We start from the raw sequence: 225,826 nt of genomic DNA, 5'->3' as shown, positions 1-225,826 counted from the left end.
CCTGCCGGGACGCACCGTGCCGACGTTGCCTGACGGACTGAAGCCGGCGAAACAGGAAAGCGGCGTACGCCCGGCGCGTGCCCTGCCCTACCGGCCGCAGGCATCGATTGCTGCGATCGACGGCTCGGGCGTGGACCTGACGTTGTCCTGCGAAGGTGCAGCGGCAGTGCTGCATATCTACGATCGGCTGCGACTGGGTGCGGTGCCACGCCGCTATACGCTGGTGCCAGGCACAGCACTGCAGGAGCGCTGGCCGCTGGATGCGCACGGTCGCTACGACCTGTGGCTGCTGGGCCCGAACGGCTTCCACCGCCATTTCCAGGGGGTGGCCAAGGCACCCGCCGTACAGGCTGCGGTCGAGCCTGCGGACGGCCAGCTGCGGCTGCACCTGCGCAATCTGGGTGACAGCGCGCAGCAACTGCGCGTGCATGCCGGTGCCTATGCCGGGCACATGCCCGAGCAGACGCTGGCACTGCCCGCGCATGCGGAGACGTCGTTGGCGTGGGATGCAACGCCTACCGCCGGCTGGTATGACCTGCAGGTCAGCGCGGGTGAGAGCGTGCTGCGCCTGGCGGGCCGCGCCGAGGATGGTCGCCCCGGCACCAGTGATCCGGCGATGGGCAGCGAACCACTGCGGTTCGAGCACGATTGAAGGATTTCTGTAGAGCCGAGCCCATGCTCGGCTGCTTTTCCGGTCCATTATCGAAGAGCAGCCGAGCATGGGCTCGGCTCTACAGAGTAGTCCGGTAGATTCAGGCGTCCTGCAATCCCGGCCGGCCGTGCTCCACCGCGTAGCGCTTCCAGCTCTGCACGGTACCGTTCGGACGCATCACGGAATCCAGCGTCTTCATGTCGCCGATCCACGCATCACGGGTGACATCGCACAGCACATAGCCACGCTTGTCGGTAGTCGCCTTCAGGTAATGGCTGTGCGCAAGCTGGTTGTGGGCGTACGCATCCACGCCCTGGCCGTCGGCGCCGGACGTGATCGAGGTGGCAAGGAACTCGCTGGAGACCACGCCCGAATCACGATGGTCCTGCACCAGGTCGCTGGCGTAATGCCGGTGCGCGTCGCCACAGGCGGTCACCACGTTGCCGAAGCCGACCTTCTGGATGTGGTCGAGCAGGCGCCGGCGGCTGTCCAGATAACCCGACCACTGGTCATCGGACGACTGCACCACGCCGTCCTTCTCGCGCATGTAGTTGCCCAGCGCCACCTGGTGGGCGATGGTGTGCCAACGCGGCGCGGCATCGGCCAGGCCGTCGAACAGCCAGCGCTCCTGCTTCGCACCCACAATGCTGCGCTGCGGTGATTCCACCTCCTCACGCAGCGCCATGTTCACCTGCTTGCTGCGGTACTGGCGTGTGTCGAGCAGGTGCAGGTCCATCAGCGTGCCGTAGCGTGCGCGCCGGTACAGCTGCATGTGGCCATCGCGCGGGAATGCCGAGCGACGCAGCGGCATGTTCTCGTAGTAGGCCTGGAACGCCTGCGCGCGGCGCAGCAGGAACACTTCGCTGGGCGTATCGTCCTGGTCTTCGGCACCGGCCCAGTTGTTGTCCACTTCATGGTCATCGAAGGTGACAAACCATGGTGCCGACGCATGTGCGGCCTGCAGGTCGGCATCGCTCTTGTACTGGGCGTAGCGGCGGCGGTAGTCGTCCAGCGTGTACGTCTGCGGCCCGACATGATTGCGCAGGTTGGTGAACGGCTGGCCGTTCATCTTCCGCAGGCCCGGCTGGCTTTCGCCTTCGTAGATGTAATCGCCGTAGTGGAAGACGAAGTCCAGCGGTTCCTCGGCGATGCGCCGCCACGCGGTGTAGTGGCCCTCTTCGTAGTGCTGGCAGCCAGCCACCGCGAAGCGCACCCGGTCCACCGCCGTCGTGGCCGCAGGCAGCGTGCGCGTGCAGCCCACCGCACTGGCATGGCCGCCCACCGTGAAGCGGTACCAGTAGGGTCGGCCCGGTGCCAGCCCTTCCAGCTCCACGTGCACGGCATGGCCCAGCTCGGGATGGGCCATCGCCGAACCCTGGCGCACCACCTTGCGCATGCGCTCGTCCGCGGCCAGCTGCCATTCGACCACCATTGGCCGGGTCGGCATGCCGCCGCCGAACACCAGCGGCTCGGTCGCCAGCCGTGTCCACAGCACCATGCCATCGGCCGAAGGATCACCCGAGGCCACGCCCAGGGTGAACGGAGTGCTGGCGAACCGCGGCGAGGCCAGCAGGTTGCGCGGGTTCAGCGCAGCGGCATCGGCCTGTGCGGCCAGCGCGCGCGCCGTGCCCATCCAGGCGCCAGCAGCGGACAGGCCGGCCAGGGCCAGGAATCGCCTGCGATTGATCGTCTCCACGGCTGTGCCCTCAGTTGTAGATGATGTGGAAGTAGAAGAAGCGGCCGTAGTCGTCGATCTCGGTACGGAAGCGCCCGTTCGGACCGGTGCTGTAGGTCGGCTGGGTGTTGAACAGGTTCTTGGCCTCGTACTTCAGCGTCACGTGCCTGCTGACCTTGTGGCTGAAGGCCATGTTGAAGGTCATGTACGGGTCGTAGTACGAATCCAGCCACTGGGTATCGCCGAAGTCGACCAGCATCCGGCTGCGGTAGGTTCCGGACAGGCGCAGCTGCGCGCTCTTCCACGGCATGCGCCAGATCACCGAGCCATTGAGCGACCAGTCCGGCTGGTACAGCAGGCGATCCAGGCGGCGCTCAGTGCCATCGCTGATTCGGTAGTTGGTCTGGCCCTCCAGCCGCGTGGCGTTGAAGTACATGTCGAAGCGCTGGCGGCCCCACTGCAGGTTGCGGTTGGCCACCGCGAACTCGACGCCGCGCAGCCTGGACTCATCGGTGTTCATCGGCTGGGTGACCCGGTAGCGCGTGTCACCCACGTTCTCGAAGGTAGTCAGGGTGTAGATGTCGTCCTTGATCACCTTGTCGAACAGCGCGATCGAGACCAGGCCGTTGTTGCCGTTGAAGTACAGGTCCCACGCCAGGTCGATGTTGGTGGAGCGCCGCGGCTGCAGGTTGGCGTTGCCCTGCTTGATGGTGCAGAAGCCCCTGCCCTCCTCGTCATCGCCACAGCTGGTGGTGGTGGCCTGGGCGATGTTGCTTGGCGTCGGCCGGCCCAGTGTTCGGCTGGCGGAGAAGCGCAGGCGCTGGTCCTCGGTAAGCTTGAACGTCGCATTCAATGACGGCAGCAGGTTGGTGTAGCCACCACTCGTCTTGCGGAAGGCCGAGGTATAGGTGGTGCCGCCATCGTCGCTGAACGGGCTGTACGCATCGAAGCGGGTGTGGTCGTAGCGCAGGCCACCGATCAGCAGCAACCGGTCCCAGGCGTAGTGGGCAGAGGCATAGGCGTTGGTGATGTCCTCCACGTACTTGTAGTCACTGGTGAAGTTGGCATTCGGATAGGCCGCATTGTTGCTGCCCAGCGTCGGCGCCAGCTCCTCGTTCCACTTGCGGTTGTCGATCAACGGGAAGCCCGGCACGCTGCCCAGCAGGGTCGAACCCGGATACAGGTAATCGTTGAGCGTGGCACTGCTCTTGTAGTAGTCGAAGTCGATGTCCTGCCAGATTTTCAGGTGCCGGTACTCGGCACCGGCGGCCAAGCCGAAGCCACGCGCGTCGGCATCGATGTTGTAGCTGAAGTCGGCGCGCAGGTTGTCGATGCTCTCCTTGGCATCCCGCGGCGAGACATAGGCCTGTGCCGGGTTGAGCTTGAACGCCGAGCTGGTCAGCAGGCTGGAATCGGATACCGCCACCGCATTGGGAAAGCCGTGGCTGTCGTTCTCGTAGTCGACGAACAGGTTGCTCGGGTAGGCGCGTACCCCCCAGTAGACCTGGCTGTTGTGGAAGGTCTCTTCGGTGTGGCCACCGCGCAGGGTCAGCCGCGAGCGATCACCGATATCCCAGTTGAAGCTGGCGATGGCGCCGCGGTTGCTGCGGTCCCAGCGGTCGTGGCGGTTCTTGATGTAGATGCTGTTGATCTGGGTGGTGCCGCTGTCTTCGGTCTGGTTGCGGATCGGAAACTTGGCGTTGCCGTACAGGTCTGTCTTGTTCATCGTCGAGTTCTCGTAGAACCGGTACGAGTACAGCAGCAGCGACGCGTAGAACGGATCGTCCGACGGCTTCCATTCCACCTTGGCCGAGCCACCGAAGTTGGTGATGAAGTTGGTGTAGGTACCGGTGCTGAAATTGCCGGGCGCACGCAACCCGTTCCAGCCCTTGGCCTCGTCCGGCCCGGTGGTGCCGTCGGTGAGGTACTTGCCGGCGTCGTTGTAGTAGTAGTTCGACTCCACCCAGCGCTTGACGCTGTTGCGCGAACGCTGCTCATAGCGCGCCACCGCGACGATGCCGAATTCCTGGCCGGCACCGAACTGGTTGGAGAACACCATCTTGGCGCTCTTGCCGAAGTGGCCCAGGGTCTCGTGGTTGCCACCGGCGCTGCGCTCGACATGGGTCTCGGCCGTGGAATAGATACCGGCCACATCGGCGAACACGTACTTTCCGGAACGGTCGAAGGCGCTGCGGCTGATGATGTCGATCACGCCGCCGATCGCGTCCGGCGCCTGCTCGGCGCTGAAACTCTTGTAGATGTCGGTGCGGGTGCCGATGTCGCTGGGAATCAGCTGCAGGTTGTTCATGCGCTCACCCGAGCCACTGCCACCCACGCTGGCAATAGCGATGCCATCGATGGTGGTGTAGTTGAGGTTGGCCTGCACGCCACGCACCGTCACGTAACGGGGCTCGCCGGCATCCTCCACCGCACTCAGGCCCGGCGCGGCCATCAGGCTTTCGGCCAGGGTTTCGTCGCCATAGCTGTCCATCTCGTCGTAGACCACCGAATCCTTGATCACCGGCGAGGTCTTCTTCTGGTCGATCACCTCATGCGCGGCAATCACCTTCACCGTGTCCAGGGTCGGCGCCACCACCGCCTCGGCCTCGCGCGGCTTCGGCGCGGCCGGCTTCGGTTCGTTGCGTGCGGGCGCCGGATCGATGGCGATGACGTTGCCATCCACCACGGTGTAGCCCAGGCCGGTCCCTGCCAGCAGCGCGTCCAGTGCCTGCTTGACGGTGGCACCACGCGGCACCGCCCCGGCCATGTGCGCTTCACTGCTACCCGAATACAGGAACTGCACGCCGGAACTGCGCGACAACTGTTCCAGCGCACGCGCCAACGGCTGCGCCGCGATCGGCGCCGACACGCGGGCCTCCAGGCCATCGACGGTAGCCGCAGACGCCAGCGGAACGCTGCAGGGAGACAGGGCGAGGATGATCGACAGGTAGAGCGTGTTGCGCATCACGGGTCCTTGGAAGAGAGAATGCAGCAGGTGCCGCTGCGCGGATCGTCAGCGGCTTCTCCCAAGTAAGAGCCCGCTTCCACCGAAGTGGAGAACGCGGATTCGATGAATCTTTTTTGACAGTGCGCGGCCACGTCGCCTTCAGCGACTGCCGACCCGCACCGTGTCGCCTTCGCGACGGACGACAAAGCGTGGGTCGCGTTCGAGGAAGGCCTGCAGTGCGCCGATGCGATGCGCGTCCAGGCTGCCGGACAAGCGCGCCGACGCCGCGCCTTCATCCAGCACCCGCACCTGCACCTGGTTGTGCCGGTTGAACGCGGCAGCCACCTCATCCAGTCGCTCGTCCAGGAAGGACACCTTGCGTTGCTGCCAGTCCAGCAGCATCGACAGCGGCACATCCAGCGACTCCACGGCATGGCTGCGCGCGTCGACCTGCACCACCCGGCCTTCGCCCAGCTGTGCAAGGCGCCGCGCGTCCGTGCCCTGGCTCCATACTTCCACCTCGCCGTAAACCACGCCGATGCGCGTACCCTGCAATCGCCGGGATACGTCGAACACGGTGCCAATGTCGCGGATCTGCAACCCGTTCACCTGCACTTCGAACGGGCGCCGATCGCGTGCGATGTCGAACGTCGCCTCACCCTGCAGCAGTTCCGCCTTGCGGCTGAACCAGCCCATGCGTACCCGCAGTTGGCTGTCCGCATTGAGCCGTACCTGTGTCCGGTCGGGCAGCACCAGGTCACGCAGTTCACCATGGTCGGCGCTGTACAGCTGTTCGGTGGGCATCAGCTGCGGAACCAGGCCCACGCCGAGCAGGGCGATACAGGCTGCGGCAGCCATCACCCACCTGCGCGTGCGGTGGCGCTGCGGCGCTGCGTGCGGCGCGGCGGATGCGCTACCGAACAGAGGCACCACCTTGGCGGCCGCCTGCCGTTGCGGCACCGGCGCCTCTTCAAGCAACGGCGATTGCAGTGCCTCGGCGACCTGCCGGTGCAGCGCGAGGGCGTGCATATAGGCGCGCACGTGTTCGGGCGAGCGCTTCATCCAGTCCAGGAACGCAACCCGCTCGGCCTCGTCCAGCACTCCCTCGCGATTGCGCAGGAACCAGTCCATAGCCTCGCAGGCGATCGTGTCGTCGGCCACGGGCGATGCGTTCCGGTTCATGTGTGCTCCCTGGCGCCCAGCGCCTTCCTGCAGGCCTCCAGCCCCTTGCCGATGTGCTTGCGCACCATGTGCACCGACACCTGCAGCTGCTGGCTGATGGCCGGGCAATCCAGCCCGTCGCGGTAGTGCAGCTCCATCACCCGCCGCGTGGTCGCCGGCTGTCGTGCGATGGTGGTGCGGATATCGTTCCAGCGCTGCGCGCGCTCGAACTCGCCTTCGATGTCTTCTTCGCTTTTCAGCACTTCCGCCAGCAGATCAACGTCTTCCAGCGGCGGCAGCGACGAACGCGCGCGCGCGTGCTCGCGTGCCAGGTTGGCCGCGACCGTGAACAGGTAGGCCTCCGGGTTCTTGATCGCTGCGGCATTCTCGCCGGTGGTCCGCAGCAGCCGCAGGTACACCTCCTGCGCCAGGTCCTCGGCGTCTTCGCTGGCAGAACCGCGGCGCAGGAAAAAGCCACGCAGCAGCCGTCGGCGCAGCGCGTAGCTCTTCTCCCAGATCCTCACGCTGTTCACGGCCGGCCAATCACCCCGAGGCTGGAAAGGCCAGCAGGGTGACGGCCATCGATGACAGTGGCGTTGCAGCAGGCGGCCAGGCCAGGCACTCCCCGCCCAGCACATCCGCCCATGATACGGCGCACCGCGCCAACCCTTGCTTCCCATAGACCCAAGCCAGGCCCGCCTATCGAAGGCACAGGGCCAGGCCTACGCTTGCCTCCCCGGTGACCGCTACGGTCGCCCTTCGCGTCACGGCCCCGCCGTTGCGACCCCGCTCCAGTGCTGTGCGCCCTGCCGGTGTTGTCGCCCAGGCAGGAGTCCGACCGCGGCCCTTTGGAGACAGTCATGAACCAAGCCCTGATCCCCTTCGATACCGACCCACTGGAAACGCGGGAGTGGCGTGAATCACTGGAGGCGGTGATGCAGGCCGGTGGCCGGCCGCGCGCGCATTACCTGATCGACCAGCTCAGCGAGCTGGATGCGCAGCAGCACGGCGACCTGCATACGCGCGCATGGACGGCCTACGTCAACACCATCCCACCCGAGCGCCAGCCGGTCTACCCGGGTGACCTGGCCATCGAGCGCCGCCTGAACGCGATGATCCGCTGGAATGCGATGGTGATGGTGCTGCGCGCGGGCAAGCACTCCAACGTCGGTGGTCACATCGCTACCTACCAGTCGGCGGCGGTGCTGTACGACGTGGGCTTCGACCACTTCTTCCGTGGCCGTACCGACACCTTTGATGGCGACATGATCTACATCCAGGGCCATTCGGCGCCGGGCATCTACGGACGCGCGTACGTGGAAGGCCGCATCGATCCGGCACGGATGGACAACTTCCGCCGCGAAGCCGGTCGCGAAGGCCTGTCCTCGTACCCACACCCGCGCCTGATGCCGGAGTTCTGGCAGTTCCCCACCGTGTCGATGGGCTTGGGCCCGCTGACCGCCACCTACCAGGCGCGCTACATGCGCTACCTGGAATACCGCGGCCTGAAAGAACACCAGGGCCGCAAGGTCTGGGCCTTCCTCGGCGACGGCGAGATGGACCAGCCCGAATCGCTGGCGGCGATCTCGCTGGCCGGCCGCGAGCGGCTGGACAACATCGTGTTCGTGGTCAACTGCAACCTGCAGCGCCTGGACGGTCCGGTGCGCGGCAATGCCAAGGTCATCCAGGAGCTGGAAGGCACCTTCCGCGCGGCCGGCTGGAACGTGATCAAGCTGATCTGGGGCAGCGGCTGGGACGACCTGCTGGCCCGCGACCACAGCGGCCTGCTGCGCCAGCGCATGATGGAATGCGTGGACGGCGACTACCAGACCTTCAAGTCGCAGAACGGTGCCTACGTGCGCGAGCATTTCTTCGGCCGCTACCCGGAACTGCTGGAGCTGGTCGCACACATGAGCGACGACGACATCTGGGCGCTCGCACGTGGCGGCCATGATCCACAGAAGGTGTTCGCCGCCTACCAGCAGGCGGTGGACACCAGCGGCCGGCCGACGGTGATCCTGGCCAAGACGGTCAAGGGTTTCGGCATGGGTGAGGCTGGCGAAGGCCAGAACATCAACCACCAGCTGAAGAAGATGAGCACCGATGCGGTGCGCGCCTTCCGCGACCGCTTCAACCTGCCGGTCAGTGACGAGCAGCTGGAAGACATGCCGTACCTGCGGCCGGAACCGGGCAGCGCCGAAGCCATCTACTTTGCCGAGCGCCGCCGCATCCAGGGCGGCCAGCTGCCAGCGCGCGTGGCCAAGGTCGATCCGCTGCCGCTGCCTCCGCTGTCGATCTTCAGCAGCCAGCTGCAGGGCAGCGGCGATCGAGGCCAGTCCACCACCATGGGCTTCGTGCGCATCCTCACCCGCCTGCTGAAGGACCCGGAACTGGGCAGGCTGGTGATTCCGATCGTTCCCGATGAATCGCGCACCTTCGGCATGGAAGGCCTGTTCCGCCAGATCGGCATCCACTCCTACCTGGGCCAGCTGTATACCCCGCAGGACGCCGGCCAGCTGAGCTACTACAAGGAAGCCAAGGACGGCCAGATCCTGCAGGAAGGCATCAACGAATCCGGAGCGATCTGTTCGTGGATCGCTGCCGGTACCGCCTACAGCAACCACGGCCTGGCGACGATTCCGTTCTATATCTTCTACTCGATGTTTGGCCTGCAGCGCGTGGGCGACCTCGCCTGGGCCGCTGCCGATGCGCGCACCCGCGGCTTCCTGCTCGGTGCCACGTCGGGCCGCACCACGCTGATGGGCGAAGGCCTGCAGCACGATGACGGCCACAGCCACGTGCTGTCGTCGGTGATTCCGAGCTGCGTGTCCTACGACCCGACCTACAACTACGAGCTGGCGGTGATCATCCACGACGGCCTGCGCCGCATGTACGTCGTTCAGGAAGACATCTACTACTACATCACCGTACTCAACGAGAACTACCCGCAGCCGGCACTGCCCCCAGGCGCCGAGGCGGGCATCCTGAAGGGCCTGTACCTGCTGCGCCCTGCAGCCGCCGACAGCACCTCACAGCCACGCGTGCAGCTGATGGGCAGCGGCGCGATCCTGCGCGAAGTGGAAGCGGCGGCCGCGCTGCTGCAACAGGACTTCGGCGTCGCCAGCGATGTCTGGAGCGCGACCAGCCTGACCGAACTGCGCCGCGACGGCCTGGCTACCGAGCGCTGGAACCTGCTGCACCCGGCCGAGGCACCGCGCGTACCCTACGTGCAACAGTGCCTGCGGGGTCATGAAGGCCCGGTGGTGGTGGCCACCGACTACATGAAGCTCGTCGGCGACCAGATCCGTCCCTTCATCAACGACCGTCGCTTCACCGCATTGGGCACCGATGGCTTCGGTTGCTCCGACACGCGTGAATCGCTGCGCACGTTCTTCGAAGTGGATCGCCACTTCATCGTGCTGGCCGCCCTGAAGTCGCTGGCCGATGAAGGCCGCATCGAGCGCTCGCGGATGCAGCACGCCATCGACATGTACGGCATCGACACCGGCAAGCGCGATCCGGCCACCGTGTAAGGCCGCTGCATTCACCACGCCCATTCGGCGGGCGTGGTGAACGCAGCATCGCTATGGCATGCGCTTGAACAGGTTGGTCTGCAGGATCGGCGTACCGTCGTGGCCGTAGAACGCCTTGGTCTCGGTCATCGTCGCCTGGTCATCGGCCACCGTGTAGATGCGGGTGGAGGCCGGCGTGCCATGGTCCACCAGCTGCATCACCAGCGTGTTCGGTGCCGGCAGTTTCAGGTTGGCCTTGTCCGCGCCATAGGTGCCGGACAATGACCCCGGTGTGCCATCCAGGGCCAGCGTGCCGTCGGACTTCATGGTCTTGCCGTCGTGCAGGACAATGTCCACGTGTGAACTCCAACGCCCGGCACCGGCGTCCTTGAACTCCAGCACCACCTGCTTCGGGCGCTGCGCCTCGGGCAGTGCTGATGTGGTGATATCCAGCGACCAGCGCCCCAGAAGCGGTGAGGGCGAAGCCTCCACTGCCAGCGCCGGAACGGCGGGAAGTGAAAGCGCAGACAACAACACAGCGGACAGCAGCTTCATGGCTTGCTCCGTTCCAGTGAAGAAGGCGCTGCGTGAGGCGCGGTGGGGGGCAGCGCCTCGGATCGTGCACAGCATCGGCGACCCGCACAAGCAGTGCACTGAATGCAAGGCAACCGCATCTGCGCGTTCCGCGTTTCTGGCCCGCCGGCAAGGCCCAACCCGCCCTTGTTGATACAAAGAGTTACGTTATAACATTGCACTCCAACTTCACGGATTGTGTCATGCGCCGCCATCTCCTTGCTGCAGCCATTCTGTTCGCCGTCCACACCGCCCAGGCCGCGGACGAACCCACCCTCCCCACCCTCCAGGTCCAGGCCTCCCAGCCCTCGCGCATCGACAGCCGGGTCACCGTCGACAACCCACAGGCACAGAACCGCACCCTCGGCGGCCTGCTCGAACACGTCTCCGGTGTGCAGAGCACGGCCTTCGGGCCGAACGCGGGCGCCCCGGTCATCCGCAGCCTCAGCGGCAACCGCGTGCAGATCCTGCAGGACGGCCAGTCGATTCTGGGCATGAACGCGATCAGCGGCGACATCAACATTCCGTTCGATCCACTGTTCGTGCGCAGCGTCACCGTCAACAAATCCTCCGACACGGTGCGCTATGGGGGCAACGCGATCGGTGGCAGCGTGGAGATCGACTCGGGCCTGATCTCGCGAAGCATGGAAAACAAGGACCAGTCGATGGAACTGGTCCTGCGCAAAGGCTTCAACGCCGCCGACGCGCAGGGCTTCCGCATGAACTTCAACAACCAGCGCAATCTCTCCACCAACCTGCAGGTCTCGCGCCAGCGCATCTCGCACTACGACATTCCCGGCAACAGCAAGGCCAGTGTCTGCAACACCGGGCTGTTCCCGGTCGGCGGCGGCGTCAATTCCGCGCTGGCCGACAGCTGCCAGAAGGAAGCGCGCGTCCAGCAGATCTACAACAAGGCCTCGCAGCCGTACATAGACCAGTTCATGACCGAGAACCCGGACTGGGCCGACGGCGATTTCTCGTTCTACACCAACGCTCCGACCTCGGTCTGGCAGCGCCGCACCTACATCAATCCGGTCAACCCGGCCTACGTGCCCGGCACGCCGTCGTACGTGCAGAAGCAGATCAACAACGATGTGACGCCCGACTACCATCACCGGCTGGGCAACAGCTATGCGCGCAACTCGCAGGTGGCCTTCGGCTCGACCCTGTTCTTCGACCGCGGCTACGTCGGTGTCAGCATCGATGCCAAGGACAGCGAGTACGGCGTACCGGGCTTCTCGATGCAGAACCTTTCGTTCGGTTCCAACTATGCCGATGGCCTGCCGGTGGGCGTGGTGATCAAGCAACAGCGCTACGCGCTGGAAGCCCTGCTGCGCGATCCGCTGCCGTGGTTCGAGCGCGCGGAACTCCGCGTTTCCAGGCTGGACAACACCTCGGGCGAGCGGCTGGGCGCCACCAAGGCCAACGACTACGATTTCGAGAGCACCCAGGCCGAGTTGCTGCTCAGCCATCAACGCGTCGGCCCGCTCAGCGGCCTGCTCGGTTTCAGTCATCAGTCGCGTGATGTCACCGGCAGCGGCTCGCAGCGCTACCTGCCGGACGTGGACACGCGCAGCAATGCGGTGTTCCTGAAGGAGACGCTGGACTTCGGCTGGGCCACCTTCGATGCCGGCGTGCGCCACGAGCGCGTCGACCACGCACTGCAGCCCAGCCGCTTCAAGACCGCGCGCAATGCCGCCAACACCAGACTGCAGGACCGCGATTACCGGCTCAACAGCTACAGCCTCGGCTCGTACGTCGAGCTCGGCCCCTTGTTCGCGGCCAAGGTCCGTTACTCATCCTCACAGCGCGCCCCGGAGATCAACGAGCTGTATGCCAGCAACGCGCACTATTCGGTGATGACACAGGAAGAAGGCAACCAGAACCTGGAACCGGAGCGCGCGAAGAACCTGGAACTGACCGGACTGTTCCACCTCGGTGGTTTCGAGCTGTCCGCCACCGCGTACCGGATGCGGTACGAGAACTACCTCTACCTCGGCTACTCCGGCCTGCAGACCGCCAACCGCCTGCCACTGAAGTACTGGAAGCAGACCGACACCACGGTGAAGGGCTTCGAGATCGATGCCTCGCAGGCATTGGACCTGGGCCGCTTCGGCACGTTGAATGTGTCCGCCTTCGCCGACCTGGTCAAGAACAAGGCCGACCGCCCCGATTCGCTGCGTGCCCACAATGACGGCGAGTACCTGCCGAACATGCCGACCAACCGCTACGGCGCCAACCTGCAGTGGCAGCACGAAAGCTGGAAGGCACAGCTGTCCAGCACCTACTACGACACGCAGAAGTACCTCGGCCGCAACGTCAGTGAGGAAGTGCCGCTGGATGCATTCAACCTGGTCGACCTGCAGGTCAGCCGCGAACTTCCAGTGCGCAACAGCTACATCGCCGGCATGGAAATTTTCGTCAACGGCAGCAACCTGCTCAATGAAGAAGCACGGCCGCACAACTCGCCACTGAAGTACATCGCACCACTGCCGGGGCGGGGCTTCCAGGTGGGGGTGACGGTGAAGCTCTGAGCGGACAATGGATCCGCCGCCATCCACTGATCGATGATCGGTGGATGGTGATTCAGAGATGAGTACTGGAGCAAAGAAAAACGCCTGCAGATCGAGGATCTGCAGGCGCTTCTTTGTATCTGGCGGAGTGAGAGGGATTCGAACCCTCGATAGAGCTTTTGACCCTATACTCCCTTAGCAGGGGAGCCCCTTCGGCCACTCGGGCATCACTCCGGGGTTTTCGCCGCGTCTGGTGCGTTGCACCTCAGCGGGGCGTGAATCATAACGTTAATCGAGTGCGAAGGTAAAGCGTTATTCGGCAGAATTTTCGCTACCGGTGCCACCGGCTTCATCACCACGCTGGATGCGCTGGTAGATCTCTTCGCGATGCACAGCGACGTCCTTCGGCGCAGTGATGCCGATACGCACCTGGTTACCCTTGACGCCAAGCACGGTGACGCTCACCGAGTCACCGATCATCAGGGTTTCGCCGACGCGGCGAGTCAGGATCAACATTTTTGTAAGTCTCCATGGAACCGTGTGGAAGGGTATCCCCCACCGGCTTGACGCTCCGTCAAGAAGCGCTACCACGACAAAGGGAAAAGATTCGCAATGGTACCGTCAGCCGTCCCGCTCCTACAAGGAGGGGGACGGCAGGGTTCATCACAGGCGGGGGCTGACCCATTCGACGACTGCAGCCAGCGCAGTGGCAAGGGCGGGCCCGTCCTCGCCACCACCCTGGGCGAGGTCCGGGCGTCCGCCGCCCTTGCCCCCGATCTGACCGGCGATATGGGACAACAGTTCCCCGGCCTTGACCTTGCCCATTGCGCTGCCGTTCACACCCGCGACCAGGGCCGCCTTGCCGTCCTGGGCGCCGGCCAGCACGATCACCGCGTTGCCGAGCTGCTGCTTCAGGCGGTCCATGGCATCACGCAGGGCCTTGGCGTCGAAGCCCTCCAGGCGGGCGGCCAGCACCTTCACACCGGCAACCTCGACGGCCTGGCCGGACAGGTCGGCCGTGGCGCCGGCGGCGACCTTGGCCTTCACGGCGTCCAGTTCGCGTTCCAGCTGCTTCTGGCGCTGGCCGAGCGCACGGATCTTCTCGACCACGTCGGCAGCGCTGCCGCCGAGCAGGTCGGCGGCCTCGGCCAGGCGGGCCTCTTCGGCGTCCACGTAATCCAGGGCACCCTGGCCGGTGACCGCCTCGATGCGGCGCACGCCGGCGGAAACACCGCCCTCGGAGGTGATCTTGAACAGACCGATGTCGCCGGTACGGTTGACGTGGGTGCCACCGCACAGCTCGGTGGAGTAGTCACCCATCTTCAGCACGCGCACGTGCTCACCGTACTTCTCGCCGAACAGGGCCATCGCGCCGAAGTCCAGCGCTTCCTGCATGGCCATGGTGTGCACTTCGGCGGCGTTGTTGGCACGCACCTGCTGGTTGACCTTGCGCTCGATCACCGCCAGCTCTTCCGCGCTGATCGGCTGGAAGTGCGAGAAGTCGAAACGCAGGCGGTCCGGCGCGACCAGCGAGCCCTTCTGCTGCACGTGGGTGCCCAGCACTTCGCGCAGCGCGGCGTGCAGCAGGTGGGTGGCCGAGTGGTTGAGGATGGTGGCGCCACGGCGCTCGCCATCGACCTGGCCGGACAGCACATCGCCGACCTTCAGGCCGCCTTCGGACAGGGTGCCGACGTGGCCATGGAACTGGCCGGCGAACTTCTGGGTGTCCTCCACCGCCAGGCGCACGCCGTTGCCGGTCAGTACGCCGGTGTCGCCGACCTGGCCGCCGGATTCGGCGTAGAACGGCGTCTGGTTGGTGATGACGATGACCGAATCACCCGCATCGGCCGACTGCACCGGACGACCGTCCTTGAGCAGGGCCAGCACGCTCAGGCCGTCGGCCTGCAGGCGGTCATAGCCCAGGAACACGGTCGGGCTGAGGGTGGCCACCAGCTCGGCCGGCAGGGTCACGCCGCCGCCGAACTTGCCGGCCGCACGTGCGGTCTCGCGCTGCTGTTCCATCGCGGCGTCGAAGCCGGCGATGTCGACCGTCAGGTCGCGCTCGCGGGCGATGTCCTGGGTCAGGTCGAGCGGGAAGCCATAGGTGTCGTACAGGCGGAAGGCGTCAACGCCCGGGATCACGCCATTGCTGGCCTTGCCGGCCACGTCCTCGAAGATCTTCATGCCGGCATCGAGGGTTTCCGCGAAACGCTCTTCCTCGGCCTGCAGCGCACGGGTGACGGTGTCCACCGCCGCCGGCAGCTCTGGATAGGCCTCGCCCATCTGCTCGACCAGGGTCGGCACCAGCTTGCTGAAGAACGGCTGGCGCACACCCAGCATCCAGCCATGGCGCAGGGCGCGGCGGATGATACGGCGCAGCACGTAACCGCGGCCTTCGTTGGACGGCAGCACGCCATCGACGATCAGGAACGAACAGGCACGGATGTGGTCGGCAATCACGCGCAGCGACTTGTTCTCCAGGTCGGCGGTGCCGGTCAGCTCGGAAGCCTTGCGGATCAGCGCCTGGAACAGGTCGATCTCATAGTTGGTGTGCACGTGCTGCAGGATCGCCGCCAGGCGCTCCAGGCCCATGCCGGTATCCACGCACGGCGCCGGCAGCGGCACCAGGGTGCCGTCGGGCTGGCGGTCGAACTGCATGAACACCAGGTTCCAGATCTCGATGAAACGGTCGCCGTCTTCGTCCGGGGAACCCGGGGGACCACCGGCAATATGATCACCGTGGTCGTAGAAGATCTCGGTGCACGGGCCGCACGGGCCGGTGTCGGCCATCTGCCAGAAGTTGTCCGAAGCGAACGGCGCGCCCTTGTTGTCGCCGATGCGTACGATGCGCTCTTCCGGAACGCCGACCATGTCGCGCCACAGTTCGTAGGCTTCGTCGTCGGTCTGGTACACGGTGACCAGCAGGCGTTCGGCCGGCAGCTTCCAGACCTGGGTCAGCAGCTCCCAGGCCCAGGCGATCGCGTCCTTCTTGAAGTAGTCGCCGAACGACCAGTTGCCCAGCATTTCGAAGAAGGTGTGGTGGCGCGCGGTGTAGCCGACCTGGTCGAGGTCGTTGTGCTTGCCGCCCGCGCGCAGGCAGCGCTGCACGTCGGCCGCGCGCACGTAGCTGCGCTTTTCCGCGCCAAGGAACACGTCCTTGAACTGCACCATGCCGGAGTTGGTGAACAGCAGGGTCGGATCATTGCCCGGCACCAGCGGCGCCGACGGCACGATGGTGTGGCCTTTGCCCTTGAAGAATTCAAGGAAGTCGCTGCGGATCTGGGAAGTCGTGAATTTGGCGGATGCGTTCATTGGGGGCTGGCAGTCGGCGGGCCGGCGGACCCGGACCACCGGCCGCGTTGGCCAGGGTCACGAGGGACCGCCGAAAACCTAAAGGGTATCAGGCCCGGCGCCGCCAGTCTCAGTCATCCGGGTCGTAGCGGGTTGCACGGCGGATGCTGTCGCCGTCGAAGCCCCTCCGGGCCAGCAGATCGGCGGCCTTGCGCCGCTGCGTCAGGTCCTGCGGACCGGCCTCGCCGAAGCGTCGGCGGACCAGATCACGGGCATTTTCCTGCCAGTCGCCTTCGTAGCTGTCCATCGCCGCCGCAATTGCGGCACTGTCCAGGCCATGGGTACCCAGTTCGGCACGGACATGGATCGGACCATAGCCGGTGTTGGCGCGCATCCGCACCAGGTTCTCGGCAAATCGGGTGTCGTCCTGCCAGCCGGCCTCGGTCAGCTTGGCGACGGCCGCCTGCGCGGCTTCGTCTTCGATGCCACGGGCCGTCAACTTGCGGGTGAGTTCCTTGCGCGAGTGCTCACGGCGGACCAGCAGGCCCAGTGCCCGTTGCACGGGCGTCTGCTCGCGCGGCCGACGTTTGCGGCCGGTGGGAATGTCGTCAGCGTCGGACATCGGTGCTCCAAGGGTGGCGCCATCCCTGGCGCCCTGCCCATCCCTGGGCGATTCGAACCTGCGGGACAGGGCGACGTCACTGACGGCGCCGCCCTGCCCCACAGCAAGCCTTATTCGTCGTCGCCTTCGTCGTCGCCTTCCTCACGGCTGGCTTCGGTCGGCTGGAACTTCTCGCGCAGCTCGGCTTCGAGCTTGGCGGCGACCGTCGGGTTGTCGCGCAGATAGCCGCGGGCATTGTCCTTGCCCTGGCCGATGCGTTCTTCGCCGTAGCTGTACCAGGCACCGGCCTTCTCGACCAGCTTGGCGTCCACGCCCATATCGATCAGTTCGCCTTCGCGGCTGATGCCCTCGCCGTACAGGATCTCGGTGATGACCTGCTTGAACGGAGGCGCCAGCTTGTTCTTGACGACCTTGATCTTGGTCTGGTTGCCGATGATCTCGTCGCCCTTCTTGATCGCGCCGATGCGGCGGATGTCCAGGCGTACCGAGGCGTAGAACTTCAGCGCGTTGCCGCCGGTGGTGGTTTCCGGGCTCTGGCCCGGCATCATCACACCGATCTTCATGCGCAGCTGGTTGATGAAGACCACCAGGGTGTTGGAGCGCTTGATGTTGCCGGTCAGCTTGCGCAGCGCCTGGCTCATCAGTCGGGCCTGCAGGCCCGGCAGCTGGTCACCCATCTCGCCTTCGATTTCGGCCTTCGGGGTCAGCGCGGCGACCGAGTCGATCACCAGGATGTCGACCGAACCGGAACGGACCAGCATGTCGGCGATTTCCAGCGCCTGCTCACCGGTATCCGGCTGCGACAGCAGCAGGTCGTCCACGTTCACGCCCAGCTTGGCGGCGTAGATCGGGTCCAGCGCGTGCTCGGCGTCGATGAAGGCCGCGGTGCCGCCCATCTTCTGGCATTCAGCGATGGCCTGCAGGGTCAGCGTGGTCTTGCCCGAGGACTCCGGCCCGTAGATTTCAACGACACGGCCCTTCGGCAGACCGCCAATACCCAGCGCGATGTCGAGCATCAGCGAACCGGTCGGGATGGCTTCGACGGGTTCGACCACGCGGTCGCCCATGCGCATCACCGAGCCCTTGCCGAACTGCTTTTCGATCTGGCCCAGAGCTGCAGCGAGGGCGCGCTTCTTGTTCTCGTCCATCGGATTGGTCCTTGCAGAGGTCGTGTCGTTGGGGGTGCTGTCTTTGGGGGTCTTCTTTGCCATGGGTTCACTTTAAGTCGGACGTATCGCACAGGCTGAGATTCTGCCCGGCGCTCTGAAAAGAATTATCGGACATCCGTACCAACCTCAGTGGAACCAGAGAATCGCCACAAAAGACCGCGGGGTAATGCGCTATGGAACAGGTCAACGGTTGGGCCGCAGCAGGCCGCAATAGAGGCCTTCGATCGCGAAGTCCTGATCCGGCAGCACCTCGATCGGCTTGTAGTCGGGGTTGCGCGGCAGCAGGCGGATACGATCCTTGGCGATCTTCAGCAGCTTGACGGTGATCTCGTCATCGATGCGGGCCACCACGATCTGCCCGGAATGGGCATCGCGGGTGCGATGCACACCGATCAGGTCACCGTCGAAGATGCCCTCGTCGATCATCGAATCGCCCTGCACCTTCAGCAGGTAGTCCGGCGCCGGCGAGAAGAACACCCGGTCCAGCACTACGAAATCGTCCGAGCCGATGTCGGCGCCGATCGGCAGGCCGGCCGCGACCCGGCCCAGCACCGGCAGGCGCAGGACACTGTCGGGCAGGCCCGGCTCGGCCAGCTTTTCGACCGGCGGTGCCTGCACCAGGCGGATGCCGCGGGCCTGGCCTGGGACGCGACGGATCGCACCGGCCTGCTCCAGGGCTTCCAGGTGGTACTGGGCCGCGCGTACGCCCTTGAAGCCGAACGCACGTGCGATTTCAGTCTGCGACGGCGGTGCGCCTTCGCTCTCGATACGCTCGGCGATCAACTGCAGGATCGCCTGCTGGGTGTCGGTCAGGTCCATGGTTAGTAGTATTACTACTAATGCATGGAACTGCAAGTGCCGGAGGCGACACGGGCATCGGCAATCGTCTCCGGGCATGGCCCGGCTGGCAGAGACAAAGGCGAGAGCAGAAGCAGCCGACCAGCGGTCGGCTCTACAGGAATCGCGCAGCGATTCCGCGGTTCCCGGGGGGAACCGCTGCGGTAAACACACTCACGTGTGTTTACCACTTCTCCATATCGAGAACAGGATCCACACGCCGCAGAAGCCGGCGCCGATGAAACCGCACACGCCCAGCGCCAACAGCCAGCGGCTGGAGACGCCACCCACGCTGTGCATCACGATCGACGAGCCGATGATCAATGCGGCGGTGACGATGCCCATCACCAGCCGGTTCGCGGCACGGTTGACCTGCTCGCCGAAGCCCTGCAGCGCGCTGGTTTCCACCTTCAGCTGCAGGCGCCCACGGCGGGCTGCCTGGACCAGCTTGCGCAGGTCGCGTGGCAGTTCGCCGGCGAAGTCGACCAGGCCCAGCAGGCTGCGCCGGCCGCGCTTGAGCAGCGCCCTGGGCGCGTAGCGCTGCAGCACCACCCGCTCCAGGAAGGGGCGCGCAGCACTGGCCATGTCGAAATCCGGGTCCAACTGGCGGCCCATGCCCTCCAGGGTCAGGAACGCCTTGATCATCAACGCCAGGTCGGCCGGCAGGGTCAGGCTGTAGCTGCGCAGCAGCTGGGTGATGTCACCCAGCATCAGGCCGATCCGCAGGTCCTTCAGCGGCACGCCGCGGTACTGGTCGACGAACTGGCTGATGTCGTGCTGCAGCCGGTTCTCGTCCACTTCCACGCCACCGGCCCAGTCCAGCAGCACGTCGGCCACGCCCTGCGGGTCCTGCTCGACCAACCCGTGCAGCAGCTGCGCGACCTGGAAGCGCCGCACTTCCGACAAGGCACCGACCATGCCGAAATCGATCACACCGATGCGGCCGTCTCGCAGGTAGATGATGTTGCCGGGGTGCGGGTCGGCGTGGAAGCTGCCGTCCTCCAGCACCATCTTCAGCACGATGTCCGCACCGCGCCGCGCCAGCTCGCGCCGGTCCAGGCCCGCCGCGTCGACGCCGGCCAGGTCGCGCCCGGGAATGCCGTCAACGAAGTCCTGCACATTCAGGCTTTCGCAGGTCCACTGCCAGTGCACGTCGGGAATCAGGATGTCGTCGCGGCCCTTGAAGTTGCGTGCGATGCGCTCGGCATTGCGGCATTCGGCGGCAAAATCCAGCTCGCGGCGCAGCGATACGGTGAACTGCTGCACGACTTCGGCCGGGCGGTAACGACGCAGGTCCGGCAGGCGCGCCTCGACGATCTCGGCCAGGCGGGCCAGCAGCCGCAGGTCGGCCTCGACCACATCGCGGATGCCGGGGCGTCGCACCTTCAGCACCACCTCGCGACCATCATGCAGGCGCGCGCGATGGGCCTGCGCCAGCGAGGCGGCAGCCATCGGGGTTTCATCGAGGAAGGCGAACACCTCTGCAGGCGATGCGCCAAGGTCGGCTTCGAGCTGCTCGCGGATATCCGCATACGGCAGCGCCGGCACCGCGTTCTGCAGTTCAGAGAGCTCGGCGATCCACTCCGGCGGCAGCAGATCGACGCGCGTCGCAAGCACCTGCCCAAGCTTGACGAAGGTCGGGCCGAGATCCTGCATCGCGCTGCGCACGCGCACCGGCGCGGTCATCCGCAGCAGTTCCTGCCGCTCCTCGTTCCAATGCAGGAGGCGCCCTGCCCGCTCCAGCGTACTGGCCAGCCCAATGCGCCGCACCACGTCGCCGAAGCCATAGCGGATCAGGACGACGGCGATTTCCTGCAGTCGGCCCAGGTCACGGACCGTGCCCAGCGTTTCCCACATCATGCGTGCTCCGGACGATTACCGGAGCAGCATGTCACAGCTGGGCGTCGATACCGCGCAATGCCGCCGCCACGGTTTGCCGGCGGATGGCTTCGCGGTCGCCGTCGAACTGGAACAGCTCGGCGCGCGCGTAGCCGCCCCGGCGCTTCCAGCCGATCCAGACGCTGCCGACCGGCTTGTCCGGGCTGCCACCGCCGGGACCGGCGATGCCCGTCACCGCAACGGCGATGCCGGCACCGGAATTGACCAGTGCGCCGGACACCATCTCCAGCACGGTTTCGCGGCTGACCGCACCGAACTGCTCCAGGGTCTGCGCGCGCACACCGAGCAGGCGCTGCTTGGCTTCGTAGCTGTAGACCACCATGCCGCAGTCGAAGAACGCCGAGGAACCGGCGATGTCGGTCATGCACTTGGCGATCCAGCCGCCACTGCAGCTTTCGGCGGTGACCAGCTGTAGCGAGGCCTGTTGCAGGCGCTGCCCGAGCGCGGCGGACTGGGCGTTGAGGTCGGCGTCGGTGGGGATGGACATCGGCATGACGGTGGGGTGAAGAACCTGCACGTTGTACCGCAGATGACAGCTGGATGTCGCGCCCCTCCGGCACGGTTGTGCTGCCGGCCAGCGGCCGGCACTACCGGGCATGGGCCGCTACCTCACCACTCCGGCAGCTTCTCCGGCAGCAGCGCCCGGATCGGCGCGCCATCGGCACTGGCGGCCAGCTTCTCGGCTTCGGCGATCGGCAGATCCACCTGCAGCAGCCAGCCCTCTTCATCGGCCTGTTCGCTGCGGATCACTTCCAGCTGGTGCAGGCGCGCACGCAGGCGGCCGGCATCCGGCGGCAGGCGCAGTTCACCGGTCACGTGCTGCAGGCCCAGGCGCTTGCCCAGCACCGCCTGCAGCAGCTCAAGGCCCTGCCCGTCACGCGCGGAGATCCAGACGCGTTCACGACGCGACTCGTCGGGCACACCGTCCTGGCCATCGTGGCGGACGTCGGCGCCGTCGATGCGGTCGATCTTGTTGAACACCAGCAGCTGCGGCAGGTCACCGGCACCGACTGCGGTCAGCACCTCATCCACCTGCGCTATGCGCTCCTCGCGGTGCGGATCGGCAGCGTCGACCACGTGCAGCAGGAAATCGGCCTCGCGCGCCTCGGACAGGGTCGAGCGGAACGCGGCGACCAGATCATGCGGCAGATCGCGGACGAAGCCGACGGTGTCGGCCAGCACCACGTTGCCGCCCGGCACCGCGATACGGCGCACGGTCGGATCCAGCGTGGCGAACAGCTGGTCGGCGGCGTAGGCCTCAGCGCCGGTCATGGCGTTGAACAGGGTCGATTTGCCAGCGTTGGTGTAGCCCACCAGGGCGACACGCGGCAGCTCGCTGCGCACACGCGCACGGCGCATCTGGGTGCGCTGCACCTCCACCTTTTCCAGGCGCTTCTGCAGCTGCTCGACCCGCTTCTGCAGCAGGCGGCGGTCGGTTTCCAGCTGGGTTTCACCCGGGCCGCGCAGGCCGATCGAACCGCCGCGCTGGCGCTCCAGGTGGGTCCAGCCGCGCACCAGCCGCGTGGCCAAGTGACGCAGCTGCGCCAGCTCGACCTGCAGCTTGCCTTCGTGGCTGTGCGCACGCTGGGCGAAGATGTCCAGGATCAGGCCGGTACGGTCGATCACCCGGCGCTCGAGGAAGCGTTCCAGGTTGCGCTCCTGGCCCGGGCTCAACGCATGGTTGACCAGGATCAGGTCGGCACCGCTGGCATCGGCCGCGGCCTTGATCTCGTCCAGCTTGCCGCTGCCGATCAGGGTCGACGGATTCGGACGATCCAGGCGCGCGGTGATCGTCGCGGCGATGCTGGCCCCAGCCGAGCGGGCCAGATCACCGAACTCTTCAAGCACATCGTCTTCCAGCTTGCCGAAATGGGGCTGGATCAGCAGGGCGTGTTCGCCCTTTTTCGAGCGGTCAAACATTCACCGCTCCGGTATTACTCGTCTGCTTCATCACCTGCCTGACCACCTTCACCCGACTGCACGTAACCACCGCCCGGGCCGACCTTCACATTGCGTGCCGGAACCACCGTGGAAATGGCGTGCTTGTAGACCATCTGACTGACCGTGTTGCGCAGCAGGACCACGAACTGGTCGAACGACTCGATCGTGCCCTGCAGCTTGATGCCGTTCACCAGGTACACCGAAACCGGCACGCGTTCGCGCCGCAGTGCGTTCAAGAAAGGATCCTGCAGCGATTGCCCCTTGGACATTGCACACTCCTGATTATTGTTCTTATTGGGTTGCCGACGGTTGCCACGGCCCCCGAGCCGCCCGCCGACCGATGATGTTACACGGCTGGCGGGGGTTCAGCGTGCGACGAAGGTCGACACCGCGCCGGCCAGGCGCTCGTGGTCGATATGGGGGTCGAACCAGCGCGCGTCAAGCTCGCCGCGCAGCCAGGTCAGCTGGCGCTTGGCCAGCTGGCGGGTGGCGAAGATCGCCTTGTCACGGAAACGGGCGGCATCGCCCTCCCCGTCCAGGTACTCCCAGGCCTGGCGATAGCCGACCGCACGTACCGCCGGCAGGTCCAACGGCGCCTCCACGGCGGCCATTTCCGGCATCGCGCGCAGTGCCCCCACCTCGTCCAGAAAGCCCTGCGCCAGCATGGCGTCGAAGCGCGCCTCGATGCGCTGGTGCAGTACCGCGCGGTCACGCGGGGCCAGGACCAGCTTGAGCGTGCGCACCGGCAACGGCGCCACGCCCGGCCGGCGCTGCCACTCCGTGATGGGGGTGCCGGTCAGGCGATAGACCTCCAGCGCCCGCTGGATGCGCTGCGGGTCGGTGGCATGGATGCGTGCGGCGGCCGCCGGATCAACCTTGGCCAGTTCCGCATGCAGTGCCGCCCAGCCGCGTTCGGCGGCTTCGGCGCTGAGCGCTTCGCGCGTCGCCGGATCGGCCTCCGGCATCGGCGACAGACCCTGCAACAGCGCCCGGAAGTACAGGCCGGTGCCACCGGCCAGGATCGGTGTTCTGCCACGCGCCACGATGTCGGCCACGACCCGGCCGGCATCAGCGGCGAATTCGGCCGCCGAGTAGGTCTGCCAGGGATCGCGCAGGTCCAGCAGATGGTGCGGTGCCTGCGCGCGCTCGGCCGCATCGGGTTTGGCCGAGCCGATATCCAGGTGGCGGTACACCAGCGCCGAATCGACGCTGACGATTTCGCCGTCCAGCTGCTGCGCCAGGGCAATCGCGGTGGCGGTCTTGCCACTGGCGGTCGGCCCCATCACGGCGATCGCCAGCGGGCGCCGGTCGATGCCCATCAGTCTTCGTCCGGCCAACGGATCGTCGGCGTGGCGTCGGCGCGCGGCGTGGGCACCGCCTCGACCGCCTGCCAGACCTTCAACGCATCGACGGTGGCCGCCACGTCATGCACGCGCACGATGCGTGCACCGCGCTGCACCGCGATCAGATGCGCGGCCACCGAGGCCGCCACCCGCTCGGACGGCAGGTCGCGACCAGTCAGCTCACCCAGGCTGCGCTTGCGCGACAGGCCGGCCAGCATCGGCACGCCCAGTTCCAGGAAGCGTTCCGAGCGCGCCAGCAGGGTCATGTTGTGGGCCGTGGTCTTGCCGAAGCCGAAACCGAGGTCGACCAGCAGGTTCTTCTTCGCGATGCCGGCCATTTCAGCAGCGAACAGGCGCTGCACCAGGAAACCATGCACCTCGGCAACGACGTCGTCGTAGTGCGGATCAGCCTGCATGTGGCCGGGTTCACCCTGCATGTGCATCAACACCACCGGCACGCCGGCTTCAGCGGCGGCATCCAGCGCACCGTCCTGGCGCAGGCCGTAGATGTCATTGATCATGCCCGCGCCGGCGGCCACGGCCGCACGCATCACCTCCGGCTTGAAGGTGTCGATGCTGATCGGAACCCGGGTACGGGCGGCCAGCTGCTCGATCACCGGAATCACCCGGCGCAGCTCGTCCTCGACCGATACCGGCACGGCGCCCGGGCGGGTCGATTCGCCACCAATATCGAGCAGGTCCGCGCCCTCGTCGACCAGCTTCAGGCCATGGGCGACCGCCGACTCGGTGGTTTCGTGCGCGCCGCCATCGGAGAACGAGTCCGGGGTGACGTTGACGATGCCCATGACCCGGGCACGGTCGAGGCGCAGGATGCGGCCGGCGCAATCGAGCTGGGGCGAGGTATCGAACATGGGCAATCCTGCAGGGACAACGGCGGGTAGTTTAGTTCGGCAGGGCGGCGCCCTGCACCCGCAGAGGCCAGAGCTACAGCAAGAGCAGGAGCAACAGCTGGCTTGCTGAGGAACGGCGGGGTGGGTCCGGTTGCGGGAGACGCCGTGAACCCATCCTTGGGGGCTTGGCCGCGGCATCCATGCCGCGGACACTCCCGCAACCGGACCCACCCCGCCTTCGACAGATTTCTGCGATCTGTCGTAGCAGCTCTAGGGTCAGATCCGTTTTCCTCCGGAAAACGGATCTGACCCCATTCTTGTACATCGATATCTGACAGATGTGTCGACCAAGGTCGACACCTACCAACAGCAGCAGGAAATTGTCAGGGGTGGGGCGGTGTGGGTTGGCAGGACCGTTGGCGCCATGGATGGCGCCATCGAGCCCCCAGGGACGGGTTTACGGCGTGTCCTGCCAACCCACACCGCCCCGCCATCCCAAGGAATGCCCGCTTCTGCTGTTGCTGTTGAGGTTGCCGGTCAGCGGCCGGCACTACCACGGGTGCAGGGCGCAGCCCTGCCGACACCCTCAACGGCTGCGGCGCTTGCGATCCACGTACAGGGTCTTGGCGATGCTCAGCACGATGCCGACCGCGATACCCACCACGCAGCCCAGCAGCAGGTTGTCGGCCCCCAGGCCCACACCCACGCCAACCACGGTTGCGATGACCATTTCGGCGGTGTGGGAAATCGGTTCGGGCTTCGGGGCGGACATGCGGGCTCCAGCGTCAGTTCGGTACTTCGGGATGGGCCAGCGGCCCAGAAACGACGAAGCCGGGTCGCCCCGGCCTCGTCTGGTGTCACGTGCAGCGGGCCGTCAGTGCGACTCGGCCGGGCCTGCGATCGGCGGCAGCGGACGGGCATCGCCGCCCTTGTCGTTGCCACCATCCTTGTTCGACTTGTTCCAGCCGGCCGGCGGCGGCGGATCGCGGCCTTCCATGATGGCGTCGATCTGCGGCGCGTCGATGGTCTCGTACTGCAGCAGCAGCTGGGACATCGCGTGCAGCTTGTCCAGGTTGGCCGTCATCAGCTCGGTGGTGCGTGCGTAGGCTTCGTCGAGGATGTTGCGCACTTCCTCGTCGATGCGGCGCGCGGTGTCGTTGGACACGCTCTTGTGCTGGGTGACCGAACGGCCCAGGAACACCTCGTCGTCCTCTTCGCCATAGGCGATCGGGCCGAGCTGGTCGGACAAGCCCCACTTGGTGACCATGTTGCGGGCCATCTTGGTGGCGCGCTCGATGTCGTTGGAGGCGCCGGTGGTGACCTTGTCGGCACCGAAGATCAGCTCCTCGGCCACGCGACCACCGTACAGCGAGCACAGCTGCGACTTGATCGCCACGCGGTTCATCGAGTACTTGTCGCCTTCCGGCAGGTACATGGTCACACCCAGCGCACGGCCGCGCGGAATGATGGTGACCTTGTAGACCGGATCATGCTCGGGCACCAGACGACCGACGATAGCGTGACCGGCCTCGTGATAGGCGGTGAGGGTCTTCTCCTCCTCGCTCATGGCCATCGAGCGGCGCTCGGCACCCATCAGGATCTTGTCGCGGGCACGGTCGAAGTGGTCCATGCGGACTTCCTTCTCGTTGCCACGCGCGGCGAACAGGGCGGCCTCGTTGCAGAGGTTGGCCAGATCTGCACCGGAGAAGCCCGGGGTACCGCGCGCGATCACCATCGGCTCGACGTCATCGGCCAGCGGCAGCTTGCGCATGTGCACCTTCAGGATGTGCTCGCGGCCCTTCACGTCCGGTAGGCCGACCACGACCTGGCGGTCGAAACGGCCCGGACGCAGCAGCGCCGGATCCAGCACGTCCGGACGGTTGGTCGCGGCGATCACGATCACGCCCTCGCCACCTTCAAAACCGTCCATCTCGACCAGCAGCTGGTTCAGGGTCTGCTCGCGCTCGTCATGACCGCCGCCCAGGCCGGCACCACGGTGGCGACCGACGGCGTCGATTTCGTCGATGAAGATGATGCAGGGGGCGTGCTTCTTGGCCTGCTCGAACATGTCGCGCACGCGGCTGGCGCCGACGCCGACGAACATTTCCACGAAGTCCGAACCGGAGATCGAGAAGAACGGCACCTTGGCTTCGCCGGCAATGGCCTTGGCCAGCAGCGTCTTGCCGGTACCCGGCGGGCCCACCATCAGGACGCCGCGCGGAATCTTGCCGCCCAGCTTGGTGAACTTGGAAGGATCGCGCAGGAAGTCGACCAGCTCGCCCACTTCTTCCTTGGCCTCGTCACAACCGGCGACGTCGGCAAAGGTGACCTTGATCTGGTCTTCGCCCTGCAGCTTCGCGCGCGACTTGCCGAAGGACATCGCGCCCTTGGCACCGCCGCCACCGCCCTGCATCTGGCGCATGATGAACAACCAGAAGCCGATGATCAGGATGACCGGCAGGAAATTCATCAGGATCGCGCCCAGGGAGATGCCGCTGGACGGCTCCTCCTGCACGATCTCCACGTTCTTGGTGCGCAGCACGTTGATCAGATCACGATCGAACGGTGCGGTGATGGTGGACGACTGCCCACCCCGGGTGGTGTAGGTCAGCTGGCTGGTGCCGCCGCGCATGTCGCCGCCGAAGGCGACCTTCTGCACGTTGCCGCTGTCCACCTGGTCCAGGAACTGCGAGTACGACGCACCCTGCGCCCCAGCCCCGGAGGTCTTGGGCGAGAAGCTCTGGAAGACCACCATCAGCACGACGGCGACGACCACCCATAGCAGGAGGTTCTTGGTCAAGTCGTTCATCCTCATTGGCTCCGGTGTTCCTCTCAGTGCTGGCGTTGCGTTGGGGTCGAACTTGCGTACATTGCGAGCTTACTTCATGTGGGCGCGTTTTCCCTGACCCAAGGCATACACCTCGGGAGAGCGCTTGCGCGAGGCTTCCGGCTTGCGGATGGAGACCTTGTCGTACCGGCGGCGCATGTCGCGCACGTAGTCGTCAAAGCCCTCGCCCTGGAACAGCTTGATCAGGAATGCCCCACCGGTCTTCAGGTGGTTGTCGGCAAAATCCAGGGCCAGCTCCGCCAGGTGCATCATCCGCGGCTGGTCGACCGCGCCCACACCACTCTTATTGGGGGCCATGTCCGACAGCACAAGGTCTACCGGCTGATCCCCGAGCATGGCTTCAAACTGCGATAGGACGGCTTCTTCCCTGAAGTCACCATGAAGGAACTCCACGCCGGCCAGCGGCGGCATGTCCAGGATGTCCAGGGCCAGCACGCGCCCGGTGTCGCCAATCTGTCTCCGAACCTGCTGAGACCAGCCACCCGGCGCCGCGCCGAGGTCGACCACCACCATGTGCGGCTTCAGCAACCGGTCACGTTCGAGCAGCTCCTCGAGCTTGTAGGCGGCGCGCGAGCGCATGCCTTCGGCCTGCGCCTTCTTCACGAAGGGGTCGGAGAAGTGTTCCTTGAGCCAGCGCTGGCTGCTTTTGCTGCGGGTAGCCATTGAAAATAGGGGCTGATGGGGTCCTCATGATACCCTGATCGCCCCATTCAACCGTGTTTTCCTGCATGTCCATCGCCCTGACCGCCTCCCAGACCCGTTTCCTGCGCGGCCAAGCCCACGACCTGAAGGCCCTGCTGCAGACCGGCGGCAAGGGCGTGACCCCGGCCTTCATCGCTGAGCTGAACGAAGTGCTGGAGCGCCACGAACTGGTCAAGGTGAAGGTCGCTGCCGAGGATCGCGACGCCCGTGACGTGATGATCGGCGAGATTGTCGAAGCCACCGAGAGCGCGCTGGTGCAGCGCATCGGCCACGTCGCCGTGCTGTACCGCCCGAGCAAGGAACAGCGCCAGATCGTGCTGCCGCGCGGCTGATCGCCCTGACGCCATGCAGCTGAACCACGAACCGCCTGACTACGCCTACAGCCTGCGCGCCGCCGATGGCCGCTCGGCCAAGGTCAACGACCAGGTGCTGGGCAGCAGCTTTTTCCTGACCCCGGACCAGCTGGTCACGGACTGGCCAGTGGCGGCTGCCGCCGCGCTGCAGTTGTCGGACCTGGAACCGATCCTGGCGCTGAATCCGGCGCTGATCGTGCTCGGCACCGGTGACCGCCAGGTGTTTCCGCCGGCTGTGGTGATGGCCGCCTGCCTGTCGCGCGGCATCGGCCTGGAAGTGATGAACAACCCGGCCGCCGCGCGCACCTTCAACATCCTGGCCGGCGAAGGCCGCAAGGTCGCGGCCGCCTTCATCCTGGAAGGCTGAGTTCGGGTTGCCGGGCGCGTCCCGGCGCTAGCCGCCCGAAGGTGTGCAGCGGAAGGCCGAAAACTGCTGCAATCGACCGATCAGGCTGCCGCCCTGCCCCCAGCGGATATCCATGACCTTCCAGTCCGGGCCCTGCCGCTGCAGCAGGACCCGGTCGGTCCAGCGATAGTCGCCCACCGCCATGTCGACGCGGATCCAGGTGGCGTCACCGCTCGATCCGGGCGTTCCCATCGTTATCGTCTCCGGCCGGTCCGGCGCCAGCAGATAGGGGCTCTGGTCGAGCATGTGCGGCTTCTCGTCGTGCGCAGCAAGCGCAGCGCAGGCCCGCTCGTAAGTGCGCTGCGCGTCGACGGCTGAGCGCAGGGCATCGCCCAGCAGCGACGGAATGGTCGATTCGTTCGACGCCGGCGCCTGCACTGCGTCGTAGAGACGGGTGACCACGCCACGCGGATCGCTGGCTGCGATGGCCAGCGGCGCGACGATGAGCAACGCGAGAGCGAAAGCAACGCGGAACATGGGGCACCGGGACGGATGGGTCGGCTCAAGAATGCCGGGTATTCCCTACGCCGTGAAGGTGGGCCAGCGACACATAAGATCGCAAATGGCCGCATCTCTGCGGTACCCGGGTCGAGCATGGCTCGACGCTACAGGTCAACAACGCCGGGCAAGGCCCGGCGCCGCCTGATCCAACGGCGTCAACGCGCCGGCAGGTACTGCTGCGGGTCCACCGGCTTGCCGTTGTAGCGAATCTCGAAGTGGACCATGTCGCGGTTCGCACCGGTGCGGCCCATCTCGGCGATCTGCTCGCCGGCCTTCACGCTCTGCCCTTCATTCACAAGGCGCTTGCGGTTGTGGCCATAGGCCGACAGCCACTGGTCGCTGTGCTTGATGATGATCAGCTCGCCGTAGCCGACCAGGCCGGCACCGGAGTACACCACCACGCCGTTGGCAGTGGCCTTGACAGCCTGGCCGCTGGTACCGGCGATGTCCACGCCCTGCTTGGTCGCGTCACCTGCAACGTAGCGGCCGACGATCGCGCCATCGGCCGGCCAGCGCCAGGCGATGTTGCTCTTCACCGGACCAACCGGCGCCGGGGCTGGCGCGGTGCTGCCGGCGCTGCTGCCACCCGAGCGCGGCGGGGTGACAACCGTGGTCGGTGCGCGGCCGCCGCTGGCACCGGCCGGGTACAGCCGGATCACCTGGCCCGGATGGATGGTCGAAGGGTTGTCCAGGCTGTTCCAGGCGATCAGGTCGGCCGGCGTGATGTCATGGATGCGGGCCAGCGCGTAGATGGTGTCACCCTTGCGCACCACCACGGTCTGCCCGGGCTTGGGCACCGAAGTCTTCGGCGTGGTGACGCCACCACCGGCACTGCCGCCGCCGGGGCGGACCACGGTGGCGGTGCCGCAGGCGGCCAGGGTGGAAACCAGCAACGCCAGCGCGCCGATGCGCACTCCCTTGCTCAGACGATCAGGACTCATGCGAACTTCGACCTCCATACAAGCCAGACGATCAGCACCACCACCAGCGCGGTGGCGATCCAGCCCAGCGGTTCAATCCAGCGACGCAATGCCGCTTCGGCACGCGCACCACCGATACGGATGACCGCGGCCAGCACGAACACGCGCTTGCCACGACCGATCAGCATGCTCAACAGGTACTGCGGCATCGGTACGCCGACGATACCCGATGCCCACGTGAAGACCTTCATCGGGATGGGCATGAAGCCGCCCAGCACCAGGAAGGTGAACACCGCCCACGGCGACTCGACCATCTTCGCCTGCACGGTGGTGATGCCCTGCTCGATCGCCGGCAGCATGCCCAGCGCTTCGAACAGCGGCTTGATCGCCTCGAAGGCGTAGTGACCCAGCGCGTAGCCGACCAGCGCACCGACCATCGAGCCGGCCAGGCTGAGGGTGGCAAACCACCAGCCTCGCTTGGGCTGGGCCACGCACATCGGTGCCAGCATCACCTCCGGCATCACCGGGAAGATGATCGCCTCGAAGAAGCTCAACACCGTCAGGTAGGTCGGCGCGCGTTCGTGCGCGGCCCACTTCATCGCCCGCTCGTACAGCGGCCCGAAAATCTTCATGCAACCCTGCTCCGTGGATTAGTCGAGCATGCCAGACAGCAGCGGCACGAACGTGACCGGCGCCAGCACGCGTTGTTCGATGCTGCCATCGGGCTTGCGGTCCAGCTGCACCAGCGACTGCCCGCCCGGGCCACCGACCGGCGCCACCAGGCGCCCGCCTTCGGCCAGCTGCCCAACCAGTTCATCGACCAGTGCCGGCGCCGCGGCGGTGACCACGATGGCATCGAACGGGCCGTGCTCGGCCCAGCCGGCGCGGCCGTCGTCATGCTTGGTGCGGATGTTCATGCCCAGTGCGCGGAAGCGCTTGCGTGCCTGCCGCAGCAGGTCGCCGATGCGCTCCACGGTGTAGACCTCCAGGCCCAGTGCGCCGAGGATGGCGGCCTGGTAGCCGGACCCGGTGCCGACTTCCAGCACGCGCTTCGGCGCGACCTGGAGGACCGCCTCGGTCATCCGCGCGACCACCCAGGGCTGCGAGATGGTCTGGCCATGGCCGATCGGCAGCGCGGTGTCCTCATAGGCACGCGAGGCCAGCGCTTCATCGATGAACAGATGGCGCGGCACCACCCGGATCGCGTTCAAGGTGGATTCGTCGACAATGCCGACTTCACGCAGGCGGTCGACCAGACGATCACGCACGCGTTGCGAGGTCATGCCGATACCGACGGCTTCCGGCTGCAATCGCAGGCGTGGACTCATGCCGGCTGATCCAGCGCGGCACTGAGGCCGCCCACCCAGCTGGCGACCTTCTCCAGCGCCTGGTAGCGGGTGAGGTCGACCTGGATCGGGGTGATCGAGATGTGGCCGGTGCGCACCGCGTGGAAATCGGTACCGGGACCGGAGTCCTGCTCACGGCCGGCCGGGCCGATCCAGTACACCTCGTTGCCGCGCGGATCCTTCTGCGCGATGCAGCCTTCGGCACGATGGCGGTTGCCGAGGCGGGTGACCTCGAAGCCCTTGACCTCGCTCCACGGCAGGTCCGGCACGTTGACGTTGAGGATGGTGTCGGCCGGCAGCGGATCGGCCTTCAGCCGGGCGACGATCTCCACCGCGGCACGCGCGGCGGTCTCGAAGTGCTTCGGATCGTGGTTGCGGCTGACCAGCGAGACCGCCACGGCCGGCAGGCCGAGGAAGCGACCTTCCATCGCCGCCGAGACGGTGCCGGAATAGATCACGTCGTCGCCGAGATTGGCGGCGTTGTTGATGCCGGACACGACAATGTCAGGCTCGAATTCAAGCAGGCCGGTCAGCGCCAGGTGCACGCAGTCGGTGGGTGTGCCGGCCACCGAGACGGTGTAATGGTCGATGCGCTTGAGCCGGATCGGCAGGTCCAGGGTCAGCGAGTTGCTGGCGCCGGAGCGATCGCGGTCGGGCGCAACCACCGTGACTTCGTGACCGGCCTCGCGCAGGACCGAGGCAAGCATCCGGATGCCTGCGGCGTCGACACCATCGTCATTGCTGACCAGGATTCGCATCTTCGATTTAACCGCTTGATTTTCCAAGAATTCGATTCCATCACCGTGCAGTGTGGGCGGGACCGTCGCGCTCCCCTGCGGAAGCGGTCGACCCTGCAAGGGCATCGTCTATTGTGCCGCATGCGAGCCGCCGGTCCTACCCTGTCGGCGGTCACGGCCGACATCGAACCGTCATAGGCAGACCTGCGCCGGCGGTTTACCCTGTGCGCATGTCGCACCCTGAAGACGAAGATCCGGCCGCATTGTTCCGTGCGGCCATCGGCGAAGTGACGCCGCTGCGCAAGGATGCCGAGCCGGCACCTGCCGCGCCCCGGCCGAAACCGCGTGCACGCATGGCCGAACGTGACGAGGCCGAAGCGGCCGGCGAGTTCGCCCGGCTGCTGCGCGACAGTACGCCACTGGAAGCCGGCGACGTGGCCAGCTATCGCCGCGACAACCTGCCACCACGCCTGTTCCAGCGTCTCAAGCGCGGCCAGTACTCGGTGCAGGACGAACTGGATCTGCACGGCGCCACCGCCGCGCAGGCCGAAGCCCTGCTGCGCCAGTTCCTGCTGGAAGCGCATGCACACGAGTACGGCTGCGTGCGCATCATCCACGGCAAGGGTCTGCAGTCCGATGGCGGTGCGCCGGTGCTGAAGAACCTGGTCGATCGCCTGCTGCGGCTGCGCAACGACGTGCTGGCATTCCATTCGGCACCGACCGGACAAGGTGGCACCGGCGCGGTACTGGTGCTGCTGGCACGGCGTTGAGGTAAACCATCCACGCATGGCGTGGATCTACTGTGGCGAGCGGAGGAAAGTAGGTCCACGCCATGCGTGGATGCTCTTCGCCTCCGTCCCCTTTTCTGCTCAGGCCTGCGAGGCGTCTTCGACCGGGCCGAGCTCGTGCAGCACGGCGGTGGCGTAGCAGCCTGGCGGCAGCGCGAACGACAGTTCCAGCACGTCGTCGGCCAGCCACTGGTGCTGCAGCAGCGCCGGGCGCAGGCGCAACGCGCGGCGCTCCTGCTTCAGGCGCGCGTCTTCCAGGCCGGCCCGCAGTGCCTTCGACTCGTCGTCGTCCAGCGCGGCCAGTTCCAGCTCGCGTGCTGCGTCGGTGCTGCGCAGCTCGCCTTCGCCCCACAGCGGTGCACTGGGATGGATGTCGAAACGCGCCAGCCGCTCGGCCAGCACATCGGTGTACGGCTCGGGGCCGAACACGCTGCGACTGCCATCGAGCATCCAGACTTCGCCATCGAGCGGCTGGTCCCAGTTGCCCTGCTCCACGCGCGCGGCCAGCACGCGGTTGAACAGCGCCGAACGGGCTGCGGAGAGCAGCAGCGAACGCTGGTCCTTGCGCATGCGGCGGCCACCGAACATCGCCAGTGCGGCCGGTACGTTGCCACCGTCGCGGCCGAAACGCTGTTCACCAAACCAGTTCGGCAGGCCGCGCGCGGCAATCTGCTGCAGGCGCTCGCTGATCGCGGCGGCATCCCCCTGCACCTCGCGCAGTACCAGCTTGAAGCGGTTGCCGGCCAGTGCACCGCGCTGCAGCTTGCGGTTGTGCCAGGTCGCTTCGAGCACCTCGATCTCGTCACTGACCAACCCGGCCAGGTCCGGCGCGATGCGCTTTGGCAGGTGCACGCTGAAACGCTGGGTGGTGACCGCGTGGCGATCCTTCATGCCGGCGTAGCTCACCGCCATTTCCGGCAGGCCCGCCCACGTGGCCAGCAGCTTGGCCACATGCACGGTGTTGGCGCCACGCTTGCGGATGTGCAGCAGCAGGTGCTCGCCTTCTCCGGTGGCCTCGAACGCCGGCAGTTCATCCACCTGGAAATCGTCCGGCGTGGTGCGGATACGCGCCGTCAACAACGGCGCACCAAACGCCAACGGCAGCGGAATCATGCCGCCACCAGCAGCACAACGGCCTGTGCGGCGATGCCTTCACCACGGCCGGTGAAACCCAGCTTCTCCGAGGTGGTGGCCTTGACGCTGACCGCGTCCAGCGGCAGCTGCAGCAGCCCGCCGATGCGCTCACGCATGGCCAGCGCATGCGGACCGACCTTCGGTCGCTCGCAGATCACGGTGATGTCGGTGTTGCCGACACGCCAGCCGCGCTCACGCAGCAGGCTGTCGCAGTGGCGCACGAAATCGCTGCTGTCGGCGCCCTTCCAGCGGTCGTCACTGGGCGGGAAATGCTGGCCGATGTCACCCAGCGCCAGCGCGCCGAGCATGGCATCACACAGGGCATGCAGGATCACGTCGCCGTCGCTGTGTGCGAGCACGCCGCAGCTGTGCGGCACGTTCACTCCACCAAGCATGATGTGGTCGCCTTCACCGAAGGCATGGACGTCGTAGCCCTGGCCGATGCGGACGGGCGGGAACGGTGCGGTGCTCATGGATGCAACCCTTGCTACAGGGCCGCGCGGCTAATCAGCCGGCGCGGCGGGAAAGTACGAATTCGAACCGGTCCAGATCGGCCGGGGTGGTGACCTTGAAGTTGTCCTCGCTGCCCTCGACCAGCAGCGGGCGCTGGCCCTGGCGCTCCATGGCCATGGCCTCATCGGTGACTTCAATACCGGCGGCGGCGGCTTCGGACAGCGCGCGGCTGAGCTGGTGGCGGCGGAACAGCTGCGGTGTCAGTGCACGCCACAGGCGCTCGCGCGGCTCGGTGCCGTCGATGCCACCGTCGTCGCCGGCACGCTTGAGGGTGTCGCGCACCGGTGCGGCCAGGATCGCCCCGACCGGATCGGCACGACCGACTTCAAGCAGGCGGCCGAGATCGGCCAGCGACAGGTTGGGCCGCGCGGCATCGTGGACCAGCACGAACTCATCGGCGCGCACCGAGTCCGGCAGCGCCTGCAGCCCAGCCAGCACCGAAGCGGCACGGGTCGCGCCGCCGACGCAGGTCAGTACCGGCTTGCCGGCCCATTCACTCCAGCCCGGCCAGTCGGCATCGTCCTGGCCGATCACTACCATCGCCCCGGCCACGGCCGGATGCGCCAGCAATGCGTCCAGGGTGTGGGCGAGCAGGATCTGCCCGCCCGCCTGCAGGTACTGCTTGGGCAGCGGCGCGCCGAAGCGGGCGCCACGGCCCGCGGCTGGAACCACCACCCAGATCGCCGCGCTCATGGCACGTCCGCCGGGTGTTCGCCGGCCTGGACATTGACGCCTGCTGCGGGCTGCGCCGGGCGGACCGGCGCATCCTCGACCACGCGGTAGAACTTCTCGCCGGGCTTGATCATGCCCAGCTCGCTGCGCGCGCGCTCCTCGATGGCGGACTGGCCTTCCTTGAGGTCCTTCACTTCGGCAGCCAGCGCGTCGTTGCGCTGCTGCAGACCCTCATTGTCCCGCTCCTGGTTGGCGACCTGGGCTTCGAGCATCATCACTTCGCCCGAGTTGCCCGGACCGAACCAGAAGCGGTACTGCAGCCAGCCCAGCAACAGGGCCAGCACCAGCAGCATCCAGCGCCAGTCGCGCATCGGCTCAGCGCTTCAGCGAAACGAACGCGTCACGACCGGCGTAACGCGCGCCGGCACCGAGGGCTTCCTCGATACGCAGCAGCTGGTTGTACTTGGCCACGCGATCGCTGCGGCACAGCGAGCCGGTCTTGATCTGGGTGGCGGTGGTGGCCACCGCGATGTCGGCGATGGTGGTGTCTTCGGTTTCGCCCGAACGGTGCGAGACCACGGCGGCGTAGCCGGCACGGTCGGCCATGGCGATCGCTTCCAGGGTTTCGCTGAGGGTGCCGATCTGGTTGACCTTGATCAGGATCGCGTTGGCGGTGCCCGAGTCGATGCCTTCCTGGAAGATCTTCGGGTTGGTCACGAACAGGTCGTCGCCGACCAGCTGCACCTTCTTGCCGATGCGGTCGGTCAGCAGCTTCCAGCCAGCCCAGTCGTTCTCGGCCAGGCCATCTTCAATCGTGATGATCGGGTACTGCGCGGCCCAGTCGGCGAGGAAGTCGACGAACTGCTCGGAGGTCAGGCGCTTGTTCTCGCCGACCAGGTTGTACTTGCCGTTCTCGAAGAATTCGCTGGAGGCCACGTCCAGGCCCAGAAGCACGTCTTCACCGGCGGTGTAGCCGGCCTTGCCGATCGCTTCGAGGATGGTGTCGAGTGCTTCGACGTTGCTGCGGAAGTCCGGCGCGAAGCCACCTTCGTCGCCCACCGCCGTGCTCAGGCCGTGGCCCTTCAGCACCGACTTCAGCGAATGGAAGATTTCGGTGCCGGCACGCAGCGCTTCGGAGAACGAGGTGAAGCCGACCGGCAGCACCATGAACTCCTGGAAGTCGACGTTGTTGTCGGCATGCGCGCCGCCGTTGATGATGTTCATCATCGGCACCGGCAGCGACGGGGTCACGCCGGTCTTGGCAGCCAGGTACTGCCACAGCGCCTGCTTGTTCGATGCAGCGGCGGCATGCGCGGCGGCCATCGAAACACCCAGCAGCGCGTTGGCGCCCAGGCGGCCCTTGTTCTCGGTGCCGTCAAGGTCGATCAGGCGACGGTCGAGGCCAGCCTGGTCGGTGGCTTCGAAGCCCTTCAGCGCATTGGCGATGGTGGTGTTGACGTTGTCGACGGCCTTGCGCACGCCCTTGCCCAGGTAACGGGTCTTGTCGCCGTCACGCAGCTCGACCGCTTCCTTGGTGCCGGTCGAGGCGCCGGAGGGAACCGCGGCACGACCGAACGAACCGTCCTCCAGGATGACTTCGGCTTCCAGCGTGGGGTTGCCACGGCTGTCGAGGATTTCACGGGCGTGGATGCTGCGGATCGTACTCATGGTCGGGCCGGTTACCTGTATGGAGAGGGGGCGACAAAACGAATGCCGCGTGATTATCCCCGGCTGCCCGCCACTTGCCAAATGGCCTGGGCGGCATCAGCCCCAGCTGGACCCGATCACGATCAGGACCATCGACACCAGCAGCGTCAGCAATGCGCCTGCAATGGTGGCGCAGACCGCTCCCCGCCTGCGTCGCCAGGCCAGCACGATCGCCACCAGGCTGCCGAAGAACGACAGACCCAGCATGACCAGAGCAGCCAGAATCCAGTACTGCATGGCCCGCATGCCGTGGTTGCCGTCACCCGGTGAGCCGAAGCTGGCCGCGAAGGCCATTACACCCAGCAGCAGGGACGTCCAGGCGAGCACGGACAGCCCCAGCGCGATCAGGCCCCAGGGCCAGCCGCGCGCTGACGTGCTCGTATTCATCAAAGCAATCCGTAGAACAGGGCGCCAAGCCACAGCGAAAGCAGGATGATCGCCAGGCCAGCCGCCACCTTGCCGCGATTCAGCCGCCACGCAAGTACAGCGGCAGCGACGCAGCCCACGGCACCGAGCAGCTCCGCGACCAGCAGCGCAATGAAGTACGTCCGCAGATCGAGCGCGCTGCTGCCATCACCCGGGGGACGCACCGACGCCGCACCGATCAGTGCCAGGCCGAACATGCCCACGGTGAACAGCACGGCCAGGCCCAGTGCGATCAGGCCCCACGGCCACTGCTTCCAGTGCCGGCGGTGGCGCTGGTCTTCCAGCGCCACCCACGGGTCACGACTCACGCGAAGCGCGAGAAGCCGTGCTTCTTGGTCACCGCGTCAAGCTCCATCAGGGTCTCGAGCAGCGCTTCCATCTGGTCCAGCGGCCACGCATTGGGGCCATCGGACAGGGCCTTGGACGGGTCCGGATGGGTCTCGGCGAACAGGCCGGAGATGCCTACCGCCACGGCGGCACGGGCCAGCACCGGCACGTGCTCACGCTGGCCACCGGAACTGGTGCCCTGCCCGCCCGGCAGCTGCACCGAATGGGTGGCATCGAACACCACCGGGCAACCGGTATCGCGCATCACCGCCAGCGAACGCATGTCGCTGACCAGGTTGTTGTAGCCGAAGCTGGCACCGCGCTCGCAGACCATGATCTGCTCGTTGCCGGTGGCCTTGGCCTTCTCCACGACCGGCTTCATGTCCCACGGCGCCAGGAACTGGCCCTTCTTGATGTTGACCGGCTTGCCGGCCGAGCACACCTTGCGGATGAAGTCGGTCTGGCGGACCAGGAACGCCGGGGTCTGCAGCACGTCCACCACCGAAGCCACTTCGTCCATCGGGGTGTATTCGTGGACGTCGGTCAGCACCGGCACGCCGATCTGCTTCTTGACCTCGGCCAGGACCTTCAGGCCCTCTTCCATGCCCGGGCCACGGAATGCGGTGCCCGAGGTGCGGTTGGCCTTGTCGAAGCTGGACTTGAAGATGAAGTTGACGCCGAGCTTGTCGGTGACTTCCTTCAGCTTGCCGGCGGTATCGAGCTGCAGCTGCATCGACTCGATCACGCAGGGGCCGGCGATCAGGAACAGGGGCTGGTCCAGCCCGACCTCGAATCCACACAGTTTCATGGCGTTTCCTTGTTGTCCGCGGCACCGGCCGGGCCGGTGCGCTGGGGGTTGAAGCGTGCAAGATGGGGGCCGGCGGCCCCCATCACAAGTCAGGCGCGGGCTTCCTGCAGCAGCTTGCCGCCGGCCTTGCGCTCGCGTGCGGCACGGATGAAACCGATGAACAGCGGGTGGCCATCACGCGGCGTGGACAGGAATTCCGGATGCGCCTGGCAGGCCAGGAACCACGGATGCGCATCGCGCGGCAGCTCGACCACTTCCACCAGGGTGTCGTCCATCGATTTGCCGGCGATCACCAGGCCAGCGTCTTCCAGCTGGGTGCGGTAGCGGTTGTTGAACTCATAACGGTGGCGGTGGCGCTCGGCGACCACGTCCTTGCCGTACAGCTCACGGGCCAGCGTGCCCGGCTTCAGGCGCTGCTCCTGCAGGCCCAGGCGCATGGTGCCACCCAGGTCGCTCTTGTCGTCACGCTTCTCGACATCGCCGGTGGCGGTGCGCCATTCGGTGATCAGGCCGATCACCGGGTTCGGCGACTGGCGGTCGTTCTCGGTGCTGTTGGCGCCTTCCAGGCCGACCACGTTGCGCGCGTAATCGACGACGGCCGCCTGCATGCCATAGCAGATGCCGAAGTACGGCACGTGCTGCTCGCGGGCGAACTTCGAGGTCTGCACCTTGCCTTCGAAACCACGGTCACCGAAGCCACCCGGCACCAGGATGCCGTCGACATCGGCCAGTGCGGCCATGTCGGTGCCTTCCAGGTCCTGTGCTTCCAGCCACTTCAGGTTGACCTTGGTGCGCTGGCGCAGGCCGCCGTGCTTCAGTGCTTCGCCGACCGACTTGTAGGCGTCCTGGTGGTCGACGTACTTGCCGACCACGGCGATGGTCACTTCGTCCAGCGGGTGCAGGGTCGCATCGACCGCGTCTTCCCACATCGACAGATCGACCGGGCCGGCCTTGTCGGCCAGCTTCAGCTGGTTGACCACGATCTCGTCCAGGCCCTGCGCGTGCAGGCCCGACGGAATGCGGTACAGCACGTCGACGTCCGGCACGCTGATCACCGCGCGCTCGGAAACGTTGGTGAACTGGGCGATCTTGCGGCGCTCCGAATCCGGCACCGCCTGCTCGGAACGGCACAGCAGCACGTCCGGCTGGATGCCGATCGAACGCAGTTCCTTCACCGAGTGCTGGGTCGGCTTGGTCTTCAGCTCGCCGGCGGCGCCGATGTACGGCACCAGGGTGAGGTGCATGAACAGTGCCTTCTCCGGGCCACGCTCGGTGCGCACCTGGCGGATCGCTTCCAGGAACGGCAGCGACTCGATGTCGCCGACAGTACCGCCGATCTCGACCAGCGCCACGTCGTAGCCTTCGGTGGCTTCGTCGATGCAGCGGCGGATCTCGTCGGTGATGTGCGGGATGACCTGCACGGTCGCGCCCAGGTAGTCGCCGCGGCGCTCCTTGCGGATCACGTTCTCGTAGATGCGGCCGGTGGTGACCGAGTTCTTGCGGCTCAGGCGGGTGCGCACGAAGCGCTCGTAATGGCCTAGGTCGAGGTCGGTCTCGGCGCCGTCGTCGGTGACATAGACCTCACCGTGCTGGAACGGGCTCATGGTGCCCGGGTCGACGTTGATGTACGGGTCGAGCTTCATCATCGTGACCTTCAGGCCACGGGCTTCGAGAATGGCGGCCAGCGACGCGGCGGCAATGCCTTTGCCGAGCGAGGACACCACGCCGCCGGTTACGAAAATCAAGGGAGTCATGGCTGCAAGCATCCTGTCTGGAAATGGAAAACGGCAGCACCACGCGCACCCGGAGGGCGGGCATGGTGCTCGGAGGGGGTTTTCCGGTTCGCTGGGACAGCGAGGGAGGTGCGGGTCCGTGCGGCGGCACGCGCCGGACGGGGACCATCGTGCGAGGTCGGGGTGGCCGTGCCGGTCAAATCGACCGTCACCTGCGACCCGCCATGCTGGAAGCCACGCTTGGCCGCTCCAGCCCATTCGCAAATGGTGGACACGCACTTACTCCCGGAAAGCCATAGTTTACAGATTGATGGCCGCCAACCCAAGGGGCTTGTGCGGCCGATCCAACAAAAAACGCCCCGCTGGGCGGGGCGTTCCGGTGCGCAACCCTTGTCGCAAGGGCGCTTGGCAGGTTGCGGGATCAGCGCTTCTTCCGCGCCTCTTCCTCTTCTTCCTTCTGCGGGGCCGGCTGGCCCTGCGCCTTCATTTCGGCATTGGCCTGGGCCCGACGCTTGGCCTTGGCATCGGCCTCGGCCTGCGCCTTGTCGGCCTGGTCACCCTGCTGCGGGGCCGGCTGGCCAGCGTTCTGCGCCACCACCAGCGGCACTGCAACGGCGGCAGCGGCCAGGATTGCAATGGTCAGCAACTTCTTCATGAGGTCCTCCTCGCGGTATGGCTTGGACGTTTCGACCCAACGGGGGCCGCCGGCGTTCAGATTCCAGCGGCTGCCATTTTACCCCCTCCCCGGCGCCGAGGCTGAACCGCAGGCGTGCAAAATCGCCGCCCAGACCGCACACTTGCGCGTCGCTCCGCGCTTTAGAAGATAGATGAACGCCCGCTATAACGCCGCCGATATTGAAGTCCTGTCCGGCCTTGACCCGGTCAAGCGCCGTCCCGGCATGTACACCGACACCGCGCGCCCGAACCACCTGGCGCAGGAAGTGATCGACAACTCGGTGGACGAGGCCCTCGCCGGCCATGCCCGCTCGATCGAGATCACCCTGTACAAGGACGGCAGCGTGGAGGTCAGCGATGACGGCCGCGGCATGCCGGTGGACATCCATCCGGAAGAGAAGATCCCGGGCGTCGAACTGATCCTCACCCGCCTGCATGCAGGCGGCAAGTTCAGCAACAACAACTACACCTTCTCCGGCGGCCTGCACGGCGTCGGCGTCAGCGTGGTCAACGCGCTGTCGACCCTGGTGGAGGTGCACATCAAGCGCGAAGGTGCTGAACACCGCATCACCTTCCGCAATGGCGACCGCGCCACGCCGCTGGAAGTGGTCGGCACCGTCGGCAAGAAGAACACCGGTACCCGCGTGCGCTTCTGGCCGGACCCGAAGTACTTCGACACGCCGAAGTTCGCGGTGCGCGCGTTGAAGCACCTGCTGCGTGCCAAGGCCGTGCTGTGCCCGGGCCTGACCGTCAAGCTGACCGACGAAGCCACCGGTGAAGTCGATACCTGGTACTACGAAGACGGCCTGCGCGATTACCTGAAGCTGGAACTGGGCGAGCGCGAATCGCTGCCGGCCGACCTGTTCGTCGGCAACCTGAAGAAGGACACCGAGGTGGTGGACTGGGCCGTGGCCTGGCTGCCGGAAGGTGAGCTGGTCCAGGAAAGCTACGTCAACCTGATTCCGACCGCCCAGCATGGCACCCACGTCAACGGCCTGCGTACCGGCCTGACCGAGGCGCTGCGCGAGTTCTGCGACTTCCGCAACCTGCTGCCGCGCGGCGTCAAGCTGGCCCCGGAAGACGTGTGGGACCGAGTGTCGTTCGTGCTGTCGCTGAAGATGACCGACCCGCAGTTCAGCGGCCAGACCAAGGAACGCCTGTCCTCGCGCCAGGCCGCCGGCTTCGTTGAAGGCGCCGCGCACGATGCCTTCAGCCTGCTGCTGAACCAGAACGTGGAACTGGGCGAGAAGATCGCGCAGATCGCCATCGAGCGCGCCAGTGCGCGCCTGAAGACCGAGAAGCTGGTCGTCCGCAAGAAGGTCACGCAAGGCCCGGCCCTGCCAGGCAAGCTGGCCGACTGCATCAGCCAGGACCTGTCGCGCACCGAGCTGTTCCTGGTGGAAGGTGACTCGGCAGGCGGCAGCGCCAAGCAGGCGCGCGACAAGGACTTCCAGGCGATCCTGCCGCTGCGCGGCAAGATCCTCAACACCTGGGAAGTCTCGTCCAACAGCGTGCTGGCTTCGGAAGAAGTGCACAACCTGGCCGTGGCCATCGGCTGCGACCCCGGCAAGGACGACATCGCCGGCCTGCGTTACGGCAAGGTCATCATCCTGGCCGACGCGGACTCCGACGGCCTGCACATCGCGACCCTGCTGACCGCGCTGTTCCTGAAGCACTTCCCGGCGCTGGTCGATGCCGGCCACGTGTTCGTGGCGATGCCGCCGCTGTTCCGCATCGACGTGGGCAAGCAGGTGTTCTACGCCCTGGACGAGGAAGAGAAGCGCACGATGCTGGACAAGATCGAGCGCGAGAAGATCAAGGGCGCAATCAACGTGACCCGCTTCAAGGGCCTGGGCGAGATGAATCCGCCGCAGCTGCGTGAATCCACCATCCACCCGGATACGCGCCGCCTGGTGCAGCTGACCGTGGACGATGGCGAGCAGACCCGTTCGCTGATGGACATGCTGCTGGCCAAGAAGCGCGCGTCCGACCGCAAGGGCTGGCTGGAGTCGAAGGGCGACCTGGCTTCGCTGGAAGTCTGATCCCGGCGCGGGGTCGGATCCGTTTCCTGACAGGAAACGGCTCTGACCCGGTTGCCCGGTAGTGCCGGCCCGGGGCATTACACCCCCATCGGCAAACCCGGCGGCGCCATAATGCGCGTCCATCCGCGTGGACCACCGTATTGGCCAGCCACTCGCTGCTGTTCCCCGGCCTGCCGCTGCACAGTGCACGGCTGGTCCTGAGCCCGATCCGCCGTGACGACGCCGCCGCGCTGTTCACGCTGCAGTCCAACCCGGATGTGATGCGCTGGTGGAACCATCCGGCCTGGACGCGACAGGCCGAAGCGCGCGAGCAGATCGACGATGACCTCGCCGCCCATGCCATCGGCACCCAGCTGAAGCTGGCCGTGCGCGAATCGCTGGAAGGTCCGCTGCTGGGTATCTGCGTGGTGTTCGCGGTGGACCGCGATGCCGCGCGCGCGGAGATCGGCTACCTGCTGGCACCCGATCGCCAGGGCCAGGGCTATATGCACGAGGCCCTGCAACAGGTACTGGCCTACCTGTTCCGCACCCTGCACCTGCATCGCGTGGAAGCCGAGATCGACCCGCGCAACGCGCCCTCCGCGCACGTGCTGGAACGCCTGGGCTTCCACCGCGAGGGGGTGCTGCGCCAACGGTGGCGCATCCAGGGGAAACTGGCCGACTCGGCCGTCTATGGCCTGCTGGCCGACGACGACGCGGCAGCCACCCTGCCCGCTTGACCCAATCTGGCCAGTGGCGGCCTCGACGCGCGGCCATGCCTTTGGACACATACGGCATGGCCCGTCACCGGCCTAGCATCGGAACCCCCTTCCGCTGCCGATCCGGTGCCATGAAGTCCCTGTTGCATACTGCCGCGCTCTGCGTCGGCCTGCTCATCGCCCCAGCCAGCGTGCTGGCCGCGCCCGACGCCGAGGCCAAGCCTGATCCGAAAGAGGAGAAGACCGAAGCGCCTGCGCTGCCCGCCGACGCCTCGGTCCGCCAGAGCATGCGCCTGGCCGGCCGCATCCTGGACTACACCGCCACCGTCGGCACCCTGCCGGTACGCGATGCCAAGGGCAAGGTGATCGCCGACGTGGTGTTCACCGCCTACACGATGCCGGGCAAGGACCGGCCGGTGACCTTCGCGCTCAATGGCGGCCCCGGGGCATCGTCGGTGTACCTCAACATGGGTGCCATCGGGCCCAAGGTGGTGACCTTCGGCTCCGAGGGTGACAGCGCATCGGCGCCGGCCACCCTGCACGACAACCCGGGCACCTGGCTGGACTTCACCGACCTGGTGTTCATCGATCCGGTCGGCACCGGCTTCAGCCGCGCGCGCATCGGCGACGACGAAGCCAAGAAGGCGCTGTACAACCCCAGTGCCGACGTCGAATACCTGTCGCGTTCGATCTACGACTGGCTGCTGCGCAACCAGCGCATGGCCTCGCGCAAGTACCTGACCGGCGAGAGCTACGGTGGCTACCGTGGCCCACGCATCACCCACTTCCTGCAGACCCGGCTGGGCGTGGCGATGAACGGCCTGGTGCTGGTCTCGCCCTACCTGAGCCCGACCCTGGAAGACAACGCTGATGTCTCGCCGATGGCGTGGATGCAGACGTTGCCGTCGATCGCCGCGGCGCACCTGGAGCGCCAGGGCAAGCTGACCGATGCGGCGATGCGCGAGGTGGTGGAGTACACCCGTGGCGACTACGCCACCGCGCTGATGAAGGGCCGCAGCGATCCGCAGGCTACGGAAGCCATGCTGCGCCGAGTGACCGCGCTGACCGGACTGGACCCGCAGTTCGTGCGCCGCGCCGGCGGGCGCCTGGAAACCCAGGCCTACCTGCGTGAAGTGTTCCGCGACAAGGGCACGCTGGGCAGCCGCTACGACTCCAACGTGACCGCGTTCGATCCGTTCCCGAATGATCCGGAGCAGCGCGCCAACGATCCACTGCTGGACAGCATCATCGCGCCGACCACCACGGCGATGGTCGACTTCGTGACGCGCGTGGTCGGCTGGAAGGTCGATGCGCGCTACCAGGCGCTGAACTACGACGTGAACCGGTTGTGGGACCGCAATGGCGAGCTGCGCCAGGGCGCGGTGACCCAGCTGCGCCAGGCGGTGGCGATCGATCCGCATCTGCAGGTACTGATCGTGCATGGCTGGAACGACCTGTCGTGCCCGTTCATGGGCTCGATCCTGACCGTGGACCAGATGCCGACGATGGGCAGCAATCCGGACCGGGTGCAGGTGCGGAGCTATCCGGGCGGGCACATGTTCTACAGCCGGGCGGACAGCCAGGCGGCGTTCCGCAAGGATGTGCAGGCGTTGTTCCAGCGTAATTGAGGGGGTCGGCCGGGCCTGCGGCCCGGCACCCGCTGACTGCAACGGCAACGTCCAACGTCAAAAGCCGGGGTTCCGTGGGCTGGCGAGGTGGGGTGGGGTTGCAGGACACGCCGTGAACCCGTCCATGGGGGCTCGATGGCGCCATCCATGGCGCCAACGGTCCTGCAACCCCACCCCACCCCGCCGCTGACAGGTTCCTGCGGCGGTTGGGGAGGCGACCGTCCGCTGTCGGTGGGTGTCTACTTCCTGCTGATTTGGTGGGTGTCGACCTTGGTCGACACGCTGGATACCGAGAAACGATCTGCCCATGAAAAAAGCCCGCCGGAATACGGCGGGCTTTTTCGTTTGTCGGGGTCAGATCCTTTTCCCGCAGGGAAATGGCTCTGACCCCAAGGCCACTGGCATCAGGTCCAGCCGAACAGCTCGAACAGCTTCAGGATCAGGTACGCGCAACCGCCGGCGGCCGGGATGGTCAGGATCCAGGCCCAGACGATGCGCTCGATCACGCCGAATTTCAGCGAGCGCGGGTTCTTGGCGAAACCGACGCCCATGATCGCGGTGGAGATGCTGTGCGTGGTCGAGACCGGCATGCCGAAGTGGGCGGCCAGGGTCAGGATGGTGGCCGAGCTGGTCTCCGCGGCGAAGCCGTGGATCGGGTGCAGCTTGACCATCTTGTGGCCCAGGGTCTTGATGATCTTCCAGCCGCCCGAGGCGGTACCGGCCGCCATCACCACCGCACAGGTCAGCACGATCCACATGGCGATGCCGTCACCGGCATGCGCGTCCGGGTGCATGAAGGCCAGCCAGGACGGCAGGTCGTTCAATGCGCCGGTGGCTTCGGCGCCGATCAGGGTCATCGCGATGATGCCCATGGTCTTCTGCGCGTCGTTGTGGCCGTGGGCGAAGCCCATGTAGGCCGCCGAGGCGATCTGCGCCTTGCCGAAGAAGGCGTTGACGATGCGCGGGCGGGCCAGACGACCGATGGCACCACCAATCTTGGCCAGGCCGGCGATCAGCGCCCACAGCAGCACCATCACCACGATGCCGAGCAGGAAACCGGCGATCGGCGAGGTGATCATCGGCACGAACACCTTCCACAGCAGGCCCTTGTTCTGCGCCCAGCTGCCCAGGCGCTCGGACCAGATCAGCGCGTCCCAGTTGTTGTGGGCGGCGGCCAGGCCGGCGCCGCAGAGGCCACCGATCAGCGCGTGCGAGGACGAGGACGGCAAGCCCTTCCACCAGGTGATCAGGTTCCAGATGATGCCGCCCAGCAGGGCGCACAGGATCACCTGCGGGGTGACGTCAACCACGTTGGTGTTGAGCAGGCCCGAGGCGATGGTCAGCGCCACCGCGGTACCGGTCAGTGCACCGATGAGGTTCATGAAGGCGGCCAGCATCACCGCCCAGCCGGGCGAGAGCACCTTGGTCGCCACCACGGTGGCAATGGAATTGGCAGTGTCGTGGAAGCCGTTGATGAACTCGAAAACGAGCGCGGCCAGGATCACCACCAGGACAAGGGTCAACATGCGGCGGCGTCCGTCAGCTGTTCTTCAACACGATCTGGTACGCCACCACGCCGGCCTCGCGGCAACGGTCGATGGCCTTTTCCAGGATCTCGAAGAATTCCTTCAGCAGGAACATCTGCAGGTTGTCCAGGCGGCCCGAATAGATGTCGCGGTACAGCTCGAGCATCAGGCGGTCGGCCTCGTTCTCCAGCGAGCGCAGCTTCTCGTTGAGCGCGGTCATCCGGTCCAGGTTCATGTGGCGCAGGTCGGCCACCATCTCCACCACCACGCCGGCAGCCTGTTCCAGCATCGCCGCGCGCGGCGCGAAGTCGATGTGCTCCAGGTGGGTCGTGGCCAGCGAATAGCGATCGGCGAACTTCTCGATCTGCTTGGGAATCTTGTACAGCGCCGAGCCCAGCGCTTCGATGTCTTCGCGCTCGATCGGGGTCATGAAGCTGTCCACCAGCGCCTGGCTGATCTTGTCCGAGGCCGCGCGTTCGCGCAGGCGGGCCAGCTTGAAGGCGTCCAGCGCGGGCTGGCGGTCGGCCTCGCGCAGCATGGAATGCAGCGCCTTGGCGGCGTCGGAAGCCGCGACGGCAGCCTCATCGAGCAGGGTGTAGAACTGTTTGCCGGAACCGAAAATGGTCTGCAGAGAGAACATTGAGAAACCTGTCAGCCGTCGCGGGAAGGACGGCACCAGACGGAATTATGACGGCTAGATGACCATCACGGGTATCCCCGCCCCCTTTCGAGGCCTTGGAACCCCCAACCTGAACAGGCGGTTGCCACCCTGCCATGCCCCTTTGCTAAGATGCCAGCGCGCCTTCGGGCGCACCTTATGGACGACGACCCTTATCCCCCTGCGCCGCGCCGGACCCTGTTCCTGAGCGCCAGCCGCCATCGCAAGCACCCGCCCTCCCTGCCACCAACCGGGGACGACGCCCGTGTTTGAAATGATCCTGATTGTCTTCGCGCTTGTTCTGCTGAACGGCTTCTTCGCCATGTCCGAGATGTCGGTCATGACCTCGCGCAAGAGCCGCCTGAAGCAGATGGCCGCCACCTCCAAGCGTGCCGCCAAGGCGCTGGAGCTGTCGGAGAAGCCGGAGAGCTTCCTGTCCACCGTGCAGATCGGCATCACCGTGATCGGCGTGCTGACCGGCTACCTCGGCGGTGAAGCGCTGGGTGAAGCCTTCGCCGGCTGGATCCAGGGCCTGATGCCCGGCTTCGCCTACGCTGGCAACATCGGTACCGCGCTGGCGGTCAGCCTGATCACCTTCATCACGCTGATCTTCGGCGAACTGGTGCCCAAGCGCCTGGCGCTGACCCGCTCGGAGGCCATTGCCGGCCTGGTCGCGATGCCGATGAGCTGGCTGGCCAAGCTGGCCCTGCCCTTCGTCTGGCTGCTGTCCAAGACCACCCAGCTGGTGCTGCGCCTATTCGGCCTGGGCAAGGATGAAGTCGCCTCGGTGACTGAAGAAGAGATCCGCATGCTGGTGGCCGAGAGCCACGAGGCCGGTGTGATCGACGCCCACGAGCGCGACATGATGAACCGCGTCATGCGCCTGGGCGACCGCACCGCCGACAGCCTGATGACCCCGCGCAACCGCATCGCCTGGCTGGATACCCAGGCCGGGCTGGAGCGCAATCTGGAGATCATGGCCGAGCACGAGTTCTCGCGGTACCCGGTATACCGCGACAACGACATGGACGTGGTCGGCGTGCTTGAACTGAAATCGCTGGCCACGCGCATGGCGCGCGGTGACAACGCGCTGTTCCAGACCCTGCGCGAACCGCTGTACGTCTCCGAATCAACCCACGCGATGAAGCTGCTGGAGATCTTCCGCGAGGAACAGCAGTCGATGGCGCTGGTGGTGGACGAGTACGGCGAAATCCAGGGCCTGGTGACCATCAGCGACCTGATGGGCGCCGTGGTCGGCCGCCTGCAGGCGGTGGAGAACGCCGACGAAGATGCGCTGGTGGTGACCCGTGAAGACGGTTCGCTGCTGGTGGACGGCTCGCTGCCGATCGAGGACCTGCGCGAGCTGATCGGCAGCAACGATCTGCCCGATGCCGAGGATGGCGATTACTACACGCTGGCCGGCATGTGCATCCACTACTTCGGCCGCATCCCGCACGCGGGCGAGTACTTCGACTGGGCCGGCTGGCGCTTCGAGGTGGTCGACCTGGATGGTGCGCGGGTTGACAAGCTGCTGCTGCGCACGCTGTCCGACGAGCAGGCCGATGAGCTCACCGCCTGAGGCCGGCCAGGGTCCGGGCGTTGAGCGCCCGGCCTACCGCAACGAGGGCATCCGCACCCTGCTGGAGATGTTCGCCTCCGGCGACCCGGCCGAGCACATGCCGCTCGGCCAGATCCTGTGCAACCTGCAGCAGAGCGCGTTCGGCGTGTTCCTGTTCGTGGCGATCCTGCCCTCGTTCATCCCGATCCCGGGCATGGGCGGCGCGGTCAGCGGCCCACTGGTGATCCTGATCGGCCTGCAGATGCTGTTCTGCCTGCGCCGCCCGTGGCTGCCTGGCTTCATTGCCCGCCGTGGACCGAAGCGCGGCACCATGCACCGCTTCCTGGACCGCATCGACCGCCCGCTGCGACGGCTGGACCGGATGCTGAAACCGCGCCTGCCGCAGCTGCTGACACCGCTGCCTGCACACGCCTTCACTGGCCTGCTGCTGGTGCTGCTTGGCATCCTGCTGTCGCTGCCGATTCCCTTCACCAACTTCCTGTTCGGCTTCCAGCTGCTGCTGTTCTCGCTGGCACTGCTGGAACGCGATGGTGCGCTGATGCTGTTCAACTGGATCGCAGCGTTGGCGGCGATCGCGTTCTTCGGCTTCAGTTCGGGACAGCTGGTGGGCTACACGGTGGAGCTGTTCCAGCGTTGGTTCTGAACACCGGAATTCATCGGGGTTGCCCCATCCACGCATGGCGTGGATCTACTGACTGATCAACTGGATCGCGGCGTTGGCGGCGATCGCGTTCTTCGGCTTCAGTTCGGGACAGCTGGTGGGCTACACGATGGAGCTGTTCCAGCGCTGGTTCTGAGCACCGGAATTCATCGGGGTTGCCCCATCCACGCATGGCGTGGATCTACCGGGATGCAGTAGATCCACGCCATGCGTGGATGAAGCTCTCACCGCAGGTCGATGAAGCCATTGTCGGCCAACGGCGCGGGCTCGTCCTGCACGGCCGACAGCACGAAACTCAGCGCCGTCCCCAGCAGCGTGCCCGGGCCATCCCAGTATTCGGCCGAGTCGGCGCGCACCTGGATCAGGCGGAGGTTCGGGTCGTCCATGCCGCCCGGAAAGAACAGCTTCATCGCCGGCGACCACAGCTCTTCGATCTTCGCGCGGTCGTCGACGATGCGCGCACGCCCTGCCACCGACACATAGGTGTTCTTCGAAGGCGAGGCGTAGGCCACGTTGACGTATGGATCAAGTGCGATCTCGGCGACCTTGGGGCTGTCGGCGGTGATGACAAACCACAGATCACCGTCGAAGGTGACCTGCTGGGTGGCCAGCGGCCGGCTGTAGAGTCGTCCATCGACGCCGGTCGTGGCGAACATCGCCACCTCGACGTCCTTGATCAGTTCTGCCAGTTGGGCGATGTGTTCGGCGCGGATATCAGCCATGTGGGGGCTCCATCGGTGTGAGCCCCCATCAGACGCGGTTCGGCCGCAATGGGCCGTGACGCAATTGTTCAGCCCGCGTGGCGGGCATGCCAGGCGTGCATGGCCAGTTCGAACGAACGCAGGCGCGCGCGGTGGTCATACAGGTTGGCGGTAAGCATCAGTTCGTCTGGCTTGTGGCGCTCGACAAACGCGGCGATGCCTTCCGCCACCTGCTGCGGATCGCCCAGCACGGTGCAGGCCAATGCCCGCTCCACACCCAGCTTTTCATGCGGTTCCCAGAAAGTTTCGATATCGTCGATCGGCGCCGGAATCTTGCCCGGTCGACCTCGGCGCAGGTTGACGAAACTCTGCTGCTGGCTGGTGAAGAGGCGGCGCGACTCGGCTTCGCTGTCGCTGGCAACGACGTTCAGCGCCAGCATCGCGTGCGGCTGCTTCAACGTCGCCGAGGGGCGGAATTCGCGGCGATATACCGCCAACGCTTCATCCATCACATCAGGCGCGAAGTGCGAGGCGAACGCATAGGGCAAGCCCATCGAGGCGGCCATGCGTGCGCCGAACAGGCTCGAACCAAGGATCCAGGTCGGCACCCGCAGGCCGCCTCCGGGAACGGCCTGCACTGCCTGGCCAGGCTGCACCGGCTCGAAATAATGCAGCAGCTCGCGCACATCCTGCGGGAACTGGTCGGCGCTGTCGAAGTAGCGGCGCAATGCACGCGCGGTTGGTTGGTCGGTGCCTGGGGCACGACCCAGGCCGAGGTCGATGCGATCCGGATACAGCGAGGCCAGCGTGCCGAACTGCTCGGCCACCTGCAGCGGCGCGTGGTTGGGCAGCATGATGCCGCCTGCCCCGACGCGGATGCGCTTCGTACCACCGGCAACATGGCCGATCAGCACGGCCGTGGCGGCGCTGGCGATGCCGGGCATGTTGTGGTGTTCGGCCAGCCAGTAGCGGCGGTAGCCCAGCGCATCGGCGTGCTGGGCCAGTTCCAGCATGTTGGCGAAGGCAGCGGTGGTGTCACTGCCCTCGCAGACCGGGGCCAGGTCAAGGATCGACAACGGGATCATCAGCGGTTTTCCGTCACAGGATCCCCCATGCATGGGGTCGGCCAGGCGCGGCGGCCAGTGACGGTGGCGGGATGCTGATTCCCGTGGGGCCGGTTCATGGCGGGTCGCGCTTGATCCGGTGGTGCCGACCGCTGGCCGGCAGGCAAAGTGCCCTGGCAGCCGGCCAGCGGCCGGCTCTACCGGGGAAGCGTCAGAACGCGCTGGGGCGCGGCTCCGGTAGTGGCTGGTCGACCATCGGCTTCAGTTCGGCATCCAGCGCCACGCGCTCGTCGAACACGAAGCAGCGGCCTTCGTAACCTTCGCCGCCCACCTCCTCGAAGTAGCCGAGGATGCCGCCATCGAGCTGCAGCACGTTGTCCATGCCATCGTTGGCCATCCACAGTGCGGCCTTCTCGCAGCGGATGCCGCCGGTGCAGAAACTGACCACGGTGCTGTCCTTCAGCGCTTCGCGGTGCGGCGCCAATGCCTCCGGCAGGTCGGTGAACTTGTGGATGGGCAACACCAGCGCATCCTTGAAGGTGCCGTACTCCACTTCCTGCAGGTTGCGGGTATCGAGCATCACCACCGGCTTGCCAGCGTCGTCATGCCCCTGCCGCAGCCAGCGCTGCACCGTGGCCGGATCGACCGCCGGGGCACGCGGATAGTCCAGCGGCTGGCCGTCATCGCGGCGGAAGCTGATGATCTCGTCCTTCACCTTGGCCTTCAGCCGCGCGAACGGCTGGTGCTCGCTCAGGCTGGTCTTGACCCGCATATCGGCAAAACGCGCATCGGCATGCAGCGCCGCGTAGAAGCCCTCGACCGCCTCCGGCGCACCGGCCAGGAACAGGTTCAGCCCCTCGCCCGCCACCAGGATCGTGCCGCGCAGCTCCGCCGCCTCGGCGCGCGCCAGCAACTGGTCGCACAGGGCCTGGGGGGCGTCGATGACGGCGAAATGGTAGGCAGCGGTATTGGCGATCATCCTGCCATTTTAGCGCCTCCTGCCCGCACAGACAGATTCAGGGGGTCAGAGCCCTCTGCGCGGCAGAGGGATCCGACCCCGGCAGGCACCCGGAACCTGTCAGAGGCAGGGCGGTGTGGGCAGGCGGGACCGTTGGCGCCATGGATGGCGCCATCGAGCCCCCATGGACGGGTTTACGGCGTGTCCCGCCTGCCCACACCGCCCTGCCCACCACGGATTGCCTGCTGTTGCTGTTGCTGTTGTAGTTGCCCTGGCATCGGCGGGTGCCGGGTGCAACCCGGCCAGAAGCCCCCTACCCCCGCAACAGCATGAACGGCAGCAGCACCAGCGCCGCCGCAACGGCCATTCCCAGCAGTACCAGCAGCACGAACACCGGCCGCCGCCGGAACAGGCTGCCGAACGTCTCCGCCGTGCCGTCGCGCAGCGCCTGTTCGCGCTCGGCGCGGATGCGCGGCCCGCGTTCGGCCTGGTACTCGGCCATCAGCGCCTTCGCACGCGGATGATCAGCATCCTCGCGCAGCCACAGGCCGCCATTGGAAATGCCCCAGGGGCTGGGTTCGGTGCGATACCAGGCGATGCCGTGCTGATCGAGCAGCGTGCAGACATCGGCATATTCGTCGTCGCCGACATTGCGCAGATTGAGCAGGAGTTTTGCCATGTACCCATGATACCCGGCGCCGATGCGCTACCCTTGCCGCCCTCGCCCTGCGCCCTACCGGAGACGCCCGATGCGCCGCCTGCTGCTCCCCCTGCTGCTGTCCCTCGCCGCCGTTGGCTGCTCGAGCGAGCCCTCCGGCCCGCCGCCGGGCGGCACCCTGACCACCTTCGAACGTATCGATACCGTGCCCGGCACCGGTGCCGAGGCCGTCTCCGGCAGCAAGGTCACCGTGCACTACACCGGCTGGATCTACGACAACCGCACCGAGAGCAAGCACGGCAAGACCTTCGACAGCTCGGTCAGCCGTAGCGAACCGTTCACCTTCGCCCTCGGCGCCGGCCAGGTCATCCGCGGCTGGGATGAAGGCGTGGCCGGCATGAAGGTCGGCGGCAAGCGCACGCTGATGATCCCGCCGGACTACGGCTACGGCGACCGCCGGGTCGGCCCGATCCCGGCTGGCTCGTCGCTGGTGTTCGATGTCGAGCTGCTCGATGTCAAACCGTAATACCGCAACGCCCCATCGGGTCGCCGTCATCGGCGGTGGCCCGGCCGGCCTGTTCGCCGCCGAGCGCCTGCGCGCCGTTGGGCTGGAGGTGGACCTGTACGAGGCCAAGGGCTCACCCGGCCGCAAGTTCCTGATCGCCGGCAAGGGCGGCCTCAACCTCACCCATTCCGATCCGCGCCCGCTGTTCGACAGCCGCTACCGCGAGCAGTCCGCTGCCGTGGGCCGCTGGCTGGACGGCTTCGACGCGCAGGCGCTGCGCGACTGGGCTGCCGGCTTCGGCGTGGAGACCTATGTGGGCAGCTCCGGCCGCGTGTTCCCGGTTGACCGCAAGGCAGCCCCACTGCTGCGCGGCTGGGTGCGCCGACTGAAGGAACAGGGCGTGCGCCTGCATGCCAACCACCGCTGGATCGGCTGGGGCGACGAGGGCGTGCTGCGTTTCGCCACCGAGGCGGGCGAGATCGACATCCACGCCGATGCCACTGTACTGGCCACGGGCGGCGGCAGCTGGCCTCAGCTGGGTAGTGATGGCGCCTGGGTCGCGCCCCTGCAGGCGCGGGGCGTGGACATCGCGCCACTGCAGTCGGCCAATTGCGGATTCGACGTGGACTGGACCCCATTCTTCGCCCAGCGCAATGCCGGCGCGCCGTTGAAGCCGGTGGTCGCGCACTGGATCGACCTGGCCGGACAGCCACAGTCGCTGCAGGGCGAATGCGTGGCCAGCGAGTACGGTATCGAAGGCAGCCTGATCTATGCGTTGGCGGCCGACCTGCGCGAGACCATCAACCGCGATGGACACGCCATGCTGTGGCTGGACCTGGTGCCTGGCCGAGACGAGGCGCGCCTGCTGGCCGACCTGTCACGCCCGCGCAAGGGCCGCAGCTTCGGTGAGCACCTGCGCCGCCAGGCCGGCCCTGGATGCGGTAAAGGCCGCGCTGGTGTTCGAGATCCTCGGCAAGGACGCGGGCAACGACCTGCCTGCCGTGGTCGCCACGCTCAAACGCCTGCCACTGCGCCTGCTGCGGCCACGGCCGATGGCCGAAGTGATCAGCACCGCCGGTGGCGTGCGCCTGGACGCACTCGATGATGACCTGATGCTGCGGGCGCTGCCGGGTGTGTTCTGTGCCGGCGAGATGCTGGACTGGGAAGCGCCGACAGGCGGCTACCTGCTGACCGCGTGCTACGCCAGCGGCCTGCGTGCCGCCGAGGGCGTGATCGGTTGGCTGGCCGGGCGGTGACGCCTGCGTTGTAGCGTCGAGCAAGCCCGGCTCTACATCACCATGGCCTGCGCATGCTCACCGAGGCCAGCGCCACACCGCTGGGATGCGCATAGGCTTCCTCGCGCACGCTGACAAAGCCCTGCCGTTGATAGAACGGCACGGCATTGAGCGAGGCCGACAGCACCACCTCACGCTCACGATCGGCCATCGCCAACAGGCGCTGCATCAGCGCCTGGCCGATCCCCTTTCCGCCACGATCCGGATCGACGAACAGCGCGTCGACTTCATTGGCATCGGCATCGAACACCCCGAAACCGAGCAGGCCGCCCTGTCCGTCCTCGGCCACCACGCAACCACCCTGCCCCAGCAGCCTCGCGTACTGCAGCGGCGGTGGCGAGGCCGACCACGGCGCGATGACCTCCGGCGGGTAATGGCTGCTGCAGGTCTCGCGCACACAGCGCGTGCGCAGCGCCCACAACGTGGCGACATCTTCGATGGTGCCGATCCTGAACTGCATGGCGCCTCCTTGTAGGGTCGAGCTTGCTCGACTGCGTGGAAAAGCAGTCGAGCATGGCTCGACGCTACAGAATCGTTATCGCGACTTGCTGGCGCGCAGCGCCTGGATCTTCGGCGGCGGCTGGAATGAATCGCTGCGCGCATCGGCCCAGAACGCATGGAACACTGCATGGTCGGGCACCTTGTGCAGCAGCTCGCCCGGTTCCAGGTAGCGGTACAGCGACGCCAGCGAACGGATTTCCACCGGCGAGACACGACGAAGGATGTGCTCCGGCCCCAGCTCGGCCGGATCGTTCAGGCCCGCCGCACACAGCAGCTCCTTCAGGGCGTGCAGCGTGTGCTCGTGGTAGCTGTAGACACGGGTGGCCTTGTCCGGTGCATCCAGGTGCTTCCAGCGTGCCGGGTCCTGGGTGGCGATGCCGGTCGGGCACTTGTCGGTGTGGCAGCTCAACGACTGGATGCAGCCCAGCGCGAACATGAAGCCACGGCCGGCATTGCACCAGTCGGCGCCGAGCGCGATGGTGCGCGCGATGTCGAATGCGCTGGTGATCTTGCCCGCCGCGCCGATACGGATGCGCTCGCGAAGATCCAGGCCGACCAGAGTGTTGTGCACCAGCAGCAGCGCCTCGTGCATCGGCACGCCGACATGGTCGACGAACTCCGCCGGTGCTGCGCCAGTACCGCCCTCGGCACCGTCGACTACGATGAAATCCGGCAGCAGGCCGGTTTCCTGCATTGCCTTGGCAATGCCGAACCACTCCCACGGGTGGCCGATGGCCAGCTTGAAACCGACCGGCTTGCCGCCGGACAGTTCGCGCAGGCGGGCGACGAACTGCAGCAGTTCGACCGGCGTCGAGAACGCCGAGTGGCGCGACGGCGATACGCAGTCCACGCCCATCGGCACGCCACGGGTCACCGAAATCTCGGCGGTCACCTTCGGCGCCGGCAGCACGCCGCCATGACCGGGCTTGGCGCCCTGCGACAGCTTGATCTCGATCATCTTGACCTGGTCATGGGTGGCGTTGGCGACGAAGCGCTCTTCGCTGAAACCGCCCTTTTCATCACGGCAACCGAAGTAGCCCGAGCCGATCTCCCAGACCAGGTCGCCGCCCATCTCACGGTGATACGGCGAAATCGAACCTTCGCCGGTATCGTGATAGAAGCCCCCCCGGCGCGCGCCCTCGTTCAGCGCGCGGATCGCATTGGCCGACAGTGAACCGAAGCTCATCGCCGAGATATTGAACACGCTCGCCGAATACGGCTTGGCACAGTTGGCGCCGATCAGCACGCGGAAGTCATGCTTGGCGATGGCGGTCGGCGCCAGCGAATGGTTGATCCACTCGTAATCCACCGCATAGGTGCTGCGCAGCGTACCGAACGGCACCGTGTCCATCTCGTTCTTGGCGCGCTGGTAGATCAGAGCGCGCTGCTGGCGCGAGAACGGCACGTCCTCCAGGTCGCTCTGCACGAAATACTGGCGGATCTCCGGCCGATCGACTCCAGGCCGTAGCGGAAGTGCGCCATCACCGGATAGTTCCGGCGCAGCGTGCTGCGCTTCTGCAGCAGGTCCCAGGTCCCCAGCGCCACCATCGCGGCGGTCAGGCCGACGCCCCAGTACCAGGCCGGCCAGATCGTGGCCAACCACAGGCAGATGGGGAACATCAGGATGGCGAGCAGGTAGACGATATACCGGTGCATGGCGTTCCTTGGTTGCAACTGCCTGCGAGTCTACCGCGCTGCCCGCCGCCCGGGTTTACAGGCGATCGTCAACCACGTTGCGTGGCCAGGCCGATTTCACGTCGTAGACCAGGCCGCCCGGTGCCAGCAGCGACCGGATACCGACCTCGGCCATCGCCTTGAAGCGGGCATGGGCTACCGCCAGCACCAGCCGCGTCATAGGTCCTGCCACGGTTGGGCTGACCACTGCACGCCCTGGTCGGCGCAATACCGCCAGGCCCACCCAGGGATCACGACCTCGACTGTCACCGGATCACGCAGGCTTACGCCAGCTCCAGCGCACGGGTTGCCCGCAGGTCCGGGCAATCTTCCTGAAGGTGACGCCGAGCACCAGGATACGCGACTGCTGTCCAGTACGCGACCGCGTTCGGCCAGCATCGCAAGCACCCGCGACGCCACATGCTCCCCGACGCGGTTGTTGACCTGCCGCGCGGTGTGGATCAGGTCCGGGTGGTAGCCCACGCTCTCGGACTTGTGCAGCAGGTAGTACGGGTCCACGCCGATGCAGTGGCCGCCGACCAGGCCCGGCCGGAAGGGCAGGAAGTTCCACTTGCTGCCCGCCGCATCCAGCACATCCTGGGTATCGATGCCGAGCCGGTCGAAGATCAGCGCCAGCTCGTTGACCAGCGCGATGTTGACGTCACGCTGGATGTTCTCGACCACCTTGGCCGCCTCGGCCACGCGCATCGACGGCGCCGGGAACGTACCGGCGGCAATGATGCGCTGGTACAGGCCATCGATCACCGCAGCCACTTCCGCTGTCGACCCCGAGGTGATCTTGCGGATGTCGGCCAGGCGCCGCTGGCGGTCGCCGGGACTGACTCGCTCTGGGCTGTAGCCGCAGTAGAAGTCTTCGTTGAAGCGCAGGCCCGAGCCTTCTTCCAGCAGCGGCACGCAGACCTCTTCGGTGGTGCCCGGGTACACCGTGGATTCGTAGATCACCAGGTCGCCCGCGCGCAGATGGCTGGCGATCATCCGCGTAGCCGAACGCAACGGCTCCAGATCGGGCTGCTCATAGGCATCGATCGGGGTTGGCACGGTAACGATGTAGACATTGCAGGCATCGAGCAGGGCCGGATCGCTGCCGTACTGCAGCTGCTGTGCACTGGACAGCTCATCGGCCTCCATTTCCAGCGTGTGGTCCTGACCATCGCGCAGCTCGGCAATGCGATCGGCATCGATGTCGAAGCCCAGCGTCGGCCAGTGCCGGCCGAAGGCCACCGCCAGCGGCAGGCCGACGTAGCCCAGGCCGATCACCGCGAATCGCGGGGCCTCCGCTGCTGCAAGGGAAGCGCTCACTGGCATGTCCTGCGCAGTGGCATGCGTGCCGCCATGGCTTCGGCCGACCTGATCATTTACTGCACCACTCCGGGTAAATCCAAGCCAGAAAGGCTACAGCCTAACGGCCCGGATGCCTGGCCGCCAAGGATGGGATCAGGAGCCCAGTGCGACTGCGGCCGGTTCCAGTTCGCCATCGGCGCCGGTCCAGGCCTGCAGCAGGCGCTCGAAGCCACCGCTGCCAAGCAGGAAGCCCGGCCACGCCGATTCGACGATCTGTGCCAGCAGCTCCGCATCGATGCGCCGGGTTCCCATCGACCAGCGCGGAAACGCCCGCTGCGCCACCGGTGCGCGGCAGAGCACCTTCAGCTGGCCATGGCTGCGCGCATTGACGATGCGCTGGTACACCGAATCGATGCCATCTTCGGGACCCTCCAGATACTGCAGAAAGCGCGAGCCGTCGAACATCAGCACACCGGTGACGCCGGCTACACGGTTGAATGCCGTGGCATCGGCCAGCAGGCGGTCAAGATCGGTTGTCTGCAGATCGGCGCGGGCCTCACTGGCATAGGCAATCGCGTGCAGCGACATCAGGTGGCTCCCCCCCTGGGAACGATGGCTGGGACTATGACATGAATAGGAACGACAGTTAAGCACGTCACTGCGCCGATGCAATCCAGCCGCCGTGCGGCGGGTGGGCTACAATCGGCGCCGCGCTGCAGGCCCGGATGGCGAAACTGGTAGACGCATCGGACTTAAAAGACCTTGCGGCCCTTTTTAGTTCAGCGGCTTACGCCGCTGGATTAGGCACAGTCTCGGCACAGCGCCACACCTCTGGCACACCAAAACCCCCTTAGCTGCCCTGTGCCACGGCACACACGGGCACAGCTAGGCACAGCTAGGCACAGCCCAAGCAAAGCTCGTAGGCCTTATTTCGGAACCCAACAGCATGAAGACGCCCGGCAAATGCCGGGAACGCCTTCGTACGTCCGATGCATGCACAGGCCGCATGCACCGTCAATACCGACCTGTAGATGGCAATTGTTGCTGACTATCGGGGCGAAGCCCACAACCCTTAGGAGAGACCTGAAGATGACCCTCAAGACACCTGGAGAGCAGGCGGTGTTTGACCACCAAGTCACCTAGTGCATGAGCACATAGACGCGGGTTAGACCTGCTACACGAACACCGTCGACGATGCCGCTGAGCGCGAATAGGCCCGCGACACCAAGCCTAGCACCCCATGATGGTCCTGTTTTGGTCCTAGTGGGTGGAAGTCTTGTCCAAGTCACGTGGGCAGGGCGTGGACCTGTCCCCGATCCATCTCGTGATGATTCACTCGCCAAAGCTATGGACCAAACGCTACAGGGGCGACTATCTGACCAACTGCCTGAATCCGCGCGTTATCCGCACCACCAGCAAGGGCCAGTTGCCCGAACAGGACGAAACCGAACTACCCAAGATCCTCGCGGCTCGCTGCTACTGTCTTTGTGATCCATCGCCGCATGCATGGTTCCAAGATCATGTTCAGCATGGCAACCGCAGGAAGCCTTTGGCCGGCCAGGGCTATCGTCCAGGCGCAGACCAACAACACGGTCCAGGACACCACGCTCGCTAGGCATGAGGAAACCTTGAAGAAGATCGATACCCTATCCGACCAGCTCTCAGAGGCCAACAAGCACATGGCCGTCATGGAGACACGATTCAATGACGAGGTGAAACATGGCGCGCGCGAGTGAGGAAGCGGCCGACACGCTGCACGCGCTGACGTTTGAAATCGTCCAGGAGGAAATCCTGGCATACCGCGAACGCGGCGAGCGAGTGCCGCCCGCCCCCCTAGGGCAGGCCGTCAAGCTCCTGAAGGACAACGATATCTCGTCCCCGGCAAGCGCCCAGAAGGTGGCCGATACGCTAGCCCCTCACCTGCCCGACTTCGGCCCGGAAGACATGGCGGGCAGCGTGCCGCATTAGGACTTGCGGGTCTTCTCGGCCTTCTGCGAGAGGCGGCTTAGCGACTCCCTCACTGCATAATGCGAACCGTACCCGATTATCAGCTTCTCCAGAAAGCTGGAGCTGGTCGCACGGTACAACTGCATCTGTTCTTCTCTATGCACGACGCCGTGGGGCTTCTGGGCTATGCATGCACGCGCCCTACGCACAGCTTCGGACATAAGCGCGAGTTCATTGGTCGCCTGCATTTCCCCTCGCGCGACGTGAAGTGCTCGCTTCGCATCCAAGGCACCGAGGAACATGTCGAGATTCTTCTGATCGCCGTTTGTGCGGCTGATGAAGTACACCACCGCGCCGACGACCACAATCGCAATTATTATGGGTTCCACACCACACGTCTTAGAAAGAATGGCGGCACATAGTGGCAGCCCGTGTTGAAATCCGCTAGGACCTGATGCTGAGGGTCTTACTCAGCTCAAACGTCCCATCTTCCGAGGCGAGGTGTAGGCGCACCTCCCCCGCCCGATGGAACTGGAACTTCAGGTCGGCAGTTCCCTCCCAGGCGTTCCACATCTGCATAGGCACCACGCTTTCGCTGTTGTAAATATCGTTGTCCCAGCCAGTCGTCGTTCCGCCCAAGCGCCATGACCACGCGGCGTCCTGCTGCTGAGGGCCTAGGCCCTCCATCCTCAGCATGAGTCGTTGTCCCCGAGGAACAATGGCCTTGACTCCGACAAACTCCTTCACCGCCACCGTGTTTACAGAGGGGGAGAGAATGTTACGGCCGTTGGGACTTGTTGCGGGAAACAGGATTCGTTCCGTAAGGAGGCCATCAGAAGGTGGAATGGCGACCGGCTCAGGTTTAGGCGAGCCCAAGTCCTCCTTAGCCTTTTCCAGCCTAACTTTCATGGTATCAAGGCGCTCCTTGAATAGCATGTACGCGGCGCCGAAGCCAAGCGAGACGCAAAGGAATCCGTAGAAAGGAAGAACCAAGGCGCGCCCTCAATAATGTCCCAGTGCTTCTCTACCGCTTCAAGCAGACTCATTTAATTTTCCCCGCGCCCGGGTTAACCGGACGCTTTCGCGCATTCAAAGGTCTGAGCCTTCCGGCTTGCCCTCCCCCTGTACCGTGCAGCCCTCCAGCAGGAAGGCACGCCTAAGCCCAATCATATCCGTGATATCGAGGTAGAACCCCCTTCATGTAGAAACACTGAGGGAACACCTGAAGCGATCCTGGTGTTTCCCATGAATGTCTCACGATGATTGAGCTGGTGCGGGGAGCGGGACTCGAACCCGCAAGCCGGAGGGCGGCGGCTTTTAAGGCCGCTGCGTTTACCATTTCGCCATCCCCGCTAGTACGACATAGAGAGTACCTGAGGGGTCCTCCATTTTGGTAGAAAAATCCGAAGGGGCATCGATAGGCCGGACCGCGCCACGTCCCCCATGCCGGGGTCGCCAGGACTAGGCACCGGGCACCCTCATTCGGCGGCCTTAGGCCACCTGAGGGCCTCATTTGGCGCACACATGGCACAACTGCCCGCTAAGTCATTGATTGCACTAACACGATCAACGGATAGCGAATCCGTAGCAGCGCCTACGAGGCACCTCAGGCCATCTGAGGGCTGGCGGGGAGCGCTGCGTATCCCCCGCTATCGCGGCTATCTGTTTTTTGGCCGAGCACCCTAGGCCCACCCGACACCGACCTAGTGTCTTGCCCGACCATGCACGCCTGAAACCAATGCCAGGCAACCTGAGGGCTTGGCCGGAGGTGTTCGGCTGGGACGTGCGGCGCGGCCGTTATCTGATCGTGGTCGGAGTGCTGGTCGCCTGTGTTGTGGCAATCGTGGTCCGGCGCAGCCGTGATCATGTGGAGCAGAGGGACAGGGTGGTTTTGCGTCCTGGTACTGAGGCGGACAACACCCAGTTACGTCGCCCAGCCCCGGTCCGCAGGCGCTACACTTGGAGATGTCCGATGCAACCTAAGCCCAAGACAATGGATGCCCAAAAGGTAGAGGCCGAGATTGCCAAGCTGATCGCGGAAACGTCCAAGATCAACGCGGAAAACCGCTGGTATCCCTTCATGGTGGGCGCGGCCTTCTTTGGTGCCGCTGCGGCCTTCGCTAAGCTGTTCCTGTAACACCTCTCAAACGCGTCCATTCGCGGCGCGCTGCGGCCCCTGCCGCCAATTCCCTTACCTACTCCCTAAGCGCCCCTCAGGCAGCCCGGCGATGCGCGTCTGCGCATCGGAGTGACCCATGAGCGAACTGCACCTGAGCAGCGTCCAGCCGCCGACTGATTCAGGCATCGCACGGTGCAGCGAAGACCTTGATCATCACCTGTACCTTGGAAGTCTGCATGCCGGTGTCCAGCAGGAGTTTCGCCAGGTGCCAGAGGGAGTTGCGTTCGATCATGGGGTGACTTCAATGCGCGAATGTACGGCACCTTCGTCAGACCCGATGCGCGGATTCCATGACCTCTGCGCCGGACTTGCGGAAGGCGCACAGCACTTTGGAAGTCAGAAGGCGCTATGCGCACCTCGCGCCGAGCAACCTGAAGCAGGCAATGAAGCTGCTTGAAGTGGCGAATGTTCCGTCAAACCTGCATACACCACCGGCAGCGGATGCACAGATTCGCTCAAATGGCACAAATGGAGCGCCTAAGCTCTGCGTTATCAAGTAGTTAGGCCGGGCCGCAAGGGACTTAAAATCCGCCGGGGGCAACCCCATGCCGGTTCGATTCCGGCTCCGGGCACCATGCATGCACTGCGCGACGGAACCTCAGATCGCACGCGAGTAACGCGGCTGCTCGTGGGCGGCACGCAGGTACGGGTCGAAGCACATCGCCAGCAGCCGCAGCAGCGGCCGCCCCGGCTCGCTGGCGCGCACTACACCGTCCCGATATTCGGCCAGGCCATCTTCCTGCAACCGCTGCACCGAACGCAGGTCTTCGGCAAAGTACCGCTCGAAATCAACACCATGGCGCTGGCCCAGCACCGTGCCATCCACCTCGCCCTGGCACATCAGCTGCTGGATCAGTTCCGCACGCAGCTGGTCGTCGGCACTCAACGCCACGCCGCGCCAGACCGGCAGCTGGCCCTGGTCCACCGCATCCTCCCACGACGGCAGGTCGCGCGGATTCTGGCTGTAGGTGGCACCGATGTGGCTGATCGCACTCACGCCCAGGCCGAGCAGATCGGTATCGGCGTGGGTGGTGTAGCCCATGAAGTTGCGATGCAACTGGCCGGCACGCTGCGCACGCGACAGATCCTCTTCCGGCAACGCAAAGTGATCCATGCCGATGTACTGGTAGCCGGCCGACGAGAGCCTCTCCACCGCCAGGCCCAGCAGCGCCAGCTTGTCTTCCGGTGAAGGCAACCGGCTCTCGTCGATCTGCTTCTGCGCACGGAACAGATGCGGCAGGTGCGCGTAGCCGTAGACCGCCAGGCGATCCGGGCGCAGCGCCAGCACCCGTTCGAGAGTGCGGCCGAAGCCTTCCAGGCTCTGCCCCGGCAACCCGTAGATCAGGTCGACGTTGACCGAACGCATGCCGCTGTCGCGGCACGCGCGCAGGATGTCCAGCGTCTGCTGCACGCCCTGTATGCGGTTGATCGATTCCTGTACGTGCGGATCGAAATCCTGCACGCCCAGGCTGGCGCGGTTGAAGCCCAGCCGCGCCAGCATGGCGACGTCGCGGGTATCAATGAAGCGCGGATCGAGCTCGATCGAGAAATCGCGCTGCGGCGAATCGCTGAAATCGAAGCGCCGGCGCAGCCCCTCCACCAGCGTGGTCATCGCCTCGGCATCAAGGAAGTTCGGCGTGCCGCCTCCGAGATGCAGCTGGATGACCTCACGACCGTCCTCGAACTGCGGCGCCAGCAGGTCGGCCTCGGCCAGCACGCGCGCGACGTAGCTGTGGCCACGGCCGCGATCGCGGGTGATCACCCGGTTGCAGCCGCAGTAGAAGCAGGGACTGGAACAGAACGGCACGTGCACGTACAGCGACAGCGCGCGGGCCTGCTGGTTGCTGTCGGCGATCGCCTGGCGCAGCGCCGGCGCGTCGAAGCCATCATGGAAATGCGGCGCGGTCGGGTACGAGGTGTAGCGCGGGCCCGGCCGGTCGTGCCGGCGCAGCAGGTCGGGGTCGAAGGTCCAGGCCAGGCCACCGGCGGCGGGAGAGAACGTGTCCATGCCGCCAGCATCGCGCCGCGCAGACGTGACCGCCTTGACCCAGATCAATCCTTGGCAGGGATGCCCAGCACCGGCAGGCCCACCTGCGGCCAGCGCAGCATCTGGTAGCGCTTCCAGAAGGTGTCACCGATGCGTGCGGCCACGTCGTTGGCCAGCTCCTGCATCGGCGGGTTGTTGCACTCGGCGGTAGTGATCCGGAACAGCACCAGCCAACGGTCGAACAGGTCCTTGTCCAGCTCGATGGCCATGTGCTTGGACATCGGCGAGCCCTTGAAGCGGCGGGTACCGCGCAGCATCGCCGACCAGAAATCGACCAGCTGCGCCAGGTGCTCCGGCCAGTCGTGGACGTGCGCCTCGAACACCGGCCCCAACCGCTCTTCCTCGCGCACGCGCGCATAGAAGTCGTGCACCAGGCGGGTCACTTCCTGCTCGGTGCACAACTCGGGCGAGGCGACGGGAAGAACAGGCGGCTGCGTTGCGTTCATCGGGGTACCCAAAGCGTGCCGGCAGTGTGCCCCAGCCGGGCCGCACCACCGTTGATCCAGATCAATGTCGACGCAGTCCGCTGCACCTAGGCTGGCACGCTTGCAGGAAGCATGCCCTGCGGATGCTGCGCCGGCCTCGGCGGAGTATACGCGCCGCCCTCATTCCGATCCGGGACAGCATGAACAGACCCTCTCCCAGCCGCCGCCAGCAGCTGATCCAGCACTGGGGCGCCATCCTCTGGCCCAGCTTCATCGCCGCGGGCCTGGCCAGCGTGGTGTTCTTCGCCTTCGTCGACCCGTTGCGACTGCAGGCGATCAGTTTCCCGGGCACGGCGATCAGCCGCGAACTGGGCTATACGGCAGGGTTTTTCATGTTCTGGTCGGTGACGGCAGTGTCCAGCGCGGTCACCTGGTACCTGCAGCGCCCGATGCCCAGCGACGACGACGACGAGCTGCCGCTGGGATGAGCATGCCCTGCACTGGAACTCCACGCCCCTGGCGTTGGCGCGGCGCGCTGAGCGCGCTCCTGCTGGCACTGTTCTATGCGTTGCCATGGCTGCGCTGGAACGGGCAGCAGGCGCTGCTGCTGGACATCAATGCACGACGCTTCGACCTGTTCGGCTGGACATTGTGGCCCGGCGACGTCGGCGTGCTGATCGGTCTGCTGGCGGTGCTGGCCGTTGCCCTTGCGTTGCTTACCCACCTCGCCGGCCGTGTCTGGTGCGGCCACGGCTGCCCCCAGACGCTGTGGCGGCGTGCCTTCGACTGGATAGCACACGGCATGGCGCGGGTTTTGCCGGTGCCGGCGGTGCGCCCTGCCACCCAGCTGGCCTGGGCGTTGCTGTCGCTGTGGACCGGCATCACCTTCGTCGGCCTGTTCAGCCCGATCGGAGAACTGGTGGACGCTGCGCCACACGCCGGCTGGAGTGGCTGGGAAACGTTCTGGGTGGTGTTCTATGCCGCAGCGACCTGGGGTAATGCCGGCTTCCTGCGCGAACAGGTGTGCCGTTCGCTGTGCCCATTCGCGCGCATGCAGCCACTGCTGACCGATCCGTACACGCCCCGCATGTTGTACGACGCGCGCCGCGGCGAACCGCGCGGCATGCGCCCGTCGGGCCTGGGGGGCGTGCTGGGCCGCGGCCGCGGCCTGCTCGACCCGACCACCGCGCAGGACTACGTATTCCGTGCCGCGCATCCGCTGCTGGCCGGACCGATGCCCACCTTCAGCGCCGACCGCCTGGGCGACTGCACCGATTGCGCCGCATGTGTCAGCGCCTGCCCGATGCAGCTGGACATCCGCCAGGGACCGCAGGCCGATTGCCTGGCCTGCGGCGCCTGCCTGGACGCCTGCGCGCGGCAGCAGCACCAGGCCGGTTTCGGCTCGGGGCTGGTGCGTTACTGCAGTCCGCAGGCCATGGCCGGGCAACCGCGGCAATGGTGGCGACCGCGGACCCTGGCACTGCTTTCGATGCTGCTGGCGTTGTTGGCCTGTGGCGCCTGGCGCCTGCTTTGAATCAACGGATCAACGCGGCCCGTTGGCGTGCGGCGGTACCAGCTGCGCACGTCGGACAATGCCGAGCTGCTCGATGATCAGCGCCATTTCATTGGTGACCTCGGTACGCTCGGTCCCCTGCGGGACCAGGCGGTCCAGCACCTGCTGGTAGGTATCCCAGAACGCCGGACCGCATCCGTGTTTGTGATAACTGGCTTCCAGTTCGCGGCGTACCCGTTCAGCCAAGCCATGCATGCCGTATTCCATACGACCTCCGTTGGACTTGTTCTGCATCGTTGACGGTCTACCGACTCACTTGCGAGCTACTGAAAGACTCCCGGGCTTCACGCCCGGTTGATGCCAATTAGTCATAGATTTCACGACAGGTCAATTACATGCAGCGACTTTCGTGATCGAAATTATTAATCGTTCACGAAACCACATACGGGATGACAGGGTCCCCGGATGGGGCGGACCCGACACACTACCCGATCCCCCCACCCCCTGCTCCAGTAGGCATCACCGATGGCCGAGCCCCGTTCCATCGAAGTTTCCTATATTGCTAAGCATACTTAGCAAACCACGCTTAGAGTGCTATATGCGACAAAATGCGGCGCAGTTCAGACCTCTTCGGCCTCTGCGGCCTCAGTCGCCGGGAACAGATTGGGGTAGCGCTGATGCAGGATGTATTGGCGCAGCGCAGGAATCGGGAAGTCCCTGGGCCATTGCGACACCGCAGATCGGCTTATGCCAAAGAAGCGCGCCAGTTCGGCATCGGTCCGGAAACCCAGCCGGATGCGCACCTGCCCCTTGCTCCAGAATTCGGTCACGGTCGGTCCTTCTGTTAACCAGACTTATTCTTGGAACAAGGGAACTTTGCGATCTACGCGTTAAGCTGGCTTGCATAGATGAATACTCTCGGCCAACGACTCGCCATTGCCATGAAGAAAGCCGGGCACCCTCGCCCGGCCGATCTGGCCCGCGCCGCCGATTCGACGACGGCAACCATCAGCAACTGGCTCAACGACCATGTCAGCCCCGCCCATGTGAAGGCCGAACAGCTGTTCCGCATCGCCGATGCGGCCAAGCTGGACGCGCGCGAACTGCTGTATGGCGTGAGCGGGCTTGGCGTCGGTGAACGGGGCAATACCTACATCCCCAGCCAGGCCCACCTGGACGTCTGGCAGGACGCCTACGAACTGGTCAGCCATCTGGTGGAGGAGAAGGGGCTGGAGATCGATCATCGCCGCCACGCAGCATTGGACCTGCTGGCCTTCGAACTGCTGATGGACGGCTTCAGCCGCAGCAAGGTCATCCGGGTACTGACGACCTCGATGACGTGAATGCACTGCCGCTGGTAGCATGGTCGTCGATGGGGATGGGGCTCCCCCGATAACCGCCTGAAAGGGCTGATGGCTCCTGCCAGGACGAACCGGTGTTCGTCGACGGCAGGCCGTGCCCGCCCTCGGCGTTCGCCATCGAATCAGCGAACCCCTACCCGAGGCACGTGATGCACGCATTGAACAACTATTTGCTGGTCTTCATCGGCGGCGGACTTGGTGCCTGCCTGCGCCACGCCTGCAACCTGATCGGTGCGCGCGTGGCGGTCGGCAGTCCGTGGCCCTGGTCGACCTTCCTGATCAACATCAGCGGCGCACTGCTGATGGGCGTGCTGGTCGAAGCCTTCGCCCTGCGCAATGGCGCCTCGCCGCAGCTGCGACTGCTGCTGGCCACCGGCGTCCTCGGCGGCTACACCACGTTCTCCACCTATGCACTGGAAATCGGCCTGCTGCTGCAGCGCGGCCAGCATGGCCTGGCAGCGCTGTACGCCGGCGGTTCGGTGGCACTGGGCCTGGTCGGCCTGTTCGGCGGCATGAAACTGGCGCGGCTGGTGCTGGGCTGAGGCTTAGGCAGCGCCGGCGCGGGCCTGTCCGCGCCACTCCCGCGGCGACTGCCCGGTGTGCGCCTTGAACGCGCGCGACAGCGCCGCTTCGCTGCCGTACCCCACATCGTCGGCAATCCGCTTGAGCGGTCTGCCCTGGCGCAGCGCCTGCTGCGCCAGGCCCACCCGCCAACCCTGCAGATACTGGCCCGGCGTGGTGCCCATCGCCTCACGGAAGCTGGCGGCAAACACACTGCGCGACATGCCGGCGACGTCGGCCAGGTCTTCCAGCGTCCACGCCTGCGCCGGCGCTTCATGCATCGCCACCAACGCCAGCCGCAGCCGCGGATGGCCGAGCCCGGCGAACAGGCCACCACGCATCTCGCCGCCTTCCATCAACTGGCGCAGCACCTGGATCAACACCACCTCGAACAGCCGGTTGACCATCGCCGCACGCCCGCAGCGCTGCTCGAAGGCCTCTTCGAACAGCAGCTCCAGTGCTGCGCTGCCGCCGTAGAGATCCGCCAGCGGCATGCAGATGAATTCGGGCAACGCGGCGCTGATCGGGTTCAGCCGGCCGCCCTCGAAATGCAGGTTGGCGCAGGCCATGTCGGCGCCCTGCTGCGGATCGGTACTGAACCGGTGCGGCATCGGCCGCGGGTACAGCAGCAGGCTGGGGACGTCGACCTGGAGGGTCTGCTGGCCGTGGCTGACCTGCAGCGGCCCCCGCCGCACCAGGTGCAGCTGGCCGGCCTCATCTTCCCCCTGCAGGGTGTTGATGCCGCACAGCGCGCCGGCATGGAACACCGAGGCGGTGACCGCGAAACGTTCGAGCAGGATGGCGAGACGGTCGACCACGATGGGACTCCAGATCAAGCGAATAGGGTTCAATGCGTCAGATCGTATCGGAATCGCCACCACCATGATCGACTGAACACGGCCATTTGCAGGAACTCACCCCTCCTGTGCATGACGGATCACCACGAAGCCCTCCTCCGGCACAGGTGCCACGAAGTGGCAGGTGATCTGCTCAAAGGCTTCATCGCTGGCCTGGAACGGGTGCTCACCGCGCGCGTTGCGGGCACGCAGACGCGCCTTGCAGATGGCGTCGGGAACATCGAGAAAATGCAGCTGATGGGCAACGCCGGCCGACTCGAACAGTTCGCGGCCCCAGGCGCGGGCGGCGGGCGTGTTGAACGGAACGTCGAGCACGACCGAGACGCCGGCCTGCAGGATCGCGCGGACATGCTGCGTCAGCGCAGCGCGCAGTGCTGCCGCGCGCTGCAGGTAGTCGGCGACGGAATGGATCTGGCAGGGATACAGCGCCGCCAGCCAGGCGTCTTCGCTGATCAGCACGTGGCACGGCTGCGCCACCAACCGCTGCGACAGAGTGGACTTTCCGGCGCCGATCTTGCCGCACACCAGGTGCAGGGTCGGGGCGTCGCCGGTCGATGAAAGAGGGTGCATCTGCGTTCTCCTCGGTGGATTCCAGTACCCGGGAGAGCGCCGCATGCAACCCGCCTTCCCGGGCGGGTTGCATGGCCATGACGACCGCGCGCTACCCCGCCTTCCCGTGGGGAATGCGGATAATCGACGCGGCAGTGTGCTGGGCCATGCCGCCAGCGTAGAGCGCAGCACGGCCGACCGGCAATCCCCTGCGGCAGTGCAGCGCGCGCAACAATTCGCGGGCATCTATGCTCGGCGCCATTCCCGGATGGAATGACCACGATGCGCCCCTTGCTTCGATGCGCCCTCGCCCTCGGCCTTCTGCTGCCTGCGGCATCGCTGCTGGCTGCGCCACCCACTGCACCACGCATGCTCAGCGGCGAGCTGCAGGGCGCCCCCTGGCGCCTGGACGTACCGGCTGGCTGGAACGGCGACCTGGTGATGCTGGCGCATGGCTATGAACCAGTGGGTGTGCCACGCTCTACGCCGATGACCGCCAATGACAGCACTGCAACGCTGTTGGCCGCGGGCTACGCCGTCGCGCAGAGCGCCTATGCCAGCCAGGGCTGGGCCGTGGCCGATGCGATCACCGACATGGAACGCCTGCGCCAGCACGCGCTGGGCGAACTCAAGCGCGTGCGCCACACTTGGCTGCTCGGATTCTCGATGGGCGGCGCAGTGACCTTGGCCAGCCTCGAGCGCTACCCGCAGCACTACGCCGGTGGCGTCTCGCTGTGCGGTGCCAACCTCAGTGGCGAACAGATCGCCACTGACCTGCTGACCACGCTGGTCGCCTTCGATTACTTCTTCCCCAACGCGGAAGGCCTGCCGGCCAGTGGACTGGCGTCGCATGAAGCGGCCGCGTTGCCGCAGGCAGCGCTCTATCAAGGCATCGCCGGCGCGCTGCAGCAGAACCCACAGCATGCCGAGGTACTGGCCAGGCAACTGCAGGTCGCTCCGGATGCGCTGGCCGGCACGATCAGCCTGCATGCACTGGTCCTGCACGAACTGGCGACACGTAGCGGCGGCATGCCGGTGGGTAACAGAGGCGTGGTCTACCGCGGCTTCGGCGACGACACGGCGTTCAATGCCGGCGTGCAGCGTGTCGACGCCGTGCCCGCGGCACAGGCCGATATCCGCGCCAAGCTGACACTGAGCGGCGCGTTGAAGCGACCGCTGGTGATCCAGTTCAACAACAACGACCCCACCATCGTGCCGCATATGCAGACGGTGTATCCGCAGCTGGCGGCCCATGCCGGCGCACGGCCGTTGCCGAAGGTGCTGCCTGCGGCAGGCGAAGGGCATTGCGGATTCGCTGAAGCCGACGTGGTCGAGGCGTTGAAGGCCGCCAGCTACTGAACTGACGATCAGCTGCGCAACAGCGGGGCGGCCTCCACCTCCAGCAGGCGCGCCGGTAACTGCTGCAGCAATGCGTCCACCGCCACCCGCGTCTTCAGCGGCAGGTGGGGCACCCGCGGCCACACCGCGTGGATCGGATAGATCGCACTGGAGGCGGCCGGAAGAACTTCCAGCAACCGCCCCTGCTGCAGGGCATCGCGCACCAGCCAGTACGGCAGCCAGGCCACGCCCAGCCCAGCCACGGCCGCATCGGCCACGCCCTGCAGATCGTCCATCTGCACGCGCGCGTCCGGCTTCAACACCAGCGGCTCGCCATCCACCCGCATCTTCCATTCCATCACCTGGCCACGCCGGCTGTAGGCCACCGCCTCCAGCCCACGCAGTGCATCGACGGTGTGCGGCAGCTCGCGCCCGGCCATGAATGCCGGCGAGGCGCAGATTGCCATGCGGTGTTCCCCCAGCGGCCGCGCCACCAGATCGCTGCTGTCGGGCAACGCGCCAATGCGGATCGCGAGATCGATGCCCTCTTCGCGCAGGTCGACCGTACGATCATTGAACTGCAGGTCCAGCGCCAGCGCCGGATGCTGGCGGGCCAGCTCCAACAGGATCGGTGCGATGCACAGGTGGCCGAACAACACCGGCAGTGACACGCGCAGGCGACCGGCAACCTGGGTGCGCCCGCCTTCGAGCGCGGCCTCGCCTGCACGGATTTCCTCCAGCGCGCGCAGGCAATGCTGGTAGTAGAGCGCCCCGGCCTCGGTCAACTGCTGGCTGCGTGTGGTGCGCAGGAACAACGGGGTGCCGAGCCGGGCTTCCAGCCGCGCAATGCTCTTGGCCACCGCCGAGCGGGTGACCCGCAGCGCGTCGGCCGCCTGCGCGAAGTTGCCGGCCTGCACCGTGGCCACGAACACGTCGATACCGTTCAGATCGGACAAGGCCACAATGTATCCAATCAGGAACCAATGGAAGGAAAAAATAGCGCCACTGGCGAAGTTTTTAAAGTCTAGAGTGGGCGCCCTCCCCTTCCACGCAGATCGACTTCCCGCCATGAGCAAGGTGCTTGTCCTCCACTCCAGCCTCAACGGCACCGCCTCGCGCAGCGCCGGCCTGATCAATCGTTTCCTCGCCGAGCGTGCCGCGCAGGGCTTCGATGACGTCGTCACCGTGCGCGACCTCACCGCACTGGACCTGCCAGTGCTGGATGAGGAGATCTTCCACGCACTGCGCGGTGCAGAGAACCCGGGGCCGCGCGCACGACAGGCCATCGCGCTGTCCGATGCGCTGATCGGCGAGCTGATGGACAGCGACCTGCTGCTGATCGCCGCGCCGATGTACAACCTCAACGTACCGACGCCGCTGAAAAACTGGTTCGACCTGGTCGCCCGCGCGCGCGTGACCTTCCGCTACACCGACACCTGGCCACAGGGCCTGGTCCAGGGCGTGGAAGCGGTGGTGTTCAGTCCGCGCGGCGGCGTGCATGTCGGCCAGGGCACCGACACGGTGACGCCCTACCTGCAATCGGTGCTGGGCCTGATCGGCATCACCGAGGTTGATTTCGTCTACGCCGAAGGCATGGACATCCGTCCACATGGCATCGAGCAGGGCATGGCCCGCGCGCAGGCACAATTGACCGCATTGGCGCAGCGCATGCCATTGCCGAACGCTTAGGATGCAGAGGCCGGCAACCGTCCTGCCGCCTCTTTCCCCGCTGAAGCAACGCACCCGATGGCCTTCTTCGAACGACTGAGCGACACCCGCTACCTGCCGACCGAGCATACCGGCGGCGCCTGGAACATCCGCGAGCAGCACATCGCACCGGCGATCGGGTTGCTGGCCCACCACCTGGAACGCGACGCTGCGGCGCGTGGCCATGGCTTCCTGATCGCGCGCCTGTCCTACGACATCCTCGGCACCATCCCGATCGAAGCGATGGAGGCTGAGGTGCAGGTGCTGCGCAGCGGTCGCACCATCGAACTGGTGGAGGCCACACTTCGGCACGGTGACCGTCCGGCGCTGCGTGTGCGCGCGTGGTTGATGCGCCCGAACGATACCGGGGCCATCGCCGGCACGCCGATCACCGGCATTGCGCCGCCGGAATCGATGCCGGCGTGGGACCCGGGCACGGTCTGGCCCGGTGGTTTCATCCAGAGCATCGAGATCCGTCGCCACGACCAGGGCCCCGGCCGCGCAACCTACTGGGCCCGCGCAACGCAGCCGCTGCTGGACGGTGAGGCGGTCAGCCCATTGGCCCGTGCCGCCACCCTCTTCGACCTGTCCAACGGCATGGCGGTACGCGCCGATCCGAAGGAGGTCGCCTTCCCGAACCTGGACCTCACCGCTCACCTGTTCGGCATGCCCGAAGGCGAGTGGCTGGGCTTCGACACGTCGGTGTCGTTCGGCCGCCAGGGCATCGGCCTGACCAGCACCGTGCTGCACGATGCACGCGGCCCGATCGGAACACTCGGCCAGGCGCTGACGGTGCGCCCGTAAACGCAACGGGCGGCGTCAGCCGCCCAGCGTGCCCATGGTGAAGGTGTAGCCGGAACTCATCAGGAACTCGCGCATGCGCATTTCCGCGCGGCGCGGTGAGGCCAGATTGGCCGGTGCGTACAGCGCGTAGACCACGCCGGCGCCTTCGATTGACTCGCGCCGCACGCCACAGTGGCGGGTCTCCGAGGCGACCACCCAGCCATCCTTCAACCGGTCCGGCCCGATCGATTGGCCGTTCATCAGCCGGAACGTCAACCAGCGTACTTCCGCAGCGGATTTGCTCATCGGCGGCATTCCGGTTGCGTACTGCGGTCCATCATGTCCTTGCTCGCCATTGCAGCTCCCTAAGACTTGGAACCTGACCATAGCGCCTCCGCATGTCGCGGGCGAATGAGACTGGTCGGGCGCTCAGGTCGCCAGGCCGAACCACTTCCACAACGCCTCGCGCCCCGGCGGGGTCAGCCGCAGTTCGCGACGGCCTTCAACACGCCGCAGCCAATCGTTGTTCACGAAGCTGTCCAGCATCGCCTCGCCGACCAGCCCGGCCAGATGCGGGCGCCGCTCGGTGCAGTCCAGGCATCCCCGGCAATAGCGCGCGGGCCTGGTCGTCACCGGCTGCTGCAGTACCTCGGCCAACGGCTGGCCGAGCTCCCGCAGGAACGCCGCCCCCTCTGCGCTCACCTGCCAATAGCCGTCGCGCTGCAGCACGTGCCCGGCCTGCAGCAGGTGATCGGTGATGGCCACCGCATGCACGCCGGCCAGGTGGCGATAGCACGAGCGCGCCTCGCGCAAGGCCGGCAGGCTGCGTGACGCGGCGGCGGTGCATGAGGGCGTGCGCTCGGCCACACGCAGGATGCCCTCCAGCATGTCCGCGACCTCGGTCGACGCCAGCCGATGGTAGCGATGGCGGCCCTGCGGGATGACCACCAGCAGATCGCCTTCAATCAGGCGCCGCAGGTGCGTGCTCGCCGTCTGCGGCGTCACCCCGGCCACCCGCGCCAGTTCCATCGCGGTGTACGCGCGGCCATCCATCAGTTGCAGCAACATGGCGGCGCGTGCCTGGTCACCGACCAGGGCACCGACACTGACAAGGGAACCGGAGGTGTGGACCATGCCGGCATTGTGGCATGCAGGGCCCGGCCGACAGTTCGATGCAGGCCGAAGCATTGCCGGCCTGCCCCGGCGCACAGTCACCGCCCCGCTCTTCCGAGAACCGCAGTGACGAACCCTTCGATCCAGCGTCGGCGCATCACGCCTTCGGTCCTGTACCCGGGCACGCCGGTACTGCTGATGACCACGCTCAATCCCGACGGCAGCAGCAACATCAGCCCGCTCTCTTCGTTCTGGGCGCTGGGCAACCGGGTGGTGCTGGGGCTCGGCACGCAGGGCCAGGGCTATTGCAACCTGCAGCTGCGCAACGAGTGCGTGCTGAACTTTCCGTCTTCTGCACAGGCGGCCCAGGTCGAGGCCATCGCGCGGGCGACCGGCCGCGATCCAGTTCCCGACGCCAAGCAGGCGATGGGCTACGTGCATGTGCGTGACAAGTTCGCGCTGGGCGGCTTCAACGCCATACCGTCATCGCAGGTGGCACCCGCTACGATTGCCGAGTGCCCGCTGCAGGTGGAAGTCACAGTGATGGCAATGCACGCGCCCAGTGATGACGATGGCCAGCACTTCGTGATCGTCGAAGGCCGCATCCGCTGCGTGCATGCGCATGAGGCGATCACCCATGCAGGCAGCCAGCACATCGATGTCGCGCGCTGGAAACCGTTGATCTATCTGTTCCGCCACTACCTGGGCGTGGGTGAACCGGTCGGGCGCAACTTCCGCGCTCAGACGCCGGCCCATGACCCGGCATAGAGGGGGTGATTCAAGGTGTCGGCGATGATGGGTGGCCGGTCACTGAAATCCAGTACGACACCATGTCCACATAGCGGCCGTCGCGCTTCACCGCGCGCGGCTCGACGCCGGATTCGGTGAATCCCAGCGATTCGTACAGTCCACGCGCAGCAGCGTTGTCCGCCAGCACCGTCAGCGTGAGCGACTCGATGCTGTCCATGCGTGCCGCCGCGAATGCCGCAAGGAACAGTTGACGGGCGATGCCATGACCACGATGGGCTGCGCCAACATGGACGCTGTGGATCTCCGCCGTGTGCCGCCGCGCCAACCGCACCGGGCGCACGTAGCGCAGGAAGCCAATCAGTGCCGCCTGGTCGAAGGCACCGAAGTAACGGGTATGAGGGTCATCAAGCTGCGCCCGCATCACCTGCGAGGAATCGCCGGCCGCCTCGGCCAGCGTGGACAGGAATGCAGCGGGCGACTCGCGCAGCGCCTGCAGGCGGGCCTCCCAGAGCATGTCCGCATCGTCTTCGGTCAGTAGCCGGATGATCATGTCGCGCGCCTGCCGCAATTTCTATGCTGGAGCCAGCGTAACAGCCCGGACATCATCAGCTACAGGCAGGCCATGCCCATCAGCGACATCGCCGGCGCCAGCCAGGCCATGCGCGGGGGCGCATCGGCACCCAGCGCTACCTGGAACAGCAGTGGCGTCAGGATCGAGAAGATGCCGACGGCATACATGCCGTGCAGCGGGCTGCCCGTGTTGTTCGGCGTCGCTGAACATGGCGACGCCGAACAACACGGAGGTCAATGCGGTCAACGCCAATCGGCGCTTACAAGCCAGACTTTGCATCGCGCGGTTGCCGTGGGGAAAAACAAAAAAGCCCTGACCGGAGTCAGGGCTTTTCAATTGGAGGCCTCAAGCGGAATCGAACCGCTGTAAACGGATTTGCAATCCGGTGCATAGCCACTCTGCCATGAGGCCAACGTACTGCGCGCCAGGAACAGGGCCCTGACAAGACAAAACCCCATGATGGGGCCTGTCGGAACATGGAGCGGGAAACGAGACTCGAACTCGCGACCTCAACCTTGGCAAGGTTGCGCTCTACCAACTGAGCTATTCCCGCGTAAGCCGACATGGTACCGGAAATCCGGAACACACACCAGCGATTTCACCTTTCTGACTGCGCGTAGAGCCTTGTGGCCCAACGTGCCCCGCCTTGCCGTGGTGGGAGAAAAACAAGGCCCCTACCGGGGCCCTGTAGAATCTGGAGCGGGAAACGAGACTCGAACTCGCGACCTCAACCTTGGCAAGGTTGCGCTCTACCAACTGAGCTATTCCCGCAGATTCCGTTCGACCTGCGTCGAAGGAGCGCTATTGTGTCCAAATTCCTTCACGCCGTCAACAGTCTTCACATCATGCGGTCACGGGCGTCCGCACTGGGGTACGCTGCCCCGCCCGGTCCCGTTCGCCCATGTTCCTTCGCGGCACGCCCCTGTTGATCGCCCTGCTGCTGCATCTGCTGGTGGCGCTGCTGTACTGGGCACTGATTCCGCTGGGAATGAACGCGTATCGCGACCATTTCGGCTTCACCTCCCATCGCGACGTCGGCCTGGGCATTGCCCAGTTCCTTCTGTTCTGGATGTTCATTGGCGCCCAGCCGCTGATCGCGGTACTGCGGCCATTGTTCGCCAAGGTGCTGGTGCTGGCGATCCCGTTGGTGTTCGCGACCTGGACACTGATGCACAACCATCCGCTGCGCCTGCTGTACTTCACCGTCGGGCCCGGCCTGCTGGCACTGGCCGCAATCACGGTGAGCCTGCGCTATTCGTCGCGGAGAACCTCCCGCCCCGTCACGGACACCGCTGATGCCTAGACGCTACATCCGCCTGTTCTGGCTGCTGGTCGCGCTGACCTGGCTGGCGCTGATCGCTGCACTGGTCAATGCCGGCTTCACTCCTGACTACTGGCTGCTGCACCATCTGGAAGGCGCCGAGCTGCCCTACCCGACCAGCACCGTCATCGTGTTCGCGCTGCTGGGAGCCGTCGAGCTGGTGGTGGCCGCGCTGATCGTGCAGCCCTGGAAACTGAAACGCCTGTGGCTGCGCCTGCTGATCGCGTTCGCGTTGCTGGTGGTGTGGTCGGTGCCGTGGATGCTGTCCGCGATGCACCAGCCGCCGGTGCACGGCACGCATCTACTGTGGTTGCTGCTGCTGGACGTGGGGCTGTTGCTGGCGCTGTGCGTGGTGTCTGCAGTGAGTGCGTGGCGAACCATCAGGCGTCGAGGGGCCCCATAGGCGGCCCCGTCGCAGCACCAGGCTTACTTCCGGAACTCCACCCGCACGTGCTGGCCGAAGCGGGCCTTGGCCTCGCCATCGAACTCCAGCACACACTCCACCACCTTGGCCACGCCACGTCCCGCGTCTTCAGGCAGGCGTGCCTGCGCGAACACCGGGCTGATGCGCACCACGCGTGCGGACGGCAGCGTGCTGGTGTTCTCGGCACCATCGCTGTCCGGCACCACGGTGGCCTTCATGCCCACCTGCACGGCATCGGCATAGGCGGCGCTGAGTTCGGCGCGCACCTGCAGCGGACGCGCCGGCAGCAGCGAGATCGCCGGCTTGCCAGCCTGCACGAAGGCGCCGAGGCCCGGCACCTGGCCGACCACGGTGCCGGCTTCCGGCGCGCTCAGCGACATCTGCTGCAGTTTCAGTTTTGCGTGTTCCAGCTTGTGCTGGGCCATGTCGACCTGCGCACCGGCCACGTCGACATCGGCGCGCACAGCAGCCAGCTGCTGCTTGGCCGCATCGGCCTGCTGGTTGGACGACACGCCTTCGCTGGCGCCCGTGGACAGGCGGGTGGCGTTGCGCTCCAGTTCGCGCAGCTGCGCCTGGCCGCCCTTCAGGCGGTCATTGGCCAGGGCGAGATCGGCGGTGGCCATCGCCACCTCCTGCTGCAGCAGGGCACCATCCAGCGACAGCAGCAACTGTCCCTTCTTCACCGTGGCGCCCTCCTTCACCGGCGCGGCGGTGATCGAGCCATCCACCGGCGGCGCCAGCGCGATCAGGCCACCCTCGACGTCGATGATGCCGCGCGCCACCGCGACCTTGCCGGCGGTGGCAGCGCTGGCTTTGCCTGCAGGTGCTTGGGCAGGCGCGTCCTTGGAACAGGCGCCGAGCAGCAGTGCCGCGGACAGGGCCAGGCTGAGGGGGAGCAGGTGCGACGTCTTGGTCATGGGGCGGACTCTACAGTTTCGTTCTGGCGGCGGTCATCACGGACCATGCCGTCTTCCATGGCGATCACCCGATCGGCATGCCGGATCAGGCGCGGATCGTGGCTCACGCACAGCACGGTGGCGCCATGCGCACGTGCGTAGCGGTGCAGGATGTCGATCACGCGCTGGCCGTTCTCGGCGTCCAGCGCGCTGGTGGGTTCGTCGGCGAAGATCAGCGTCGGTGACTTGGCGAAGGCACGGGCAACGGCCACACGCTGCTTCTCACCGCCGGACAGCTGCGCCGGGCGCATGTGGCTGCGGTGGCTGAGGCCAACCTCCTCCAGCGCCCTGCGGGCCAGCGGTTCGCTTTCGCGATTGCTCATGCCGCGGTAGCCCAGCGGCAACTGCACCTGCTCCAGCGCGGTCAGCGCCGGGAACAGGTTGAAGCCCTGGAACACGAAACCGACATGGTGCAGGCGGAAGCGCTCCACTTCACTGCGACTCATGTGGCCCACGTCCTGGCCGAGCGCGTGCACGCGACCGCCATCGGGCGATGACAGGCCGGACAGCAGCGACAGCAGCGTGCTCTTGCCGCAGCCGGACGGGCCCGACACCAGCGTCAGCTCGCCGGGATAGATGTCCAGCGACAGGCCGCGCAGCACCGGCACCTGTACATCGCCGGACATGAAGCCCTTTTCCAGTGCGTCGGCCTGCAGGGTCGGGGCGACGGCGCGTGTAGAAGTCATCGGCCGGTCCTCAACGCAGCAGCAACGATGGATCGGAGCGGACGACACTGCGTACCGCCATGATGCTCGACAGCATGGCCATCACCGCGACCAGCGCTACGCAGCCGATGATGACCATCGGCGTCAGCTGCACCGGCACGCGCTGGGTCTGTGCGATCAACAGCACGACGGTGCTGAACGCCGCCGCCAGCAACATGCCCACGCCGCCGATCAGCAATGCCTGCTCGAACACCACCCGCGCCAGCGCATAGCGCCCGGCACCGAGTGCGTTGAGCGTGGCGTACTCGCGCACCGAACCGGCCACCACCGAGGCGAACGACTGGTTGGTGATCACCGCGCCGACGAAGCAGACGATGACGGCCATGAACAGCACCGCGATGCCGGCGCCGGTATCGAACAGCCAGTATTGCTGCGAACGGCTGGCGAACTCCGGTGCGGTCCAGAACTCGACCGGCGTGGCCTGCCCCATCGACGCGGCCAGGCGGTCGCGCACACGGTCGGCCAGGTCCGGCGAACGCAGGCCCGCCACGAAATAGGTACTGCCCTCGTGCGGATCGGTGCCAGCAATGGCGCGCGCGGTATCCAGCGACGCCAGCACATTGACGCCACCGAGGCCACGCAGGCCGGGTTGCGCAGCGACCACGCGCACCGCCTTGCCGTTGATCCACGCACGGTTGTTCTGCAGGTCCACGCCCAGCGTATCCAGATCGGCGCTGTCGACGATCACCGCACCCGGCTCACGCAGCTGCGCGCGCAGGTCGGCAGGCAGGATGCGCGCGAACATCATCGCGTCGTCCTGGGTGGAGATGCCGGACAGGTACACCGACACGTTGCCGGTGCCCTGCGCGCCGGACCGCCATTCGCCATCGACCCACTCGTAGGGCTCGACGCGGGTGACATCCGGGTCCATGCGCAGATGGCTTTCGACATCCGCGCTGATTGCATGGCCGTAGTTGACACTCTGGGTGCCGGGGAAACCGGCCCAGATATCGGCGGATGAAGCCTTCACGTAGATCGCGGCGGTACCGAAGATGCCCAGCACCAGTGCCGCCTGCACGATCAACAGCACGCCGGCGAAACACATCGCCAGCACCACCGGCAGGAACCGGCGCCACTCGTAGGCCAGGGTCTTGCGGGCCAGTGCGATCATTGCGAATCGCCCTCAGCCTCGACCGGCAGCGGTGCGCCGCCCAGGGCGCGGTACAGCGAGGCGAACGCGAGCACGCGCGCGCCCTGCGCACCGATCAGATCGGCCTGCGAGGCCAGTGCGGCACGCTGCGTGTCAAGCCCATCGAATTCGCTGGACAGGCCAAGCTGCACCTGCCGCGCCTGGCGCTTGACCTGCTGGCCGGCGGCATCATCGGCCGCGCGCAGCGACTGGATGCTGCTGTCCTGGCGCGCCAGGCTGCCCAGTGCGCCTTCCACTTCGCTCACACCTTCCAACACCGCCTTGCGGTAGCCGAGCAGCGCGGCATCCAGCTGCTTTTCATCGGCATGGAAACGCGCGCGACGCTGGCCCCAGTCCCACAGCGGAATATCGATGTATGGGCCGATCGACGGACTGGAGTCGGAGTTGGAACGGGCGTTCTGGGTGAGGTTGTAGGCGTACAGGATCGAGCCACCAAGACTGACCCGCGGATACATCGCGGCGCGCGCGGAGCCCTTGCTGGCCGCGGCCTGCATCACCTCCGATTCGGCCAGCAGGATCTGCGGCCGATGGCGCAGCAGATCAGCCGGCACCTGCTGCAGCGAGAACGCGCCCAGCTTTGGCGGCGTGCGATAGGCGCGCCAGGACGGGTCCGGACCATCGCGTCCCAGCAGCAATGCCAACGCACGGGCAGCGTTGTCCGCATTTTCGCGAGCCTGCGCCGTGGCCGCCCGGGTCGCCGCCTGGCGTGCACGCAGGCGATCAAGTTCGCCGGGCTCATCCAGGCGCAGGCGCTGGCGTACCAGAGCCAACTGTTCGCCGCGATCGTCCACCGCCTGCTGGCGGGCCAGCAGGTCCTGCTGGGCCTGCGCCACGGTCAGATCCAGATAGCTGCGCACCACGTCGGCGATCACCGCCACCTGCGCGGCGCTACGCAGCGCCTCGGCATTGCCGGCCGAGGCCTGCGCGCTCAACTGGGCGCTCTCGGCGGCGCCGAACAGGCCCAGGTCCCAGATCGCTTCGATACCGGCGTGGAAATAGGTGTCGACCGCGGCGGCGTCCTGGACCTGCTTGGCGCTGGCCGAGATTTCCGGCAGGAAGCGCGAGTCCGAAGTGCCGGCGACAATCCGCACGGCCTGCAGGCGCAGCGTGGCCTGCTGCAGGTCGAGGTTGTCGGTGATGGCCTGATCGACCAGTCCATCCAGCGCCGGGTCGGACAACACTTTCCACCACTGTTTGGCGTCCACTGCCACGCCCTGGCCCTGCGGCACCTGGGTCCAGGTGCTGGGCGTGCGATCAGGCAGGTCCGGAACCGGCACCGACATGCAGCCCGCCAAGGCCAGGCTTGCGAGCAGCGCGCCGGGGCGCAGCACTGCCTGCAGGGAAAATCCGCGCCCGGTCCTGGGCACTGCCACTGGAGTGATACGCCTGACCACCAGCCCGCCAACGTGTAGAAGGAGCATGAAGGCTACCGTGCGATTGTGGAGCGAACATGGAGAATTGGTCGAAAAACAGTCACAACGCGCAATCGGTTCAGGCAATGCTGCCATGGCCCTTTCGTCATCCTTTCACTGCCGGCAAGGGATGGAACACCGGATGCGCCTCCCTGCGATTGCACATTTTTCCGACGAACCACGTCCGGACGTCCCCACGTCCATCGGTGCATATCATTCTGATTACGACATTGAATGTCGATGACCGTCGATGGAGTGCGCCCCCCCCCCGGCCCGCTTTCCGGGCGCCCGCGATCACCTGCCGCACAGTCCTATCACGCCGGCAATGAAGATGCCGTGGCGCGACTGTAGCGGCCCTTGCAGCCAACCTTATGACAAACGAAAAACGCCCCCTTGCGGGAGCGTTTTTCTTGAATCTGGAGCGGGAAACGAGACTCGAACTCGCGACCTCAACCTTGGCAAGGTTGCGCTCTACCAACTGAGCTATTCCCGCAGATTTCGTTCGACCTGCGTCGAAGGAGCGCTATTGTGTCGATATTGCTGCACGGCGTCAACAGGAATTTTCACGTGACGTCAGCGGCGGCGTTCAGGCGCCCCTGCCTGCTCCCTTCACGTGCGCAGGCCGCGGCGATGGAAGTAGATCTGCTCGGCGATGCGCCGCGTGGCAGCCGTGTGCAGCAGCGCATTGAGCGGCCAATCGGCCTGCAGGTGATCCATCGCCCAGCGCAGCAGGCGCTTGCCGCGGAAGGCCGGGGCGACCTGCTGTGCTACCCGTTCGGCGTCCGGCCCTTGGCCACGCAGATGGCGGGCAATCGCCTCGCCGACCGCCCAGCCGTGCCGCCACGAGGAATGGATGCCCCCGGCCGAGAGCGGCGAGACGATGCCCGCCGCGTCACCGGTCAGGATCAGGCGAGGGCCGCTGATCGGGCCGTCCGGCCGGCCGCACGGCACCAGACCGGCGCGGGTGGCCGAAGGGCGCGCCGAGGGCGGAATGCCGACCACATCGCGCACATGCTCAAGGAAACCATCGATATCTGGCGGTCGCACCCGGTCCGGGTCATGGCGCACCGCCACCCCGAGTTGCAGTCCGGTTGGATTCTGCGCGACCCAGCCGATGTAACCCGGCGCATAACGCTTGCTGACGAAGCAATGCAACGCATCACCCTGCGGCAACTGGAGGCCGGCGAACTCGCGTTCGACGCCATAGAGATTGTCGCGCACCTGGCCCAGGCCGGTGCGCTGGGCCACGCGCGAACGCGCGCCATCGGCGCCGACCAGATAGGCGCACCGCCCCGCCCCTTCCACCTGCCAGCCGTCACCATTGCGATGGGCGTCGGTGAAGGACTGCTGCAGGCGAAGGTCTACGCCATTCGCGCGCAGCTCACTTGCCAGCCAGCGCATCAGGTTCGGCGTATCGGTGGTGAGGAAGTAATAGCCCGGCGCGGCCAGCAACACGCTGCGCAGGTTCGGCGCATACAGGCGCACGTTCGCGATGCGCTGCACCAGGTGCTCGGGCATGCGCCCCAACCAGGTCTGCTCCATCACCTCCTTCACCACGATGCCGGTGGTGTGCAGGCGCTCGCCGGGATCGGATTTGCGCTCGAGTACGCAGACGCGCAGGCCGTATTGGGCAGCGGCCAATGCGCAGGCGGCACCGGCGAAACTGGCGCCGACGATGACCACATCGTGGTCGTAGGCGGAGGATTGATGAGGCATCGCGACATCGCCGGACTGGAACGGAGATGCAGCTTCGCGAGCGCGCGTGGTGAGGCGATGGGGTGGCGGTGAAGCAGGGATGAAGTACCCTGGACTCAAACGAAAAACGCCCCCTTGCGGGAGCGTTCTTCTTGAATCTGGAGCGGGAAACGAGACTCGAACTCGCGACCTCAACCTTGGCAAGGTTGCGCTCTACCAACTGAGCTATTCCCGCTTGGGAGGCGAAATTCTACCTGTTCCAAGGATGGCGTCAAGCGCTTTTTCTCAGGGTCTGCAGGGTGCCCGGCGGCGCGTATCCACGCATGGCGTGGATCTACTACAGCATCCGCGCAAACCGATGGATCCGCATCATCCGTGGATGCAGCGTTTCCAGTAGATCCACGCCATGCGCGGATGGTTGCACCGATGGGCTCAGAGCCCTTTCCTGCGGAAAGGGATCCGACCCTGGGGCTCAGTTGCCCAGCTTCTTCTGCCGCGCACGCTCGCGCGCCGCGCGCTCGTCATCGCGCAGGCTCGGCCAGGCGGCGTGCAGGTACTGCAGGCCCGACCACAGGGTCAGCACAGCGGCAATCGCCAGGGTCCAGTCACCGATGTGGAACACCGGCCAGCCCATCCAGATGTCCTGCACCGGCACGTTCGGAGCCACCGAGTACAGCAGGCACAGCAATGCGACCATCTGTGCGGTGGTCTTGATCTTGCCAATCATCGCCACGCGCACCTTGGCGCGCTGGCCCAGTTCGGCCATCCACTCGCGCAGCGCCGACACCGCGATCTCACGACCAACGATGACCGCTGCCCAGAACGCCATCCACGGCGTCGGGTGACCCTGCACGATCAGGAACAGCGCCACCGCCACCATCAGCTTGTCCGCGACCGGGTCGAGGAAGGCGCCGAAGGCCGACTCCAGCTGGTAGCGGCGGGCGATCCAGCCGTCGAGCCAGTCGGTGATCGCAGCCAGGCCGAAGATCGCCGCCGAAGCGAAGTTGGTCCAGGTGTAGGGCAGGTAGAACACCAGCACCAGCACCGGGATCATCACGATCCGCAACAACGTCAGCCAGGTGGGCAGGGTCAACTTCATGCTTGCGTGCTTCTCTCTCTACTCGGCCGCATCAGGCGTGGCCAACCCGTGCAGGTTAGCGTAGATACGCGCCGCGAGGGCGTCATTGATGCCTTCCACCCTGGCGATTTCCGCTTCGCCAGCGGCTTTCAGGCCCACAAGACCGCCGAAATGCTTGAGCAGGCTGGCACGGCGGCGCGGCCCGATACCGGGAATGTCTTCCAGCTTGCTGGTCATCCGCGCCTTCTGGCGGCGGCCGCGGTGGCCGGTGATGGCGAAGCGGTGCGCCTCGTCGCGTACCTGCTGGATGAACTGCAGCGCCGGGTTGGCTGCGCCCGGGCGCAGCTCGCGGCCATCGGGCATCACCAGCGCTTCGTGGCCGGCGCGGCGCTCCACGCCCTTGGCCACGCCCACCAGCAGCACGCCTTCCACGCCCAGGTCGGCCAGCGCGGCCTGTGCCTGCGCCAGCTGGCCGGCGCCACCGTCGATCAGCAGCACGTCCGGCAGCACGCCCTGCTCTTCCACTGCGCGGCGGAAACGGCGGTCGATGGCCTGGCGCATGGCGGCGTAGTCGTCGCCCGGCTCGATGCCGCTGATGTTGAAGCGGCGGTACTGCGCGCGCACCGGGCCAGCGGCGTCGAACACCACGCACGAGGCCACGGTCGCTTCGCCCAGGGTGTGGCTGATGTCGAAGCACTCCACCCGCTTGACCGGCTCGGCCAGGCCCAGCATGTCGCGCAGCGCATCGCTGCGCGCGTGCTGCGCATTGCGGCTGTTGAGTTCAGTGGCCAGGGTCAGCTGCGCGTTGCGGCTGGCCAGTTCCACATAGCCGGCGCGCTCGCCGCGCACGTTCCACTTCAGCTGCACCTTGCGCTCGGCCGAGGCCGACAGCGCGGCGACCAGCAGGTCGGCATCGGGAATCTCCCGATCCAGCAGGATCTCGCGCGGCGGCTCGAATTCGATGTAGTACTGCGAGACGAAGGCCGCAAGTACCTCTTCCGGGCTCTCCTCGCCATTGGTGCGCGGGAAGAACGGGCGGGTGCCGAGGTTGCGGCCATCACGGAAGGCCAGCAGCAGCACGCAGGCCTGCGAACCCTGCATGGCCACCGCCAGTACGTCGAGGTCGGCGGCGCGGCCGTCCACGTACTGGCGGGTCTGCATGCTGCGCAGCGAAGAGATCAGGTCGCGCAGGCGTGCGGCCTGCTCGAATTCCAGCGCCTCGCTGGCGGCCTGCATCTGCTCGCCCAGCTCACGGATCAGCTCGTCGCTCTTGCCTTCCAGGAACAGTGCAGCGCGGCGCACCGACTCGGCGTAGTCCGGCGCCGGCACCAGCTCCACGCAGGGCGCGCTGCAGCGACCGATCTGGTACTGCAGGCACGGCCGCGAGCGGTTGCGGAACACGCTGTCCTCGCAGCTGCGCAGCTTGAACAGCTTGTGCATCAGGTTCAGCGTCTCGCGCACGGCGGTGACGCCGGGATACGGCCCGAAGTAGCGCCCGGGGATGGCACGCGGACCACGATGCAGCGCGATGCGCGGCCAATCCTCGCGGGTCAGCAGCACATGCGGGTAGGTCTTGTCGTCACGCAGCGAGACGTTGTAGCGCGGCGACAGCGATTTGATCAGCTGGTTTTCCAGCAACAACGCCTCGGCTTCCGAGCGCGTCACGGTCACGTCCATGCGCGTGATCTGCGAGATCATCGACATGATCCGCGCATTCTTCGGGCTGCCGTTGAAATAACTGCCGACACGGTTGCGCAGCGCGCGGGCCTTGCCCACGTACAGCAGGGTGTCGTCGGCGGCGTACATGCGGTACACGCCGGGGGCGGTACTGAGCTGGGCCGCGAAGGCCTTGCCGTCGAAGGCCGGGGCGGGAACGTCGGTCATTCGCTGATCGGGACTTCGCTGAGCACGCCACTATCGGGATCGAATCGCAGCACGGCATGGGCGTCGGTCTCGGCGATCCACACCGCACCGGCCCCCACCGCCAGGCCGGCCGGGCCATGCAGGCGGCGCGGCAGCGGCTGGGTGGTCAGTTCACCGCCGCCCAGGCGCAGCGTGCGCAGGCGACCGTTGCCGGTATCGGCAATCCACAACAGCGGAGCGTCCGCGCTCAATGCGATCGCCTGCGGATACTGCAGGCTGGCCTGCGCACGCGGGCCGTCTTCACTGCCGAAGCGCCAGGGCCCCTGCCCGACCAGCGTCTGCACCAGGTCGCCGCGCAGCTGCAGTGCACGGATCGAGGATCCCAATGCGTCGGCGACGTACAGCACCTGCTGCACCACGGCCAGCGCAGTCGGCTGGGCAAAGGCAGCCAGGTGGCCGCTGCCATCACGCTCGTCGATGGAACCACTGCCGGCGCGCCATTGCAGGCTGCGCTGGCCCAGGTGGTAGCTCCAGATACGGTTGTCGCCGGCCATCGCGATGTGCAGCTGGTTGTCAGCGATGGCCAGACCGACCGGATGGTCCAGCGAGACCTGCCGCGCCTGCGCCACCGGACCTTCCACCGGCGCACCGGGACGCCCGTTGCCACACAGCGTGTCGACGATGCCGGTCAGCAGGTTGATGCGGCGCACCGCGTGGTTGCCGGTGTCAGCGACGTACAGCGAATCGCGCTCCAGCACCAGCGCCTGCGGGCGGTGGAACGCCGCTTCGGCGAGGTTGCCGTCCATGAAATCGGCGGTACCGAGGCCGAACTGGCGCAGGATGCGGCCGCCATGGCTGCATTCGAGAATGCGGTGATGGCCACTGTCGGCGATGTACAGGCGTTCGGTGCTGACCGCCAGCCCCAGCGGGAAACGCAGCGCCTGGCGCGGTTCCGGATGCAGTTCGCTGCCGCCGCGCGGCGGCGCCGAAGGCGCGCCCTGGCACAGCGCGTTCAGGGCGCGCTCCAGTTCACCGGGTGCTCCCTGCCCGACCAGCCGCTGCTGCTCGCGGCCCTGCGCGTCCAGCAGCACCATGGTCGGCCAGGCGGTGACTCCGAAGCGGCGCCAGCCATCCCAGTCGGCATCGAGCAGCACGGGCATGGCCAGGCCCTGGCGGCGCAGCAGCTTCAGTGCGGCATTGGCATCGCGTTCGAAATCGAAGCGCGGCACCTGCAGCACCAGCGGCTGCAGCTTGCCGGGGTGGCGCGACAGCCATTGGCCGAATTCGGCCAGGCGTTGCGCACTCCAGGCGGAGGCCGCATTGACGAACAGCAGTGCGACCGGCCGGCCGCGCAGTTCGGTCAGGGTGCAGGGGGTGGCATTGAGCCAGGTGGCGAACTCGGGCAGGTCCGGGACGGGCTGGACGTTCATGACCCGATTATGCCGGAGTCGGCGTCATGCAACAGTCGTGCCACCGCACGTTTTGCAGCATCGTCGACCAGCGACCAGACCTGTTCGAAATGATCGCTGCCGCCGGTGTAGGGATCAGGGATCGCTACCCGACCCTGCCCGCCCGACCAGGGCAGGTACAACGCCAGCCGTTCACGCTGCGCCGCCGACGCCAGGCGCCCGGCATCACGCAGGTTGGCCTCGTCGGCACACAGGATCCAGTCGAAACGGTCGAAATCCACGGCCTGCAGCTGGCGTGCGCGCAGGCCACCGATGTCCACGCCGTGCCCGGCCGCGCAGGCGATCGCGCGGCGGTCCGGCGGCTCGCCCACATGCCAGTCGCCGGTGCCGGCCGAATCAACCTGCACCTGCCCGGCCAGCGGCGAGGCATCCAGGCGTGCGCGCAGCGCCCCTTCGGCCATCGGCGAACGGCAGATGTTGCCGAGGCATACGACCAGCAGCCTCATCGCGCCGCCATCGCCTGCAGCAGCCCCTCGGCGCGCTCCAGGTCCTCGGGCATGTCGATGCCCGGCGGGAACGGCTCGGGCGAGATCGCCACGCTGATCGGGTAGCCCGCTTCCAGCACGCGCAGCTGCTCCAGCGATTCGACCTGCTCGAGCTGGCCTGGCGGCATCGCCGCGAACTGCTGCAGGAAGCCGGCGCGATAGCCGTAGATGCCGATGTGGCGCAGCCAGGCATGGCCGTCCGGCAGCGTGTCGCGGCTGCGCGCGAAGCCGTCGCGGTGCCAGGCGATCGGCGCGCGGCTGAAGTACATCGCCTCGTTGCGCACGTTGCGCACCAGCTTCACCACGTTCGGGTCGAACAGGGTGTGCGCGTCCTCGACGGTCGTGGCGAGGGTCGACATCGGCGCATTGCCAGCGACCAGCGCATCGGCCACCGCGCGGATGCCGGCCGCCGGTGCGAACGGCTCGTCACCCTGCAGGTTGACCACCACCGTGTCATCGGCCCAGCCGGCAATGCGCGCGCACTCGGCCAGGCGATCGGTGCCGGAGGCGTGCGTGGTCGCGGTCATCGCCACCTTCACTTCGGCCAGCCCGGACAGCGCATCGGCAATGCGCTGATCGTCGGTCGCCACCCAGACTTCACGGGCACCGGCTTGCAGTGCGCGGCGCGCCACATGCAGCACCAGCGGCTCGCCGCCCAGCGGGCGCAACGGCTTGCCCGGCAGCCGCGAGGCGGCATAGCGGGCCGGGATGGCGACGACGAATTCGGTCATGCGGGCGGTACTCGGCAGGCTCGTTACAACGGGAATGCGGCCAGCGGCGCGTGAATGCAAGCGCCGCCGCGCCACTCAGTTCGGTCGCAGCTTGTCCAGGCGATCGGTCAGCGCCACCCAGAACGCCGCGGGCAGCTCGGCGCGCAGCGGAACCGCGTAGTGCCAGTCGTTGCCGAACGCACGGCATTTCACCGCGTCCTTCTCGGTCATCAATACCGGCAGCTGGCTGCCGAAGGACAGGTCCTGCGGCTGGTAGGCCTGGTGGTCGGCGAACGCATGCGGCACCACGCCGATCCCGCGCGCGCGCAGCATGTCGAAGAAGCGCTGGGGATGGGCAATGCCGGCCACCGCGTGCACGCGCTGGCCCTTGAAGTACGCCAGCGGGCGGGCCCGGCCACCGGCCAGCGGCTGCGCACTGTCGATGTGCAGCGCCATCGGCCACTGGCCGAAGCCACAGGCCTGGGCTGCGGTTTCCTCATCGGCCTGACCGAGGTTGACCACCCGGAAATCGCATTCGCTGGCGCGGCTGACCGGCTCGCGCAACGGCCCGGCCGGAATCATCCGGCCATTGCCGTAGCGACGCTGCGCATCGACCACTTCGATCTCGATGTCGCGCGCCAGGCGGTAGTGCTGCAGGCCGTCGTCGCAGACGATCACATCGCAGCCGGCCTCGATCAGCGCCTTGCCGCCGGCGACACGGTCGCGGTCCACGCGCACTGGCACGCCGGTCTTCCAGGCAATCAGCACCGGTTCGTCACCGCCCTTGGCGGTTGGCGTATCGGCCTGCACCCACAGCGGCTTGTCGGCGTCTTCGCGACCATAGCCGCGGCTGGCCACGCCCGGCTTCCAGCCGGCCGCGCGCAGGCGCTCGACCAGGGCAATGGTCAGCGGCGTCTTGCCGGTACCACCGGCGGTGATGTTGCCGACCACGATGACCGGCACCGGCAGCGAGTGGCGCTTGCGCCAGCCACGCCGATAGGCGCGCCGGCGCAGTGCGGTGACACCTGCGTACAGGGGCGCCAGCAGGCGCATCGTCCACGGAACCGGGGTGCCGTCGTACCAGTACGGCGGGGTCTGGGTACCCTTGCCGGCCATCAGTCCTGCCTTTCGCGGAACTGCATGCTGTGCAGATGCTGGTACAGGCCGCCCAGTTCGAGCAGCTCCTTGTGGGTGCCGCGTTCAACGATGCGGCCATGGTCCATCACCAGCACCTGGTCGGCATGCTCGATGGTCGACAGGCGGTGCGCGATGACCAGCGTGGTGCGTTCCGGCATCAGGCGCTGCAGCGCATCCTGCACCAGACGCTCGGATTCGTTGTCCAGCGCCGCAGTGGCTTCGTCGAGGATCAGGATCGGAGCATCGCGCAGGATCGCGCGGGCAATCGCCAGGCGCTGGCGCTGGCCACCGGACAGCAGCGCGCCGTTCTCACCCACCGGGGTCTGCAGCTGCTGCGGCATGCGTGCGATGAATTCCCAGGCGTTGGCAGCTTCGGCGGCCGCACGGATCTGCTCGTCGGTCGCTTCCATGCCATAGGCGATGTTGGCGGCGATGGTGTCGTCGAACAGCATCACCTTCTGACCGACCATCGCCACCTGGCGGCGCAGGTCGGCCAGCGGGTAGTCGTCCAGGGCCACGCCATCGAGGGTGATGACACCGCCGCTGGGCTCGTAGAAGCGCGGCACCAGCCGGATCAGGCTGGTCTTGCCGCTGCCCGAACGACCGACGATGGCCGTCACCGTGCCCGGCCTGGCAACGAAACTGATGTCATCCAGGGCAATGCCGCTGTCTTCGCGGTAGCGCAGCATGACGTGGTCGAACGCCAGTTCGCCGCGCACGCGCTGCACGCGGTGCTGGCCCTCGTCACGCTCCACCGGCATGTCGATGATGCCGAACAGGCGCTCGGCGGCGGAGACACCGCGCGAAATCGAGGTCTGTACGCTGGTCAGGCGACGCAGTGAGGGGATGATGGCCATCATCGAGGTCATCAGGCCCATGAACTGGCCGGCATTGAGTCGGCCCGCCAGCGCTTCGCGGGTCGACACCCAGACGATCACCGCCAGCGCCAGTGCGGCCAGGAACTGCACCACGCTGGAGGCGGCGGCGCGGGTGACCTCGACCTTCATATTCAGCGCCAGCATGCGGTTGGCCAGGCGCGAATAGCGCGAGATCTCGTGCTGCTGGGTGCCATGCACCTTCACTTCCTGCTGCGCGGCCAGCGACTGCTCGGCAGTCTGCGCCATCGTGCCCATGCCGTCCTGGATGCCGCGGCTGATGCGCCGGTAGCGCTTGCCCACGTAGGACACGATGCCACCGATCAGCGGCACCACCAGCAGCATTGCCAGGGTCACCTTGACGCTCATCTGCAGCATCACCGCCAGCATCGCGATGATGGTGAGGGTATCGGCCACCACGGTCTTCAGCGCGTCGGCGCTGGCCTGGGTGACCTGTTCCGTATCGAAGTTGAGGCGGCTGACCATCACCGGCGTCGCTTCGGTATCGAAGTGCGACGACGGCAGGTGCAGGTACTTCTGCAGCACCTGCTCACGCAGGTCGCGGACCACGCTGCGGCCGGTCTTGGCCAGCGTGTAGTCGCTGACCCAGGTGGCCACGCTGCGCATCAGGAACAGGCCGAGGATGGTCAGCGGCAGCACCACGGCCGCGCGCGGCTGCGGATCGACGAAACCTTCGTTGACCAGCGGCTCCATCAGCTTGGTGAAGTGGTAGCCGGCCAGGGCTTCGACCACCATGGCGATGACCGCGCCCACCATGAATACCCAGTAGGTGCGGGTGTAGCCCAGCAGACGTTTGTAGATCGGCCACACCGGCGCGTGATGGGAACTCATGGACGCACCTCTGGCGCAGTTGCAATGGCGATACGACGGAAACCGAGCTGACCGAGCGCGTCCTGCGCAGTCACCACGGCCTGGTAGGGAGTACGCGCGTCGGCGCGCAGCAGCACGGGCTGGCTGCGATCACTGCCGGCGACGGCGGCGATGGTCTGCTTGACCGACTCGACATCGCTGCGCAGCACTTCCTGGTCATTGATGAAATAGCGTCCTTCGGCGTTGATCAGCACGCTGAGCGAACGCGGCGGCTCGTTGTTGGGCTGCTGGCTGGCGGTAGGCAGCTGCACCTGCAGCGTCGAGCGCGCATCGAAGGTGGTGGTGACCACGAAGAAGATGATCAGCACCAGGATGACGTCGATCAGCGGGACCAGATCGATATGCGGCTCATCCTGGGATCGGTCATTGCCGATACGCATCGATCAGGCCTTCGCCGTGGCGGCGTTGGCGGGGCGTGCCGACGGTGACGGGTTCATCACCCCCGGGCGACCGTCGAGCGTGTCCAGCAGGGCGCTGGCTTCCTGCTCCATCTCCACCACGTAGCCGTGGATGCGGCCCTTGAAGTAGCGATGGAACATCAGTGCCGGGATGGCCACGATCATACCGGTGGCGGTGCACACCAGGGCCTTGCCGATACCGCCGGCCAGCTGGTTCACATCACCCACGCCATGGTCGAGGATGCCCAGGAACATCTGGATCATACCGATCACGGTGCCCAGCAGGCCCAGCAGCGGGCCGGCCGACGCGATGGTGCCCAGCGCGTTGAGGAAACGCTCCATGCGGTGCACCAGATGGCGGCCGGTATCCTCGATGCGCTCGCGGATCTGGTCGCGCGGGCGGTTGCGGGCTTCCAGCGCGGCCGCCAGCAGTGCGCCCAACGGCGAGTTGGCACGCAGGGTCTGCAGGTGCGCCGGGTCAAGCTTGCCGCGCGCGGCCCAGTTGCGCACTTCCTGGCCGAGGCCGGGCGGCAGCACCTCCGTTCGCCGCAGGGACCAGAAACGCTCCAGGATGATCGCCAAAGCCAGTACGCCCAACAGCAGCAGCGGCACCATCGGCCAGCCACCGGCCTTGACCAGTTCCCACACGTTTCAACCCTCCGGCCCAACGGCCGCTTGTTCGATCGGCGATAGGATAGCAGCCGACCGCGCCCGCCCAGCGGCATCCCACCACCGGGATGCATGGATACGCTGTTCACGCAGCTGCAGCCCTTGTGCGCCAAGCCATACGCGGATCGCACCAGACTCCACGGTGGACACCACCTCGGCCCCCTGCGCCTGCCAGCGCCGGACCACGTCCCGGCGCGGGTGGCCGAAACGGTTCTGGTGCCCGGCCGAGACCAGCGCCAGCCGGGGGGACACCGCCGCCACCCAGGGCGCGCTGGAGCTGCCGCCGCTGCCATGGTGCGGCACCAGCACCACATCCGCCTTCAGCGCCGCCGGAGACGCCCGCAACAGCGCCTGTTCGGCCGGACGGCCGATGTCCCCCGGCAGCAGGACCACGCCATGGGCGCCGGCCACGCGCAGCACGCAGCTGTCCTCGTTTTCGGCCCGCCGGCTGCCGGGATCCGGGTGCAGCACCTGGAAATCGACGCCGTCCCAGTGCCAGCGCAGGCCGCGCTGGCAACGCCCGGCCCCGGCGATCGTACTGCCCGGCGGCGCCAGCAATGACAGCCCCGGCAGCTGAAGACGCAGGCGCGGCAGGTTGCCCGCATGATCGAGATCGTCGTGGCTGAGCAGCACCCGCTCGGGCGGAGCCTGGCCCAACGCCCGCAGTGACGGAACCAGGATCCGCTCGCTGCCCTCGCCCCCGTTCGGCGGCCCCACGTCGTACCAGAGCGCATGCCGCGCGGTACGCAGCAACACCGCCGTTCCCTGGCCAACGTCGTGCACCAGCAGCTCCAGCTCCCCCTCGGCAGGGCGCTCGCGCGCCGGCCACAGCAGCGGCAGGCACAGCAGCAGGCCAGCCAGCCCGCCCCCGGCACCGCGTGGCAGCAGCCACCAGAACACACCCAGCAGCGCCGCCGGCACGGCCCAGGCCGGCGCCTCGGCCAGCCACCACATCGCCTGCGGATGCGCCGCCAGGGGCTGCAGGGCCTGCCAGCTGATCTCGAACAGCCACGCCGCCGCACGCCACGCCCAGCGCCCGGCCCCCTCATGCAGCACCTGCAGGGCGGTGCCCAGCAGCGACAGCGGCACCACCAGCAGGGTCCACCAGGGAATGACCGGCAGGTTCACCAGCGGCCCCAGCCAGGCGGTGCCACCGAACAGCGCGATGCCCAGCGGCAACAGGCCGACGCTGGCTACTCCCTGTGCAGCCAGGAACCCGCGCAGGTTGGCAGCCATCCCGCGCGGACGTCCCTGTGGCAGGCACCACACCAGCCACAGCACGCCACCGAAGCTGAGCCAGAAACCCGCTGACAGCACCGACAGGGGCGCCGGCAACAGCAGCGCCAGCGCCGCCAACGCAAGCCCCTGCACGGCACCGAGCGGGCGCCGCCCGCTGCGTGCCAGTGCGATCAACCCGATCATCAGCGCCGTGCGCACGGTCGGCAACTCGCCGCCGGCCAGCAGCGCATAGCCTGCTGCGGCCAGGGCCGCGGCGCAGGCCGCCGCCTGCGGACGTGGCCAACGGCACGCCAGCAGGGGGCACAGCCACCACAGCCCCCGGCACAGCAGCGCCCCCAGCCCCGCCACCACCCCGACATGGAACCCGGAAATGGCCACCAGATGGGTCAGTCCCAGCGCCCGCAACTGATCCCAATCACTGTCGGACAGGCCACGCGTATCGCCCAATGCCAACGCCCGCACGAAGCGCGCGGCCGGATGGGCCACCTGCGCGGCAATGGCGGCACTGGTGCGCTCACGCCATGCCGGCAGGCCATGCGCGGCCTGCAGCTCACGCGCGCTGGCCGGCGCCCGCACTGTCCCACTGCCGGACACGCCTCGCAGCAACGCATGGCGCTCACCGTCGAAACCACCGGGATTGATCCGCGAACGCGGCGCCCGCACGCGCAGGGCCAGATGCCACTGCGCGCCGGCCAGGACCTGATGGCGCCCTCGCCCGGCGTCGCTGGGATCGGTGGTACGCCAGGCATCGTTCCAGGTGACCTGCAGGCGCTTGCCACGCAGTGATGGCAGGTCGGTGCTCTCATTGACCTGCAGCAGGAAGCGGGTGTGCGCGGCGCCGTGATCCGGCAGATCGATGACCCGGCCACTGACTACCACATTCCGTGGCGGCTGGCCCGGTGGAAGCTGCTCCTGCAGCGCCCAGTGCCCGTGCACCGCCGTCCAGCCGACACCGAACAGCACGACCGCAGGCAGACGCCCGCGCCAGCGCAGCCCCCACCCTGCGCTGCCGAGCACGATCATCAGCGTGCAGGCCCACAGCGGCGGCAGCAGCGGCAGCTGCACGCAGGCCAGCGCGCCCAGCGTCAGCGCCGCAGCGGCGCCACTGCCCAGCAAGGGAGACGCGGAACGCTCATCGGCCATGCAGCCAGCCTGCCGCCGCCGGCAGCAGGTTGCCTATCGGGACTTGCCCCGAAGCTGCGTCAGCGTCGAACGCTGCCGCGATGGAAGTTGACCCGGAAGCTCGCGCCGCCCCCCGAGGCTTCGCCGACACTGACCGAGCCACCGTGGTGCTGCACGATTTCCTTCACCAGGTGCAGGCCGAGGCCACTACCGCTGCCCGCCGCGCGCAGGCGATGGAACGGTTCGAAGATCGCCTCACGGTCGCCCACCGGAATGCCCGCGCCCTGGTCGCTGACTTCCAGCAACCCGCGCGTATCCAGCCGCACGCAGATGGTGCCTCGGCCACCGCCATGCACGATCGCGTTGTGTACCAGGTTGGCGATCACCCGCCCCAGCGCCAGGCTGTCGCCGTGGATCCACACCGGCGCTTCCGGCGCATCCACTTCGAAGCCATAACCGGCGCCAACCACCAACGGCGCCAGGTCCGCCGCTGCTTCACGCACCAGCAGGGCCAGGTCCAGCCGCTGCAATGCACCCACGTTGCGGTCCAGGCGCTGCAGGTCGAGCAGGTGCTCGGCAACATTGCCCAGCCGTGCCACGTCGGTCAGCAGCTGCGATTTCAGCTCGCCCTGCGGCAGCTGCGACAGGCGCGCCTGCACCACGGCGATCGGCACGCGCAGCTCGTGCGCGGCGTCGGCAAGGAACTTGTCGCGCGCGGCATAGCCCTGCTGCACTTTGTCGATGGCGTCGTTGAACGCTTCCACCAGCGGTGCCACTTCCGTGGAGACCAGCTGCGCATCCAGGCGTGCACCGGGCTGGCCGATGTCCAGTTCCTTGGCCTGCTGCGCGGAACGGCGCACGCCTCGCATCGCACGGTGGATCACGGTCGGCATCACCAGCAGGGTGACGACGATCAGTGGCAGGAAGAACCACAGGCCGATCAGGCGCAACACCATCAGCGCGCCATCCAGCAGCCCACCCTTGGGTGCGCCACCGACCATCACCGTGATGCGGCGCCCATCCTCGTTGCGGATCATCACCCGTGCTACGTCCAGATAGGGCGGTACCAGCGAACCCAGTTCAGTGGCACCCACGGTCGGCAGGCGGGCGAGCAGCGGCGCGTGGATTGCCGGAATGGTGCCGCGCTCCAGCCACATACCCTTGTCGTCCACAGCGGCGAACCAGAGATTGCCGCCGGCGTTGGCATCGAGCTTGTCCCAGCGCGCCTGGTCCAGCACCAGGCGGCCGCCTTCGCTGTGCACCGCCTTGGCCACGGCCTCGGCAACGAACATGTCCATGCCCCAGGAGTCCTTGTCCCCCCAGGTCAGGATCAGCGCGACCACCGCGAACAGCACGGTAAAGGCCTGCGCCAGGAACAGGCGCCAGGCCAGGCCAAGGGTGATCGAACGGATCGGACGGGCCATCTCAGGCCTCCGCCAGCAGGTAGCCGACGCCCCGTATCACGTGGATCTCCACGCCGGCACCGGCCTGCTGCAGCGCCTTGCGCAGCTTGGAGATGTGCGCGTCGAGCGCATTGGACTGGATCTCATCGTCGAAACCGTACACCGCAGCCTCCAACGCACTGCGGGTGACCGTGCGCCCCTGCCGCATCGCCAACGCCTGCAGCACCAGCACCTGCCGCCGTGGCAATGCCAGTGGCTGGCCCTCCACCTGTGCCTGCAGCGATTCGAAATCGAACTCGAGCCGCCCCAGCCGCAGGCTTGGCGTCACCATCGCCGAGGGCCTGCGCGAAACGGCGCGGATGCGTGCCATCAGTTCCTCGATCGCCACCGGCTTGACCAGATAGTCATCGGCACCGACGTCCAGGCCTTCGACCTTGTCCGACAGCGTGCCCTTGGCGGTCAGCATGATCACCGCCAGGTTCGGCCGCAGCGCGCGCGCCGTCGCGACGAAGCCGGCGCCATCGCCATCGGGCAGCTGACGGTCGAGCAGCAGCAGCTGGTGCACCGGTTCGCGCAACGCGAGCGCGGCCTCGGCCAGGCTGCCGACCACGTCGGCGACCACGCCCTGCCGCTCCAGGCCCGACTGCAGGGCACGGGACAGATCAGGATCGTCTTCGACCAGGAGGATGCGCATCAGGGACTCGTCAACCGGAAACGCTGCCGATCATAGTGCCTGGCGCCGTGATTTTGCGCCCATGCATGCCGAACGCGCGGGCGCAATGTTCTGACAATGTTGCCCCGTCACCATGCGCAGCCATCCTCTGCAACGTGGCTGATCGATGCCGTCGCTGTCCCCGACCCTGCTGCGCCCGCTGCTGTTCACTGCTGCCCTCGGCGTGCCGCTGCTCGCCCATGCTGCCGGGCAGGACCCGGGCGTGCAGGCCGGCATCAGCGCTGGCGCCACCTCCGGCGCATACGCGCACTATGACGTCAAACCGCTGGTGGTACCGGCCGTTGCCTGGCAGGGCGAGCGCTTCTTCGCCAGCCCTGGCTCGCTGGGCATGTACCTCTACAAGGGCCAGGGACTGCGCCTGTCGGCGGCGGTCACGCCCTACACGCTGCGCTTCAAGACCGACGATGTGAACGATGCGCAGCTGCGCCGCCTGCACAGCCGGCAGATGTCGGCCATGGCGGGGATCAACGGTGAGTACAGCGCCGACTGGGGCATGGTCGAGGCCAGCGTGATGCGGGAAGTCACCGGCCATGGCGGCGGTATCGAGTCGCGCCTGCATTACAGCTACCCGATCCAGGCAGGTCGCTTCACCTGGGTGCCGCGGGCGGGCGTGGTGCATTCCAGTGCACGGCTGCTCGACTACTACTACGGCATCAGCGACGAAGAAGCACTGCGCTCGGGCCTCGCCGCTTACCGCCCGGGCAGTACCACGTCGCCGAGCCTGCAGATCGCGGTCAGCACGCCGCTGGGCACGAAATGGCGCGCCACCGGCGTGGTGGCCAACCAGTGGTTCGGTGATGCAGTGAAGGACAGCCCGATGGCACGACGTGGCACGCAGACGTCAGCCTTCGTTTCCCTGATGCGCGCCTTCTGAGCGCGTGCCCCCTACGGACAAGGACCCCCCATGGCCTCCGTCTCCCCCGCCACCGAAGCCCACGCGATCCTGCGCGCGCCCGACCTGGACAGCGCCGAGCGCGTCTATCTGGGGCTGATGCCCGACCTTGAACACGTGAACGCACTGGCACGCCGTGCAGTGGGCCTGTCACGCGTTGCCGACGCCGCACGCGGCTATGCGCTGTCGATGACCCTGGTCGGACTGCGCCTGCAGGAGCTGGAGATGGGCGAACCGACGGCCCGGGAACATCGCCAGGCGACCCTGCGCAGCCTGCGCCAGGCCTTCAGCGCCTGACGACACACGCACGGACACTGCCGCCGCACCCTTGCGGCGGCACCCGCATTCACTGCATCAGCAGAGAAGCCCGCGCGGCAGCGTCGCTCAGCGCAGCGTGGTCCACGCCAGCAGCGCGCACAGGATCGCAACCCAGATCACTGCCTTGAACGTGCCTTCCAGCATGTTGCCGCCGAACAGGCGTTCCAGGAACGGATTGGGCCTGGACACCGGGACGTGATCGCTCATGCGGCAGCTCCTTGCAGTGATGGCGCGGTTGCGCGGTAGCGCCGAGTCTACGCCTGCGCGGCCCGGATTCATCGGCGCCTGCCTGCCTTTGGCGACGCAATCCCCGCCTTCGTCGCAGGCCGGCTGCGGTGCCCGGCCGGCCATGCCAGCCTGCATGCACTTTCCCGCTGGAGCACCGTGCCATGCCGATGCTTGCCCTGATCCTGCTGTTCTCCAGCCTGTTCGGCAACGGCAGCGGGCCCACCGAGGATGCCCTGCGCAGCCAGATCCTGCGCACCGAGGGCCCGCAGGACACGCATGAAGCGCTGCCCCTGCAGCTCTATCACCTGCGCCAGGACCGCGTGCTGCGCCTGGGCAGCCAGCAACCGGCAGGCGACCACGGCGGCAGCCCTCATGCTGCGCTGGCCCGGGTACGTGTGGCGCAGCTGTGGGAGCGCGTCGATGGCCACTGGCGGATTCAGCGTTCGATCACCATCACCCGCTGATTTCACGCCACTGAACCGGTAGGGAGGCGGCTTCGCGGAAACGCCGGGGCACTGTCCCCGGAACGAAAAAAGCCGGCCCCGGGGCCGGCTTTCATCCTTTCCACCGCTACACCGGCAACGCCGGGAGCAGGTGGTGGGCGGTACAGGGTTCGAACCTGTGACCCCTACCATGTCAAGGTAGTGCTCTACCGCTGAGCTAACCGCCCATCTTGTTCTTGCCGCCCGAAGACTGGCCTTGTTACGTAAAAACCCGGCGCCAGGGCCGGGCTTTGCAGTTCACGACAGCCCTCCTGCGAGGACTTCGTGGTGGGCGGTACAGGGTTCGAACCTGTGACCCCTACCATGTCAAGGTAGTGCTCTACCGCTGAGCTAACCGCCCGTTTTGCTTCTGCATTTCCGCGATTGCGTAGGTGCAGGCCGCGTATATTACGGATGCCGGCAGGGAAGCGCAACACTTTTGTGAAGATGATGCTGCACTGCCGCGTTCAGCCCAGGCTGGCTTCCTTCAGCTGCCGGATCTGGTCACGCACGCGCGCGGCATCCTCGAATTCCAGGTCCTTGGCGTGCTGGTACATCTGCTGTTCCAGCGCCTTGAGACGGACCCCAAGCTGCGCCGGCGACAGCGAACGATAGTCGGCCGCCTCTTCGGCCACGCCCGCCCGACCCTTGCCCTTGCCCTTCTTGGATTCCTTTTCCGCGGCATCCGAACGCGCGCCTTCGAGGACATCGACGATCGGGCGCGCCACCGAGCGCGGCACGATGCCATGTTCTTCGTTGTACTCGACCTGCTTGGCGCGGCGACGGTCGGTTTCATCGATTGCCGCCTGCATAGAACGGGTGATCCTGTCGGCATACAGGATCGCCTTGCCACGCACGTTGCGGGCAGCGCGGCCGATGGTCTGGATCAGCGAGCCGGTGGAACGCAGGAAGCCCTCCTTGTCGGCGTCGAGGATCGCCACCAGCGATACCTCGGGCATGTCCAGGCCCTCGCGCAGCAGGTTGATGCCGACCAGCACATCGAACTTGCCCAGGCGCAGGTCGCGGATGATCTCCACGCGCTCGACCGTGTCCACGTCCGAGTGCAGGTAGCGCACGCGGATGCCATGCTCGGTCAGGTATTCGGTGAGGTTCTCGGCCATGCGCTTGGTCAGCGTGGTGACCAGCACGCGGTCACCCGCCTTGATGCGCTCGTTGGCCTCGCTCATCAGGTCGTCGACCTGGGTGCCCACCGGGCGGATCTCCACCACCGGGTCGATCAGGCCGGTCGGGCGCACCACCAGCTCGGTGATCTCGTCACCGGCCTCGCGGTATTCGTAAGGCCCCGGCGTGGCAGACACGTAAATCGCGCGCGGGCAGCGCTCCTCCCATTCCTCGAAACGCAGCGGACGATTGTCCAGCGCCGACGGCAGCCGGAAGCCGAACTCGACCAGGGTCTCCTTGCGTGAGCGGTCACCCTTGAACATGGCGCCGATCTGCGGAATGGTCACATGCGATTCGTCGATGACCAGCAGCGCATCCGCCGGCAGGTAGTCGAACAGGGTCGGTGGCGGCTCGCCGGCGGCCTTGCCGGTCAGGTGCCGGGAGTAGTTCTCGATGCCGTTGCAGTAGCCGACCTCGGCCATCATCTCCAGGTCGAACTGGGTGCGCTGCGCCAGGCGCTGCGCCTCCACCAGCTTGTTCTGCGCGTACAGCTGCTCCAGCCGTTCCTTCAGCTCCACCTTGATCGTCTCGATCGCCGCCAGCACGCGCTCACGCGTGGTCGCATAGTGCGTCTTCGGGTAGACCGTGAAGCGCTGCATGTTGCGCAGCGTCTCGCCGGTCAACGGATCGAACAGGGTGATCTTCTCGACCTCGCCATCGAACAGCTCAAGGCGCAGCGCTTCGCTGTCCGATTCGGCCGGGAACACGTCGATCACTTCGCCGCGCACGCGGAAGGTACCGCGCTGCAGTTCGTACTCGTTGCGTGTGTACTGCAGCTGGGTCAAGTGGTTGATCAGGTCGCGCTGGTCGATGCGCTCGCCCCTGGACAGGATCAGGCGCAGCGACAGGTAGTCTTCCGGTGCACCCAGGCCATAGATCGCCGACACCGTCGCCACCACGATCGCATCCGGGCGCGACAGCAGGGTCTTGGTTGCGGCCAGGCGCATCTGCTCGATGTGCTCGTTGATCGAACTGTCCTTCTCGATGAAGGTGTCCGACGACGGCACGTAGGCTTCCGGCTGGTAATAGTCGTAGTAGCTGACGAAATACTCCACCGCGTTGTGCGGGAAGAACGCCTTGAACTCGCCATACAGCTGCGCCGCCAGCGTCTTGTTCGGCGCCATGATCAGCGTCGGCTTCTGCACGTTCTGGATGACGTTGGCGATGGTGTAGGTCTTGCCCGAGCCGGTCACGCCGAGCAGGGTCTGCTTGGCGATGCCGGCCTCGAAGTTGCTGGTCAGCTTCGCGATGGCATCGGGCTGGTCGCCCGCCGGCGAATACGGCGAGACAAGTTCAAAACTGTCGCTCATGGTGTTGCCAGTTCCCGGGAATGATGAGTATACGGGGCGAGGGGTGACGGCTGGCTGAGGGTTCGCCGGGCAGTCCGCCACGGGGATTCCCGATGGCGGCCGCACAGCCCGGCGCGGAGGCTGGATACATGTACTCGACCCATGCCCCCTGCCCCCTCGGCCCCCGCTCAGCGCGGGGCGTGCACCTGACTGAACTGCTGGTGGTCATCGCCGTGCTGGCGGTGCTGCTGGCCGCGTCCTGGCCGGCGCTGCAGCCCCTGCTGCTGCGGCAACGCGCCGATGCACTGCAGCTGACCCTGCACGCGAGCCTGTCCAGCGCGCGCAGCGAGGCAGTGCGCAGGCGTGAGCTGATCGGCCTCTGCGCCAGTGTCGACGGCCTGCGCTGCAGCGACGACTGGAGCGCAGGCTGGATCATCTACCGCAGTGGCGACCGGCGCGGGGAGCCGGCGTCGTCGGAGGTGATCCTGAGCCATCACACTGGGCGCTCGGACGTCTCGATCCATGCCCAGGCCAGCAGTGGGCGCCCGCAGCTGTTCTTCCAGGCAGATGGACGCAGCCCGGGGGCCAACCTGACCCTGCGCATCTGCGCAGGCAACCGGCTGCACGGTGCGCTGATCGTCAACAATGGCGGCCGCGCCCGCAGTGAGCGCGTGGACCGCGATACACCCTGCTGAATGCTCTCGCAGAAAAGCAAAAGCCGCGATTTCTCGCGGCTTTTGCAGTATCTGGCGCCCGAAGTTGGACTCGAACCAACGACCCCCTGATTAACAGTCAAGTGCTCTAACCGGCTGAGCTATTCGGGCGGGGAGGCGCATTGTACTGGTCGATTACAGGAAGATCAACACCTGTTTCACCAGCAGCTGGCAACGCCGCCGTCAGCCGTCTTGCGGTTGGCCTGGTCCACGCTCATCGTGCCGCAGCTGTCCTTGGCCTGCGTGCCCTGCGGGGTGGCGGTGATGGTGAAGCTGGTGCCATCCCCCTTGTAGTCCAGGTTGTAGCGCACGGTACCGCCATCACGCGGCGACACCTTGGTCGGCAGCGCGTAGCCGGTGTAGGAGTTGTTGCTGGTGTGGTAGCGCTCGGCACGCTGCGCGTACTCGGCCAGGTCCGCCTTCACCACCGCACGATGCGATCGGCGCACGTACTCCTGATAGGACGGAATGGCGATCGCCGCCAGGATGCCGATGACGATCACCACGATCATCAACTCGATCAGCGTGAAGCCAGCCGCGCGGCGAGGCATGGGAGTGTGCAACATGAGCGTGGATCCTCGCACTGGGTTACTGGAGCTGGCGCCAGGACTGGCGACCGCACGGGTAAGGCAGATACAGCGACTGGCTGCCCGCCGCACCGACGGCCATCCAGCAGGTGCTGCCTCCGGGCGGCCCCTTGTTTTCCGTCGGACGTGGCAGCACGGACAACGAGACGTCACGCACCGGCGCGGTTCCCCCGGTCTTCAACGCGATCGCCGCGGTCCCTGATCCGGGTTGGCTACCGGCCGGCGAGCCGTAGCGGACGTTCTCCAGCATCGGCAGGCCGCTGATCGACGACAGTCCGAACAACCAGTTCGAGCCACTGGTCGAACAGCCGACCGTTTCCATGTTGGGCACATAGGTCGGCATGAAGACGATGCCACTGACCAGGGTCGGATTGCCAACCGCGCGCTCGCCATTGCCGGCAGGCAGCTGGATCATCCAGCCGCGCGCATTGGCTGGAGCCGCACCCGCCGTGATCTTGCGCTCATCGGCCCCTGCAGCGGCGGCTGCTGCCGTGTACGGAACCAGGTTGGCAGCGGTCACCGTCGAGGTCACCGTCTTGCCCGACAGATCGTTCACGGCATACAGCGCCTGCTGCGCCTTGTCATCCTTGTCGCTGGTGAACGAGAAGCTGCCGGTGCCGAAATACAGCATCACGCCACCGGAGGGCCCGGTCGCGGCGGTCATGCCACCGGTGATCGGCTGGCGGTAGGTCTTGTTGGAGGAGTCCTGGGCCGCCTGGCTGGTGAACATCGGCACGGTCAGCGTGGTATTCGCACTGCTGGTCAGGTCGAACTTCCACACCGCGCCACGCTGATCGGCTGCATAGACGGTGTCGGCCAGTCCATCACGGCCGCGCGCATCCTGGCTCGCGCCGGTCCAGCGATCGACCACGACCACATTGCCCAATCCATTGTCCCCGGAGATGCCGGCGCCTGAGGTGCCCTCGACCGCTTCGATCATCCGGATGTCGCCGGTGGCCATATCGACCACGAACAGCACCGCCTTGCCGTTGGCGCTGCCGTAGCCATTGCCGAAGATCGCCTTCCAGGCCACGCCGGTACCACTCTTCACCGGCACGATGACCGGCTTGCCCAGCACGAAGCCGATGTTGTTGCGTACCTCGTCCCTCAGCGACGAGTTGATGTCGCTGATTTCCCACAACACGTTGCCGGTGCCGAAGCTGTCCGGCGTGGTGACGTCCAGTGCGAACACCGAACGGCCACCGGCACCGGTGGTACCCACCAGGCTGGTCTGCCAGCTGCTGCCATTGAAGGTATCGGACACGGCAACCGGGCCATCGACGTAATAGCGATGACGGAACGTCTGATCGGCGGTGTCGGACTTATAGGGGAACAGCAGGTTGGCCATATGGCCCAGCGCGGTAGCCGGGATGTAGGCAAAGCTCTCCTTGCCACCCGTGCCATCCTGCTTGGCATCAGCCTTCATGCCGCCATCGAAGGCATGCAGCATGCCGTCGTTGGCACCGACATACACCATGTACCGCTGCGACTTGGCCTTGGTGGCCAGGTAGTCCGTATAGCTCTTGGCGTAGGTGCCACCGAGCTGGCGGTAACCGTAGTCGTCCAGCGGCGAGCTCACCACCGGCGCCGAATTGACGATGTCACCCAGCGGCGTGGTCCGGTCGCGGTACTTGCCGCCGTTGCGGACTTCGGTCGAGCTGTCGGCACTGAGATAGTTGATGGCGCTGGCCAGGTCGGCCTTGATCGTCGTCAGCTTGTCGCTGGAACAGACCAGCATCGTCGCGTACTTGCCGCTGGGCTTGCTGCACAGATCCTGCAGGCTGATGCGGGCGCTGTTGAAGTCCACCGGCGAACCCAGCTTGTTGGCCACGATCCGGCGACCGGACGATGTCAGGCGGCTGGAGGCTTCCCACACCTCGGTGAGTTCCGCCACCTGGTCGGCGTTGACCTTGACGCTGGATGCGGTCAGCTTGCTCGACCAGTCGGTGCCACTGTTGGTGATGTCATAGCGCGGGGTCACCGCCAGCGAGCCGGTGCCGATGCGCGCACCACTGATGCCGATCGTTCCCGACGGCGATGCACCACCGGTGATCGAAGACAGCACCCGGCGCATGGCCTCAGTGACATCTGCCGGGGTCTGTGCGTTGATGAATTCGCCACGGCTGTTCACGGCCGCGTGCCACAGTTCATCGATGACGGTACCGTCATCGACATTGATCGGGTTGCCGTTGCCGGCCCAGTTCGGCGGGTTCTTGTAGGGATCGTCGGTCGCTGCCTGGTTGACGCCATAGATCTTGCCCTGCGCGCCCAGGGTCACGCCGTAGAAATTCATGTGCAGGTCGGTCTGGCAGTCCAGGCGCTTCCAGTCCGGGCTGCTCTTGTCCAGCGAATTGCACTTGTCACTGACCGGCACCTGCCCGGCCGGGAAGCTGGTCCCGGTACGCAGGGGCGTGCGGGAACCGGCATAGGCCGCCGCCGCGATGTCGGCGATGGTATTGCTGTAGCCATCGGCGAACGGAATGGACGGCAGATGGGTCGAGTTCACCGAATCGGCATCACCGAAACCGCTGTTCGCCGTGTTGCCGGAGTTGGTGTAGCCGTCGGTGAACAGCATGCCGCCGTTGCGCTGGCAGGCCAGCTGGACCGGCGCGCCGCTATCGGTACGGCGGAACTGGTCCACCAGGTACTCCACGGCGCGACGATTGGGCGTGCCGCCACTGGCGGTCAACCCGTAGATCTGCGAGTACAGATCAGCACGGTTGGTGACCATGTCGTACATGGTCGCGTTGCTGAGCTTGTTGATGGTGAAGTAGCCCACGCGCATCGTGTCCACGCTGACCAGCGCGGCCGTCGACGAACCGACTATCGCCAGCACACGGTTGCGGTGGTACTGGAACCAGTTGGCAAAGTTCTGGATCGCGGCGTTGTAGGCCGCGGAACTTGAATAGTTGCCCGACTTGATCTGGTAGCGGCGCATGTCGCAGCCGGGGCCACATGCCCCTGCGATCAGCGGCCGGCTGGCATTGTCGGTCTTGTAGCCCGCCGGTGCCGGCGCCGCCGCTGGCAGGTAGAACGTGGCCGGGAAATAGGTCACCGCATAGGTGGTGTTGCCGGTGTTGCTGATCGCCGCCGTACTCCAGCCACGGCCGGTGTAATAGGAGTTACCGGTGCCGGACAGGTCGGGAATCCGCATGCCGCTGACGAACTGGAACTGCTCCGCCGTCGTGGAACGGTCGGTCGTCATGTTGTACACGGCGTTGTAACCGCGCTGGCCCGAACGCGGATCGGCGCGGGTCTGGGTGAGCACCGCGTCAGCCCAGAGCGTGCCATCGGCATTGGTCCACGGGCGGTAGGTCACGTCCGGGTTGAAGTAGCTGGCGTTGTAGACATGCGAACGGGCGAAGCCGTAGATGTCCAGCGGCGGAATGGCGCGACCCGGCGAATACTCCTTGTTGAAATCCGCGTGCGGGTACAGGTAGAGATAGCAGTCCACCGAGTTGTTGGCGCACGCCGTACCCACGCTGAAGAAGCTTCCATCGTTGTTGAAGAAGCTGCCGTTGCTGGAATTCCAGCGCATGCGGCCGTCACCACCGGGGAACATGCGCTCGAAGTTCATCGAACCCGAATCGTCCACCGCCATGATGAACGCCGGTGTCGCGCGCGTCTGCACGTTCATCGGCTCCTGCGCCAGCACGCCCTGCGCCTGTGCGGCAAACAGGGTATGCGCCAGATAGCCGCCAGCGGCCAAGACGGCAAGGCCAACGCCTGCCAGGATCCTGCGGTTGCGAGTGTTCATGGGCTCCCCACCCTCACAGCTTGAATACGGTATCGATCGCCGCACGCGACGTCGCATCACTGGTGGTATCACCGGCATACGTCGTGATCTGGTAGACCGGCGTTGGCTTCTCCACCGACTTGCCCATGTCCAGCGCACCCTCCCCCTGGATGCAGCCCTGGATTTCACGGACATAGATCGCCGGCTTGCTGCCCAGCTTGGTTTTCGCGACCCACCCCGAAGGATCGAAGCCGTCATCGCACTGCTGGCTGATGTCGGCGGACGTTACGGCCGGATTGGTACCGGCATCCTTCCGGTTGGCGATGTTCTCCACCGCGTTCTCGGCGCTGCGCGCCGCACCTTCGGCGTTCTGGAACGCCATGTTGGTCGCCCGGTAGCCGGCCGCCATGCGCTCCTGCATGCCGGCCACCTGCATGCCGATCACGCCCAGCAGGGCCAGCAGCACCAGCATGATCAGCGCGACGTAGAGCACGGCGCCCTGCTGCCGTGCCTGGGCAACGAAGGGACGGCGCCTGGAGGAAGGATGAGTGCGCATGGTCGTCAGTTCCCGAACAAGCGGTTGCGCAGCGCAACGGACGCTTCATAGGCGCCACGATGGCGCTGGTCGTAAGGATCGGCCGGGGCAAAACCCACCCCCAGGATGGCCGGATAGGTGGCCGCGCTGCCCGGCGCTTCGGCCGCCGCACGCTGCGGACTGCGCGCCAGCAGGCCCACCTGCACCATGCCGACGCGGCGCCACTGCCCCGCGGCGGCGGCATCGGTGCCGGTACTCACCGCACTGGCCACGCGCTGGTCCACGATGCGACCGGTCGGCGGCGTGGGCAGGGCAATGTTCGTGGTGGCATCCAGGCCATACAGGAACTGCATGTTCTCGATGCCTTCCACCAGCTCCTCGCCATCGGCGTAGCCGCCGGCGCCATTGGCGCGTGCCCGGTAAAGCGCCGGCTCGCCATTGGGATTGGTCGCGATGTAGTACGCCATGCCATCGGCGCGATACAGCATGGTCATCGCGTTGTTGACCGAATAGTTGCTCAGGTCGACCTTGTCGACCTTCACCGTCGAACCGGTGATGGTGGCGGGGAATACGTCCGCACGGGTGCAGTCGGCCACGCCGAAGACCGTCGGCGTGCCTGCGGCATTGGCCTTCAGTCGGGCCATGCCATCACTGGAGACGGTCAGTGTGGTCGCGCCCGCGGCCACGGATATGCCGGTGACGACGGCCCCTTCCGGACTCATCAGGCGCAGCACCAGGATGTCGCTGCCCGGCAATGGTGCCGGCTTGAGGTTGGCAATGCTCTTCGGAACCGACTGCGCCGCACTCCACGCACGGCCCAGCGTCAGCGTGGCGCCCGGCGCCGTACCTGCAGCCTCGTATCCCTGCACGGGAACCGAGAAATCCTGCGGGTCGCCACTGCCCGAGCTGATGCCCAGGTGGTAGCCGACATCGCCGGTGTTCTTGACCACGTGGGCCTGGTCGTTGACGCAACCGAAATGGCCGGCCATGCGCAGGTCACGCTGCAGGAAATCCAGCGCGAAGCGCGCGTTCTCCTGGGTGCGGGCCGCGCCTTCGGACAGGCGTGACGCCGCACGCGAGGCGATGAATATCTGGGTGACGCCCAGCATCAGGACCAGACCGATGACCATGGCGATCATCAGTTCGATCAGCGACAGGCCTCGGGCTCGCGAAATTGGACTCATGGGCGCGTTCACAGGAAGGTCGTCAGGCCGAAGGTGGTAAGGCTGTCGGGATCCTTCGGATCCCAGCGCTGGTCACCCCAGCTGATGGCCACGGTGACCTGGCCGGTGCTCTGCACGAAGGTCACCTGCGCGCTGGCCTTCTCGCCCAGCGTGCGTGCGACCTCGCACTGCCAGCGCGCCACGTTCGTCTTTGGCGTCACGGCGGCGCCGGTCGGCCAGGAACAGGCGCCGCTGGGCTTCACCGAGCCGGCCGAGAACGAGGCCGAGGAATAGGCGCCACCGGCCAGCGTGTCGGTACGCTGGGCGCGCATCAGCTCGATCAGATCGTTGGCCAGGTTGGTGGCCTGGGTACGGTAATTCGCGCTCTGCACGAAGCGGACGTTGGTGGTCTGCAGCAGGGCAAAGCCCAGCAGCCCGAATGCCAGGATCAGCACCGCCACCATCACTTCGATCAGGCTGAAGCCGCCCTGTGAAGACCGTGGGCGGGCCAGGTTGCGGCGGCTCATGAGCAGGTTCCCTTGGTCACCCGGACCTGGCCGGATTGGTTGATCGTCAGTGTGCTTTTCGATTCACCGGCCTTGCACGCATCCGGCGACAGCACCAGCGTCTGGTCAGCAACCGCCCGGCGTCGGCCGCGCCCGTCGAAGGCGATGACCGCACCCGGCGGACCCACCACGCTGAGCTGCGGGTTGCCCTGCGAAAAGCGCAGCGCGACATCATTACTGCCCATCTGGCCGTCGCCATCGAGGTCCGACCAGGCCAGTACGCCCTTGGACCAGTCGCCATCACAGGCCTTGCCATCGGCGCTGCCACAGACACCGCCACCGTTGCTGTTGCGGATGCCTTCACTGCGGGCCAGGTTGGCCAGCGCGATCAGTTCATTGTTGGCGGTCGCCAGCCGGTTCGAGCGGATCATCCCGCGGAAGCTCGGATAGGCGATCGACGCCAGGATCACGAAGACGGCCAGCGTGACCATCAGTTCAACCAGCGTGAAACCGTTTTGCCGGCGCAAAGACATTGGACGCTCCCCAGCGTGTTGGTGGCCACGATGGGCCATCGCCCCGCCACCGGCAAGCGGCGGCAGGATGAACGGTCAATCCGGGGCGACGGGCGTCAAAGGCTTGACGACCCGCCCTCCCCTGCCAGTGCCGGCGCGATCCCCATCGCGCCGGCCCGGATTCAGGCCAGCACCTGGTAGCAGGGCTGGTATTCGCCGGAGATCTTCATCCGGCGCTGCTCGACAAAGGCGCGCAGCAGCGCATCCAGCGCCTGCATCATGTCCGGGTCACCGTGGATCTGGAACGGCCCGAACTGCTCGATGCGGCGCATGCCGTCTTCCTTCACGTTACCGGCCACGATGCCCGAGAACGCCCGGCGCAGGTCGGCCGCCAGCGCGTGCGGGGCGCGCCCGTGATGCAGGTCCAGCGCCGCCATCGCCTCGTGGGTCGGCACGAACGGTTGCTGGTACTCCCACGGGATCTCGATCGACCAGTTGAAGAAGAACGAATCCTTCTGCGCCAGGCGGTGCTCGCGCACGCGCTTGATGCCGTTGGCCATCTTCTTGGCCACCGCCACCGGGTCACCGATGATGATCTCGTAGCGCTCGGCAGCCTCATCGCCCAGGGTCAGGCGGATGAAGCGGTCGATCTGCTCGAAGTACGGCGCGGCCACGGTCGGGCCGGTCAGGATCAGCGGGAACGGCAGGTCCTTGTTCTCCTCGCGCAGCAGGATGCCCAGCAGGTACAGGATCTCTTCGGCGGTACCGACGCCACCGGCGAACACGATGATGCCGTGGCCGATGCGGACGAAGGCCTCAAGGCGCTTCTCGATGTCCGGCATGATCACCAGGTGGTTGACGATCGGGTTCGGCGACTCGGCGGCGATGATGCCCGGCTCGGTCAGGCCGATGTAGCGTGTCACGGTACGGCGCTGCTTGGCATGGGCGATGGTGGCGCCCTTCATCGGGCCCTTCATTGCGCCCGGGCCGCAGCCGGTGCAGATGTCCAGGCCGCGCAGGCCCAGCTCGTAGCCGACCTGCTTGGTATACAGGTACTCATCGCGCGAGATCGAGTGGCCGCCCCAGCACACCACCAGGTTCGGATCACCCGGGTTGAGGATGCGGGCGTTGCGCAGCAGGCCGAACACCGCATTGGTGATGCCCTCGGACGACTCCAGCTCGGCGGCGTAGGCCGGGCCCATCTCGATGGCCATGTAGGCCAGATCGCGCACGACGGCGAACAGCAGCTCGGCGACGCCGCGGATGATCTCGCCGTCGACAAAGGCCATCGCCGGTGCGTTGACCAGGTCGATGCGCACGCCGCGATCCTGCTGCGCCACCTGGATGTCGAAATCAGGGTAGAGATCGCGCGCGGCGCGCGGATCGTCCGAGGCGCTGCCGCTGGTCAGCACGGCCAGCGCGCAGCGACGCAGCAGCTCATGCATGCCGCCCGCGGAGGCATCGCGCAGGCGTGCCACCTCGGCCCGCGAGAGCACATCCAGCCCACCGCGCGGGTAGATCCGCGCATCCTGCACCGGCAGTGCACGGGCCGATTTTTCGTTCGTGGTCATGTCCAATTTTTCGCTTCCTTCAAGGTTTCCGACTGTACTGCCGCCCCCTTAAAAAGCAAAACGGCCGGGAAGCCCGACCGTTGGATATGTGCTTCCCGCGTTCGCCTTTCCGGGACCGCATCGGCGGCGTTGGCGCCGCGCACATTTCTGGATGCTACGCCCTTGCCTTGCACCCTGCAAGGACTTTCGCCTGAACGGGAAACGGCCGGGTTTCCCCGGCCGTTTCCGTTTACAGCAGAGCTACGTCAGTGCATCAGAACTGGTAGCGGAAGCCCAGCTGCAGCGACCACTGCGAGACACCGACGTCAAAGCCGTCTGCGTCGTTGTTTGCCACTGCCGGCAGGTCAGCGCCGCGGAAGTTGTACACGTACTTGCCGTCCTTCATGCCCTGCAGGGTGGCCACACGCGCATCGGCGAAGAAGCCGTAATCGTAGATGTTGCCCCACTTCTTGTTGAGCATGTTGCCGACGTTCTGGATGTCCAGCCACACTTCCGACTTGTGACCCTTCATGAAGCCCGGCAGCTGCTGGCTGATACGGATATCGAAGGTGTTGATCCAGCCAGTACGGAACTGGTTGGCCGGAGCATAGCTACCCGCGTACTTGGCCAGCTGCGGATTGGCCGCCAGCCATGCGTAGAACGACTTCTCCATTGCCGCATCCGGGGTGAATTTGTTGCCCACCAGATTGCCGAACAGAACCTCGCCCGGGTTGGGCACGTAGAACAGGTCGTTTGCGGAACGGCCGTCGCCGTTGGCATCGTTGACGTACACGTAGCTGTACGGACGGCCGCTGCGGCCTTCATACACCAGACCGACCTTGGTTTCGTAGTCACCGAAGAACTTGTGCTTCCAGTTCAGCGAGCCCGACAGGCGGTCACGGATCTGGTAGCGCGAGGTGTTCTCGGTTTCGCTGTTGGCGTTGAAGGCGTACTGGTAACCCCAACCCGAGCTGGCGGTGGAGCTGGTCAGCGAGCCCACTTCGGTGGCGTCGGTGTAGGTGTAGCCGATGTTCCAGGACCAGTCGCTGGCTTCCGACCACGGCTTGCTCAGCGAGACGGTGAACTGCGAGGTGCGGCCCTTGCTGGTGTTGGCGATTTCGTACACCGAGTCGTAGGCGCCATTGCGCCCGGCGCGGGCGTCGTTGTTGGTCCACAGGTTGCCGTTGCGCGCCGCTGCGTAGTAGAGCTCACGGCCGTCCGGACCCAGCTGCTGCACCGGACCCAGGTTCAGGTTCCTGTAGTACAGCGCATCCTTGACCTTGGTGACCAGCAGCTCGGCCGAAGCCACGATGCCATACCACGGGGTCTCATGGTCGAAGGCCAGGTTGGCCTTGTACACCGACGGCATGTTGAAGTCGCTGCCGACGAAGTTGACGTTCTGACGGTTCGAGCCCGGGGTGGTCGGGACCGGCTGGCTGTCCTTGTTCGGGTTGAACGGCAGCGTCGGGTCGTTACGCGTGTAGGCGTAGACCGAGTTGTTGAAGCCGGTCGCCGAGTAGCTGTTGCTCAGCCACACCTGCGGGGCATCACCCTGGAACAGGCCCACGCCACCGCGCAGCTGGGTCGGGCGCTCGCTGTCGAAGGTGTAGTTGAAACCGAAGCGCGGCTGGATCAGGAACTTGTTGCTCAGCACATCGCTGTTGTCGAGACCGAAGAACGTCGACGCCGCAGCGTTGTAGGTCGGGGCCGGGCTGGTGTCAGCACGGTCGGCACGCACGCCCATGGTCAGGGTCAGGTTGCTGTTGACATACCAGGTGTCCTGCACGAACAGGGCCAGGTTGCTGAACTTGTAGTCGGCCGGAATCGAGCCCGGGGTGCGCTCCGGGTTGTAGTTGTAGCTGCTCCAGCGACCCGCGGCGAAGTTGTCCAGACCGTAGAAGGTGTAGGCACCCCACGAGTTGGCGCCGAAGTAGTTGTAGATGTCGTTGGTGTCGTACGACGCACCGAACTTGACGTCGTGGTCACCCAGGGTCCAGGTGGCGGCGGCATAGTAGTTCCATGCCTTGGTCTTGAGGATATTGTTCTGCGAGTTGACTTCGGTACCCAGGTACAGCGAGTCACCCGATGGCGCAGCCTCGTTGCCGCCGAAGAAGATGCGGATGCTCGGCGCGCCGGTGGACACGTTACGGATCGCCGAGTACTCGCGGTACGACGCCTTCAATTCGGTCGAGAAGTTCGGGGTCCAGTCGCTGAACAGCTGGGCGACGTAGCTCTCGTTGGTCTTGTCGTGCTGGTACCAGTACGAGCTCAGCGAGGCCGAGCTGGTGGTCATGCCGTTGATGCGCAGCTTGCTCTGGTCGATCTTGCTGTAGCGGATGTTGGCACGGTGGTTATCGCTGATGTTCCAGTCCAGCTTCAGCGCGTACTCTTCCATCGAGGTGTCGCCGTTGCTTTCCAGGCCACCCGCATTGATGCCGTAGCCCTGCGCGATCTGCTGCGCGCGGGTCACGTCGGCCAGGGTGAACTGCGGGTTGGCCTTGCCCAGTGCGGTGCCGCTCAGGTCGGCGCCCGGGGCGGCCTGCTTGAACTTTTCGTAGTTGGCGAAGAAGAACAGCTTGTCCTTGACGATCGGGCCGCCCAAGGTCATGCCGTAGGTTTCTTCCTTGGTGAAGCCCTTGAACGGCTGGCCTTCCGGGTTGTCACCGAACCAGTCGCCATCACGGTAGGTGCCGTACACCGAACCGTGGAATTCATTGGTACCCGACTTGGTCACCGCGTTGACGGTGGCACCGGCGGCGGCAGCGATGCTGACGTCGTAGTTGGACAGGTTGATGTCCAGCGCTTCGATGGCTTCCATGGCGACCGGCTGGCGGCGGGTCGGCATGTTGTTGCCTTCCAAGCCGAAGGTGTCGCTGGCCGAGACGCCGTCGATGTTGATCGAGTTGAAGCGCGGGTTCTGGCCGCCGGCCGAGATCGAGCCCGAGGCGCGATCGATGAAGGTCACGCGCGGATCCAGGCGCATCAGATCCTGGATGTTGCCGCCGATGGACGGCGCAACTTCGATCTGCTGCTGGCTGATGTTGGTGCCCGAGCCCATCTTGGTGGCGCTGAACACTTCCGAGCCGCCGCCGACGGCGGTGACCTGCACGGTGTCCAGGTTGGTCGCGCCGGCCAGATCGCCGGTCAGCGTCGCGTTGATGGTGCCGGTCTGGTTCACGCCCAGGTAGACGCCATCTTCGGTCTTGGTGCCTTCACCCGGCTTGGTGATGGTGATGCTGTACGGGCCACCCACGCGCAGGCCGCGCGCGTTGTAACGACCGGCCGCATCGGTGGTAGCACGCGAAACCGTGCCCGACTCGGTGTGGGTGATGGTGACTTCAGCACCAGCGACGGGCTGGCCGCCGCGGGTCACGACCTGGCCGCCGACACCGGCGGAGGTGCTCTGGGCGAAGGCGGGAGCGGCAGCAAGTGCAGCCACGAGACCAAGGGTAAGCTTGGACATCCGGAGTGGGTGGGTCATTTTTCGGTAGCCTCGATGCGAGTTGGCGATGGCGGAAAAAAAGCGCATCCAATCAGCCCTGCGGGTGGCTGGTCGGAGAGTTATCTGGGGTTCCCTACCGCTTGGCTGAAGGCAGCCATAACGGTTAACACTAGATTAACACGCTACGCCATCAATGTGACGGTTGTGCGACAAACGGCACCGGATCGCAACGCAATCGTGACGGGATCTTCATTCCGCCTTACGGTCGTCTTCACGCGTCGCCAGAGGCTCCGCTGGCATCGAGGATGCGGCCCCGCCAGGCGCTGCCGGCCGGGGAAAGCAGGGTCACCGCCGCGGCCGCCGCGGCTTCCGGAGCACGGGCAGCCGGGTCCTGATCGACGGAATAGGCGCGGGCCCGCAGCGCCGTGCGCAGCGGCCCCGGGTACAGACCGCTGACCCGCACCGGGCTGCGGCCCAACTCATCGTGCAGGCTGCCGATCAGGCCGCGCAGGCCATGCTGGGCCACGCCATAACCACCCCAATAGGCCTGCCCTACCCGCTCGGGCGCATCCACGGCGAATACCAGGGCGGCATCCTCGCGCTGCCGCAGCAGCGGCAGGCAAGCCTGGGCCAGCCAGGCCGGGGCGGTCAGGGTGACATGGACCGCGCGGGCGAAACTGGCCGGGTCGGCCAGCTCGAACGGGGTCAGGCCGGGGAAATGCGCGGCGCAGGCCAGCAGGCCATCCAGCCGCCCCAGCTCGCGCTGCAGGGCCTGGGCCAGTTCGGCATAGTCATCGGGGCCGGCGCCTTCCAGGTCCAGCGGGTACAGCAAGGGTTCCGGGCCGACCGCTTGGACCTGGGCATAGACCCGATCCAGCCGGCGCGGCTTGCGCCCCAGCAGGACCACGGTAGCCCCGGCCGCTGCAGCGGCAACCGCCGCGGCACTGCCCAGCCCGCCGCCGGCACCGGCAACCAGCACCACGCGGTCCTGCAACGGGCGGCCATCGAGCGCCCCGTCAGTCGGTGACGTCGACGGCCAGGCACTCATCCCTGGGTCGCCTCTTCGACGATGCGCTTGAGCTCGCCGGATTCAAACAGTTCCATGACGATGTCGCAGCCGCCGATCAACTCGCCGTTGATGAACAGCTGCGGGAAGGTCGGCAGGTTGGAGAAGCGCGGCAGGTTGGCGCGGATCTCCGGCTCTTCGAGCACGTTGACGGTGCGCAGGGTGACGGCGCCGGCAGCCATCAACGCCTGCACGGCGCGGCTGGAAAAGCCGCACATCGGGTACTGCGGGGTGCCCTTCATGAACAGCACGAGCGGGTAACGATCGACCTCGGCCTGGATTTGCTGCATTACCGCCACAACCACACTCCTTGCTTCGCCGGACAAACCGACCGTGATGGTCGGCTAGACTGCCCACGGTAGCCGCCATTGTAAGCGGATGGAACAGGCTGCCGCCGTCCCCTGGCCACGAACCTGTCCATGCCCGTCGAATTGCCCGCCCTGCCCTACCTCTCCGGCTCCCTGCAGCCCCACCTGTCCGCGCAGACCGTGGAACTGCATCACGGCCGCCACCACCGCGCCTATGTCGACGCGGTCAACGCCGGCACGCTCGGCACCGAGTGGGAAGAAGCGTCACTGGAAGAGATCGTGCGCCATGCCCAGGGCTCGCTGTTCGATGCAGCCGCCCAGGCCTGGAACCACGGTTTCTACTGGCAGTGCCTGCGTCCGCGCGGCGGCGGCGAACCGCAGGGCCGGCTGGGCGAGCTGGTGAAGCGCCAGTTCGGTGACGCGCAGCGCCTGCGCGAGGAGTTCAACCGCACCGCGCTGGGCCTGTTCGGCTCGGGCTGGGTGTGGCTGGTGCAGCACCCGGGTGGCCAGCTGGGCATCCAGGCCACCCGCAACGCGGGCACGCCCCTGACCGGTGACAGCACCCCGCTGCTGTGCTGCGACGTATGGGAGCACGCTTACTACACCGACTACCAGAATGATCGCGCACGCTACCTGGACGCGTTCTGGCAGATGGTCAACTGGGAATTCGCCGAGAGCCAGCTGCGCTGAAGCGGCGACTCGACCATGGGTAGTGCCGGCCGTTGGCCGGCAATCCACTGGGCGTGCAAATATGCCGGGGTTGCCGGCCAGCGGCCGGCACTACCGGGAAACAGAACAGAGCTTCACGCGTTCTCGTGTGCGGCCACGGCGTCCATCACCCGTGCCGAATACACCAGCGCGGCGCCGGCGTTGAGCGACACCGCCACGCCCAGCGCCTCTGCGATTTCCTCGCGGCTGGCGCCATGCTTCAGCGCCGCGTCCACGTGCACGGTGATGCAGCCGTCACAGCGGGTGGTCACCGCCACCGCCAGCGCGATCAGCTCACGGGTCTTGGCATCAAGGTGGTTGGTCTGGGCACCAGCATTGGACAGGGTGGCGTAGCCCTTGACCGTGTCGGGCGAGAGCTTGCCGATCTCGCCGATGCGGCCCTTCAGTTCCTTGCGGTAGGCATTCCAGTCGAGCATGGTCGTGACTCCTGTGAAAGGAGCTCCACGCTACCACCGGCAATGTTGCGCCGATGGCTGCACCGATGCGTCACACCGTTGCAGCCATACAGGGGTGTGCCGGCCGCACGCCGGCACGCCCGCGTTCAGCGGTTGCGCAGCGCGTGCACCGCCGGTGCCACCTGGGCCTGGCGGTCCAGTTCTAGGCCCACCTGGTCCAACGCGTCGGCCAGTGCTGCGGCATCGTCATCGCGCAATGTGGCATGGCCGACCTTGCGGCCTTCGCGCGACTCCTTGCCATAGTCATGCCAGTGGCCACTGGCCTGGGCCAGCACCGGCAACGGATCGGGCATCCGGCCCAGCCAGTTCAGCATGCAGGCATGGCCGAGCATGCGGGTGCTGCCCAGCGGCAGGCCCAGCACAGCACGCAGGTGGTTCTCGAACTGCGAGGTCTCGCTGCCTTCGATGGTCCAGTGGCCGGAGTTGTGCACGCGCGGCGCCATCTCGTTGGCCAGCAGCTCACCATCACGGCAGAACAGCTCCAGCGCGAACACGCCGACGTACTGCAGGTGTTCGGCGACGCGACGGGCATAGCCGATCGCTGCCTGCCGCTCGGCGTCGGACAGCACGGCCGGGGCCACACTGGCCGACAGCACACCGTCGACATGCCAGTTGCCGGTGACCGGCCACGCCTCGAAGCTGCCATCGCGGCCGCGCACGGCGACCACGCTGACCTCGCGCTGGAAGGCCACGAAGCCTTCCAGGATCAGGCCGGTGCGCTCGACCTGCGCACCCAGCGCGTCCCACGCAGCATCGATGTCGGCTTCGCTGCGCAGGCGGAACTGCCCCTTGCCGTCGTAGCCCAGGCGGCGGGTCTTGAGGATGCACGGCAGGCCGAATTCGGCGGCCTTCGCCGCCAGCTCGTCACGGCTGCGGATGTCAGCGAAGGCCGGCAGCGGAATGCCCAGCTGCTGGAACAGGGTTTTCTCACTCAAGCGGTCCTGGGCCACGGCCAGTGCGGCCGGCGGCGGATAGACCGGCACGCGGTCGGCCAGGAACTGTGCACTGTCGGCAGGCACGTTCTCGAAATCGAAGGTGACCACATCGACCTTGGCGGCGAAGTCCGCCAGCGCCTGGCGGTCATCGAAGGCACCGACGGTGAGCGGCGCCAGCGGGCCGCTGCAGGCGTCGGCGGCCGGGTCGTACAGCTCGAAGCGCAGTCCCAGCGGCGCACCGGCCAGGACCATCATGCGGGCGAGCTGGCCGCCGCCCAGGATGCCGACGGTCAGGCTCATTGGCGCGGATCGTCGTGGGCCATCACGTCTTCGGTCTGGCGTGCGCGGAACGCGTCGAGCGCCTGGCCGATCGCCGGCTGGTCACTGGCCAGCATCGCGGCGGCGAACAGCGCAGCGTTGGAGGCGCCGGCATTGCCGATGGCGAAGGTGGCGACCGGAATGCCGGCCGGCATCTGCACGATCGACAGCAGCGAATCCATGCCGTTGAGGGCCTTGGACTGCACCGGCACACCCAATACCGGCACGGCGGTCTTGGCGGCGATCATGCCCGGCAGGTGGGCGGCCCCGCCGGCACCGGCGATGATCGCGCGCAGGCCTCGCGGGCCCGCCTGCTCGGCGTAACTGAACAACACATCCGGCGTCCGATGCGCGGACACCACCTTCACTTCGAACGGAACACCCAGGGCTTCAAGCTTCTGGGCGGCGTGCTGCATGGTTTCCCAGTCGGAACGGGAACCCATGACGATGCCGACAAGCGGCGCGATCGGGTTGGGGGTCATTGGCCGTCACCTGCCTTAAAGACGTATTCTAGCCGTCTTCCACGCAAGACGAAGAACCATGGATCGCAAGCTGCTCGACCTGCTGGTGTCGCCGGACACCCGCCAGCCCCTGTCCCTGCTGGATGGCAAGGGCCTGGAAGCCCTCAACAAGGCCATTTCCGCCGGCGCGGTGAACAAGGCCGATGGCAACCCGCTGGCGCAGCCGCTGCGCGAAGCGCTGGTCACCCGCGACCGCAAGCAGGTATTCCGCGTCGACGACGGCATCCCGGTGCTGCTGGCCGAAGAAGCCATCCCGACCGCCCAGATCGCCGACTTCCCGGCCGCATGAGCATGCTGCCGACGCCGGATGCGGCCGTTGTCGCCGCCGATGTCGCGCGTGCACTGGCCGAGGACCTGGGCAGCGGTGATGTCACCGCCGCCCTGCTGCCCGACCAGGCCGACAGCGCTTACCTGCTGTGCAAGCAGGACGGAGTGATTGCCGGCCGCCCCTGGTTCGACGCCACCCACCGCGCGCTCGACCCGGACGTGCGCATCGACTGGCAGGTTGCCGAAGGCGACGCGGTCACCGCAGGCACCGTGCTGGCCCTGCTGCACGGGCGCAGCCGCAGCCTGGTCAGCGCCGAGCGCACTTCGCTGAACTTCCTGCAGACGCTGTCCGGCACCGCCACGACCACCGCACGCTACGTGGCGGCCGTGGCCGGCACTGGCACGCGCATCCTCGACACCCGCAAGACCCTGCCCGGCCTGCGCCTGGCGCAGAAGTACGCGGTGCGCTGCGGCGGTGGCGAGAACCATCGTTTCGGCCTGTACGACACGGTGATGCTGAAGGAAAACCACATCCGCGCTGCCGGTTCACTGGCCGCCGCCGTGGCGGGCGCACGCCGGCAGTGGCCCGCGCTGCCGCTGGTGGTCGAAGTGGAGGACCTGGCGCAGCTGCGCCAGGCGCTCGAAGCCGGTTGCGAACGCATCCTGCTGGACGACTTCAGCCCCGACCTGCGCCGCGAGGCAGTGCGCATCACCGCCGGCCGCATTCCGCTGGAAGTGTCCGGCAGCGTCGGCCTGGGCGGTCTGCGCTCGATCGCCGAGGATGGCGTCGACTGCATTTCCATCGGTGGCCTGACCAAGCACGTGCAGGCCATCGATCTGTCGTTGAAGCTCGGCCCGCCGCCGGGCTGAGGCCTGCAGAATTTGTAGAGCCGAGCCTACGCTCGGCTGCTTATCTATTCGCGGCACGCCCTGCGCGCGCGTCGCGCGATGAGCCGAGCATGGGCTCGGCTCTACACGACCCGGGACGCCTTCACGGCTCGGCTACGGCCGCCTCTGCGACGCTGCGGGCATCCCCCACAGGAGCCGCGCATGCGCCGGATGCTCTTGCCTGCCTGTCTGCTGCTGGCTGCGGCACCGCTGTCCGCAGCGGCCGCCGAAGCCTGCGATGTGCCGCCCCGCTTCGGCCTGAGCCCGTTGGCGGTGGCCATCCGCAATACCGCCTGCAATGAACACCGGCTCTGGTTCCGGCCCTTCATCGATCGTGATGGCCGCGCGGCGAGCCTCAGTGTCACCGAGGCCGAGAACGAACACCTGGCCGACAACGGACTGATCGCCTGGCAGCGCGTGGCCGGCTACTGGCGCAACAGCGGCACGCTCAACGCGATGGGCAGCATCGCGGGCGCCAGCAGCTGCCTGGCGCCACTGGGCACGCGCTACACCGACAGCGACTGCCGCGCCTTCCTGATCGACAACCCGTGGTCGGCCGCGTTCATTTCCTGGGTGATGGTGCAGTCCGGCGTTCCCGGCTTCAACACGTCGCCACGCCACATCGACTACATCCGCGCCGCGTACCAGGGCGGACCCTCGGGCGTGCCGTACCGGCTGGTCGACCCGGCCACGGCCAAACCCGCGCCTGGCGATCTGCTGTGCTTCCTGCGTGACCGCAGCAGCACGCTCAGTTACAGCGGACTTGTGCAGGCGCTGGGCAATGGCTCGGTTGGCCACTGGAAATCGCATTGCGAAGTGGTGGTGGCCGCCAACCTCGGCGGCGACCAGACCCTGTACCTGGTCGGTGGCAACGTGATGAACACCGTGGCGATGCGGCTGCTGCCGCTGGAGCGCACCGGACTGATCAAGCTGCCGCCGGCGCGCGAACGCAACAGCACCGGCATCGACCCCAGCTGCACGCCGGGCCGCGAGGACGAATGCAGTTTCAACCGCCAGGACTGGGCAGCGCTGCTGCAGCTGACTGCCACATCGCCCGTAGTGATGCCCTCGCCCACTGCCACACCGGCACAGACCGCTCCGGCGCCGCAACCGGTCGTTGTGCCCGCGCGGCCGGTGCCTGGCGAACCACAACCGCAGCGGTGAATGCAGCGCTTGATCCAGCGCGCGTTCGCCGCCATCTTTGCTGGATCGACCTCTGACGGCTGACGCCATGCCCACCCTGCTGCTGTTGCTGATTGCCGGCGGAATCATCTACTTCTTCTGGAACGCCGCGCGCTCGGCCGCCGAGCGCGCGGTCGAGCTGGGCCGCAATGCCTGCCGCGCCGCCGATGTGCAGTGGCTGGACCAGGCGGTGCACGCCACCGGCCTGCGACTGTCGCGTGGCGAGGATGGACGGCTCGGTTTCGAGCGCACCTTCAAGTTCGAATATTCCTACGATGGCATCGATCGCCACGTGGGCCGCATGGTGCTGCGTGGCGACCAGCTGATCTCGTTCACCGGCCCCGGTGCCGCGCGGATCAGCCAGATCCGGCCGGATGCGGAGGATGCCGAGGATGTCTAAGGACTTTGAGTGCCGAGCAACGGTCGGCACCCACCGGTAAATCCTGCAAAGAAAAACGCCGCCCATCGGGGCGGCGTCGGAATGGTTACTTGACCACGCGCAGGTTCGGGCGGCCCTTCGGCGGCGGACTGGCCGGCGGCGTATCGTCCGGCGGCGTGCCTTCCTCGTGCAGCAGCTCATCGCTGGTCGGTGCGGTTTCGTTGCCCGGAATGTCATCCGGCAGCGCCATGCCCTGCCCGGTCTCGCGGGCATAGACCGCCAGCACGGCACTGATCGGCACCTGCACCGGGTAGCTGGTGCCGGAGAAGCGGGCCGAGAAGCTCACCATTTCGTTGTCGATCATCAACCGCACGACGGCACGTTCGGCGATGTTGAGCACGACCCGGCCATCCTTGACCGCCGAAGGCGGGACCTGCACGCCGGGGACGCCGGCGTCGACCAGGATGTGCGGGGTCAGCTGGTTGTCGTTGATCCATTCCACCAGCGCCCGCAGCAGGTACGGGCGGTGGCTGGTCATGTGGAAGAAGTCTTCGGTCATGCGTGAAGTGTACGCGCCCGGCGCCCCGCCGGGGCGGATCGCCTGCACGCCGGTCGGCGTGCAGACGGGTTACGCAAGGTCGGATCAGACCGGCAGATCGCGCAGCTTCTTTTCCTGGTCGGTCAGGCTGCGGACGAAACCCGGGTGGCGGAAGATGCGGTTGCCATAGTCCTCGATCGCCTTGCCGTCCTTCGGCAGCGGCACGTCCAGCGACTGCAGGCGCCAGATGATCGGTGCCATCGCGCAGTCGGCCAGGCTCATTTCCGGATTGAGGAAGAACTTGCTGGCCTTGAACAGCGGCAGCGAGGCGGTCAGCAGTTCCTTCAGGCGCTTGCGGCCGGCCTCGGCCTGGGTCTTGTTGCCCAGCTGGATGGCCTGCACCTGCGGTACCCAGTCGTGCTCGATGCGCAGCATGGCCAGGCGGATGCGCGCACGCGAGAGCGGATCGACCGGCATCAGCGGCGGATGCGGATAGCGTTCGTCCAGGTATTCGCTGACCACCGACGCGGCGTACAGCACCAGCTCGCGCTCGACCAGGGTCGGAACCGAGTGGTACGGATTGAGGTCGATCAGGTCTTCAGGCGGGTTCTGCGGATCGACCGGAACGAAGTCGAAGGTGACCCCCTTGGCCGCCAGCACCAGGCGTACCCGGTGGCACAGTACGTCGTCGTTCGAGGAAAACAGCGTCAGTGTATTGCGCATGCGTACGCTCGCCGCCATCAAAGGCTCTCCCACGACAGGAGACCGCCTGCCGCATCGGCGCCGCCGGCACCGTGCCAGCGGTCGACTCCTCCCCGAGTGTGCAACCGACCATCACAAAAGCCAATAGGCCCGTGCGATGGCCGGCGGCAGAATCAGTGAACGTCCTTCCAGTATTCCTTCTTCAACAGGTACAGCAGGAAGGTCAACAGGGCCAGGAACAGGATCACCCAGACGCCCAGCTGCTGGCGCTTGAGTGCGGACGGTTCGCCGGCGTATTCGAGGAAGTTGGTGATGTCCCGCACGGCCTGGTCGTACTGGCCGGCATCCACCGAACCGGGCGTTTCGATGCGCAGGCCGGTCACCGGCGGGTCCATGCCGGGGGCCTCGGGCTTGCCATGCACGGCATGCTGCAGGCCCTGCATCTCCCACAACGGGTTGGGCATGGAGGCATTGGCGAACAACGCGTTGTTCCAGCCCAGGGGCCGGCTGCTGTCCAGGTAGAACGACTTGAGATAGGTGTAGACCCAGTCGCTGCCTCGTACCCGCGCGATCAGGCTGAGGTCCGGCGGCATCTTGCCGAACCACTTCTCGGCGTTCTCCTTGGGCATCGCCACCGGGATCGGGTCGCCGATCGCCGAGCCGGTGAAGTTGAGGTTGTTCATCACCTCTTCTTCGGTCAGGCCCAGGTCCTGCGCCATCCGCGAATAGCGCAGGTACTTCAGCGCATGGCAGCCGGAGCAGTAGTTCATGTACAGCTGCGCCCCGCGCTGCAGCGAGGCGCGGTCACCGAGGTCGTTGCCGGCCTGCAGCAGCTTGGTGCCGCCCTCGGCGGCGGAGGCCAGGAAACTGCCCAGCATCAGGGTGGCCGCCAGGGCCAGCCGGACCATCCAGCGCTCAGTCATGCGTGGTCACCCTCTCCGGTACCGGCTTGGTCTTGTCCAACCTTGTCCATAGCGGCATGGTGATGAAGAACGCGAAATACAGGAAGGTCAGCACCCGCCCGATGTAGGTCTCGTGCACGTCGGTGCCCGGGCCGGAACCAATCACGCCCAGCCACACGAAGCACACCGCCAGCACGCCCAGCATCACCTTCGAGATCCAGCCGCGGTAGCGCACCGACTTCACACGCGCCTTGTCCAGCCATGGCACCAGGAACAGGATCGCGATGGCCGAGAACATCACCAGCACGCCGCCCAGCTTGTTCGGCACCACGCGCAACATCGCGTAGTAAGGCGTGTAATACCAGACCGGCTTGATGTGCTCCGGCGTCACCAGGCGGTTGGCCTCGGTGAAGTTGTCATGCTCCAGGAACAGGCCGCCGAAACCGGGCGCGAAGAAGATGATGAAGGCGGCGATGATCAGCAGGAAGCCGGCGCCGACGCCATCCTTGAGCGTGTAGTACGGGTGGAACGGAATGCCATCGGCCGGGGCGTTCGGCGACCAGCGGTTGCCCTTCGGCCCCTTCTTGATCTCCACGCCATCCGGATTGTTCGACCCCACTTCGTGCAGCGCGCCCAGGTGCAGCACCACCAGCAACAGCAGCACCAGCGGCAGTGCGATGACGTGCAGCGCGAAGAAGCGATTGAGCGTGGCGTCACTGGGCAGGTAGTCGCCCATGATCCATTCGGTCAGGCCGTTGCCGATCACGGGTATCGCGCCGAACAGCGAGATGATCACCTTGGCGCCCCAGAACGACATCTGGCCCCACGGCAGCACGTAGCCCATGAAGGCTTCGGCCATCAGCACCAGGTAGATCAGCATGCCCAGGATCCACACCAGCTCGCGCGGTTTCTGGTAGCTGCCGTACAGCAGGCCGCGGAACATGTGCAGGTAGACCACGATGAAGAACAGCGAGGCCCCGGTGGAGTGCATGTAGCGGATCAGCCAGCCCCACTCCACATCACGCATGATGTATTCGATGGAGCCGAACGCCTCGGCGGCGTTGGTCTTGTAGTGCATCGTCAGGAAGATGCCGGTGACGATCTGGTTGACCAGCACCAGCAGCGCCAGCGAACCGAAGTAGTACCAGATGTTGAAGTTCTTCGGCGCGTAGTACTCGGTGACGTGCTTGCGGTAGACCGGCATCAGGCCCGGCGCGCGGGCGTTGACCCAGTCGGCCACGCCGCTGGCGGTACGAGCGAGGATATTGGCCATCAGGCTGCCCCCTGCGGATCGACACCGATGATGATGGTGTTGTCGTCCTGGTAGTGGTGCGCGGGCACCTTCAGGTTGATCGGCGCCGGCACGTCCTTGAAGACGCGGCCGGACATGTCGAAGCGCGACTTGTGGCAGGGGCAGAAGTAGCCGCCCTTCCACTGCGGGTCATAGGGTTCGGGCCGGATCTCGGCGACCATTTCCGGCGAGCAGCCCAGGTGCGTGCACAGGCCGACCAGCACCGAGATGTCCGGTTTGATCGAGCGCAGCTCGGGGTTCTGCTTCAGCACGTAGTCCGGCTGCTGGTCCTTCTCTCCGGACTCGGGGTCCTTGAGGCGGCCATCCAGCCCGTGCAGCGCATCGAGGATCGCCTTGGACCGCTTGACGATCCAGATCGGCTGGCCACGCCACTCCACGATCAGGCGTTGGCCTTCCTGCAGGGCGCTGATGTCGGCCACCACCGGTGCGCCGGCAAGCTTGGCACGGGCACTGGGGTTCCAGGATTTGATGAAAGGAACTGCGGTGAATCCGACGCCGACGGCGCCCACCACGGCTGTGGTGGCAGAAAGAAAACGCCGACGTCCGGTGTTGACTGGATCGTGTACCCCATCGTTGGCCATCCGGCACTCCGATATTGATTAGGTAGCTTTAAGGCTGCCAGCGGATCCGGTGGGGGCCAGAGCCGCATTGAATCATGGGCGAGTGTAGCGGAACCGTCGCGCGCCACACAACGCATTGCAACAACTTTAGATTGCGGGGTTGCCGGCCAGCGGCCGGCACTACCTTTCAAATGAGTGCCGACCAACGGTCGGCACCCACCCGTTAGCGGCACCTACTGGTGACTCAGGGCGGTGCGGTAACGCTCGGCCAGCTGCCCGACCCGGCGCACGTAGTACTGGGTCTCGCTGTAGGGCGGCACGCCACCGTGGCGGTCGACCGCGCCTTCGCCGGCGTTGTAGCCGGCGGCAGCCAGGGTCAGGTCGCCATTGAAGCGTTTCAGCAACCACGCAAGATACTGCACGCCACCGCGGATGTTCTGCCCGGCATCGTAGGAGTCGCTGACCCCGAAACGGGCCGCGGTCGGCGGCATCAGCTGCATCAGCCCCTGCGCGCCGGCTCGGCTGAGCGCGGTCGGGTTGTACGCCGACTCGGCGTGGATGATGGCGCGAACCACGGCTTCGTCGACGCCGAACTCGCGCGCGGCCGAGGAGATCTCGGTCTGGAACGCGGTGGTGTTCAAGCGCACCGAACCAAAGTCCACGCGCGGGTTGACGCCACAGGCGTAGCAGCGCTCCATGAAACTGTAGCGGATGGTGCGCACCGGGCCGAGGTTGGCCACCTGGGTCGGCCGCGCACTGGTGTAGTGGCGCACGCCATCCTTCATGAAGGAATAGACCTGGCCGCTGACCATGCGCCCGCTGCGCGAGGCGACCGGGGTCGCGGGTACGGCGGCTGGCGCAGCCGTCGGCGGGGGCACAGCCGCCGGTGCCGCAGCGCTGGCTGCCACCGCCACCGGGTTGCGCTCGATGCTGGCCACGGTGGTCGGCGCCGGCTTCGGCGCGGCCACCACCGGGCGCGGTGCCGGGCGGAGGTCGCGGCTGTAGCTGATGGCGCTGCAGCGGGCCCCGGCCACGCGCTTGCTGACGTAGCTGGTGACGCCGTCGGCGCCCTGGCACTTGAACAGGGTGCCCGCGCTGGCCGGCGCAGCGGTCAGCGCAGCGATGATGATCGCCGTTGTCCCCAGTATCCCCTTCATGCCGGCGAGTGTCCCAGCTTCGCCGGGGCTTGCCAAGCGACGCGGCTCAGCCTGTGACCGGCGGCACAGCCAGCACCTGCCCCAATCCGGCCAGGCGCTGTGCCAGTTCATCGCGCAGGCCCGGCGGCGTGGTCCACAACGCCACCGGCACCCGGTCCAGGCTGAGGATCTGCGCCAGCATCATGCCGCGGCTCTCGGCGCCCATGCGCAGCAGGCAATGGTCGGGCCCATCGGCCTCCAGCACACCACACCAGGGCGGGATGCGGCCTTCCAGTTCGGCACGGCTGCCGGCCAGGCGGACGATGGCCTGCAGCGCGAACGGGGCCTGGCTGACCGCCTGCCGCACCATCACGTCCGGCGGTGCGGGCGTACGGCGGTGCATGCCCGGCTCGGCGCATTCGCGCACCGCGCCCATCCGGTCCACGCGCAGGGTGCGCCAGTCCTGCCGGCCGAGGTCCCAGGCCAGCAGGTACCAGCGCCGCCCGTAATTGACCAGGTGCTGCGCCTCGACCTCGCGCTGGGTCACCGCTTCCTGGGCACTGCGATATTCGAAGGCCAGCCGTGACGCCTGCCGGCAGTGCTGGGCCAGCCGTCCGAGCAGGCGTGCGTCGGTGGACGGGAGGTCGGACAGGGTGGCCGTTGCCGCATGCACCTCGCCGGCCTGCTGGCGGCGACGGGTCGGCACCAGCGGGTCGAGCTTGGACAACAGGCCGCGTGCGGTGTCGTCGATGCCGGCGACGGTCGCCGAGGCCGCGCGCAGGGCGATGGCCAGGGTGGTCGCCTCCTCCTCATCCAGCAGCATCGGCAGCACCGGCGCCCCTGCCCCCAACTGGTAGCCGCCGCCAACCCCGGACGAGGCCTGGACCGGATAGCCCAGTTCGCGCAGGCGCTCGATGTCACGGCGGATGCTGCGCCGGTCCACGCCCATGCGCTCGGCGAGCTCGGCCCCCGACCACTGGCGGCGGGCCTGCAGCAGGGCGATCAGGCGCAGCAGTCGATGGGCGGTATGGCGCATGAAGGATCGAGGACAGAAGTCGTCCGCAATAGTGCCTCAGGATGGCCTCCAGTTCACCACCTACCGCAAGGAGCAATGCCATGACCTCACGCCAGATCACCCTGTACCACGCCGCCCGTTCGCGCTCGAGCGGCGCCGTGGCCCTGCTCGAAGCGCTGGGTGCGGACTACCGCATGCAGGTGCTGGACCTGAAGGCCGGCGCCAACCTGGCCCCGGCCTATCTGGCCATCAACCCGATGGGCAAGGTGCCGGCCATCGTCCACAACGGTGCGCTGGTGACCGAACAGGTGGCGATCTACCTGTACCTGGCCGACCTGTATCCAGAGGCCGGTCTGGCACCGCCGATCGGCGATGCCCTGCGCGGCCCCTACCTGCGCTGGATGGCCTTCTACGGCGCCTGTTTCGAGCCGGCGATGATCGACAAGGCGATGCACCGCGAGCCGCCGCCGCGCCTGATGTCGCCGTACAACGACGCCGAGACCGTGCTGCAGGTGATCGAGGCCCAGCTGGCGCAGGGCCCCTACCTGCTCGGCGAAACGATGAGCGCCGCCGACGTGCTGTGGGGCAATGCGCTGGCCTGGACAACGGCCTTCGGCCTGGTGCAGCCTGCGCCGGCCACGGCTGATTACATTGCACGGATGAGCGCGATGACCGCCTTCGACCGTTCGCGGCAGATCGATGCGGAGCTGGCGGCGGCGTAATCGCGTCGCGCCACCGCCGGGGCCGACCAACCACCGGCGGACGGCGGAAGGGCCGGGATGCGGGTAGAATTGCCCGCTTTCCCGCCACCCGAATGGATTAAGCGCCATGACCGGGACGCCAGACGTCTTTCCGCCCGCCACGCCGGGCGGTACCCCGCTCGTTGCCCTGCCCGCCGGTCCGCGCAAGCCCGACCAGGTGAAAGGCAAGCTGTACATCAAGACCCACGGTTGCCAGATGAACGAGTACGACTCGGCCAAGATGGCCGACGTGCTTGCCGCCAGCGATGGCCTGGAACTGACCGACAGCCCGGACGACGCCGACGTCATCCTGGTCAATACCTGCTCCATCCGCGAGAAGGCGCAGGAGAAGGTGTTCAGCCAGCTGGGCGTGTGGAAGGGCCTGAAGAACAAGGGCCGCGAGGTCATCATCGGCGTCGGCGGCTGCGTTGCCTCGCAGGAAGGTGAAGCGATCATCAAGCGCGCGCCGTTCGTGGACCTGGTATTCGGCCCGCAGACCCTGCACCGCCTGCCGGAGCTGATCCGTGCACGCCGCGAGCAGAAGCGCCCGCAGGTGGACATCAGCTTCCCCGAGATCGAGAAGTTCGACCGCCTGCCCGAGCCGCGTGCCGAAGGCGCTTCGGCGTTCGTGTCGATCATGGAAGGCTGTTCCAAGTACTGCTCGTTCTGCGTGGTGCCCTACACCCGCGGCACCGAAGTCAGCCGCCCGTTCGAGGACGTGGTGGTGGAAGTGGCGCAGCTGGCCGCGCAGGGCGTGCGCGAGATCAACCTGCTCGGCCAGAACGTCAACGCCTATCGCGGGCCATATGGTGACGGCGAGTTTGCCGACCTCGGCCTGCTGATCCGCACCATCGCCGAGATCGATGGCGTCGGCCGCATCCGCTTCACCACCTCGCATCCGCTGGAGTTCAGCGATTCGCTGATCGACGCGTTCCGCGACGTGCCGCAGCTGGCCAACTTCCTGCACCTGCCGGTACAGGCTGGCAGCGACCGCGTGCTGTCGGCGATGAAGCGCGGCTACACCGCGCTGGAATTCAAGTCGAAGATCCGCAAGCTGCGCGCGGTGCGACCGGACATTTCGATCAGCTCGGACTTCATCGTCGGCTTCCCCGGCGAGACCGATGCCGATTTCGAGAAGACCATGAAGCTGATCGAGGACATCGGCTTCGACCACAGCTTCTCCTTCATCTATTCGCGTCGCCCGGGTACGCCGGCTGCGGACCTGGAGGACACGATCAGCGATGCGGAGAAGCACGCGCGCCTGTCGCGCCTGCAGGAGCGCATCAATGCATTCGCCGCCGGCATTTCCGAGAAGATGGTCGGCACCGTGCAGACCGTGCTGGTGGAAGGCCCCTCGCGGAAGAACCCGAACGAGCTGACCGGCAAGACCGAGAACATGCGTTCGGTGAACTTCCCGGCGCCGGCGCGGTTGATCGGCCAGTTCGTGGATGTGGTGATCACCGAAGCGCTGACCAATTCGCTGCGCGCACGGGTGGTGGCGGAATAAATCTTCGGGTCGGAGCCCCTGCGGGGATCCGACCCTCTGCCTTCAATCCAGCCGCTTGCGGAAGCGCAGGATCGCCAGGGTCATCATCACCACGATGAAGGCCAGCAGCGCCAGCGCGTCGTGCCACAGCTCCCACAGTGAGGCGCCGCGCAGCATGATGCCGCGCACCAGGCGCAGGAAGTGGGTCAGCGGCAGCACCTCGGCCAGCCACTGCACCGGCCGCGGCATGCCGGCGAACGGGAACATGAAGCCCGACAGCAGGATCGACGGCAGGAACAGGAACAGCGTCATCTGCATCGCCTGGAACTGCGAGCGCGCGCGCGTGGAGATCAGCAGGCCCAGCGCCAGGTTGGCCAGCACCAGCAGCACCGCGGCCAGGTAGATGTCCAGCAGGCTGCCGCGAATGGGTACCTGGAACAGCCAGGTGCCCAGCACCAGTACCAGCGTGGTCTGCAGCAGACCGATGGCCGCATAGGGCAGCACCTTGCCGACCATCAGTTCGCTGCGCGAGACCGGCGTGGCGATCAGCAGCTCCATGTTGCCGCGCTCGCGTTCGCGCACCACCGCTACCGCCGTGAACATCACCAGGGTCATGGTCAGGATCACCCCGATCAGGCCCGGCACGATGTTCACCGCCGAGCGCCGTTGCGGGTTGTAGAAGCTGATCACGCTGACCGGACCACTGGCGATGCTGCCTTCGCGCAGCGGACGCGTGTTGCTGGTCGGACGCGTATCCAGCGGCACCTGTGCCAGCTGGATCGCCGCGCTCTGCACCACGGTGTCGCTGCCATCGACCAGCACCTGCACCGCTTCGCGACCGTCGAAGCGGCGACGCTCGAAGTCGGCCGGCACCACGATGCCGACACTGATCTCGCCACGACGCAGCGCCTGCATCAGCTGGTCCGGCGTGTAGGCTTCGCTGCGCGGCGTGATCACGCCGGTGGCCACCATGTCCTGCACCAGCGCACGTGACGCCGCACTGTTGGCCTGGTCGGCGACACCGGCGTCGAGATGGCGCAGGTTGAGATTGATCGCGTAGCCGAACAGCAGCAGTTGCATCACCGGAATGCCGACGATCATCGCCAGCGTGATGCGGTCGCGGCGCAGCTGCCGCAGCTCCTTGAGCATGATCGCCCACAGCCGGCGCAGGTTCATGCCACCGGCTCCCGGCCACGGCCACGGGTGGCGGCCACGAATACGTCTTCCAGGTTCGGTGCGACGGCGTCGATCCTGGCCTGCGGATCGGCACTGGCCAGCGCTTGCCGCAATGCGGGCGTGTCGGCAGCCCCCTCGCTGCACAGCACGCGCAGCTGGGTGCCGATCTGCGCCACGCTCAGCACCCCGGGCAGTTCGGCCAGCGCGCGGCTGGCCTGGCGCGGCTGCGAGGATGTCACCTGCAGCGTGCGCCCCTGCAACCGCGCGCACAGCTCGGCCGGCGTGCCATCGGCCACCAGCGCGCCACGATCGAGGATCGCCAACCGGTGGCAGCGCTCGGCTTCGTCCATGTAGTGGGTCGATACCAGCACCGTGGTTCCGGCGTCGGCCAGCTCGAACAGGGCCTCCCAGAAATCGCGGCGCGATTCGGGATCGACCGCGCTGGTCGGCTCGTCCAGGAACAGCAGTTCGGGCGAATGCACCACGGCACCAGCCAGGGCCAGGCGCTGCTTCTGCCCACCACTGAGCGTACCGGCCAGCTGCGGCTGCCGGTCCTGCAGCCGGTACTGCTGCAGCAATGCGTCCACCCGTTGCCCGGCCTGCGCACACGGCAGGTCCTGGATGGCGGCGAGAAACTCCAGGTTTTCGCGCACCGACAGGTCTTCATACAAGGAGAAACGCTGGGTCATGTAGCCGATGCGCCGGCGCAATGCCTCTGCCTGCTCGGGCACGGCCAGGCCCAGCACCTCGATCTGCCCCGCGCTGGGCTCCAGCAGGCCGCACAGCATGCGGATGGTGGTCGACTTGCCGGACCCGTTCGGGCCGAGGAAGCCGTACACCTGCCCGCGCGGCACGGTCAGGTCGACGTTGTCCACGGCCAGAAGATCGCCGAAGCGACGCGTCAGCCCGCGTGCGTGGACCGCGATGTCCTCGCCGGTATTCAGAAGCGCACCTGCACCGGCAGCCCGGCCGGAAGCCTCTGCATGTCGGCGGCCGCGTCCACTTCGATCTCGGCCAGATAGCTCAGCCGTTCGACGTCATCCCCGGTCAGTGCGTAGTACGGGGTGAACGAGGGCTCGCTGCGGATCGAGCGCACGCGCCCCTTCAGCACGGTGCTGCCGCCTTCCAGCTGTATCTGCGCGGCCTGCCCGACCTTGACCTGCAGGCGCAGCGGCTGCGGCAGGTAGACACGCGCGTAGGGGCGTTCGCCGACCAGCATCACTGCCAGCGGCGCCCCGATCGGTGCCTGGTCACCCTGCCGGTAGGGCAAGGCATCGACCACGCCATCGCGCGGTGCGCGCAGCTGCAGCTTCTGCAGGTTGACGCCCTGCACTACCTGCTGCGCCTGTGCAGCGTCGGCGGCTGCCTGGCCCTGGGCGATGTCCTGCACGCGGCTGCCGTGCACCAGTTCCAGCCAGGCCTGCTCGGCGGCACGCACGCTGGCCTCGGCATTGCCGGCAGCCGCCCGTGCACGGTCCAGCTCGGCGGCGGCGATCAGGCGCTGGCGTGCCAGCGGCTGCACCCTGCGGTAGTAGGCACTGGCTTCGGCAGACTGCGCGCGCAACGCGGCCAGCTGCGCCTGGGCCTGCGCAATCTGTTCCTGGCGCGGGCCGATCTTCAGTTCTTCCAGCTGGGCCTGCGCGCGTACCGTGTCGGCCTGCGCTGCGGCGAACTGAGCGTCGCCGCGGGCAGGGTCGAGCTGCATCAGCACCGCCCCGGCCTTGACCTGCTGGCCCTCGCGCACGTCCACGGTGGCGATCACTTCGGCCGCCGGTGCCGGCACCGTGATCCGATCCCACTCCAGCGTGCCGAGTGCTGCAGGCGGTGCCTGCCCACACCCTGCCAGCAAGCCGATGCCCGCCAGTCCGATTCCACGCATCCCGTTGCCGATGCCCATGCCATCCCCTCCTGCCACGGCGCCACGGTGCCATGCGCCCCGTGCACCCTCAATGATTCCGATCAGCCCTGACGGTTTTTTCACCATCCGTTGGCAAGCCTTTTGCTGCAAGGCTCCGCACCACCTATCCACAGGTTGGTTCGGCATCATTCCACAACCGCTGTGGAAATCCGGCAGGACGTGGCGCTGTTGCCCGCACGGCAATGACACCTGCACTGCCATCACGATGAACGTCCCCCTGCAGGCCCCCCTGTGACAGTGCAGCTGCGGCGACAGGCAACCATGACGCTTTTTTCACCAGGACCTCATGAGCCTTGTGGCACAAGCATTGCCAAGGTCTATCCACAGGTTTCCGCGTACCCCGTCCACATCGGGTGTGGAAAACGCTGTATCGACCGTCTGCTGGCCGTGTGCCCCACGCGCGCGCTACCCTTATCCTCCCTGAATACACTGCGGTGGAAGGCTTCCGCCCCACCCCAAGCAATGAAAAGCATCGAGCATCGAGACTTCACCCTGTCGCCGGAAGACAACGAGCGGCTGGCCAACCTGTGCGGCCCCTTCGACGGCCACCTGCGCCAGATCGAGCTGAAGCTCGGTGTGGAGATCGCCAACCGTGGCTTCGTGTTCCGCATCAGCGGACCCAACGAAGCCATCATCGAGGCGCAGAAACTGGTTGAAGCGCTGTACGCCGAAGCCGGCGAGACCGTCTTCGACAACCATGCCATCCACCTGCGCCTGGCGCAGGCCAATGTCGAGCAGATCGCCGAGCGCTCCTACGAAGCGCAGGACGTGGCGATCAAGGTCAAGCGCGGCACGGTACGTGGCCGCGGCGCCAACCAGGGCCGCTACCTGCACCAGATCGCCACCCATGACATCAACTTCGGCATCGGCCCGGCCGGTACCGGCAAGACCTTCCTGGCCGTGGCCAGCGCGGTCGAAGCCCTGAACGAATCACGGGTGCAACGCCTGATCCTGGTGCGCCCGGCAGTGGAGGCCGGCGAGAAGCTGGGCTTCCTGCCCGGTGACCTGAGCCAGAAGGTCGACCCCTACCTGCGACCGCTGTACGACGCCCTTTACGAGATGATGGGCGTGGAGAAGGTGGTCAAGCTGCTGGAAAAGAACGTCATCGAAATCGCACCGCTGGCCTACATGCGTGGCCGCACGCTCAACGATGCCTTCGTGATCCTGGACGAAGCACAGAACACCACCATCGAGCAGATGAAGATGTTCCTGACCCGCCTCGGCTACGGCTCCACCGCCGTGGTCACCGGTGACCTGACCCAGACCGACCTGCCCAAGCACGTGAAGTCCGGCCTGCGCGATGCCATCGACGTGCTGCGCGAGGTCGAGGGCGTCAGCTTCACCTTCTTCGAATCCCGCGACGTGGTCCGTCATCCGCTGGTGGCGCGCATCGTCAGCGCCTACGACCGCCGCGACCTGCATCAGATCCAACCTGGAGCAACTCCATGACCCGTGGTCCCGTGCGACTGGACGTCGCCGTCAGTTATGCCTTGCCGCGCACCGGCCTGCCGGCGGCGGTGAGTTTCCGCAAGTGGGTGGCCGCTGCGCTGAAAGGCCGCATCCGCGAGGCCGACCTGGCCATCCGCGTGGTCGATGCCAAGGAAGGGCAGTCGCTGAATCGCCATTACCGCGGCAAGGACTACGCCACCAACGTGCTCAGCTTCCCGGCCGAAGTGCCCGAAGGCCTGCCCAAGGGCGTGAAGTTTCCGCTGCTGGGCGACCTGGTGATCTGCGCACCGGTGGTCGCCCGCGAGGCCAATGAACAGGGCAAGGCGCTCAACGCCCACTACGCGCACCTGACCGTGCACGGCGTGCTGCACCTGCTCGGCTGGGACCACGAGGACGACAAGGAAGCCGACGCGATGGAACAGCTGGAGCGCGAGATCCTGGCCGAGCTCGGCATCGCCGACCCCTACGCCGGCGAGCGCTGAAGCCCACGCACACCGGGTTCTTCACGGAGGACGACCCCATCGCGCTGCTGCCCGCACTCATCGCCGCTCTCCTGCAGGTGACCACTGCCCCGGGCATCGACCCCGACCGGGAACGACCGTCGCCGTTCCCGGCCAGCGACAGCGCCGCCGACATTGCCGCCAAGGTCGCGGAGATGCAGGCCTTCTTTGATGTCAGCCAACAGACGGCGCGCCAAGCGGTCGCCGGGGCGCAGCAGTACGCATTGATGGAACGTTTGAAAGCGCGCCACGCGGCACGCCTCGCCGGAATCTGGGTGGACAACGCGGCAGGTTGGAATGTCGTCGTTCGACTGACTGGCCCAGCACCCGCGGCCGATGAGACACATCCAGGGGCGGATGGCCCGCAACGCGTGCGCTACATCACCGGCGCTGCGCTGACGGAGGCCGAAATGCAGCACCGCCTTCATGCACAGCAAGGCTGGTTCGTGCCACAGCTGCCCGAGCTGATCGGCTATGGCCTGGACGTCATGACCGGTGAACTGGAGCTGGAACTCCGGGATACCGCAGGCGCACGCGCAACAGTGGCGGCCGTGCGCGACCACCTGCAGGCGCAACTGGGCTACCCGGTCAGGCTGCGCTGGCACCCAGCGGCATCGCACCTGCAATCCCGCTGACTGCATGGAGGCGCTCGCGATGGCTGACCGGGACCGGTACGATCACCGGCCTGCCTTCCGTTGCGGATCCCGTGCCCGTGCTGCGTATTGCCCTGCCCCTGCTGTTCGCCGCGTCCGCCCCGGCCGCTGCCCTGGACCTGCCGGCCCTGATTGAATGCCGTCAGGGCGTAGCCGATCACGCTGCGCTGGCGCCGCTGCTGGCTGATCCGTTGAAGGCCGTCGCCCAGGGCCTGCAGCCCCTGCCGCAGGGCAACCAGTTCATGAGCGAGTACCGGCTGGCCCAGCCGATCAGTGTGTTCGGCACCCGCACCGAACGGGTCGCCGTGGCCGGGTCCAGCGTCATGGCGATCCTCGACCAGGCCGATCCACGGCCGCTGGCCAAGCAGTTGGGGCTGGAGACCGGCTACGACCAGGATGGCAAGTTCATGGCCGGCCGCGAGCTGGTCAGTCGCGACGTGACCGACCCGAAGAGCGGCGAGGCCCAGATCGAGTCGATCATCCTCAGCGTCTCCACCGTGGCCTCCCATCCCGGCAAGACCCTGGCCGGCTGCACCTACAGCCTGGACCTGCCCGAGGAAGAAGCGCCCGCCCGGCCTGAACTGGCCCCGCCGCCGATCACCGGACCGGGCAGCGACGGTCACTGACAGGCCGCCACATCCTGCTAGACTGGGGCCAACGCCCGGCCTGCCGGGTGCCTTTTTTCCAGAGATGTCAGAAGACGACAGTAGTAGCTCCGCACAGGAGCCCAGTGAAAAGAAGCGCGGCTGGCTTGAACGCCTGACCTCCGCCTTCTCCGGCGAACCCCATACCCGCGACGAGCTGGTCGCTGTCCTGCACACCGCGCAGGAAGAGGGCCTGATCGCCGCCGATACCCTGAAGATGATGGAAGGCGCCATTTCGGTGGCCGAGCTGACCGTGGGCGACGTGATGATCTCGCGCTCGCAGATGGTCTCGCTGCCGGTCGAAGCGCCCTTCCTGGAACTGATGAAGCAGGTGGTCGAATCCGGCCATTCGCGCTTCCCGGTGCACGGCGAGAACAAGGACGACATCCTTGGCATCCTGCTGGCCAAGGACCTGCTGCGCGGCGTGGTCGCCGACAACGGCCCGGCCAACGTGCGCGAGCTGCTGCGCCCGGCGGTGCTGATCCCGGAGGCGAAGAAGCTCAACGTGCTGCTGAAGGAATTCCGCCTGTCGCGCAACCACATGGCCATCGTGGTCGACGAGTACGGCGGTGTCGCCGGCCTGGTCACCATCGAGGACGTGCTGGAACAGATCGTCGGCGAGATCGACGACGAGCATGACGAGGCCGAGGACCCGTCGGCGCAGATCGCCATCCAGTCCGACGGCCAGTACGTGGTCGACGCGCTGACCCCGATCGGCGACTTCAACGAACGCTTCGGCGCGACGTTCTCCGACGAGGACTACGACACCATCGGTGGCCTGGTCACCGAGGCCGTGGGCCACCTGCCGGAAGTCGGTGACGAACTGGCGCTGGACCGCTTCATGTTCCGCGTGGCCCGCGCCGATGCGCGCCGGGTCCAGGCCTTCCACGTGACCGTGCTGCCGCCGGACGCGCAGGACGACGCTTGAAGCGCGGTGGCCCCCTCCTGGCACTGCGCCTGACGCTGTGGCTGGCACTGTGCGTGCTGGCCACCGCCCTGCCGCTGGCCGCCTTCGCGCAGCCGGCGGCAGCCACACCCACGCCCGCTGCACCCGCCGCCATCGCCGAGGCCCCCGCCCCGCGCATCGGCGTGGTGACCATGCAGCCGGGCACGGTGTTCTTCGAGCGCTTCGGCCACGACGCCATCGTCGTGATCGATCCGGTCAGCGGCGAAGCGACCTCGTACAACTTCGGCTACTTCGACCCGTCCGAGGACGATTTCATCAGCCGCTTCGTGCGCGGCGACATGATGTATTACCTGGTGGCGCTGCCGCTGCAGCAGGACCTGTCGTACTACGACGAGACCGGCCGTGGCGCCAGCGTGCAGTGGCTGGACCTGCGCCCGGACCAGGCACGTGCACTGGCCGCCGACCTGGCCGAGCGGGCCAAGCCGGAAAACGCGCGCTACCACTACGACTACTACACCGCCAACTGCGCCACGATGGTGCGCGACACGGTGGACAAGGCGCTGGGCGGTGGCCTGCAGTCGCAGCTGTCGGGGCGCTCGCGCGGCAATACCTACCGCAGTGAATCGGTGCGACTGGCATCGCCGGCGCCGTGGATGTGGCTGGGCTTCGATGTCGGCCTCGGGCCGTTCGCCGACCAGCCGCTGTCGCGCTGGCAGGAAGCCTTCGTGCCGATGCGCCTGGCCGACGCGCTGCGCCAGGCACGCAACAGCGACGGCCGGCCACTGGTGCAGTCCGAACAGGAACTGCTGCCGCACCGCATCGACCCGGAGCCGAAGGAGTTCGCGCGCCGCTGGTGGCCGTGGTTGCTGTGTGGCCTGGTAATCGCCGCCGGCATACTGGCGCTGCGCAGCCGGCCGCGCCTGCTGACCGGGCTGGCCCTGCCGTTCTGGCTGCTGTGCGCCATTGCCGGCAGCCTGCTGGTGTTCCTGTGGGGCTTCAGCACCCACTACGCCGCCTGGGCCAACCGCAACCTGCTGCTGCTTTCGCCGCTGGCCGTGCTGCTGCTGCCGGGTGCGATCAGCCTGCTGCGCCGGCGCGTGCCGGGCCGCATGTTCAGGGTCGTGCTGTGGCTGCTGGCGGTACAGGCCGTGGCCGCGCTGGTGCTGCACTGGCTGAGCCTGCAGGCGCAGTACAACGTGCAGTGGATCGTGCTGCTGCTGCCGGTGCATGTGGCGCTGGCGTGGGTAATGGGGCGCCATCCTCACTTGTCCGAAACACGGCACTGACGCACGATGGCGGGCATGTCATTGCCCGCCTCCGCTTCCGCCCCTGCTTCGGCCAACCCCGCCTGCGTCATCAACTGCGTCCACTACGATGACGAGGGCAAACGCCACGACATCAGCCTGGATGCCATCAGCGATGTCATTGCCAGTGGCAACGGCTTCGTCTGGGTAGGCCTGTACGACCCCAACGACGACGTGCTGCTGAAACTGCAGGAGGAATTCTGCCTGCACGACCTGGCCATCGAGGACGCGCGCAACGCGCACCAGCGTCCCAAGGTCGAGACCTACGGCAACTCGCTGTTCGTGGTGGTGACCACCGCACAGATGGTCGACGAACGCATCCAGTACGGCGAAACCCACGCCTTCCTCGGCCCGCGCTTCCTGGTGACGGTGCGCCACGGTGCCTCGCTGTCCTACGCCCCGGTGCGGGCACGGGTGGAACGCGAGCCGCAGCTGCTGAAGATGGGCCCGTCGTACTGCCTGTACGCGGTGACCGACTTCGTGGTCGACAACTACCTGCCGATCGTGCACCGCTTCCGCGACACTCTGGACCTGCTGGAAAAGGACATCTTCGCCGACAACTACAAGCGCAGCACGGTGGTGCGGCTGTACGAGCTCAAGCGCGAACTGAACAAGATGCGGATGGCGGTGGCGCCACTGCAGGATGTGCTGGCGCAGTTGCGCCGCTACCAGGGCGACCTGATCCCCGATGAAGTGAAACTCTACGTGCGCGACGTGCACGACCATGCGGTACGCATCAGCGATGTGATCGACACCCTGCGCGAGATGCTGGGCACCGCACTGAGCGTGAACCTGTCGCTGGTGACGCTCGCGCAGGGCGAGACGGTCAAGCGCCTGGGTGCGTGGGCCGCACTGCTGGCGGCGCCGACGCTGATCACCAGCTGGTACGGCATGAACTTCAGCCACATGCCCGAGCTGAGCGAGCCGTGGTCCTACCCGCTGATGATCATCGGCGTGGGCGGTGTGTGCGTGGGGCTGTACCGGTTGTTCAAGCGCGCGAAGTGGTTGTGAGGGGTATCGACCAACGGACGATACCCACCGGACCGGTAGGCCACGACCGTTGGTCGTGGCACATGACCCGCCTTGGGGTAGTGCCGGCGGCTGGCCGGCAACCAGGCAATGCCGGCCAGCGGCCGGCACTACCGTTCGGAATCAAGCCACGTAGACGGTCTTGATGTTCATGAACTCATGGATGCCGTGGTCGGCCAGCTCCCGACCAAAGCCGGACTGCTTGCTGCCACCGAACGGCAGCCGCGCGTCGCTCTTGACGATGGCGTTGACGAACGCGGCACCGCATTCCATGCGCTGGGCGAAACGTTCGCCGCGCACCGGATCGCGCGTCCACACGCTGCCGCCCAGGCCGAAGCGGGTGTCATTGGCCACGCGCAGTGCCTCGGCCTCATCCTTGACCCGGATCACCGCAGCGACAGGTCCGAACAGCTCCTCGTCGTAGGCCGGCATGCCCGGGCCGACCTGATCGAGCACGGTCGCCGGATAGCCCGCGTGCGTGCCGGCAATGGGCTCGCCGCCAACCAGAATGCGCGCGCCCTTGGCCACGCTGCCCTGCACCTGTTTGTGCAGCTCATCGCGCAGGTCCGCACGTGCCATCGGCGCCAGCGTGGTGCCACGTTCATTGGGATCGCCGTACTGACGCTCACCCGCGGCTTCAACGAAGCGCCGGGTGAACTCATCGGCCACCGCATCGACCACGATGAAGCGCTTGGCCGCGATGCAGGTCTGCCCGCTGTTGTCGAAGCGCGACTTCACCGCCGCCGCCACGGTCTTGTCGAGGTCGGCATCGTCGAGCACCACGAAGGCATCGCTGCCGCCCAGCTCCATCACCGATTTCTTCAGCTGGCCGCCGGCATTGGAAGCGATCGAGCGCCCTGCCCGCTCGCTGCCGGTCAGTGTCACCGCCTTCACCCGTGTGTCGCGCAGCACCTCGGCGGCCTGCTCGTTGTCGATGTGCAACACGTCGAACACGCCGTCGGGCAGGCCGCCATCACGGCACACCGCCAGGATCAGGTCGGCGCACTGCGGCACGTTGCTGGCGTGCTTGAGCAGGGCCACGTTGCCGGCCATGAACGCCGGCGCGAGGAAACGGAACACCTGCCAGATCGGGAAATTCCACGGCATCACCGCGAACACACAGCCGATCGGCTCGTAGCGCACATAGCTGCGCTGTGCTTCGGTATCGATCAGCTGCGGCTTCAGGTAGTCGGCAGCATGGTCGGCGTAGTACTCGCAGGCGGCCGCGCACTTGTCGACCTCGGCCAGCGCTTCGGCCTTGAGCTTGCCCATCTCATGGGTCATCGCCTGCTGCAGATCGTCACGGCGCGTGCGTAGTTGCGCGGCGATCCGGCGCAGGATGGCACCGCGATCCTGCAACGAGTGATCAGCCCAGCCGGGGAAGGCATCGGCAGCGGCCTGCAGGCGCTGCTCGATGTCGGCAGCACCCATCAGTTCATGGCGGTAGGTCACCAGGCCGGTGGCCGGGTCGACGATCTCGACGGTCATGGGGGATCTCCATCTGGAAGATCCCCATTGTGCGCGGTTGCCCGTGAGCCGGATGTTGCCGGCACTGTCGACAGGCCGTGTGCTCAGCCGTTTTCCTGCCGCGCCAGCTGAAGGTCGCGCTGGCGTCGCTTCTCGGCGCGGGCATTGATGTACCAGCCGATCACCGCGGCGATCGATACCGCCGACACCAGCAGCGTGGCCAGCGCATTGATCTTCGGGCTGATGCCCATGCGCACCGAGGCGAACACCTTCATCGGCAGCGTAGTCGAGCCCGGCGTGGCAACGAAGCTGGCCACCACCACGTCATCCAGCGACAGGGTGAACGCCAGCAGCCAGCCCGCCACCAGCGCCGGTGCGATGATCGGCAGGGTGATGCGGCCGAACACAGTCAACCGGCTGGCGCCCAGGTCCATCGCCGCCTCTTCCAGCGACAGGTCCATTTCCTGCAGCCGCGAGGACACCACCACGGTGACGAAGCACAGGGTGAAGGTGACGTGGGCGATCCAGATGGTGGTCAGGCCACGCGCCGGGAAGCCGGGAATCGCGCCCATCGAGGCCAGCAGCGCCATCAGCGAGAAGCCCAGGATCACATCCGGCATCACCAGCGGCGCGGTCACCAGCGCGCCGAACAGCGGCTTGCCACGGAAGCGCTTGAAGCGCGTCATCACCATCGCCGCCAGCGTGCCCAGCACGGTGGCCGTGCAGGCAGTCCAGAACGCCACCACCAGGCTGGTCCACATCGCATCCATCAGCGCGCGGTCGGCGAACAGGTCGCTGTAGGCACGGGTGGAGAACCCGGCCCAGACCATCGCCAGCCGCGAGCTGTTGAACGAATAGAACATCAACAGCAGGATCGGCAGGTACAGGAAGGCGAAGCCGAGCAGCAGCACGCCCAGCCCCAGGCCCTTGGCGGTACGCGGGCTCATGCCTGCTTCCCTTCCAGCAGGCGCTGCTGGGAACGGTTGAACAGCAGGATCGGCACCAGCAGCAACAGGATCATCGCCACCGCCATCGCCGAGGCGCCCGGCCAGTTGCGGTTGTTGAAGAACTCGTTCCACAGCTGGCGGCCCACCATCAGCGTCTCCGAGCCACCCAGCATTTCCGGGATCACGAATTCACCAATGGCCGGAATCATCACCAGCATGCAACCGGCGATGATGCCGGCCTTGGACAACGGCAGGGTGATGCGCAGGAACGCCTGCCACGGCTTGGCACCAAGGTCGTAGGCGGCTTCCAGCAGGCGGTGGTCATGCTTGACCAGGTTGGCGTACAGCGGCAGCACCATGAACGGCAGATAGCAGTAGACGATGCCGATATAGGCGGCGGTCGGGGTATCGATCAGCTGCAGCTTGGGCAGGCCCATGCTGGTCATCAGCGTCTGCAGGCCGGTGAACTGCAGGAACTGGTCGAGCAGGCCGTTGCGGTCCAGGATCGCCTTCCATGCATACACGCGGATCAGGAACGAGGTCCACGATGGCAGCACCACCAGCATCATCGCGACGTTGCGCGCGGCCGGCGACAGGCGGGCGATGGCATAGGCCATCGGGTAGCCGATCAGCAGGGTCAGGAAGGTCGAGATCGCCGCGATCTTGATCGAGCTCAGGAACGCCTGCGCATAGATCGAATCGCGGAACAGCGCCAGGTAGTTCTCCAGGTTCAGCTTCAGCGAGAAGCCGCCGTCGGCGTACTGCAGCAGCCAGGTGTACGGCGGCGAGCCGACCCGGCTGAGCGAGAAGCTGATCATCAGCACGATCAGGAACGGCACTGCGAAGAACAGCAGCAGCCACAGGTACGGAATGCCGATCACCGTGGCACGCAGCCCCGGCAGCCAGCGCTTCAGGCCGGCGACGCTCATGAGGTCAGCACCACGCCGTCGTTGTCGCGCCAGTGCACCCACACGCTGTCACCCCAGGTCAGGCCGTCGCTGGCCCAGCGCTGCGAGTTGGCGAAGTTGGCCAGCACCTTGGCGCCGCTGGGCAGGCGCACGTGGTAGACCGAGTGGCTGCCGAAGTAGGCGATGTCCTCGATCACGCCCTGTGCCTTGTTGGTGTGCCCTTCCGGCTCGTCCTTGCCGATCATCACCTTCTCCGGGCGCAGCGCGAACGCGACCGGCTGCCCTTCATAGCCGGTGATGCCATGGGCGATGTAGATCGGCGCCGGGAACAGCGGCGAGCGTACGGTCACGTACTCCGGCAGGTCCTCGTCGATCACCCCGTCGAACAGGTTGACCGAACCGATGAACTCGGCGACGAAGCGGTTGGCCGGCTGCTCGTAGACCTCATCCGGCTTGCCGACCTGCTGGATCCAGCCGGCATCCATCACCGCGATGCGGGTGGCCATGGTCATCGCTTCTTCCTGGTCGTGGGTGACCATCACGCAGGTCACGCCCGACGACTCGATGATGCTGACCAGTTCCAGCTGCATCTGCGAGCGCAGCTTCTTGTCCAGCGCGCCCATCGGCTCGTCCAGCAGCAGCAGCTTCGGCCCCTTGGCCAGCGACCGCGCCAGCGCCACGCGCTGCTGCTGGCCGCCGGACAGCTGGTGTGGCTTTCGCTTGCCCAGGTGGCCCATCTGCACCAGCTCCAGCATCTCGCCGACGCGCTTGCTGATCGCGTCCTTGCCCAGGCCATCCTGCTTCAGGCCGAAGGCGATGTTCTGCTCGACCGTCATGTGCGGGAACAGGGCGTAGGACTGGAACATCATGTTGACCGGCCGCTGGTACGGCGGCAGTGCGTCCAGGCGCTGGCCATCGAGGGTGATGCTGCCCTTGGTAGGCGTCTCGAAGCCGCCCAGGCAGCGCAGCAGGGTCGACTTGCCACTGCCGGAGCCACCGAGCAGGGCAAAGATCTCGCCCTTGCGCACGTCCAGGTTGACGTCGTCGACGGCGACGAAACCGTCGAATTCCTTGCGCAGGTCACGAATGGAGAGATAGCCGGGCGCACCGGTCGTTTCGACGACGGTGGCTACCGGCTGGGCTTCAACGGGCATGGGGGCTCCGGGAGCGGGCGGTGGACAGCGGCCGCCATTCTACCGGCCGGGGGCCGATGGGGATATGACGGCAACGGGTGGCACCCACCGGGCCAGGGGGATCTGCAGATCTGGTGGGGGCCGACCGTTGGTCGGCCCTGCCGGAAAAGCATGCCGACCAACGGTCGGCACCCACCTGCCAGCCAGCCCTTAGCGCCCGGTCTTCACCTCGGTCCACAGCCGGGTGTAGAGCTTGTCGGTCTCCGGCGTGTTGATCGAATAGGTGAACATCTTCTCGGCCACGTCGGCCGGCGGGTAGATGGTCGGGTCGGTACGGATCGCCTCATCCACCAGCGGGGTCGCGGTCGGCACCGGGTTGGCGTAATGGATGAAGTTGGTGTTGGCTGCGGCAACCTTCGGCTGCAGCAGGTAGTTGATGAAGGCGTAGGCCGCCTCCGGATGCTTGGCATCCTTCGGGATCGCCAGCATGTCGAACCACTGCGGTGCGCCTTCCTTCGGAATCGAATAGGCCACGTGCACGCCATTGCTGGCTTCCTCGGCGCGGTCGCGGGCCTGGATGATGTCACCCGACCAGCCGACCACCAGGCAGGTGCCGCCGTTGGCCAGCGAACCCACGTACTGCGAGGAGTGGAAGTTCTGCACGTACGGGCGGATCGACTTCAGCAGGTCGGCGGCCTTCTGCAGCTCGGCCGGGTCGCCACTGTGCGGGTCCAGACCCAGGTAATGCAGTGCGATCGGGATCATGTCCGCCGGCGTGTCCAGGATGGTCACGCCGCAGTCCTTCATCTTGCTGATGTTCTCCGGCTTGAACACCAGGTCCCAGCTGTTGGCGATGTCGGCGCTGCCGCCGAAGCGCTGCTTCAGCATGTCCACGTTGTAGCCGATGCCGGTGGTGCCGATCATGTACGGCACGCCGTACTGGTTGCCCGGGTCCTGGGTGGCGATGCGCTTCATCACCGCCGGATCGAGGTTGGCCAGGTTCGGGATCTTGCTCTTGTCCAGCGGCAGGAACACGCCGGCCTGGATCTGGCGGCCGAAGAAGTTCAGGGTCGGCACCACCACGTCATAGCCGCTGTTGCCGGCCAGCAGCTTGGTCTCGACCATCTCATCGCTGTCGAACACATCGTAGGTCACCTTGATCCCGCTCTCCTTCTCGAAGGTCGGAATGGTGTCCTCGGCGATGTAATCGCTGTAGTTGTAGACGTTCAGGACCTGGCTGTCCTGCGCGCCGCCGTTGCCACCGCTGCAGGCGGCGAGCATGGCGGAGGCCAGGCCGAGCGTGAGGATACGCAGCTTCATCGGGTGCTCCAGAATGCGGGAAGGGGGGCCGGCGGGGCCGGCGACGGGTGCCAGCCTACCCCCCGGCGGCGGATTTTTCTATTCCGGATGCTCAGACGTTCAGCAGCAGGAACTCGCGCTCCCACGAGCTGATGACGCGGAAAAAGGTCTCGTATTCCTTGCGCTTGACCGAGATGTAGGCCCGGCAGAAGCGCTCACCCAGCAGGGCCTGCAGCTCGCTGCACTGCTCCAGCCCGTCCAGCGCCTCGCCCAGCGAGCGCGGCAGGTTGTACCCCAGCTCTTTGGCACTGCCGGTCACCGGCGCATCCGGCGCCAGCCGCTCACGGATGCCGAGCAGGCCGCAGGCCAGGGTCGCGGCCATCGCCAGGTAGGGATTGGCATCGGACCCGGCGAAACGGCTCTCCACGCGCATGTTCTCCGGCGTATCCAGCGGCACGCGCAGGCCGCAAGTGCGGTTGTCGAAGCCCCAGTGGACGTTGCTCGGCGAGACTTCGCCGAACACCAGCCGGCGGTAGGAGTTCACGTTCGGCGCGAAGAACGCCATCGCCTGCGGTGCGTACTTCTGCAGGCCGCCCAGGTAGTGGCCGAACACCGGGCTGAACTCGCCCTCGGCATCGGTCTCGCCGGCGAACACGTTGCTGCCATCGCTCACCCGCACCAGGCTCTGGTGGATGTGCATGGCACTGCCGGGTTCGTTCTCCATCGGCTTGGCCAGGAACGTGGCATAGACACCGTGGCGCATCGCCGCCTCGCGCATGGTGCGCTTGAACAGGAACACCTGGTCGGCCAGGTCCATCGCATCGGCATGGGTGAAGTTGACTTCCAGCTGCGCCGCGCCGGATTCGTGGATCAGGGTGTCCACGTCCAGCTTCATCGCATCGGCGTAGTCGTACATCAGGTCGAGGATCGGGTCGAACTCGTTGACCGCATCGATCGAGTACGACTGCCGCGCGGTCTCCGGGCGCCCGGAGCGGCCGGCCGGTGGCAGCAGCGGGAAGTCCGGGTCGGTGTTCTTCTGCACCAGGAAGAACTCCAGCTCCGGCGCCACCACCGGGCGCAGGCCCAGTTCGGCATAGGCCGCCAGCACGCGGCGCAGCACGTTGCGCGGTGCCAGCTCATGCGGCTCGCCGTTCTTGGTGTAGCAATCGTGGATGACCTGCGCGGTGGCATCGGCCGCCCACGGCACCATCCGCACCGTATCCGGATCAGGGCGCAGCATCATGTCCGAGTCCGACGGCGAGGTCAGCTCGTAGTAGTCATCGGGAAACTCGCCGGTGACGGTGGTGGCGAAGATGCCTTCGGGCAGCCGCGTACCGTAGTCATGCGAGAACTTGTCGGCGGGAATGATCTTGCCGCGCGCGTTGCCGGTGATGTCCGGCACCAGGCATTCCACCTCGGTGATGCGCCGCTCCTTCAGCCAGCGCAGCAGCGTGCTTTCCTGCGGTGCGGGGGGCGTGGCCGTCTTGCGCGGGCGCGTTCGGGAACTCATCGGGAATCCAGTCGGTTCTGTTGGTGCTGCCGGCAAGCTTGGCCGAACGCACGGAAAATAGCGTGATAGAACGGCGCCTGCATGACACGCCACTCCGGGTGCCACTGTACGCCGAGCACGAAACCATGGTGCAGGCTGCGTGCCGCTTCGACCAGCCCATCGTCGGCCACGGCTTCCACCCGCAGCCCCTGCGCCAGGCGGGCGATACCCTGCCCGTGCACCGAATTGACCTGCGCGCGGCCACTGCCGTGCCACTGCGCCAGCCAGCCATCGGCGGCCAGGGTCACCGCATGGGCCGGCCCATACTGCACTTCCACCGGCGCCTGCGGGTCTTCGCGATGGTCGGCCAGGCCGGGCACCGCATGCACCTGCGGATGCAGGCTGCCACCCAGCGCGACGTTCAATTCCTGGAAACCGCGGCAGATCGCCAGCACCGGCAGATCCAGTGCCAGTGCCTCGTGCAGCAACGCAAAGGCATTGGCATCCCGGGCCGGGTCATGTGGATTGCCTGGCCAGCTGCGGCCACCCTCGTAGTGCTGCGGTTCGATATTGCTGACCGCGCCGGTCAGCAGCAGGCCATCCAGCCCCTGCAGCCAGTTGCCGGCCGGCAGCGGTGGCTGCAGGCTGGGCAACACCACCGGGGTCACCTCGGCCGCCTCGGCCAGCGCGCGAACGTACTTCTCGCCGGCCATCGCGAAACGGTGATGGCCGAGCACGGTGCTGTCGGTGGGCAGGCCCACCCAGGGCAGGCGGCGCATGGGAAAACTCCTTGGCGTGCCGCCACGTTACCCGTCGTCCGGCGAAGGCGGCAAGTCGGTGCCGTCACACCACAGCCGTCACGCATCGGCGAAACTAGCCAGGTGAACGCTGATCGACCTGCCCCGCTCCGTCCTCCTGCACTGCACCCGCGAGGCCTGCAGTGAGCGCCGCCTTCCCGCCCAGCTGGTACGCCGCCAGCCTTCCCGAGCCGGCCGCGCTGCCCCCTTTGCAGGGAGATGTGCAGGCCGATGTGGCGGTGCTCGGCGCCGGCTACACCGGCCTGACCGCCGCGCTGGAACTGGCCGCCCGTGGCCAGCGCGTGGTGCTGCTGGAAGCGCAGCGGATCGGCTGGGGCGCATCCGGCCGCAACGGCGGGCAGGCGCTGGTCGGCTATGGCTGCGAGGTGGACGAGCTGGAGCGCCAGCTCGGCCGTGATGATGCGCGCCACCTGTTCGACTGGTCGCGCGACGCGGTGCAGGCCATGCGTACGCGCATCGACCGCCATGGCATCGACTGCCATTGGGTGGAAGGCCATGCCAGCGTCGCCATCCGCGAACGCCATGAGCGCGACCTGCGTGCCAACTGCGAGCACCTGCAGCGCCACTACGACTACCCCATGCAGTGGTGGGACCGCGATGCACTGCGCGCGCAGCTGGACAGCCCGCGCTACCGCGCCGCGATGTTCGACCCACTCAGCGCGCACCTGCATCCACTGGCCTACGCGCGTGGGCTGGCCGATGCGGCGCGCGCGGCCGGCGTGGTGATCCACGAGCATTCGGCGGTAACCCGCGTGCAGCGTGGACCGCAGCCCACCCTGCACACCGCGCAGGGCAGCGTGCGCGCCGCACACCTGGTGGTCGCCGGCAATGCGTGGCTGCAGGGCCTGCTGCCCGAGCTGGAGCGGTGCATCATGCCGGTCGGCACCTATATCGGCGCCAGCGAGCCGCTTGGCGCCGAGCGCGCCCGTGCCCTGATCGGCAACAACATGGCCGTGGCCGACACCGCCTGGGCACTGGACTACTTCCGCCTCAGCCACGACCACCGGCTGCTGTTCGGCGGCCGCGCCAGCTATTCGGCACTGCCGCCGCCCGGTCTGCGCGGGGTGATGCAGCGGCGCATGCATGAGGTGTTTCCGCAGTTGGCTGACGTGGCGCTGGACCAGGTCTGGGGCGGCTATGTGGACATTACCCGCAACCGCGCCCCGCACTGGGGCCGGCTGGACCGCAACCTGTACTTCGCGCAGGGCTTCTCCGGCCATGGGGTGGCCGCCGCCGGGCTGGCCGGCGAGGTGATTGCCGCCGCCATCGCCGGGCAGAGCGAGCGCCTGGACGTGTTCCAGCGCCTGCGCCATGCGCCCTTCCCCGGCGGCCGGCTGCTGCGCACGCCGCTGCTGGTGGCGGCGATGTCCTGGTACAAGTTGCGGGATGCGTTGTGGTAGCCGAAGCCTTCCCGCCCCCATGACTTGATCCATGGCCGCTCTTTGTTTGCATAATCGGCTCAGGAGCTGGGGGAGCACGTGGATGCAGTGGTGGAAGGACGGCCTGCTGGTGAGGATACGGGTCAGCCCCGAGGGGCTGGCACTGGCGCTGGTCTATGCCCTCGCCTGCTGGGCTGCGCGCAAGCTGTCGCTGGACCAGTTCTTCCTACCTGCTGGCGTGCGGGTGGCCGCCCTGCTGCTGTGTCCGCCCCGTCTTTGGCCCTACCTGCTGATCGGTGAATACGCCTACTTCGCGCATCTGCGCATCCCCCTGATCAGCAAATACAACCTGACCTGGGTGATCCTCGCCTCGGTGTTCCTGATGCCTGCCGTAATGCTGATCGTGCGCCTGCACCGCAAGCTGCTGGCGCGCACCACGATCGTCGGCGTGATTTCCATTGCGATATGCGCCGCGCTGGTCATCAGCCTGCTCAACCTGGGAATTTCCTACCTGCTCTGGGAACCGTTGCGTGAAGCGTCATTCATCACCAACGTGTTGCGTTATGCACTGGGCGACTTCACCGGCATCCTCATCCTGGCGCCACTCGCACTGCTCTGGATCCGTCGCGCCGAGGAACAATGGATGCCCCGGTCCGTTGCTGCCGTGGCAGGAGCACTCGGAGCCATGCTGGTCATTGGCCTGCAGGCGACGCCGGTACCTGCGTCGATCACGGCCCCGGGCTCCCTGCAGCTGTTGTTGATCCTGCCTATTCCCGCGATCGCCCTGACCTGCCTCCTGGGATGGCGTGGAGCGGCCATCGGCGTCGCTGCCATGAACATGATCCTTGGCTTGAGTACCCCTTCGGACCACCCCGCGTCATTCGATCAGGCGACCTTCGCCACACAACAGGCCATGACCATCGCCAGCGTCGCCCTGCTGCTGCTGGGCGCACGCATCACCCACTTCCAAAACCAGCATCGGTTGCGCGAGGAAGATGGCCGGGCAGCCCTGCAGCTTGCGCGGAATTCACACCTGGCCAGCGAGATGGACCTGCGTGAACGGGCGGCGCACCTGCGCCAGCTGGGCGATGGCATGGACCTGTCACTGAACGAGATGGTGAACTGGTTGCATGCGCAGGGGCATCACGCCGTGGCCGATAGCCTGCGACATACGTCGGAGGTGCATTCGCGCCTGTTCAGGGCCCAGGCCAGCATGATCTATCCCGCTGCGCTGGAACGACTGGGCCTGTACGTGGCACTGCAGGCAGGTGGGGTGCGCGAGGCGTGGGGCAATACCCACCGAGTCAATCAACCCTGGTTGATGGGCGATCCCTGCGCCCTCAGTCCCGGCTTGCAGTTGGCGGCCTATCGCTCGATCGTCGAGGCGATATCCATCCTGCTTGGCAACGAATCCGGCCAGCTCACTGTGCGGGCGCGCTGCGGCCGCCTTGGCACACAGCAAGGCATCTTGCTCGTTGCGGCCACGCTCAATCCACGCCAACGTCTTTCGCAGGCGACAATGGCCATGGTCACAGATCAGTTGACCGGCCGCGTGCTCGCATACCGCGGCACGATTCAATGCCGGAGCAATCGCGCCCGGATACACCTCATCGAGACGGTAGGCACTCCCCATACCGAGTCCCGCCCCGTTCGTGAAGCCCACCGGGACAGTTCGCTCGGCCCGATTGTCCCTCCCTCACGGACCTGACCCCCGGAGCAGAAAACTGAGATGGACTTCACAGCCGCTTGGTGACTTCCAACGGAGGCGTCTTCACAGCTGATGAGCGTGCGCCTGGCGTCCCCCAACATGCAAGATTGCACCCATCGGCATCAACAGATACTGTCGAGGCTGAAGGACGCATTCGGTGTCGCCGGGACTGCGATGGCGCGGGACGAGCAAGGGAGGCTTGAGTTTGAGTTGGTTGAAGAGTGGATTTGAACTGAGCTTCCGTATCCGACCGGTCGGCCTCGCTCTTGCTGTGCTGTATGCCGTCGCCTGCTGGGGGGCGCGTCACTTCTCCGTCGATCAGTTCTTTCTGCCTGCCGGCATCCGTGTGGCCGCTCTGCTGCTGTGTCCGCCACGGCTGTGGCCATACCTTATCCTGGGTGAGTACGCGTACTTCGCACAGTTGCGCTATCCCATGATCGATGAGTACGGGATGAGCTGGGTGATCCTCGGCTCGGCATGCCTGATGCCGGCTGTCGCTTTGATCGTCCATCTCCACCGCAAGGCGATGGGATCCACCAGCGAGAGCTGGCTGCTCTCCGTCGCGGCGTCGGCTGCACTGATCGCCAGCGCCCTCAAGCTCGGCCTTTCCCACGCGCTTTGGCCGGTCCCGCCGTCCATGCCGTTCTACACCAATGCAGCACTCTTTGTGCTGGGTGACTACATCGCCATCTTGACCGTGGCACCCCTTGCCTTGCTGTGGATCCGTCGTCATGCCGGCTACGACTGGTCAGCCTGGCGGATGCGGCCCACGATAGTGGCGCTCTGCGCATTGTGTGCGCTCAGCATCCTCATCGCCACGGTCGGCGCGCGCGATGACTCTGCACGGGCGATCCTGCAGTTGCTGATGACATTGCCCGTGATTGCACTGACATGCCTTCATGGCTGGCGCGGTGCGGCTGTAGGCGTACCACTGATGAACATGATTCTCAGCGTGACCATGCCCAGCACCGGCCTGCCGGGGTCGTTCGACCAGACGACCTTCTTCACGCAACAGATCATCGCGATCACGGGCACTACCCTGCTGGCCCTAGGTTCCCGTATCACCCATCAGTACCATCAGTTCACACCAGCCCAGGTGCAGGAGCCGCAGACGACCATGCTCTCGCGTTCGGCTCATCTTGCCAGTGAAATGGACCTGCGCGAGCGGGCCCTCGGCCTGCGCAGGGTTGCCGACGAGATTGAAGCAGCCCTCGACGAAACGCTGAAGCTGCTCAGGACTCACGGCCAGGAAGGGCCGGCAATCGACCTGCTGCGGACATTTTCCTCACGCTCGCGCAAGTTCCGCGAGCTGACCAGCATGGTCTATCCCACCGAGCTCGAACACGCGGGGCTCTATGTTGCCCTTCGGGCAGGAGGCTTGAGCGAAGCCTGGGAAGACAGCCATCGCGTGGTCCGCCCGGTACTTCAGGGCGACCCCTGCCAGCTGGGCATAGGACTGCAACTTGCGGCCTATCGTGTCCTGGCCGAATCCGTGTCTCTGCTGCTCAAGGAAGAACGGGGCCAGATCCAGCTCCGAGCCCGCTGCGGACGCTCGGGACGACACAAGGGGATCCTGATCACGGTGGCGATGCTCGACCGCAGGAGCACATTGGCGTCCGCAACCGTCAGTCTGGCAATTGACCGTCTATCTGCACGTACACAGGCCTACTCAGGCTCAGTCGACTGCCTGGGCAACCGGATCCGGATAGTCATGCGGGATGCTCCCCGGGAGATGCTGGGCGACAGCGTGCAGCCACAGGCAGTTGCGCCGATTGATATGCCGGCCAAGTACTGATTCGCAGCACCGCCAGTACACATCATCGAGGCGGTAGGAAACGGTAACCTGCGACGGCTCCAGGCCGCCGCAGGCATCCTGTCTGCCAACCCGGGTCTTTCACTTTCCGCTGGCGGCAGGCTCTACGGACCAGATTGCCCCCTGACCTTCCCCATGGACGGCCAACGAGAAGTCCGATGCCTGGAATACCAGACGCCTGCGCGCCGTCGCCGGCACCGCCAACCGCTGCGACGGCAACGAGACGCGGACCGCCGCATTTCCTGCAGGCAGGGTCCAGAACGTGGAATCGATATTGCCGATGATCAGGACCACCTGGCCCACGGAATCATTGACCTGGTAGTACGTCACACCATCGCGCTGGAAGGCATAGACGAACCAGGCCGGATCCAAACTCGAATTGACAGCAACAGGCTGGCTTTCGCCCAGGCCGGCGTTTGCCGTCTGAACACCATTGCCTCCGGTCGTGCAGCAGGAGGCTGAAGCCAGCATAGGCAGGGACAACAGGACTGCAGTAGTCGCCGCAACGGAAAATCGGGAAAATCTCACAGGCATCTCCATGGTTGGATTGAAGTACTGCATCCAGGCGCTCCGCGTTGACCTCGGTCGAAGGGCGAAACACCACTTCCTGACCGGATGGAATCGTCCACAGAAACAGTCAAAGCCCAGATATCCGCAGCATACCGGTGCTCCCATGGGGGTGCCATCGCAGGCGTCGTGGCCAGTGTTCCCGAGGGAAGTGCCCACCGGGCCGTTGCACCGCTTGGCATCTGCCGATACCTTCGCGCTGGTCAAGTCATGCAGCGGCGGGACGATGAGTCTCAACTGAGCCGGGGGTCAACAGTGAGCTGGTGGAAGGATGGAATCCAGATAGACGTCCGCCTGCGTCCCACAGGCTTCTTCATAGCCGTCGTTTATGCCGTTGCCTGCCTTGTCACCCGGCAGATGTCGCTTGACCAGTTCTACCTGCCTGCAGGCGTGCGGATTGCCGCACTTCTGCTGACGCCCCCGCGCCTGTGGCCGTATCTACTACTAGGCGAATATGCCTACTTCGCGCAGATTCGCGTGCCGATGGCGACAACTCATGGGCTGGCCTGGGTCATTCTGGGCTCGATTGGCCTGATGCCCGTGGCAATGCTGATCGTGCATTTCCATCGCAGGCATATCCCTACCGCGGGCGGACTATGGCTGCTCTCCCTGTCGTTCTCCGCAGGCATTGCAGTCAGTCTGCTGAACATGGGACTTGCGCGTCTGCTGTGGCCAGGCCCAGACCCGGAAATGATGCTCGAGCGGGTGGGACGTACTCTGCTAGGCCAAACCACCGGCATCCTTACGCTTGCACCACTGGCACTGCTCTGGCTGCGACGTCACTCCGAACCAGCATGGAGCACCCGCTTCGTTGCTTTCACCGCCACAGCCATCGCACTGATCATGGCGCTTGGATTGGCAATGAAGCTGACACCGGCTGCGGCCAACACCACCCGCGAGCAACTCGTCCTGATGGCTTCGCTCCCGGCAATCTCACTTGCCTTCCTGCATGGTTGGCGCGGCGCGGCAATCGCAGTGCCGCTACTGAATCTGATCGTGCTCGCATCTACACCAAGCACTGGACTACCCGCTTCGTTTGATCTGGGAGCCTTCTCCACGCAGCAGAGCCTTTGCGTAATAAGCGTCGCGCTGCTCGCATTGGGATCTGGTATCAGCCACTACCAACGCAAGTACCAGGAGCATGAAGATAGTGGCCGGAACACGGTAGAACTGGCGCGCGCCTCACACCTGGCCGGTGAGCAGGCGCTGCGTTCACGGGCACTGGAGCTGAAATCAATCGGCGACGGCATGGATATGTCGGTGCAAGGTGTCGTTGACTGGCTCAAGACGCATGGTCACCACGATATCGCCGCAGATCTGGTTCAGACATCTGCAACGCATTCATGGCAATTCCGCCAACAGGCCAGCATGGTCTACCCAACTGCAATTGAGCAGATCGGGCTTTACCTCAGCTTGCAAGCCAGCGGCGTACGGGACGGTTGGGACTCCACCGGCCGCATGAGTCGACCACAATTCTCCGGCGACCCCTGCCAGTTGAGCGTGGGCCTGCAACTATCAGCCTTTCGCCTGCTGATCGATGCAGTGCCGGTGATGCTGAGTCATGAGCCGGGGCAGATGCACCTCCAGGCGCGTTGCGGCAGGCTCCGCCAGCGTCGCGGCATCATGTTGAACATCGCACTGTTGGATCGCGGCCGTCCATTGGCGTCGGCCACCGAAGCTGCACTGATTGATCGGCTCAGCGGTCGCCTGATTGCCTACGACGGCGTGCTGCAATGTCGTCGCCATCGAATCACGGTCATACTCAGCGAATCCCTGCCGTCCCTGCCCGTGGGTGACAGCGCGCGATGCTCCGAGTTCGCCTAGCTCCAACCTCCCCGGCGTGGCGTGCGCCGTTCGGTGCATTGGCCTAAAGTTGCGCCCGAAACCGCCGCTATCCGTGCCGAGCCCTCCCTCGTGAGCCACCGCATCATGCCCGTCCTGCCGCAGGCCGCCGTCGATGGCGACCTGGCCGATCCGCTGCCGCAGCGGATCCTGCTGGTCGAAAACTCCCGTGCCTTCACCGGCATGCTGCGCGAGGCCATCGAGCAGCGCCTGGAACTGCCGGTGGTGATCGCCTCCACCCTGGCCGAGGCCGATCGCCTGCTGAGCGAGGATGGGGGCTGGTTCCTGGTACTGACCGGGCTGGTGCTGGCCGATGGCGACCGCGATGCGGTGGTTGAGTTCTTCCTCAAGCGCGGCCTGCCCACCGTGGTGGTCAGCAGCGTCTACGACGAGGACCTGCGCAAGCGCGTGCTGCAGCAGCAGATCATCGACTACGTGCTGAAGAATACCCCGGGCAGCATCGACTACCTGGTATGGCTGGTGCAGCGACTGGAACGCAACCGCCGCATCGCAGCGCTGGTGGTGGACGACTCGCCGTCCGCGCGCGGCTATGCCGCTGCCCTGCTGCGCATGTACGGCCACGAGGTGCACGAGGCCGCTGACGGCAACGAGGGCCTGGCCGCGATCGAGGCGCATCCTGCGATCCGCCTGGCGGTGGTCGACCAGGAAATGCCCGGCATGCAGGGCGTGGAGTTCACCCGACGCCTGCGCACCCTGCGCTCGCGCGACAAGGTGGCGGTGATCGGCATTTCCGGCAACACCGACGCCTCGCTGATCCCACGCTTCCTGAAGAACGGCGCCAACGACTTCCTGCGCAAGCCATTCTCGCGCGAGGAGTTCTTCTGCCGCGTCTCGCAGAACGTCGACCAGCTGGAACTGATCGGCACCCTGCAGGACCTGGCCACCCGCGATTTCCTCACCGGCCTGCCCAACCGTCGCTGCTTCCTGGAACAGAGCCAGCGCCAGCTGCCGCAGCTGCAGCTGCACGGCCAATGCGTAGCGGTGGCGATGATCGACATCGACCACTTCAAGCACATCAACGATACCTACGGCCACGAGGCCGGCGACGACGCGCTGCGTGCGGTCGCCGGCGCAGTGGCTGCGCACGCCCGCAGCCAGGACCTGATCGCACGCTTCGGTGGCGAGGAGTTCTGCCTGCTGGTGCCGGACATGGAACAGGACGAGGCCCTGCAGTACTTCGAGGAACTGCGCCAGCGCATCGCCGCGCTGGAAGTGGACATCGGCACTGCCACCCTGCGCATGACGGTCAGCATCGGCCTGTGCTGCCTGCGCCCGCAGCGCGATGCACTGCACCGGCTGATCTCCGAGGCCGACCGCCAGCTGTACCTGGCCAAGGCCGGCGGCCGCAACCGGGTCAGCTGCACCACGGTGGCCAGCCCGCTGCGTCCACGCGAGCCTGCGCTGACCTGACCGGCTCGCTTTGATCCAGATCAACGCCGTCCGCGCACGGCAGCCCTACAGTCGACCCCGACATACGCATGAAGGGGAGCCGGGGATGGCACTACTGGTCTGGCAGGACGATCTGAACATCGGCATCGATGTGATCGATCAGCAACACCGCCGCATCATCGAGATGCTCAACCACCTGCACGTGGCCCAGGCCAGCATGCAGCGTACGGCGGTCGGCGAAGTGATCGATGAAGTGGTCGACTACACCATGTCGCACTTCGCGTTCGAGGAAGAGCTGATGGAGGAAGCCGGCTATCCGTTCTGTGCCGCGCACAAGCGCGTGCATGAGGTCTTCATCAAGCGGGTATCGGAGTACCGCATGCGCTTCCAGGCCGGCGAGGACATCAGCGACGAGCTGCGCACCATGCTCTCGCGCTGGCTGTTCAACCACATCCGCGGCGATGACCAGGCCTACGCCGAACAGGTCAAGGCGCACCTGAACCAGTTCGCCCGCGAACACCAGGGCGGCGGCTGGCTGGGGCGCACGCTCAAGCGCTTCTTTGGCTGAGCCGCAGCGCGCGCCGGTGCAATGCCACCAGCGCGCACAGGGTCGCTGCCGCAGTCAGGCACAGGTAGTAGCCGACCGCGACCAGGCCGAAGCGTTCGGCCAGCCAGGTGGCCAGGTAAGGCGCCGGTGCCGCCCCCAGGATGCCGGCCAGGTTGAATGACAGCGAGGCGCCGGTGTAGCGCACTTCCACCGGGTAGATCTCGGCCAGGAAGGTGCCGCAGGGGCCGTAGGTCAGCCCCATCAGGAACAGGCCCAGGCACAGGAACGCCGTGACCAGCCAGGGGCTGTGCGGCTGGAACAGCGGTGCGAACAGCACGCCGAAACCAATGATCAGCACGCTGGCCACGATCATCGTGCGACGCGTGCCCCAGCGGTCGCCATAGCGCGCCGACAACGGGATGCCCAGCGCGAAGAACAGCATGCCGGCCATTTGCATCAGCAGGAACTGCTCGCGGCTGTAGCCCAGCACGGCGGTGCCATGGCCGAGGCTGAACACGGTCATCAGGTAGAACAGCACGAAGGTGGCGAACGCACCCAGCGTGCCCAGCAGCATCGGCACCGGGTGGTCACGCAGCACCGTCAGCATCGGCAACCGCACCGGCGCCTTGCGTTCCAGCGCCTTCTTGAAGTCGGGGGTCTCGTGGATGTTCAGCCGCACCCACAGGCCGAGGCCGACCAGCAGCGCGCTGGCCACGAACGGGATGCGCCAGCCCCACTGCAGGAAATCGGCCTGGCTCAGGCAGCGGCCCAGCACCAGGAAGATGCCGGCTGACAGCAGGAAGCCGAGCGGCGCACCCAGCTGCGGGAACATGCCGTACCAGGCGCGCTTGCCCGGCGGTGCATTCTCGGTGGCCAGCAGCACCGCCCCGCCCCACTCACCGCCCAGCCCCAGGCCCTGGCCGAAACGGCACAGCGCCAGCAGCGCCGGCGCCCACAGCCCGATCTGCGCATGGGTCGGCAACAGGCCGATCAGCACCGTGGACAGGCCCATGGTCAGCAACGCGGCGACCAGGGTGGCCTTGCGGCCGATGCGGTCACCGAAGTGGCCGAACACCGCCGAGCCGACCGGGCGTGCGATGAACGCCACCGCGAAGGTCGCCAGTGACTGCAGCAGCGCCGCCTGTTCGCTGCTGTCCGGGAAGAACAGGTGCGGGAACACCAGCACCGCGGCCGTGGCGTAGATGTAGAAATCGAAGAATTCGATGGTGGTGCCGATCAGGCTGGCCAGCAGGACACGGCGGGGAGAATTCACGGGCGGTGCGGCAGCGGTGATCGTCGACATCGGCAACACGGGTAACGGCGGATCGCCCGATTCTGCCACGGGCCGGTGGCCGCACGGGACGATGGTTTCAGCCGACACCGATGCCAACGAAGGTGGCAGGCGCCATTCTTCTGTAGCGTCGAGCAGCCGCGTCGTTACAGCTGGATCCAGGTGGCCTTGATCTCGTTGTACTTGTCGAACGCATGCAGTGACTTGTCCCGCCCGTTGCCGGACTGCTTGTAACCACCGAACGGTGCAGTCATGTCGCCGCCATCCCAGCCGTTCACCCATACGCTACCCGCGCGCAGTTGGCGTGCGACGCGATGGGCACGGCTCAGATCGCGCGTCCAAAGACCGGCGGCCAGTCCGTAGCGGCTGTCGTTGGCCAGGCGCACCGCTTCGGTTTCGTCGTCGAAGCCCAGCACCGCCAGCACCGGCCCGAACACTTCCTCGCGCGCCAGTGCCTGGTCGGGGCTCACCTGATCGAACACCGTGGGCTGCACATAGCAACCGCCTGCCTCGACCTCGGCGCGATGACCGCCCAGCAGCAAGCGGGCGCCCTCGCTTTCGGCGCGTGCGATATCCCCCATCACCTTGTCCAGATGCGCGGCATCCACCAGCGCACCCATCGGTGCGTCGGCGTCAAGCGGGTGGTGTGGCTGCATGTGCTGGCCGTAGGCAACCACCTGGTGCACGAAATCCTCGCGGATCGAGCGCTGTACCAGCAACCGCGAACCGGCGGTACAGACTTCGCCCTGGTTGAAGAAAATGCCCTGTGCCACGGCCTTGGCCGCCGCGTCCAGATCGGGAGCGTCGGCGAACACCACGTGCGGGCTCTTGCCGCCACACTCCAGCCAGACCCGCTTGAGGTTGGACCGGCCGGAATACTCCAGCAGCCTGGCGCCGGTGGCCGTGGAGCCGGTGAAGGCCAGCACATCCACATCCATGTGCAAAGCCAGCGGTTCACCGACGCGAGCACCATGGCCCGGCAGCACGTTCAGCACGCCCTCCGGCAGCCCGGCCTCGGCGGCCAGCGCCGCCAGCCGCAGCGCACTCAGGGGCGAGCGCTCGGAAGGCTTGAGCACCACCGAGTTGCCCATCGCCAGCGCCGGCGCGATCTTCCAGCAGGCCATCAGCAACGGGAAATTCCACGGCACGATGGCCGCCACCACGCCCGCCGCCTCGCGGGTGACCAGTCCCAGTTCGTGCGGACCGGTGGGCGCGACCTCGCCATACAGCTTGTCCACGGCCTCGGCCGTCCAGCGCAGGCAGCGCACTACGCCCGGCAGGTCGATGCGCCGCGCGTCACGCACCGGCTTGCCCATGTCCAGGGTTTCCAACAAGGCCAGTTCATCGGCGTGCGTTTCCACCAGTGCAGCCAGCGCCAACAGTACGCGCTTGCGGTGGGCCGGACTGGCGTGTGACCAGTGGCCCGCCTCGAAGCTGCGCCGCGCGGCCAGTACCGCACGCTCCACGTCCTGCGCGTCGCAGTCGGCGACCGCGCCCAGCACACGTCCGTCGATCGGGCTGATGCAGTCGAAACGGGCGCCGCTGGCGGCGTCTGCGTAACGGCCATCGATGAAGGCCTGGCCCGGCATCGACAGCTGGAGGGCCAGCGCCTGCCAGTGGCTGCGGTCAGGGAAATCGGCCATGGGAAGCTCCAGCGATCAACAAGCCTTGGTTATACCGGGGCCGCCGCGACTCCGCCGTGACGCGGCTGCGCTACATTCGTCTCATCGGACCCGATGGAGCTGGCATGAAGCGTCCCGAAAGCGACCTGCACGACCTGGCCACCCAGCGCCCTGAGTCACTGGACGCGTACTGGATGCCGTTCACCGCCAACCGCCAGTACAAGGCCGCCCCGCGCATGCTGGTACGCGCCGAAGGCATGCACTACGAAGATGTCGATGGCCGCCAGATCCTCGACGGCACCGCCGGCCTGTGGTGCTGCAACGCCGGCCACGCGCGACCGCGCATCGTCGAGGCCATCGTCGAGCAGGCACGCACCCTCGACTACTCGCCGGCCTTCCAGATGGGCTCGCCGCCGGCCTTCGCGCTGGCGCAGCGGCTGGCCGCGCTGGCGCCTGCCCCGCTCAACCATGTGTTCTTCACCAGCTCCGGTTCCGAGGCGGTGGATACCGCGATGAAGATCGCGCTGGCCTATCACCGCCAGCGTGGCGAGGGCCAGCGCACCCGCTTCATCAGCCGCGAGAAGGCCTACCACGGGGTCGGTTTCGGCGGCATGGCGCTGGGCGGACTGCCCAACAACCGCAAAGCGTTCGGCCTGCAGCTGGGCGGCGTCGACTACCTGCGGCATACCCTGGACCTGCAGCGCAATGCGTTCAGCAGGGGCCTGCCACGCCAGGGCGCGGAGCTGGCCGACGACCTGGAACGGCTGATCGCGCTGCACGATGCCTCGACGATCGCCGCCGTGTTCGTTGAACCCATCGCCGGGTCGGCCGGGGTGATCCTGCCCGCGCCGGGCTACCTGCAGCGCCTGCGCGAACTCTGCGACCACCACGGCATCCTGCTGGTGTTCGACGAGGTCATCACCGGCTTCGGCCGGGTCGGCATGCCCTTCGCCGCGCAGCGCTTCGGGGTCACTCCGGACCTGCTGACCTTCGCCAAGGCGGTCAGCAACGGCGCGGTACCGCTGGGTGGGGTGCTGGCCAGCGACGCCGTGCATGCAACCCTGATGCAGGCACCGCCACAGGCCATCGAACTGTTCCATGGCTATACCTATTCGGGGCACCCGCTGGCCTGCGCAGCGGCGCTGGCCACGCTGGAGGTCTATGCCGAGGAACGCCTGTTCGAACGTGCCATCGAACTGGGTGAGTACTGGCAGGAACGACTGCATGCGCTGCAGGGCCTGCCCAACGTGATCGACATCCGCAACTTCGGGCTGGTCGGCGCGGTCGAGCTGGCGCCGCGCCGCGATACCCCCGGCAGCCGTGGCTATGAGGTGTTCCGGCGCTGCTTCCAGGACGGCCGGCTGCTGGTGCGCTGTACCGGCGACATCATTGCGTTGTCGCCGCCACTGATCGTGGACAAGGCGCAGATCGACCAGATCACCGGCACCCTGGGCGAGATGATCCGGGCCACCGCCTGAGCCCGGGCCGGGGGTGGCGAGCGGGTACAATGGGCGGTTCCGCTCCTGCTCGCTGCCGTGCCCATGGATATCGTCGTCAAAGAAGAACTCAAGGCCTACATCGACCCGCTGACCGCGGACGAACATGACGCGCTGGAGCGCAGCATCCTGGCCGAAGGCTGCCGCGATGCGCTGGTGCTGTGGGGCGATGTGCTGGTCGACGGCCACAACCGCTTCGGCATCTGCCAGAAGCATGGCCTGCCCTTCAACACCGTGCAGAACACCCGCTTCAAGAGCATGGAAGACGTGCACCTGTGGATGATCGAACAGCACCTGGGCCGCCGCAGCGTGTCCGACTTCCAGCGCGGCGTGCTGGCGCTGCGCAAGCGCGACATCCTGGCCGCCCGCAAGCAGGTCGAGCAGGCGCAGCTGCAGCGCGAGAGCGACGGCACCGCCGAAGCCGTCGAGGACGCGGGTGAGGACAGCCCGCCGTGGGAACCGGCACCGAAGATCAGCCGCGCCGAGCTGGCCCGCGAGGCCAAGCTGAGCACCAGCCAGGTCGGCATGATCGAACGCATCCACGCCCAGGCCGCGGCCGAGGTGGTGGAAGCGGTGAAGGCCGGCGTGATCTCGATCAGCGCCGCCGCGGCCGTGGCCGACCTGCCGGAAGACGAGCAGCGCGCCGCCGCCGCCGGTGGCAAGGACGAGCTGAAGCAGGCCGCCAAGCGCGTGCGCGAGTCCAAGCGCAAGCCGCGCGCACCGAAGCCGGAAGCAGCCGAGATGGACTTCGAGGACGCGGACGAGGACGAGATCGCCAGCCGCGACGCCGAAGTGCTGTCGGCGCTGGAACAGCTGGGCGAGGATGCACCCGCGCTGCGCCGCCGCGTGGTCGCGCTGACCCGCGAGAACGACACCCTGCGCGCGCAGCTGGCTGCGTTGCGCAAGCAACTCGAAGCGCTCTGAACCAGTGGGTAGTGCCGGCCGCTGGCCGGCAACTCCATGAACGTTCCGGGTGCGTTGCGGATGCCGGCCAGCGGCCGGCACTACCGGATGCTCATGCCGCGCCGGTTAGACTTCCGGCATGACGCCTGCCCACGATCCGCGCCGCGCTCAGCTGCGGCGCCTGAAAGCCCTCGCGCTCGGCCTGCTGCTGTTGATGCTGGCCGGATTCGCGATCAGCCACTGGCAGGGCGAACGCGGTATCTGGGCCTGGGTCTCGGCGTTCTGCGAGGCCGCAGCCGTTGGCGCACTGGCCGACTGGTTCGCGGTCGTCGCCCTGTTCCGGCGGCCGATGGGCCTGCCGATTCCGCACACCGCCATCATCCCGCGCAGCAAGGAGCGCATCGGCGACAGCCTCGCCCTGTTCGTGCGCGACCAGTTCCTGGAACCGCAGGTGCTGCTGGCCAAGCTGCAGGTGTTCGATCCGGCCAGCCGCCTCGGCAGTTGGCTGGCCGACCCGGCGCGCTCGCGGATGCTGGCCGACATGGCCCGTGGCTGGGCCCTGCAGGCGCTGGACTTCTTCGATGAAACCGCGGTGCGCCGGCAGCTGCATGCCTTCGTGGTGCAGCAGCTGCGGCAGTGGAATGCCGCCGCCACCGCCGGTGAACTGCTGGCCCTGCTGACCGCCGATGGGCGCCACCAGCGCGTGCTGGACGAGGGCCTGCAGCGGCTCGGCCGCTGGCTGGAACAGCCAGAGGTCAAGGAACGCGCCTCGCAGCTGATCGTGCGTTACATCCAGCGCGAATGGCCGACGCTGTCGAGCACGGTGAACTGGGTGAAGCCGATCGATGAGATCGGTGACAGCCTGGCCGAGCGCCTGGCGCGGGCGGTGCTGGAAGAACTGCAGCAGGTACTGGCCGAGCCGCAGCATCCACTGCGCCAGGACTACGAGACCTGGCTGCAGAACTACGTGCAGCGCCTGCGCGAGGATCCGGCCCTGGCCGAGCGCATCGAACAGCTCAAGCAGGAAATGATCGACCACCCCGCCCTGCAGGAGTACGTGCAGGGGCTGTGGGCGCGCATCCATGCCAGCCTGCGCGCCGACCTGCAGCGCGAGGACTCGGCGCTGGTCGGCCACCTGCAGCGCAGCCTCGCCTCGCTGGGCAGCAGCCTGCAGGCCGACCCGGCCCTGCGCGATGCCCTCAACCAGCACCTGCTGGAAGGCGCGCAGCGCCTGACCGGCCGCCTGCGCGAAGGCGTGACCACGCATATCGCGCAGACCGTGAAGAGCTGGGACGAGCGGCACCTGGTCGAACAGCTGGAACTGAGCGTGGGCCGCGACCTGCAGTTCATCCGCTTCAACGGCACGCTGGTCGGCGGGCTGATCGGCCTGTTGCTGCATGCGGCGACGGTGGTGTTCAGGTTCTAGGCCTCAGCGGCCCTCCGGGTCATCACGCTTGATTCATAAAATGCGAATGCCTATCATTTACTGATCGGTTGTACGCTTAGCCAATCGGGTGCGGAAGACGCGCCCATCGCCCGTGTACATCCCCGACCTCTGGATTGCCCGTCTGCGCGGGCAGTGCTTCGTCGATGGGACACGCTGGGCGACATGCGCAGGGCGCAAGGGGGCCGCGGACGCGTTCCATCCCCTCTCCTACCTGCAGGAACGCCGTGGACCGCTCGCCCGCAACCGCCAGCCCCCGCACCTTCTTCTCCAATCCGCGCTGGGGCGTGCTGTCACGCTCGCTGGCCGCGATCTTCGGCGGCTACGCGCTGGCCTCGGTGACCAGCGTGTTCTGCGCGGTGGCGCTGCCCGGCGCACGTGGCCAGACCGTGCTGACCGGCATGCTGCTGGCCATCCTGGTGGCCGCCTGCGCAGCGCTGTGGGCGTTCGCCACCCGCAGCGCGCTGCGTGCGTGGGTTGGCATCCTCGCGCCCGCGCTGCTGATGGCCGCCATGGCGCGCCTGCTGGGGGCCTGGGCATGAAGAACGGATTCCGACAGTCGATGGCCTGGCTGCACACCTGGACCGGCCTGCTGGTCGGCTGGTTGCTGCTGCTGATCTTCATGGCCGGTACGGCCAGCTACTACCGCGAAGAAATCAGCCGCTGGATGCGACCGGAACTGCCGTCCAGCAAGGTCAGCATCGATGTCGCCGCGCAGCGCGCGGCGGACTACCTGCAGGCCAACGCCACGCAGGCCGAGAACTGGTTCGTCACCCTGCCGCAGCCGCGCAACCCGGCGATGCAGATGTTCTGGCGGCTGCCACCGGAGCTGGCCGATCCCAGTCGTGGCCGCCGCGGTGGTTTTGGTGATGCCACGCTGGACCCGAACACCGGCCAGGCACTGAAGGCGCGCGAAACCCGGGGCGGTGACTTCTTCTACCGCCTGCATTTCGACCTGCACTACATCCCGGTGCTGTGGGCGCGCTACCTGGTCGGCTTCTGCGCGATGTTCATGCTGGTGGCGATCATCACCGGCGTCATCACCCACAAGAAAATCTTCAAGGACTTCTTCACCTTCCGCAAGGACAAGGGCCTGCGTTCCTGGCTCGATTTCCACAACGTCAGTGCGGTGATGGCGCTGCCGTACCACGCGATGATCACCTACACCGGCATCGTCACCCTGATGATCATGTACCTGCCGTGGGGGGTGAAAGTCGCCTACCCGCAGGACGAGGACAAGTTCTTCAGCGAAGCCTTCGGCGGCATGCCGGAGGTGACCGCGCCCGCCGAAGGCCGCGCCACGCCGCTGCCGATCGCGCAGCTGCTGGACAGCGCACGCGCGCATTGGCACGGCGTGGAAGTAGCCGGCTTCACCGTGTCCAACCCGGGCGCGGCCAATGCCGTGATCGACATCCGCCAGCGCGACGGCAAGCGCCTGTCCACCGACACCCCGGCGCTGCGCTACGATATGGTCAACGGCACGTTGCTGGAGGAAACGCCCCCTTCCGGCGGCGCCACCGCCACCCGTGGCGTGCTGTATGGCCTGCACCTGGCGCGCTTCGCCGACTGGGGCCTGCGCGCACTGTTCTTCCTGTCCGGCCTGGTCGGCTGCCTGATGGTGGCCAGCGGCGTGGTGCTGTGGGCGGTGAAGGAACGGCCCAAGCACGCCAAGAGCGGCCGTACCGGCTTCGGCCTGCGCCTGGTCGATGCACTGAACATCGGCACCGTGGCCGGCCTGCCGATCGCCTTCGCCGCCTACTTCTGGGGCAACCGCCTGCTGCCGCTGGACATCGCCGAACGCTCCAGCGCCGAGGCCAATGTGTTCTTCTACGCGTGGGGCGGTGCGCTGCTGGCCGCCTTCATCTGGCCGAAGCGGATGATGTGGGCCTGGCAGCTGTACCTGGGCGCGGCCGCATTCGCGCTGGTGCCGGTGGTCAACGCGCTGACCACGCACGCCCACCTTGGCGTCACCCTGCGCAATGGTGACTGGGTACTGGCCGGCGTCGATCTGTCGATGATCGCGTTCGGTGCGATGCTGGCGCTGTGCGGCTGGCGCATGCAGCGCTGGACGCCACCGCTGTCTGCAGCCGAGAAGAAGAAGCGTGCCGCCGCGGGGGCACCCAAGGCCCCGGTGGACGCTGCGGACACCGCCGAAGCGGAGGCCAGCGCATGATGCTGCTGGCGTTGACCCTGTCGTTCTCTGCGTTCACCGCGTTGTCGCTGGCGATGGAAAAGCACCAGCACGACCTGCACGGCAAGGCTGCCGCCTCGCCGGCACGGCGCACGCAATGGCGGGTGCTGGGCTGGGCCCTGCTGACGGTGGCGTTCGCGCTGTGCGTGGTCGACCATGGCTGGGCGATGGGCCCGGTGCTGTGGCTGGGCACGATGACACTGGGCGGCGTGGCACTATCGTTCGGGCTGTACCCGTACCGGCCGAAGTGGATCGCCGCGCTGGCGATCACGCTGCCGGTGATGGGGCTGCTGGTGGCGTTGCTGTAACCGCCATCCACGCATGGCGTGGCTCTACTGAACAACCATCCACGCATGGCGTGGATCTACTGAACAACCATCCATGCATGGCGCGGATGTGCCGGCCAGATATGGGTAGTGCCGGCCGCTGGCCGGCATCCCATGAACCCTCTGCGGATCTGACACCATTGCCGGCCAGCGGCCGGCACTACCGGACTTACCCCAACCGCTTCAGTTCCCACGCACGGTGGATGCGCGCGTTGCGTTCGAAGTCCGGGCCGATGGTGCGCGCGGTGATCTCGCGGCACTGGGCGAATTCGGCGATGGCGTTCTCTTCCAGCTTGAAGCGGCGGAAGTTGTTGGAGAAATACAGCACGCCACCCGGTGCCAGCCGCGCCACCGCTGCCCGCAGCAGCTTCAGCTGTTCGCGCTGTACGTCGAAGTCATCGGCGCGTGCGGAGTTGGAGAAGGTCGGCGGGTCACAGAATATCACGTCGTACTGCCCGCGGTCGCCTTCCAGCCAGGCCATCGCATCGGCCTGCACCAGCAGGTGCTGGTTGCCGCCCTGCCCGTTAAGCGCCAGGTTGTCGTAGCACCACTGCAGGTAGGTCGCCGACAGGTCGACGCTGGTGGTGCTGGCCGCACCGGCAACTGCCGCCTGCACACTGGCCACGCCGGTGTAGCAGAACAGGTTGAGGAAGCGCTTGCCACGCACCTGCTCGGCCATCATCCGCCGCAGCGGGCGGTGGTCGAGGAACAGGCCGGTGTCCAGGTAGTCGAACAGGTTCACCTGCAGCAGTGCGTGGTTCTCGCGCACCACGATGAATTCGTCACGCTGCTCGAAGCGGCCGTACTTGCTGCCACCCTTGCCGCGCTCGCGCGACTTCATCGAGACCTGCTCCGGCGGCACGCCGAACACTTCGCGCGCAGCGGCCAGCAGCTCGTTGCGGCGGCGGCGCACGTCGTTCTCCGGAATCGCCGCCGGTGCGGCGTATTCCTGCACGTGCAGGAAGGTACGGCGCTTGCCACCGTCTTCCTCGTAGACATCGATGGCCGCCGCGTATTCCGGCAGGTCGGCGTCGTAGGCGCGGAAGCAGGTGATGTCCTCGCGGGCACGCCAGCTCTTGAACTTCTTCAGGTTCTTGCGCAGGCGGTTGGCCACCATCTGCGCACCTTCGCTCAGCTCGCGCGGCTGTGCCGGATCACGGCCCGGCACGGCGATCGGGTCGCAGACGATCAGCGCGCATTCCAGCGCACCGTTGAACATCTGGTACTTCTTGCCCGCGCGCAGGCCGGTGGCGAAGGCCAGTTCATCGTTGCCGCACAGCAGGCTGGCCCGCCACTGCGGCACCGCCTTCTGCAGGGCATTGCCGAGCGCGCGGTACAGCGCCGGATCAGCGGCCAGGCGCTCGTCGTACGGCGGGTTGCAGACCACCGCACCGATCTCCTGCTCCGGCGTGGCCAGGTCAGCCACATCGGCGCGGGTGAAGCGGATCGCGTGGGCGACGCCCGCCACCTCGGCATTCTCGCGCGCCGCCTGGATCGCGGTCGGATCGATGTCGCTGCCGTGGATGACGGGCTTCAACGCGGCCAGGCCAGCCGCTTCGCGGTCACGCGCCTCGCTCTGGAGGGTCTTCCAGGCCGCCTTGTCGAAGCCCAGCCAGCGGCTCGGCGGCAGGCTGCCATGGCGCATCAGGCCGGGAGCAACGTCGGCGGCCATCAGCGCGCCTTCGATCAGCAGCGTGCCGCTGCCGCACATCGGGTCCAGCAGGCCACCACCAGCGGCGTGCAGGCGCGGCCACTGCGCGCGCAGCAGCAGCGCGGCGGCCAGGTTTTCCTTCAGCGGCGCTTCGTGGGCGGCGCCACGCCAGCCACGGCGATGCAGCGGGCCACCGCCGAGGTCGATCGACAGCGACGCACGGCCCTTGCGCAGCGACAGGTTGACGCGCACGTCGGGCAGATCGGTGTTGACCGAGGGGCGTTCCAGGCCCTCGTCGCGCATGCGGTCGACGATGGCGTCCTTGATCCGCTGCGCAGCGAAGCGGGCGTGGGTGATCTTGTCGCCGGACACGTGCGCGTCCACCGCCAGGGTCATCTCCGGCTTGATGTGCTCGTGCCACGGCAGCGCACGCACGCCGTCGTACAGGGCCTGCTCGTCCGGGCACTCGAACTCGTCGATCGGCCACAGCACGCGGCTGGCCAGGCGCGACCACATCACGATCCGCAGCGCCTGCTCCAGTTCGCCCTCGGCGTTGACGCCGGCAATGGTGGCAGTGGCCTTGCCAAGGCCCAGGGCCGACAGTTCATCGGCAAGCAGGTATTCCAGGCCCTTGGCGCAGGAGACGAAGAATTTCACGGGATCGGTTCGCAGGTGGTCGGGCGCGGCACAGGGGCCGGGCCAGTCGGAAAGGAGGGCCGTAGTCACGGCCGGCAGGCCCGCGCCAGGGGCGGCGGGGCTGCCATTGTAGTCAAAGCGGGCGGGCGCGCCGTGCGCCCAGGCTTCACAGCTGGCGTAGCAGCCGCTCGAAGGCCTGCGCGGAGGCCTCCACGTGGTGCTCCAGGCGGTGGCCATCGTCGACCAGCAGCAGCTGCGCCGAGCGCGCCTGGGCCCAGGCGATCACTCCGGCGGCCGGGACCACGTCGTCATGCCAGGCCTGGACCACGGTGGTCGGCACGGCGGCGGCGTCCAGCGCCGGCATCGGGCCCATGGTGGTCGGCGGCACCATCAGGAACAGGCCGGCCACCGGCACCTGCAGCGAGGCGATGGCAGAGATGTAGGCACCCAGGCTGGAGCCGGCCAGCACCACCGGGCCCTGCCGGGCCGCGATGGCGGTGCGCTCGACCAGGCGGCGCAGCCGGGTCGGCACGTCACCTACGCGGCTGACCTCGCTCATCGCGTCCAGGTCGGTGTAGTCCGGGCGCTCGTGGGTCCAGCCCAGCCGCTGCGCCACGTCGGCCAGCGCGGTGACCTTGGTCGCCTCCGGGCCGCTCTCGAAGCCATGCGACAGGATGCAGTGGCCGCGGCTCATGCGCGTGCTCCGTGCGAGCGGGCCAACGAGGAAAGGGAAGGCAGGTTCATGCCGCAATGCTAGCATCGCCGGATGCCCAACCCGCTCCTGCCCGGCCTGCAGCTGCAGCCCCTGCCCTACGAAGACCGTCTGCCACTGCGCGACCCGGCCACGCTGGAGATGGTGGTGATCCACTGCACCGAGCTGCCCGACCTGGCGATGGCCCGCGAGTACGGTGAGCGCGTGCTGTACGACAGCGGTGCCGGCAACAGCGGCCACTTCTACATCGACCGCAATGGCAGCGTGGTGCAGTACGTGGCACCGGAACGCGTGGCCCACCACGTGCGCGGCATGAACGCGCATACGCTGGGCATCGAACTGGTCAACACCGGGCGCTACCCGCACTGGTTCGACAGCCGCCAGCAGGCGATGGACGAGGCGTACACCGAAGCACAGCTGCAGGCGCTGGAACGGCTGCTGCTGGCGCTGGTGGCGCACTATCCGTCGCTGCGGCGGATTGCCGGGCATGACCAGCTGGACCTGGAGCAGGTGCCGGCCAGCGACGATGCGACGCTGACGGTGGCGCGCAAGCGCGATCCGGGGCCGCTGTTCCCATGGGCGCGGATCCTGGCGAAGGTGCCGTTGCAGCCGGTTGGGTGAGGGTTTGCAGGGTTGCGCCCTGCACCTGCAGAAGCCTAAGCCAGAGCAACAGCAGAAGCTGACTTCCTGAGGGGAGGCGGGGTGGGTCCGGTTGCGGGGGGCGCTGCAAGTACGTCCATGTAAGCTCGGTCGCCGCATCCATGCGGCTCACGCCCCCGCAACCGGACCCACCCCGCCTTCGACAGATTCCCGCTGCTGTTGGTGGGTGCCGACCGTTGGTCGGCACGGGGTCGGATCCCGTTGCTACGCAACGGGCTCTGACCCCGATTTACGCTCGATGGGGTCAGAGCCGTTTTCCGTTGGAAAACGGATCCGACCCCGCGTTGCTCAGGCGCCGGTGGCGACCGGGCGGCTCCTGTCGCTCACCCAACCGCTCCACGAATCGGCGTAGATACGCGCGCCGGACAGACCGGCCGCTTCCATCGCCAGCAACAGGTGGCAGGCGGTGACGCCGGAGCCACACATCAGCACCACCTGCTGTGGATCACGGTTGCCGATCACGCCCTGCAGTTCGGCGCGCAGTTCCTGTGCATCACGCAGGCGGCCGTCGGCGACGTTCAACGCAAACGGACGGTTGACCGCGCCGGGCACGTGGCCGGCGACCGGGTCCAGCGGCTCCACTTCGCCGCGGAAGCGCTCGCCTGCGCGTGCGTCGACCAACCAGCCCGGCGCGTGCTTCAGGCGTGCGCTGATTTCCTCGGCATTGGCGATCTGGGTGGTGTCGAAACGGCCCGGGTAAGCCGGCAGCGCGGTGACTTCGCCCGGACCGGTTGCCAGCGTGTGACCAGCGGCCTGCCAGGCGGCGATGCCGCCGTCGAGCACGGCCACCCGGGTGTGCCCGATCAGGCGCAGCAGCCACCACAGTCGCGAGGCAGCCATGCTGCCGTCGCTGCCGTCGTAGACCACCACCTGGGTGTCGGGACCGATGCCCCACTGACCCAGTTTCTCGGCAAAGGCATCGCTGTCCGGCAGTGGATGACGACCATGGCCGGCACGGCCCAGGTCGGACAGATCACGGTTGAGATCGGCGTGCACCGCAGTCGGGATATGCCCTGCCAGGTACTGACCGTCCGCAGCCTGCGGGTCGGCCAGTGAAGCACGCGCATCGACCACGCGCACGGCGGTGCTGGCGGTAGCACGCGCATCAACGACGCGCACGCTTTCGCTCAGCGAAGCAGCAAGCGTGGCGACATCGACCAGGGTGGTCCACGGCGGATCGATCGGCTTCATTGCACTTGCTCCAGACGGCGACGCAGGTTGTAGAGGATGGCGGCGGTCGCGCCCCAGATGCGCTGGCCCGGCCAGCCATACTCGAGGACGTGGCGGACGCGGCCGCGATGATTGATTTCGACCTGGTGCAGGTTGTCGGCCGCCATCAGGTACGCCAGCGGCACCTCGAACACTTCGGCCACTTCGCTGGGCTGCGGCACCGGTACGAAATCCGGATCGACCACCGCCACCACCGGCGTGACGCGGTAGCCGGTGATGGTGACGAAGGGATCGAGATACCCCAGCGCCTGCACCTGGCCGGGCGCCAAGGCGATTTCTTCCTGGCTCTCGCGCAGCGCGGCCGCCAGCGCGTCGCGGTCATCGGGTTCGGTGCGGCCGCCGGGGAATCCGACCTGGCCACCATGGGTGCGCAGTGTTTCGGTGCGACGGGTGAGGATCACCTGTGCGCCGTTGGCGCGCGGCACGATGCCGGCCAGCACCGCAGCCTCCACCGGGGGCCCGGGCGGCAGCAGGTCGATCAGCTCACTGCGGTTCCAGCCGTCGCCGGACGGCGGTTGGGCCAGGGGGTGCAGCGCGCGCATCAGTCGCTCGTGGTCGGCCAGTGAGCCACGCAGCGATTGCTGCAGCTGTTCGCGCAAGGGCTGCACGCGATGCAGGATGCGGCTGCGTTCCTCGTTGCTCATCGACGACCACCGCGCGATCTCATCGATATGCCGCCCGCAGCCGGTGCATTGCCGGTGCGGATCCAGCGTGCACACTCCGATGCAGGGACTTGCGACAACACGCGCCGTTTCTTCCATTGTTTGCACCCGGCAACAGTAGCGCGATCGGGCTGAATTTGCGCGCGATGTTGCGGCGCGCAGCGCACTGCGCAAACAAAAACGCGCCGGTGGGGTCACCGGCGCGTTTCGTTTGCTGCTTCGATTTACTTGACGCTGACCAGCTTGATCTCGAACTGCACAGCCACGTTCGGCGGGAACGGGGTGCGCGGGTCGGCACCGTAGGCCTGGTCCGGCGGCAGGGTGACTTCCCACTTCGAGCCTGCCGGCATCTGCAGCAGGGTCTCGCGCATGGCCTTCATTTCAACTTCGCTGACCTTGATCGACGGGATCTGCTGGGCCGGGCGGGCTTCGGTCGGGCGCTGGCCGTACGGGAACGGACCGGCCACTTCCAGCTGCACGGTGCTGGCCTGGGTCGGCTTGGCACCCTTGCCGGCTTCGATCACGCGGTACTGGACGCCGCTCGGCAGGGACTGCACGCCGGCCTTGGCCTTGTTCGCCGCGATGAACTGATCGCTCTTGGTCTTGTTTTCGGCAGCAGCCTTTTCGTACTCGGCCTTGGCGGCCTGGGCACGGCCCTGCTCGCGCTTCTGGAAGGCTTCAACGGCCGGCTTCAGCTGCTCGGCGGTGATCGCCGGCTGCTTCTTGGCGTAGGCATCCTGCAGGCCCTTCACCACCGAGTTGATGTCCAGCTGCTCACCACGACCGGTCAGCTCCGCCAGGTTGTTGCCGTAGTCGTAACCGAAGTAGTAGCTCAGCTTGCCCTTTTCGGACGAGACGTCCTGGGCGAAGGCATTGCCCGTCAGGGCCAGGGCCGCGACGGCGACCGCGATAGAACGCAACTTCATCAAACAGTTCTCCAGGGGTGGTAACTCAGGGACGTTCTGCGCCGCCCTGAGGCGACGGGTTAGGATAACGGGCGCAACGTGTAACCGCTACTCACGATGCAGGCTATGACCCGTCTGCGTTTGCAGAGTTCAATATCACTTTTTTTTAACGTTCCAGGAGTTTCCCCGTGGCCGATGCCCTGATCGCCGTCGCCGATGACGGCGCCATCCGCACCGTGACCGTCCAGCGCCCGGACAAGCTCAATGCCCTGAACGCCGCGACCCTGCAGGCGCTGGCCGATGCCTTCAGGGACGCCGCTGCCGATCCGGAAGTGCGCGTGGTGGTGTTGACCGGGGCGGGCCCCAAGGCCTTCGTGGCCGGTGCCGACATCGCGGAAATGAACACCCTCAGCGCCGTTCAGGGACGTGATTTCTCGTTGCTGGGCCAGGCCCTGATGCGCCAGATCGAACGCATGCCCAAGCCGGTCATCGCGCGTGTGAACGGATTTGCGCTGGGCGGCGGCCTGGAACTGGCGATGGCCTGCCATCTGCGCATCGCCGCCGATACCGCCAAGGTCGGCCAACCGGAAATCAGCCTCGGCCTGATTCCCGGCTTCGGCGGCAGCCAGCGCCTGCTGCGCCTGTGCGGCCGCGCCGCCACCCTGGAGCTGTGCCTGCTGGGGGCGCCGGTCAACGCCGCGCGTGCGCTGGAACTGGGCATCGTCAACGAAGTCGTGCCCGCCGACGCGCTGGACAACCGCGTGCAGGACGTCGCCCGTCAGCTGGCACGCTCGGCCCCGCTGGCCCTGCGTGGCCTGCTCGACGCGGTGCACGTGGGCGGCGAATGCAGCCTGGAGGCCGGGCTGGAGTACGAGAGTGCGCAGTTCGGCCTGCTGTTCGCTACCGAGGACATGCGGGAAGGCACCAGCGCCTTCCTGCAGCGCCGCCCGCCGGCCTTCCAGAACCGCTGACGCCATGGCATCCCGACCCAACCCCGCGCAGCTGTTCGCCCGGGTCCAGGCAGACGATCTCGATGGCGCCCTGCAGGCCGGGCTGATGGACTACGTCGCCCGTGCCGGCGACGAACAGCTGCTGCCTGGCCACCCGGACCTTCCGCAACGCCTGCAGCAGGCGCAGCAACAGCTGCATGCCGCCTGGGCTGCACGCGAACGCTACCGCGCCCGTGCGGTGCGCCTGGCCCGCCGCGAGGCCGAGCGCGATGCGCGCCGCACCCCGGCCCCGGCGCCGGACGTGAAGCCCGCCCTGCCCGCTGCGGCTGCCGCGATTCTCGCCCGGGCCAAGGCCCGCGCCATCGGCAAGGAGCAGTAATGGCCACCGCCCGGAAGACCACCCGCGCACCGGCGCGACGCGGCGGCCGCATGCCGCGCGCCGACGTGGTGGAAATGTTCACCCGCCTGCGCGAGCTCAATCCGCACCCGAAGACCGAGCTGGAGTACAGCTCGCCGTTCGAGTTGCTGGTGGCCGTGGCGCTGTCCGCCCAGGCCACCGACGTGGGCGTCAACAAGGCCACGCGTCGCCTGTTCCCGGTCGCCAACACGCCGGCGAAGATCCTCGCGCTCGGCGAGGATGGCCTGAAGCAGTACATCGCCACCATCGGGTTGTTCAACGCCAAGGCGAAGAACGTGATCGCCACCTGCGCGATCCTGCTGCAGAAGTACGGCGGCGAGGTGCCGCGCGACCGCGAAGCGCTGGAAGCCCTGCCCGGTGTGGGCCGCAAGACCGCCAACGTGGTGCTCAACACTGCCTTCGGCGAGCCGGTGATGGCGGTGGATACGCATATCTTCCGCGTCTCCAACCGTACCGGCCTGGCCCCGGGCAAGAACGTGCGCGAAGTGGAGGACACGCTGGTGAAGGTGATTCCCGCCGAGTTCCTGCTCGACGCGCACCACTGGCTGATCCTGCATGGCCGCTACGTGTGCAAGGCGCGCAAGCCGGATTGCCCGGGCTGCGTGATCGCCGACCTGTGCCGGTTCAAGGAAAAGACCCCGGCCGAGGCGTGACGCGGATCGTGTTGTGACGAAACGAAGACGGCGGGCACAAGGCCCGCCGTCCGCGTGTATGGACAAGGTTGCTTCAGGAGATCAGAACGACAGGTCGCCCCAGACGCCGAATTCCTTGGTCTTGTCGTTCTTCTTGTCGCCAGCGTTGGCCAGGTGCGTGTACTTGTACACGGTCGACAGCTTGAGGTTCTTCATGACCGGGAACTCGACGCCGACGTTCCAGTACTTGTCGCTCAGGGTCGGGTCCAGGGTCTTGCTGACGTCGGTGTCATCGTAACGACCGAACACGTTGATGCCGCCGTCGGTCACGCGCACGCTGCCCCACACCGACCAGCCACTGGTCTTGTCGGTGGCAACGGTCAGCACGTTGTTGAGGTTCTTGGCCTGGAAGTACTCACCACCGACGCGGAAGTTGCTGTCGGCGTAGGCCACCATCGCGTTGGCGCGGGTGTAGGTGTTCTCGGCGCTCTGGATGTCGGTTTCCTTGCCCAGCTTGCCGCTGTAGCCGCCGACGGCGACCACGAAGTTCTCGTTCGGGGTGTAGGCCACGCGGCCTTCCACGTCCATGCCCTTGCTGCGGGTCGGGTTCTTGTAACCGGCGCCGGACACCACCGAGACGGCGTAGTTGAAGTTGTTGCCCAGGTTGCCGAAGCCATGCAGGCCCCAGTCGGACGAGTTGCCGTACTTCAGGCGGTCGGTCAGGGTGTTCTCGACATAGCGCATGCCGTAGAACTTCTCGACGTACGGGATCCACGGCATGTCGGCGGCACCGACGCGCAGGTTGAAGGCCGGGTCGAAGCTGCCCTGCACGTAGGCCTTCTTGACGAACAGTTCGGTGTTGCCGATGGCCGAGCTGTACTGGAAGTCGGTGGTCAGGTTGGCCGACCAGATGTCGTTGAACTTGTGGTCGACGGTCAGGTAGAAGCGCTTGACGTCCAGGCCGGTGCCGCTGGCGGCGGTGTCCTTGCCGTTGCTGGTCTTGTCGATGTTGGTCAGGTCGAAGAACATGCGACCGCCAATCTTGTTGTCATTGACCAGCTTGGCCAGCTTGTCGACGCTGGTCTGGGTCTTCTGTGCACCTTCCAGGGCCTGCGCCTGGGTGATGTTCACTTCGGACTGCGCATCGGACTGCGCCTGCAGCGCCTGCGAATCGTTCTGCAACTGCTGGACCTGGGCCTGCAGCGCGGCGATCTGTGCCTGGAGCTGCTGCAGCTGTGCCTGGGATACGCCCGAGCTGGCGGGGGCTGCGAAGGCGTCGGCGGAAACCAGACCGAGGCTTGCAACGACCGCGGCGGCGAGCAAATGGGAACGCATTTTGGATTTCTCCAGAGGGTTGGAATGGCTTGGGCAGAACGCCACGCCGGCAGGCCGGTCAAGCGTTTTGCGAACGTTCCGTTAAAACCATGACAGCCGAATGACAGATTGAGCACCAACCACAGATTTCTTCGTGCGGTCATGCGTACGACTCATTTGCGGGCATATGCTTGTCGATCCCTTGCGGCATATGGCGTGCTGTATCCGCGCCGATACGCCAGCAGGCCGCCACACCGCCTTCGCCCGCCTCCCTGGTTTCGTGCGGATGACGCGGCATCGCTGCGGAATGCGCGGCCGCTGCGCCCGCCGGCACCATCACCGACATATAGAACGGCACCGGCATCCAACGCCCCGGTCGGCCCGCGGTCGTACCGGGGCAAGCGCACCCTCGGCGCGAAACATTCACGCGCACGGCGGCGTGGCCGCCCGCCAGCGCTGTAATGGATGCGTCATACAACGGTCCCTGCGCTGTCATCGAACCGTTATGGAATGTGCGCCGGGCGGGTAACCCCGCATCCCAATCAACCCAGGAGCCACCCCGTGATCCACGCCTTCAAGTCGCGCGTTGCCGTTGCCGTCTTCGCAGCGTCGTCCGTGTTCGCCGCCAACGCCGCTGAAATCACCGGCGCGGGCGCCTCGTTCATCTACCCGGTGATGTCGAAGTGGTCGGCCGACTACAACGCTGCCACCAGCAACAAGGTCAACTACCAGTCGATCGGTTCCGGCGGCGGCATTGCGCAGATCAAGGCCAAGACCGTTGATTTCGGTTCGTCCGACGCCCCGCTGAAGCCGGAAGAACTGGCTGCTTCGGGCCTGGCCCAGTTCCCGTCGGTGATCGGCGGCGTGGTGCCGGTGGTCAACGTGGCCGGTATCGCCCCGGGCGCACTGAAGCTGGACGGCACCGTGCTGGCCAACATCTTCCTGGGCAAGATCAAGACCTGGAACGACCCGGCCATCGCCGCGCTGAACCCGGGCGTGACCCTGCCGAGCGCCAAGATCACCGTCGTGCACCGTTCGGATGGTTCGGGCACCACCTTCAACTTCGTCAACTACCTGTCCAAGGTCAGCCCGGAGTGGAAGAGCTCGGTCGGTGAAGGCACCTCGGTCCAGTGGCCGGCCGGCATCGGCGGCAAGGGCAACGAAGGCGTTGCTGCCTACGTGAAGCAGATCAAGGGCGGCATCGGCTACGTCGAACTGTCCTACGCACTGCAGAACAAGCTGTCGTACACCGCGATGAAGAATGCCGCCGGCAAGTTCGTGCAGCCGAGCGACGCTTCGTTCGCCGCCGCTGCCGCCAGCGCCGACTGGGCCAGCGCCAAGGACTTCTACCTGGTGATGACCAACGCCCCGGGCGCCGAGTCCTGGCCGATCACCGCCACCAACTTCATCCTGGTGCACAAGAAGCCGAAGAACGCTGCCAACGGCAAGGCCACCCAGGAGTTCTTCCGCTGGGTCTACAAGAGCGGCGACGCCCAGGCCCGCCAGCTGGACTACGTGCCGCTGCCGGACAGCCTGGTCCGCCAGATCGAGACCTACTGGTCGCAGAACCTGAAGTAAGCAAGCGCGTTCCCCCGCAGGAACGGGATCGGCGGGTCCTCTCTCCCCCGCCGATCCCACCCGGGCGCGAGATCCTCGAGATCTCGCGCTCTTCTTGTTTTTTTGGGGTTGGTCGTGAAGAGCGCTGCGCCTTCGCTGATCCGTCGGTGAGTCGGTGGGCCAGGACGTGCAGGACACGCCGTAAACCCCGCTCCGCGGTCCGGCCCAGCCGCTGGCGGCTGTGCGTTCGTGCGCTTGCGAGGCAGTGCCTCGCAGGCAAACCGCCCTCACCCATGGGGGCTCGGCCACGGCATCCATGCCGTGGACGGTCCTGCACGCCCTGGCCCACCGCCGCTCGACAGTTCATCGCGGGCGCGGCGGGGTCATGAAAGGCAGGAGCAAAGGCAAGAGCGTTTGTAGAGCCACGGCCGTCATATCGGTGCGCAGATCCGGGGTCTCCGGGCGCCTCCCGGACCGCGGCCAACCCCGTGAAACCCTTGTCAGAACGTGATCCAGGACACCTCTGTCATGGTCGTAATACGGCTGTAACAAAAACATCATTTCATAGCCGCATCCGCCGACGACGTCGGCTCTTCCCCGCTATGGAGTGACCATGAAACTGCACTCGGCCGGCCTTGCCGCCCTTTCCCTGGCCATCGCCCTGGGCCTGTCGGCCTGCGGTGGCGACAAGCAGGCCGCGCAGCAGCCGGCTGCCGACGGTGCCGCTGCCCCGGCCGCTGCCGGTGCCAAGGTGACCGCCGAAGTGTCCGGCGCGGGCGCGTCCTTCATCTTCCCGCTGGTCTCCAAGTGGTCGGCCGACTACAACGCCACCACCGGTGCCAAGATCAACTACCAGTCGATCGGCTCCGGCGGCGGCATCGCCCAGATCAAGGCCGGCACCGTCGACTTCGGCTCCTCCGACAAGCCGCTGAGCAGCGAAGAGCTGGCCCAGGCCGGCCTGGCCCAGTTCCCGTCCGCCATCGGCGGCGTGGTGCCGGTGGTCAACATCGAAGGCCTGGAAGGCGGCAAGCTGCGCCTGAGCGGCGCCCTGCTGGCCGACATCTTCCTGGGCAAGGTCAAGACCTGGAACGACCCGGCCATCGTCGCCGCCAACCCGGGCGTGAAGCTGCCTGACGGCAAGATCACCCTGGTCCACCGTTCGGACGGTTCGGGCACCACCTTCAACTTCTCCAACTACCTGTCCAAGGTCAGCCCGGAGTGGAAGACCAAGGTCGGCGAAGGCACCTCGGTGCAGTGGCCGGACGGCGTCGGTGGCAAGGGCAATGAAGGCGTTGCTTCGTACGTGAAGCAGATCAAGGGCTCGATCGGCTACGTCGAACTGGCCTACGCGCTGCAGAACGGCATGCCGTACACCGCCATGCAGAACGCCGCCGGCAACTGGGTCGAGCCGAGCGCGGAAACCTTCGCCGCCGCGGCCGCCAGCGCCGACTGGGCCAGCGCCAAGGACTTCAACCTGGTCATCACCAACGCCCCGGGCGAGCAGGCGTGGCCGATCACCGCCACCAACTTCATGCTGATGCAGAAGCAGCCGAAGGACGCCAAGCGCAACCAGGACACCCTGGCCTTCTTCAAGTGGGCCTTCGAGAACGGCCAGGCACAGGCCAACGAGCTGCACTACGTGCCGCTGCCGGCCGAACTGGTCAAGCAGATCGAGGCCTACTGGGCGACCGACCTGAAGTGATGGACACGACGGTGCCCGCCCCCAGCGGGCACCGCTTCTTCCACGCCGTGCCGCCCCGCCCCTTCCTGGCCCTGCCGTCCCCATGAATGCCATCGCCCAGCCTGTAGCCGCCCCGTCCACGCGTGATGCGCGTGATGCCCGCAACGACAAACTGTTCCGATGGGTGCTGGTCGGCACCGTCATCTTCGTCCTCATCGCCCTGGCCTGCGCCGCGCTGTCGATGCTGTGGGGCGGCCGCCATGCCCTGCAGATGCAGGGCCTTAGCTTCTTCTTCTCCGCCGACTGGAATCCGGTCGAAAACAAGTTCGGCGCCCTCGCCCCGATCTACGGCACCCTGGTCACCGCGCTCATCGCGATGGTCATCGCCGTGCCGGTCAGCTTCGGCATCGCCTTCTTCCTGACCGAAGTCGCGCCGCGCTGGCTGCGTGGCCCGGTCGGTACCGCCATCGAACTGCTGGCCGGCATTCCCTCGATCATCTACGGCATGTGGGGCCTGTTCGTGCTGGTGCCGGTAATGACCGAGTACGTCACCCCGTTCCTCAACGAGACGCTGGGCGAATGGCCGATCATCGGCCCGATGTTCCAGGGTCCGCCGCTGGGCATCGGCATGCTCACCGCCGGTTTCGTGCTGGCCATCATGGTCATCCCGTTCATCTCCTCGGTGATGCGCGAAGTGTTCCTGACCGTGCCGACCCGCCTGAAGGAGTCGGCCTACGCGCTGGGCTCCACCAAGTGGGAAGTGAGCTGGGACATCGTCCTGCCCTACACCCGCTCGGCAGTGATCGGCGGCATCTTCCTCGGCCTCGGCCGCGCCCTGGGCGAGACGATGGCAGTGGCCTTCGTGATCGGCAACAGCGTGCGCCTGTCGCCGTCGCTGCTGGAACCGGGCACCACCATCGCCGCGCTGATCGCCAACGATTTCGGCGAAGCCACTGAAACCTACCGCTCGGCCCTGCTGCTGCTCGGCTTCGTCCTCTTCATCGTCACCTTCGTGGTGCTGGCCATCGCCCGCCTGATGCTGATGCGCCTGTCCCGCAAGGAGGGCAACTGATGTCCACCACCGCTGATTCGCTGTACCTGCGCCGCCGCATCGGCAACGTCGTTGCGATCACCGCGTCCTGTGCCACCGCCCTGTTCGGCCTGTTCTTCCTGGGCTGGATCCTGTTCACCCTGGCCTCCAAGGGCCTGGCCGGCATCAACCTGGATCTGTTCACCAAGATGACGCCGCCGCCGATGCAGGAAGGCGGTCTCGCCAACGCCTTCTTCGGCAGCGCGGTGATGTGTGCGCTGGCGATCGGCATCGGCACCCCGCTGGGCGTGCTGGCCGGCACCTGGCTGGCCGAGTACGGCAACGCCCGCAAGGCCGGCACCGTGGTCCGCTTCGTCAACGACATCCTGCTGTCGGCGCCGTCGATCGTGCTTGGCCTGTTCGTCTACACCCTGTACGTGATGCAGACCGGCGGCAACTTCTCGGCGTTCGCCGGTGCGCTGTCGCTGGCCTTCATCGTGCTGCCGGTGGTGGTGCGCACCACCGACGAAATGCTGCGCTTGGTGCCCTCGCAGATGCGCGAAGCGGCCCTGTCGCTGGGCATCCCGCAGTGGAAGGTGATCGTGCAGGTGCTGTACCGCAGTGCGTCGGCCGGCATCATCACCGGCATCCTGCTGGCCCTGGCCCGCATCTCCGGCGAGACCGCACCGCTGCTGTTCACTGCCTTCGGCAACCAGTACTGGAACAACAACATCTTCCAGCCGATGGCCTCGGTACCGGTGGTGATGAACCAGTTCGCCGGCAGCCCGTATGAATCCTGGCAGGTGCTGGCCTGGGCCGGTGCCCTGGTGCTCACCGTCTTCGTGTTGCTGGTCAGCCTTGCCGCCCGCGGCATCCTGCTGCGCAACCGTATCTCCCATGACTGACCTTTCCGTGGATAACGCCATGAACGACCTTTCCAACGCCGTGCCGATGCAGCGCATCGCCGTGCCGTCCTCGCACGAGAGCCTGCACACGCCGTCGCCGGTGAAGCTGGCTGCACGTGGACTGGACTTCTACTACGACAAGTTCCACGCCCTGAAGGGCATCAACCTGGAGATCCCGGAGAAGCGCGTGACCGCGCTGATCGGTCCCTCCGGTTGCGGCAAGTCGACCCTGCTGCGCATCTTCAACCGCATCTATGCGCTGTACCCGAAGCTGGAAGCGCGCGGTGAAGTGCTGCTGGACGGCGAGAACATCCTGTCGCCGAAGTACCCGATGAACCGCCTGCGCAGCAAGGTCGGCATGGTGTTCCAGAAGCCGGTGCCGTTCCCGATGACCATCTTCGAGAACGTGGCCTACGGCATCCGCCACCACGAGAAGCTGAGCAAGGCCGACATGGCCGACCGCGTCGAGCAGGCGCTGCGCCAGGGCGCGCTGTGGGATGAAGTGAAGGACAAGCTGGGGCAGAGCGCACTGGGCCTGTCCGGTGGCCAGCAGCAGCGCCTGTGCATCGCCCGTGCCGTGGCCCTGCGCCCGTCGGTGCTGCTGCTGGATGAGCCGACCTCGGCGCTGGATCCGATCTCGACCAGCCGCATCGAGCAGCTGGTGGAAGAGCTCAAGCACGAGTACACGATCGTGATCGTCACCCACAACATGCAGCAGGCTGCGCGCGTGTCCGACTACACCGCCTTCATGTACCTGGGCGACCTGATCGAGCACGACCGCACCGAAGTGATCTTCTCGCAGCCGTCGCAGCGGCAGACCGAGGACTACATCACCGGTCGCTTCGGCTGATCGACGCTGTTCCTTCGCCACATGTTCCAGCCAGGCATGGCCTGGCTCTACCCGGATTGCAGACCATGAACCTTCCCAACGACCACATCGTCAAGAGCTACGACGAAGAGCAGCAGCGCCTGGTGGCCGAAATCGTGCGCATGGGCGAAATGGCCGTCGCCCAGCTCGAAGCGGCGATGGACGTGATCGAGAAGCGCGACGAGAACGCTGCCCATCGCATCATTGCCAACGACGAAGCGATCGATGCGCTGGAGCAGCAGATCAGCCACGACGTGATGCGCCTGGCGCTGCGTGGCCCGATGGCGCGCGACCTGCGCGAGATCCTCGCCGGCCTGCGCATTCCGGCCGACATCGAGCGCATCGGTGACTACGCTGCCAACGTCGCCAAGCGCTCGATCGCGCTGGGCAAGGTGCCGCCGCTGCCGCAGATCCAGGGCCTGCGTGCGCTGGGCCGCCTGGCCGCGCAGCAGGTCCGCCGTGCCATTGCCGCCTACCGCGACAACGATGCCGACGCCGCGCTGGAACTGCGCGAGGACGACGCCCGCCTGGACGCGCAGTACACCGCGCTGTTCCGCGAGCTGCTGACCTACATGATGGAAGACCCGCGCAACATTACCCCGTGCACGCACCTGCTGTTCATGGCCAAGAACCTGGAGCGCGTGGGCGACCACGCCACCAACATCGCCGAGAACGTGTGGTTCCTGGTGCATGGCGAGCAGCCGCTGCCGCCGCGTGAAAAGCGCGACGAGACCTCCAGCACCGGCCAGCCCTGACGCTGCGCTGCAACACCGGAGTCGACTCCAAGGTGGCCGCTGTCCTGGTGACAGCGGCCTTCTTTTTTGGGGTGTTCCACCCGTATTGTGGCCGCCGGGCCTGCCCGGTGCAGACCTGCCGGATGCTTCTGTAACAAATCTCACGAAAATTTGAGTTCTTGGCGAGGATTCGTTGAGTAGGATCGCTGCACCATCGATTCACCCCGGGCACCTGCCCACCACCCAGGAGTAAGACCGATGAGCAGTTCCAACAAGACCCTGTCCCTGCTGACCGCTACCGCCCTGGCCGCCGGCCTGGGCATGACCGCCAGCGCCTCGGCGCTGAGCATGAGCGACCTCGCCCAGGGCTACCTGGTGGCCGGCCAGGCAGCCAAGGCCAGCACCGACGCCAAGGCCGCCGATACCAAGATGGCCGCCGACGCGACCAAGCACGCCGAAGGCAAGTGTGGTGCCGACGGCAAGAGCGGCGAAGGCAAATGCGGTGCCGAAAAGGGCAAGGCCGCCGGTGCAGCAGGTGCCAAGGCCAAGGCCGGCGACAAGAAGTCGGCGGAAGGCAAGTGCGGCGAAGGCAAGTGCGGTGGCAAGCACTGACGTCCGCGCCAGCGTCGTCCACCCGCGGTCGCCGCTTCGCGCGGCGGCCGCCGGGTTGGGCCTGCGCCGGGCGCTGCTGCAGGATCTGCATGACGCCCCGGCAGGCGACTTCGACTTCCTTGAATGTGCGCCGGAGAACTGGATCCATGTCGGCGGGCCTGCCGGTGATGCGCTGGCCGAACTGGCACACCGCCATCCGCTGAGCTGCCACGGCCTGTCGCTGTCGCTGGGCGGCAGTGCGCCACTGGATACCCAGCTGCTGGAACAGGTCGGCCGGTTCCTCGAGATGCATCGCGTCCCGCTGTACAGCGAGCACCTGAGCTACTGCAGCGACGACGGCCACCTGTACGACCTGCTGCCGATTCCCTTCACCGACGAAGCCGTGCGCCATACTGCGGCTCGCATCGCCCGCGTGCAGGACCTGCTCGGTCGCCGCATCGCGGTGGAGAACGTCTCCTACTACCTGGCACCGGAACCGGCCATGGACGAACTGGCCTTTACCAATGCGGTGCTCGCCGAAGCCGACTGCGACCTGCTGCTGGACGTCAACAACGTCTACGTCAACGCCTGCAACCACGGCTACGACGCCGATGCCTTCATCGCCGGGCTGCCCGCACAGCGCATCGTCTGCCTGCACGTGGCCGGGCACCTGGACGAAGCACCGGACCTGAAGATCGATACCCACGGCAGTGCGGTCATCGATCCGGTATGGGCGCTGCTGGCACGGACCTATGCGCGCATCGGCGCGCGCCCGACCCTGCTCGAACGCGACTTCAATTTTCCGCCCTATGCAGAACTGCAGGGCGAGCTGCAGACCATCCGCCGGCTGCAGGCCACGCATGCCGGGGCTGCACATGACTGATGCCGCCGATACCCTGCGCGCGCAGCAGCACGCATTCACCGCACATCTGCGCGACCCGCAAGCAGTGCCTGCACCGGCCGGCCTGGATCCACGCCGGTTGGCGGTGTACCAGCACCTGCTGTTCAACAACCTGCTCGGGCTCCTGAGCAACGGTTTCCCGGTCTGCGTTCGCCTGCTGGGGGAACCGGCCTGGAGCGCGCTGGTGCGCCACTACTTCGCCACCCATCGCTGCCAGACACCCCTGTTCACCGAGCTGGCCGCCGAGTTCGTGCAGTGGCTGCAGACACAGCCGCAGCTGCCGCACCCGGCGCTGGCCGAGCTGGCGCACTACGAGTGGGTGGAAACCGCGCTGTACCAGCTGCAGGCCGAGCCACTTCCTGCCCCTGGCGATATCGATCCGCTGCGGGTGCCGCTGCAGCGCTCGCCGCTGGCGTGGCCGCTGCTGTACCAATGGCCGGTGCACCGTCTCGGTGCAGAGGATGCACCGACCCAGCCACCGCCCGAACCCACCGGCCTGCTGGTTCGCCGCGAAGCCGACGGTGAAGTGCGATTCGCCGCGCTCAGCCCACTGGCGGTGTACCTGCTGGCCAGCATCGGTGAACAGCCTGGCCAGCAAGGGCATCTCTACCTGCAGCAGCTGGCCAGTGCACATGGGCTGGCCGAGGATGCGCTGGCCGAACCCGGTGCCGCGCTGCTGCAGCAGTTCCTGCAGGCCGGCGTAATCGGCCCGCTCGCATCCCCACCCTGACGCCCCTTCCTCCGGAGATCCACCGATGAACCTTCCGCTCCTGGCCGCCGCGCGCGGCCAGCTGGACCGTCTCGCCCCCTGGTTGGCCCCGCTCGGCCTGCGCCTGCTGCTGGCCTGGGAATTCTTCGAATCCGGCCGCGAAAAGCTGCGCGGCCAGAACTGGTTTGCCGACCTGCAGGACGCCTTCCCGTTCCCGTTCGACCAGCTGCCGGCCGGCCTGAACTGGCAGCTCGCCACCTGGTTCGAACTGATCGGTGCGGCCTGCCTGCTGGTCGGGTTCGGTACCCGATTTGCTGCCGCCAGCCTGCTGGTACTGACCGTGGTGGCGACCTATGCGGTGCACTGGCCGATGGAATGGAACTCGCTGGCCGACCTCGCCATGGGCTATGCGATCAGCGACCAGGGCTTCGGCAACTTCAAGCTGCCGGTGCTGTTCATGGCCATGCTGTTGCCGCTGATCTTCACCGGTGCCGGCAGGCTGAGCGTGGATGCGTGGCTGGCGCGGTGGTCCGCGTCGGGCATGGTGGCGCAGCCTTCGGTTCGGTAGACGCCGCCGCTGGTCGCCGTGCACCGTGTGCCAACCAAGGTTGGCACCTACCGGGATCCTGGGCACCTGGGTCGACACGCTCCACCCGTGCACCGAGGGCTGGCGAGGCGCTCAGGGTCGCTCTGCTAGAATTCACGCATGACTGACCCCACCCCCGCACCTGCCGCCGCTCCCGATTCCGCAGTCCCCCAGGCGCAGCGCGCGATGTCACAACGCTTCCGCGGCTTCCTGCCGGTGGTGGTGGATGTGGAAACCGGCGGCTTCGACAGCCAGCGCAACGCGCTGCTGGAAATCGCTGCGGTGCCGATCGAAATGGACGAGAACGGCCTGCTCTACCCCGGCCAGACCGCCAGTGCCCACGTGGTGCCGGCCGAAGGCCTGGAAATCGACCCGAAGTCGCTGGAAGTGACCGGCATCATCCTCGACCACCCCTTCCGGCTGGCCAAGGAAGAAAAGGCGGCGCTGGACCACATCTTCACCCCGGTGCGTGCGGCGATGAAGAAGTACGGCTGCCAGCGCGCGATCCTGGTCGGCCACAACGCCCATTTCGACCTCGGCTTCGTCAACGCCGCAGTGGCCCGCACCGGCCACAAGCGCAATCCGTTCCATCCGTTCAGCGTGTTCGACACGGTGACCCTGGCCGGTATCGCCTACGGGCAGACCGTGCTGGCGCGTGCGGCCACCGCCGCTGGGCTGGGTTGGGATGCGAATGAAGCGCACAGCGCGGTGTATGACACCGAACAGACCGCGCGCTTGTTCTGCACGATCGCCAACGCCTGGCCGCGGTAAGGCAGCCAACGGCGGAGCCCCTCGTGGCGGGAAGCGAATCATCGGTTGGGCCGGGCAGGTTGCTGGCCGCCACGGAAAAATCAGAAAAAGCGGAAGCAACAGCGGGTCGCTGCGCTCGTTGCGGGCTGCCGATCACCGCTGTGGTGGGTCACTTCTCTGCTGGGTGCCGACCGTTGGTAGGGCAACACCCGTAGATCCACGCCATGCGTGGATGCTTTGCACTGGATCAACCAATGCTCGTACGATCCCGGCCGTCGCTCTTGGCGCGGTACAGCGCGCGGTCGGCGCGCTGGTACAGCAACGCCGGGGTGCGGTCGTCGGCATCCAGCTCCACCAGGCCTGCGCTGAAGGTCACGCGCAGGCCCGGCACTTCTGCCCAGTCGGGATGGTCATGGAACAGACCGCGCAGGCGCGCGCACAACTGTGCGGCTTCCTCCAGGCGGGTGTCGTTGAGCAGCAGGGCGAACTCTTCGCCGCCGGTGCGCGCTGGCAGGTCGGAGTCGCGGCAGGCCGCCGCGATCAGCGTCGCCACCTGCACCAGCACGGCATCGCCGATGCTGTGGCTGTGGCGATCGTTGACGTCCTTGAAGTGGTCGATGTCCAGCACCACCAGGCACAGCGGATGACCACTGCGCTGCGAACGGGCGAAGTCACGCGCCAGTGTCTCGTCGAAGCCGCGGCGGTTGGCCAGGCCGGTCAGCGCATCCTCGCGGGCCTGGCGTTCAAAGGCCTCGGCCTGCCGCGCCAGGCGCTCGGCCAGTTCGGTCTTTTCCTGGTTCAGCGCCTGCAGGTGCACGGTCTTGGCCTGCAGGTCGAAGGTCGCTTCGTCCACCCGCCGCGCCAGGCGCAGGTTGCTGGCCTTCAGCTGCTGCAGCAGCAGCCGGTACAACGCCACCAGCCCGGCCAGCAGCACCAGCCCGGCCAGCACCTGCACGCTGCGGCGCTGCCACCAGAACGGCTCGACGGTGAAGCTCCATACGGCTTCCTGCTGGCCCCAGGCGCCCCCCGGATGTGCGGCCGCCACGTGCAGGGTGTAATCGCCCGGCGGCAGGCCGACGAACTCGACGCTGCGCTGCGGGCCACGCTCGACCCAGCCAGCATCGAGGCCATCCAGCCGCGTGCGGTAGCGGATCCGGTCAGACATCAGGTAGCTCAGGCCGACATAGCTCACCGCCAGCCGGCGGCCACCGGGAATGTAGTTGCGATCCGGTCCCTCCCAGTGCACCGGCGCACCATCCACCTGCACGCTCTCGATCGCCGCCGGCGGCGATGGCCGCTCGCGGAAACGCTGCAGGCGCTGCGGGTCGACCGTGCTCAGGCCACCGGCGGTGACCACCCAGAACGTGCCGTCCTGGCGCAGGATCGCCGATGGGCTGGAGCTGCCATTGGCCTGAGCATTGGCCATGCCGTCGATCTCGTTGTAGCGCTCCACCACCACCCGCGGCGTGCGCCCATCGGCCACCGCATTGAGGGTGCCCATGTCGGTGCGCAGCACACCACGGTTGCTGCTGATCCAGACATTGCCGAGGCGGTCCGGCACCAGCTGGAACACCGCGTCCACCGGCATGCCCTGCTCCAGGCCGACCCGCGCCAGCGCGCCGTTGCGCCAGCGGTACAGGCCACGATCACTGCTGATCCACATCGCATCGCCCAGCTGGTGGAAGCCGAACACGCTGCGGCCGCCCCCCAGCGGGGCCAGGTCGATCGATTGCACGCGGTCGCCGCGCAGCACGCGGATGCCTTCGATGGTGCCGATCCACAGGTTGCCCTGATGGTCATGCTCGAGCGCGGTGATCAGGCCGCCGGGCATGCCCGGCACGTTCGAGACCTGCACCCGGTCGCCGTCGATGCGCACCACGCCCTTCTGCGTGCCGGCCCAGACCACGCCCTGCGGGTCAACGCTGATTGCACGGATGTTGCCGCCCGGCATGCCATCAGCCGCCGCATAGTTGTGGCGCAGGCGCCCATCGCAACCCAGCCGGTAAACGCCATCGCCGAAGGTTCCCACCCACAGGTCACCGTCCGGCCCCTGTGCCAGGCTCAGTACCGAGGGCGCCTTGCCGCCGCGGTTGTGCAGCGGTACCGCGCGGAAACGGCCATCGCTGGTCTGCAGGTCAAGGCCGCTGGCGCTGCCGACCCACAGCTGGCGGTCGCGATCCTCGAACACCGTGCGCACGTAGTCGCCACTGAGCCCATCGCGCTCGATGTAGCTGCTGAACAACGTTTCGCGCAGGCGGTACAGGCCACCATTGGCCCCCACCCAGATGCTGCCTTCGGCATCCTCGCGCAGGCTGACCACGCGTCCGCCCGGCAGGTTCAGGCCGGCCGGCAGCCGCTCCAGGCCATGCGCGGAGATGCGCAGCAGGCCCTGGTTCTCGGTACCCAGCCACAGGTCGCCATGCCGGTCCTGCAGCATCGAGGTCATGTGCAGCTGGCCCGGCAGGCGGTGCACCAGCACCAGCTGGTCGTCCTCCACCCGGTACAGGCGCTCGCCGGCGACGATCCACAGCGCGCCGTCCGGTGCCCGGTACGGCCATGACAGGCCACTGCCGGCGCCCAGCCCCCATGCGGCGGGCGCGCGCTTGAGCACGCCGTCGTTGTCGCGCAGCACCAGCCCGTCGAGCGTGCCGACCCAGACCCGGTCCTGTGCATCGACCACCAGCTTGGTGAAGCTCATCGCCATCGGCAGGTCCGCCGCCGGCGCCTGGTAGACGATGCCGGCATCCGGCGTCAGATAGCCGATGCCCTTGCCTTCGTACAGCAGCCACAGCCGGCCCTGGCTGTCCATCTGCATGGACTGGATCAGCACCTGCGGTGTACCGGCCTGGTGCTCCCAGACCCGCCATTGGCCATCGCTGCCGCGGTGGCTGACGTTGCCGCGCGAATCGCTGATCCACAGCCCGCCCTGGCGGTCGACGAACAGTGCGCCGATGCCGTTGTCGCGCAGGCCCGGGCGCGTGCTGCGGTCGAACACGGTGAAGTCCAGGCCGTTGTAGCGCACCAGCCCTTCCCAGGTGGCGAACCACAGATGGCCCTCCGGCGTCTGTGCGATGTCGCGCAGCGAGTTGTGCGGCAGGCCGTTGCGCGAGGTCCATACATCGATGGCGTAGTCGCGCAGCGGCGGCGCGCCTTCCTGTGCCGCCAGCGGCAGCGCAAGGGCCAGCAGCAGCCACAGCAGGCCCTGCCGCAGTGCCCGCCTGAATCCTGATGCGCGGCGCTCCACCCAGCGCCCCTCGTCCCCCTGCCCGCCCATCACCGCAACGGCGGCGGCCAGGTGCGGCTGCAGGGCGCGGCAGCGTGCGGGAACAGCCGGGCAGCGCGCAATGGCATGCCGGCGGGAACGGGCTGGCTCATCGGGGGGAGACTGGGGAGATGCGCAGATGATAGGCCAAACCCCGGCCCCGGCGTCACCGTCCGCAGCCCGCCGGCTCAGCCGGCGCGGCCGGGCGCCACCACCTGGGCACTGGCCGGCCACTGCACCACCGCCTCCAGGCCACCTTCGGCCCGGTTGCGCAGCCACAGCCGCGCGCCGTCCTTCTCGGCCAGGGCGCGGGCAATGGTCAGGCCCAGGCCGGCCCCGCCGGTTTCGCGCGAACGCGAGGTTTCCACCCGCACGAACGGATCGAACACCGCCTCCAGCTGCTCCTCGGCCAGGCCGGGGCCGTCATCGGCCACCACCACGGTGATCGCACCGCCACTGCGCTCGACCCGTACCCGCGCCCGCTGCGCATACATCACCGCGTTGTCCACCAGGTTCGAGAACAGGCGATGCATCGCCAGTGGCCGCAGCATCAGTACCGAACCACTGCCGCCCTCGAAAACCACGTCGGCGCCGCCTTCGGCGGTGTCCTCGACAATGCTCTCCAGCAGCGAATCCAGGTCGAGTGCGGCGCGCTGCTCGGCACTTTCGGCACTGCGGGCCAGTTCCAGGCCCTCGCGCACCAGCGCCTGCATCGCCGCCAGGTCGCCGATCAGGCGCTCGCGCAGGGCTTCGTCGCTGACATTCTCCAGGCGCAGGCGCAGCCGGGTCAGCGGCGTCTGCAGGTCATGGGTGATCGCCGCCAGCATCTGCGTGCGTTCGGCCAGGTGCCGCTGCAGGCGGTGCTGCATGGCATTGAACGCTTCGGCGGCACGCTGCACCTCGCGCGGCCCGCGCAGTGGCAACGGGTCGCGCTGCAGATCGTCGCCGAGATCCTCGGCAGCGGCCGCCAGTTCCTGCAGCGGCGCGCTGGCCATGCGCGCGACGATGTAGGCCAGCACCGCGATCGCCAGCACCAGCAGGGTCAGGAACCACGGGTCCACGGCGAGGATGCCGTTGTGTGCCACCGCCGGCGAGTCCAGCGCCAGCTTCAGCAGCGTGCCGTCGTTGAGGGTCACGTCCACTGCGCGGCATTTGGGCGGAATGAACGCCGGGTCGCGTTCGCGCGGCGGCCGCCGGTGTCCCGGCGGCGGCGGCGGCAACAGGTCCTGCAGCTTGGGAATGCAGGAGCGGAACGAAGCGAAATGCACATGCGCGCGCGACACCGGTCCGGGGCGGTCTTCCAGCACTTCCATCAGCGCCGTGTCGGCACGCCCGAGGCGGGCTCCGGGCTGCAGCGCGCGCACGCTCGGCCCGCCGATCGCCAGCAGGCGCTCGCGCAGCTCCGGATTGCCGTCCAGCAGGTTGACGTAGCCCTGCAGACGGTCGGCGATGCGGTTCAGGTTCTGCCGCTCGAACTCCTGCTGGCGCTTGGAAGTGGCCAGCATGGTCGCACCGATCGCAGCCACCGCCATGCCCAGCAGCAGGATCACGAACAACCGCCCGACCATCGAGGACAGGAAATGGCGCAGGCGCTTCATCGCGGCTTATTCCAGGTTGACCGAGGAGGCCAGCACGTAGCCTTCGTTGCGCACGGTCTTGATCAGTCCGTCCGGGCCACCGTCGTCGCCCAGCTTGTTGCGCAGGCGGCTGACCTGCAGGTCGATCGCACGATCCTGTGCCTCGTAGTTGCGGCCACTGCTGAGCGCGACCAGCTGCTCGCGCGACAGCACCTTGTTGGCGTGGGCGATGAACACCCGCAGCAGGCGGAACTCGGCGCCGGACAGCACCACCACGCGGTCATCCGGATCGACCAGGTGGCGATGCTCCAGGTCGAACACCCAGCGCGAGAAGCGTGCGCGGCGTACCGCCAGTGGCTCCAGGTTGGCCGGCAGCGCTTCGGTCCGGCGCAGCACGTTGCGGATCCGCGCCAGCAGCTCGCGCGGTTCGAACGGCTTGGCCAGGTAGTCATCGGCGCCCATTTCCAGGCCCAGCACGCGGTCGATCGGCTCGGCGCGCGCGGTCAGCATGATCACCGGCGTGTTCGAACGCGCACGCAGGTCGCGGCACAGGGTCAGGCCATCCTCGCGCGGCAGGTTGAGGTCCAGCACGATCAGGTCCACGTGCTCGCGGTCCAGCAGCTGGCGCATGGCCGTGCCATCGGCCGCCGTGCTCACCAGGTAGCCGGCGCGGCCGAGCTGCTCGGCCAGCAGCGTGCGGATGTCGTTGTCGTCGTCGACGATCAGCAGTCGATGCATCGGGTTTTCAGTCTCCATGGCGCGATCATCCCGTGTCGGCAGCTGAACCGCATCCGGGGCAATGCGTACCAGTGTATCCACCTACGGGCGGGATACCTGTGGTTACGCGTATTCACCGACAGTGTTACATACAGACATACCCCGAGGATTGAGCCGTCCATCGCCCGGTCTTCACAATGCCCACCAACGCCGCACGCGCGGCCCCGAGAGTGAAGCCACGACGTGACGTTCCGCCTGCTGCCCGCGACCCGACGGAGTCGCCTGATACTGATCGCCCTGCTTGCCCTGATCGTCGCTGCGGCCGCCTGGTGGCTGCTGCGCAAGCCTGCGGCCCCGGCGGTGGCGACCTCGCCGGTGAGCCGCGGTGACATCGAGCAGACGGTGGATGCCACCGGCGTGATCGATGCCTACAAGCTGGTCAGCGTCGGTGCGCAGGCCTCGGGCCAGATCAAGTCGCTGAAGGTGCAGCTGGGCGACACCGTGAAGGAAGGCGACCTGATCGCCGAGATCGACGCCACCACCCAGCAGAACCAAGTGCTCAACGCGCAGGCCTCGCTGGACCAGGTCACCGCCCAGCGTGCCGTGCAGCAGGCCACCCTGCGCCAGGCCGAACTGGAGTTCGCGCGCCAGCAGCAGATGCTGGCTGCCGAGGCCACCTCACGCCAGGAATACGATGCCGCCGAAGCGCAGCTGAAGACCGCCCGCGCCCAGCTGCAGTCCTACGAGGCGCAGATCAAGGGCCGCGAAACCGAGCTGGGCACCGCCCGCGCCAACCTGGCCTATACCCGCATCACCGCGCCGATGGATGGCACCGTGGTGGCGGTGGTGGCCGAGGAAGGCCGCACCGTGAACGCCAACCAGACCGCGCCCACCATCGTCATGCTGGCCCGGCTGGACGTGGTCACCGTCAATGCCGAGATCTCCGAAGCCGACGTGGTCAAGATCAAGGCCGGCATGCCGGTGTACTTCACCACGCTGGGCGACCCGGACCGCAAGTACCACGCCACGCTGCGCCAGATCAATCCGGCGCCGGCCTCGATCGCCAACGAGAGTTCGTCCAGTTCCAGCAGTTCGTCCAGTTCCAGTTCCAGCAGCGCGGTCTACTACAACGCGCTGTTCGACGTGGAGAATCCGGATCGGCACCCTGCGCATCGACATGACCGCGCAGGTCTCGGTACTGCTGAAGCAGGCCAAGGGCGTGCTGATGGTGCCGGCGGTGGCACTGGGGCCGAAGCGCCGTGGCGACGAGCGCATGGTGCGGGTACTGGATGACAAGGGCCAGCCGCAGCCGCGTAAAGTCACCGTGGGCATCAACAACGGCGCCTCGGCCGAGATCCTGTCCGGGCTGAAGGAAGGCGAGCGCGTGGTGGTCGGCGAAGCCAGCGCCGCCGCGGCCGGTGCCGGCGGCGGCAACCGCGGCGGCATGCAGATGCGGGTCGGCGGCCCGGGCATGGGGCGCCGATGAGCACGACGGCGCCGCTGCTGCGCCTGCGCGACCTGCGACGCGAGTTCCCGGCTGGTGACGATGTGATCGCCGTGCTGCGCGACGTCAATCTCGACATCCACGCCGGTGAGATGGTGGCCATCGTCGGCCAGTCCGGCTCGGGCAAAGTCGACGCTGATGAACATCCTCGGCTGCCTCGATCGTCCCACCCGTGGCAGCTACCAGGTGGCTGGCCGCGAGACCGGAAAGATGGAGCCGGACGAACTGGCCGAACTGCGCCGCGAGCATTTCGGTTTCATCTTCCAGCGCTACCACCTGCTGGGCGATCTGGATGCGCGCGGCAACGTGGAGGTGCCGGCGGTGTACGCCGGCAGCCCCGGCCCAGTGCGCAACGCGCGTGCCGAGCAGCTGCTGCAGCGGCTGGGCCTGAGCGACCGCATGCATCACAAGCCGGGCCAGCTGTCCGGTGGCCGAGCAGCAGCGCGTGTCGATCGCACGTGCCCTGATGAACGGCGGCGAGGTGATCCTGGCCGACGAACCGACCGGTGCGCTCGACACGAAATCCGGCGAAGAAGTGATGGCGATCCTCGGCGAGCTGCATGCCGAAGGCCACACCATCATCATCGTCACCCACGACATGAGCGTGGCCGAGCACGCACAGCGCATCATCGAAATCCGCGACGGCGAGATCATCGCCGACCGCGCCAACCCGAATGCGCCGACCTACCGCGCACAGCGCGAGGCCAGCACCGGCGTCGCCCGCGGCAACAGCTGGCGGGCGGCGCGCGACCGCTTCACCGAAGCGTTCCGGATGGCCCTGCTGGCGATGAACGCACACCGCCTGCGCACCTTCCTGACCATGCTCGGCATCATCATCGGCATCGCCTCGGTCGTCTCGGTGGTGGCGCTGGGCAACGGCTCGCAGCAGCAGATCCTGCAGAACATCAGCGCGCTCGGCACCAACACCATCGACGTCTATCCCGGCCGTGGCTTCGGCGACATGCGCTCGGCACGGGTGCAGACACTCAAGGCCAGCGATGCCGATGCATTGGCAAAGCAGAGCTACGTGGACAGTGCCACTCCCAGCGTGTCGACCTCGGTCACCGCGCGTTACCGCAACCAGTCGTCCACCGCCCAGGTCAGCGGCGTCGGCGAGCAGTTCTTCCGGGTCAAGGGCGTAACCCTGCTCAGGGGCAGCTTCTTCGACGCCGATGCGGTCAAGGGCCTGGGCCAGGTGGCCCGTGATCGACGAGAACACCCAGACCCAGTTCTTCCCCGATGTCGATCCGGTCGGCCAGGTGATCCTGCTCGGCAACGTGCCGGCACGCGTGGTCGGCGTGGCCAAGCGCCAGAGTTTCGGCTTCGGCGGCAGTACCAGCCTCAGCGTGTGGGTGCCCTACACCACGGTGATGTCGCGCATGCTCGGCCAGAGCCACGTGTCCAGCATCACCGTGCGCGTGGACGACGCCACGCCGATGGATGCCGCGCAGGAAGCGATCACCCGCCTGCTGACCCTGCGCCATGGCACCGAGGACTTCTTCCTCAGCAACAGCGCCGAGATCCGCGAGACCATCGAGCAGACCACGCGCACGATGACCCTGTTGATCGGCGCCATCGCCGCCATCGCGCTGCTGGTGGGCGGCATCGGCGTGATGAACATCATGCTGGTGTCGGTGACCGAGCGCACCCGCGAGATCGGGGTGCGCATGGCCGTGGGCGCACGGCAGAGTGATATCCGCCAGCAGTTCCTGATCGAAGCGGTGCTGGTGTGCCTGCTCGGCGGCGTGCTCGGCATCGGCCTGGCGCTGCTGCTGGGCTCGATGATCGGCCGCTTCGCCAGCGACTTCCAGGTGCTGTTCTCCACCGCCTCGATCGTCGCCGCGTTTGCCTGCTCGACCCTGATCGGCGTGGCGTTCGGCTTCCTGCCCGCGCGCAACGCCGCGCAGCTCGACCCGGTGGAGGCCCTGGCCCGCGAATGAAGATGATGATGATCCGACTCCCCTTCCCTGCTCCCCCGCGCCTGCTGCTGGCAGGTGCTGTACTGCTCGCCTTGTCCGGCTGTGCGTCGGTCGGCCGCTATCCGGTGCACGACCCCGACGTGGCGGCCCGCTACGGGCGCGGCGATGCCACCCTCAACGCACCGGCCGACGACCCGCGCAGCAGCCTGGATACACCGGGCCGCGACATCCGCCAGGACACCTGGTGGACCGGCTTCGGCGATGAACGCCTGGACCGCCTGGTGGCGCAGGCACTGGCGGCCAACAGCGATCTCGCCGCCGCCGGCCTGGCCGTGCAGCGTTCGCGCCTGCAGGCCGGCCTGGCCAGCAACGCGCTGTGGCCGCAGCCTTCGTCATCCGGCGTCAGCGGCAACGCCAGCCGCGCCACCGACCAGGCCGACGACTGGCGCCGCAGCTATTCCACCGGCGTCTCGCTGGGCTGGGAAGTGGACCTGTGGGGCCGCCTGCGCACCCAGCGCGACATCGCCCGCTGGGAAGCCGAGGCCAGCGAGGAGGACCGGCAGAACACCGCCCTGCTGGTGATCAGCGACACCATCACCCAGTACTGGAACCTGGCCTACCTGAACCAGTCGATCGCCACCGGCCAGGCCAACCTGGAGCGGCTGGAACGCACCCGCGAACTGGTGCAGGCCCGCTTCGACGCCGGTGCGGTATCGCGGCTGGAAGTGCGCCAGGCACTGCAGAACCTGCAGTCGCAGCGGTCCTCGCAGAGCGCACTGGAGCAGCAGCGGGTGGAGGTGCGCAACGCGCTGACCGTGCTGCTGGACGGCACGCCCTGGCCCCAGCAGGATGAGCCACAGGACCTGCTGGGTGCACGCAGCCCAGGTATCAGCGAAGGCCTGCCGACCGACCTGCTCGGCCGCCGTCCCGACCTGCGCGCCGCCGAACTTCGCCTGCGCAACAGCCTGAAGACGATCAAGGTCACCGCCACCCAGTACTACCCGGCGCTGAGCCTGACCGGCAGCCTCGGTTCCAGCGCGACCTCGCTGGGCGATGTACTGCGCAACCCGGTGGCCACGCTGGGCGCCGGCCTGTCGCTGCCGTTCCTCAACCTGCAGCGCGCGCAGCTGGATACCGATATCGCCGGTACCGCCTACCAGATCGCCGCCACCAACTTCCGCAAGACGCTGTATACCGCGCTCTCGGAAGTGGACAACGCGCTGTCGGCACGCGAGCAGCTGGTGCGCCAGGTGGCCGCCTCACAGGCTTCATACGATGAGGCGGTGGAAGTGGAACGCGCGCAGGAAGTGCGCTACCGCGTGGGCGCCACCGACCTGCGCACCTGGCTGGAAGCGCAGCAGACCCGGCGTGATGCCGAGCTGCTCCGCTGGCGCGCGTGCGCCAGGGCCAGCTGAACAACGACGTGACCCTGTTCAAGGCGCTGGGCGGCAGCGCGGGGTAACACGGCAAGAGCGCCAACCAGGGTTGGCGACTACCCGGCAGGTGTCGACCCTGGCCGACACGGCACATGAAAAAGGGGTCAGATCCCTCTCCAGCGGAGAGGGATCTGACCCCGATTACATGGCGCAGCCAATCAACCGCGCTGGCGCACGGCCTCGAACAGGCTGACGCCGGCGGCGACGGAGACGTTCAGGCTCTCGATCTCGCCCGGCATCGGGATCTTGACCAGGCCATCGCAGTTCTCGCGGGTCAGGCGGCGCAGGCCATCGGCTTCGCCGCCCAGCACCAGCGCGATGTTGCCCTTCAGGTCCAGCTGGTACAGCGAGGCGGTGGCTTCACCGGCCAGGCCATAGATCCACACGCCCTGCTTCTGCAGGTCCTTCAGGCAGCGCGACAGGTTGGTCACCGCCACCACCGGGATGAGATCGGCGGCACCGGCCGAGGTCTTGCGCACAGTGGCATTGACCGTGGCCGACTTGTCCTTCGGGATGATCACCGCAGTCGCCCCGGCGGCAGCGGCCGAGCGCAGGCAGGCGCCGAGGTTGTGCGGGTCCTGCACTTCGTCCAGCACCAGCAGCAGGGCCTTGCCCTCGGCCGCGGTGACCAGGCCTTCCAGCTCGTTCTCGCTGTAGGTGCGGGCGGCGGCATAGCGCGCAGCCACGCCCTGGTGGCGCACCGAACCGCCAACACCGTCCAGCGCCTGGCTGTTCACCTTGCGCACGTCGATGCCCTTGCGGCGGGCGTTCTCTTCGATCTCGGTCAGGCGCGGGTTCTTCGCACCGGCCTCGACCAGCACTTCGCGGACGTTCTCGGCGTCGTTCTCGATGGAGGAGGCGACGGCGTTGACGCCGACAATCCACTGGCTGTTCTTGCTCATGCGGGCGGGGACCGGAAAGGGGGTGGCTATGGTAGAGCATCGGCGGGCCCGGCGCTGCGGACGGCCGGCCCGCTGTAGCGCCGAGCGTGGGCTCGGTGCTGCAGGTGGGTCATCGGCTGCGCGGCGGCCAGTGCGGGGTGTCGTGGTCGGGGTGCTGGTGGGACACGATGGTGGCCAGGAACTCCAGCGCCGCGATGTCGTCCTCGGTGCGCCGCGCCGGCAGGCCGGACAAACTGTCGACGAACGGCAGCTTGCGCTCCACCCCGTACTGGATCGTCGGTGGCAGGCGTTCCGGCTCGTCGAAGGCACCGGCGGCCACGGCCACGCCATCCGGGGCTTCGTAGGTCAGGGGTGTGCCGCAGTCGGCGCAGAAGCCACGCCGCACCACGTTGGACGACTGGAAATAGCGCGGCTGGCCGCGGGTCCAGCTGAACTGCACGCCGCGCACGGATACCAGCGGCGCGTAATAGGCACCGAAGGCCTTCTGGCACATCCGGCAGTGGCAGATCGAGCTGTCGGTCAGCGCACCGCGCGCCTGGAAGCGGATCGCGCCGCACTGGCAGCCGCCGCTGTATTCGGGTTGGCCCTGCATGGTGCGTTCCTCCGAAACGTCGTGCCAACCAACGGTTGGCACCTACCGGGTGAGGTGGGCACCCACCGGGTGAGGTGGGTGCCTACCGGGTGAGGTGGGTGCCGACCGTTGGTCGGCACGCCTTTCAATATTGCTTCTTGGTGCGCTTGGCCGGCTTGCCACGCTCGGGCAGCGGCGGCAGGCCATCGCCCTCGTCTTCGCCCTTGTGCTCGACCAGGCGGAAGTCGATCTTGCGTTCTTCCATGCTGGCCTTCAGCACCAGGATGCGCACGCGGTCGCCCAACCGGTAGCTGCTGCCGCGGCGCTCGCCGGTCAGCGTCTTGCGGGTGGCGTCGAACTTGTAATAGTCCTGCGGCAGCTGGGTCACATGCACCAGGCCCTGCACCTTGGACTCGTCCAGTTCCACGAACAGGCCGAAGCTGGTCACGCCGCTGATGACGCCGTCGAACTGGCCGCCCACGTGCTTTTCCATCCACGCCGCGCGGTAACGCTCATCGACTTCGCGCTCGGCCTCGTCGGCACGACGCTCACGCTCGGAACACTGCAGCGCCAGGGCTGCCATTTCGCGCGCGTTGTAGGTGAACTTGTCCAGCGGCTTGCCGGACAACGCGTGCTTTATCGCGCGGTGCACCAGCAGGTCGGGGTAACGGCGGATCGGCGAGGTGAAATGCGCGTACGCCTCCAGCGCCAGGCCGAAGTGGCCGTGATTTTCCGGGCTGTAGATCGCCAGGCTCTGGCTGCGCAGCAGCACCGATTCCAGCAGCGTGGCATCGGGGCGGTCGCGGATCTTCTTCAGCAGCTTGGTGTAGTCACCCGGGCGCACCTTCGACCACGGCGGCAGGCTCAGCTTGAACTCCTTGAGGAATTCCAGCAGGTCGGCGTACTTGGTTTCCGGCGGCTTCTCGTGGATGCGGTACGGCGCCGGCACATGGCGCGACAGCAGGTACTTGGCCGCCTCGACGTTGGCCGCGATCATGCATTCCTCGATCAGCTTGTGCGCGTCGTTGCGCACCAGCATGCCGGCCTGGGTCACTTCACCGCGGTTGTCCAGCACGAATCGCACTTCACTGCTTTCGAACTCGATGGCACCGCGCTTGGCACGTGCCTTGGACAGCACCTTGTACAGCTGGTGCAGGCGCTGCACCTGCGGCAGCAGGTCGCCCATCCAGGCCTTGGTATCGGCATCGTCCTCGCCCACCGCCTTCCACACCTGGGTGTAGGTCAGGCGCGCATGCGAGTTCATCACCGCCTCATAGAAGCGCGAATGCGTGACCAGGCCATCGCGGTCGATCTGCATGTCGCAGACAAAGCACATGCGGTCGACCTTCGGCATCAGCGAGCAGATGCCGTTGGACAGCGTCTCCGGCAGCATCGGCACCACGAAGCCCGGGAAGTACACCGAGGTGGCGCGCTTCTGCGCTTCCTCATCCAGCGGCGTGCCGGGGCGCACGTAGTTCGAGACATCGGCGATCGCCACCACCAGGCGGAAACCCTCGGCATTCGGCTCGCAGTACACCGCGTCGTCGAAGTCCTTGGCATCTTCACCGTCGATGGTGACCAGCGGCGTGCTGCGCAGGTCGACGCGGTCGCCGATCATTGCCGGCTCGACCACCAGCGGCACCGAGGCCGCTTCGTCCAGCACTTCCTGTGGAAACTCGAACGGCAGCTCGTGGCCGTGGATGGCGGTCTCAACCACCAGCGAGGCGGTCAGCTTGTCGCCGAGCACGGCGATGATGCGGCCGATCGGCGGACGGCGGCTGTCCGGCGCCTGGGTCAGTTCGCAGACCACCAGCTGGCCGTCGCGTGCACCACCGGTCTGGTCCGGCGGCACCTGCACGTTGCGCTGCACGCGCTTGTCGTCGGGCACCACATAGTTGATGCCCATCTCAATGCTGAAGCGGCCGATCAGGCGGGTCATGCCGCGTTCGAGCACGCGGGCGATGCTGCCTTCGCGACGGCCACGGTGATCGATGCCGGTCACGCGGGCCAGCACCTTGTCGCCGTGCATCACCTTGCGCATCTCATACGGCGGCAGGAACAGGTCGTCGCCGCCTTCGACCGGGCGCAGGAAGCCGAACCCTTCCGGGTTGGCGATCACCACGCCGGTGACCAGGTTCAGTGTCTGGATCGGAGCGAAACCGCCCCGGCGGTTCTGCACCAGCTGGCCATCGCGGACCATGGCGCCGAGCCGGCGCGACAGTGCTTCGGCCCGGTCCGGCGCGGTCAGGCCCAGGCGCGCGCCCAGTTCTTCGGCGGTCTGCGGCCCTTCGCAGCGCTCCAGCAGGGCCAGGATGGCCTCGCGGCTGGCGATGGGCTGTTCGTATTTCTCGGCTTCGCGGGCGGCATAGGGATCGTCGATCACCTTGCCGGTCGGCGGCAGCTTGCGGCCCGGTGCCGGGCCGGGGGCGTCCGTACCGCGAACCTTGCGGCCACGCGGCGCGGTGCCACCTTCATTCAATTCGGGGAACCAGCCCGGCAACGGCTTGCCCGGCTTGGGGGTGCGGGCTGCGCCCGCCTTGGCGCCCTTGTTCGGGGCCTGGCTGCGGGACTTGCTCCCGCCCTTGCTTGGTTTTTTGGTAGTCATCGCCCTACATGGTAGCCGCTGACAGCGTGCAGAACGGGTCAGCGGCCGCCTTGAAGGCCTTGCATGAAAAATATTCAGGAAGTCGTTGACAGCCTGCGGATTCATCTTCACAATTGCGCCTCTGGAACGCCCAGGTGGCGGAATTGGTAGACGCACTAGTTTCAGGTACTAGCGGGTAAAACCGTGGAGGTTCGAGTCCTCTCCTGGGCACCAACAAAAAAACTCCTCGCTTCGGCGGGGATTTTTTTTGCCTGCGATCCGGCGCCGGGGTCGGATTCCTCTCCACAGGAAAAGGCTCTGGCCCCAACGCGAGCCCCATGGGGTCAGAGCCCGTTTCGCAGGCGAAACGGGATCCGACCCCGGATCCACGAAAGGTGTTGACACCCCCGTCACAGCACCCCATAATCTCGCTCCTCGACGCCCAGGTGGCGGAATTGGTAGACGCACTAGTTTCAGGTACTAGCGGGTAAAACCGTGGAGGTTCGAGTCCTCTCCTGGGCACCACGTCGAGAATGAGAAAAACCCGCGAAAGCGGGTTTTTTCATGCCCGGAATGCGGCATCAGAACAACGGCCGCAGCACCAGCTCCAGGCCGAGCAGCAGCAGGAACCCCAGGAAACAGGCGCGGAACACCCGCGCACTGATCCGCTGCCGGATCACCTGGCCCAGCCACATGCCCAGCAACGCCGGCAACACCGCCAACGCACTCAGCCCCAGCTGCTGGATGCCGAACGCACCGTGCAGCACCAGGCCGGTGGTCAGCGCAATCGTCGACACGGTGAACGCCAGCCCGAGCGCCTGCACCAGCTCCTCGCGCTGCAACCCCAGCGACTGCAGGTACGGCACCGCCGGCATCACGAACACACCCGTCGCACCCGTCACCACACCGGATAGCGCACCCACCAGCGGCCCCAGCCAACGCTCGCGCCGCTGCGGTACGCGGAACACCGGCGCGAGCAGCGCATACACCGCGTAGACCACCAGTGCCACGCCCAAAGCCACGCGCGACCAGGTGCGATCGACCCGCACCAGCAATGCTGCCGAACCCAGCGTCACCACCACCACGGCCAGCATCATCGGCCACAGGCGTCGCACGATGTGGCCAAGTGACGGCCCGGACAGCAGCTGCCACGCATTGGTGACGAAGGTCGGGATGAACAGCATCGACGCCGCCGCCACCGGCGACAGCGCGCCACCGAGCAGGCCCATCGCCACCGTCGGCAACCCCATCCCCGTCACGCCCTTGACCACGCCGGCCAGCACGAACACCACCACCAGCAGCACGTAGAAGTACATCGATTCATTCATGCCTTCATTGGATCGGGCCGCCGCCCGGCGCACAATGCGGTCTTCCCGGCCGAGCCTTCGGCTGACCCGAAGGCGCCGGATCAGCAATGAGGCACGACATGCGGATGGACATCGCCGACCTGCGCCTGTTCCTGGCCATCGCCGAAGCGGGCAGCATCACCGCCGGCGCGGCGCAGGCAAACCTGGCATTGGGTTCAGCCAGTGAGCGCCTGCGCACGATCGAAGCCGATGCCGGTACCCCGCTGTTGAACCGGCACCCACGCGGCGTCAGCCTGACCGAAGCCGGCGCCGCCCTCGCCCACCATGCACGGCTGATCCTGCAGCAGCAGGCACAGCTGCGTGGCGAACTGCAGGCGTTCGCGCATGGCGCGCGCGGCACCCTGCACCTGTATGCCAACACCGCCGCGCTGACCAACTACCTGCCCGCGCGGCTCGCACCGTGGCTGGCCGAACGCCCGCGCCTGCATGTCGAACTGATCGAGCGCACCAGCCCCGAAGTCGTACGCGCGATCAGTGCCGGCCAGGCCGAGGCCGGCATCATCAGCGACGCGGTCGACGCGGCCGGCCTGCAGCAGCACGTGGTCGCCGAAGACCCGCTGGTGATGCTGCTGCCGGCCGATCACCGCCTCGCCTCGCGGCGCAGCGTGACCTTCGCCGAGGTTGCCGGCGAGACCTTCGTTGCCCTGGCCGATGGCAACGCACTGCAGACCTACATCGAGGACCAGGCGCGCGACATCGGGCGCCGCCTGGATGTGCGCATCCGCATGAAGACCTTCGAAGGCGTGTGCATCATGGTCGGCCACCACATCGGCGTCGGCATCGTGCCGCGGACCATTGCACGCCAGCATCGGCGCAGCACGCACACCGTCGCCGTACCGCTCGCCGATGCGTGGGCACAACGGCGCCTGTGCGCCTGCTTTGCCGAGTGGACGCGACTGTCGCCGGCAATGCGCAGCCTGCTGCATCACCTCGGCGTGCAGCCGCAGAAAAAAGTGTGAAATGTTGTTGACACATCTTCTGCCGCTCCCCATAATTCATCTCCTGAGTCGCCCAGGTGGCGGAATTGGTAGACGCACTAGTTTCAGGTACTAGCGGGTAAAACCGTGGAGGTTCGAGTCCTCTCCTGGGCACCACGACTCAAGATGATCAAACCCGCGAAAGCGGGTTTTTTCGTTTCCGGGGTCCGCCATGTCAACGCGATGGCGACGCTCATCCACGCATGGCGTGGATCTACCGAATTGCACAACGCTCCAAACAAAAACCCCGCCTTCCGGCGGGGTTTTGTTTTTCATCAACAACAATCGGTCAGTGCCCGCCACCGGCGGCCGCACCTGCACCTGCGCCGAACGGCGGCTTGGCCAGCCACAGGAACGCGATGATCGCCAGGAAGATCCAGCCCAGCAGGAAGAAGATGTCGTTGAAGCCCATCTGCGACGCCTGGTGGTTGATCATGTTGTTCAGTACCGCTGCGCCGTGTTGCAGGTCGCCCTGCCCCATCGCCGTGACCTGGTCCTGCATGCCCGGCTGATAGGCCGAGATGTGCTCGGTCAGGTCGGCATGGTGCACCTGGGTGCGCCGCGCCCACAGCCACGTCGTCAGCGACGCCGCGAAACTGCCGCCCAGCGTTCGCAGGAACGTGGCCAGGCCGGAGCCCGCCGCAATCTCGCGACCATCCAGGTCCGACAGCAGGATCTGCAGCACCGGCATGAAGAACAGCGCGACGCCGATGCCCATGATCAGCTGTACGCCAGCCACGTGCATGTAGTCCACCTGCAGGTTGAAGTTCGAACGCAGGAAGCTGGTCATCGACAGCACGATGAAGGCGACCGTGGCCAGCATGCGCATGTCGAAGCGCGATGCATACTTGCCCACGAACGGCGTCATGATCACCGGCAGGATGCCGATCGGCGCGGTCGCCAGGCCTGCCCAGATCGCGGTGTAGCCCATGTCACGCTGCAACCACTGCGGAATCAGCAGGGCCACGCTGAAGAACGCGGCGTAAGCCACCACCATCGCCAGCGTGCCGGCGCGGAAGTTGCGATGACGGAACAGCTTCAGGTCGACGATCGGATCCTTGTCGGTCAGCTCCCAGATCAGGAACACCGTCAGCGTCACCACCGCCACGCAGGCCAGCACCACGATCTTCATCGACGAGAACCAGTCCTCGTCGTTGCCCAGATCGAGCACCAGCTGCAGCGCACCGACGCCGATCACCAGGGTGATCAGGCCGACGTAGTCCATCTTCGGCTTCTCGATCTGCTCCGGGCGCCCCTTCAACTGGTTGCCCACCACCAGCGCGGCGAAGATGCCCAGTGGCACATTGATCAGGAAGATCCATTCCCAGCTGTAGTTGTCGGTGATCCAGCCACCGAGGATAGGACCGCAGATGGGCGCCACCACCGTGATCATCGCCAGCAGCGCCAAGGCCTGTCCGCGTTTCTCGCGCGGATAGATCGAGACCAGCAACGACTGCGTGATCGGGTACATCGGGCCGGCCACGAAACCCTGCAGCGCACGCGACAGCACCAGCATGCCCATGCTCTGCGCCAGGCCGCACAGCAGCGAGGTGATGACGAAGGCCAGCGTGGCCCAGACGAACAGCTTGCGTTCGCCGAAGCGGCGGCTGAGCCAGCCGGTCAGCGGCAGCGCGATGGCCGTGCTGACCGCGAACGAGGTGATGACCCAGGTCGCCTGCTGCGAACTGGCGCCGAGGTTACCGGCGATGGTCGGCAGCGAGACGTTGGCGATGGTGGTGTCGAGCACCTGCATGAACGACGCCATCGCCAGGCCCACGGTGCACAGGGCGACGCTGGGTGGCAGGAACCCGGAGGCCGCACCCGGCGCCGCCGGTGCGCCCGGAGCGCCGGGCGCGGCTGGAGCTTGTGCAGACATGGCGACCTCAGCCCACCTTCGCCTGCTGCGGCAGGTTGCCCTGGATGATCGTGTGGATCACCTCGTCGGCATCATGCAGCTGCTTGGCATACACGTCGGTGTCGAACACCGTGCCCTTGGCCGGGGTGCTCGGCAGCACTTCGCCCTTCTGGTCGCGCAGGCTCACTTCGGCCTTCATCGACAGGCCGATGCGCAGCGGGTGTTCGGCCAGCTGCTTGGCATCGATGGCGATGCGCACCGGCACGCGCTGCACGATCTTGATCCAGTTGCCGCTGGCGTTCTGCGCCGGCAGCAGCGAGAACGCCGAGCCGGTGCCCAGGCCCAGGCTCTGGATGCGGCCCTTGTACTTCACGTCACCGGCGTACAGGTCCGACTTCAGCTCCACTTCCTGGCCCAGGCGCATGTGGCGCAGCTGGGTTTCCTTGAAGTTGGCCTCGACCCACATCTGCTCGGTCGGCACCACGGCCATCAGGGCATTGCCCGGCTGCACGCGCTGGCCCACCTGCACCGAACGACGGGCCACGTAGCCGGTGACCGGCGCGACGATGCCGGCGCGGGCGTTGTTGAGGAAGGCCTGGCGCAGCTGCGCGGCGGCCGCCTGCACGTCCGGCTGGGTGGCGATCACGGTGTCGTCGACCAGCGCGCGGTTGCGCTCGACGGTCTCGCGCGAACCGGCCACGGCCGCTTCGGCCGCAGCCAGCTCGTCGCGGGCGTGGGCCAGTTCTTCGTTGGAGATGGCGCCGGTGGCGGCCAGGTCCTTGCGGCGAGCGAAGTCGTCGCGCACGCGCTTCAGGGTCACCTGGCGGGCGTTCAAGTCCGCCTGCGCGCCTTCCACGCTGCGGTACAGGCCACGGGTCTGGCGCACGGTCTTGGCCAGGTTGGCTTCGGCCTGCTGCAGCGCCACCGACGTGTCGGACGGGTCCAGCTGCACCAGCAGCTGGCCGCGCTCCACGCGCATGCCGTCATCGGCATTGATGGCGACCACGGTACCGGCCACCAGCGGGGTGATCTGCACCTGGTTGCCCTGCACGTAGGCATCGTCGGTCTCTTCGAACCAACGGCCGAACATGAAGTACCACAGCGCCAGTGCGGCAAGCAGCAGCACGACGATCACGAACAGGCCGCGCAGCAGGTTGCCGCGGCGGTTGGGGGCGGCCGGGGCCGCGGTGTCTTGGGTCTGGCTCATGGCGGGCGTCTTCAGGAATGCGAGGAATCGGAATGGGAGGCGATCGGTGCGCGGTCGGCGTCAGCGGGCTGGAAACCACCGCCCAGCGCCTTGCTCAGGCGCACCGAGGTCTGCACCTGCTGCGACTGCAGGCCGGCCAGCTGCTGCTGCGATTGCAGCAGGGTGGACTGCGCGGTCAGCACGTCCAGATAGCTGCCGATGCCGGCGCGGTAGCGCTGCTGGGCCAGGTCGAAGGCCGAGCGTGCGGTGTCCACGGCCTGCTGCTGCGCGTGCGCCTGCTGCGCCAGCGAGCGCACCGCGTTGACCTGGTCGGCAACGTCGCGCAGTGCATCGAGCACGGCCTGGTTGTAATTGGCCACCGCCAGGTCGTACTGCGCGTCGGTGTTGGCCAGGTTGGCGCGCAGCTTGCCGCCTTCGAAGATCGGCAGGCTCAACGCCGGGCCGATGTAGGCGAAGGTGGAGCTGCTCTTCAACAGGTCACCCACGTTCGGGGCGACCACGCCGGCCAGCGCGGTCAGGTTGAAGCTCGGGTAGAACCTGGTCTTGGCAACCTTGATCTGCTTGTCGGCCGCTTCCACGCGCCAGCGCGCAGCCACGATGTCGGGGCGACGGCCCAGCAGTTCGCTGGGCAGCACGCCCGGCAGCTGCAATGCCATCGGGTTCAACGGCTGCGGGCGCTGGATCGACAGGCCACGGTCCGGACCCTTGCCGACCAGGGCGGCCAGCGCGGTGCGGGCGGCATCGATGCGCTGCTGCGCGGCCAGTACCTGCTGCTGCGCGGCCGGCACGCGGGCCTCGGCCTGGCGCACCTGCAGATCGCTGTCGATGCCGGCACTGCGGCGCTGGCGGGTCAGCTGCAGCGACTTCTGCGAGCGGGTCAGTTCTTCCTCGGCCACATCGTTGAGCTGCCACGCGTAAGCCAGATCGGCATAGGCCTGGGCAATGCCGGTGGACAGGTTCAGGCGTGCGGCCTGGGCTTCGACGGTGGCGGCATGCGCACCATCGACGGCGGCTTCCCAGGCGGCGCGCTTGCCGCCCCACAGGTCCACGCCGTAGCTGAAATCGAAGGCGACCTGGCTGCTGCCGCCATAGCGGCCGCCCATCTCGCTGCCGACCATCGACTCGGGCAGGCGCAGGCCGGTGTAGCCACCGGACACCGACAGGCTGGGCAGCTCATCGGCACGCGCGGTACCGACCTGGGCCTGGGCCTGGCGCAGGCGCGCATCGGCGGCGTCCAGGCTCGGGTGACCGGCCAGGCCCTCGGCAACCAGCGCGTCCAGCTGCGCATCGCCCAGTGCCTTCCACCAGTCCTGCGCCGGGAAGCCGGCGGCGCTCAGGTCGGTGTCGGCCAGGGTGCGTTCGCTGTGCAGGCTGTCCACATCAAGCACGTGGCCCTGCGGGTTGAGGCCACGGCTGCTGGCGCAGGCGGCCAGGGCCAGGGCCAGCGCTGACACCAGCAGCGCGCGCCCGGACCGGCGGAGAGTGGAATGCGGGATCGGGTTCATGGGGTCGTCAGTGAATCGCGGATTCGGGTAAGGAGGGACAGCAGCAGCGTGCGCTCATCGGCGGAAAGATCGCGCAGGGCGTAATCCATCACCGCGTCGCCGCGCAGCTTCAGCCGCGCCCACAACGCGCGGCCTTCATCGGTCAGTACGATCTGCAGTGCCCGCCGGTCCTGCGCATGCGGCTCGCGGCGGACGCAGCCCAGCGCCTCCAGCTTGTCCAGCAGCCGGGTCACCGCGCTGGGCACCTGGTCGATGGCCTGGGCCAGTTCGTTGGCGGTGCACGGCGCCATGCTGGATAGCACCTTCAACCCGATGTAGTGGGTGAAGCCGATGCCCAGATCTTCTTCAGCCATGGACGCGTCGAGTTGGCGGACCAGGCCGTCGCGCACCTGGCGCAGCAGCAGGCCGAAGCTGGGGGGAGTGGTTGCAGGACAGATCATGGGGGAGCATTCTCTTCCAAAAAAAATATTTCTCAATGGAAATATTCGATCTGGCATCGAATGCTGTGTTGCAGCAGCGGGCTCGATCAGTGAAGGCGCCTACCTTAATGATCTGGTCAGGTGGCCCGGTAGTACAATCCAGCCAATGGATGACACATTTCAGCCAGTGGACATGATGAACAAGGCAGAAATTCAGGTTCCCAAGCGCCTGCTCAGGGATGACGCACTGGACTGGTTCGAGCGCAATGACGGCCCGCCGGTCATCGCCTTCCGCTTCGACAGCCAGCAGGGCCTGGCCCGTGAGGTGGACTGGCACCACCACCAGCGTGCCCAGCTGATCTGCGTCGAACGCGGCCTGCTGACCACCCGCACCTCGCATGGCACCTGGTCGCTGGCGCCGGGCTCGGCCGGCTGGATGCCGCCGCTGGAACCGCACACGGTCACCCTCGACGGCCCGCTGCGCGGCTGGGGCATGGCGTTGGCCGCACCGGCCTGCGCCACCCTGCCCGCCGACCCCTGCGTGCTGGGCCTGTCCAAGCTGGCGCAGGCGCTGGCCGACCGCGTCTGCGAATGGCCGCTGGGCTATGACACCACGCCCGAGCGCCAGCACATCATCGACGTGCTGCTGGACGAGATCCGAAGCGCGCCGCGCCAGCGCATGCACCTGCCGATGCCCCACGACCGGCGCCTGCTGAAGATCGCCTCGCAGTTGCTGGCCGACCCCTCCGACGAGCGCAGCCTGGCCGAATGGGCGCATTGGGCCGGCCTGTCACCGCGCAGCCTGACCCGTCACTTCCGCGACGAGACCACGCTCAGCTTCGCCCAGTGGCGGCAGCAGGCCCGCCTGTCCGAGGCGCTGCGCCAGCTGACCGACGGCCGCAGCGTGGCCGACATCGCCCACGCGCTGGGCTTCAGCAGCGCCAGCGCCTTCGTCACCGTGTTCCGCCGCCACTTCGGGCTGCCGCCCGGGCGCTACCTGGCACGGGCCGGGCACGGCCTGGAAACCGGGCTGGACCCTGCACGTGGCTTGGCATCCCCGGCCGCATCCGGATAATCACAGGATTGCGAGCGGCGACCGCCGTCGCCGCCTCCCGACAACAGGTAACAACGCCGCATGACCGAACTTGCCCGCCCCGTGTTCCACGGATTCGAACAACTGCCGCTGCGCGAGTACGCCGAACGCGCCTACCTCGACTACTCGATGTATGTGGTCCTGGACCGCGCCCTGCCGTTCATCGGCGACGGCCTGAAGCCGGTGCAGCGCCGCATCATCTATTCGATGAGCGAGCTGGGCCTGAACGCCGCGTCCAAGCCGAAGAAGTCCGCGCGCACCGTCGGTGACGTCATCGGTAAGTACCATCCGCACGGCGACAGCGCGTGCTACGAGGCGCTGGTGCTGATGGCCCAGCCGTTCTCGTACCGCTACCCGCTGATCGAGGGCCAAGGCAACTTCGGCTCCAGCGACGACCCGAAGTCGTTCGCGGCGATGCGTTACACCGAATCCAAGCTGACCCCGATCGCCGAAGTGCTGCTGGGCGAACTGGGCCAGGGCACCACCGACTGGGCACCGAACTTCGACGGCACCCTGCAGGAGCCGACCTGGATGCCGGCGCGGCTGCCGCACCTGCTGCTGAACGGCACCACCGGCATCGCCGTGGGCATGGCCACCGACGTGCCGCCGCACAATCTCAACGAGATCGTCAGCGCGCTGCTGCACCTGCTGGACAACCCCGATGCCAGCGTGCGCGACCTGTGCGAGCACGTGCAGGGCCCGGACTACCCGTCCAGCGCCGAGATCATCACCTCGGCCAACGACCTGCGGAACATCTACGAGACCGGCAACGGCAGCGTGCGCGCACGTGCGACCTTCACCAAGGAAGCGCACAACATCGTGGTCACCGCGCTGCCGTTCCAGGTGTCGCCGTCGAAGGTGATCGAGCAGATCGCCGCGCAGATGCGCGCCAAGAAGCTGCCGTGGCTGGAGGACATCCGCGATGAGTCCGACCACGCCAACCCGGTGCGCGTGGTGCTGGTGCCGCGTTCCAACCGCGTCGACGCCGACCAGCTGATGGGCCACCTGTTCGCGACCACGGACATGGAGCGCAGCTACCGCGTCAACCTCAACGTGATCGGGCTGGACGGCCGTCCGCAGGTGAAGAACCTGAAGATGCTGCTCAGCGAATGGCTGACCTTCCGCAGCAACACGGTCACCCGCCGCCTGCAGCACCGCCTGCAGAAGGTCGAGCGCCGCCTGCATCTGTTGGAAGGCCTGCTGGTCGCCTTCCTCAACCTGGACGAGGTGATCCACATCATCCGTACCGAGGACGAACCGAAGGCGGCGCTGATCGCGCGCTTCGGCCTGTCCGACGACCAGGCCGAGTACATCCTGGAAACCAAGCTGAAGCAGCTGGCCCGCCTGGAAGAGATGAAGATCCGTGGCGAGCAGGACGAGCTGGCCAAGGAGCGCGAAAAGATCCTCGGCATCCTCGACAGCAAGGCCAAGCTGAAGAAGCTGATCCGCGACGAATTGACCGCCGACGCCAAGAAGTTCGGCGACGCCCGCCGCTCGCCGCTGGTGCAGCGCCAGGCGGCACAGGCCATCGACGAGACCGAGCTGGTGCCGAGCGAGCCGATGACCGTGGTGCTGTCGGAGAAGGGCTGGATCCGTGCGGCCAAGGGCCACGACGTCGATGCGTCCGCCCTGTCCTACCGCGACGGCGACGCCCTGCAGGGCGCGGTACGTGCGCGCAGCACGCAGCAGGTGGCGTTCCTCGACAGCGAGGGCCGCGCCTACTCGACGCCGGTGCATACCCTGCCTTCCGCGCGTGGCAACGGTGAACCGCTGACCGGCCGCTTCTCGCCGGCACCGGGCACCAGCTTCGTGACTCTGGCCAGCGCCGAGCCGGACACCCGCTTCGTGCTGGCCTCCACCCACGGCTACGGCTTCGTCACCCGCTTCGAGAACCTGATCGGCCGCAACAAGGCCGGCAAGGCGATGCTGAACCTGTCGGCCGGTTCATCGGTGCTGACCCCGTCGGTGGTCGCCAACGTCGCCACCGATCGCATCGTGGCGGTGACCAGCTCCGGCAACCTGCTGGCGATCGCCGCCAACGACCTGCCGGAACTGGACAAGGGCAAGGGCAACAAGATCATCGAGATCCCGAAGGCCAAGCTCGCCACCGAACGCGTGGTCGCCGTGGTTGCAATCAGCCCCGGCCAGACCCTGCAGGTACGCAGTGGCCAGCGCACCATGGGCCTGAAGTTCAACGAACTGGAAGCGTACCTCGGCGCCCGCGCCACCCGCGGCCACCTGTTGCCGCGCGGCTGGCAGAAGGTGGAAGGGTTGTCGGTGGAGTGAGGGGTGCGGGGTCGGATCCCTTTCCAGGAGAAAGGGCTCTGACCCCGGGAAACCGCTCCTGGTAGGTGTCAACCTTGGTTGACACGCCTTGCCCCGGTAGACGCCAACCCCGGTTGGCGTTTTCCATCCCAATGGGGTCAGAGCCGTTTTCGTTGAAAACGGATCCGACCCCGGACACGAAAAAGCCGGGGCATTCCCCGGCTTTTTCGTTGTCGGCTGGCGGGCGGTAGAGCAGCTGGCGGGCGAAGGCTGGCTGGCGATGCTCTGGTGCTGGCTGGCGACAGAACGCTGTGCTTCTTCTGGTAGAGCCGACCGCTGGTCGGCTGCTTTTTGCAGAGCAGCCGACCAGCGGTCGGCTCTACCGGGTAGTCGCCGGGCATGACCCGGCGCCATCTGCGGCTCAGTGCGCCGGAGCGCCGTTGCCGTCGATCTTGCTCAGCTGGTACAGCTCCAGGCCGATGCGCTTGATCAGGCCCAGCTGCTGCTCCAGCCACCAGGCGTGGTCTTCCTCGGTGTCCTTCAGCTGCGCCAGCAGGATGTCGCGGCTCACGTAGTCACCCTTCTCCTCGCACAGCTTCATGCCGGCGGCGAGATTGTTCCGAACGGCGTATTCAGTATCGAGATCCTTCTGCAGCATCTCCTCCACGGTCTTGCCCGGCTCGGTGGCATGCGGGCGCATGTCCGGGTCGCCGCCCAGGAACAGGATCCGGCGCAGCAGCGCATCGGCGTGCTGGGTTTCCTCTTCCATCTCGTGGTTCAGGCGTTCATACAGCGCGAACAGGCCCTGGTCCTCGTAGCGGCGGGAATGGATGAAGTACTGGTCGCGGGCAGCAAGCTCGCCGCGCAGCAGTTCCTTCAGGCAGGCGATGACGTCCGGGTTGCCTTTCATGGGGGGGCTCCTGTGAATCGATGTGACATAGGGTGCCGCATTTCAAAATACGGTGATCTAATCGGAATCAGTCGCAGTTGCGCCTGCGGCTACAATCAGCCCACGAGTTCGGAAAGGACGTGCGATGCGACGTACATGGCGTTGGGTGCTGGGCGTGTTGATCGCCATCATGCTGGTCACCGCCCTGGTGCTGTGGCTGCTGCTGCGCGGCAGCCTGGCCGACCTGGATGGCGAGCATGCGCTGCCGGGCCTGGCCAAGCCGGTCACCATCGAGCGCGATGCGCTGGGCGTGGTCACCATTACCGCCAGCAGCCAGGCCGACGCGATGCGTGCGCTCGGCCGCGTGCATGCGCAGGAACGTTTTTTCGAGATGGACCTGATGCGCCGCAGTGCCGCTGGCGAGCTGTCGGCGCTGTTCGGGCCGAAGGCCATCGATGCTGACAAGCGGATGCGCGTGCATCGGCTGCGCGCGCGCACCGAGGCGAACATGCAGGCTGCGCTGGGCGACAACATCGAAGCCGTGAGCGCCTATATCGGTGGGGTCAATGAGGGCTTGGCCGATCTCTCCGTGCGCCCGTGGGCCTACCTGCTGCTGCGGCAGTCACCGCAACCGTGGCAGGCCAGCGACAGCGTGCTGACCGGGCTGGCCATGTACGCCGACCTGCAGGACCCGGACAACCAGACCGAGCTTGCGCTCAGCCGCATCCGCGCGGTGGTGCCGCCGGCGCTGTACGCACTGATCGCCCACGACGGCACCGAATGGGATGCACCGCTGTTCGGCGAACCCACCGGCAACGCCGCCCTGCCCGATGCCAGCCAGCTGGACCTGCGCACGTTGAAGGGAAAAACGGGCACCGAGCAGGAAGAGGCCGACGTCATCGGCAGCAACAACTTCGCGGTGGCCGGTGCACTCACCGCCGACGGCCGCGCGATCGTCGCCGACGACATGCACCTGGGCCTGCGTGCACCCGGCCTGTGGTTCCGCGTGCGCCTGCGCTACCCCGACCCGCAGGCCGCCGGCGGCCAGGTCGATGTCACCGGCTTCTCGCTGCCCGGCCTGCCGGCAGTGATCGTCGGCAGCAACGGGCACGTCGCCTGGGGCTTCACCAACAGCTACATCGACACGGCGGACTACCGCACGGAACCGGCCAACTCCGCGGTGACCGTGCACGAAGAACGCATCGCCGTGGCCGGCCAGGCCGACGTGCTGTTCCCGGTACGCGAAACCGCCTGGGGGCCGATCCTGCATACCCATGCCGATGGCAGTGGCGATGCGCTGCGCTGGGTCGCACACCTGCCCGGCGCCGTGCGCCTGGACTTCGCTGATCTGGCCCGCGCCGGTGACCTGGACGGTGCACTGCACTTCGCCGACCGTGCCGGCATCCCCGCGCAGAACCTGGTGGTCGGTGATCGCAGCGGGCGCATCGCCTGGCGCCTGATCGGCGCCCGCCCGGACCGTGGCCCTGGCTGTGCACCGGCCGGCTTCAATGCCGCCAGCAACCAGGACTGCGCGCCGTGGCCGATCCGCAGCGATGCCTCGCCGGCATTGATCGATCCCCCCAACCATCGCCTGTGGACCGCCAATGGACGCGTCCTCGACGGCGAGGCACTGGCCAGCGTCGGCAACGGCGGCTATGACCTCGGTGCCCGGGCGCGGCAGATCCGCGACCTGCTGGCGATCCAGGAGCGCTTCGACGAGCACGACCTGCTGGCTATCCAGCTCGACGACCGCGCCGTGTTCCTGCAGCGCTGGTGGGCTCTGCTGCACGACGTCATCGAACGCAGTGACGACCCTGCGCTGAAGCGTTTGAAGGAGGTCAGCCATCAATGGGGCGGGCGCGCCTCGGCCAGTTCAGTGAGCTACCGGGTGGTGCGTGAATTCCGCACCCAGGTGATGGAGACCCTATCCGATGCACTGCTTGCCCCGGCCAACGCGCAGCTGGGCGATGCCTATCTGGATCCGCGCCTGGCACAGCTGGAAGGCGTGGCCTGGCCGATGCTGCAGCAGCGTCCGGCCAACCTGCTGCCACCGGCCTTCGACAGCTGGGATGCGCTGCTGATCGACGCCGCGCGCCGTACCGAGCGTGAGCTGGCCAAGCAGGGGCGGTTGGCCAAGCGCAGCTGGGGCGAACGCAATACCGCGGCGATCTGCCATCCCATCGCGCGGGCACTGCCGGACATCGCCAAGCGCTGGCTGTGCATGCCGGCCGACCGCCTGCCCGGCGACCGGGACATGCCGCGCGTGCAGACGCCGAACTTCGGCGCCTCCGAGCGCATGGTGGTCTCGCCCGGCCACGAGGCCGACGGCATCGTGCACATGCCCGGCGGCCAGAGCGGCCACCCGCTGTCACCGTACTGGGGCGCCGGCCACGAGGACTGGGTGCATGGGCGCCCGACGCCGTTCCTGCCCGGCAAGGCGCAGCACACGATGACGCTGGTGCCGGCCCGTTGACGGACGGGGTCAGATCCCTTTTCCAGAGGAAAAGGGATCTGACCCCACCTCCACACCTGCGTGGATGCCGTCCAGCACTCAGCCCCTGCGCCGCTCGATCAGGTTCAGCAGCGGCCCGGTCATCGCCGTGGTCACCAGCGCCATGATCACCAGCACCGCAAACAGGCGGTCGCCGAGCAGGCCCAGCTCGTAACCCAGGTTGAGCACGATCAGCTCCATCAGGCCGCGGGTGTTCATCAACGCGCCCAGCCGCCACGCTTCGAGCGTGGGCATGCCGGCACTGCGCGCGGCACTGAAGGTGCCCAGCAGCTTGCCTGTCGTGGCCACCGCGATCACCACCACGCACAACACGATGTCGCTGGCCTGCAGCGCATCGGCGCGCATGCGCAGCCCGGTCATGGCGAAGAACAACGGCAGCAGCAGGGTGACCGCGAACGGCTCGACACGGGCCATCAGCAGGTCACGCAACTGCGCATTGGACGATACCGCGACGCCCGCAGCGAACGCCCCGAACAGCGCGTGGATGCCCAGCATCTCGGTGACCAGCGCACTGCCCAGCGACAACAGCAGGATGCCGAGCAGCCAGCGCCCCTCACGGCCCGGCGCAATCTGCTGGCGCGCGAACCACGGCTTCACCAGCCCCAGCATCAGCGCCACGAACGCGACCACGCACAACAGGTTGAGGCTGGCCGGCAACCAGCCGCTGGCCTGGGCGGCGGCCACGATCAGCGCCAGCAGGCACCACGCGGTGGCATCGCCCAAGGCAGCGCAGGCGATCGCGGTCTGCCCCAGTGGCGTCTGTGTGATCCCGCGATCGGCCAGGATGCGCAGCAGCACGGGGAAGGCCGTGATGCTCATCGAGATACCGACGAAAAGTGCGAATGCAGTGAAGCCCACGCCCTGCGGGCCGTGCTGCGGGTACAGCCAGATCGCCAACGCGACGCCGAGCACGAATGGCACCGCGATGCCGGCATGGCTGACCGTGAAGGCAAAACGCCAGGCGGCCACGCAGCGCCGCCAGGTCCAGCTCGGCACCGGCCACCAGCAGGAACATCAGTACGCCCAGCTGGCTGAGCATGCCCAGCGGCCCCAGCGAACTCGCCGGGAACAGGATGCCGTGCAGCTGTGGCAACAGGCTGCCGAGCACCAGCGGCCCCATCATCAGGCCGGCGGCCATCTCGCCGATCACCGCCGGTTGCCCGAAGCGCTTGAGCAGCGCACCCGCGCCCTTGGCCACCAGCAGCAGCACCAGCAGCTGCAGCAGGAACAGGCCCAGCGGAGACGCCAGATGCTGTGTCCAGCTGCCTTCGGCCGCAGCCGTGGCACGGGCAACCGCCTCGGGCGCCGCCGGCCCGGCATACCGCGCCAGCAGCACGCCAGCCAGCAACGGCACCCCGGCCCAGGCCAGGTAGCGCCATCCCCACTTGATCGGCGGCGCCCGGCCCCCGGTCTGTACGTCCATGAACATTCCCCAATGTGCAGGGGGGCGATGATACAAAAAGGGGACGGAGGGGATTAAGGCGTTAATGGCACAAACGACTTGATCTCCTCCGTCCCCTTTTTGGCGCTTAGGCCAGTGCCTGCGCGTGCACGCCGGCGATCGCGCGACCCGACGGATCTGCAGCCGCGGCGAAGCTGGCATCCCAGGCAATGGCCGCCGGCGACGAACAGGCGATCGACTTGCCACCCGGCACGGTCTCGGCAGCCGCACGGCTCGGGAAGAACTGCTCGAACAGGTGGCGGTAGTAGTACGCCTCCTTGGTCTGCGGCGGGTTGTGCGGGAAGCGCTTGTCGGCCGCTGCCAGTACGCGGTCGCTCACCTGTGCTTCGGCATGTGCCTTCAGCCCATCGATCCAGCCGTAGCCAACGCCATCACTGAACTGTTCCTTCTGCCGCCACAGGATGCTGTCCGGCAGGTAGCCGTCGAATGCCTCGCGCAGCACCGCCTTCTCGATGCGACGGCCACCAAAACCGGCACCGACCATCTTGTGCGCGGCATCGAAGCGCATCGCCACATCGAGGAACTCACGGTCGAGGAACGGCACGCGCGGCTCCACGCCCCAGGCCATCATCGACTTGTTGGCGCGCAGGCAGTCGTAGTTGTGCAGGGCGTCGAGCTTGCGTACCAGCTCGTCGTGGAATTCACGCGCATCCGGTGCCTTGTGGAAGTACAGGTAGCCACCGAAGATCTCGTCGCTGCCCTCGCCGGACAGCACCATCTTCACCCCCATCGCCTTGATCCGCCGCGCCAGCAGGAACATCGGCGTCGAGGCTCGGATGGTGGTGACGTCGTAGGTCTCGATATGGCGGATCACTTCCGGCAGCGCATCGAGGCCTTCCTCGAAGGTGTACTCGAAGCCGTGATGCACGGTGCCCAGCGCTTCGGCGGCGATCGCAGCGGCGGCCAGATCGGGCGAGCCCTTCAAGCCGATCGCGAACGAGTGCAGGCGCGGCCACCAGGCTTCGGTCTGCCCCCCATCCTCAATGCGGCGACGTGCATAGCGTGCGGCCACCGCTGCCACCAGCGACGAGTCCAGGCCACCGGACAGCAGCACGCCGTACGGCACGTCGCTCATCAGCTGGCGCTCCACCGCATGCTCGAACGCCTGGCGCAGTTCGGCCAGATCGGCCTGCCGGCCCTGCACGTCGGCGTAGTCGCGCCACGGTTGCTGGTAGTAGCGCACCAGCTCACCACTGGCACTGTCGAAGTAGTGCCCCCGGCGGGAACTGCGCGACGTCGGCACAGGTATCGACCAGTGCCTTCATTTCCGAGGCCACGCGCAGGCGCCCCTGGGCATCGTGGCCCCAGTACAGCGGCACCACGCCGACCGGGTCACGCGCCACCAGCACGCGCCCGCTGTCGCGGTCCCACAGCGCGAAGGCGAAGATGCCGTTGAGCTGTTCCAGCCACTGCGCCGGCGCGCCCCCCTGGCGGTACAGCGCGTTGATCACCTCGCAGTCCGAGCCGGTCTGGAAGTCGTAGGCGGTGGTCAGTGCCGCCTTCAATGCCTGGTGGTTGTAGATCTCGCCGTTCACCGCCAGCGCCAGCTGGCCATCGGCCGACAGCAGCGGCTGCGAACCACCGGCCGGGTCGACGATGGCCAGCCGCTCGTGAACCAGCAGCGCACCTTCGTCGAGGTATACGCCGCTCCAGTCCGGGCCACGGTGGCGCTGGCGCTGCGACAGTTCCAGCGCATGGCGGCGCAGGGCTGGAAGATCGTCACCGGCCTGCAGGCCGAAGATTCCGAAGATCGAACACATGGGAGAGCTCCTGTTGGGGGATTTCACGGGTGGGAAGGTGTTCGACCGGCCATCCAGGCCCGGGTGGGGCTGCGCCCGGGCACAAAAAAACCCGCATCGGCTGATGCGGGTTTTCTGGTGTCCGGGCGTGTGTTGCTGTCTATCTACCCAGGGCGCAGTCCCGCATCGGCCGCGCACGATTATTCGCGCGCAGATTATTGCGGTTGTTGTTATTGACGGCGGTGGCCAGGCGGATCGACATGGCATCGACCCTACCCCGGTTTCCGGCACGGCGCAACCGTTGCGTTGGCAACCACTCCACGGCGCGCATAATGGCCCGCCGTGAAACGTGTAATGGAAATGCAACACCGCACTGGACGCAACGCGGCGCTGGCCGCCCTGCTCTGCCTGGGCCTGGCCGCCTGCCAGACCCTGCCCCCGCCGTCGCCCCTGCCGCCGGCTCAGCTGCAGGCCTGGAACAACGCGGAACCGACGGCAGCTTCGAGGGTGCCTTTGATACCGCGCAAACCTTCGAGCGCTTCAACGATCCGCGCGCCATCGCCTACTACGAGCGTGCCGCAGCGGCCACACCCTGGACCTTCCACAACACCAGGCGGAAGAAGCACTGGGCCGGATCTGGATCTCCGGCACGCTGCGGTATGCCGACAGCCCCCACATCAACCCGGCTCCGGTGCTGCGCGCGTCCTGGCGACGCGGTGAACGCTGGTCTCTGGCTGCCGCCAACCACGGCAATCCGTATGCGTTCTTTGACCTGGCCAAGGCCTATCGCGAGCGCGGTGATGCCCAGCGAGCACTGCGCTGGGACCTGCGCGCGATGGTCTACCAGCGCTATGCGTCGTCATCGTCGGGACTGCCCGGCGCGGTAGCGGCCACAGGCGATACCGTGCATCCGCTGGTGGCGAGGATCCAACGCCGTGCCGCTGCGGGTGACGCCGGCGCACAGGTCGATCTGGGCGCGCTGCTGGAAAGAGGCGTAGGCCTGCCACGCGATCCCGCGCGCGCGCTGCAGCTGTACCAGCGCGCCGGCGAGCAGGGCAATGTGTTCGGCCAGTACTCGCCGGACTGCTGCTGGGCCGCGGTGCGCCGGGCGTGGAGAAGGACACCGACGCAGCGACGCACTGGTTCGCCAGGGCCGAAGCGCAGCACTTCTACATGGCCGCGCCGAGTTACTGGAAAAAAGCGGTCGAGCCGCCGTTCTTCATTTTTTCGGAGTAGAGAAGCGGCCCCGGCGGGAGGCGTGCCGACCAACGGTCGGCACCCACCCTCGCGGAATTCATTCCGTCATGGGGTTCCCACCAGCAGCCGTTCCACCAGCCGCTGGTACAGCCCCGGCAATGCCTCCAGATCGTCCACGCGCACGTTCTCGTCCACCTGGTGGATGCTGGCGTTGACCGGCCCCACTTCGATGCACTGCGCGCCCAATGGCGCGATGAAGCGGGCATCGGACGTGCCGCCGCCGGTGCTTTCCTCCGGTGCACGGCCGATGTGCTCGGCCAGCACCGCACGCGCCGTGGCGCGCAGCGTGCCTTCCGGGGTGTAGAACGGCTCGCCGCTGCGATGCCACTTCAGCGTGTACTGCAGGCCATGCCGATCCAGCAGCGCGGTGATCTCCGCTTCCAGCTTCGGTGCATCCCAGTGCGGGTTGTAGCGGATGTTGAAATCCACTTCGAGCTCGCCGGGAATCACATTGTTGGCACCGGTACCGGCATGGACGTTGGAGATCTGCAGGCTGGTCGGCGGGAAACTTTCGTAGCCTTCATCCCAGCGCCGCGCACTCAACTCGGCCAGGGCCGGCGCCGCCTGGTGGATCGGGTTGCGTGCCTTCTCCGGATACGCCACATGGCCTTGCACGCCCTGCACCCGCAGCTTGGCCGACAGGCTGCCACGGCGACCCACGCGCAGCAGGTCACCCAGCGTCGCGGTCGACGACGGCTCGCCGGTGATGCACCAGTCGATGCGCTGGCCGCGCTCGGCGAACAGCCGTGCGACGTGGCGCACGCCATCGATGGCATCGCCTTCCTCGTCGCTGGTCAACAGCACCGCCAGCGTGCCGGGGTGATCAGGATGTGCGGCGATGAACTGCTCGGCCGCCACCACGAACGCCGCCACGCTGCCTTTCATGTCGGCGGTGCCACGGCCGTACAGCACGCCGTCACGGATCTGCGGCGTGAACGGGTCGCTGGCCCAGGCCTCGCGCGGGCCCGTCGGCACCACGTCGGTGTGGCCCAGCAACACCAGAACCGGCGCGCCCTGTCCATGGGTCGCCCACAGATTGTCGACCTCGCCCAGCCGCAGATGGTCGCAGTGGAACCCGGCCTGCTTCAGCCGTGCCGCCAGCAGCGCCTGGCAGCCGGCGTCGTCCGGCGTCACCGAGGGCCGAGCGATCAGCTCGCAGGTCAGGTCGAGAACCGCGCTCACGCGCCACCCACGCCGAAGCGTGCTTTGAAGCCGTTGTCACTGAAGCCCTGGCTGACCGTACCGTCGGAGGTGACCACCACGGGGCGCTTGATCAGTTGCGGATACTCGCGCAGCAGCAGCTTCCATTCGGCCTCGGAGTCGGCGGCCTTGCGGTTGTCCGGCAGCTGCCGCCAGGTGGTGGAGGACTTGTTGACCATCGCGGCCAGGCCACCCAGCTGCGCCGCCCATGCCAGCAGCGTTTCCGGGCTGGGCTTGTTGTCGCGGTAGTCGACGAAGGTGTACGGCACGCCGAAGCGGTCCAGCCACTTGGTCGCCTTCTTGCAGGTATCGCAGTTCTTCAAACCGTAGACAGTGGTGCTCATGGCCATCTGTGATGCTGGAAAACAGAGGGCCAGAATCTCACAACAGGCGCTCGGACACGACCCGGAACGGTACCCTTGGCAGCCGGAAGGCCAGCCCCTCGTGCAGCGCCACGCCCATTGCCTGCAGGCGCGGGCAATGTGGTTCGCCCTCCAGCTGCAGCGGTTGCAGCTGTGCGATGTCCACCGGCAGAGCGATGCGGGTGCTGGCCCAGCGCTGGTCGCAGGTACGGGCGATGGCCTCGTCCTGGCAGGTCAGGAACGCAGCAGGGCCTGATGGCTGCCGAAGGCCGCCGCCCACCCGGCATCGTCCCAGCCCGCAGCGGCCTGCCACTGCAGGTGCAACGCCGGGGCACTGCCCTGCCCGCCCTCGATCCGCGTGTGGCCACTGCCTTCGGCATCCAGCGCATGCATGAAGTGCACCGACAGATGCGGCTGCATGGCATCGCTGAAAGCGCGCGCGCCGGCGACGAAGGCCAGCTGGTCCATCACGTTGCGATCGAACAGCACCACCGGCGCCCCATCCGGAGCGTCGTCGCGACGCAGGTACCAGCGCCAGTTGCTCTGCCTGGGAGACGGCATCAGCGAGCGCAGCGGCCCGGCCAGCGTGGGCCCGAAGTGCCCGTGCCGGTAGCTGAGGATGGTGTAGGGCGTGCGTCCGGCGTGGACCACGTAGTGATGGCCTGGTGGTGGCATCGGCGCGTGGCGCACGTCGACCCACCAGCTCACGTAGACCACGTCGCGTACATCGCTGACCAGCGCCGGCATCGGCCAGCGCCGCGACAGCGCGCGGCGCAGCCGGGTCCAGCGCGGGGCGTGCAGCAGGCGCGGCAGCATCCGCCCGAACAGGGTATCGGACGGATGCTGGTAGATCGCGGACTGCGCCAGATCCTCCGGCGCCGTCATCCTCAGTCGGCCAGGCCGCGCAGCAGGTCGTTGACGCTGGTCTTGCTGCGGGTCTTGGCATCAACCTGCTTGACGATCACCGCGCAGTACAGCGAATGGGTACCGTCCTTGCTCGGCAGCGAGCCGGACACCACCACGCTGTACGGCGGGATGTAGCCGTAGGTGATCTCGCCGGTGGCGCGGTTGTAGATGCGGGTGCTCTGGCTGAGGAACACGCCCATGCCGATCACGCTGTGGTGGCCGACCACCACGCCCTCCACCACTTCCGAACGCGCACCGATGAAGCAGTGGTCCTCGATGATGGTCGGGCTGGCCTGCAGCGGCTCCAGCACGCCGCCGATGCCGGCGCCGCCGGACAGGTGGCAGTGCTGGCCGATCTGCGCGCAGGAACCGACGGTGGCCCAGGTGTCGACCATGGTGCCTTCGCCGACATAGGCGCCGATGTTGGTGAAGCTCGGCATCAGCACTACGTCCTTGCCGAAGTAGGTACCGCGGCGGGGCGATCGCGCCCGGCACCACGCGCACGCCGCCACGGCGGAACTTCGCTTCGTCATAGCCGGCGAAGCGCGATTCGACCTTGTCCCAGAACGGTGCGGGGCGCGCATCGACCACCGCCATGTCGTTGACGTGGAAGTACAGACACCGCCTTCTTCAGCCACTCGTTGACCTTCCAGCCACCCTGGCCGTCCGGCTCGGCGACACGGAATTCACCGGTTTCCAGGCCATCGATCACGCGGTTGACCAGCGGACGGGTGGAACCTTCCAGCTCGTGCAGGGTCAGCGTCGCACGGCGCTTGAAGGCGCTCTCGATGCCGAACTTCAGCTCTTCCACGCCCGGTGCCGACGGCTTGCGCAGCGACTTGCGGGCGATGGTCTCGGCGCGGACCGCTTCGGCGCTCTTGGCCGGGGCCTTCTTCATCGCAGCCGTTTTCTTCACCGCCGCCGTTTTCTTTGCCGGGGCCTTCACTGCAGCGGCCTTCTTCGGCGCAGGGGTCTTCTTCGCGGCCGGTGCGGCGGCAGGAGCGGGGCCGCTGCGCTCTTGGGGGTCGCGGCGGTCTTCTTGGCGGGCTTGGTGGCCATCAGGCGGGGTCTCCGGCATTTCGATCAGGGTCCAGGCAGGCCAGCATCGCGTCATGCAGCTGCTGCCGGGCAGGTTCAGTCAGGGGGAGGTCGTGTTCGTCACTGATCACGAAGGTGTCTTCGGCGCGTTCGCCGAACGTTGCAATGCGCGCATCATGCACGCGCAGGCCCTGGTTGCGCAGCACGAACGCCACATCGGCCAGCCAGCGGCCGGGACGGTCGGGGGCGACCAGGGCAAAACGGGTTGCGCCTGGCTCATCGCGGAACTCGATGCGCGGGGCGAAGCGGAAGTGCCGCAGCTGCCGCGGCACGACCCGGCGCGACGGCCGCAGCCGCGACAGGTCACCGCTGAGTGCCTCGCGCAGGGCCGCCTCCAGGTTGGCGCTGCTGCCATCGGCAAAGGTGTCGGCCGGGTTCACTTCGAAGGTATCGAAGATGGTGTCGGCCGGACCGTCCAGCACGCGTGCGCGGTGGATGCCGTAGCCCTTGCGGTCCAGGGTCATCACGATCGCGGCAAACAGGCCGTGCGCGGTCGGGCGAGTGCACGAACACTTCCAGCGCCGGGTCGTCGACGCTGATCCGGCGAACCTTCACCAGCGCCTGGCCCTGCTTCACCGGCACCAGCGCGGCAGCCTGCCAGGCCAGCTGCTCCGGGCGCAGGCGGGATGAAGCCCTCATGCACGGGCATCACCGCGAACTGGCGGTCGATGGTGGCATCGTCGTAGCCCTGCTCGCGCACCAGTGCGCGCACGCTGTCACGTGCCTCGGCCACGCGCTCGGCGGCCGGTACCGGGTGCTCCAGCCCCTCGCGCAGCGCGCGCCGGGTAGCGAAGTACAGGTCGGCCAGCAGGCGATCCTTCCAGGCATTCCACAGTTTCGGGCTGGTGCCGGCAGATATCGGCACAGGTCAGCAGGTACAGGTAGTCCAGGCGGTCGCGGCTGCCGACCAGGGTGGCGAAGCGGTGGATCACCACCGGATCGGCGATGTCCTGCTTCTGCGCGGTCACCGACATGCGCAGGTGCTGTTCGACCAGCCATGCCACCAGCTCGGTATCAGTGCCACTGAGCGCATGCGCCTGGCAGAACGCACGCGCGTCCACCGCACCCAGCTCCGAGTGGTCGCCGCCACGGCCCTTGGCGATGTCATGGAACAGGCCGGCCAGCAGCAGCAGTTCCGGCTTGCGCAGGCGCGGCCAGACTTCATGCGCGATCGAGAAGCGCTCAGTCGGCGCGGCTGCTGGCGAACTGGCCGACGTTGCGCAGGACCATCAGCGTGTGCTGGTCGACCGTATAGACATGGAACAGGTCGAACTGCATGCGCCCGCTGACCTGGGCGAACGCGGGAATCCACTGGCCAAGCACGCCCAGCCGCGCCATGCGCGAAAGCGTATCGACCGGACGCTGGCCGCGCAGCAGGGCCAGGAACTGCTCGCGTGCATCGGAGTCGGCCTGGTCATAGGCCGGCAGCAGCGGCAGCGACTCGGCCAGTGCACGCGCGGTCAGCGAGTGCAGTCCGCGCACCTGCGGGTTGTTGGCCCAGCTGGAAAACAGTGCGAACACCTGGCCGATGTCGCCGCGCGGCCAGTCGGCCTCGTTGGCGGCCAGGTAGCCACGGCGCAGGGAAAAGCCCACGGTCAGCGGTTCCGGCTGGGCCTCGCCATCGAATTGTTCCTCGAAGCGCTGCAGCAGGCGGTCGCTGATCCGGCGCACCACCAGCGCGGCGCGGTAGAAGCCCTGCATCGACTTTTTCGACACCGAGATTCTCGGCATCGTCTTCGAAGCCCAGTCGCGCGGCCAGAGTCTTCTGGTAATCGAAACGCAGGCGCTCTTCCGGACGGCGCGCGACCAGGTGCAGGCCGAAGCGCAACCGCGCCAGCACGGCACGTTCGCGCTTCAACGCCGCGGCTTCGTCAGCGCCCAGATGGCCGAGCCCGACCAGGGCCTCCAGGTCGCGCA

Annotated in this window: 204 protein-coding genes, 13 tRNA genes, 12 pseudogenes and 1 riboswitch (1 of these 230 cut by a window edge); of the genes and pseudogenes, 85 read left to right on the top strand and 144 right to left on the bottom strand. The window is 66.8% G+C overall.

What is annotated here, in order from left to right:
- Nucleotides 1-652, top strand: the 3' end of a protein-coding gene (locus tag ACXI0D_RS01155; protein WP_119007659.1) for a phosphocholine-specific phospholipase C. It extends 1,457 nt beyond the left edge of the window; the window shows 652 of its 2,109 coding nt (coding positions 1,458-2,109); the start codon falls outside the window, past its left edge; it ends in the stop codon at nt 650-652.
- Nucleotides 653-752: 100 nt separating this feature from the next.
- On the opposite strand, the gene ACXI0D_RS01150 is transcribed toward ACXI0D_RS01155, so the two are convergent.
- From ACXI0D_RS01150 to ACXI0D_RS01135, 4 genes are all read right to left on the bottom strand, one after another.
- Nucleotides 753-2,348, bottom strand: a complete 1,596-nt coding sequence (locus ACXI0D_RS01150; protein WP_479642145.1) for an alkaline phosphatase D family protein — start codon at nt 2,346-2,348, stop codon at nt 753-755.
- 10 nt (nt 2,349-2,358) lie between these two features.
- A complete protein-coding gene (locus ACXI0D_RS01145; protein ID WP_479642144.1) occupies nt 2,359-5,292 on the bottom strand; it encodes a TonB-dependent receptor in 2,934 nt (977 codons plus the stop codon).
- Nucleotides 5,293-5,433: 141 nt separating this feature from the next.
- Nucleotides 5,434-6,456, bottom strand: coding sequence for a FecR family protein (locus ACXI0D_RS01140; RefSeq protein WP_049445647.1), 1,023 nt, complete (start codon nt 6,454-6,456; stop codon nt 5,434-5,436).
- The gene (locus ACXI0D_RS01135) at nt 6,453-6,968 is read right to left on the bottom strand and encodes an RNA polymerase sigma factor (protein ID WP_119007656.1); all 516 of its coding nucleotides are present in this window, start codon (nt 6,966-6,968) and stop codon (nt 6,453-6,455) included. Before ACXI0D_RS01135 ends, ACXI0D_RS01140 begins: the two co-directional genes overlap by 4 nt.
- A 327-nt stretch (nt 6,969-7,295) precedes the next feature.
- Between ACXI0D_RS01135 and aceE the strand changes: the two genes are divergently transcribed.
- On the top strand, nt 7,296-9,968 hold the full coding sequence (aceE, locus tag ACXI0D_RS01130; protein WP_479642143.1) for a pyruvate dehydrogenase (acetyl-transferring), homodimeric type: 2,673 nt from the start codon (nt 7,296-7,298) through the stop codon (nt 9,966-9,968).
- 51 nt (nt 9,969-10,019) lie between these two features.
- Here the strand turns inward: aceE and ACXI0D_RS01125 are convergent, their stop codons facing one another.
- The gene (locus tag ACXI0D_RS01125) at nt 10,020-10,502 is read right to left on the bottom strand and encodes a hypothetical protein (RefSeq protein WP_014036763.1); all 483 of its coding nucleotides are present in this window, start codon (nt 10,500-10,502) and stop codon (nt 10,020-10,022) included.
- Between the two features lie 221 nt (nt 10,503-10,723).
- Here ACXI0D_RS01125 and ACXI0D_RS01120 point away from each other — a divergent pair, with 221 nt between their 5' ends.
- Entirely contained in the window at nt 10,724-13,054 is a 2,331-nt protein-coding gene (locus ACXI0D_RS01120; RefSeq protein WP_119007653.1) for a TonB-dependent receptor, read from the top strand.
- Between the two features lie 120 nt (nt 13,055-13,174).
- Here the strand turns inward: ACXI0D_RS01120 and ACXI0D_RS01115 are convergent.
- From ACXI0D_RS01115 to rlmE, 15 genes are all read right to left on the bottom strand, one after another.
- Nucleotides 13,175-13,267 (bottom strand) — tRNA-Ser (locus tag ACXI0D_RS01115).
- Between the two features lie 78 nt (nt 13,268-13,345).
- On the bottom strand, nt 13,346-13,549 hold the full coding sequence (csrA, locus tag ACXI0D_RS01110; RefSeq protein ID WP_004152909.1) for a carbon storage regulator CsrA: 204 nt from the start codon (nt 13,547-13,549) through the stop codon (nt 13,346-13,348).
- A gap of 147 nt (nt 13,550-13,696) precedes the next feature.
- On the bottom strand, nt 13,697-16,345 hold the full coding sequence (alaS, locus tag ACXI0D_RS01105) for an alanine--tRNA ligase (RefSeq protein ID WP_479642142.1): 2,649 nt from the start codon (nt 16,343-16,345) through the stop codon (nt 13,697-13,699).
- 109 nt (nt 16,346-16,454) lie between these two features.
- Nucleotides 16,455-16,946 (bottom strand): recombination regulator RecX, encoded by a 492-nt coding sequence (gene recX / locus ACXI0D_RS01100; RefSeq protein WP_014036760.1) that lies wholly within the window; start codon nt 16,944-16,946, stop codon nt 16,455-16,457.
- Between the two features lie 110 nt (nt 16,947-17,056).
- Nucleotides 17,057-18,094: a recombinase RecA gene (gene recA / locus ACXI0D_RS01095; RefSeq protein ID WP_010484252.1), complete on the bottom strand. Its 1,038-nt coding sequence runs from the start codon at nt 18,092-18,094 to the stop codon at nt 17,057-17,059.
- 204 nt (nt 18,095-18,298) lie between these two features.
- Nucleotides 18,299-18,934, bottom strand: coding sequence for a transcriptional repressor LexA (lexA, locus tag ACXI0D_RS01090; RefSeq protein ID WP_101765256.1), 636 nt, complete (start codon nt 18,932-18,934; stop codon nt 18,299-18,301).
- Nucleotides 18,935-19,126: 192 nt separating this feature from the next.
- Entirely contained in the window at nt 19,127-20,809 is a 1,683-nt protein-coding gene (ubiB, locus tag ACXI0D_RS01085; RefSeq protein WP_049445715.1) for a 2-polyprenylphenol 6-hydroxylase, read from the bottom strand.
- Nucleotides 20,810-20,843: 34 nt separating this feature from the next.
- Nucleotides 20,844-21,338, bottom strand: coding sequence for a CinA family protein (locus ACXI0D_RS01080; protein ID WP_005409020.1), 495 nt, complete (start codon nt 21,336-21,338; stop codon nt 20,844-20,846).
- 122 nt (nt 21,339-21,460) lie between these two features.
- On the bottom strand, nt 21,461-22,771 hold the full coding sequence (hflX, locus tag ACXI0D_RS01075) for a ribosome rescue GTPase HflX (RefSeq protein ID WP_049445660.1): 1,311 nt from the start codon (nt 22,769-22,771) through the stop codon (nt 21,461-21,463).
- Between the two features lie 14 nt (nt 22,772-22,785).
- The gene (gene hfq, locus ACXI0D_RS01070; protein ID WP_004152891.1) at nt 22,786-23,061 is read right to left on the bottom strand and encodes an RNA chaperone Hfq; all 276 of its coding nucleotides are present in this window, start codon (nt 23,059-23,061) and stop codon (nt 22,786-22,788) included.
- Nucleotides 23,062-23,157: 96 nt separating this feature from the next.
- Nucleotides 23,158-24,111, bottom strand: coding sequence for a tRNA (adenosine(37)-N6)-dimethylallyltransferase MiaA (miaA, locus tag ACXI0D_RS01065; protein ID WP_479642141.1), 954 nt, complete (start codon nt 24,109-24,111; stop codon nt 23,158-23,160).
- Nucleotides 24,111-25,007 carry a dihydropteroate synthase gene (gene folP, locus ACXI0D_RS01060; protein WP_049445664.1) on the bottom strand — a complete coding sequence of 299 codons (897 nt, stop codon included), beginning with the start codon at nt 25,005-25,007 and terminating at the stop codon, nt 24,111-24,113. Before folP ends, miaA begins: the two co-directional genes overlap by 1 nt.
- A gap of 565 nt (nt 25,008-25,572) precedes the next feature.
- Nucleotides 25,573-25,758, bottom strand: coding sequence for a hypothetical protein (locus tag ACXI0D_RS01055; RefSeq protein WP_479642140.1), 186 nt, complete (start codon nt 25,756-25,758; stop codon nt 25,573-25,575).
- Between the two features lie 102 nt (nt 25,759-25,860).
- Nucleotides 25,861-27,795, bottom strand: a complete 1,935-nt coding sequence (gene ftsH, locus ACXI0D_RS01050; RefSeq protein WP_014036751.1) for an ATP-dependent zinc metalloprotease FtsH — start codon at nt 27,793-27,795, stop codon at nt 25,861-25,863.
- A 69-nt stretch (nt 27,796-27,864) separates the two neighbouring features.
- A complete protein-coding gene (rlmE, locus tag ACXI0D_RS01045; protein WP_005409014.1) occupies nt 27,865-28,497 on the bottom strand; it encodes a 23S rRNA (uridine(2552)-2'-O)-methyltransferase RlmE in 633 nt (210 codons plus the stop codon).
- A 65-nt stretch (nt 28,498-28,562) separates the two neighbouring features.
- Here rlmE and yhbY point away from each other — a divergent pair, with 65 nt between their 5' ends.
- Both yhbY and ACXI0D_RS01035 read left to right on the top strand, forming a co-directional pair.
- Complete coding sequence (yhbY, locus tag ACXI0D_RS01040) at nt 28,563-28,868, top strand: ribosome assembly RNA-binding protein YhbY (RefSeq protein WP_004152868.1); 306 nt, start codon at nt 28,563-28,565, stop codon at nt 28,866-28,868.
- A gap of 13 nt (nt 28,869-28,881) precedes the next feature.
- Nucleotides 28,882-29,256 (top strand): Mth938-like domain-containing protein, encoded by a 375-nt coding sequence (locus tag ACXI0D_RS01035; RefSeq protein WP_119007646.1) that lies wholly within the window; start codon nt 28,882-28,884, stop codon nt 29,254-29,256.
- A 27-nt stretch (nt 29,257-29,283) separates the two neighbouring features.
- Here the strand turns inward: ACXI0D_RS01035 and ACXI0D_RS01030 are convergent, their stop codons facing one another.
- From ACXI0D_RS01030 to surE, 5 genes are all read right to left on the bottom strand, one after another.
- On the bottom strand, nt 29,284-29,772 hold the full coding sequence (locus ACXI0D_RS01030; protein ID WP_119007645.1) for a hypothetical protein: 489 nt from the start codon (nt 29,770-29,772) through the stop codon (nt 29,284-29,286).
- Nucleotides 29,773-29,951: 179 nt separating this feature from the next.
- Nucleotides 29,952-30,737, bottom strand: a complete 786-nt coding sequence (locus tag ACXI0D_RS01025) for a peptidoglycan DD-metalloendopeptidase family protein (protein WP_014036747.1) — start codon at nt 30,735-30,737, stop codon at nt 29,952-29,954.
- A complete protein-coding gene (locus ACXI0D_RS01020; RefSeq protein WP_119007644.1) occupies nt 30,734-31,348 on the bottom strand; it encodes a YqaA family protein in 615 nt (204 codons plus the stop codon). Before ACXI0D_RS01020 ends, ACXI0D_RS01025 begins: the two co-directional genes overlap by 4 nt.
- Before the next feature lie 18 nt (nt 31,349-31,366).
- The gene (locus ACXI0D_RS01015; RefSeq protein ID WP_075674795.1) at nt 31,367-32,044 is read right to left on the bottom strand and encodes a protein-L-isoaspartate(D-aspartate) O-methyltransferase; all 678 of its coding nucleotides are present in this window, start codon (nt 32,042-32,044) and stop codon (nt 31,367-31,369) included.
- Nucleotides 32,041-32,820: a 5'/3'-nucleotidase SurE gene (gene surE, locus ACXI0D_RS01010; RefSeq protein WP_049462715.1), complete on the bottom strand. Its 780-nt coding sequence runs from the start codon at nt 32,818-32,820 to the stop codon at nt 32,041-32,043. The genes ACXI0D_RS01015 and surE overlap by 4 nt, the downstream gene beginning before the upstream one ends.
- Before the next feature lie 209 nt (nt 32,821-33,029).
- Here surE and ACXI0D_RS01005 point away from each other — a divergent pair, with 209 nt between their 5' ends.
- A complete protein-coding gene (locus ACXI0D_RS01005; RefSeq protein WP_014036743.1) occupies nt 33,030-33,569 on the top strand; it encodes a Smr/MutS family protein in 540 nt (179 codons plus the stop codon).
- 99 nt (nt 33,570-33,668) lie between these two features.
- Here ACXI0D_RS01005 and truD read toward each other — a convergent pair whose 3' ends face one another.
- The 10 genes from truD to ACXI0D_RS00955 all read right to left on the bottom strand — a co-directional run bounded on the left by truD (nt 33,669) and on the right by ACXI0D_RS00955 (nt 41,562).
- A complete protein-coding gene (gene truD / locus ACXI0D_RS01000) occupies nt 33,669-34,700 on the bottom strand; it encodes a tRNA pseudouridine(13) synthase TruD (protein ID WP_479642139.1) in 1,032 nt (343 codons plus the stop codon).
- A complete protein-coding gene (gene ispF / locus ACXI0D_RS00995) occupies nt 34,697-35,194 on the bottom strand; it encodes a 2-C-methyl-D-erythritol 2,4-cyclodiphosphate synthase (RefSeq protein WP_005409005.1) in 498 nt (165 codons plus the stop codon). Before ispF ends, truD begins: the two co-directional genes overlap by 4 nt.
- Nucleotides 35,195-35,228: 34 nt before the next feature.
- Nucleotides 35,229-35,927, bottom strand: a complete 699-nt coding sequence (ispD, locus tag ACXI0D_RS00990) for a 2-C-methyl-D-erythritol 4-phosphate cytidylyltransferase (RefSeq protein WP_049445677.1) — start codon at nt 35,925-35,927, stop codon at nt 35,229-35,231.
- The gene (ftsB, locus tag ACXI0D_RS00985; protein WP_153855162.1) at nt 35,924-36,277 is read right to left on the bottom strand and encodes a cell division protein FtsB; all 354 of its coding nucleotides are present in this window, start codon (nt 36,275-36,277) and stop codon (nt 35,924-35,926) included. Before ftsB ends, ispD begins: the two co-directional genes overlap by 4 nt.
- A 4-nt stretch (nt 36,278-36,281) precedes the next feature.
- The gene (eno, locus tag ACXI0D_RS00980; protein ID WP_014036739.1) at nt 36,282-37,574 is read right to left on the bottom strand and encodes a phosphopyruvate hydratase; all 1,293 of its coding nucleotides are present in this window, start codon (nt 37,572-37,574) and stop codon (nt 36,282-36,284) included.
- A gap of 96 nt (nt 37,575-37,670) precedes the next feature.
- On the bottom strand, nt 37,671-38,000 hold the full coding sequence (locus tag ACXI0D_RS00975; RefSeq protein ID WP_049445681.1) for a hypothetical protein: 330 nt from the start codon (nt 37,998-38,000) through the stop codon (nt 37,671-37,673).
- The gene (locus tag ACXI0D_RS00970) at nt 38,000-38,347 is read right to left on the bottom strand and encodes a hypothetical protein (RefSeq protein WP_049445683.1); all 348 of its coding nucleotides are present in this window, start codon (nt 38,345-38,347) and stop codon (nt 38,000-38,002) included. The genes ACXI0D_RS00975 and ACXI0D_RS00970 overlap by 1 nt, the downstream gene beginning before the upstream one ends.
- Nucleotides 38,344-39,174, bottom strand: a complete 831-nt coding sequence (gene kdsA, locus ACXI0D_RS00965; protein WP_014036736.1) for a 3-deoxy-8-phosphooctulonate synthase — start codon at nt 39,172-39,174, stop codon at nt 38,344-38,346. Before kdsA ends, ACXI0D_RS00970 begins: the two co-directional genes overlap by 4 nt.
- A gap of 89 nt (nt 39,175-39,263) precedes the next feature.
- Nucleotides 39,264-40,928 (bottom strand): CTP synthase, encoded by a 1,665-nt coding sequence (locus tag ACXI0D_RS00960; RefSeq protein ID WP_049445684.1) that lies wholly within the window; start codon nt 40,926-40,928, stop codon nt 39,264-39,266.
- 400 nt (nt 40,929-41,328) lie between these two features.
- Nucleotides 41,329-41,562, bottom strand: coding sequence for a hypothetical protein (locus tag ACXI0D_RS00955; protein WP_014036734.1), 234 nt, complete (start codon nt 41,560-41,562; stop codon nt 41,329-41,331).
- A 172-nt stretch (nt 41,563-41,734) separates the two neighbouring features.
- On the opposite strand from ACXI0D_RS00955, the gene parE reads away from it, so the two are divergent.
- The 4 genes from parE (at nt 41,735) to ACXI0D_RS00935 (ending at nt 46,337) form a co-directional block, all read left to right on the top strand.
- Nucleotides 41,735-43,624 (top strand): DNA topoisomerase IV subunit B, encoded by a 1,890-nt coding sequence (gene parE, locus ACXI0D_RS00950; protein WP_014036733.1) that lies wholly within the window; start codon nt 41,735-41,737, stop codon nt 43,622-43,624.
- A 140-nt stretch (nt 43,625-43,764) separates the two neighbouring features.
- Nucleotides 43,765-44,343 (top strand): GNAT family N-acetyltransferase, encoded by a 579-nt coding sequence (locus ACXI0D_RS00945; RefSeq protein ID WP_049445686.1) that lies wholly within the window; start codon nt 43,765-43,767, stop codon nt 44,341-44,343.
- A 110-nt stretch (nt 44,344-44,453) separates the two neighbouring features.
- The gene (locus ACXI0D_RS00940) at nt 44,454-45,950 is read left to right on the top strand and encodes a S10 family peptidase (protein ID WP_119007640.1); all 1,497 of its coding nucleotides are present in this window, start codon (nt 44,454-44,456) and stop codon (nt 45,948-45,950) included.
- Between the two features lie 147 nt (nt 45,951-46,097).
- Nucleotides 46,098-46,337: a hypothetical protein gene (locus ACXI0D_RS00935; RefSeq protein ID WP_147416487.1), complete on the top strand. Its 240-nt coding sequence runs from the start codon at nt 46,098-46,100 to the stop codon at nt 46,335-46,337.
- Nucleotides 46,338-46,354: 17 nt separating this feature from the next.
- Here the strand turns inward: ACXI0D_RS00935 and ACXI0D_RS00930 are convergent, their stop codons facing one another.
- Both ACXI0D_RS00930 and ACXI0D_RS00925 read right to left on the bottom strand, forming a co-directional pair.
- Complete coding sequence (locus ACXI0D_RS00930; protein WP_014036730.1) at nt 46,355-47,476, bottom strand: inorganic phosphate transporter; 1,122 nt, start codon at nt 47,474-47,476, stop codon at nt 46,355-46,357.
- Between the two features lie 13 nt (nt 47,477-47,489).
- Nucleotides 47,490-48,116, bottom strand: coding sequence for a DUF47 domain-containing protein (locus ACXI0D_RS00925; protein WP_004152833.1), 627 nt, complete (start codon nt 48,114-48,116; stop codon nt 47,490-47,492).
- A gap of 292 nt (nt 48,117-48,408) precedes the next feature.
- Between ACXI0D_RS00925 and ACXI0D_RS00920 the strand changes: the two genes are divergently transcribed.
- Nucleotides 48,409-49,713: a hemolysin family protein gene (locus tag ACXI0D_RS00920; protein WP_049445691.1), complete on the top strand. Its 1,305-nt coding sequence runs from the start codon at nt 48,409-48,411 to the stop codon at nt 49,711-49,713.
- A complete protein-coding gene (locus ACXI0D_RS00915; RefSeq protein WP_014036728.1) occupies nt 49,697-50,356 on the top strand; it encodes an exopolysaccharide biosynthesis protein in 660 nt (219 codons plus the stop codon). The genes ACXI0D_RS00920 and ACXI0D_RS00915 overlap by 17 nt, the downstream gene beginning before the upstream one ends.
- A 242-nt stretch (nt 50,357-50,598) precedes the next feature.
- Here ACXI0D_RS00915 and ACXI0D_RS00910 read toward each other — a convergent pair whose 3' ends face one another.
- The 4 genes from ACXI0D_RS00910 to ACXI0D_RS00895 form a co-directional block, all read right to left on the bottom strand.
- A complete protein-coding gene (locus tag ACXI0D_RS00910; RefSeq protein WP_119007639.1) occupies nt 50,599-51,096 on the bottom strand; it encodes a pyridoxamine 5'-phosphate oxidase family protein in 498 nt (165 codons plus the stop codon).
- A gap of 68 nt (nt 51,097-51,164) precedes the next feature.
- On the bottom strand, nt 51,165-52,160 hold the full coding sequence (locus ACXI0D_RS00905) for an LLM class flavin-dependent oxidoreductase (RefSeq protein WP_040008077.1): 996 nt from the start codon (nt 52,158-52,160) through the stop codon (nt 51,165-51,167).
- Between the two features lie 190 nt (nt 52,161-52,350).
- Complete coding sequence (locus tag ACXI0D_RS00900; RefSeq protein WP_087922178.1) at nt 52,351-53,118, bottom strand: sulfurtransferase; 768 nt, start codon at nt 53,116-53,118, stop codon at nt 52,351-52,353.
- A gap of 292 nt (nt 53,119-53,410) precedes the next feature.
- Nucleotides 53,411-53,776, bottom strand: coding sequence for a DUF6164 family protein (locus ACXI0D_RS00895; protein ID WP_119007638.1), 366 nt, complete (start codon nt 53,774-53,776; stop codon nt 53,411-53,413).
- Nucleotides 53,777-53,846: 70 nt separating this feature from the next.
- Here ACXI0D_RS00895 and ACXI0D_RS00890 point away from each other — a divergent pair, with 70 nt between their 5' ends.
- Together ACXI0D_RS00890 and ACXI0D_RS00885 are read left to right on the top strand one after the other, a co-directional pair.
- Nucleotides 53,847-54,281 carry an FKBP-type peptidyl-prolyl cis-trans isomerase gene (locus ACXI0D_RS00890; protein ID WP_119007637.1) on the top strand — a complete coding sequence of 145 codons (435 nt, stop codon included), beginning with the start codon at nt 53,847-53,849 and terminating at the stop codon, nt 54,279-54,281.
- Nucleotides 54,268-55,516: pseudogene (locus ACXI0D_RS00885) on the top strand (TIGR03862 family flavoprotein). The gene ACXI0D_RS00890 and the pseudogene ACXI0D_RS00885 overlap by 14 nt, the downstream one beginning before the upstream one ends.
- 37 nt (nt 55,517-55,553) lie before the next feature.
- Here ACXI0D_RS00885 and ACXI0D_RS00880 read toward each other — a convergent pair.
- From ACXI0D_RS00880 to ACXI0D_RS00865, 4 genes and pseudogenes are all read right to left on the bottom strand, one after another.
- Entirely contained in the window at nt 55,554-56,015 is a 462-nt protein-coding gene (locus tag ACXI0D_RS00880; RefSeq protein ID WP_119007635.1) for a GNAT family N-acetyltransferase, read from the bottom strand.
- A 75-nt stretch (nt 56,016-56,090) separates the two neighbouring features.
- A pseudogene (locus ACXI0D_RS00875) lies at nt 56,091-57,712 on the bottom strand (FMN-binding glutamate synthase family protein).
- Nucleotides 57,713-57,767: 55 nt separating this feature from the next.
- Nucleotides 57,768-59,050: pseudogene (locus ACXI0D_RS00870) on the bottom strand (nucleotide sugar dehydrogenase).
- Between the two features lie 135 nt (nt 59,051-59,185).
- Nucleotides 59,186-59,620 (bottom strand): BLUF domain-containing protein, encoded by a 435-nt coding sequence (locus ACXI0D_RS00865; RefSeq protein WP_014036718.1) that lies wholly within the window; start codon nt 59,618-59,620, stop codon nt 59,186-59,188.
- A gap of 914 nt (nt 59,621-60,534) precedes the next feature.
- On the opposite strand from ACXI0D_RS00865, the gene ACXI0D_RS00860 reads away from it, so the two are divergent.
- Genes ACXI0D_RS00860 through ACXI0D_RS00850 form a run of 3 tightly spaced genes read left to right on the top strand, consistent with a single transcriptional unit; the run spans nt 60,535 to nt 61,401 of the window.
- The gene (locus tag ACXI0D_RS00860; RefSeq protein ID WP_147416485.1) at nt 60,535-60,768 is read left to right on the top strand and encodes a hypothetical protein; all 234 of its coding nucleotides are present in this window, start codon (nt 60,535-60,537) and stop codon (nt 60,766-60,768) included.
- Entirely contained in the window at nt 60,752-61,000 is a 249-nt protein-coding gene (locus ACXI0D_RS00855) for a hypothetical protein (protein WP_119007632.1), read from the top strand. Before ACXI0D_RS00860 ends, ACXI0D_RS00855 begins: the two co-directional genes overlap by 17 nt.
- A gap of 59 nt (nt 61,001-61,059) precedes the next feature.
- The gene (locus tag ACXI0D_RS00850) at nt 61,060-61,401 is read left to right on the top strand and encodes a hypothetical protein (protein WP_147416483.1); all 342 of its coding nucleotides are present in this window, start codon (nt 61,060-61,062) and stop codon (nt 61,399-61,401) included.
- Nucleotides 61,402-61,423: 22 nt separating this feature from the next.
- Here ACXI0D_RS00850 and ACXI0D_RS00845 read toward each other — a convergent pair whose 3' ends face one another.
- Both ACXI0D_RS00845 and ACXI0D_RS00840 read right to left on the bottom strand, forming a co-directional pair.
- The gene (locus ACXI0D_RS00845) at nt 61,424-61,972 is read right to left on the bottom strand and encodes a hypothetical protein (protein WP_479642138.1); all 549 of its coding nucleotides are present in this window, start codon (nt 61,970-61,972) and stop codon (nt 61,424-61,426) included.
- Nucleotides 61,973-62,248: 276 nt separating this feature from the next.
- Nucleotides 62,249-62,332 (bottom strand) — tRNA-Leu (locus tag ACXI0D_RS00840).
- A 358-nt stretch (nt 62,333-62,690) separates the two neighbouring features.
- On the opposite strand from ACXI0D_RS00840, the gene ACXI0D_RS00835 reads away from it, so the two are divergent.
- Both ACXI0D_RS00835 and ACXI0D_RS00830 read left to right on the top strand, forming a co-directional pair.
- The gene (locus ACXI0D_RS00835) at nt 62,691-63,116 is read left to right on the top strand and encodes a hypothetical protein (protein WP_147416482.1); all 426 of its coding nucleotides are present in this window, start codon (nt 62,691-62,693) and stop codon (nt 63,114-63,116) included.
- A 118-nt stretch (nt 63,117-63,234) separates the two neighbouring features.
- Complete coding sequence (locus ACXI0D_RS00830) at nt 63,235-63,555, top strand: hypothetical protein (protein WP_147416480.1); 321 nt, start codon at nt 63,235-63,237, stop codon at nt 63,553-63,555.
- Nucleotides 63,556-63,756: 201 nt separating this feature from the next.
- Here ACXI0D_RS00830 and hemN read toward each other — a convergent pair whose 3' ends face one another.
- Together hemN and ACXI0D_RS00820 are read right to left on the bottom strand one after the other, a co-directional pair.
- Nucleotides 63,757-65,166 carry an oxygen-independent coproporphyrinogen III oxidase gene (hemN, locus tag ACXI0D_RS00825; protein ID WP_479642137.1) on the bottom strand — a complete coding sequence of 470 codons (1,410 nt, stop codon included), beginning with the start codon at nt 65,164-65,166 and terminating at the stop codon, nt 63,757-63,759.
- Nucleotides 65,167-65,210: 44 nt separating this feature from the next.
- Complete coding sequence (locus tag ACXI0D_RS00820; RefSeq protein WP_049446087.1) at nt 65,211-65,651, bottom strand: group III truncated hemoglobin; 441 nt, start codon at nt 65,649-65,651, stop codon at nt 65,211-65,213.
- Between the two features lie 179 nt (nt 65,652-65,830).
- Here ACXI0D_RS00820 and ACXI0D_RS00815 point away from each other — a divergent pair, with 179 nt between their 5' ends.
- Together ACXI0D_RS00815 and ACXI0D_RS00810 are read left to right on the top strand one after the other, a co-directional pair.
- A complete protein-coding gene (locus tag ACXI0D_RS00815; protein ID WP_049446085.1) occupies nt 65,831-66,118 on the top strand; it encodes a hypothetical protein in 288 nt (95 codons plus the stop codon).
- On the top strand, nt 66,115-67,164 hold the full coding sequence (locus tag ACXI0D_RS00810) for a 4Fe-4S dicluster domain-containing protein (protein ID WP_049446083.1): 1,050 nt from the start codon (nt 66,115-66,117) through the stop codon (nt 67,162-67,164). Before ACXI0D_RS00815 ends, ACXI0D_RS00810 begins: the two co-directional genes overlap by 4 nt.
- Nucleotides 67,165-67,173: 9 nt before the next feature.
- On the opposite strand, the gene ACXI0D_RS00805 is transcribed toward ACXI0D_RS00810, so the two are convergent.
- Nucleotides 67,174-67,410 carry a hypothetical protein gene (locus ACXI0D_RS00805; protein ID WP_005416001.1) on the bottom strand — a complete coding sequence of 79 codons (237 nt, stop codon included), beginning with the start codon at nt 67,408-67,410 and terminating at the stop codon, nt 67,174-67,176.
- 353 nt (nt 67,411-67,763) lie between these two features.
- A complete protein-coding gene (locus ACXI0D_RS00800) occupies nt 67,764-67,973 on the bottom strand; it encodes a helix-turn-helix domain-containing protein (RefSeq protein WP_049446081.1) in 210 nt (69 codons plus the stop codon).
- A 111-nt stretch (nt 67,974-68,084) separates the two neighbouring features.
- Here ACXI0D_RS00800 and ACXI0D_RS00795 point away from each other — a divergent pair, with 111 nt between their 5' ends.
- Both ACXI0D_RS00795 and crcB read left to right on the top strand, forming a co-directional pair.
- Nucleotides 68,085-68,486, top strand: a complete 402-nt coding sequence (locus ACXI0D_RS00795) for a helix-turn-helix domain-containing protein (RefSeq protein WP_005415999.1) — start codon at nt 68,085-68,087, stop codon at nt 68,484-68,486.
- A 22-nt stretch (nt 68,487-68,508) separates the two neighbouring features.
- A riboswitch (Fluoride riboswitch) is annotated at nt 68,509-68,572 on the top strand.
- An 81-nt stretch (nt 68,573-68,653) separates the two neighbouring features.
- Nucleotides 68,654-69,046 carry a fluoride efflux transporter CrcB gene (gene crcB / locus ACXI0D_RS00790; RefSeq protein ID WP_014036647.1) on the top strand — a complete coding sequence of 131 codons (393 nt, stop codon included), beginning with the start codon at nt 68,654-68,656 and terminating at the stop codon, nt 69,044-69,046.
- 3 nt (nt 69,047-69,049) lie between these two features.
- Here the strand turns inward: crcB and ACXI0D_RS00785 are convergent, their stop codons facing one another.
- Both ACXI0D_RS00785 and ACXI0D_RS00780 read right to left on the bottom strand, forming a co-directional pair.
- Nucleotides 69,050-69,883: an AraC family transcriptional regulator gene (locus ACXI0D_RS00785; RefSeq protein WP_049446456.1), complete on the bottom strand. Its 834-nt coding sequence runs from the start codon at nt 69,881-69,883 to the stop codon at nt 69,050-69,052.
- 96 nt (nt 69,884-69,979) lie between these two features.
- Nucleotides 69,980-70,492: a P-loop nucleotide/nucleoside kinase family protein gene (locus ACXI0D_RS00780; RefSeq protein WP_049446079.1), complete on the bottom strand. Its 513-nt coding sequence runs from the start codon at nt 70,490-70,492 to the stop codon at nt 69,980-69,982.
- A gap of 261 nt (nt 70,493-70,753) precedes the next feature.
- Here ACXI0D_RS00780 and ACXI0D_RS00775 point away from each other — a divergent pair, with 261 nt between their 5' ends.
- The gene (locus tag ACXI0D_RS00775; protein WP_049446454.1) at nt 70,754-71,830 is read left to right on the top strand and encodes an alpha/beta hydrolase; all 1,077 of its coding nucleotides are present in this window, start codon (nt 70,754-70,756) and stop codon (nt 71,828-71,830) included.
- 8 nt (nt 71,831-71,838) lie between these two features.
- On the opposite strand, the gene ACXI0D_RS00770 is transcribed toward ACXI0D_RS00775, so the two are convergent.
- Nucleotides 71,839-72,771: a LysR family transcriptional regulator gene (locus ACXI0D_RS00770; RefSeq protein ID WP_080347532.1), complete on the bottom strand. Its 933-nt coding sequence runs from the start codon at nt 72,769-72,771 to the stop codon at nt 71,839-71,841.
- Nucleotides 72,772-72,877: 106 nt separating this feature from the next.
- Here ACXI0D_RS00770 and ACXI0D_RS00765 point away from each other — a divergent pair, with 106 nt between their 5' ends.
- Nucleotides 72,878-73,498, top strand: coding sequence for an FMN-dependent NADH-azoreductase (locus tag ACXI0D_RS00765; RefSeq protein ID WP_101765242.1), 621 nt, complete (start codon nt 72,878-72,880; stop codon nt 73,496-73,498).
- 57 nt (nt 73,499-73,555) lie between these two features.
- Entirely contained in the window at nt 73,556-74,320 is a 765-nt protein-coding gene (locus tag ACXI0D_RS00760; RefSeq protein ID WP_049446073.1) for a thioesterase family protein, read from the top strand.
- A gap of 15 nt (nt 74,321-74,335) precedes the next feature.
- On the opposite strand, the gene ACXI0D_RS00755 is transcribed toward ACXI0D_RS00760, so the two are convergent.
- Both ACXI0D_RS00755 and ACXI0D_RS00750 read right to left on the bottom strand, forming a co-directional pair.
- On the bottom strand, nt 74,336-74,605 hold the full coding sequence (locus tag ACXI0D_RS00755; RefSeq protein ID WP_042358614.1) for a hypothetical protein: 270 nt from the start codon (nt 74,603-74,605) through the stop codon (nt 74,336-74,338).
- A gap of 123 nt (nt 74,606-74,728) precedes the next feature.
- Nucleotides 74,729-75,433: an ArsR/SmtB family transcription factor gene (locus ACXI0D_RS00750; RefSeq protein ID WP_101765241.1), complete on the bottom strand. Its 705-nt coding sequence runs from the start codon at nt 75,431-75,433 to the stop codon at nt 74,729-74,731.
- 105 nt (nt 75,434-75,538) lie between these two features.
- Here ACXI0D_RS00750 and ACXI0D_RS00745 point away from each other — a divergent pair, with 105 nt between their 5' ends.
- Entirely contained in the window at nt 75,539-76,180 is a 642-nt protein-coding gene (locus tag ACXI0D_RS00745) for a flavin reductase family protein (RefSeq protein ID WP_049446068.1), read from the top strand.
- 10 nt (nt 76,181-76,190) lie between these two features.
- Here the strand turns inward: ACXI0D_RS00745 and ACXI0D_RS00740 are convergent, their stop codons facing one another.
- The 5 genes from ACXI0D_RS00740 to ACXI0D_RS00720 form a co-directional block, all read right to left on the bottom strand.
- Nucleotides 76,191-76,712, bottom strand: a complete 522-nt coding sequence (locus ACXI0D_RS00740; RefSeq protein WP_049446066.1) for a GNAT family N-acetyltransferase — start codon at nt 76,710-76,712, stop codon at nt 76,191-76,193.
- Between the two features lie 59 nt (nt 76,713-76,771).
- Nucleotides 76,772-76,900, bottom strand: a complete 129-nt coding sequence (locus ACXI0D_RS00735; protein ID WP_265093458.1) for a hypothetical protein — start codon at nt 76,898-76,900, stop codon at nt 76,772-76,774.
- 170 nt (nt 76,901-77,070) lie between these two features.
- Nucleotides 77,071-77,144 (bottom strand) — tRNA-Cys (locus tag ACXI0D_RS00730).
- Nucleotides 77,145-77,210: 66 nt separating this feature from the next.
- Nucleotides 77,211-77,286 (bottom strand) — tRNA-Gly (locus ACXI0D_RS00725).
- Between the two features lie 142 nt (nt 77,287-77,428).
- Nucleotides 77,429-77,504: transfer RNA gene (locus ACXI0D_RS00720), tRNA-Gly, on the bottom strand.
- A gap of 130 nt (nt 77,505-77,634) precedes the next feature.
- Here ACXI0D_RS00720 and ACXI0D_RS00715 point away from each other — a divergent pair.
- Together ACXI0D_RS00715 and ACXI0D_RS00710 are read left to right on the top strand one after the other, a co-directional pair.
- Nucleotides 77,635-78,036, top strand: a complete 402-nt coding sequence (locus ACXI0D_RS00715; RefSeq protein ID WP_479642136.1) for a hypothetical protein — start codon at nt 77,635-77,637, stop codon at nt 78,034-78,036.
- Entirely contained in the window at nt 78,029-78,457 is a 429-nt protein-coding gene (locus tag ACXI0D_RS00710) for a hypothetical protein (protein WP_479642135.1), read from the top strand. Before ACXI0D_RS00715 ends, ACXI0D_RS00710 begins: the two co-directional genes overlap by 8 nt.
- Nucleotides 78,458-78,480: 23 nt before the next feature.
- On the opposite strand, the gene ACXI0D_RS00705 is transcribed toward ACXI0D_RS00710, so the two are convergent.
- The 19 genes from ACXI0D_RS00705 to ACXI0D_RS00615 form a co-directional block, all read right to left on the bottom strand.
- Nucleotides 78,481-79,395 (bottom strand): HlyD family secretion protein, encoded by a 915-nt coding sequence (locus ACXI0D_RS00705; protein WP_101765240.1) that lies wholly within the window; start codon nt 79,393-79,395, stop codon nt 78,481-78,483.
- Complete coding sequence (locus ACXI0D_RS00700) at nt 79,392-80,120, bottom strand: ABC transporter ATP-binding protein (protein WP_101765239.1); 729 nt, start codon at nt 80,118-80,120, stop codon at nt 79,392-79,394. The genes ACXI0D_RS00705 and ACXI0D_RS00700 overlap by 4 nt, the downstream gene beginning before the upstream one ends.
- A gap of 10 nt (nt 80,121-80,130) precedes the next feature.
- Nucleotides 80,131-81,270 (bottom strand): ABC transporter permease, encoded by a 1,140-nt coding sequence (locus ACXI0D_RS00695; protein WP_049446032.1) that lies wholly within the window; start codon nt 81,268-81,270, stop codon nt 80,131-80,133.
- Nucleotides 81,267-82,730, bottom strand: a complete 1,464-nt coding sequence (locus ACXI0D_RS00690; protein WP_049446030.1) for an efflux transporter outer membrane subunit — start codon at nt 82,728-82,730, stop codon at nt 81,267-81,269. Before ACXI0D_RS00690 ends, ACXI0D_RS00695 begins: the two co-directional genes overlap by 4 nt.
- Before the next feature lie 408 nt (nt 82,731-83,138).
- A tRNA-Gly gene (locus ACXI0D_RS00685) sits at nt 83,139-83,214 on the bottom strand.
- Nucleotides 83,215-83,330: 116 nt separating this feature from the next.
- Nucleotides 83,331-84,437, bottom strand: coding sequence for an NAD(P)/FAD-dependent oxidoreductase (locus tag ACXI0D_RS00680; protein ID WP_479642134.1), 1,107 nt, complete (start codon nt 84,435-84,437; stop codon nt 83,331-83,333).
- 138 nt (nt 84,438-84,575) lie between these two features.
- A tRNA-Gly gene (locus ACXI0D_RS00675) sits at nt 84,576-84,651 on the bottom strand.
- A 237-nt stretch (nt 84,652-84,888) separates the two neighbouring features.
- Nucleotides 84,889-85,515, bottom strand: coding sequence for a CDP-diacylglycerol--glycerol-3-phosphate 3-phosphatidyltransferase (gene pgsA, locus ACXI0D_RS00670; RefSeq protein ID WP_014036627.1), 627 nt, complete (start codon nt 85,513-85,515; stop codon nt 84,889-84,891).
- An 18-nt stretch (nt 85,516-85,533) separates the two neighbouring features.
- Nucleotides 85,534-87,378 carry an excinuclease ABC subunit UvrC gene (gene uvrC, locus ACXI0D_RS00665; protein WP_049446026.1) on the bottom strand — a complete coding sequence of 615 codons (1,845 nt, stop codon included), beginning with the start codon at nt 87,376-87,378 and terminating at the stop codon, nt 85,534-85,536.
- Entirely contained in the window at nt 87,375-88,787 is a 1,413-nt protein-coding gene (locus ACXI0D_RS00660) for a nhl repeat protein (protein WP_049446024.1), read from the bottom strand. Before ACXI0D_RS00660 ends, uvrC begins: the two co-directional genes overlap by 4 nt.
- The gene (locus ACXI0D_RS00655; protein ID WP_049446022.1) at nt 88,784-89,272 is read right to left on the bottom strand and encodes a low molecular weight protein-tyrosine-phosphatase; all 489 of its coding nucleotides are present in this window, start codon (nt 89,270-89,272) and stop codon (nt 88,784-88,786) included. Before ACXI0D_RS00655 ends, ACXI0D_RS00660 begins: the two co-directional genes overlap by 4 nt.
- On the bottom strand, nt 89,269-90,042 hold the full coding sequence (gene kdsB / locus ACXI0D_RS00650) for a 3-deoxy-manno-octulosonate cytidylyltransferase (protein WP_479642133.1): 774 nt from the start codon (nt 90,040-90,042) through the stop codon (nt 89,269-89,271). Before kdsB ends, ACXI0D_RS00655 begins: the two co-directional genes overlap by 4 nt.
- 75 nt (nt 90,043-90,117) lie before the next feature.
- On the bottom strand, nt 90,118-91,137 hold the full coding sequence (lpxK, locus tag ACXI0D_RS00645; protein ID WP_049446018.1) for a tetraacyldisaccharide 4'-kinase: 1,020 nt from the start codon (nt 91,135-91,137) through the stop codon (nt 90,118-90,120).
- Nucleotides 91,137-92,885, bottom strand: coding sequence for a lipid A export permease/ATP-binding protein MsbA (gene msbA / locus ACXI0D_RS00640; protein ID WP_014036621.1), 1,749 nt, complete (start codon nt 92,883-92,885; stop codon nt 91,137-91,139). Before msbA ends, lpxK begins: the two co-directional genes overlap by 1 nt.
- Nucleotides 92,882-93,304, bottom strand: coding sequence for an ExbD/TolR family protein (locus ACXI0D_RS00635; RefSeq protein WP_014036620.1), 423 nt, complete (start codon nt 93,302-93,304; stop codon nt 92,882-92,884). Before ACXI0D_RS00635 ends, msbA begins: the two co-directional genes overlap by 4 nt.
- Nucleotides 93,305-93,307: 3 nt before the next feature.
- Nucleotides 93,308-93,970 (bottom strand): MotA/TolQ/ExbB proton channel family protein, encoded by a 663-nt coding sequence (locus tag ACXI0D_RS00630; protein ID WP_014036619.1) that lies wholly within the window; start codon nt 93,968-93,970, stop codon nt 93,308-93,310.
- Nucleotides 93,971-93,973: 3 nt separating this feature from the next.
- Nucleotides 93,974-96,373, bottom strand: a complete 2,400-nt coding sequence (locus ACXI0D_RS00625) for a DNA internalization-related competence protein ComEC/Rec2 (protein ID WP_479642132.1) — start codon at nt 96,371-96,373, stop codon at nt 93,974-93,976.
- Nucleotides 96,374-96,432: 59 nt separating this feature from the next.
- Nucleotides 96,433-97,776, bottom strand: a complete 1,344-nt coding sequence (locus ACXI0D_RS00620) for a sensor histidine kinase (protein WP_014036617.1) — start codon at nt 97,774-97,776, stop codon at nt 96,433-96,435.
- A gap of 1 nt (nt 97,777) precedes the next feature.
- Complete coding sequence (locus ACXI0D_RS00615; RefSeq protein ID WP_005415973.1) at nt 97,778-98,449, bottom strand: response regulator transcription factor; 672 nt, start codon at nt 98,447-98,449, stop codon at nt 97,778-97,780.
- Between the two features lie 145 nt (nt 98,450-98,594).
- Here ACXI0D_RS00615 and ACXI0D_RS00610 point away from each other — a divergent pair, with 145 nt between their 5' ends.
- Complete coding sequence (locus tag ACXI0D_RS00610; RefSeq protein WP_014036616.1) at nt 98,595-99,362, top strand: MipA/OmpV family protein; 768 nt, start codon at nt 98,595-98,597, stop codon at nt 99,360-99,362.
- 30 nt (nt 99,363-99,392) lie between these two features.
- Nucleotides 99,393-99,677: a hypothetical protein gene (locus ACXI0D_RS00605; protein ID WP_014036615.1), complete on the top strand. Its 285-nt coding sequence runs from the start codon at nt 99,393-99,395 to the stop codon at nt 99,675-99,677.
- 87 nt (nt 99,678-99,764) lie between these two features.
- Here ACXI0D_RS00605 and ACXI0D_RS00600 read toward each other — a convergent pair whose 3' ends face one another.
- On the bottom strand, nt 99,765-99,905 hold the full coding sequence (locus ACXI0D_RS00600) for a hypothetical protein (protein ID WP_162838510.1): 141 nt from the start codon (nt 99,903-99,905) through the stop codon (nt 99,765-99,767).
- A gap of 182 nt (nt 99,906-100,087) precedes the next feature.
- On the opposite strand from ACXI0D_RS00600, the gene ACXI0D_RS00595 reads away from it, so the two are divergent.
- The gene (locus tag ACXI0D_RS00595; protein WP_049446014.1) at nt 100,088-100,390 is read left to right on the top strand and encodes a hypothetical protein; all 303 of its coding nucleotides are present in this window, start codon (nt 100,088-100,090) and stop codon (nt 100,388-100,390) included.
- 131 nt (nt 100,391-100,521) lie between these two features.
- On the opposite strand, the gene ACXI0D_RS00590 is transcribed toward ACXI0D_RS00595, so the two are convergent.
- The 3 genes from ACXI0D_RS00590 to uvrB all read right to left on the bottom strand — a co-directional run bounded on the left by ACXI0D_RS00590 (nt 100,522) and on the right by uvrB (nt 102,900).
- Nucleotides 100,522-100,596 (bottom strand) — tRNA-Val (locus ACXI0D_RS00590).
- A gap of 98 nt (nt 100,597-100,694) precedes the next feature.
- Nucleotides 100,695-100,769: transfer RNA gene (locus ACXI0D_RS00585), tRNA-Val, on the bottom strand.
- Between the two features lie 106 nt (nt 100,770-100,875).
- Entirely contained in the window at nt 100,876-102,900 is a 2,025-nt protein-coding gene (gene uvrB / locus ACXI0D_RS00580; RefSeq protein ID WP_101765233.1) for an excinuclease ABC subunit UvrB, read from the bottom strand.
- 128 nt (nt 102,901-103,028) lie between these two features.
- Between uvrB and ACXI0D_RS00575 the strand changes: the two genes are divergently transcribed.
- Nucleotides 103,029-103,574 (top strand): GspH/FimT family pseudopilin, encoded by a 546-nt coding sequence (locus tag ACXI0D_RS00575; protein ID WP_101765232.1) that lies wholly within the window; start codon nt 103,029-103,031, stop codon nt 103,572-103,574.
- Between the two features lie 52 nt (nt 103,575-103,626).
- On the opposite strand, the gene ACXI0D_RS00570 is transcribed toward ACXI0D_RS00575, so the two are convergent.
- The 11 genes from ACXI0D_RS00570 to grxD all read right to left on the bottom strand — a co-directional run bounded on the left by ACXI0D_RS00570 (nt 103,627) and on the right by grxD (nt 116,988).
- Nucleotides 103,627-103,703 (bottom strand) — tRNA-Asn (locus tag ACXI0D_RS00570).
- 47 nt (nt 103,704-103,750) lie between these two features.
- Nucleotides 103,751-104,158, bottom strand: a complete 408-nt coding sequence (locus tag ACXI0D_RS00565; RefSeq protein WP_014036610.1) for a type IV pilin protein — start codon at nt 104,156-104,158, stop codon at nt 103,751-103,753.
- 22 nt (nt 104,159-104,180) lie between these two features.
- Nucleotides 104,181-107,936 (bottom strand): pilus assembly protein, encoded by a 3,756-nt coding sequence (locus ACXI0D_RS00560; protein WP_049446008.1) that lies wholly within the window; start codon nt 107,934-107,936, stop codon nt 104,181-104,183.
- A gap of 13 nt (nt 107,937-107,949) precedes the next feature.
- Nucleotides 107,950-108,471 (bottom strand): pilus assembly PilX family protein, encoded by a 522-nt coding sequence (locus tag ACXI0D_RS00555; protein ID WP_049446006.1) that lies wholly within the window; start codon nt 108,469-108,471, stop codon nt 107,950-107,952.
- A 5-nt stretch (nt 108,472-108,476) separates the two neighbouring features.
- Nucleotides 108,477-109,634: a PilW family protein gene (locus ACXI0D_RS00550; RefSeq protein ID WP_101765231.1), complete on the bottom strand. Its 1,158-nt coding sequence runs from the start codon at nt 109,632-109,634 to the stop codon at nt 108,477-108,479.
- Between the two features lie 8 nt (nt 109,635-109,642).
- Nucleotides 109,643-110,140 carry a type IV pilus modification protein PilV gene (gene pilV, locus ACXI0D_RS00545; protein ID WP_014036606.1) on the bottom strand — a complete coding sequence of 166 codons (498 nt, stop codon included), beginning with the start codon at nt 110,138-110,140 and terminating at the stop codon, nt 109,643-109,645.
- Nucleotides 110,137-110,652 (bottom strand): pilus assembly FimT family protein, encoded by a 516-nt coding sequence (locus ACXI0D_RS00540; RefSeq protein ID WP_014036605.1) that lies wholly within the window; start codon nt 110,650-110,652, stop codon nt 110,137-110,139. Before ACXI0D_RS00540 ends, pilV begins: the two co-directional genes overlap by 4 nt.
- A 161-nt stretch (nt 110,653-110,813) precedes the next feature.
- The gene (ppnN, locus tag ACXI0D_RS00535; RefSeq protein WP_014036604.1) at nt 110,814-112,202 is read right to left on the bottom strand and encodes a nucleotide 5'-monophosphate nucleosidase PpnN; all 1,389 of its coding nucleotides are present in this window, start codon (nt 112,200-112,202) and stop codon (nt 110,814-110,816) included.
- Between the two features lie 253 nt (nt 112,203-112,455).
- Entirely contained in the window at nt 112,456-115,644 is a 3,189-nt protein-coding gene (locus ACXI0D_RS00530; RefSeq protein ID WP_479642131.1) for a TonB-dependent receptor, read from the bottom strand.
- A gap of 250 nt (nt 115,645-115,894) precedes the next feature.
- Complete coding sequence (locus tag ACXI0D_RS00525; protein ID WP_049445999.1) at nt 115,895-116,671, bottom strand: SDR family NAD(P)-dependent oxidoreductase; 777 nt, start codon at nt 116,669-116,671, stop codon at nt 115,895-115,897.
- Nucleotides 116,668-116,988, bottom strand: coding sequence for a Grx4 family monothiol glutaredoxin (gene grxD, locus ACXI0D_RS00520; RefSeq protein ID WP_005415957.1), 321 nt, complete (start codon nt 116,986-116,988; stop codon nt 116,668-116,670). The genes ACXI0D_RS00525 and grxD overlap by 4 nt, the downstream gene beginning before the upstream one ends.
- Before the next feature lie 120 nt (nt 116,989-117,108).
- On the opposite strand from grxD, the gene ACXI0D_RS00515 reads away from it, so the two are divergent.
- Nucleotides 117,109-117,687 (top strand): superoxide dismutase, encoded by a 579-nt coding sequence (locus ACXI0D_RS00515; RefSeq protein WP_101765229.1) that lies wholly within the window; start codon nt 117,109-117,111, stop codon nt 117,685-117,687.
- Nucleotides 117,688-117,800: 113 nt separating this feature from the next.
- Here ACXI0D_RS00515 and ACXI0D_RS00510 read toward each other — a convergent pair whose 3' ends face one another.
- From ACXI0D_RS00510 to purE, 3 genes are all read right to left on the bottom strand, one after another.
- On the bottom strand, nt 117,801-118,142 hold the full coding sequence (locus ACXI0D_RS00510; protein ID WP_049446091.1) for a carboxymuconolactone decarboxylase family protein: 342 nt from the start codon (nt 118,140-118,142) through the stop codon (nt 117,801-117,803).
- A 125-nt stretch (nt 118,143-118,267) separates the two neighbouring features.
- Nucleotides 118,268-119,416 carry a 5-(carboxyamino)imidazole ribonucleotide synthase gene (locus tag ACXI0D_RS00505; RefSeq protein ID WP_049446093.1) on the bottom strand — a complete coding sequence of 383 codons (1,149 nt, stop codon included), beginning with the start codon at nt 119,414-119,416 and terminating at the stop codon, nt 118,268-118,270.
- Nucleotides 119,413-119,916 carry a 5-(carboxyamino)imidazole ribonucleotide mutase gene (gene purE / locus ACXI0D_RS00500; RefSeq protein WP_005412808.1) on the bottom strand — a complete coding sequence of 168 codons (504 nt, stop codon included), beginning with the start codon at nt 119,914-119,916 and terminating at the stop codon, nt 119,413-119,415. Before purE ends, ACXI0D_RS00505 begins: the two co-directional genes overlap by 4 nt.
- A gap of 58 nt (nt 119,917-119,974) precedes the next feature.
- Between purE and ACXI0D_RS00495 the strand changes: the two genes are divergently transcribed.
- From ACXI0D_RS00495 to ACXI0D_RS00480, 4 genes are all read left to right on the top strand, one after another.
- Nucleotides 119,975-120,244, top strand: a complete 270-nt coding sequence (locus ACXI0D_RS00495; protein WP_005408847.1) for a Trm112 family protein — start codon at nt 119,975-119,977, stop codon at nt 120,242-120,244.
- Nucleotides 120,241-121,092, top strand: a complete 852-nt coding sequence (nadC, locus tag ACXI0D_RS00490; protein WP_119007604.1) for a carboxylating nicotinate-nucleotide diphosphorylase — start codon at nt 120,241-120,243, stop codon at nt 121,090-121,092. Before ACXI0D_RS00495 ends, nadC begins: the two co-directional genes overlap by 4 nt.
- Nucleotides 121,093-121,272: 180 nt before the next feature.
- The gene (locus ACXI0D_RS00485; RefSeq protein ID WP_479642130.1) at nt 121,273-122,274 is read left to right on the top strand and encodes a DUF2272 domain-containing protein; all 1,002 of its coding nucleotides are present in this window, start codon (nt 121,273-121,275) and stop codon (nt 122,272-122,274) included.
- Between the two features lie 67 nt (nt 122,275-122,341).
- On the top strand, nt 122,342-122,692 hold the full coding sequence (locus ACXI0D_RS00480; RefSeq protein ID WP_049423257.1) for a DUF3301 domain-containing protein: 351 nt from the start codon (nt 122,342-122,344) through the stop codon (nt 122,690-122,692).
- An 85-nt stretch (nt 122,693-122,777) separates the two neighbouring features.
- Here ACXI0D_RS00480 and ACXI0D_RS00475 read toward each other — a convergent pair whose 3' ends face one another.
- From ACXI0D_RS00475 to ACXI0D_RS00445, 7 genes are all read right to left on the bottom strand, one after another.
- Nucleotides 122,778-123,230, bottom strand: coding sequence for a ClpXP protease specificity-enhancing factor (locus ACXI0D_RS00475; protein ID WP_005412806.1), 453 nt, complete (start codon nt 123,228-123,230; stop codon nt 122,778-122,780).
- 84 nt (nt 123,231-123,314) lie between these two features.
- Entirely contained in the window at nt 123,315-123,950 is a 636-nt protein-coding gene (locus ACXI0D_RS00470; protein ID WP_005408842.1) for a glutathione S-transferase N-terminal domain-containing protein, read from the bottom strand.
- 134 nt (nt 123,951-124,084) lie between these two features.
- Nucleotides 124,085-124,834: a cytochrome c1 gene (locus ACXI0D_RS00465; RefSeq protein WP_014036596.1), complete on the bottom strand. Its 750-nt coding sequence runs from the start codon at nt 124,832-124,834 to the stop codon at nt 124,085-124,087.
- Entirely contained in the window at nt 124,827-126,086 is a 1,260-nt protein-coding gene (locus ACXI0D_RS00460) for a cytochrome b (RefSeq protein ID WP_005415946.1), read from the bottom strand. The genes ACXI0D_RS00465 and ACXI0D_RS00460 overlap by 8 nt, the downstream gene beginning before the upstream one ends.
- The gene (gene petA, locus ACXI0D_RS00455) at nt 126,086-126,706 is read right to left on the bottom strand and encodes a ubiquinol-cytochrome c reductase iron-sulfur subunit (protein WP_004151998.1); all 621 of its coding nucleotides are present in this window, start codon (nt 126,704-126,706) and stop codon (nt 126,086-126,088) included. The genes ACXI0D_RS00460 and petA overlap by 1 nt, the downstream gene beginning before the upstream one ends.
- A 212-nt stretch (nt 126,707-126,918) precedes the next feature.
- Entirely contained in the window at nt 126,919-127,842 is a 924-nt protein-coding gene (locus ACXI0D_RS00450) for a lytic transglycosylase domain-containing protein (protein ID WP_101765225.1), read from the bottom strand.
- Between the two features lie 46 nt (nt 127,843-127,888).
- A complete protein-coding gene (locus ACXI0D_RS00445; RefSeq protein ID WP_049446105.1) occupies nt 127,889-128,857 on the bottom strand; it encodes a helix-turn-helix transcriptional regulator in 969 nt (322 codons plus the stop codon).
- 80 nt (nt 128,858-128,937) lie between these two features.
- Between ACXI0D_RS00445 and ACXI0D_RS00440 the strand changes: the two genes are divergently transcribed.
- Together ACXI0D_RS00440 and miaB are read left to right on the top strand one after the other, a co-directional pair.
- Entirely contained in the window at nt 128,938-129,558 is a 621-nt protein-coding gene (locus tag ACXI0D_RS00440) for a glutathione S-transferase family protein (protein ID WP_012510589.1), read from the top strand.
- Between the two features lie 106 nt (nt 129,559-129,664).
- Nucleotides 129,665-131,083 carry a tRNA (N6-isopentenyl adenosine(37)-C2)-methylthiotransferase MiaB gene (miaB, locus tag ACXI0D_RS00435; RefSeq protein ID WP_049446107.1) on the top strand — a complete coding sequence of 473 codons (1,419 nt, stop codon included), beginning with the start codon at nt 129,665-129,667 and terminating at the stop codon, nt 131,081-131,083.
- 42 nt (nt 131,084-131,125) lie between these two features.
- Here miaB and ACXI0D_RS00430 read toward each other — a convergent pair whose 3' ends face one another.
- The 3 genes from ACXI0D_RS00430 to ACXI0D_RS00420 form a co-directional block, all read right to left on the bottom strand.
- On the bottom strand, nt 131,126-132,238 hold the full coding sequence (locus tag ACXI0D_RS00430) for an ABC transporter permease (protein WP_049446108.1): 1,113 nt from the start codon (nt 132,236-132,238) through the stop codon (nt 131,126-131,128).
- Nucleotides 132,235-133,113: an ABC transporter ATP-binding protein gene (locus tag ACXI0D_RS00425; RefSeq protein ID WP_479642129.1), complete on the bottom strand. Its 879-nt coding sequence runs from the start codon at nt 133,111-133,113 to the stop codon at nt 132,235-132,237. Before ACXI0D_RS00425 ends, ACXI0D_RS00430 begins: the two co-directional genes overlap by 4 nt.
- A 65-nt stretch (nt 133,114-133,178) precedes the next feature.
- Entirely contained in the window at nt 133,179-134,135 is a 957-nt protein-coding gene (locus ACXI0D_RS00420) for an HlyD family secretion protein (RefSeq protein ID WP_049446112.1), read from the bottom strand.
- Between the two features lie 483 nt (nt 134,136-134,618).
- Here ACXI0D_RS00420 and ACXI0D_RS00415 point away from each other — a divergent pair, with 483 nt between their 5' ends.
- From ACXI0D_RS00415 to ACXI0D_RS00385, 7 genes are all read left to right on the top strand, one after another.
- Nucleotides 134,619-135,605 (top strand): PhoH family protein, encoded by a 987-nt coding sequence (locus tag ACXI0D_RS00415; protein ID WP_049446114.1) that lies wholly within the window; start codon nt 134,619-134,621, stop codon nt 135,603-135,605.
- On the top strand, nt 135,602-136,087 hold the full coding sequence (gene ybeY / locus ACXI0D_RS00410; RefSeq protein ID WP_101765223.1) for an rRNA maturation RNase YbeY: 486 nt from the start codon (nt 135,602-135,604) through the stop codon (nt 136,085-136,087). The genes ACXI0D_RS00415 and ybeY overlap by 4 nt, the downstream gene beginning before the upstream one ends.
- Before the next feature lie 77 nt (nt 136,088-136,164).
- Entirely contained in the window at nt 136,165-136,740 is a 576-nt protein-coding gene (locus tag ACXI0D_RS00405) for a hypothetical protein (protein WP_246864188.1), read from the top strand.
- A gap of 77 nt (nt 136,741-136,817) precedes the next feature.
- On the top strand, nt 136,818-137,384 hold the full coding sequence (locus ACXI0D_RS00400) for a hypothetical protein (RefSeq protein WP_119007600.1): 567 nt from the start codon (nt 136,818-136,820) through the stop codon (nt 137,382-137,384).
- Between the two features lie 64 nt (nt 137,385-137,448).
- Entirely contained in the window at nt 137,449-138,330 is an 882-nt protein-coding gene (locus ACXI0D_RS00395; RefSeq protein WP_014036584.1) for an HlyC/CorC family transporter, read from the top strand.
- On the top strand, nt 138,327-139,595 hold the full coding sequence (locus ACXI0D_RS00390) for a lipoprotein N-acyltransferase Lnb domain-containing protein (protein WP_479642128.1): 1,269 nt from the start codon (nt 138,327-138,329) through the stop codon (nt 139,593-139,595). The genes ACXI0D_RS00395 and ACXI0D_RS00390 overlap by 4 nt, the downstream gene beginning before the upstream one ends.
- Nucleotides 139,596-139,601: 6 nt before the next feature.
- The gene (locus ACXI0D_RS00385) at nt 139,602-140,624 is read left to right on the top strand and encodes a magnesium and cobalt transport protein CorA (RefSeq protein ID WP_101765219.1); all 1,023 of its coding nucleotides are present in this window, start codon (nt 139,602-139,604) and stop codon (nt 140,622-140,624) included.
- Nucleotides 140,625-140,765: 141 nt separating this feature from the next.
- Here the strand turns inward: ACXI0D_RS00385 and ACXI0D_RS00380 are convergent, their stop codons facing one another.
- The 7 genes from ACXI0D_RS00380 to ACXI0D_RS00350 all read right to left on the bottom strand — a co-directional run bounded on the left by ACXI0D_RS00380 (nt 140,766) and on the right by ACXI0D_RS00350 (nt 148,664).
- Entirely contained in the window at nt 140,766-142,130 is a 1,365-nt protein-coding gene (locus ACXI0D_RS00380) for an NAD-dependent succinate-semialdehyde dehydrogenase (protein WP_101765218.1), read from the bottom strand.
- An 83-nt stretch (nt 142,131-142,213) separates the two neighbouring features.
- The gene (locus ACXI0D_RS00375) at nt 142,214-143,056 is read right to left on the bottom strand and encodes an ABC transporter permease subunit (protein WP_049446123.1); all 843 of its coding nucleotides are present in this window, start codon (nt 143,054-143,056) and stop codon (nt 142,214-142,216) included.
- Nucleotides 143,053-143,985 (bottom strand): ABC transporter permease subunit, encoded by a 933-nt coding sequence (locus ACXI0D_RS00370; protein WP_049399899.1) that lies wholly within the window; start codon nt 143,983-143,985, stop codon nt 143,053-143,055. Before ACXI0D_RS00370 ends, ACXI0D_RS00375 begins: the two co-directional genes overlap by 4 nt.
- Nucleotides 143,982-145,118: an ABC transporter ATP-binding protein gene (locus tag ACXI0D_RS00365; RefSeq protein ID WP_119007598.1), complete on the bottom strand. Its 1,137-nt coding sequence runs from the start codon at nt 145,116-145,118 to the stop codon at nt 143,982-143,984. Before ACXI0D_RS00365 ends, ACXI0D_RS00370 begins: the two co-directional genes overlap by 4 nt.
- 189 nt (nt 145,119-145,307) lie before the next feature.
- Nucleotides 145,308-146,417 carry a polyamine ABC transporter substrate-binding protein gene (locus tag ACXI0D_RS00360; RefSeq protein ID WP_014036578.1) on the bottom strand — a complete coding sequence of 370 codons (1,110 nt, stop codon included), beginning with the start codon at nt 146,415-146,417 and terminating at the stop codon, nt 145,308-145,310.
- Nucleotides 146,418-146,508: 91 nt separating this feature from the next.
- Nucleotides 146,509-147,906 carry a glutamine synthetase family protein gene (locus ACXI0D_RS00355; protein ID WP_014036577.1) on the bottom strand — a complete coding sequence of 466 codons (1,398 nt, stop codon included), beginning with the start codon at nt 147,904-147,906 and terminating at the stop codon, nt 146,509-146,511.
- Nucleotides 147,903-148,664 carry a gamma-glutamyl-gamma-aminobutyrate hydrolase family protein gene (locus ACXI0D_RS00350; RefSeq protein WP_049446129.1) on the bottom strand — a complete coding sequence of 254 codons (762 nt, stop codon included), beginning with the start codon at nt 148,662-148,664 and terminating at the stop codon, nt 147,903-147,905. Before ACXI0D_RS00350 ends, ACXI0D_RS00355 begins: the two co-directional genes overlap by 4 nt.
- A gap of 161 nt (nt 148,665-148,825) precedes the next feature.
- Here ACXI0D_RS00350 and ACXI0D_RS00345 point away from each other — a divergent pair, with 161 nt between their 5' ends.
- From ACXI0D_RS00345 to ACXI0D_RS00335, 3 genes are all read left to right on the top strand, one after another.
- Entirely contained in the window at nt 148,826-150,103 is a 1,278-nt protein-coding gene (locus tag ACXI0D_RS00345) for an NAD(P)/FAD-dependent oxidoreductase (RefSeq protein ID WP_049446131.1), read from the top strand.
- 82 nt (nt 150,104-150,185) lie between these two features.
- Nucleotides 150,186-151,790: an MASE1 domain-containing protein gene (locus ACXI0D_RS00340; RefSeq protein WP_119007596.1), complete on the top strand. Its 1,605-nt coding sequence runs from the start codon at nt 150,186-150,188 to the stop codon at nt 151,788-151,790.
- 205 nt (nt 151,791-151,995) lie between these two features.
- Entirely contained in the window at nt 151,996-153,585 is a 1,590-nt protein-coding gene (locus ACXI0D_RS00335; protein WP_053085943.1) for an MASE1 domain-containing protein, read from the top strand.
- 99 nt (nt 153,586-153,684) lie between these two features.
- Here ACXI0D_RS00335 and ACXI0D_RS00330 read toward each other — a convergent pair whose 3' ends face one another.
- Complete coding sequence (locus tag ACXI0D_RS00330; protein ID WP_049446137.1) at nt 153,685-154,164, bottom strand: hypothetical protein; 480 nt, start codon at nt 154,162-154,164, stop codon at nt 153,685-153,687.
- Between the two features lie 261 nt (nt 154,165-154,425).
- On the opposite strand from ACXI0D_RS00330, the gene ACXI0D_RS00325 reads away from it, so the two are divergent.
- From ACXI0D_RS00325 to ACXI0D_RS00315, 3 genes are all read left to right on the top strand, one after another.
- A complete protein-coding gene (locus ACXI0D_RS00325) occupies nt 154,426-155,994 on the top strand; it encodes an MASE1 domain-containing protein (RefSeq protein ID WP_119007740.1) in 1,569 nt (522 codons plus the stop codon).
- Nucleotides 155,995-156,099: 105 nt separating this feature from the next.
- Nucleotides 156,100-157,443: a diguanylate cyclase gene (locus ACXI0D_RS00320; protein WP_049446466.1), complete on the top strand. Its 1,344-nt coding sequence runs from the start codon at nt 156,100-156,102 to the stop codon at nt 157,441-157,443.
- Between the two features lie 85 nt (nt 157,444-157,528).
- Nucleotides 157,529-157,990, top strand: coding sequence for a bacteriohemerythrin (locus tag ACXI0D_RS00315; RefSeq protein WP_049446143.1), 462 nt, complete (start codon nt 157,529-157,531; stop codon nt 157,988-157,990).
- On the opposite strand, the gene ACXI0D_RS00310 is transcribed toward ACXI0D_RS00315, so the two are convergent.
- Nucleotides 157,971-159,272 (bottom strand): MFS transporter, encoded by a 1,302-nt coding sequence (locus tag ACXI0D_RS00310; protein WP_049446145.1) that lies wholly within the window; start codon nt 159,270-159,272, stop codon nt 157,971-157,973. The genes ACXI0D_RS00315 and ACXI0D_RS00310 overlap by 20 nt on opposite strands.
- A 134-nt stretch (nt 159,273-159,406) precedes the next feature.
- Nucleotides 159,407-160,903 carry an aldehyde dehydrogenase gene (locus tag ACXI0D_RS00305; RefSeq protein WP_479642127.1) on the bottom strand — a complete coding sequence of 499 codons (1,497 nt, stop codon included), beginning with the start codon at nt 160,901-160,903 and terminating at the stop codon, nt 159,407-159,409.
- Between the two features lie 104 nt (nt 160,904-161,007).
- Here ACXI0D_RS00305 and aptA point away from each other — a divergent pair, with 104 nt between their 5' ends.
- The 6 genes from aptA to ACXI0D_RS00275 all read left to right on the top strand — a co-directional run bounded on the left by aptA (nt 161,008) and on the right by ACXI0D_RS00275 (nt 167,224).
- Nucleotides 161,008-162,360 (top strand): omega-aminotransferase AptA, encoded by a 1,353-nt coding sequence (aptA, locus tag ACXI0D_RS00300; protein ID WP_049446150.1) that lies wholly within the window; start codon nt 161,008-161,010, stop codon nt 162,358-162,360.
- Nucleotides 162,361-162,423: 63 nt separating this feature from the next.
- Entirely contained in the window at nt 162,424-163,302 is an 879-nt protein-coding gene (locus ACXI0D_RS00295) for a ParB N-terminal domain-containing protein (RefSeq protein WP_119007593.1), read from the top strand.
- 118 nt (nt 163,303-163,420) lie between these two features.
- Entirely contained in the window at nt 163,421-164,707 is a 1,287-nt protein-coding gene (locus ACXI0D_RS00290) for a DUF445 family protein (protein ID WP_197586719.1), read from the top strand.
- 245 nt (nt 164,708-164,952) lie between these two features.
- Complete coding sequence (locus ACXI0D_RS00285; RefSeq protein ID WP_049446157.1) at nt 164,953-165,267, top strand: DUF3649 domain-containing protein; 315 nt, start codon at nt 164,953-164,955, stop codon at nt 165,265-165,267.
- Nucleotides 165,264-166,898 (top strand): PepSY-associated TM helix domain-containing protein, encoded by a 1,635-nt coding sequence (locus ACXI0D_RS00280; RefSeq protein ID WP_049446159.1) that lies wholly within the window; start codon nt 165,264-165,266, stop codon nt 166,896-166,898. Before ACXI0D_RS00285 ends, ACXI0D_RS00280 begins: the two co-directional genes overlap by 4 nt.
- Complete coding sequence (locus ACXI0D_RS00275; protein WP_049446161.1) at nt 166,895-167,224, top strand: DUF3325 domain-containing protein; 330 nt, start codon at nt 166,895-166,897, stop codon at nt 167,222-167,224. Before ACXI0D_RS00280 ends, ACXI0D_RS00275 begins: the two co-directional genes overlap by 4 nt.
- A gap of 187 nt (nt 167,225-167,411) precedes the next feature.
- Here the strand turns inward: ACXI0D_RS00275 and rlmKL are convergent, their stop codons facing one another.
- On the bottom strand, nt 167,412-169,550 hold the full coding sequence (gene rlmKL, locus ACXI0D_RS00270) for a bifunctional 23S rRNA (guanine(2069)-N(7))-methyltransferase RlmK/23S rRNA (guanine(2445)-N(2))-methyltransferase RlmL (RefSeq protein WP_049446164.1): 2,139 nt from the start codon (nt 169,548-169,550) through the stop codon (nt 167,412-167,414).
- Between the two features lie 145 nt (nt 169,551-169,695).
- The gene (locus ACXI0D_RS00265; RefSeq protein WP_014036558.1) at nt 169,696-170,223 is read right to left on the bottom strand and encodes an alpha/beta hydrolase; all 528 of its coding nucleotides are present in this window, start codon (nt 170,221-170,223) and stop codon (nt 169,696-169,698) included.
- 72 nt (nt 170,224-170,295) lie between these two features.
- Between ACXI0D_RS00265 and ACXI0D_RS00260 the strand changes: the two genes are divergently transcribed.
- Nucleotides 170,296-170,862, top strand: a complete 567-nt coding sequence (locus tag ACXI0D_RS00260) for an N-acetylmuramoyl-L-alanine amidase (RefSeq protein ID WP_119007591.1) — start codon at nt 170,296-170,298, stop codon at nt 170,860-170,862.
- A gap of 327 nt (nt 170,863-171,189) precedes the next feature.
- On the opposite strand, the gene ACXI0D_RS00255 is transcribed toward ACXI0D_RS00260, so the two are convergent.
- The 3 genes from ACXI0D_RS00255 to ACXI0D_RS00245 all read right to left on the bottom strand — a co-directional run bounded on the left by ACXI0D_RS00255 (nt 171,190) and on the right by ACXI0D_RS00245 (nt 173,719).
- Nucleotides 171,190-172,092, bottom strand: a complete 903-nt coding sequence (locus ACXI0D_RS00255; RefSeq protein WP_119007590.1) for a sulfurtransferase — start codon at nt 172,090-172,092, stop codon at nt 171,190-171,192.
- Nucleotides 172,089-172,892, bottom strand: a complete 804-nt coding sequence (locus tag ACXI0D_RS00250; protein WP_049446173.1) for a CoA pyrophosphatase — start codon at nt 172,890-172,892, stop codon at nt 172,089-172,091. The genes ACXI0D_RS00255 and ACXI0D_RS00250 overlap by 4 nt, the downstream gene beginning before the upstream one ends.
- A 125-nt stretch (nt 172,893-173,017) precedes the next feature.
- Entirely contained in the window at nt 173,018-173,719 is a 702-nt protein-coding gene (locus tag ACXI0D_RS00245; RefSeq protein ID WP_005408797.1) for an FKBP-type peptidyl-prolyl cis-trans isomerase N-terminal domain-containing protein, read from the bottom strand.
- A 167-nt stretch (nt 173,720-173,886) separates the two neighbouring features.
- On the opposite strand from ACXI0D_RS00245, the gene ACXI0D_RS00240 reads away from it, so the two are divergent.
- Genes ACXI0D_RS00240 through nth form a run of 3 tightly spaced genes read left to right on the top strand, consistent with a single transcriptional unit; the run spans nt 173,887 to nt 175,719 of the window.
- The gene (locus ACXI0D_RS00240) at nt 173,887-174,669 is read left to right on the top strand and encodes an enoyl-CoA hydratase-related protein (RefSeq protein WP_479642126.1); all 783 of its coding nucleotides are present in this window, start codon (nt 173,887-173,889) and stop codon (nt 174,667-174,669) included.
- Nucleotides 174,670-174,673: 4 nt separating this feature from the next.
- Nucleotides 174,674-175,027, top strand: a complete 354-nt coding sequence (locus ACXI0D_RS00235; protein WP_049446177.1) for a hypothetical protein — start codon at nt 174,674-174,676, stop codon at nt 175,025-175,027.
- The gene (gene nth, locus ACXI0D_RS00230; RefSeq protein ID WP_101765206.1) at nt 175,027-175,719 is read left to right on the top strand and encodes an endonuclease III; all 693 of its coding nucleotides are present in this window, start codon (nt 175,027-175,029) and stop codon (nt 175,717-175,719) included. The genes ACXI0D_RS00235 and nth overlap by 1 nt, the downstream gene beginning before the upstream one ends.
- 81 nt (nt 175,720-175,800) lie before the next feature.
- On the opposite strand, the gene ACXI0D_RS00225 is transcribed toward nth, so the two are convergent.
- Nucleotides 175,801-177,033, bottom strand: coding sequence for a porin (locus tag ACXI0D_RS00225; protein WP_014036551.1), 1,233 nt, complete (start codon nt 177,031-177,033; stop codon nt 175,801-175,803).
- Nucleotides 177,034-177,172: 139 nt separating this feature from the next.
- Nucleotides 177,173-177,376, bottom strand: a complete 204-nt coding sequence (locus ACXI0D_RS00220; protein ID WP_158297987.1) for a hypothetical protein — start codon at nt 177,374-177,376, stop codon at nt 177,173-177,175.
- A gap of 197 nt (nt 177,377-177,573) precedes the next feature.
- Here ACXI0D_RS00220 and pstS (ACXI0D_RS00215) point away from each other — a divergent pair, with 197 nt between their 5' ends.
- The 11 genes from pstS (ACXI0D_RS00215) (at nt 177,574) to rnt (ending at nt 187,345) form a co-directional block, all read left to right on the top strand.
- Nucleotides 177,574-178,590, top strand: coding sequence for a phosphate ABC transporter substrate-binding protein PstS (gene pstS / locus ACXI0D_RS00215; RefSeq protein WP_014036550.1), 1,017 nt, complete (start codon nt 177,574-177,576; stop codon nt 178,588-178,590).
- Nucleotides 178,591-179,182: 592 nt separating this feature from the next.
- Nucleotides 179,183-180,271 (top strand): phosphate ABC transporter substrate-binding protein PstS, encoded by a 1,089-nt coding sequence (gene pstS, locus ACXI0D_RS00210; protein WP_075674896.1) that lies wholly within the window; start codon nt 179,183-179,185, stop codon nt 180,269-180,271.
- 82 nt (nt 180,272-180,353) lie between these two features.
- On the top strand, nt 180,354-181,322 hold the full coding sequence (pstC, locus tag ACXI0D_RS00205) for a phosphate ABC transporter permease subunit PstC (RefSeq protein ID WP_008267250.1): 969 nt from the start codon (nt 180,354-180,356) through the stop codon (nt 181,320-181,322).
- Nucleotides 181,322-182,185 carry a phosphate ABC transporter permease PstA gene (gene pstA, locus ACXI0D_RS00200; RefSeq protein WP_006428262.1) on the top strand — a complete coding sequence of 288 codons (864 nt, stop codon included), beginning with the start codon at nt 181,322-181,324 and terminating at the stop codon, nt 182,183-182,185. Before pstC ends, pstA begins: the two co-directional genes overlap by 1 nt.
- Nucleotides 182,186-182,204: 19 nt before the next feature.
- Nucleotides 182,205-183,035: a phosphate ABC transporter ATP-binding protein PstB gene (gene pstB / locus ACXI0D_RS00195; RefSeq protein WP_005408788.1), complete on the top strand. Its 831-nt coding sequence runs from the start codon at nt 182,205-182,207 to the stop codon at nt 183,033-183,035.
- Nucleotides 183,036-183,100: 65 nt separating this feature from the next.
- Nucleotides 183,101-183,808 (top strand): phosphate signaling complex protein PhoU, encoded by a 708-nt coding sequence (phoU, locus tag ACXI0D_RS00190; protein ID WP_014036547.1) that lies wholly within the window; start codon nt 183,101-183,103, stop codon nt 183,806-183,808.
- A gap of 237 nt (nt 183,809-184,045) precedes the next feature.
- Nucleotides 184,046-184,399, top strand: a complete 354-nt coding sequence (locus tag ACXI0D_RS00185) for a hypothetical protein (protein WP_119007587.1) — start codon at nt 184,046-184,048, stop codon at nt 184,397-184,399.
- Nucleotides 184,386-185,261: an HvfB family MNIO-type RiPP peptide maturase gene (locus ACXI0D_RS00180; RefSeq protein WP_479642125.1), complete on the top strand. Its 876-nt coding sequence runs from the start codon at nt 184,386-184,388 to the stop codon at nt 185,259-185,261. Before ACXI0D_RS00185 ends, ACXI0D_RS00180 begins: the two co-directional genes overlap by 14 nt.
- Nucleotides 185,254-186,009 carry an HvfC family RiPP maturation protein gene (locus ACXI0D_RS00175; protein ID WP_101766387.1) on the top strand — a complete coding sequence of 252 codons (756 nt, stop codon included), beginning with the start codon at nt 185,254-185,256 and terminating at the stop codon, nt 186,007-186,009. Before ACXI0D_RS00180 ends, ACXI0D_RS00175 begins: the two co-directional genes overlap by 8 nt.
- A 25-nt stretch (nt 186,010-186,034) precedes the next feature.
- Nucleotides 186,035-186,556, top strand: coding sequence for an HvfX family Cu-binding RiPP maturation protein (locus ACXI0D_RS00170; RefSeq protein ID WP_101765203.1), 522 nt, complete (start codon nt 186,035-186,037; stop codon nt 186,554-186,556).
- A 138-nt stretch (nt 186,557-186,694) separates the two neighbouring features.
- Complete coding sequence (gene rnt / locus ACXI0D_RS00165) at nt 186,695-187,345, top strand: ribonuclease T (protein ID WP_014036542.1); 651 nt, start codon at nt 186,695-186,697, stop codon at nt 187,343-187,345.
- Between the two features lie 226 nt (nt 187,346-187,571).
- On the opposite strand, the gene ACXI0D_RS00160 is transcribed toward rnt, so the two are convergent.
- The 3 genes from ACXI0D_RS00160 to ACXI0D_RS00150 all read right to left on the bottom strand — a co-directional run bounded on the left by ACXI0D_RS00160 (nt 187,572) and on the right by ACXI0D_RS00150 (nt 192,919).
- Complete coding sequence (locus ACXI0D_RS00160) at nt 187,572-190,598, bottom strand: ligand-binding sensor domain-containing diguanylate cyclase (RefSeq protein ID WP_101765202.1); 3,027 nt, start codon at nt 190,596-190,598, stop codon at nt 187,572-187,574.
- A gap of 176 nt (nt 190,599-190,774) precedes the next feature.
- Nucleotides 190,775-192,184: an ATP-binding protein gene (locus ACXI0D_RS00155; protein WP_049446197.1), complete on the bottom strand. Its 1,410-nt coding sequence runs from the start codon at nt 192,182-192,184 to the stop codon at nt 190,775-190,777.
- A gap of 6 nt (nt 192,185-192,190) precedes the next feature.
- Entirely contained in the window at nt 192,191-192,919 is a 729-nt protein-coding gene (locus ACXI0D_RS00150; protein WP_014036538.1) for a response regulator, read from the bottom strand.
- 204 nt (nt 192,920-193,123) lie between these two features.
- On the opposite strand from ACXI0D_RS00150, the pseudogene ACXI0D_RS00145 reads away from it, so the two are divergent.
- From ACXI0D_RS00145 to ACXI0D_RS00135, 3 pseudogenes are all read left to right on the top strand, one after another.
- Nucleotides 193,124-194,366, top strand: a pseudogene (locus tag ACXI0D_RS00145) (efflux RND transporter periplasmic adaptor subunit).
- Nucleotides 194,363-196,324: pseudogene (locus ACXI0D_RS00140) on the top strand (MacB family efflux pump subunit). The pseudogenes ACXI0D_RS00145 and ACXI0D_RS00140 overlap by 4 nt, the downstream one beginning before the upstream one ends.
- A pseudogene (locus ACXI0D_RS00135) lies at nt 196,321-197,765 on the top strand (TolC family protein). The pseudogenes ACXI0D_RS00140 and ACXI0D_RS00135 overlap by 4 nt, the downstream one beginning before the upstream one ends.
- Nucleotides 197,766-197,897: 132 nt before the next feature.
- Here ACXI0D_RS00135 and rlmB read toward each other — a convergent pair.
- The 3 genes from rlmB to rnr form a co-directional block, all read right to left on the bottom strand.
- Nucleotides 197,898-198,641, bottom strand: coding sequence for a 23S rRNA (guanosine(2251)-2'-O)-methyltransferase RlmB (gene rlmB, locus ACXI0D_RS00130; protein WP_005408775.1), 744 nt, complete (start codon nt 198,639-198,641; stop codon nt 197,898-197,900).
- 109 nt (nt 198,642-198,750) lie between these two features.
- Entirely contained in the window at nt 198,751-199,233 is a 483-nt protein-coding gene (locus ACXI0D_RS00125) for a GFA family protein (RefSeq protein WP_119007014.1), read from the bottom strand.
- A gap of 124 nt (nt 199,234-199,357) precedes the next feature.
- Nucleotides 199,358-201,817: a ribonuclease R gene (rnr, locus tag ACXI0D_RS00120; protein WP_119007015.1), complete on the bottom strand. Its 2,460-nt coding sequence runs from the start codon at nt 201,815-201,817 to the stop codon at nt 199,358-199,360.
- Nucleotides 201,818-201,945: 128 nt separating this feature from the next.
- Between rnr and ACXI0D_RS00115 the strand changes: the two genes are divergently transcribed.
- Together ACXI0D_RS00115 and ACXI0D_RS00110 are read left to right on the top strand one after the other, a co-directional pair.
- A tRNA-Leu gene (locus ACXI0D_RS00115) sits at nt 201,946-202,030 on the top strand.
- Between the two features lie 206 nt (nt 202,031-202,236).
- Nucleotides 202,237-202,321, top strand: a tRNA-Leu gene (locus ACXI0D_RS00110).
- 56 nt (nt 202,322-202,377) lie between these two features.
- On the opposite strand, the gene ACXI0D_RS00105 is transcribed toward ACXI0D_RS00110, so the two are convergent.
- Nucleotides 202,378-203,124, bottom strand: coding sequence for a sulfite exporter TauE/SafE family protein (locus tag ACXI0D_RS00105; RefSeq protein WP_049446206.1), 747 nt, complete (start codon nt 203,122-203,124; stop codon nt 202,378-202,380).
- A gap of 98 nt (nt 203,125-203,222) precedes the next feature.
- Here ACXI0D_RS00105 and ACXI0D_RS00100 point away from each other — a divergent pair, with 98 nt between their 5' ends.
- A complete protein-coding gene (locus ACXI0D_RS00100) occupies nt 203,223-204,122 on the top strand; it encodes a LysR family transcriptional regulator (protein ID WP_135968484.1) in 900 nt (299 codons plus the stop codon).
- A gap of 50 nt (nt 204,123-204,172) precedes the next feature.
- Nucleotides 204,173-204,257 (top strand) — tRNA-Leu (locus tag ACXI0D_RS00095).
- Between the two features lie 172 nt (nt 204,258-204,429).
- Here the strand turns inward: ACXI0D_RS00095 and emrB are convergent.
- The 4 genes from emrB to emrR are packed head-to-tail and all read right to left on the bottom strand — an operon-like array spanning nt 204,430 to nt 209,147.
- Nucleotides 204,430-206,016 carry a multidrug efflux MFS transporter permease subunit EmrB gene (emrB, locus tag ACXI0D_RS00090; protein WP_014036530.1) on the bottom strand — a complete coding sequence of 529 codons (1,587 nt, stop codon included), beginning with the start codon at nt 206,014-206,016 and terminating at the stop codon, nt 204,430-204,432.
- 7 nt (nt 206,017-206,023) lie between these two features.
- Nucleotides 206,024-207,202 (bottom strand): multidrug efflux MFS transporter periplasmic adaptor subunit EmrA, encoded by a 1,179-nt coding sequence (emrA, locus tag ACXI0D_RS00085; RefSeq protein ID WP_014036529.1) that lies wholly within the window; start codon nt 207,200-207,202, stop codon nt 206,024-206,026.
- Nucleotides 207,203-207,213: 11 nt separating this feature from the next.
- Complete coding sequence (gene emrC / locus ACXI0D_RS00080) at nt 207,214-208,707, bottom strand: multidrug efflux transporter outer membrane subunit EmrC (RefSeq protein WP_101765197.1); 1,494 nt, start codon at nt 208,705-208,707, stop codon at nt 207,214-207,216.
- Nucleotides 208,704-209,147 carry a multidrug efflux system transcriptional regulator EmrR gene (gene emrR / locus ACXI0D_RS00075; protein ID WP_014036527.1) on the bottom strand — a complete coding sequence of 148 codons (444 nt, stop codon included), beginning with the start codon at nt 209,145-209,147 and terminating at the stop codon, nt 208,704-208,706. Before emrR ends, emrC begins: the two co-directional genes overlap by 4 nt.
- A gap of 172 nt (nt 209,148-209,319) precedes the next feature.
- Here emrR and ACXI0D_RS00070 point away from each other — a divergent pair, with 172 nt between their 5' ends.
- Both ACXI0D_RS00070 and parC read left to right on the top strand, forming a co-directional pair.
- Nucleotides 209,320-210,201 (top strand): helix-turn-helix domain-containing protein, encoded by an 882-nt coding sequence (locus tag ACXI0D_RS00070; protein WP_042358602.1) that lies wholly within the window; start codon nt 209,320-209,322, stop codon nt 210,199-210,201.
- Between the two features lie 60 nt (nt 210,202-210,261).
- On the top strand, nt 210,262-212,505 hold the full coding sequence (parC, locus tag ACXI0D_RS00065; protein ID WP_049446214.1) for a DNA topoisomerase IV subunit A: 2,244 nt from the start codon (nt 210,262-210,264) through the stop codon (nt 212,503-212,505).
- Nucleotides 212,506-212,905: 400 nt separating this feature from the next.
- Here the strand turns inward: parC and bfr are convergent, their stop codons facing one another.
- Nucleotides 212,906-213,394, bottom strand: coding sequence for a bacterioferritin (bfr, locus tag ACXI0D_RS00060; RefSeq protein WP_005408763.1), 489 nt, complete (start codon nt 213,392-213,394; stop codon nt 212,906-212,908).
- Between the two features lie 124 nt (nt 213,395-213,518).
- Between bfr and ACXI0D_RS00055 the strand changes: the two genes are divergently transcribed.
- On the top strand, nt 213,519-215,846 hold the full coding sequence (locus ACXI0D_RS00055; RefSeq protein WP_479642124.1) for a penicillin acylase family protein: 2,328 nt from the start codon (nt 213,519-213,521) through the stop codon (nt 215,844-215,846).
- Between the two features lie 78 nt (nt 215,847-215,924).
- Here ACXI0D_RS00055 and ACXI0D_RS00050 read toward each other — a convergent pair.
- Together ACXI0D_RS00050 and asnB are read right to left on the bottom strand one after the other, a co-directional pair.
- Nucleotides 215,925-217,314: pseudogene (locus ACXI0D_RS00050) on the bottom strand (cation:proton antiporter domain-containing protein).
- Nucleotides 217,315-217,414: 100 nt separating this feature from the next.
- A pseudogene (gene asnB, locus ACXI0D_RS00045) lies at nt 217,415-219,107 on the bottom strand (asparagine synthase B).
- 339 nt (nt 219,108-219,446) lie between these two features.
- Between asnB and ACXI0D_RS00040 the strand changes: the two are divergent.
- Nucleotides 219,447-220,322, top strand: a pseudogene (locus ACXI0D_RS00040) (tetratricopeptide repeat protein).
- Between the two features lie 66 nt (nt 220,323-220,388).
- On the opposite strand, the gene dapE reads toward ACXI0D_RS00040, so the two are convergent.
- The 5 genes and pseudogenes from dapE to glnD form a co-directional block, all read right to left on the bottom strand.
- On the bottom strand, nt 220,389-221,525 hold the full coding sequence (gene dapE / locus ACXI0D_RS00035; RefSeq protein WP_049446223.1) for a succinyl-diaminopimelate desuccinylase: 1,137 nt from the start codon (nt 221,523-221,525) through the stop codon (nt 220,389-220,391).
- Nucleotides 221,522-221,893 (bottom strand): arsenate reductase, encoded by a 372-nt coding sequence (locus ACXI0D_RS00030; protein ID WP_182474420.1) that lies wholly within the window; start codon nt 221,891-221,893, stop codon nt 221,522-221,524. The genes dapE and ACXI0D_RS00030 overlap by 4 nt, the downstream gene beginning before the upstream one ends.
- A gap of 31 nt (nt 221,894-221,924) precedes the next feature.
- Nucleotides 221,925-222,790 (bottom strand): annotated as a pseudogene (locus ACXI0D_RS00025) (hypothetical protein).
- Between the two features lie 2 nt (nt 222,791-222,792).
- Nucleotides 222,793-223,870, bottom strand: a pseudogene (gene dapD, locus ACXI0D_RS00020) (2,3,4,5-tetrahydropyridine-2,6-dicarboxylate N-succinyltransferase).
- Nucleotides 223,870-225,826: pseudogene (gene glnD / locus ACXI0D_RS00015) on the bottom strand ([protein-PII] uridylyltransferase); the annotation flags it as partial. The pseudogenes dapD and glnD, both read right to left, overlap by 1 nt.

Source organism: Stenotrophomonas sp. C9D9, from assembly GCF_056491205.1.
The sequence above is the reverse complement of the archived record's forward strand: the minus strand, read 5'-3'. Positions and strand labels throughout refer to the sequence as shown.

Coding starts and splice junctions, on each gene's coding strand:
- ACXI0D_RS01145 (WP_479642144.1), bottom strand. CDS start 5,292: ATGCGCAACACGCTCTACCTGTCGATCATCCTCGCCCTGTCTCCCTGC.
- ACXI0D_RS01140 (WP_049445647.1), bottom strand. CDS start 6,456: ATGAACCGGAACGCATCGCCCGTGGCCGACGACACGATCGCCTGCGAG.
- aceE (WP_479642143.1), top strand. CDS start 7,296: ATGAACCAAGCCCTGATCCCCTTCGATACCGACCCACTGGAAACGCGG.
- ACXI0D_RS01125 (WP_014036763.1), bottom strand. CDS start 10,502: ATGAAGCTGCTGTCCGCTGTGTTGTTGTCTGCGCTTTCACTTCCCGCC.
- ACXI0D_RS01120 (WP_119007653.1), top strand. CDS start 10,724: ATGCGCCGCCATCTCCTTGCTGCAGCCATTCTGTTCGCCGTCCACACC.
- csrA (WP_004152909.1), bottom strand. CDS start 13,549: ATGTTGATCCTGACTCGCCGCGTCGGCGAAACCCTGATGATCGGTGAC.
- alaS (WP_479642142.1), bottom strand. CDS start 16,345: ATGAACGCATCCGCCAAATTCACGACTTCCCAGATCCGCAGCGACTTC.
- recX (WP_014036760.1), bottom strand. CDS start 16,946: ATGTCCGACGCTGACGACATTCCCACCGGCCGCAAACGTCGGCCGCGC.
- recA (WP_010484252.1), bottom strand. CDS start 18,094: ATGGACGAGAACAAGAAGCGCGCCCTCGCTGCAGCTCTGGGCCAGATC.
- lexA (WP_101765256.1), bottom strand. CDS start 18,934: ATGGACCTGACCGACACCCAGCAGGCGATCCTGCAGTTGATCGCCGAG.
- ubiB (WP_049445715.1), bottom strand. CDS start 20,809: ATGTGGGAAACGCTGGGCACGGTCCGTGACCTGGGCCGACTGCAGGAA.
- ACXI0D_RS01080 (WP_005409020.1), bottom strand. CDS start 21,338: ATGTCCATCCCCACCGACGCCGACCTCAACGCCCAGTCCGCCGCGCTC.
- hflX (WP_049445660.1), bottom strand. CDS start 22,771: ATGTTTGACCGCTCGAAAAAGGGCGAACACGCCCTGCTGATCCAGCCC.
- hfq (WP_004152891.1), bottom strand. CDS start 23,061: ATGTCCAAGGGGCAATCGCTGCAGGATCCTTTCTTGAACGCACTGCGG.
- miaA (WP_479642141.1), bottom strand. CDS start 24,111: ATGGGCATCGACCGGCGCCCGCTGGCGATCGCCGTGATGGGGCCGACC.
- folP (WP_049445664.1), bottom strand. CDS start 25,007: ATGTTCGATACCTCGCCCCAGCTCGATTGCGCCGGCCGCATCCTGCGC.
- ACXI0D_RS01055 (WP_479642140.1), bottom strand. CDS start 25,758: ATGTCCGCCCCGAAGCCCGAACCGATTTCCCACACCGCCGAAATGGTC.
- ftsH (WP_014036751.1), bottom strand. CDS start 27,795: ATGAACGACTTGACCAAGAACCTCCTGCTATGGGTGGTCGTCGCCGTC.
- rlmE (WP_005409014.1), bottom strand. CDS start 28,497: ATGGCTACCCGCAGCAAAAGCAGCCAGCGCTGGCTCAAGGAACACTTC.
- yhbY (WP_004152868.1), top strand. CDS start 28,563: ATGTCCATCGCCCTGACCGCCTCCCAGACCCGTTTCCTGCGCGGCCAA.
- ACXI0D_RS01035 (WP_119007646.1), top strand. CDS start 28,882: ATGCAGCTGAACCACGAACCGCCTGACTACGCCTACAGCCTGCGCGCC.
- ACXI0D_RS01030 (WP_119007645.1), bottom strand. CDS start 29,772: ATGTTCCGCGTTGCTTTCGCTCTCGCGTTGCTCATCGTCGCGCCGCTG.
- ACXI0D_RS01025 (WP_014036747.1), bottom strand. CDS start 30,737: ATGAGTCCTGATCGTCTGAGCAAGGGAGTGCGCATCGGCGCGCTGGCG.
- ACXI0D_RS01020 (WP_119007644.1), bottom strand. CDS start 31,348: ATGAAGATTTTCGGGCCGCTGTACGAGCGGGCGATGAAGTGGGCCGCG.
- ACXI0D_RS01015 (WP_075674795.1), bottom strand. CDS start 32,044: ATGAGTCCACGCCTGCGATTGCAGCCGGAAGCCGTCGGTATCGGCATG.
- surE (WP_049462715.1), bottom strand. CDS start 32,820: ATGCGAATCCTGGTCAGCAATGACGATGGTGTCGACGCCGCAGGCATC.
- ACXI0D_RS01005 (WP_014036743.1), top strand. CDS start 33,030: ATGTCGCACCCTGAAGACGAAGATCCGGCCGCATTGTTCCGTGCGGCC.
- truD (WP_479642139.1), bottom strand. CDS start 34,700: ATGATTCCGCTGCCGTTGGCGTTTGGTGCGCCGTTGTTGACGGCGCGT.
- ispF (WP_005409005.1), bottom strand. CDS start 35,194: ATGAGCACCGCACCGTTCCCGCCCGTCCGCATCGGCCAGGGCTACGAC.
- ispD (WP_049445677.1), bottom strand. CDS start 35,927: ATGAGCGCGGCGATCTGGGTGGTGGTTCCAGCCGCGGGCCGTGGCGCC.
- ftsB (WP_153855162.1), bottom strand. CDS start 36,277: ATGCGCGACTGGCGCTGGATGCTGCTGGTGCTGGCCCTGTTGCTGGGC.
- eno (WP_014036739.1), bottom strand. CDS start 37,574: ATGAGTACGATCCGCAGCATCCACGCCCGTGAAATCCTCGACAGCCGT.
- ACXI0D_RS00975 (WP_049445681.1), bottom strand. CDS start 38,000: ATGAATACGAGCACGTCAGCGCGCGGCTGGCCCTGGGGCCTGATCGCG.
- kdsA (WP_014036736.1), bottom strand. CDS start 39,174: ATGAAACTGTGTGGATTCGAGGTCGGGCTGGACCAGCCCCTGTTCCTG.
- ACXI0D_RS00960 (WP_049445684.1), bottom strand. CDS start 40,928: ATGACTCCCTTGATTTTCGTAACCGGCGGCGTGGTGTCCTCGCTCGGC.
- ACXI0D_RS00955 (WP_014036734.1), bottom strand. CDS start 41,562: ATGAAGAAGTTGCTGACCATTGCAATCCTGGCCGCTGCCGCCGTTGCA.
- parE (WP_014036733.1), top strand. CDS start 41,735: ATGAACGCCCGCTATAACGCCGCCGATATTGAAGTCCTGTCCGGCCTT.
- ACXI0D_RS00940 (WP_119007640.1), top strand. CDS start 44,454: ATGAAGTCCCTGTTGCATACTGCCGCGCTCTGCGTCGGCCTGCTCATC.
- ACXI0D_RS00935 (WP_147416487.1), top strand. CDS start 46,098: ATGGCGCCAACGGTCCTGCAACCCCACCCCACCCCGCCGCTGACAGGT.
- ACXI0D_RS00930 (WP_014036730.1), bottom strand. CDS start 47,476: ATGTTGACCCTTGTCCTGGTGGTGATCCTGGCCGCGCTCGTTTTCGAG.
- ACXI0D_RS00925 (WP_004152833.1), bottom strand. CDS start 48,116: ATGTTCTCTCTGCAGACCATTTTCGGTTCCGGCAAACAGTTCTACACC.
- ACXI0D_RS00920 (WP_049445691.1), top strand. CDS start 48,409: ATGATCCTGATTGTCTTCGCGCTTGTTCTGCTGAACGGCTTCTTCGCC.
- ACXI0D_RS00915 (WP_014036728.1), top strand. CDS start 49,697: ATGAGCTCACCGCCTGAGGCCGGCCAGGGTCCGGGCGTTGAGCGCCCG.
- ACXI0D_RS00910 (WP_119007639.1), bottom strand. CDS start 51,096: ATGGCTGATATCCGCGCCGAACACATCGCCCAACTGGCAGAACTGATC.
- ACXI0D_RS00905 (WP_040008077.1), bottom strand. CDS start 52,160: ATGATCCCGTTGTCGATCCTTGACCTGGCCCCGGTCTGCGAGGGCAGT.
- ACXI0D_RS00900 (WP_087922178.1), bottom strand. CDS start 53,118: ATGATCGCCAATACCGCTGCCTACCATTTCGCCGTCATCGACGCCCCC.
- ACXI0D_RS00895 (WP_119007638.1), bottom strand. CDS start 53,776: ATGGCAAAACTCCTGCTCAATCTGCGCAATGTCGGCGACGACGAATAT.
- ACXI0D_RS00890 (WP_119007637.1), top strand. CDS start 53,847: ATGCGCCGCCTGCTGCTCCCCCTGCTGCTGTCCCTCGCCGCCGTTGGC.
- ACXI0D_RS00880 (WP_119007635.1), bottom strand. CDS start 56,015: ATGCAGTTCAGGATCGGCACCATCGAAGATGTCGCCACGTTGTGGGCG.
- ACXI0D_RS00865 (WP_014036718.1), bottom strand. CDS start 59,620: ATGTCGCTGCACGCGATTGCCTATGCCAGTGAGGCCCGCGCCGATCTG.
- ACXI0D_RS00860 (WP_147416485.1), top strand. CDS start 60,535: ATGCATGGTTCCAAGATCATGTTCAGCATGGCAACCGCAGGAAGCCTT.
- ACXI0D_RS00855 (WP_119007632.1), top strand. CDS start 60,752: ATGGCGCGCGCGAGTGAGGAAGCGGCCGACACGCTGCACGCGCTGACG.
- ACXI0D_RS00850 (WP_147416483.1), top strand. CDS start 61,060: ATGCGAACCGTACCCGATTATCAGCTTCTCCAGAAAGCTGGAGCTGGT.
- ACXI0D_RS00830 (WP_147416480.1), top strand. CDS start 63,235: ATGAGCGAACTGCACCTGAGCAGCGTCCAGCCGCCGACTGATTCAGGC.
- hemN (WP_479642137.1), bottom strand. CDS start 65,166: ATGGACACGTTCTCTCCCGCCGCCGGTGGCCTGGCCTGGACCTTCGAC.
- ACXI0D_RS00820 (WP_049446087.1), bottom strand. CDS start 65,651: ATGAACGCAACGCAGCCGCCTGTTCTTCCCGTCGCCTCGCCCGAGTTG.
- ACXI0D_RS00815 (WP_049446085.1), top strand. CDS start 65,831: ATGAACAGACCCTCTCCCAGCCGCCGCCAGCAGCTGATCCAGCACTGG.
- ACXI0D_RS00810 (WP_049446083.1), top strand. CDS start 66,115: ATGAGCATGCCCTGCACTGGAACTCCACGCCCCTGGCGTTGGCGCGGC.
- ACXI0D_RS00805 (WP_005416001.1), bottom strand. CDS start 67,410: ATGGAATACGGCATGCATGGCTTGGCTGAACGGGTACGCCGCGAACTG.
- ACXI0D_RS00795 (WP_005415999.1), top strand. CDS start 68,085: ATGAAGAAAGCCGGGCACCCTCGCCCGGCCGATCTGGCCCGCGCCGCC.
- crcB (WP_014036647.1), top strand. CDS start 68,654: ATGCACGCATTGAACAACTATTTGCTGGTCTTCATCGGCGGCGGACTT.
- ACXI0D_RS00780 (WP_049446079.1), bottom strand. CDS start 70,492: ATGCACCCTCTTTCATCGACCGGCGACGCCCCGACCCTGCACCTGGTG.
- ACXI0D_RS00775 (WP_049446454.1), top strand. CDS start 70,754: ATGCGCCCCTTGCTTCGATGCGCCCTCGCCCTCGGCCTTCTGCTGCCT.
- ACXI0D_RS00765 (WP_101765242.1), top strand. CDS start 72,878: ATGAGCAAGGTGCTTGTCCTCCACTCCAGCCTCAACGGCACCGCCTCG.
- ACXI0D_RS00760 (WP_049446073.1), top strand. CDS start 73,556: ATGGCCTTCTTCGAACGACTGAGCGACACCCGCTACCTGCCGACCGAG.
- ACXI0D_RS00755 (WP_042358614.1), bottom strand. CDS start 74,605: ATGAGCAAATCCGCTGCGGAAGTACGCTGGTTGACGTTCCGGCTGATG.
- ACXI0D_RS00750 (WP_101765241.1), bottom strand. CDS start 75,433: ATGGTCCACACCTCCGGTTCCCTTGTCAGTGTCGGTGCCCTGGTCGGT.
- ACXI0D_RS00740 (WP_049446066.1), bottom strand. CDS start 76,712: ATGATCATCCGGCTACTGACCGAAGACGATGCGGACATGCTCTGGGAG.
- ACXI0D_RS00735 (WP_265093458.1), bottom strand. CDS start 76,900: ATGTATGCCGTCGGCATCTTCTCGATCCTGACGCCACTGCTGTTCCAG.
- ACXI0D_RS00715 (WP_479642136.1), top strand. CDS start 77,635: ATGTTCCTTCGCGGCACGCCCCTGTTGATCGCCCTGCTGCTGCATCTG.
- ACXI0D_RS00710 (WP_479642135.1), top strand. CDS start 78,029: ATGCCTAGACGCTACATCCGCCTGTTCTGGCTGCTGGTCGCGCTGACC.
- ACXI0D_RS00705 (WP_101765240.1), bottom strand. CDS start 79,395: ATGACCAAGACGTCGCACCTGCTCCCCCTCAGCCTGGCCCTGTCCGCG.
- ACXI0D_RS00700 (WP_101765239.1), bottom strand. CDS start 80,120: ATGACTTCTACACGCGCCGTCGCCCCGACCCTGCAGGCCGACGCACTG.
- ACXI0D_RS00695 (WP_049446032.1), bottom strand. CDS start 81,270: ATGATCGCACTGGCCCGCAAGACCCTGGCCTACGAGTGGCGCCGGTTC.
- ACXI0D_RS00690 (WP_049446030.1), bottom strand. CDS start 82,730: ATGCTCCTTCTACACGTTGGCGGGCTGGTGGTCAGGCGTATCACTCCA.
- ACXI0D_RS00680 (WP_479642134.1), bottom strand. CDS start 84,437: ATGCCTCATCAATCCTCCGCCTACGACCACGATGTGGTCATCGTCGGC.
- pgsA (WP_014036627.1), bottom strand. CDS start 85,515: ATGAAGTTGACCCTGCCCACCTGGCTGACGTTGTTGCGGATCGTGATG.
- uvrC (WP_049446026.1), bottom strand. CDS start 87,378: ATGACCGACGTTCCCGCCCCGGCCTTCGACGGCAAGGCCTTCGCGGCC.
- ACXI0D_RS00660 (WP_049446024.1), bottom strand. CDS start 88,787: ATGAACGTCCAGCCCGTCCCGGACCTGCCCGAGTTCGCCACCTGGCTC.
- ACXI0D_RS00655 (WP_049446022.1), bottom strand. CDS start 89,272: ATGAGGCTGCTGGTCGTATGCCTCGGCAACATCTGCCGTTCGCCGATG.
- kdsB (WP_479642133.1), bottom strand. CDS start 90,042: ATGACCGAATTCGTCGTCGCCATCCCGGCCCGCTATGCCGCCTCGCGG.
- lpxK (WP_049446018.1), bottom strand. CDS start 91,137: ATGGCCGGCAAGGGTACCCAGACCCCGCCGTACTGGTACGACGGCACC.
- msbA (WP_014036621.1), bottom strand. CDS start 92,885: ATGAGTTCCCATCACGCGCCGGTGTGGCCGATCTACAAACGTCTGCTG.
- ACXI0D_RS00635 (WP_014036620.1), bottom strand. CDS start 93,304: ATGCGTATCGGCAATGACCGATCCCAGGATGAGCCGCATATCGATCTG.
- ACXI0D_RS00625 (WP_479642132.1), bottom strand. CDS start 96,373: ATGGCCGATGAGCGTTCCGCGTCTCCCTTGCTGGGCAGTGGCGCCGCT.
- ACXI0D_RS00620 (WP_014036617.1), bottom strand. CDS start 97,776: ATGGCCCGTCCGATCCGTTCGATCACCCTTGGCCTGGCCTGGCGCCTG.
- ACXI0D_RS00615 (WP_005415973.1), bottom strand. CDS start 98,449: ATGCGCATCCTCCTGGTCGAAGACGATCCTGATCTGTCCCGTGCCCTG.
- ACXI0D_RS00610 (WP_014036616.1), top strand. CDS start 98,595: ATGCCGTCGCTGTCCCCGACCCTGCTGCGCCCGCTGCTGTTCACTGCT.
- ACXI0D_RS00605 (WP_014036615.1), top strand. CDS start 99,393: ATGGCCTCCGTCTCCCCCGCCACCGAAGCCCACGCGATCCTGCGCGCG.
- ACXI0D_RS00600 (WP_162838510.1), bottom strand. CDS start 99,905: ATGAGCGATCACGTCCCGGTGTCCAGGCCCAATCCGTTCCTGGAACGC.
- ACXI0D_RS00595 (WP_049446014.1), top strand. CDS start 100,088: ATGCCGATGCTTGCCCTGATCCTGCTGTTCTCCAGCCTGTTCGGCAAC.
- uvrB (WP_101765233.1), bottom strand. CDS start 102,900: ATGAGCGACAGTTTTGAACTTGTCTCGCCGTATTCGCCGGCGGGCGAC.
- ACXI0D_RS00575 (WP_101765232.1), top strand. CDS start 103,029: ATGTACTCGACCCATGCCCCCTGCCCCCTCGGCCCCCGCTCAGCGCGG.
- ACXI0D_RS00565 (WP_014036610.1), bottom strand. CDS start 104,158: ATGTTGCACACTCCCATGCCTCGCCGCGCGGCTGGCTTCACGCTGATC.
- ACXI0D_RS00560 (WP_049446008.1), bottom strand. CDS start 107,936: ATGAACACTCGCAACCGCAGGATCCTGGCAGGCGTTGGCCTTGCCGTC.
- ACXI0D_RS00555 (WP_049446006.1), bottom strand. CDS start 108,471: ATGCGCACTCATCCTTCCTCCAGGCGCCGTCCCTTCGTTGCCCAGGCA.
- ACXI0D_RS00550 (WP_101765231.1), bottom strand. CDS start 109,634: ATGAGTCCAATTTCGCGAGCCCGAGGCCTGTCGCTGATCGAACTGATG.
- pilV (WP_014036606.1), bottom strand. CDS start 110,140: ATGAGCCGCCGCAACCTGGCCCGCCCACGGTCTTCACAGGGCGGCTTC.
- ACXI0D_RS00540 (WP_014036605.1), bottom strand. CDS start 110,652: ATGTCTTTGCGCCGGCAAAACGGTTTCACGCTGGTTGAACTGATGGTC.
- ppnN (WP_014036604.1), bottom strand. CDS start 112,202: ATGACCACGAACGAAAAATCGGCCCGTGCACTGCCGGTGCAGGATGCG.
- ACXI0D_RS00530 (WP_479642131.1), bottom strand. CDS start 115,644: ATGTCCAAGCTTACCCTTGGTCTCGTGGCTGCACTTGCTGCCGCTCCC.
- ACXI0D_RS00525 (WP_049445999.1), bottom strand. CDS start 116,671: ATGAGTGCCTGGCCGTCGACGTCACCGACTGACGGGGCGCTCGATGGC.
- ACXI0D_RS00515 (WP_101765229.1), top strand. CDS start 117,109: ATGCCCGTCGAATTGCCCGCCCTGCCCTACCTCTCCGGCTCCCTGCAG.
- ACXI0D_RS00510 (WP_049446091.1), bottom strand. CDS start 118,142: ATGCTCGACTGGAATGCCTACCGCAAGGAACTGAAGGGCCGCATCGGC.
- ACXI0D_RS00505 (WP_049446093.1), bottom strand. CDS start 119,416: ATGAGCCTGACCGTCGGCATCCTGGGCGGCGGCCAGCTCGCCCGCATG.
- purE (WP_005412808.1), bottom strand. CDS start 119,916: ATGACCCCCAACCCGATCGCGCCGCTTGTCGGCATCGTCATGGGTTCC.
- ACXI0D_RS00495 (WP_005408847.1), top strand. CDS start 119,975: ATGGATCGCAAGCTGCTCGACCTGCTGGTGTCGCCGGACACCCGCCAG.
- nadC (WP_119007604.1), top strand. CDS start 120,241: ATGAGCATGCTGCCGACGCCGGATGCGGCCGTTGTCGCCGCCGATGTC.
- ACXI0D_RS00485 (WP_479642130.1), top strand. CDS start 121,273: ATGCGCCGGATGCTCTTGCCTGCCTGTCTGCTGCTGGCTGCGGCACCG.
- ACXI0D_RS00480 (WP_049423257.1), top strand. CDS start 122,342: ATGCCCACCCTGCTGCTGTTGCTGATTGCCGGCGGAATCATCTACTTC.
- ACXI0D_RS00475 (WP_005412806.1), bottom strand. CDS start 123,230: ATGACCGAAGACTTCTTCCACATGACCAGCCACCGCCCGTACCTGCTG.
- ACXI0D_RS00470 (WP_005408842.1), bottom strand. CDS start 123,950: ATGGCGGCGAGCGTACGCATGCGCAATACACTGACGCTGTTTTCCTCG.
- ACXI0D_RS00465 (WP_014036596.1), bottom strand. CDS start 124,834: ATGACTGAGCGCTGGATGGTCCGGCTGGCCCTGGCGGCCACCCTGATG.
- ACXI0D_RS00460 (WP_005415946.1), bottom strand. CDS start 126,086: ATGGCCAATATCCTCGCTCGTACCGCCAGCGGCGTGGCCGACTGGGTC.
- petA (WP_004151998.1), bottom strand. CDS start 126,706: ATGGCCAACGATGGGGTACACGATCCAGTCAACACCGGACGTCGGCGT.
- ACXI0D_RS00450 (WP_101765225.1), bottom strand. CDS start 127,842: ATGAAGGGGATACTGGGGACAACGGCGATCATCATCGCTGCGCTGACC.
- ACXI0D_RS00445 (WP_049446105.1), bottom strand. CDS start 128,857: ATGCGCCATACCGCCCATCGACTGCTGCGCCTGATCGCCCTGCTGCAG.
- ACXI0D_RS00440 (WP_012510589.1), top strand. CDS start 128,938: ATGACCTCACGCCAGATCACCCTGTACCACGCCGCCCGTTCGCGCTCG.
- miaB (WP_049446107.1), top strand. CDS start 129,665: ATGACCGGGACGCCAGACGTCTTTCCGCCCGCCACGCCGGGCGGTACC.
- ACXI0D_RS00430 (WP_049446108.1), bottom strand. CDS start 132,238: ATGAACCTGCGCCGGCTGTGGGCGATCATGCTCAAGGAGCTGCGGCAG.
- ACXI0D_RS00420 (WP_049446112.1), bottom strand. CDS start 134,135: ATGGGCATCGGCAACGGGATGCGTGGAATCGGACTGGCGGGCATCGGC.
- ACXI0D_RS00415 (WP_049446114.1), top strand. CDS start 134,619: ATGAAAAGCATCGAGCATCGAGACTTCACCCTGTCGCCGGAAGACAAC.
- ybeY (WP_101765223.1), top strand. CDS start 135,602: ATGACCCGTGGTCCCGTGCGACTGGACGTCGCCGTCAGTTATGCCTTG.
- ACXI0D_RS00395 (WP_014036584.1), top strand. CDS start 137,449: ATGTCAGAAGACGACAGTAGTAGCTCCGCACAGGAGCCCAGTGAAAAG.
- ACXI0D_RS00385 (WP_101765219.1), top strand. CDS start 139,602: ATGGCGGGCATGTCATTGCCCGCCTCCGCTTCCGCCCCTGCTTCGGCC.
- ACXI0D_RS00380 (WP_101765218.1), bottom strand. CDS start 142,130: ATGACCGTCGAGATCGTCGACCCGGCCACCGGCCTGGTGACCTACCGC.
- ACXI0D_RS00375 (WP_049446123.1), bottom strand. CDS start 143,056: ATGAGCCCGCGTACCGCCAAGGGCCTGGGGCTGGGCGTGCTGCTGCTC.
- ACXI0D_RS00370 (WP_049399899.1), bottom strand. CDS start 143,985: ATGAGCGTCGCCGGCCTGAAGCGCTGGCTGCCGGGGCTGCGTGCCACG.
- ACXI0D_RS00365 (WP_119007598.1), bottom strand. CDS start 145,118: ATGCCCGTTGAAGCCCAGCCGGTAGCCACCGTCGTCGAAACGACCGGT.
- ACXI0D_RS00360 (WP_014036578.1), bottom strand. CDS start 146,417: ATGAAGCTGCGTATCCTCACGCTCGGCCTGGCCTCCGCCATGCTCGCC.
- ACXI0D_RS00355 (WP_014036577.1), bottom strand. CDS start 147,906: ATGAGTTCCCGAACGCGCCCGCGCAAGACGGCCACGCCCCCCGCACCG.
- ACXI0D_RS00350 (WP_049446129.1), bottom strand. CDS start 148,664: ATGCGCCGCCTGCCCTGGGTGGGCCTGCCCACCGACAGCACCGTGCTC.
- ACXI0D_RS00340 (WP_119007596.1), top strand. CDS start 150,186: ATGCAGTGGTGGAAGGACGGCCTGCTGGTGAGGATACGGGTCAGCCCC.
- ACXI0D_RS00330 (WP_049446137.1), bottom strand. CDS start 154,164: ATGCAGTACTTCAATCCAACCATGGAGATGCCTGTGAGATTTTCCCGA.
- ACXI0D_RS00320 (WP_049446466.1), top strand. CDS start 156,100: ATGCCCGTCCTGCCGCAGGCCGCCGTCGATGGCGACCTGGCCGATCCG.
- ACXI0D_RS00315 (WP_049446143.1), top strand. CDS start 157,529: ATGGCACTACTGGTCTGGCAGGACGATCTGAACATCGGCATCGATGTG.
- ACXI0D_RS00310 (WP_049446145.1), bottom strand. CDS start 159,272: ATGTCGACGATCACCGCTGCCGCACCGCCCGTGAATTCTCCCCGCCGT.
- ACXI0D_RS00305 (WP_479642127.1), bottom strand. CDS start 160,903: ATGGCCGATTTCCCTGACCGCAGCCACTGGCAGGCGCTGGCCCTCCAG.
- aptA (WP_049446150.1), top strand. CDS start 161,008: ATGAAGCGTCCCGAAAGCGACCTGCACGACCTGGCCACCCAGCGCCCT.
- ACXI0D_RS00295 (WP_119007593.1), top strand. CDS start 162,424: ATGGATATCGTCGTCAAAGAAGAACTCAAGGCCTACATCGACCCGCTG.
- ACXI0D_RS00290 (WP_197586719.1), top strand. CDS start 163,421: ATGACGCCTGCCCACGATCCGCGCCGCGCTCAGCTGCGGCGCCTGAAA.
- ACXI0D_RS00280 (WP_049446159.1), top strand. CDS start 165,264: ATGAAGAACGGATTCCGACAGTCGATGGCCTGGCTGCACACCTGGACC.
- ACXI0D_RS00275 (WP_049446161.1), top strand. CDS start 166,895: ATGATGCTGCTGGCGTTGACCCTGTCGTTCTCTGCGTTCACCGCGTTG.
- ACXI0D_RS00265 (WP_014036558.1), bottom strand. CDS start 170,223: ATGAGCCGCGGCCACTGCATCCTGTCGCATGGCTTCGAGAGCGGCCCG.
- ACXI0D_RS00260 (WP_119007591.1), top strand. CDS start 170,296: ATGCCCAACCCGCTCCTGCCCGGCCTGCAGCTGCAGCCCCTGCCCTAC.
- ACXI0D_RS00255 (WP_119007590.1), bottom strand. CDS start 172,092: ATGAAGCCGATCGATCCGCCGTGGACCACCCTGGTCGATGTCGCCACG.
- ACXI0D_RS00250 (WP_049446173.1), bottom strand. CDS start 172,892: ATGGAAGAAACGGCGCGTGTTGTCGCAAGTCCCTGCATCGGAGTGTGC.
- ACXI0D_RS00245 (WP_005408797.1), bottom strand. CDS start 173,719: ATGAAGTTGCGTTCTATCGCGGTCGCCGTCGCGGCCCTGGCCCTGACG.
- ACXI0D_RS00235 (WP_049446177.1), top strand. CDS start 174,674: ATGGCATCCCGACCCAACCCCGCGCAGCTGTTCGCCCGGGTCCAGGCA.
- nth (WP_101765206.1), top strand. CDS start 175,027: ATGGCCACCGCCCGGAAGACCACCCGCGCACCGGCGCGACGCGGCGGC.
- ACXI0D_RS00225 (WP_014036551.1), bottom strand. CDS start 177,033: ATGCGTTCCCATTTGCTCGCCGCCGCGGTCGTTGCAAGCCTCGGTCTG.
- ACXI0D_RS00220 (WP_158297987.1), bottom strand. CDS start 177,376: ATGCCGGTGCCGTTCTATATGTCGGTGATGGTGCCGGCGGGCGCAGCG.
- pstS (WP_075674896.1), top strand. CDS start 179,183: ATGAAACTGCACTCGGCCGGCCTTGCCGCCCTTTCCCTGGCCATCGCC.
- pstC (WP_008267250.1), top strand. CDS start 180,354: ATGAATGCCATCGCCCAGCCTGTAGCCGCCCCGTCCACGCGTGATGCG.
- pstA (WP_006428262.1), top strand. CDS start 181,322: ATGTCCACCACCGCTGATTCGCTGTACCTGCGCCGCCGCATCGGCAAC.
- pstB (WP_005408788.1), top strand. CDS start 182,205: ATGAACGACCTTTCCAACGCCGTGCCGATGCAGCGCATCGCCGTGCCG.
- phoU (WP_014036547.1), top strand. CDS start 183,101: ATGAACCTTCCCAACGACCACATCGTCAAGAGCTACGACGAAGAGCAG.
- ACXI0D_RS00185 (WP_119007587.1), top strand. CDS start 184,046: ATGAGCAGTTCCAACAAGACCCTGTCCCTGCTGACCGCTACCGCCCTG.
- ACXI0D_RS00175 (WP_101766387.1), top strand. CDS start 185,254: ATGACTGATGCCGCCGATACCCTGCGCGCGCAGCAGCACGCATTCACC.
- ACXI0D_RS00170 (WP_101765203.1), top strand. CDS start 186,035: ATGAACCTTCCGCTCCTGGCCGCCGCGCGCGGCCAGCTGGACCGTCTC.
- rnt (WP_014036542.1), top strand. CDS start 186,695: ATGACTGACCCCACCCCCGCACCTGCCGCCGCTCCCGATTCCGCAGTC.
- ACXI0D_RS00160 (WP_101765202.1), bottom strand. CDS start 190,598: ATGGGCGGGCAGGGGGACGAGGGGCGCTGGGTGGAGCGCCGCGCATCA.
- ACXI0D_RS00155 (WP_049446197.1), bottom strand. CDS start 192,184: ATGAAGCGCCTGCGCCATTTCCTGTCCTCGATGGTCGGGCGGTTGTTC.
- ACXI0D_RS00150 (WP_014036538.1), bottom strand. CDS start 192,919: ATGGAGACTGAAAACCCGATGCATCGACTGCTGATCGTCGACGACGAC.
- rlmB (WP_005408775.1), bottom strand. CDS start 198,641: ATGAGCAAGAACAGCCAGTGGATTGTCGGCGTCAACGCCGTCGCCTCC.
- ACXI0D_RS00125 (WP_119007014.1), bottom strand. CDS start 199,233: ATGCAGGGCCAACCCGAATACAGCGGCGGCTGCCAGTGCGGCGCGATC.
- rnr (WP_119007015.1), bottom strand. CDS start 201,817: ATGACTACCAAAAAACCAAGCAAGGGCGGGAGCAAGTCCCGCAGCCAG.
- ACXI0D_RS00105 (WP_049446206.1), bottom strand. CDS start 203,124: ATGAATGAATCGATGTACTTCTACGTGCTGCTGGTGGTGGTGTTCGTG.
- ACXI0D_RS00100 (WP_135968484.1), top strand. CDS start 203,223: ATGCGGATGGACATCGCCGACCTGCGCCTGTTCCTGGCCATCGCCGAA.
- emrB (WP_014036530.1), bottom strand. CDS start 206,016: ATGTCTGCACAAGCTCCAGCCGCGCCCGGCGCTCCGGGCGCACCGGCG.
- emrA (WP_014036529.1), bottom strand. CDS start 207,202: ATGAGCCAGACCCAAGACACCGCGGCCCCGGCCGCCCCCAACCGCCGC.
- emrC (WP_101765197.1), bottom strand. CDS start 208,707: ATGAACCCGATCCCGCATTCCACTCTCCGCCGGTCCGGGCGCGCGCTG.
- emrR (WP_014036527.1), bottom strand. CDS start 209,147: ATGATCTGTCCTGCAACCACTCCCCCCAGCTTCGGCCTGCTGCTGCGC.
- ACXI0D_RS00070 (WP_042358602.1), top strand. CDS start 209,320: ATGATGAACAAGGCAGAAATTCAGGTTCCCAAGCGCCTGCTCAGGGAT.
- parC (WP_049446214.1), top strand. CDS start 210,262: ATGACCGAACTTGCCCGCCCCGTGTTCCACGGATTCGAACAACTGCCG.
- bfr (WP_005408763.1), bottom strand. CDS start 213,394: ATGAAAGGCAACCCGGACGTCATCGCCTGCCTGAAGGAACTGCTGCGC.
- ACXI0D_RS00055 (WP_479642124.1), top strand. CDS start 213,519: ATGCGACGTACATGGCGTTGGGTGCTGGGCGTGTTGATCGCCATCATG.
- ACXI0D_RS00030 (WP_182474420.1), bottom strand. CDS start 221,893: ATGGCCATGAGCACCACTGTCTACGGTTTGAAGAACTGCGATACCTGC.